Genomic DNA, 230,686 nt, shown 5'->3' with positions numbered 1-230,686 from the left:
CGCGCATCGGTGCGGATGCCGCCCTGTACGAAGCCCTTCTTGGGATCGCGCTTGTCCCGCGCCGCGCGGTAGAAGCTGGTGCCGTCGAACCGCCCGTCATCGACATAGGCCAGGAAGTTTTTGCTGGTCGCAGGCGCATGGCGCGTGTCGAGCGCGACGACGATCGGCCCTTCCGAGGTATTGAGCTGGACCCGGACATAGCCGGGGCGGGGGACATTCTGGCTGGCAGGCGCAGCGGCGGTCAGCAGGGCGAGGAACGGCAACGCATACTTCATGACACCCGATTACCGCCTTCTCCCCGTCTTGTGGAGGGGGCGAGCGCCTGACCGCAATGTCACCCGATGGTCAGCATGGCGTTACGGGCGGGTGATAGGGTCAGGGCGAGACATTCCGGGGGGTGGGACGAAGCCATGCGATTGGTTTTCTTAGGGGCCGCCTGTTCATGGCTGGCAGCGGTGCCGTTGCACGCGCAGACCGTCGACAGTCCGCCTGTGCCCGATGGAACGGTGACGGACTGGGTGCATCCCGATGACTATCCGCCTGCCTCCATGCGTGCCGGAGAAGAGGGGCGGGTGTCGGTGCAACTTGACGTCAACGCAAGTGGCATGGTCAAGGGGTGTCAGGTCACGAACAGCAGCGGCCATCCGCTGCTCGATGCGCGGACCTGTACGATCCTGACCCAGCGTGCACATTTCCGACCGGCGCGTGATGTCACGGGGCAGGCGATTGCTGCCACCACGCCGGTCATGAGCTTCCGGTGGCAGATTCCGGTCGATACTTCGCCGACATCGCCACCGTCGGCGGATGATACGAAGATCAGGGACGGGGCGGCCGCATCGTTACGGATGCTGGGTTCTTCGCCGCTGCCAGCGGACCAGCCCGTTACGTCCGAGCGGCTCCGTCTCGCCGAGCCGCTGGTCCGCGGCATGCGTTCGGACGACGAGGTCAAGATGGAAGGCTTTTGGCGTTCTACTGCGGAAAGCGCACTTGCGGCGCGTTTCGCTGGCCTGCCTCCGCGAAGTCAGACCTTGGCCAAGGCAGACTTCGCGGAGGCCTTCGACATCGTCTGGCAGCAAAATCTGCGGATGGCCCATGACCGCGTGCTGCGCTTCTATACGGCTCGCCTGAATGACGGCGAAATCCGTGAACTGACGACATTCTTTCAGTCCGGCGTCGGCTATAAGCAAATCCATCATACGGCCCCTTTGACCGCCGAAGATCGACAGGCCTTCGGACGAGCGATGGCCGAGCATCCTGCGGTGGCAAAGTGGACCAAGCTGGGGATGGACTTCCTCCAGACCACGATGGCGGAGGCGCATGACCTGGGCGTGGCATCACAGGCCAAGCTGACGGCGGCCCTCTGCCCGAAGCTGGCGCGGGACCATATCCAGTTGTCGACCTGCCCGGCGGTCAAGCCGACCCCGGCGACCGGCAAGGCCCGACCGGCCACGCTGCTGACGACGCATCTGTAGGGCACGCAAAAAGGGCCGCCGATCCTTCGACCGGCGGCCCTGTTCTTAAACGCCAAACCCGACCTTATTGGTCGAGGAAGCTGCGCATCTTGCGGCTGCGGCTGGGGTGCTTCAGCTTGCGGAGCGCCTTCGCTTCGATCTGGCGGATACGTTCGCGCGTGACCGAGAATTGCTGGCCGACCTCTTCCAGCGTGTGGTCGGTGTTCATGCCGATGCCGAAGCGCATGCGCAGCACGCGCTCCTCACGCGGGGTCAGCGAGGCGAGGACGCGGGTGACCGTTTCCTTGAGGTTGGCCTGGATGGCCGCGTCCACCGGGATGACTGCGTTCTTGTCCTCGATGAAGTCGCCGAGGTGCGAATCCTCTTCGTCGCCGATCGGCGTTTCGAGGGAGATCGGCTCCTTGGCGATCTTCATCACCTTGCGCACCTTCTCCAGCGGCATGGAGAGGCGCTCGGCCATTTCTTCCGGAGTCGGCTCGCGGCCCTGCTCGTGCAGGAACTGGCGGCTGGTGCGGACCAGCTTGTTGATCGTCTCGATCATGTGAACCGGGATGCGGATTGTCCGCGCCTGGTCGGCGATCGAACGGGTGATCGCCTGACGAATCCACCACGTCGCGTAGGTCGAGAACTTATAGCCGCGACGATATTCGAACTTATCGACCGCCTTCATCAGGCCGATATTGCCTTCCTGGATGAGGTCCAGGAACTGCAGGCCGCGATTGGTGTATTTCTTGGCGATGGAGATGACGAGGCGCAGGTTCGCCTCGACCATTTCCTTCTTGGCGATACGTGCCTCGCGCTCGCCCTTCTGCACCATGTTCACGATGCGGCGGAATTCGGTCAGCGCCATGCCGGTCTGCTGCGAGATGTCGGCGATCTCGCTGCGGATGCGGTCGACGGTGGCGGCTTCGTTCGACGCGAAATTGCCCCACTTCTTGTCAACGCCGCGCACGGTATCGAGCCAGTTCTCGTCCAGCTCGTGACCCAGATAGCGGTCCAGGAAGTCCTTGCGGTTGACCTTGTGCCGCTCGGCCAGACGCAACATCTGGCCGCCCAGCGCGGTCAGGCGGCGGTTATAGGCGTACAGCTGGTCAACCAGGAATTCGATCTTGGCGTTGTGGAACTGGACGCTCTCGACCTCGGCGGTCAGCTCTTCGCGCAGCTTGTGGTACTTGCGCTCCTCGGCTGCCGACAGCTCGCCGCCCAGCGCCATGGACTCCAGGCGCTGTTGCTGGATCTTCGAGAATTTCTTGTAGATCGCGGTGATGTTGGCGAACTTCTCGAGCGCCTGCGGCTTGAGCGTCTCCTCCATCTGGGCGAGGGACAGGGTGTTGTCCTCTTCCTCGTCCTCGGCGCGGGGCCCGCGGCGTTCGCCGCCCTCGCCATCCTCGTCATCGACCGAGGGTTCCTCGGGCTCTTCTTCTTCCTTGAACTGGGGACCGGCGTTCTTCGCGCTGATCTCGCCATTGTCGTCCTCGTCCTCCTCGCCCAGATTTTCCGGGCCGGCATCCTTGGACAGCATGGCGTCGAGATCGAGGATCTCGCGCAGTTGCATCGTGCCTTCGTTCAGCGCGGTCGACCAGTCGATGATCGCGTTGAACGTGATCGGGCTTTCGCACAGCCCCAGGATCATCGTGTCGCGACCCGCCTCGATCCGCTTGGCGATGGCGATTTCGCCTTCACGGCTCAGCAGTTCGACCGCGCCCATCTCGCGCAGGTACATGCGGACCGGATCGTCGGTGCGATCGACGGTTTCCTTCTTCTTCGCCTCGGGCTGCGGACCGGAATCGCCGTCAGCGTCCGTGGTCTCGGCGTCGTCGGCCTCTTCCTCGGACTCCCCGTCCTCGCCCTGCTCCTCATTCTCGACGATATTGACGCCCATCTCGTTCAGGGCGGCCATGATATCCTCGAGCTGGTCGGAGGACATCTGGTCCTGCGGCAGCGCTTCGTTCAGCTGGTCGTACGTGATGTAGCCGCGCTTCTTGGCGCGCGCGATCAGCTTCTTGATCGACGCCTCATTCAGGTCGATCAGCGGCGCATCGCCCGTTTCCGTGGTATCGGTCGTATCCGCCGCCATATTCGCCTTCGCCATCAAATGCCCTCAGGGTTCCGTGCCCGGCCTCTGTCACACCGCTCGCAGGTGATGCAAGCGGGTGAGGGGGCCATGCGTAATTTTCCAGTGCGGGCGTGGGTCGCCCAATATGCCCCGGATATGGGGCGGGAGAGGTGCTGTATCAAGCGGCCTCCCCGGCTTGCTTCTCCGCCAGATCGCGCGCCGCCTCCAGCCAACTGTAGAGCTGGTCCATCGATTGCGCGTGCGCCGCATGGCACCGCGTCTGCTCGGCGAAGCGATCCTCGGTCATGTCGGTCTGGAACGCCTGCACCGCGCGTTCGCGGTTCGCGCGCGTCTCGCTTTCCTCCAGCATGACCTCGATGATCTTTTCCAGGTCGCGGACCGCAATGGCCGGATCGCTGGCCTTGCTGAAGAAGCTGAACGCCAGGTCGCGGGTATAGTCGCGCGCGTCGATCGGGTGGACGTCGGTGGTCGCCATGATCTGTTCGATCAGGCTTTCCGCCTCGGCCGCATCCTTGCGCGACAGATGCGGGTCGTTGACCGCCGCGTCGAGCAGGTGATGCCGCCAGTCGTTGAGATAGCGGTCGCCCATGTCCAACCGGCTGATCTCGTCCATATAGCGACACAGGACATGCGGATAGCGCATGAGGCCAAGCAGGACCGCGCGCTTCAGGCTGTATTCGACGCCGCGTCCGACATGGCGATTGGCCTCGGCCACCGCCTGATGCACCGCCGCCGCATTGACCCGCCGGATGCCGAAAATGTCGAAATAGCGCGACATCATCGCGCGCTTATATTCGTAGGCCAGATCCTTGTGCGGGATCTGCTGCGCCAGCTCCTCCAGCCGCTGTTTCAGCGCGGCGCGGCCCTCGGGCGTGTCGGTCTGGGCCTGCGCGATCTCCGACTGCCAGAGCAGGTCGCTGAGCGGCGTGGCGCGGGTGAGCACGTCCTCGAAGCCCGCCGCGCCCTTTTCCTGGATCAGGTCGTCCGGGTCCTGCCCCTGTGGCAGAGTGACGAAGGACAGGCTCTTGCCCGGCTGGAGCAGCGGCAGCGCGCGGTGCGCGGCGCGGATCGCCGCCTTCTGCCCCGCCGCATCGCCGTCGAAGCACAGCGTCGGCACGTCGACCATCCGCCACAGCCGTTCCAGCTGGCTCTCGGTCAGCGCGGTGCCGAGCGGCGCGACCGCTTCCTCGATCCCGGCCTGGGCGAGGGCGATCACGTCCATATAGCCCTCGACCACCAGCACCCGGCCGGACTTGCGTACGGCGGGTGCGGCACGGTCGAGATTGTAGAGGGTGCGACCCTTGTCGAAGAGCGGCGTGTCGGGCGAGTTCAGATATTTCGGCTCGCCATCGCCGATGATCCGGCCGCCGAACGCGATCACCCGGCCGCGCGCGTCGCGGATCGGGATCATTAACCGGCCGCGGAACCGGTCATAGGGGTCCTTGCCGTCGACCTTGATCAGCAGCCCGCATTCGATCAGCGCCGGATCGCCATAATCCTTGAGCGCCGCCTTTAGCTTGCCCCGGCTGTCGGGTGCGAAGCCCAGCCCGAAGGCGCGCGCCGTCTCCGGCGTGACCCGGCGGCGGGTCAGCAACTCGCGCGCGTCACCGCCTGACAGGCCGCCCAGCTGCTCGGAGAACCACGCGGCGGCATCGGCCATCGCATCGTGCAGGCCCTTGGCCCGCTCGGCCTTTTGCGCGGCGTGGCGGTCCTGCGCGGGCATATCGAGACCGGCGACCTGCGCCAGTTCCTTGACCGCATCGATGAAGGGCAGCCCGCGCTGATCGGTCATCCAACGAATGGCATCGCCATGCGCCGAACAGCCGAAACAGTGGTAAAAGCCCTTATCGTCGTTGACGTAAAAGCTGGGCGTCTTTTCGTTATGGAAAGGGCAGCAGCCCTTATATTCCCGGCCCGCCTTTTGCAGCTTCACCGTCTTGCCGATCAGCGCCGACAGACTGGTCCGAGCGCGTAGCTCGTCAAGGAATTGCGGGGTCAGGCTCATGGCGTCCGCGCGATTATAATGTGTAGCGGGATGGGGGTGTTTTGGCAAGCGTGGGGTGGGGAGGATGATCCGGGATTGCCCTCCCCTCGATCCCCTCCCGCCTGCGGGAGGGGAAGCGCATTTGGCGGAAGGCAGTCCTCTCCCCCGAGCGTTACAGGCTCCCCTCCCGCAGGCGGGAGGGGTTGGGGGAGGGGCCTTCCGCGAGCGCCCGCTCGATGGTTGCAAGGACGCCCCCCAGATTGCCCAGAACATCGTTGTTCCAGAAGCGGATGACACGCCATCCTCGCGCTTCGAGATAGCGGATGCGGGCGTCGTCGTAGGCGGCCTGTGCATCATGCTGGCCGCCGTCTACCTCGACGATCAGCTTTTCCGATCTAGCTGCGAAGTCTGCGATGTAGGGGCCGACCGGCACTTGCCGGTTGAAGCGGACGCCTGCGATCTGGCGTCTCGATAGTGCCCGCCACAATCGCCGTTCGGCGTCGGTCGGATTAAGGCGCAGTTCGCGCGCTTTCCGCGTCGGCCGGTCTTCGCGGAAGGGCCGGGGGCCCTCCCCTCGGTCCCCTCCCGCCTGCGGGAGGGGATGCGTTTGTGGCGGAGGACAGTCCTCTCCACGAAGCGAAACAGGCTCCCCTCCCGCAGGCGGGAGGGGTTGGGGGAGGGGACCACGCTCGCGATCGAAACCCCGCACCAGCCCCGCTCCCCAACCTTACGCTAGCGAAGCCTTCACCAATCCGCTCGCCTTGCTCATATCCAGCACCGCCGCATGCCGCGCCTTCAGCTCGGCCATGACGCGCCCCATGTCCTTCATGCCGCTCGCCCCGATCTCCGCCTTGATCGCCTCGATGGCGGCCTTGGTCTCGTCCTCGGTCAGCGTCTGCGGCAGGAAGCGTTCGATCACCGCGACCTCGGCCTTTTCGGCGTCGGCCAGTTCCTGACGGCCGCCCTGTTCGTACATGGCGATCGATTCGCGGCGCTGCTTCACCATCTTCTGCAGCACTTCGATCACGACCATGTCGTCATCGGCGGGCGCGTCGCCGGTGCGGAGTTCGATGTCGCGGTTCTTGATGGCGGCCTGGATCAGGCTGATCGCCGCGCGGCTTTCCTTGTCGCCCGCTTTCATGGCGGCCACCTGCGCGGCCTTGATGTCGTCGCGAATCATGTTTTTTCCGTCTTGTCTGAAAGGCGGGGACGTTAGCCGATGGAACCAATTCCGTGAACCGGTTGACGCGAACGCCCGATGGCCCTAGCGGACGCCACTTAGCGACATTGCAGACATTTTAGCAGGAGTGCCCGCCGATCATGGCCGACGCCAAGCCATTCGCCATGCCCGAAAAGCCTGAGGGCGCCACGGGCGTTCTCGTTCTGGCGAACGGAGACGTGTTATGGGGGCGCGGTTTCGGCGTCGAGGGTGATGCCGTCGGAGAGGTGTGTTTCCACACCGCGATGACCGGCTATCAGGAGATCATGACCGACCCGTCCTTCGCGGGCCAGATCATCACCTTCACCTTCCCGCATATCGGCAATGTGGGCGCGAACCCCGACGATATCGAGGCGGACGCGCCGCACGCGCTGGGCATGATCGTCCGGGAGGATCCGACCGCCCCGTCCAACTTCCGCGCGATGGAAAACCTCGCCGGATGGATGGCGCGGCACAACCGCATCGGCCTGGCGGGCATCGACACCCGCGCGCTGACCCGCCGCATCCGCGCCGCCGGCGCGCCCAACGGCGTGATCGCGCATTCGGCTTCGGGCGAGTTCGACATTGCCGCACTGCTCGAAAAGGCGAAGGCCTGGCCGGGGCTGGAAGGCATGGACCTCGCCAAGGACGTGTCGACCGAGCTGCATTATGGCTGGGGCGAGACGCGCGAGGGCGGGTTGTGGCGGTTGGGCTTCGGTTATGAAGGCGCGGAGGGCGAGGATCGCCCGCACGTTGTCGCGATCGATTATGGCAGCAAGCACAACATCTTCCGCAACCTGGTTCAGGCAGGGGCCAAGGTGTCGGTGGTCCCCGCCACCGCCTCCTATGAGGATGTGATGGCGCTGAACCCGGACGGCATCTTCCTGTCCAACGGCCCCGGCGATCCGGCGGCGACCGGCGAATACACCGTGCCGGTGATCCGCCAACTGCTCGACACGGGCAAGCCGCTGTTCGGCATCTGCCTGGGCCACCAGCTTCTCGGTCTGGCGGTCGGCGCCAAGACCACCAAGATGCACCAGGGCCACCGCGGCGCGAACCACCCGGTCAAGCGCCTATCCGACGGTCTGGTCGAGATCACCAGCATGAACCACGGCTTCGCGGTCGAGCGCGAAACGCTCCCTGTGAACGCGCGCGAGACGCATGTGTCGCTGTTCGACGGATCGAATGCGGGTCTGGAACTGACCGATCGCCTGGCCTTCTCGGTCCAGTACCATCCCGAAGCCTCGCCGGGACCGCAGGACAGCTTCTATCTGTTCGAGCGGTTCGTGGGGTCGCTTCGGAAATGAGGTTCGTGGCTTCCGCCGTTGCCCTGATCGCACCTGCCATGCTGGCCGGGTGCGCAGGGCAATCAGGTGGAATGCCATTTATTACTCCAAAGGTATTCGCCCGAGCCGCTGCGAAATGTGGGGTCGTCACGACCCATGTCTCCCGCAGGCGGAAGGGCAAAATCCCTTACGCGACCTATAAAATCCTCGGCCCTGCCGGGGAGGTGCGCTCGGATGACGGAAAAAGCCGAGCCTGCCTGACGGACGCACTTCGCGGCTATCGATACGATTACCTGGGTGAGCAGTTTCCAGACACCTAGCACTGTGACGACAGCCCTATCCTGCATTCCTTTTAAATGGTCATCGCCCAATGCCAAAACGCACTGACATCTCCTCCATCCTCGTCATCGGCGCTGGCCCGATCGTCATCGGTCAGGCGTGCGAGTTCGACTATTCGGGCACGCAGGCGATCAAGGCCCTGAAGGAAGAGGGCTATCGCATCGTCCTGGTCAACTCCAACCCGGCAACGATCATGACCGATCCCGAGCTGGCCGACGCGACCTATGTCGAGCCGATCACGCCCGCAGTCGTCGCCAAGATCATCGAGAAGGAGCGCCCCGACGCGGTCCTGCCGACCATGGGCGGCCAGACCGCGCTGAACACCGCGCTGGCGCTGTTCCATGACGGCACGCTGGAGAAGTTCGGCGTCCAGATGATCGGCGCCGATGCCGAGGCGATTGACAAGGCCGAGGACCGTCAGAAGTTCAAGGTCGCGATGGAGAAGATCGGGCTGGAATCCGCCCGCTCGGCCATCGCGCATACCGAGGCGGAGGCGCTGGCGGGGCTGGAGAAGGTCGGCCTGCCCGCCATCATCCGCCCCAGCTTCACGCTGGGCGGCACCGGCGGCGGCGTCGCATACAACCGCGAGGAGTTCATCGCGATCGTCCGCGCCGGGCTCGACGCCTCGCCGACGACCGAGGTGCTGATCGAGGAATCGCTCCTCGGTTGGAAGGAATATGAGATGGAGGTCGTGCGCGATCGCAACGACAATTCCATCATCATCTGCTCGATCGAGAATATCGACCCGATGGGCGTCCATACCGGCGACTCGATCACCGTCGCACCCGCGCTGACCCTGACCGACAAGGAATATCAGATCATGCGCAACGCCAGCCTGGCGGTGCTGCGTGAGATCGGCGTGGAGACCGGCGGCTCGAACGTGCAGTTCGCGGTCAACCCGAAGGACGGCCGTCTGATCGTCATCGAGATGAACCCGCGCGTGTCGCGCTCCTCGGCGCTGGCGTCGAAGGCGACCGGCTTCCCGATCGCCAAGGTCGCGGCCAAGCTGGCGGTCGGCTATACGCTGGACGAGATCGAGAACGACATCACCGGCGCGACCCCGGCCTCGTTCGAGCCGACGATCGACTATGTCGTCACCAAAATTCCGCGCTTCGCCTTCGAGAAGTTCAAGGGTTCGGAGCCGGTGCTGTCGACCGCGATGAAGTCGGTCGGCGAGGTGATGGCGATCGGCCGCAACATCCATGAGTCGATGCAGAAGGCGCTGCGCGGCCTGGAAACCGGCCTGAGTGGCTTCAACGATGTCGAACATCTGGTCGGTGCCCCGCGCGCCGAGATCGAGGCGGCGCTGGCCAAGGCGACCCCGGACCGGCTTCTAGTCGCGGCGCAGGCGCTGCGCGAAGGCTTCACCGTCGCCGAGGTCCATGCGATCGCCAAATACGATCCCTGGTTCCTGGAGCGGATCGCCGAGATCGTCGCGGCCGAGGCCGAGGTCATGGCAAACGGCCTGCCGCAGGATGCGGCGGGGATGCGCCGCCTGAAGGCGATGGGCTTCTCCGACAAGCGGCTCGCTTATCTGGCGCTGCAATCGGCGAACCTGCGCGGCATGGATCGCGGCATCGCGCGTGGGTCTGGCCTGATCCACGAAGTCGTCAAGATGATGACCGGCGGCGTCACCGAGCAGGAGGTACGCGAGCATCGCCAGAAGCTGGGCGTGCGTCCGGTCTTCAAGCGGATCGACACCTGCGCGGCCGAGTTCGACGCCAAGACGCCGTACATGTACTCGACCTATGAAGCCCCGACCTTCGGCGAGCCCGAGGACGAGGCGGTGCCCAGCGATCGGAAGAAGATCGTCATTCTCGGCGGCGGTCCGAACCGGATCGGCCAGGGCATCGAGTTCGATTATTGCTGCTGTCATGCCTGCTTCGCGCTGGCGGATGCGGGCTATGAGACGATCATGGTCAACTGCAATCCGGAAACGGTCAGCACCGACTATGACACCTCGGACCGGCTGTATTTCGAGCCGCTGACCGCCGAGGACGTGCTGGCCATTCTCGATGTCGAGAAGTCGAAGGGCGAGCTGGTCGGTGTGATCGTGCAGTTCGGCGGCCAGACCCCGCTGAACCTCGCGCGCGCGCTGGAATCGGCGGGTATCCCGATCCTGGGCACCAGCCCCGACGCGATCGACCTGGCCGAGGACCGTGAGCAGTTCGCCGCACTGGTCGACAAGCTGAAGCTGCACCAGCCCAAGAACGGCATCGCGCGCAGCCGCGAGGAAGCGCTGATCGTTGCCGAGCGCGTCGGCTATCCGGTGCTGATGCGCCCCAGCTTCGTGCTGGGCGGCCGCGCCATGGAGATCGTCGACGGCCCGCAGCAGCTGGAGGATTATATCCAGACGGCGGTGCAGGTGTCGGGCGATGCGCCGGTGCTGATCGACCAGTACTTACGCGACGCGATCGAGGTGGACGTGGACGCGATCTGCGACGGCGACCAGGTCGTCGTGGCGGGTGTGCTGCAGCATATCGAGGAAGCGGGCGTCCATTCGGGCGACTCGGCCTGCTCGCTGCCGCCCTACAGCCTGTCGGCCGAGATCATCGCCGAGATCGAGCGTCAGGCGGAAGCACTAGCGCGCGGCCTGAACGTGCGTGGCCTGATGAACATCCAGTTCGCGGTGAAGGATGGCACGGTCTATCTGATCGAGGTCAACCCGCGCGCCAGCCGCACCGTGCCCTTCGTCGCCAAGGCGATCGGCACGCCCATCGCCAAGATCGCCGCACGCGTCATGGCGGGCGAGAAGCTGGCCGACCTGCCGCCGATCGATCGCCACATCGATTATTATGCGGTCAAGGAAGCGGTCTTCCCCTTCGCGCGCTTCCCCGGTGTCGATCCGGTGCTGTCGCCCGAAATGAAGTCCACGGGCGAAGTCATGGGTATCGACCCCGACTTCACCACCGCCTTCGCCAAGTCGCAGCTGGGGGCGGGTACCGTCCTGCCGACCGAAGGCGCGGTCTTCATCAGCGTGAAGGACGGCGACAAGGAACAGATCGTTCCCGCCGCCCGGATGCTGTCGGAGGCAGGCTTCGCGATCGTAGCGACGGGCGGCACCGCCGATTATCTGGATCGTGCGGGCGTCTCGGTCGAGAAGATCAACAAGGTGGCGCAAGGGCGTCCGCATATCGTCGACCGGATCAAGGACGGCGGCATCACCCTGATCTTCAACACGACCGAGGGGTGGCAGAGCCTGAAGGACTCCAAGCCGATCCGCGAAGCCGCGCTTGGCCAGAAGATTCCCTACTTCACCACGGCGCCCGCGAGCGTCGAGGCGGCGAAGGCGATTGCGGCGTCGGCGACCCGTGGTCTTGAAGTACGTCCCCTGCAATCCTACTATTCGCGTTCGCACAACTAATCCCGACATGAGAACATGATGTGCTGGCGGACCGCTCTCCCGGTTTGGGAGGGCGGTCCGTACCGGGAATGCGTAAGAATTGGGGACTAGGAATATGGCGACCGTCGAAAAGATGCCGATGCTCCAGGAGGGCTATGACAAGCTCACCCAGGACCTGCGGCGTCTGAAAGAAGAGCGGCCGCTGATCGTCGACGCGATCGAGGAAGCGCGTGCACACGGCGACCTGTCCGAAAACGCCGAATATCATGCGGCCAAGGAACGCCAGGGCCAGGTGGAGGCGACGATCGCCGACATCGAGGACAAGCTGAGCCGTGCGCAGATCATCGACCCGAAGGATCTGTCGGGCGACAAGATCGTGTTCGGTGCGACCGTCACGCTGCTCGACGAGGATGACAAGCCGGTCAAGTATCAGATCGTCGGCCAGACCGAGGCGGACGCCAAGACCGGCCGGATCAGCTACAACTCGCCGCTCGGCCGGGCGCTGATCGGGCGCAAGCTGGACGAAGAGGTCGAGGTGACGGTGCCGTCGGGCGACCGTTATTACGTCGTCAGCAAGATCGAGTTCATCTGACCCGATGAACTGGGCAGCGGCACGGGCCACGACGGCCATCGCGGTCGTCACGGCGGCCGTGTCGCTGATCCTCATCGTCACCGGCATGGTGCCGGATGCGGCGGTGGCGGGCGGTTTCATACCCCTGCGTTTCGAGGGCGCGACGCTGCCGCCCGATTTCGGCTTTTTGGTGCCGACGCTGCTGACCCCGCTCAGCGCGACGCTGATCCATGGCGGGTTCGCGCATATCGCCTTCAATCTGGTGATGCTGGTCTATTGCGGCGCGCAGACCGAGCGCGCGCTGGGGCCGCGAGGCATCGCGGTGCTGTACGTCGTGGGTGCCTATGCCGCCGCGATGGCGCAATATTTCCCCGATCCCGCCTCGCCCATGCCGATGATCGGCGCGAGCGGGGCGATCTCGGCGATCGTCGGAGCCTATGCGCTGCTGTTCGGGCGGCGGCGTGCGACCAGGGGTGTCGCCGGACTGTCGGCCGAGTTCACCCATGTCCTGTGGCTGGCGGCGGGGTGGATCGGCATCCAACTGCTGCTCGGCTATGCGGGCATGGGAATGGGCACGATCGCCGTCGCCGCGCATATCGGCGGGTTCATTGCGGGGCTGGTCTTTGCCAAGCCGTTGTTGCTGTGGCGCTATCGCAACGCCTGAAGCGAGGAGGATTCTATCCCACCCTCCGTTCCGCCTGAGCGCAGTCGAAGGCCATGCTTCAGCCTCGCCCAGCACCGGGCGTTTTCCCATGCACTTCGACTTCGCTCAGTGCGAGCGGAGTGAGTTGTATGGGGCAAGAGCGGATTTCCGACCGCCGTTCAGCCTGAGCGAAGTCGAAGGCCACGCCCCGACCTCGCCCAAGGCCGCAAGATCAATCCAGCGACGGCTCCAGCAAACGGTGGAGGTGCACCACCACGAACTTCATCTCGGCATCGTCGACGGTGCGCTGCGCGGCGGCGCGCCAGGCCTTTTCGGCGCTGGCATAGTCGGGGAATACGCCGACCACTTCCAGCCCGGCGGGATCGACGAAATCGAGGGTCTGCGGGTCGCTGACGCGGCCGCCGAACACGAGGTGCAGCTTGCTCATGGTTTCTCCTGAGGATTTGCGCTTTCCCCTAGCGGCAAGCGTCGCGCGATTGAAGACGCTCTTTCGCACTTGTAACGCTTTGTCATGCTGATTGGCAGGTGCCGTCTCTCCATTCTAGGGAGGAGGTCATGAACCATATCGTCCATTCGTCTTACGACATCGTTATCGTCGGCACCGGCCACGCGGGGGCGCAGGCTGCTATCGCGCTGCGTCAGGAAGGGTTCCAGGGCACGATCGCGATGATCGGCGAAGAGGACTGGCCACCCTATGAGCGCCCGCCGCTGTCCAAGGAGTATCTGGCCGGGGACAAGCCGTTCGAGCGTATCCTGATCCGCCCCGAGCGTTTCTGGGAAGAGCGCGCGATCACGCTGCGGCTGGGCGAGCAGGTCGTCGCGGTCGATGCCGAGGCGCGGTGCCTGACCACGGCGGCGGGCATCGTAATCGACTATGGCACGCTGATCTGGGCGGCAGGTGGCCATGCCCGGCGGCTGAGCTGCGATGGCCACCAGCTGACTGGCGTGCACGGTGTCCGCACCCGCGCCGATGTCGACCGGCTGATCGCCGAACTGCCCGCAGTGCGTGAGGTGGTGGTCATCGGTGGCGGCTATATCGGGCTGGAGGCCGCCGCCGTGCTGACCAAGTTCGGCAAGGCCGTCACCATCGTCGAGGCGCAGGACCGGGTGCTCGCGCGCGTCGCTGGCGAGGCGCTGTCGCGCTTCTACGAAGCCGAACACCGCGCGCAGAGCGTGACGGTGCGGCTCAACGAGAGCGTGGCGTGTATCGAGGGAGAGGGGCGGATCAGCGGCGTCCGGCTGGCCGACGGTACGGTGCTGGCCGCCCAGATGGCGATCGTCGGCATCGGCATCGTGCCCGCGGTCCAGCCCCTGATCGCGGCCGGAGCGACGGGCGACAATGGCGTCGCGGTCGATGCGCAAGGACGCACCAGCCTGGCCCATATCTATGCGGTGGGCGATTGTGCGGCCCATGCCAACGACTTTGCCGATGGCGCCGTCATCCGGCTGGAATCGGTGCAGAACGCTCATGATCAGGCGACGGTGGCGGCGCGCACGATCATGGGGCGCGAGGTGGCCTATCATGCGGTGCCCTGGTTCTGGTCGAACCAATATGACCTGAAGTTGCAGACGGTCGGCCTGTCGACCGGGCACGACCAGGCGATTCTGCGTGGCGATCCGGCCACGCGGAGTTTCTCGGTCGTCTATCTGCGCCAGGGCCGGGTGATCGCGCTCGATTGCGTCAATGCGATGCGCGACTTCGTGCAGGGCAAGGCGCTGGTCGCCGATGGCGCCACCGTGGCGGTCGAGGCGTTGGCCGATGCCGGTCGTCCGCTCAAGACGCTGTGGCCGCTGGCCGTGCAATGATCTTCTGAAACGAGCGCTTGCATCACGGCCCCGCGCTATGTCAGACTTAATGCAAAGGTTTGCAGGAGAGGTGTGATGCGCTGGCGGAATGCGATTCTGGCAGGGGTGGGTCTGGCTACGCTGGCGGCGCCGGTTTCGGCGAAGGTGACCGCACCGACGGGGGCGAAGGTGTTCCGCCTCGATGGCGGCGGCGTCACCTATGCGATGGGGGTGGACGAGAAGGGCTATCTCCAGCCGCTTTACTGGGGATCGGCACTGGCGGAGGGCGATCCGCTGATCTCGGGCGATCCGGTCAAGACGGGCGACCCGATCGTCCTGAAAGCGCCCGGCGAACTGTCCGGCTTCGACCCCGCCGGTTCGGTTACGCTTCAGGAGTTTCCGGGGCAGGGCGAGGGGCTGGTCAATGATCCGGGCGTCAAGGCGCTGTTCGCAGATGGCAATCGCGATCTCGTCCTCAAATATCGCAGCCACAAGGTCAGTGGCGAGACGCTGACCGTCGAACTGGCGGACATCCGCCGCCCGCTGTTCGTCACGCTGACCTATACGATCGACCCCGCGACCGGCATCGTCGCCCGCTCGGCCAAGGTTCGGAACGGGGATGCGAAGCCGGTACGCGTCGACCAGCTGGCGGCGGCGGTCCTCTCGCTGCCGGTCGGCGACGATTACCGGCTTCATTATCTGACCGGCCGCCATGCCGCCGAATGGACGCAGAAGACGGTACCGGTCGAGCCGGCCGCTACCGTGCTGGAAAGCCGTCGCGGCTCGACCGGCCATGGCAACAATCCCTGGTTCGCGATCGGCCGGGAAGGGCTGACCAGCGAGGAGCATGGGCCGGTCTGGTATGGTGCGCTGGCTTGGTCGGGCTCGTTCCGGATCAGCGTGGCATCGGACAATCTGGGCCGGGTGCGGATCGCGGGCGGATATAATCCTTACGACTTTTCCTGGACGCTGAAGCCGGGCGAGACGCTCGACACGCCGGTCTTTTATGCAGGCTATTCGGGCGACGGGCTGGGTGGAGCCTCGCGCACCTTCCATAAATTCGAGGTCGCCAATATCCTGCCCCACGGGACGAAGGCGCGGCTGCGTCCGGTCCTCTACAACAGCTGGGAGGCGACGGCTTTCGACGTGACCGAGGCGGGGCAGATGGCGCTGGCCGAAAAGGCGGCGAAGATCGGCGTCGAGCGGTTCGTGGTCGATGACGGCTGGTTCGGCGCACGCAACAACGACAAGGCCGGCTTAGGCGACTGGACCGTCAACCCGACCAAATTCCCCAACGGGCTGAAGCCCCTGATCGACCGGGTGAAGGGGCTGGGCATGGACTTCGGCCTGTGGGTCGAGCCCGAGATGGTGAATGTCGACAGCGACCTGTACCGCGCCCATCCCGACTGGGTGCTGAATTTCCCCGACCGGCCGCGCACCGAGGGGCGCAACCAGCTCGTCCTCAACCTCGCGCGCACCGATGTCCGCGATCATTTGCTGGCCGTGCTCGACAAGCTGGTGAGCGACAACGACATCGCCTTCCTGAAGTGGGATTATAACCGCAACTGGACGGAGGCGGGCTGGCCCGAGCAGCCGGTCACCGACCAGCAACGCGTCTATGTCGAATATGTCCGCAACCTCTATTATATCCTGTCCGAGCTGCGGCGGCGGCACCCCAAGCTGGAGATCGAATCCTGTTCGGGCGGCGGCGGTCGCGTCGACCTTGGCATCATCGGGCTGACCGATGAAGTGTGGCCCTCAGACAATACCGACCCCGCCGACCGGCTGACCGTTCAGGACGGCTTTACCCGCGCCTATCCGGTGGCGGTCATGATGGCCTGGGTCACGGACAGCCCCAATTGGGCGAACACGCGCGTCACCAGCCTGGACTATCGTTTCCTGTCGTCGATGCAGGGCGGGCTGGGGATAGGCGCGAACTTGGACAAATGGGCGGACGCGGACTTCGCCACGGCGCGCAAATGGGTGGCGGCGTACAAGACCATTCGCGAGACGGTGCAGCGCGGTGCGCTCTATCGGCTGGAGTCCCCCACTGGCGACAATGCGACCTCGGCCACCATGTATGTCGGGCAGGACAAGCGGCAGGCGGTGCTGTTCCAGATGTTGCACTCGTCCATGTGGCGCGACAATCCCGCCGCGATCCATGCGCAGGGGCTGGACCCGGCGAGGGTCTATGCGGTGCGGATGCTCGACGGCTCGGCGCGGCCTGCGGGGGTGCCTGGCCAAGCGTCGGGAGCCTATTGGATGAACCGGGGTTTGCGCGCGCCGCTGAAGGGGGATTATGTGGGAACCGCGTTCGTGTTCGAGGCGGTGAACTGATCGGCGGGGAAAATCATGCGAAGGACGGGTTGGGGCGTGACGGCGTGCGTGCTTCTGGCGGGATGCGCGTCCACACCCAGGGAAAAGCCGTTACTGACCAACCGGGCCCTCGCGCGAGCGGCGGCCAAATGCCATGTGAAATCCCTGGGCGTCCATTATTCGCGTACCGGCAAACTGCCTTATGGCGATTATCTGGTTCCGGCGGAGGAGGTCGACGCCGGACCTGATGCCCGTCCCAGCGCCCTGTGCATGCACCAAGCGCTCGAAGGGTATCTCTGGGACTATCTGGGTCAGGTCGAGCACGATCCGGCCACCCGGTCGGCGCGCTAGGATCGGTTGCCGGTCGTGGGGCCCGGGCACGGGGAGATTCGCGTGACGGAACGGGCCGGTGGCGAAGGACAACTGGGCGATCGATACGGACTGACCCGGGCGATCCGGCGGCTGGGCCGTCGGCTGGAGCTGCGATCGGTCAGCCTGATCCCCGAGCATCTCAATCGCGCGGAGGGCTATCGCGGCGCGGTGGCGGTTGCGTTGCCGCTGATCCTGGCGATCGTGACGGGGCGGAGCGAATGGGGATGGGCGGTCTATGCTGCCTTCTGGACCTGTTTGTGCGATGTGCCGGGGCCGGACAGGCTGCGACGTCGGTTGCTGGGAATCTTCCTGGTCGGGGGAACGGCGGTCGCGCTGGTCGGATCCTGGGCGGCGTCGATCGCGCCCCATGCGGGGATGATCGTCGGGCCGCTGCTCGTCTTTCTGGTGACGGCGGCGGCGGGGCGGCTGGCCTTTGGGGGGCTGGTTGGCACCCTGTCGGCGGTGGTCGCGGTCGTAGCGGTCGGCTTTCCGCACGACCTTCCTGCCGCAGCCCGGTTGTCGGCGGCATTTTTCGCGGGGGCGGCGTGGAGCTATCTGCTCATCAACATGCTTTGGCGGATCGATGCCTTCGACCCGCTGCGCCGCGCGACCCAGGCGGTGAGCGCAAGGCTGCTCGACATGGCCGATTATCTGGCGGGTCTGCGCGATCATCCCCATCGCGACGAGCGCTGGCATCGCGACCATGCCGAACATCGGCGCGCGGTGCGGCTGGCGATCGAACGGTTTCGCGAGGTTCTGGTCCGTTTCGCGGGCGAGCCGGGTCGGGCGAATGCGGCACGGCGCGAGTTGGCGGCGGCGGAGACGATGTTCGGCGCGCTGCTGGCACTGGACCAGGCATGCATCGATCGTTGGGGCAGTGCCCCGCAGCGCACCGTCCTCGCCGAGGCCTGCCGTGGCGCGGTGGCGAGCTGGTGCGTGTCCTTGCGCCGACGGTCGCGAGCAGAGGCTCCGCTGGAGCAGGCCAGCGCGACGATGCAGCGCGTGCGGGGCGAACTGACGGAGGACGTGTTCCGAGGATGCGCGGCCGCGTTCGGGACCGCCCTGACCCGGCTGTCCGAAGGGGATGACGAGGGCGAACCGGCCGTAACGGTGATGGACGCCGGGACGGCCAGGTCAACGCCGATGGTCATGGTCCAGCAAGCGCTGCGTCAGGCGGGAGGGCTGGTCATGGTCTATTACGCCGCCGCAGTCTTCGGTCTGGGTTATCCCTATTGGGCGGCGATGGCGGTGATCGTCGTGCTGCAGGGCGGCGTGCGGGTGACATGGGCGCGCTGTCTGGAGCGTATCGTCGGCAGCCTGCTCGGGGGAAGTCTGGCGATGGCGCTGCCCCTGCTGGGTGGCGGGCCGGTCGTGCCCGCGCTGGTCGCGGTGGTGCTGACCGCGCTGACGATGGCCCTGCGCTCGGTCAACTATACCATCTTCGTAGTTTTCCTCACTATGCTGTTCGTGCTGGTGACGGATATGCTCCATCCGGGAGTCGGCATCGCCTCGGCCCGGGTGGTCGACAATGTCGTGGGCAGCATCGCCGCACTCTTGGCGGTCTTTGCCTTTCGCCCCGATTTCGGGCCGCCCCTGCCAAGCCGGATCGAGGCGGGGATCGGCGCCAATCGCCTTTACGGTCAGGCGGTCGAAAGCGACCAGCCGCTCGCCGCGATCGAGGCTGCGCGCCGCGCCGCCGGGCGGGCGAGCGTCGAGGCGGAGATCGCGGCACATGACCTGAGCGGCTGGCTGCACCGGCTGAGCCATAGCCGCGCCGATCTGGCGGGGTTGCAGGACATGCGGAACCTGGCGGGACGCACCGCAATGGCCTGGCACGCGAAGCTGGGAGTGTGAGGGGAGGAGACAATCGAAATCGATGCCGGACTGTTGCTCCCCTCGCCCCTGGATAGGGGAGAGGGTTAGCGAAGCTTGCCAGCCTGCTGGCTAGCGCAGCTTGGGTGAGGGGTTGAGCGAGCCGAAAGGCTCGCGCGCTCGCGAAGGCGAGCGCTCACCCCTCACCCAGCTCCGACTAGGCCTTTGCTACGCAAAGACCAAGTCGGAGCAACCCTCTCCCCTCTACGAGGGGCGAGGGAAGGACAGGAGACCTTTATGTTGCTTGGCCAAGGCTTGGACGATCCCGTGTACTGCGCTTCAGTGCGCCAGCGCGCGTTCCGTATCCTCTCGCGCCTGTTCGACCAGCACGATCGTCGCGGCGCGCGCGGCGGCGGCGTCGGCCTCTGCGATGGCGGCGAACAGGTGGCGGTGTTCGGGCATGGAGTCGCGGGGCAGCTTGGCGCTGCGGTGCTTGTAGAGCGTGGTCCAGCGGACCGCCGCACCGATGCTGCCCGACAGGCTGATGAGCAGTTCGTTGCCCGTCGCCTCCAGGATGATGTTGTGGAACAGCTGGTCGGCGGCGCGGCCCTGTTCGGTGTGCAGGCCGTGTTCGCCCATCGCCTCCAGCGCGGCGCCCATGCGCGACAGCTGGCGCGTGTCGCGCTTGACGGCGGCGAGTTCGGCGGCGGCGGGCTCGACGATCAGGCGGAGCTGGAACAGGCTGGTGACGAAACCGGCGGGCGGCTCGCCCTCGAACATCCAGGCGAGCAGTTCGGGGTCGAGCAGGTTCCATTCCAGCCGCTCGCGCACCCGCGTTCCCGCCTTGGGCTTGCTGACCACCAGCCCCTTGGCCGCCAGCATCCGCAGCGCCTCGCGCACCACGGAGCGTGACATGCCGCGCTGTTCGGCGATCTCGACTTCGCCGGGCAGGGTCGATCCGGTGGCGATGCGGCCGGTTACGATGGCGACACCGATGTCCCGCGCCAAGGCGCTATGGGCGGGTCCGCGCCGCTTCAAGGTCGTCACTCGGTGGGTTCCTCCCCGGATCGCGGGGATCGCACCCCGTTGTTGTCTGACCATATTATGGGGCGAAGCAGCGAAAGGAAAGCTCGGGCGTGATTTGCATCATGCTTGCACGTCGAATGATACCATGTATCATTCACGCCGCTAGTTGCTCCCGGCCCCGTGTCGCGGCACGATACGGCATTCACCGACCATGAGGGGGTCTGTTTTTCATGCGTTTCCGCCAATTCCTTCTCGCCGCCAGCGCGCTTGCCGTCCTGACGCCCGCCACCGCGCAGCAGGCGCCCGCGACGGACCAGCAGCCGGTCAAGGTCGTCACCAACTCGACGGTCAGCGACATTCCCGCCCATTTCACCCCGCCGACCGATGTGGCGGAGCGGGATTATATCAAGCGCGAAGTGATGATCCCGATGCGCGACGGCGTGAAGCTCTACACCGTCATCGTGATCCCGAAGAACGCGGTGAACGCGCCGATCGTCCTGACCCGCACTCCCTATAATGCGGCGGGCCGTGCCAAGCGTTCCGACAGCACCCGGATGATCGAGGCGCTGCCGCTGGCCGATGAGGAGTTCGTGAAGGCGGGCTATATCCGCGTCTATCAGGACATTCGCGGCAAATACGGCTCGGAAGGGGAATATGTCGTCACCCGGCCCGTGATCGGCCCCCTGAACGCGACCAAGGTCGATCACACGACCGACGCCTATGACACGATCGACTGGCTGGTGAACAAGGCGAACCTGCCCCAATCCAATGGCCGGGTCGGCATGATCGGTTCGTCCTATGAGGGCTTCACCGTCGTCATGGCGCTCCTCAACCCGCACCCCGCGCTGAAGGTCGCCGCGCCCGAAAGCCCGATGATTGACGGCTGGATGGGCGACGACTGGTTCCATTACGGCGCGTTTCGTCTGGCCAATATCGCCTGGATCGGGTCGCAGACCGGCTACAAGGGCGAGGGCAAGGCCCCGTCCAGCGGCGGTTACGACGATTACGAGAATTTCCGCTACGGCTCGGCGAACGACTGGGCGAAGAAGTCGGGTTACGACCAGCTGCCCTTCTGGCAGCGTATCGTGCAGCACCCGTCGTATGATTTCTATTGGCAGGGTCAGGCGCTCGACAAGCTGCTGGCGGCGAACCCGTCCAACGTCCCGACCATCTGGGAACAGGGGCTGTGGGACCAGGAGGACATGTACGGCGCGATCACGTCCTGGGAAGCGCTGAAGGCCAAGGGCAAGCTGGGCAACAATTTCCTCGTGATGGGGCCGTGGCGGCATAGCCAGATCAACCGCACCGGCACCAACCTCGGCCCGTTCCAATGGAATGGCGACACCGCCAAGCAGTTCCGCGAGGATATGGTCCTGCCGCTGTTCAACCAGTATCTGAAGGACGGCGCGCCCGCGAACCTGCCCAGCGCCGCCATCTACAACACCGGCGAAAACCATTGGGACAAGCTGACGCAATGGCCGCTCGCCTGCCAGAGCGGGTGCGCGGCTCCGTTGACCCCGCTCTATCTGGCCGATGACAAGGGGCTGAGCTTCGACAAGCCGGGGACGGGGGCGGATGCCTATGTCTCCGATCCGGCCAATCCGGTGCCGCATCTATCGCGCCCGGTAAACTTCAACGACGGCCGCTGGGGCGACTGGCTGGTCAGCGATCAGCGGCACGCCGATGGCCGAACCGATGTCGTGACCTATACGACGCCGGTCCTGACCAAGGCGGTGCGCGTCTCGGGCGCGCCGATTGCCGATCTGTTCGCGCGCACGACCGGCACCGATGGCGATTTCGTGGTGAAGATCATTGACGTGCTCCCGCCGGAGAATGCCATCGATCCGAAGATGGGGGGCTATGAGCTGCCGATCAGCCTCGACATCTTCCGGGGGCGCTATCGCAACAGCTTCTCCAACCCGACCGCCATTCCGGCGGGCAAGGTGCAGGAATACAAGTTCCGCCTGCCGACGGTAAACCATGTGTTCCAGCCGGGGCACCGGATCATGATCCAGGTCCAGTCCAGCCTGTTCGCGCTCTACGACCGCAATCCGCAGACCTTCGTGCCCAATATCTTCACGGCCAAGGCGAGCGATTACAGGAAGGCGACGATCACGCTGGAGCGCGGTGGCGCCAATGCCAGCCGCGTCTGGCTGCCGGTCGTGCCGCTCGACCAGTCGGCGGTGACGGCGCGCTGATCCGTCCGGGCGGGAGGGGGCCGAGGCCGCCTTCCGCCCGATGGTTTTGCCCAAACAGCTCTTGGAGCCACGGGCCGGTATCGCTATCCTGCTGGTCGTGGCTCTCCCACCACCTTTAGCACCGCCTTTGCCGCTACCCGGCGAAGCGATCGGACCGGCTGCGCCCAGCCCTGCGGATGCGCAGCGCTACCTCTCGCTTGTGGCCGCCGCGACCGATCGGCTGATGGCCGCCGACGATCCCGGTGCGATGATCGACTCGCTGTTCGCGCTGATCCGCGACGAACTGCGCCTCGACGTGTTCTTCCATTTTCGCCGCGATGGCGATGCCGCGCGGCTGGAGACCTCGGGCGGCCTGACCCGTGCCGAGCGACAGGCGGCGGCCGGTCTGGACATCGGCCCTTCCGCCTGCGGCCAGGCGATGCGCGAGCGGCGGACGCTGCACCTGACCGATATCCAGACCAGCGGTGAGGAGCGGACGGGGTTCGTCCGGTCGCTGGGCGTCCAGGTCTATCTGTGTATGCCGCTGCTCCATGGTGACGAGCTGTTGGGCACGCTCGGCTTCGGGCGGCGTGCGGCGCGGCCGTTCGACGAGGAGGAGCGGCGCTTGTTGCTGCTGCTCTGCCATTATGCCGCATTGGCGCAGCATCGGTTGCGGATCGAGGAGGCGCTGCGGCGCGGGCTCGATACCCAGGCGCAGTTGCTGGCCGAGTTGAACCACCGGGTCCGCAACGCGCTGCAGGTGGCGATCGGTCTCGTCTCGCATGAAGGGCGGGAGGCTCCCGATACGGGCACGCGCCGCGCGCTGATGCGGGCGGCAGAACGGTTGCAGGTGCTGGCGAGCGCGCACCGGCCGCTCTACGCTACTGCCGATCCGGGGCTGGTCGACCTGCCCGCGCTGTTCGGCGACGTGATCGCGCAACTGCGCGGCGAGACGGGAGAATCGCCGATCACGGTTGGCAGCCGGGTCGCGGTGCCGATCGAACGCGCGGTGGCGGCCGCGCTGCTGCTCGATGCGCTGATGGCGCAAGGGGCAGGGGTGCCTCGCATCGGCTTCACGGTGAACGGAGTGCCGGGGAACGAAATGCTCCGTATCTCGTTTGAGGCGATCGGATGGGGACGTATCGCCGATGTGATCGACCGGGATCGATTGATGGCGAGGCTTTGCCATCAGTTGCGCGCGACGTTGACGAACGAGGATGATGGGTGCCTGATCTTGGTCATGCCGCATGACGGCGGCGCGTACGGGGCTTGCCCCGCGTCCTGAAGAACTTGCCGATGACGATCGCGGCGACGAAACCCCGCTGAACCTCCTGATCATCGAGGATGAGGCGCTGGTCGCCATGCTGGTCGAGGATGCGCTGACGCTGCACGGCCACCGCGTGATCGGCATTGCCGACACCGTCTCCGCCGCCATGGCGCTGGTCGATGAGGGGCGCCCCGACCTTGCGCTGTGCGATGTGAAGCTGGCCGATGGCGATAGCGGGCTGACCGCCGCACAACTGCTCGCCGATCGCGGCATTCCCTGCATCTTCCTGAGCGGCAATTGTCCCGAGCGCGGCGGCCATCCGCTGGTCATCGGCTGCATCGCCAAGCCGTTTCGCGCGGGCAGCCTGGGCGCCGCCGTCCGTGCCGCGCATGTGGTGGCGCAGGGCGGGCGGCCCAATGATCCGCCAGCCGCGCTGCGTTTCTATGGCGAGCGGATCTGATCGCAGTTCTAGTTTCCGGGCGAACCCTTGATCGCCTGTTCCATCTTGTCGAGGATTCGCGCGAACTGCCCGACTTCCTCATCGCTCAGCAAGCCGAAGGCCTGAGCGATCAGCGTTCGACGCAGCGGCTCGGTCTGGCGCAGGACCTGCCGCCCATGATCGGTGATGTCGAGCCGCTTCGCCCGTCGGTCGTCGGGGTCGGGCACGCGCACCACCAGCGAGTCGCGCTCCATCGTGTCGATCGCCTGTGTCACCGTGCGCGGGGCCAGGTCGAACCAGTCGGCGACATCGGCGGCACGAACCGGCGCGTTGTTGGCGATGAAATGGAGCATCTTGGTGCGCGCCAGCGAGGCGCCCTGCGCGGCCATCTGCCGGTCGAGAAGCCGGTGGAAACGCAGATAAATGCGGCTGTAGCGGAGCGCCAGGGTTTCATAATCGCACATAATATGAGGTAGCTCAATAAATGGTCTTGCCTTATTGTGCAAGTGCGAGCAAATGCACCATCCAGTTCTTTTGATTCCATCGACAGGGAAGCCGCTGTGGCCGACGCAAACCAAGTGAATGAGGGGCAGGACGCCGAACGCCAGGACGCGGAGACGGCGGAGGACAAGACCCCCGTATCGCCCGCCAAGAAGCGGCGCATCCGCGTCATCCTGCTGATCGTCGCGGCGGTCGCGGTGATCGGCGGCGTCTTCTGGTATGCGAACTACAAGAGCGTCGGCCAGTATATGCAGACGACCAACGACGCCTTCATCCAGGCGGATGCGGTCACGGTCGCGCCCAAGGTCTCGGGCTATGTCGACAAGGTGTTCGTCGGCGAAAACCAGAATGTCCAGGCGGGCCAGCCGCTGCTCCAGATCGACACCCGCGACTATCAGGCGCAGACCGCGCAGATCCAGGCGCAGATCGGTGTCGCCCGCGCCAATGCCGAGGGTGTCCAGGCGCAGATCAAGGAGCAACAGGCCGCGATCGACCGCGCCGAGGCCGATCTCCGCGCCGCGCAGAGCGACGCCGCCTTCGCGCAGGCCGAGGTGACGCGCTACACGCCGCTCGCCGCATCGGGCGCCGAGAGCCGCGAGCGTCTGTCGCAGCTTCAGAACCAGGCGCGTCAGGCCAATGCCAAGGTCGCCGCTGCTTCCGCCGCGCTGGCCGCGTCGCGTCGCCGTATCGGCACGCTCGACGCGCAGGTGCAGCAGGCGCGTTCGCAGGGGCAGGCCGCCAAGGCGCAGCTGGACGCCGCCGAGGTCAATCTGGGCTCGACGACGATCCGCGCCTCGATCGGCGGTCGCGTCGGCAACAAGACGGTGCGCGTTGGCCAGTTCCTGCAGGCGGGCACCCGCACCATGTCGATCGTGCCGGTCAGCCAGTTGTACATCAACGCGAACTTCAAGGAGACGCAGCTGGGCCTGATGCGCCCCGGCCAGCCGGTGAAGATCGACGTCGATGCGCTGCCGGGGGTCGAGATCAAGGGGCATGTCGAGAGCGTGGCACCGGGCACCGGTGCGCAATTCTCGCTGCTGCCGCCGCAGAACGCGACCGGCAACTTCACCAAGATCGTGCAGCGCGTGCCCGTCCGCATCGCGGTCGACGCCGATGCGCAGACCCGTGCGCTGATGGTGCCGGGCATGTCGGTCGAGGTGACGGTCGACACCCGCTCGGCCAAGGGCGCGCTGAAGCACATCGCCGAGCAGCAGGACCAGCATAACGAAGCGCGGGAGGGGGCGCAGCGCCAGTGAGCGCCGCCGCCGCCCAGCGGGGCGCCCCTCCGGCCAAGGCGGACCTGACCGCCTGGCTCGCCGTCGCGGCGGGCAGCATCGGCGCACTGATGGCGACGCTCGACATCTCGATCGTCAACTCCGCGCTGCCGACCATCCAGGGCGAGATCGGCGCGAGCGGGACCGAGGGGACGTGGATCGCGACCTCTTATCTTGTCGCCGAAATCATCATCATTCCGCTGTCGGCGTGGCTGGAGCGGTTGCTCGGCCTGCGCACCTTCCTGCTGATCGCATCGATCCTGTTCACCGGCTTTTCGGTGGTCTGCGGCCTGTCGACCAACCTGACGATGATGATCATCGGCCGCGCGGGGCAGGGCATCACCGGCGGCGCGCTGATCCCCACCGCGCTGACCATCATCGCCACCCGTCTGCCGCGCGAGCAGCAGCCGATCGGGACGGCGTTCTTCGGCGTCACCGCCATTCTGGGTCCCGTCATGGGGCCACTGATCGGCGGCTGGCTGACCGAGAATGTCAGCTGGCACTATGCCTTCTTCCTCAACATCCCCGTCGGCGCGGTGCTCGTCACGCTGCTGCTCGTCGGCCTGCCGCACCAGAAGCCGCATCTGTCCGAACTGGCCAAGGCCGATTGGCTGGGTATTGCGGGCCTTGCTCTGGGGCTGGGCGGCCTGACCGTCGTGCTCGAGGAAGGGCAGCGCGAGCAATGGTTCGAGTCGCGCGAGATTATCGAGTTGACCGCGCTGTCGATCTTCGGCTTCGGCCTGTTGTTCGCCGGGCAGTTCGTCGCATCGCGCCCGGTCATCCGGTTGAAGTTGCTGCTCGACCGCCAGTTCGGCAGCGTCGTCATCATGGGCATCGTGCTGGGCATGGTGCTCTACGGCACCTCTTATGTGATCCCGCAGTTCCTCGCCTCGATCGCTGGCTATAACGCGTTCCAGGCGGGCAAGGTCGTGCTGTTGAGCGGCATCCCCAGCCTGCTCATGATGCCGTTCACCCCGATCCTCATCAAGAAGGTCGACATCCGTATCGCGGTTGGCCTGGGGCTGGGCATTATGGCGCTGAGCGCGGGGATCGACACGGTGCTGACCGCCGATTCCACCGGCAGTTCGTTCACCGACAGCCAGTTGTTGCGCGGTGTCGGCACGATCCTGGGCATGTTGTTCCTGAACCAGGCGGCGATCTCGTCGGTGCCGCCGTCGCAGGCGGGCGATGCGGCGGGACTGTTCAGCGCGGCGCGCAACCTGGGCGGCTCCTTCGCACTGGCGGGCATCGCCACCGTGCAGGACCAGCGCAGCTTCCTGCACGAGCGTCGGCTGGAGGAATCGCTGACGGCCAATTCGGGGGCGACCCAGGGATGGATCGACGCGCTGACCCAGCAATTCGGCAGCCCCGACGCCGCGCTGCGCATGATCGGTAATACGATCCGGCAACAGGCGCTGGTCATGACCTATAACGACCTGTTCTTCATCCTGTGCGTCGGCATCATCATGGTGATGCCGCTTGTCCTGTTCCTCCGTCCGCTGCCCAAGGGCGGCCCCGTGGCGATGCATTGAGACCCATGATGCGCAAGCAGCTTTCCCTCATCCCGCTCCTCCTGCTGGGGGCCTGCACCGTCGGGCCGAACTATGCCGGGCCGCCCAAGGCGATCGGTTCGGCCGCGACCCCGCCTGCCGGGTTCGCGCGCGCCGACACCACGCTGGCGACGACGGCACCGGCGGTCGCCGACTGGTGGACGACGCTGAACGATCCGATGCTCAACTGGCTGGAGGAGCGGGCGCTGGCGTCCAATCCGAATGTCGCGGTGGCGCAGGCCCGACTGAAGCAGGCGCGGTCCTCGCTGCGACTGGAACGCGCCAATCAGGCGCCCAATGCGAATGCCAGCGCGACCTATCTCCACGCCAATCTGCCCGAACTCAACCTCGGCGGCGGTGGCGGAGAGCAGGGCGGCGCCAATGGCGGCGCGTCCGGCGGTTCGGCGAGCGGCTCTGGCGGCGGCACCAATGTCGACTTCTTCAACCTGGGATTCGATGCCAGCTGGGAGATCGATCTGTTCGGCGGCCGTCGTCGCACCGTCGAGGCCGCGCGCGCCAGCGCCGAGGCGGCGGAGGCCAATGTCGCCGATGCACAGGTTTCGCTCAGCGCCGATGTCGCCCAGGCCTATGTCGGGCTTCGCGATGCGCAGCAGCGGCTGATCCTGGCGCGTGAGGCGTCGAAGATGCAGCGCGATACGCTGAACCTGACGCTCCAGCGGTTCAACAACGGCACCGCCTCACAACTGGAGGTCGAGCGGTTGCGCAATCAGGTGGAGAGCACCGATGCGCAGATCCTGCCGCTGTCGTCCTCGGTGGAGACCTATCTCAATGCGCTGGCCATCCTGATCGGCGAGGCACCCGGTACGCTTGACCAGCGCCTGGCCCAGGCGGGGCCGGTGCCGTTGCCGCCGGCGCAGGTGGCGGTCGGCGATCCCACTGCGTTGCTCCAGCGTCGCCCGGACATCCGCGCGGCCGAGCGCAATCTGGCGGCACAGACTGCCAGGATCGGCGTGGCGGAGGCGGCGAAGTTTCCGCGCCTCAACCTGATGGGCATCATCGGCATCGGCGGCACCTCGCTCGACGCGCTGACCGATCTCGACAATCTGGTGACGCTGGGTGCGCCGATGCTTCAGTGGAACGTCCTGAACTTCGGCCGCGCCAATGCGCGGGTCGGTCAGGCCGAGGGCGCGCGCGACGAGGCGGAGGCGCGTTATCGCGGTGCGGTTCTGTCGGCACTGCGCGATGCCGAGGATTCGCTGTCGCGCTTCCGGGCGCGGCGGAATACGGTGGCGACGCTGGCGCGGGCCAAGGCGTCGGCGGATCGCTCGGCGGTGCTGATGCAGCAGCGCTATCGGGCGGGGGCGGCCACGCTGATCGACACGCTGGACGCGGAACGGCAGCGGGTGGCGGCGCAGCAGTCGCTGTCGCAGGCGGTCGCCGGGCTGACGAATGATTACGTCGCGCTGCAAAAGGCGCTCGGCCTGGGTTGGCGGGCGCCGCAGTCATAAGGTTGGCATTCTTCCTCCCCTGCAAGGGGAGGGGGACCAGCGAAGCTGGTGGAGGGGTGTCCTCGCCGATGGTGACACCCCTCCGTCAGTCCTGCGGACTGCCACCTCCCCTTGCAGGGGAGGAATTGGAAGCGGTCAGGCCCCCGCTTTCGCGATCCGTTCGCGCGCTTCGCGTTCGATCGTTTCCAGTTCGTCGACCGTCTGGACCAATGCCGTCATCTGCTGGCGTAGTTCGTCGACCCGTTCGCGGCAGCGTTCGGCCAACACGCGCATCTGTTCGACATGCTGCGGGTCGGCATCGTACAGCCGCAAGAATTCCTCGATCTCGCGCAGGGAAAAGCCCAGTCGCTTGCCGCGCAGGATCAACTGCATCCGCCCCGTCTCGCGCTTGGAATAGATGCGCGCGGTGCCGACGCGGCGCGGCTCGATCAGTCCGCGATCTTCATAGAAACGCAGCGTGCGCGTCGTCACGCCCAAGCTGTTCGCGACATCCTGGATGCCGCGAAGTTCCTCGTTTTCCCCCACCGTCTATTCCCCCACGGGCCGCGCCGCCGCAGCGGCGGCTTTGGCCAATTCTTCCTCAACCAGTTCCTTTTTCGACAATTTGCCGATCAAGGTCTTGGGCAGGCTTTCGCGGATTTCGACCTCGCGGGGAAGTTCGATCTTGCTGACCTTGTCCTGTAAAAAGGCGCGCAGCTCTTCGGGCGTGGCGTGGTGATCGGCGGCCAGCTTGACGAAGGCCTTGGGCGACTGGCCGCGATAAGGGTCGGGAATGCCGATGACGACGGCTTCTGCAACCGCAGGATGCTCGTACAACGCTTCCTCGATCATGCGCGGATAGACGTTATAGCCGCCGCATAGGATCACGTCCTTGATCCGGTCGACGATGAACAGATAGCCGTCCTCGTCCAGATAGCCGACATCGCCGGTGCGCAGCGCACCATGGATGAAGACCTGCTCGCTCTCGGTCGGCTTGTTCCAGTAACCCGCCATCACCTGCGGCCCGCGCGCGCAGATCTCGCCGACCTCGCCCGGTGGCATCAGCCGGTCGGGATTGTCGCGGTCGCGGATCTCGATGACCGTGCCGGGGAAGGGCTGACCCGCCGACCCGCCCTTGTTCTCGCCGATGATCGGGTTGCAGGTGATGATCGGCGAGGCCTCCGACAGGCCGTAACCTTCGACCAGCTTGCCGCCGGTCGTGTTCTCGAACGCCACGCGCACCTCGGCGGGCAGGGGGGCACCGCCCGAGATGCAGGCCTTGATCGCTGACAGGTCGACCTTGCGCGCCTCGGCCACGCCCGCAATCGCGTTGTAGATGGTGGGCACGGCGGGGAAATAGGTCGGCTTGCTGCGCGCTATCGTCTTGAGCACCTGGTCCAGCTCGAACCGGGGCAGCAGGATCATCTCGGCGCCGACCCGGATCGCGAAGCTGAGCACGGTGGTCAGCGCGAAGACGTGGAAGAGGGGAAGGACGCCCAAGATGCGTTCCTCGTCGATCATCTCCTCGCCGCCGGTATGGATGACCATGGCATCGGCATTGGCGACGAGATTGGCGTGCGACAGCATCGCCGCCTTGGGGCTGCCGGTGGTGCCGCCGGTATATTGCAGCACCGCCACATCGTCGGGCCTCGCCGAGATCGGCGTCAAAGCGCCGCTGCGCTTCATCATCTGCGCAAAGGTCAGGTGGCGCGGCGAGGGGCCGGGGGCGGCGATCATCGCGCGCTTGAGCAGGCGGTAGGCCAGTCCCTTGATCGTCGGCAGCGCGCCCGCGACCGGGCAGGAGATGACATGGCGCAGGCCGAGTTTCTCGGCGACATGGGAGACGCGGCCATAGATGTCGGGAATGTCGCAGGTCGCGATGATCTCCGCGCCCGAGTCCTCCAGCAGGTGGCACAGCTCGCGTTCGACATAGAGCGGGTTGACGTTGACGACGATGCCCCCGGCCTTCAGCGTCGCGAAGTAGAGGACGGGGTAATAGATGATATTGGGCAGGCAGAGCGCGACGCGGGTGCCCTTCTTCACCCCCAAGGCCTGGAGCCCGGCGGCGGCCTTGTCGACCATTGCGCCCAGTTCGTCGTATCGGGTGATTCGACCCATGAAGTCGATGGCGGGTCGAGACCCGTGGCGCCGTACCGTTGTCTCGAACATGTCGGTCAGCAATCGCGGCTCGAAGACCAGAGGGCGGCCCGTCGCCTGGCCCGGTACACCGCCTGTCGTGGCTCCTCCGATGGCTCCTGCCGTCATCGTGTCACTCTCCTGTATCTTTTTTCGACCATACCCGGTTGTCGATTGCGGTCGAGTTGCTTATTGTGTTGACGTATAGGGTAGGTAACGCACCTTAACGTTAGGCCGCAAGCCCATAAAGAGAGGATTGGATGACCAACATCGTGATCGCAGGCTATGCCCGCTCTCCCTTCACCCAGGCTGGCAAGGGCGCGCTCGCACGGGTTCGTCCCGATGACCTGACCGCGCAGGTGATTCGCGGCCTGATCGAACGGACCGGCGTCGACGCCTCGCAGATCGAGGACATCATCCTGGGCTGCGCCTTTCCCGAGGGCGAGCAGGGCATGAACGTCGCGCGTCTCATCGGCTTGCTGGCGGACCTGCCGCTGTCGGTCGGCGGCATGACGGTGAACCGCTTCTGCGGATCGTCCATGTCGGCCATCCATATCGCGATGGGCCAGATCCAGATCGGCGCGGGCGAGGCGTTCATCTGCGCCGGTATCGAGTCGATGAGCCGGGTGCCGATGGGCGGCTACAACCCGCTGCCCAACCCCGAGCTCGCCGCCGCGCGGCCGGGTGCCTACATGGGCATGGGTCAGACCGCCGAGAATGTCGCGACCAAATACCAGATCACCCGCGCCGAGCAGGAAAAGTTCGCGGTCGCGAGCCAGAAAAAGGCCGCCGAGGCGCGCGCCGCCGGTCGTCTGGCCGATGAGATCGTTCCGATCCACACCAAGGCGGGCGACGTGACCGAGGACGGCCTGATCCGCCCCGACACGACCGAAGAGGTGCTGTCCGGCCTGAAGCCCGCCTTCGACAAGGAAGGCACCGTGACCGCAGGCACCGCTTCGCCGCTGACCGATGGTGCCGCCGCCGTGCTGGTGACTTCGGAGGAATTCGCCAATCGCCACGGCCTGAAGATCCTCGCCCGCATCAAGTCGGTCGGCATTTCGGGTTGCGAGCCCGAGACGATGGGCCTCGGCCCGATCGGCTCGTCCAAGAAGGCGCTGGAGCGGGCGGGCATCTCGGCGGGCGACCTCGACGTGGTCGAGATCAACGAAGCCTTTGCCAGCCAGGCGATCGCCTGCATCCGCGACCTGGGTCTCAAGGACGAGACGATCAACAAGGACGGCGGCGCGATCGCGATCGGCCATCCGCTGGGCGCGACCGGCGCGCGCATCGTCGGCAAGGCGGCGGCTCTGCTGGCGCGTGACGGTGGTCAGTACGCGCTCGCCACCCAGTGCATCGGCGGCGGGCAGGGCATCGCGACTGTGCTGGAGCGTGCATGATGGCTGACACGATCAACAAGGTTTGCGTGATCGGTGCAGGGGTGATGGGCGCAGGCATTGCGGCGCAGGTCGCCAATGCCGGTGTGCCCGTCCTGCTGCTCGACATCGTGCCCAAGGACGGCGCCGATCGCGACGCCATCGCCAAGGGTGCCGTCGCCAAGATGCTCAAGACCGAGCCCGCGCCCTTCATGTCGCCCGCCGCCGCCAAGCTGGTGGAAACCGGCAATATCGAGGATCACCTGGCACGCGTCGCCGAATGCGACTGGATCGTCGAGGCGGTGGTCGAGCGGCTGGACATCAAGCAGGCGCTTTACGCCCGGCTGGAAGAGCTGAAGCGGCCCGGTACGGCGGTGTCGTCCAACACCTCGACCATTCCGCTCGGCCATCTGGTCGAGGGGCGGTCGGAGCAGTTCAAACAAGACTTCCTGATCACCCATTTCTTCAACCCCCCGCGCTATATGCGGCTGATCGAGATCGTGACCTCGCAGCACACCGATGCCGGCGTCGCGGCCAAGGTCGAGCAGTTCGTCGATCACCGCATGGGCAAGCGGATCGTCCGCGCCAAGGACACGCCGGGCTTCATCGCCAACCGTATCGGCACCTATTGGCTGGCGGTCGCGATCAACGCGGCGATGGACCAGGGCCTGACCGTCGAGGAGGCCGACCAGATCGGCGGCCGTCCGATGGGCGTGCCCAAGACCGGCATTTTCGGGCTGATCGATCTGGTCGGCATCGACCTGATGCCGCTGCTCGCCAAGTCGTTGTCCTCGACCCTGCCGGAGGGTGACGCCTATTTCGACACGATTCGTCCGTTGCCGCTGGTCGATAAGATGATCGCGGAGGGCTTTACGGGCCGCAAGGGCAAGGGCGGTTTCTACCGCCTCGACCGCAAGTCCGACGGCACCAAGGCCAAGCAGGCGATCGACCTGAAGACCGGCGAATATCGCGCGGAAAAGAAGCCGGAACGGCTGCCGGGCCGCGCCGAAAAGGACCTGGCCGCGCTGGTCGCGACGCCGGGCAAGGTCGGCGACTATGCCTGGGCGGTGCTGGGCCCGGTGCTGTCCTATGCCGCCGGGCTGGTCGGCGAGGCGGCGGATGACGTGGTCGCGATCGATGACGCGATGAAGCTGGGCTATAACTGGAAGTTCGGCCCGTTCGAGCTGATCGACCGCATGGGTCCGGGCAAACTGGCCGAGCGGCTGCGCGCCGAGGGCAAGCCAGTGCCCGCGCTGTTGGAGACGGCGGGCGACCGCCCCTTCTACCGCGTGGTCGATGGCAAGCGTCAGTATCTGACCGCAGGCGGCGACTATGCCGATGTCGTCCGCGCCGAGGGCGTGCTGCTGCTCGAGGACATCAAGCTCCGCTCCGAACCTTTGCTCAAGAACGGTTCGGCAGCGGCATGGGATGTCGGTGACGGCGTCGTCGCGTTCGAGTTCACCGGCAAGATGAACGCGCTCGACGAGCAGGTTCTGTCGCTTCTTCAAAAGACCATCGCGCTGGTGAAGAGCCAATACAAGGCGCTGGTCATCTATAACGAGGGCAGCAACTTCTCGGCCGGTGCCAATCTTGGCCTTGCCATGTTCGCGGTTAACATCGCGGCCTGGGGTGAGGTCGACAAGCTGGTCGTCGCGGGGCAGCAGGCCTACAAGGCACTGAAATACGCGCCCTTCCCGGTGGTCGCCGCGCCGGCGGGCATGGCGCTGGGCGGCGGGTGCGAGATTCTGCTCCACGCCGATGCGATCCAGGCCCATGCGGAGAGCTATATCGGGCTGGTCGAGACCGGCGTCGGTCTGGTCCCCGGCTGGGGCGGAAACGGCGAGCTGATCGACCGTCTCGCCAAGTCGCCCAAGATGCCCAAGGGGCCGATGCCCGCCGCCATGAAGGCGTTCGAGACGATCTCGACCGCGCAGGTGTCGCGTTCGGCGGCTTTAGCCAAGGACCTGGGTTATCTCCGCAAGGACGATGGCATCACCATGAACCGCGACCGGCTGCTGGCCGATGCCAAGCAGAAGGCGCTGTCGCTGGTCGAGGGCTATCAACCGCCTGAAAAGCCGGTCTTCCGCCTGCCGGGTGCGGCCGGGCGCGTCGCGTTCAACGGCGCGGTCGCCGACTTCGCCAAGAAGGGCGTCGCCACGCCGTACGACGTGGTGGTCGCGGGCCGTCTGGCGAACATCGTCACCGGCGGCGAGGCCGATATCATCGACGAGGTGAGCGAGGAACAGCTGCTCAAGCTGGAACGCACCGCCTTCATGGAAAGCGTCAAGGATGCGCGGACCCAGGCGCGGGTCGAGCATATGCTCGAAACCGGCAAGCCGCTGCGCAACTGATCGGGAGAGGATAATCCCATGCAAGTCTATAACGCACCGCTGCGCGACATGCGTTTCGTCCTCCACGAGCTGTTCAAGGAGGACGAGTTCGGCCCCGTCGCGGGGCAGGACGAATTCGGTCCCGAGCTGTACGACGCCATCCTGGAAGAGGCGGCGCGCGTCACGCAGGAGGTCCTGCTGCCGCTCAACGCCACCGGTGACATCGAAGGGTGCAAGCTGGAAAACGGCGTCGTCCGCACGCCGACCGGTTTCAAGGAAGCCTATAGCCAGTTCTGCGAAGGCGGCTGGGCCGCGCTCGCCTCGCCGGTCGAATATGGCGGGCAGGGGCTGCCCGAGGCGGTGAACAAGCTGGTCGAGGAGATGATCTGCGCGACCAACCTGTCGTTCAGCCTCTATCCCGGCCTGACCCACGGTGCGACCACCGCACTGATGGGCCATGGCTCGGAAGACCTGAAGAGCTTCTACCTGCCCAAGATGATCTCGGGCGAATGGTCGGGGACGATGTGCCTGACCGAGGCGCATTGCGGCACCGATCTGGGTCTGCTGCGTACCCGTGCCGAACCGCAGGAGGATGGTTCCTATCTGCTGACCGGCGGCAAGATCTTCATCTCGGCGGGCGACCATGACCTGACCGATAACGTTATCCACCTCGTCCTCGCGCGCACGCCCGATGCGCCCAAGGGGGTGAAGGGGATCAGCCTGTTCCTGGTGCCGAAATATCTGCCCAAGGATGACGGCTCGGTCGGTCCCGCCAATGGCGTCAGCGTCGCGGCGATCGAGCACAAGATGGGCCTGAAGGCATCGGCCACCTGCCAGCTGGAGTTCAACGACTCCAAGGGCTGGGTCGTGGGCGAGCTGAACAAGGGCCTCGCCGCCATGTTCACCATGATGAACACCGAGCGTGTCTCGGTCGGTATCCAGGGCCTGGGCATCAACGAGGTCGCGTACCAGTCGGCCGTCGCCTACGCCAAGGACCGCTTGCAGGGCCGGGCGCTGGGCGGTGCAGCGCGTCCCGACCTGCCCGCCGATCCGATCATCGTCCACCCGGACGTGCGGCGGATGCTGATGACCATGCGCGCCTATGCCGAAGGGTGTCGCGCATTGGGGCAATGGGCCGCGCGTGGTCTGGATGCCGAAGCCCATGCCATCGATCCCGCTGACAAGTCGCGCGCGGCGGACTTCGTCGCGCTGCTGACCCCGGTCGTGAAGGCGCTGTTCACCGACCTCGCCTTCGACGCGGCCAATCTGGCGGTGCAGGTGCATGGCGGCCACGGCTATATCCGCGACCACGGCATCGAGCAGTTCGTCCGCGACGCCCGCATCGCCCAGATCTACGAGGGCACCAACGGCGTCCAGGCGCTCGACCTTGTGGGCCGTAAGATGCCTGCGCATATGGGCCGCTATATGCGCCCCTTCTTCCATGCCGTGTCCGAACAGGTCGAGGCGCTGACCAAGCATGAGGACAAGGCGATCACCAGTTGGGCAGCGGGGATGCAGCAGGCATTTGGTGCCTTGCAGCTCAGCACCGGCATGATCGCGCAAAAGGGCATGAAGGACCCCGAGGAAGCGGGCGCCGCCGCGACCGACTATCTGCGTCTGCTCGGTCTGGTCGGCATGGGGCATTGCTTCCTGAAGTCGGCCCGGATCGCCACCGAGCGGTTGGCCGAAGGCACCGACGAGGCCGGCTTCTACAAGGCCAAGCTCGCCACCGCCGGGTTCTTCTTCGACCGCATCCTGCCGCAGGCGACGGCGGCCTTCCTGGCGATCAAGTCGGGCAAGCGTTCGACCATGGCGCTGGAACTGGAGGCGTTTTGAGGCGATGCGATGCCGGTTGCGCTTGATTGCCTAGCACCGGCATCGTACGCATGACGTGTTGTTATCCTATGCGTCACATGGTGGACGTATAGGGCAATGAAAACATTCGGAAGCGACCGGGTAAAAGCCCGGCGCTCCGGCCCCGGCTAACGGGGGTGGAGAGGAGAAGAGGCATGTTGTTGACCCTGACGGCGATGGCCCTTGCAGCGGCCGGTGTGAATGCGGACTCGGTGCTCGGCCGCTGGCAGACCCAGACGCGCGGTGGCGTTGTCGAGATCACGAAGTGCGGCACCTCGGTGTGCGGCCGTATCCTGGCCTCGGAAGGTCTGCGCACCAACCCTAACCTGACCGACCGGAACAACCGAGACCCCAAGCTACGCAATCGTCCGATCAAGAATTTGCTGATCCTGCAAGGCTTTTCGCAGGACGGCGCGGCCTGGAACGGCGGCACCATCTACAACGCAGAGGACGGCAAGACCTATAGCGCGAAGTTGACGCCCGAAGGGGCCGACACGCTGAAGGTGCGCGGCTGCGTCTTCGTGCCGCTGTGCAAGACCCAGACCTGGACCCGTATCCGCTAAGCCGTAACGCAATCAGAAGAATTTCCGGGGAGTATGCTCATGACCAAGTCCTTCAAGGCTCCGCTCCTGGCGACCGCCATCGTCTCGTCGTCCTTTGCCTTTGCGGGCGCGGCGCATGGCCAGGCCTTTTATCTTCAGGAACAGTCGACCCGTGGCCAGGGTCGCGCCTTTTCGGGTGAGGGTGCCGATACCGGCCCTTCGTCGCTTTGGTGGAACCCGGCTGCGATCGCGGGGATGGAGCGCGGCGAGGCGGTGCTGGGTGCATCGGCGATCATCCCCAAGGGCGATGTCGTCGACAATGGCACGCTGATCCGTCGTCCGGGCCAGCCGACCTTCCAGCCGGTCGGAGGCGACCGGGTGTCGAGCGACCCCATCAATCGTGGCATCGTGCCGTCGGGGGCGGTCGCCGTTCCGCTGAACGACCGGGTCGCGGTCGGCCTGGCCGTCACGTCGCCCTACAGCTTCACGACCGAATATGACGCGACCAGCTGGGCGCGGTACAGCGCGCTGAAGACCGAACTGCGCACCATCGATATCCAGCCCTCGGTCGGTGTGGCGCTGCTCGACTGGCTGCGCGTCGGCGGCGCGCTGAACGTCCAATATACCAAGGCCGAACTGGGCAACGCGCTGCCCAACCTGTCTTCGGCCTTGCCCGATGGCTTCCAGCGGCTGAAGGGCGATGGCTGGGATCTGGGATGGACCGCGGGTGTCCAGTTGCACAATGACTGGGCGACGGTCGGCATCAGCTACAAGTCGCGGATCAAGCACAATCTGAAGGGCAGCCTGGAAGTCGGCGGCCTGCTCGGCCCGCTCGCCGGGCAGAACCGGACGATCGATGGTGCGACCGCGACCTTCTACACGCCCGCCCAGATCATCGTCGCCGGTCGCTTCCGCGCCACCGACAAGCTGACGCTGAACGCACAGGCGGTGCGCTTCACTTGGGCCGATTTCGATGCGATCCGCCTGGGCGCGCCGATCAACACCGCCATCCCGGAGAATTACAAGAACAGCTTCTCGCTGGCGGGCGGCTTCGATTACGCGGCCACGGATCGCCTGACCCTGCGTGCGGGCGCGCAACGCGGTATCACGCCGACCCAGAACGGCAATCGCGACGCGCGGGTGCCCGATGCGAACCGCTGGAACTATTCGATCGGCGGGTCCTATCAGGTGACCCCGCGCTTCACGCTGGATGCGGCGGGCAGCTATATCGACTTCGCGAATGCCAGCATCGATCGCCGCACCGCCGCCTATGCGGGAACGGCGGTCCAGACGCCGATCCTGACCAACGGTCAGGTGCAGAATGCACGTGCATTCGTGGCGTCGATCGGCGGCCGCTTCAGCTTCTGATTGAGAGAGTGGACATGAAGATCGTCGTGCCCGTGAAGCGGGTGTTGGATTATAACGTGAAGCCGCGCGTGAAGGCGGACGGGACGGGCGTCGATCTGGCGAACGTGAAGATGTCGATGAACCCGTTCGACGAGATCGCGGTGGAAGAGGCGATCCGGCTGAAGGAGAAGGGGGCGGCGACCGAGGTCGTCGTCGTCTCGATCGGTGAGCCCAAGGCGGCGGACACGCTGCGCACCGCACTGGCCATGGGCGCGGACCGGGCGGTGCTGATCACCGCCGACCAGCCGGTCGAACCGCTCGGCGTCGCCAAGCTGCTCGCCAAGCTGGTCGAGGAGGAACAGCCGGGCCTCGTCATCCTCGGCAAGCAGGCGATCGACGGCGACAACAACCAGACCGGTCAGATGCTGGCCGGCCTGCTCGGCTGGGCGCAGGGCACGTTCGCCTCGAAGGTCGAGATCGAGGGTGAGACGGCGAACGTCACCCGCGAGGTCGATGGCGGTCTGGAAACGGTGGCCCTCACGCTCCCCGCGATCGTCACCACCGACCTTCGCCTCAACGAACCGCGCTATGCCAGCTTGCCCAACATCATGAAGGCCAAGTCCAAGCCGATGGTGACCAAGACCGCCGGGGACTACGGCGTCGACGTCGCCCCGCGCCTGACGATCACGCACGTCGCCGAGCCCGGCAAGCGCCAGGCGGGCGTCAAGGTCGGCTCGGTCGACGAGCTGGTCGAGAAACTGAAAGCACTGGGAGTGGCCAAGTGAAGACGCTGGTTTGGGTCGAGCATGACGGCGGGGCCGTCAAGGATGCCACGCTGGCGACCGTCACGGCGGCGGCCAAGCTGGGCGAGGTGCACCTGATCGTCGCCGGGCAGGGCGTCGACAGTGTCGCGCAGGCGGCGGCCAAGATCGCCGGCGTGGGCAAGGTCCATGTCGCCGACGATGCGGCGTACGCGAATGCGCTCGCCGAGAATGTCGCGCCGCTGATCGCCCAGCTGATGGGCCATCACGACGCCTTCCTCGCGCCCTCGACGACGACCGGCAAGAACATCGCGCCGCGTGTCGCCGCGCTGATCGACGTGATGCAGATCAGCGACATATTGTCGGTCGAAGGGCCGGACAGCTTCACCCGGCCCATCTATGCGGGCAACGCCATCGCGACGGTGAAGACCAGCGACACCAAGCTGATCCTGACCGTCCGCACCACCGCTTTCGAGAAGGCGGCGGCCGAAGGCGGCGCGGGCGAGATCGAGGCGGTCGCCTCCACCGGCGATGCCGCCAAGTCCCGCTTCGTCGGCGCGGAAAAGGCCGAGAATGCCCGCCCCGAGCTGACCAGCGCCAAGATCATCGTCTCGGGCGGTCGCGCGCTGGGTTCGGAAGAGCAGTTCCATGCGCTGATCGATCCGCTCGCCGACAAGCTGGGTGCTGCCGTCGGCGCATCCCGCGCGGCGGTCGATGCGGGTTACGCCCCCAACGACTATCAGGTCGGCCAGACCGGCAAGATCGTGGCACCGGAAGTCTATGTCGCGGTCGGCATCTCGGGCGCGATCCAGCATCTGGCGGGGATGAAAGACTCCAAGGTCATCGTTGCGATCAACAAGGACGAGGACGCGCCGATCTTCCAGGTGGCGGACATCGGCCTGGTCGGCGACCTGTTCACCGTCGTGCCGGAACTGACCGGGAAGGTGTAAAACCTTCTGCTCCGCGCGAATCAACATTCCTTCCCTGCAGAGGGATGGGGACCATGCGCAGCATGGTGGAGGGGTGTCCCGTTATCGAGAGGGTGACACTCCTCCGTCAGACCTGACGGTCTGCACTTCCCTTGCAAGAGTAGGAAAGGTGGGACATTTAAATCGGGATTAAGATTCTCGACATAGCATCTCCGCGATTTCGTGGAGTGCCTTATGAAACCAGCCGAGCCCCTCGCGCTGAACCATAGCTGGCCCTTGTTCGAACGCGGACTGCGTTTCGACCTAGGATGTCCGGATTCTCCCGACCTTACACCGGCGGGGACCGATGATGCGTGGCTGACCGCGCATGGCATCGGGCGCTGGTCCTGCGATCTGGAGTCCCAAACCCTGAGCTGGTCGACGGGCGTCTTTCGTCTTTTCGACTGGCAACCGGATCGCCCTTTGGAGCGGCTTGGCGTCCTGCCCCTTTACCGATCCGAATCCCTGTCGGCGGTCAAGCGGCTACGCGCCCATGCCATCCGGCATCGACGCGGCTTCACCATCGATGCGCAAATCCGGGCGCCGGGCGGCTCACGCTGGATGCGGATCGTCGGCGCACCGCAATGTCAGGGCAAGCATGTGGTAGCGCTACATGGTCTGAAATTCGACGTGAGCGGCGAATATCGTTGATCTATGTGAGGAAAAGCCTGCAAACTCCGTTGCCTGCTTGTTAGCGCCACGAAGCTTTGGCTACCATTCGCATATGACAGACAATATCACGGGAGGGGGCGGTCGCCGCGTGCGGACGATCGCGGATCTGGCAGAGATGGCTGGCGTCTCGCCCGGCACCGTTTCGCGCGCACTGGCTGGCAAGTCGCTGGTCAATGCCGAGACGCGGACGCGGATTCAAGCGCTGGCCGACCTGCACGGCTTCCGCCCCAATCAGATGGCCAGCCGCCTGCGAACCCGCCGCACCGGCGTGATCGGCATCGTCGTTCCGCTGGGCCATGATCGGCGCCAGCATCTGTCCGACCCGTTCTTCATGACCATGCTCGGTCATCTGGCCGATGCGCTGACGGAGAACGGCTATGACGTGATGCTGTCGCGCGTCATCCCGGACGCACCCGACTGGCTGGACCGCGTGGTCGATAGCGGCATGGTCGACGGTGTGCTGCTGATCGGCCAGTCCAACCAGTATGACGCGATCGAACGGGTCGCCAGCCGCTATCGTCCGCTCGTCGCCTGGGGCGTCAACCTGCCGGATCAGGTCCATGCGGCGGTCGGCACCGACAATGCCAAGGGCGGCTATCTGGCGGGCCAGCGACTGATCCAACGGGGCGCGCGTCGTATCGCCTTTCTGGGCGATATCAGCGCCCCCGAGATCCGCCAGCGCCATGACGGCCTGGCGCGCGCCATGGCCGAGGCCGGGCTGGACGGCGGTCCGCTCCAGCTTGCCACCCATCTCGCCTCCGATGTGATGGAACAGGAGATTGGCGCCCATATCGACGTGTTGCTGGAGCAGGGCGGTGGAACCGTCGCGATCGATGGGATCGTCGCGGCGTCGGACATGATCGCGATGACGGCGGTGCGGGTGCTCGCCGACCGAGCGATCGCGGTGCCCGAGACGCTGCCCGTCATCGGCTATGACGACCTGCCGCTCGCCGCGCAGGCGGTGCCGCGCATCACCACCATTCGCCAGGATATCGCGGCGGGCGCCAAGGCCATGGTCGACGCGCTATTCGCCCGGATCGGCGGCGGCGAGGCGGGGTCGGTGGTGCTCGACCCCGAGCTGATCCTGCGCGAAACGGCCTGAGACCGTTCCCCCCTGCGGGGGAGGAACGGCCCAGCCGTCAGGCGATCGTCACCCGGTCGCCATCGAACGCCAACCGGAACCACGGCGCCGCCGTCCCCCCGAACCGCGCGCGGCGAAGGGCGGCGTCACCGCTCGCGTCGCGACCTTCCATGCCCCAATAATCGACGAAGCTGGTGACATCGCCTTCGCCCGTGACCCACCAGCAATAGGCCTGGGTCGGCTCCTCAACCGGGTTGCCCGCGACCAGCCCGGTGCCGTTGACCGGCCGCCACGGCCCCGCAAAGCTGCCCGCGACCATTGCATACAGCCCCGTCGGCGCGCCGAGCCTGGGAGCGAAACGCTTCCCCTGGGTCGACCAGAAGCAGTAATAAAGGCCATCGCGCAGGATGATGTGCGGACGCTCTAACTCGCTGTTGACGCCCAGCGATTCGATCAGCGGCGGCTGGATGGTCCAGCGGTCGCCTTCGCGCTTGGCGACGCCGATCACGCCGTCGATATCCTGTTCGACCCAACCCGCCGAGCCGACGAACAGCAGATATTCCGCGCCGTCCGCCGGATCGCGGAAATAGCCGGGATCGCGAAAGCCCTTGATGCCGCCCTTTTCCGGCTCGGCCTGGTTGGCGACGATGTAATGATGGCCGTCCGCCGCGACGCTCTCGACCGGCTCGCTCCAGCCTTCGGTGCGGGCGTCCTCGCCCTCGACGATGAAGCGGCCCTGCGTCTCGAAAAGACGCTGTTCGAAAGTGCGGGGTTGGCCGCGCCGTCCCGAGGCGGTGAAATACATGGTCAGCGTCGTATCGTCCTCGCCCAGTACCGCCGAGCCGGACCATTCGCGGCTGCCCGGCGTGAAGCCGTCGGCGAAGGTCACGCCATGATCGCGCCAGCCGTCCGTGCCATAGCTGGTCAGGCGGATGCGGGCTTCGTCATGGCGCATTTCGGGGTCGGACAGGCGCGGCGTCGCGAGGAAGAACCACCAGCTCCGCCCGCCGAAAAACGCGGTGCGGCCATCGGCATAGGCGATCTGCCACATGTCCCAGAAATCATGGTCGGGCAGGATCTGCACGACATCGGCGGCGGTGAAGACCGGCAGGCGCGCATCGGCCTGTGCAGTGATCCCGGCCAGCGCCTCGGCCGACCAATGGGCAGGAATAGGGGTGTCGGTCATGATACCTCAGGTAAAAATCGGGTAATGGTGTCAGGCTTGCGGGGCCGCGCCGAGCGGCAGCCCCTGCGCATTGCGAGCGCGCACGGTGTAGACGGAGACGGCGGCCAGCAGCATCAGCACGCCGCAAAGCGTCAACACGTTGCGCGGATCGCCCCCCAGCCAGTTTTGATAGAAGAGCGGCAGCGTCACGCCGAAGATCAGCATCGGGATGACGATCATCATGTTGAAGATGCCCATATAGACACCCGTCCGCTCGGGCGGGATCGAGCCCGCCAGGATGACGTAAGGGTTGCCCATCATGCTCGCCCAGCCCAGGCCGATGCCGATCGCAGGCAGGAACAGCATCGCCTTGCTGGTCATGTGCGGCATCACCATCATGCCGATGCCGGTGATGACCAGACAGGCGGCATGGAGCGGCGCGGCTCCGATCCGCTTGGCCAGCGGCACCATCGCAAAGGCCGCGACGAAGGCGACGCCGTTATAAAAGGCGGCGACCTCGCCATTGGTCAGCACCGCGGCATGGAAACCGGAGGACGTCGCGTCCGCCGTGCCATAGACGGAGCGGCCGATCGCATAGATGACGTAATTCCAATAGGCCATCATGGCGTACCACTGGAAAAGGCTCATCAGCGCCAGCTTGCGCATGGGCAGCGGCATGTCGCGGATCGCGTCGCCAATCTCCTTCAGCGTGGCGCCGATACCTTTGGGCGCGGCGGCGATGCGCGCGCGGTCCTCGGGCGTCAGCGGCAATTCGGGCACCCGCCGGATCGACCAGACGATGGTGATGAACGACAGCGCCGCGCCGATCATGAAGACCACCCGCGCGGTATAGGGGATATTATGCCCGTCGACCCAATCCGGGTTCATCCCCGCCCAGACCAGGATCGAGGGGGTGAGGAAGGCGAGCATCTGGGCCAAGCCGGTAAAGGCGCTCTGCGTCAGGAAGCCGATATTATGCTGCGCCCCATCCAGCCGGTCGGAGACATAGGCGCGGTACGGCTCCATGGTGATGTTGTTGCCCGCATCGAGAATCCAGAGCAGCGACACCGCCATCAGCAGCGACGAACTCAGCGGCATAAAGAACAACCCCAGTGCGCACAGCACCGCGCCGATCAGGAAATAGGGCGTGCGGCGCCCCCAGCGACTGTCCGTCCGGTCGCTCATGGCGCCGATCAGCGGCTGGATCAGCAGTCCTGTCATCGGCCCGGCCATTTGCAGCAGCGGGATCTGCGCCTCGGACGCGCCGAGATAGCTGTAGATCGGCGCCATATTCCCCTGTTGCAATCCGAAGCTGAACTGCAGGCCGAGGAAGCCTAGATTCATCTCCAGGATGCGGGTCAGCGACAGTCGCGGCTTGGCCGAGGCCATCATTCCGGCAGGGGTGGAGGGGGTCATGCGGGTCCTCTCGCACGCGGGGGGTAAGGACCGTATCTAGCGCCGGTTTTGCCGCGTTGGGAACATCATGGCGCTGTTCGACGCGGATTGCAACAAACGATTGCATAAACGAATTTTTACGATGGCTTGCCAATGTACTTGGTTCGCGTGATCCTGACCCGGGAGAGGGGAGATCATGATTTTTTGGGGAATAGTTGCGCTTTTGGCGACGCCGTTGCCCAACAAGGGGGGGCAGGCCCGATCAGTGTGTCAGCTTGGCCGGGTCGTGCTCACGGACATGCCGTCCAAACCAGATACCGGCATGTACTATATCGAAACCGATCCCACGCGAGAGGGACTGCTACACGATTGTCCGCAACTGGCGCGTCGCCTGCCTCAGGGTTATAACTCGGCCGATGACGATGCCCGGTCGCGCGCGGCCGAGCATGTGCAGACCCCGGGTCCGTCGCGCCCGCCCGCCGTCATCTATACCATCAGCGTGCCGGTGATCGCAGCCGATGCTCGCTCCGCGACGGTGACCATCAACTCAGAATGCAGCGGGCTCTGCGGCGGCAGCACCGTTTATCTCTATGTCCGAACGCCACATGGCTGGCGGCGCCAGGGCAAGCCCCGGACGCTATGGGTGTCGTGAACCGTCACCGCCCGCCGGGCGGCAGGTTCGTTTCCAGATAGCGGGTCATCAGCGAATAGAGGTGGATACTCGTATTCTCGCCCTCATAGATGCCGTGGCTGCGGTCGGGATAGGCCATCATCGTGAACGGCTTGTTGAAGTGGATCAGCCGGTCCACCAGCTGGTCCTGGTTCTGGTAATGGACATTGTCGTCCAGCGTGCCGTGGATCAACAGCAGGTTGCCCTTCAGCCGGTCGGCGAAATTGATCGGCGAGCCGTTCTTATAGCCTTCCGCATTGTCCTGCGGCAGGCCCATATACCGCTCCTGATAGATGGTATCGTAGAGCTTCATGTCGGTCGGCCCGGCCACCGCGATGCCGGTCTTGTAGAGGTCCGGATAGCGGAACAGCGCGTTCTGTGTCATCGCGCCGCCGCCGCTCCAGCCCCAGATGCCGATCCGGGCGGGGTCGATATAGGGCCGGGTGGCCAGCATCTTCTGCACGCCCGCCGCATAATCGGCCGAGGCCAGGATGCCGACCTGACGATAGATGATCTTGCGCCAGTCATGCCCTCGCGGCGTCGCGGTGCCGCGTGGGTCGAGGCTGGCGACCAGATAGCCCTTCTGCGCCAGCATCCGGTGCCACAGCCCCTGCGACCCGGCCCAGCGATCCGCGACCGTCTGGCCCCAGGGTTCGCCGTACACGAAATAGAGGATCGGATAGCGCTTGGTCGGATCGAAGCCCGGCGGCTTGATGAGCCAGCCGTCGAGCTGCGTGCCGCCGCCGATATCGACGCGGAAGAATTCGGTCGCGGGCAGGCCGGTGTCCTTCACGACTTGAGCCAGCGGCGCATTGGCGGCCAGCGTGCGCAGCGGCTGCTGGCGGGTCATGTCGAGCATGTCCGTCACCGGCGGTGCGTCGAAGCGCGAGACGGTGTGCAGCGCCCAATGCTCGCCCGGCGCGATGTCGTAGCTGTGCGTGCCCGGCTGGTTCGCCGGCGTCAGCCGCTCGACCTTCGGCGTACCCGACAGGGTGGTGCGGTACAGATAGCGCTGGGTCGGATTGTCGGGCGAGGCGATGAACCAGGCATAGCCCGCCTTTTCATCGACGTTCAGCAGCTCGACCACATCGAACTTGCCCGGCGTGCGCAAGCTCGCGCGGCCGCTGGCGCGGTCGATGGTATAGAGGTGCCGCCAGCCGTCGCGCTCCGACAGCCAGGTAAAGCTGCGCCCGCCATTCAGCCATTCGGGCGCGACATTCGCCTCGACCCAGGCGGCGTCCTTTTCGACCATGATGGGCTTGATCGCACCGGTCGCCGGATCGCCGAGCAGGACGTTGAACGTATTCTGGAGCCGGTTGGATTGCTGGATGAACAGCGCATCCGAACCGCCCGCCCAGCTGATCTGCGGCACGTAGTTCTGGCGCGGATCGCCCGCCAGCTTGAACCAGCGGGTTGCGCCGTCAGCCACGTCGATCACGCCGGTCGTCACCGCCGAGTTGGTCGTCCCCGCCTTGGGATATTGCAGAGGGATCACCTGCGAATATTGCCCGCCGGTGTTCTTGATCATGTCGAAGGTGCCGACACCCTTCGTGTCGAAGCGCAGAAAGGCGATGCGCCGGGAATCCGGGCTCCACTCGAAGGCGCGGTGAACGCCGAACTCTTCCTCATAGACCCAGTCGGCCAGCCCGTTGACGACATAATCGTCGCCGTCCTTCGTCAGCGCGGTCGCCGTGCCGCCCTCGATCGGCTCGACATAGATGTTGTTGCCTCGGACATAGGCAACGCGGCTGTTGTCGGGCGAAATTGTCGCATAAAGCAGCGTCGAGGGCGCGGCGTCGCCGCCGATCTTGTGCAGCCGCTTGGTCGTGGTGTCGTACAGCCAGTAATCCGACAGCGCATTGGTCCGGCGGAAACGCTTGCCATTGGTCTGGATCAGCAGCCAGTGATTGTCGGGTGACCATTCATAGCTGTCGATGCCCAGCGGCGCGCTGGTACCCGGCGGAACAAGATCGGCGGCGGCGACCACCACCTGCCGCTGTCCGTCGGCGATCGCATAGCGGACGATATCCTGTCCGCCCTTGGGCGCGTCTTCCAGTGCCAGATAGCTTTCGCCGTCCTTGCCCCAGCGGCTGGAGCGGACATATTCCGTGCGGACCGCCTTGGACCCGAAAATCCCCTCGACCGTCAAGGGAGCAGTGGCGGTGGGCGCGGCGGTCTGGGCCGCCAGCGGTGCGGTGAGCGCAAGCGAGGACAGGGACACCAAAAGCCCGGAAATCCGCCAGTACGACCGCATCGACCCACCCACTCCAAATATTGCCGGTCGTCAGCGTAACGAGCCGATGTCACATCGTATACCGAAATCTACGTGAAGATCGGCCGCGATGCGCCTAGAGCAGCAGGCATGGCGATCACCAAGGGACGGGTCGATTGATGGATGCAGGTATAGAGCATGTCGCGATCATCGGCGGCGGCTTTGCGGGGACATTGCTGGCCATCAATCTGGTCCGTCATGGCGGTCCGCGCGCGACGCTGGTCGAGCGGCGGGCCAACCAGCTGGCGCGCGGCGTCGCCTATAGCGCGGCCCATGCCGATCACCTGCTGAACGTGCGTGCGGGCAATATGAGTGCGCTGCGCGACGATCCCGATCATTTCGTCCGCTGGCTGGTGGCGCGCGGGACGGGGGATGCGAAGACCTTCGTTCCGCGCCGGGTCTATGGCGATTATCTGCGCGACTTGCTGATGGAAACGATCGCGGCCGATCCGGCGCGGCTGACCCTGGCAAGCGGGGAGGTGGTGGCGCTTCACCAGGCGGGGCAGGGTTACCGCCTCGACATGGCGGAGGGCACGGGGCTGACGGCGGATGCGGTGGTGCTGGCGCTGGGCAATCTGCCGCCGCACACGCCGCCGGGGATTGAGCCCGCCACGCTGGCGCAAGGGTGCTATCGCGAAGACCCTTGGGCGGGCGACATCGCCGAGGGGTTGGGCGAGGACGACCGGGTGCTGCTGGTGGGCAGCGGGTTGACCGCGATCGATGCGGCGTTGCTGCTCGATGCCAGCGGGTTCGGAGGCCAGACTATCGCGATTTCTCGCCGGGGACTGGCGCCGCGCCGCCATGCCGAGACCCCGCCGGTCGCTCCCTTACGCGAACGACCAGCCGCCAGCCTGTCGGCGCTGGTGCGGCATGTGCGCTGTGCGGCGGAGGAGCAGGGCTGGCGCGGGGCGGTCGATGCGCTGCGGCCGGTGACGCAGATGATGTGGGGCGCGGCGGATGGGGCGACCCGCTCGCGCTTCCTGCGGCATGTGCGGCCCTATTGGGATGTGCACCGCCATCGCCTGGCGCCGTCGGTCGCGGACCGGGTTGACGCGTTGACCGAGGCCGGGCGGCTGTCCGTCGCGGGCGGCAAGCTGGTGCGGGTCGAGCCGGACGGCGAGGGCGCGATCGTCCACTGGCGGCCGCGTGGGACGGATGAGGTGGAGGCGCTGCGGGTCGCGCGGATCGTCAATTGCACCGGGCCGCAGGGTGATCTGCTCCGCTCGCAGGAGTCGCTGATCCGGCAGTTGTTGGCTGAGGGCATGATCCGGCCGGATGCGCTTCGCATCGGGCTGGAGGTGGATGCGCAGAGCCATGTCGTCGCGGCAAATGGGAGCGTCGCCGACCGGCTTTACTGCATCGGCCCGATGACGCGCGGCGGGTTGTGGGAGGTCGTGGCGGTGCCGGATCTTCGCCAGCAGAATTGGGAATTGGCGCGGCGGCTGGCGCATGCACAATGGGTCGGCGGCGAGGGACTGTAACCATTCCTCCCCGGCACGGGGAGGATCAGACGGCCGCCCCGATCTTCGTCAGCCAATCCCCATGGCTCGGCATAGACTCCGCCATCTGCCCGATCGCGCCCGCCAGTTTCGTCACGAACGCCCGGCTCTGCGCCGCGTCGCCATAGGCCAATAGCGGGTCGAGCCCTTGGGGCGTGTTGAACTGCCCGATATGCACCGCCGCCCAGCTTGCCGGGCCGAACAGGTCCATGTCGCGGGCGACGAGCCGTCCGCTCTCGCGGAAATGCGCGATCTTCATCGCCAGCGTGTCGGGGATCGGCATCGCCGCACACTCTTGCCACAGCGGCGCGTCGGTGCGTTCCGTCAGCTTGTAGTGCAGGATCAGGAAGTCGCGAATCCGCTCATATTCGGTGATCGCGACGCGATTATATTCCTCGATCGCCGCAGGGGCGAAAGCGCGGGTGGGGAAATAGGCGAGCAGCTTCGCGATCCCCGCCTGGATCAGGTGGATGCTGGTCGATTCCAGCGGCTCCATGAACCCGCTCGACAGACCGATGGCGACGACGTTTCGGTTCCACATGAGCTTGCGTCGCCCGGTGGTGAAACGCAGGAAACGCGGATCGCCCAGCGCCGCGCCGTCGAGGTTCGCCATCAGCGTCGCGGCGGCCTCGTCATCCGAGATATGGCGGCTGCAATAGACATAGCCATTGCCCGTCCGGTGCTGGAGCGGGATGCGCCATTGCCACCCCGCCGCCCGGGCGGTCGAGCGGGTATAGGGCGTCAGCCCGTCGCCGCCGGTCTCGCACGGCATCGCCACCGCGCGGTCGCAGGGCAGCCAGTGCGTCCAGTCCTCATAGCCGGTGCCCAGCGCCTCTTCGATCAGCAGCCCGCGAAAGCCCGAGCAGTCGACGAAAAGATCGCCCGCCAGCACCCGGCCATCGTCCAGCGTGACCGAGGCGACATGACCGCGCGTGTCTTCCAGCGCATGTCCGGCGATCCTGCCCTCGACTCGGACCACGCCGCGCGCCTCGGCATAGCGGCGCAGGAACTGCGCATAGAGCCCGGCATCGAAATGATAGGCATAGTCGAAGGTCGAGGCGACGCTGCGCGGATCGGCCATCGGCGCGGCGAACCGCCCGCGTTGACCGGCGCCCCAGGCCATGGACAGGTCGTCGAAGGCGATGCCGGAGTCTGGGCCGCCCGCCGCCAGCCAGTGCTGATGCACCGCCACCAGATCGAAGGATTTGCCGTGCGTGCCGAAGGGGTGGAAATAGCGATGCCCCTCGCGTCCCCAGCCGACGAATTCGATGCCCAGCTTGAAGCTGCCCTTGGTCTCGCGCAGGAACTCGGCCTCGTCGATGCCCAGCGTCTGGTTGAACAGGCGAATGGGCGGAATGGTGGCCTCGCCCACGCCGACCGTGCCGATGGCGTCCGACTCGACCAGCGTGATCGACAGGCCGCGTGGGCTAGCATGGGCCAGCGCCGCCGCCGTCATCCAGCCCGCCGTGCCGCCGCCGACGATCACCACCGATCGGATCGCATCGGGGGAAGGGGTCGTCATCGCCATCTCTCCTTCGGGCACTCGCGGCCCTTCGCACTTCTAGCCGGTCGATGGGACACGCGCTGCTGTGCTTTCTCGATCACAGATAGGTAAATTTCTTTGCAATGGTTTGCAATGAGCCGTTGCAAACGATTGCGTGTGTGATATCCAAAATGCACGACATCCCGGACACCGGGGCGAATCAGGAGAGGGAAATGACGACGAGCGTTCTGCGGTCCTGCGGATCGATGGCAGCCTTGGCGATGGCGCTGGTGAGTGCACCGGCCTTTGCGCAGGCGGCCCAGGCTCCGACCCCGACGACTCAGGAGGGGGCTACCCCCGATGCCGGTGCATCCAGCGAAGACATCGTCGTCACTGCGACCAGCGGCGAGCGTTCGCGCTTCCGCAGCTCGATCTCGGTGTCGCAGGTCAGCCAAGAGGCGATTCAAAACTTCACGCCCCGCTCGACCGCCGAAATCCTGCGCAACATCCCCGGCCTCCAGCCCAGCGACACGGCGGGTCCTGGCGGTAACGCCAATATCGGCGTGCGCGGCATCCCGGTGTCGACCGGCGGCTCCGAATATGTCTCGCTGCAGGAAGACGGCCTGCCCGACGTCCTGTTCGGCGACATCAATTTCGGCAACAACGACTATTGGCTGCGCTTCGACCAGAATATCAAGACGGTCGAGGCGGTGCGCGGCGGTTCGGCCTCCACCTTCGCCAGCCAGGCGCCGGGCGCGGTCATCAACTTCATCAGCAAGACCGGCGATACCCAAGGTGGCCAGATCGCCTATTCCAACGGCTTGGGCTTTCGCGAGCACCGCGTCGATTTCGACTATGGCGGCCCGATCGACGAGACGACGCGCTTCCATGTCGGCGGCTATGCGCGCAACGGCGGCGGCTACACCAACGAGAATTTCAACATCCTGCGCGGCTATCAGATCAAGGCGAACATCACCAAGGATCTGCCCGATAATCGCGGCTTCATCCGCCTGTATTTCAAGCGGCTGGACGAGCAGGCCCCGACCAACACCACGACGCCGACGCTCGCCACGCTGGACGGCAACCGCGTTACGGGCTTCACCCCGCTGCCCAATTTCGACGGGCGGTCGGGTTCGGCCTATACGATCTACAACCGCAACTTCCAGTATCTGGACTATGACGGCGGCGGCGTGAAGTCGGCCGAGGTGCAGGGCATCCACCCGCGCGTCACCGGCCTCAGCGGCCAGGTCCATTACGACATCACCGACAATATCTCGCTGGACGACACCATCCGTTACCAGTGGATCAGCGGCAACTTCACGACCCAGTTCATCAACGTCCAGACGCTGACCGGTAATGGCGGCCTGATCGGATCGACCGTGAACGGCCAGACGGTCGGCTCGGTCCGCTATGCGGCGGGTCCGCAGACGGGCCAGCTGTTCACGGGGCCGTATGTGAACAACAATCCAAACATTAACGTGTTCATGAAGAACATGGACAATTTCGCCAACAACCTGACGCTGAACGGCAAGTTCGACGTCGGGCCGGGCAAGGCGCGGCTGACCGCCGGTCTGTTCGTGATGCGGCAGAACATCGTCCAGGACTGGCACGTCAACCGCCAGTATAGCGAGCTGAAGGGCAACAATGCCGCCCCGCTCGACCTGTTCTCGACCACCGGCACGCAGCTGACGGCGGCGGGGCAGGCCGGGTTCAACGACAATTGGGGCAGCTGCTGCGCCCGTCGTGTCGACCTGACCTATACCGATGTCGCGCCCTTCCTGCAGGCCGGTTACGAGGTCGGTGGGCTGAACCTCGACGCCTCGGTCCGTTATGACAGCGTCCATGGCGAAGGCACCGCGCAGGGCGGCGTCGCCGGACCGACGACCCGCGTGACCGACGCGCTGGGCTCGGCGCTGATCCCCTCGCTGGTGCTCAGCCCGACGGCCGAGAAGATCAACTACACCGATGGCTATGTCAGCTGGTCGGTGGGTGCGCTCTATGCCTTCAACACCAAGACGAGCGTCTTTGCCCGCGCCAGCCGTGGCGGCCGCTTCAATGCCGATCGTCGTGTCCTGTCGGGCAACTTCAACGCCGACGGTTCGCTGAATGCGCAGGGGCAGGCGACGTCGGTCAACTACCTCAACCAGCAGGAAATCGGCCTGAAGCAGCGCGGTGGCCTGGGTGGCGCGTCCTATTCGGTCGAAGTCACGGGCTTCCGCTCGACGCTCACCGAGAACAACTACGACTTCACCCGGATCAACAACCCGGCGCCGAACAACAATCCGAACATCTCGAACGGCTATCGCTCCTACGGTATCGAGTTTACCAGCCGCGTCACCTATGGCGACTTCCATCTGGCGGTCGACGCGACCTATGCGAATTCGAAGATTACCAGCAGCGCGACGCCCGGCCTGGTCGGCAAGAAGCCCGGCGGCCTGCCCGACTTCCTGTTCGTGGTGTCGCCGTCCTATGACGCCGGTCCGGTCGCGTTCGGCGTCAGCATGAACGGCCAGACCAGCACCAAGTCGGACGACTTCAACCTCTACACGATCAAGGGGTCGACCTTCTTCAACGGCTTCATCACCGTGCGGCCGATGGACAAGCTGGAACTGGGCCTCAACGCCAACAACATCTTCGACAAGCTCGGCTTCCGTGGCGGCGGCGGCATCTTCCCGGTCCTGTCCTCGACGCAAGGGGTGTTCAACAACACCGCGCTTTACGGGCGCACGGTGACGGCCTCGGTCCGCTACCGCTTCTGATCCAATCCCCTTGGGGCGGGTGCCACTTGGCATCCGCCTCATTTTTGTTTCAGGAGGCTGGCCATGACCGATGCGTCCCCACCCGCCCGCACCCTGAAGGACATTGCCCGGCTGGCGGGCGTGTCGCCTGGCACCGTCAGCCGCGCGCTGGCGGGCAAGAGCGTGGTCAATGCCGAGACGCGGGCGAGGATCGAGGCGCTGGCCGCCGAACATAATTTCCAGATCAACCAGATGGCCCGCCGCCTGCGCGCGCAGCGCACCGGCGTGATCGGCGTCGCCATTCCGCTGGGCCATGAGCGGCGGCAGCGATTGTCCGATCCCTTCTTCATGACGCTGCTCGGTCATCTCGCCGACGAACTGGCGTCGCGCGATCATGACGTGATGCTGTCGCGGATCATACCCGATGACGATGACTGGCTGTCGCGGATCACCCGTTCGGGGATGGTCGACGGCGTGCTGCTGATCGGTCAGTCGGACCAGCTTTCGGTGATCGAGGCGGTGGCCGAAACCTATCGGCCGCTCGTCGTCTGGGGCAGCACCATGCCGGGACAGCGTCACTGCGCGGTCGGCGTCGATAATCGGCTGGGCGGGCGGCTGGCGGGCGAACATCTGATCGCGACGGGGCGCCGCCATATCGCCTTCATGGGCGAGGTTCGCACGCTGGAACTGGCGCAGCGCCATGCGGGGCTGTGCGACGCGATGGCCGATGCCGGACTGAAGCCGCCGCAGCAATTGGACGTGGCGCTCGCGCCCGAATTGATGCCCGACCAGATCGAGGACAATCTGGCACGGATGACGCGGGAAGGGCAGGGGATCGACGGCATCGTCGCCGCGTCGGACATGATCGCGCTGGCGACGATGGCGGCCCTGGTCGCCGGGGGGCGATCGGTGCCGGGCGATGTGGCGGTCACGGGCTTTGACGACCTGCCGCTGGCCGAACGCGCCATCCCCCGGCTGACCACGATCCGACAGGATCTGGAGGCGGGGGCCAAGGCAATGGTCGCGGCGCTGTTCACGCGGCTGGACGGAACCGCTGCGCCGGGGCTGGAGATGCCGCCACGCCTGATCGTGCGCGACTCCGCCTGACAAAAAACGGCGCGGTCTTCAGGGAGGTCAGACCGCGCCGGGAAGGTTCAGGGAGTACGGAGGATGTCAGGCCAGCGTCAGGCCGACATCCACATTGCCGCGCGTGGCGTTCGAATAGGGGCAGATCTGATGCGCGGCCTCGACCAGCTTTTCGGCCTCGGCGCGATCGATGCCCGGCAGTTCGACGGTGAGGTCGGCGGTGATGCCGAACCCGCCCGCCGCGCGCGGACCGATGCCGACCTTGGCCGACACGGCGACGTCATCGGGAATCTTCACCTTCAGCTGCTGGCCCGCCACCTTGAGCGCGCCGATGAAGCAGGCCGAATAGCCCGCTGCGAACAGCTGCTCCGGGTTGCTGCCGTCGCCGCCGGCGCCGCCCAGTTCCTTGGGCGTCGACAGCTTGACGTCGAGCGTGCCGTCCGGGGTGCTCGCCTGGCCGTCACGGCCACCCGTGGCACGCGCCTGGGTCTGGTACTTCACGTCGATCGTCATGATAGTGTCTCCGATATTATTTATCGCAATACATATATGGGGTGGCGGAACGGACTTGTCCAGCGCTTCTTTTATCGTGATATACATTTCACCCTAAAGGGAGATGGCAAATGTCGGCCCCATGGCCGCTCGACGAACAGCTGTGTTTTGCGGTCTATGCCGCCAACATGGCGATCCAGCGAAGCTACAAGCCGATGCTCGACCAGCTTGGCCTGACCTATCCGCAATATCTGGCGCTGCATGTCCTGTGGGAGGAGGATGGGCGCACGATCGGTGCGATCGCGCATCGCCTGTCGCTGGAGTCCAGCACGGTCACGCCGCTGGTCAAGCGGCTGGAGACCGCCGGGCTGCTGGTGCGCGAACGCGATGCGCAGGACGAGCGGCAGGTGCGGGTCAGCCTGACCCCCGCCGGGCGCGAGATGCGGGATCGGTGCGGCTGCCTGGGCGAGGAGCTGATCGCCCGGTCGGGGATGGAGGTCGATGACCTCAAGGCCCTGAAGACCGAGGTGCACGCCCTGCGTCTGGCGCTCGAACGGCGGGACGGCGCGGCGGCGTGATCCTCTACGATCATCCGCTGTCTTCCTATGGGCAGAAGGTGAAGATCGCGCTGCGCGAAAAGGGCATCGCCTTTACCCGCATGCTGCCGGATGATTTCGGAACGGGGCGGCAGGATACCGCCTTCGCCGCCGCCAATCCCCGGACCGAAGTGCCGGTGCTGATCGTCGAGGGCGGCCAGTCGATCTTCGAATCGACGATCATCCTCGATTATCTCGACGAACGCTGGCCCGAAACGCCGCTGATGCCGCACGACCCGCTCGTCCGCGCCCGCCAGCGCGAGATCGAGGAGATTGCCGACAGCCAATATGAGGCGGTGAACTGGGGCTATGGCGAGATCCTGTGGTTCCGCCGGGCCGAGGGGGCGCTGGCGGACGATATGCGCCATGTCGCGGCGACCGACACGCGGGTGCTTCAGGCGTGGCTGACGAAGCGATTGGGCGATGCGCCGTGGTTCGGCGGCGAGACGTTCGGGCGGGCCGATGCGGCGGTGGCGCCGATGGTCAACCGCTCGGTCCATTACGGGCTCGGACCGGTGGCGGGATCGCCGCTGGCGCAGTGGCATGAGCGGGTTTCGGCGCGGCCTGCGGTCGCGGAGACCTTTGCCGAGTTCGACGCGGCGGCGGCGCATATGGCGCAGGCCGCCGACCATTATCGCAGCGGCGGGAGACGGCGCGAATATCGCGACCACCGGCTGGAATGGATGATCCGCTCGGGCGGAGTGCCGGTGGTGCTGGAGGGTTTGCGGGAGGACAATATCCGGTTTTCGTGGCCGGGGTAGGGGCGTGCGCTTCGACTTCGCTCAGCGTGAACGGCTTTCGGTACAAGGCCCCAAAACCCCAACCTCCGTTCAGCCTGAGCGAAGTCGAAGGCCAGGGGAAACCCTATGACTTCTGCGCCAAGGTAAACACCACTCCCGGCGAATCCCGCAACGTCACGTACAGTGACCCATTCTGCGCCTGAGGCACCGCCAACCGCGACGCCGTAAAGCCCGGCGGAACATTCACCGCCCCGGCCATGTCGGCACTCGCCGCCACCCGGTCGATCAGGAACAGGTCGCGCCCGGCCATCTGGCACCCATCGGCGGCACAGGTGATCGCGTCGATCCCCGGCAGCCGGACCAGCGTGGCCAGCGGACTCCAGTCGCCCTTGATGCCACCACGCACGATCCGATAGCGCAAGCCCCCCGCCGCCGCTGGACCCAGCCGCGCCGGGTCGAGTGTCGCCACCGCGATATCGGGCGAGGACAGCCGCACGTCGCGTCCGCCCTCCAGCGTGACTGAGGCGCTGCCATCGTTGGTGGCGACCTCGATCGCGTCGGTCGGGGCCAGCCGGGTGCCGTCGCCCGCGCGGACCGAGAAGGTCAGGCGGCTATTGTCGGGCAGGATCGTCTCGTCCTTGGTCGCCAGCGTCACCGCGCCCGCCGCCGCCTTGGGCGTCAGGCTGCGGGCGATCAGCGTGGCCGAGGGACGCGGCGGCGCGGCGGTGATCGGCACCGATAGGGTGCGTCCGTCGGTCAGCCTGATCTTCGCACTGGTACCCGACGGCTGGCGCCCATCGGCGGCGGTGACGACCAGCCGGTCGGTATCGCCCTCGCGCGTCAGGCCATCGGGGGAGAGGCGGACATCGCCGATCTCGATCCCGGCGATTTCGTCGAGCCTTTGCCCGGTCAGCGTGGCAAAGCGATCGCCCTTGGCCAGCGTCACCGTGTCGATCCGGCTGGCGGGCGAGAAGGCGCGCAAGGCGACCGAGCGCGGGGTGGCGTCGCCGATCTGCTGCACCTCCAGCGTCACCTCGCCCGCCCGCGCCGCTTTCAGCGGCAGGGTGACATTGATTCCGTCCGCTCCGCGCAGGGTGAAGGGCACGGGCTGCGGCGCGCCCGAGCCGCTGCGCATCGTCACGCCGGTTACGCAGGCAGCGGCCGGGCCGGTCAGCGCGACGCTGTTGTCGCGACCGACAACCAGGCTCTGGCCGCCATCATCCGCACGCCAGTCGCCGCTGCCGGGGAATTGCAGGGTAAAGTTCGGCCCCTCGAAACTGTCGAAGCCCCAGTCGCCGTGCAGCTTGGCCGAGACCTTGCCCGACAGCGCCCCCGCAGGCAGCGGATCGCTCAGAACATAACCCCCGCGATCGGCGCGCGCGCGAACGGGCAGGTCGATCCGCTTGCCGTCGGCGGTGGTGATCGACACCGTCATGTTGCGTGCGAACGCGGTCGAGTAGATCAGCGGCGCGCCCTCGACCGGCAGGACCAGGCCCGGCCGCGCCCCACACAGCGGCACGTCGCCGGTGACGCGCAAACGCGGCGGGCTGACCGCGTCGATCGCCGGCATGGCGGCGACCAGTACCGATTTGGGCTTGGCAAAGGAGGGGGCTGCGTTGAGCAGGAGCGACATCCGTTCCCCGTCGCGCGTCGCCAGCGTCGGCAGATAGCCGAACTGCGGATTGCCGAACGCGCCGAACACCCGCGCGATGTCGCGCACGACGGCGATATAGGGGCTGTAATAGCCCAGTCCGGCCTCGCGCGTATAGCTGACCTGCAAGGCTAGATCGGTCGGCGCGCCGATCAGCGTGTCGGTCATCGAGCTGCTATGGATGTCGGCCAGCACCAGATTTTCCTGGTTTTCGAGCAGACAGGCCGCCTGCAACTCGATCACCTTGGCCAGGCAGTCGGCGTTCAGCTTGATCGCCAGGCTGTTCGACAGAGCGGGCGCGAGGGTGCGCAGGAACTCGGGGTGGCTGTTTTCCTGTGCGCGGATCGCCGCGACAAAGGCGTTCAGCCGCGAACGGTCTAGCGAGGCCTGGTTCAGGTCCTGCACCGCACGGACGAACTCGCCCGGCCGGTCGCGCACCGCATCGACGATGGTGCCCGATGCGCCGCCCGTTTCCGGCACCAGGAACAGCGCCATCTGCCGGGCGCCCTTGGGCACGGTCAGGGTCAGGCGGCGATCCTTGTCCTTGGGCTTCCAGGTTTCGGCCGACTTCACCCAGTCCTTGGGCGGCGGATTGGTCGCGCCGCTGAGAAAGGCGGAGAAGAGGATATAATGGGCTCGCTGGTCGCGCGGCAGGTCCGCCTCGATCGTCAGCTTGTCGCCGGTGGCGAGGTTGGGCACCTCGGCGATGGGCAGGGTCCGGTCGCCGCGCGTGACCGAGATACGCAATCCCGGCCCCGGCAGGTCGAAGGGCGCGGGGTCGGCGGCGCAGAGCGGGCTTTCGACCAGGGCGGCCGCCGCAAGGGCAAGCACCATCAGCGGGCGAGGGAAAGGAAGGCGAGGGAGCATGGCGGGGACTTAAGGCGCAGACGGCGGCAGGGATCAAGCCATTCGCGGCAGATGACATGCGGGCGTCACGTTCAAATCCTCCCCGGCACGGGGAGGGGGACCATGCGTAGCATGGTGGAGGGGGAGTGCGGCACATGACGCCCTTCGCGGAGATCCCCCTCCGTCAGCCCTTCGGACTGCCACCTCCCCGCGAGCGGGGAGGATTTTAGTGTCACCCCCGCTTGTCGGCCGTCTTCGTCTCGAAATCGCTGGCGTCGTGGCGCTCGCGCAGCTGCTCGGACGGCTCGCCGATCGTGCGATTCACCATCCGTCCCCGCTTCACCGCAGGCCGGGCCGCGATCTCGCGCGCCCAGCGCAGGACATGGGTATAGTCCTGCACCTGAAGAAACTCGGCGGCATTGTAGAGGTCGCCCAGCACCAGCTGGCCGTACCAGGGCCAGATCGCCATGTCGGCGATGCTGTATTCGTCGCCAGCAACGAACGCATTATGCTCCAGCTGGCGGTTCAGCACGTCGAGCTGGCGCTTGGCCTCCATCGCATAGCGGTTGATGGCATACTCGATCTTCACCGGGGCATAGGCATAGAAATGGCCGAAACCGCCGCCCAGGAACGGCGCGCTGCCCATCTGCCAGAACAGCCACGACAGGACTCGCGCCCTGGCCGCCGGTTCGGTCGGCAGGAACGCGCCGAAGCTCTCGGCCAGATGGACCATGATCGCGCCGGATTCGAAGATAGCGAGCGGCTCGCTGCCCCGCCGGTCGACCAGTGCGGGGATCTTGGAATTGGGATTGACCGCGACGAAGCCGCTGCCGAACTGGTCGCCGTCCGAAATGCTGATCAGCCAGGCGTCATACTCCGCCCCCGCATAACCGGCAGCGAGCAATTCCTCCAGCAGGATGGTGACCTTGACGCCGTTGGGCGTGCCCATCGAATAGAGCTGGAGCGGGTGCTGGCCAACCGGCAGCTCCTTGTCATGGGTTGCACCCGCGACCGGGCGATTGATGGCGGCGAAGCGTCCGCCGCTTTCCTTTTCCCAGGTCCAGATCGCGGGCGGGGTATAGGATTCGTCGCTCATTGGCTTTTCGCTCCAGCATTATCCGGCGCGGGAGATGGGGCGCGGCGGGGGCGAAAACAACCTCGGCCGTGTCTTTTATTCCGCAGGCGGAACGGGCAGGTCGCGACGAACATAGAGCAGCTCGTGCCGCTCCTCGCGCGGGATCTTCATGACCGGGCGATAATCCACCGCGAGCGCCTTTGCGACCTGCGCCTGGGTGGCCGCGTTCCAGGGCGAGAAGGGATCGTCCATCGTCACGATCGCTGGCGGACGGCGGGCGAGGATGCGCGCAACCTCGGCCGCCTCGTCGATCCCGATCGCCCCGCGCTCCGCTTCATAGGCGAGCGAGGAGGGGAAGGCATAAGCGGTCGGGATGCATCCGCCCGACAGGTGATAGAGGCTGGAATCGCCCGCAAAGACATAGGGGCATTCGCGCCCGTCCACCGCCGCCATCACCCGCGCCATGCGGCGGATGCCGTCGCCCTCGCTCGGATCGTTGGTTGCGGAGTGGAAGACGAACAGCCCCGCGCCGATCACGAAGACCGCGACCACTGCCCTTCGCCGCAGCGCAAAGGCGGGCGCGGCGGCGAGCGCCAGCGGTGCGACCAGCGGCAGGGCATAATGGTCGAAAAACGCCCCGATCATCGCAAAGGCGATCAGCGCGAAACCCAGCCAGATGCGGGTCAGCGTCAGCGCCGGATGCCTAGGCCCCTTGCGCCAGGCATAGACCGCGCAGGCGACCAGCGGCAGCAGCTGCCCCCCGATCCCGGCCAGGCGTCCGATGATCTTGGCCGCCGGATAACCGCGCCGCAGCGTGATCGAGGTGAAATTGGCGAACCAGAAGGCGTCGAACGCCGCCGCATCGCCCTGCCAGAAATACAGCATGACCAGCGCTGTCGGCAGCAGCCCCAGCGCGATCCACGCCAGCGCCGCGAGAAGCACGACCACGACGCTCGGCCGCGCCCGCCAGAGATACCAGAAATGCGCGAGGCCGAAGAACGCCCCCTCGACCAAAGGCGTATATTTGATCTGGATCGCGATCCCCGCCAACAGACAGGCGACCGCGCCGCTGACGACGATCGCCCCGACCGCGCGCCGTTCGGCCAGACGCGGCAGTTCCAGCGTCAGGACGGCGGCGGCGGTCATCGCCAGATTGTAGAAGACCGGCGACTGGCCGCTTCCCCCGCTGAGCAACGGCAGCCACAGGATATAGGCCGCTCCCGCCGCCAATCCGGCTTGGAAGCCCAGTCCCATGCGCCGCGCTGCCAGCCAGATCAACCAGCCGGTCGCGGCGGCGCAGGCGGTGCCGATCAGCTGATAAGCCAAGAATCCGTCGCCGGGCAGCAGCCGGAACCCGGCGAACAGCAGGAACAGGCCCGGCGGTTTGCGGTCCCAAAGGTCGATATAGAGCCGCGCGCCGTGCAGGATGCGGTCGCCGACCAGCAGATAATATTGCTCGTCGACATGCGCGACCGGATTGCCGAAGTCGCGCATCCGGGTCAGCACCGCAAAGACCAGCAGAACCAGCGCCGCACCGATCGGGCGGTTCGGCCTCAGCCTAAGCCCGGACGGCATCGAATAAGCGGGGCGGGCGGGCGTCATTTCCGTCATCACGAACCAGTTTGGAGGATGGGTGACGGGCAGAACGACCGGCCCGGTGCGGCCCGCCCATGTCATCGAAGAAGGCGCTTCGGCAAAGAAAATCGACATGGTTCCGGCCCGCCTGAAAAAATTTTTAACCACCATGTCCGGTTGGGCGGGGGGCGCGGCGTCTTAGCCCATGAAACACCCCGGTTGTGGCGCCTGGCGCCGCCGGGCGGGGGGCTTCGGCAACGGGGTTGTTTGGTCGTTTATGGGCGGGGTGGGTTGATGCTGCTCGATGCGGAAGGCGCGGCTTGGCGGAATGCCAGAGCCTGGGCCCAGGCGGGGAAGACGGAACGCGCGGGCGGCTATGTCGCGCCGTGCTGGACCGTGGTCGTGCCCTTCTTCAACGAAGAACGCGATCTGGCGGGAACGCTGGAAAGCCTGGCGGCGCAGACGGTGCGCTTCCGTCTGGTGCTGGTCGACAATGGCTCGCTCGACGCCAGCGCGCGGGTGGCGACCGAGACCTGCGAGCGTCTGGGCCTCGACCATATCCTGTTGCACCAGGGCCTGCCGGGCAAGATCAACGCGCTGCACCTGGGCCTCGACCATGTGCACACGCGCTTCGTCGCGACCTGCGATGCCGATACCTATTACCCGGCCGACTATCTGGCGCAGGCGCAAAACCTGCTGGAGCGGCCGGGCTGCGTCGTGGCCGGGGCCTATTTTATCGCGCCGAAGGACGGCGAGGCGGAGCGTCGCCGCGAGTCCGCGGCGATCCGACTGGCCGCGCGCTGCCTGCCGCGCCAGTGCCATGCGGGCGGCGCGGGCCAAGCGTTCCGCACCGAGGCACTGAAGGCGGCGGGCGGTTTCGACTCGCGCCAATGGAACTACGTGCTGGAGGATCACGAGGTCATCCACCGCGTCATGCGCCACGGGACCATGGCCTATGCCGACGGCTTCTGGTGCGTCCCCTCCGACCGCGAGCGTGACCGGGAGTCGATCCGCTGGACGTTGACCGAGCGGCTGGTCTACAGCATCGCCGCGCCGTTCGCCGGGGACTGGTTCTTCTACGATTTCCTCGCGAAGCGACTGCGCGCCCGGCGGCTCACCACCGAGCGGATGCGCGAAAAGGCCTATCAGCATCTGGCGGGAGTCGTGGGTGAACCGGCTTATTCTTTGCGCTGACGATTTCGCCTTTTCCACCGAAGACAGTCTGGTCATCGCCGAGCTGCTGCGCTCGGGAAAACTGAACGCGACAAGCTGCATGACCCTTCGTCCGAATTGGATGGAGGATAGCGTGATGCTGCAATCCATGCCTCAGACAGCGCAGATCGGCCTGCATCTGACCCTGACCGAGGAAGCGCCGATCCATCCCAATGGCTTTACTCAGGACGGGGTGATGCCGGGGATCGATCCGTTGACGCGGTTGGCATCGCGCGGACAACTCGACCCCGCCGAGATCAACCGCGAGGTCGAGGCGCAGTTCGACCGGTTCGAGGCGGCGATGGGCCGTCCGCCCGCCTTTGTCGACGGGCACCAGCATTCGCACGCGCTTCCCGGCGTCCGCCCGATCGTGCTGGCGATCACACGGCGGCGTGCGCCCGGTGCCTGGGTGCGGACCTGCGAGGACCGGCTGGTCGGGCTGCTCGGGCGACCCTGGCGCGGCAAGGCGATCGGCAGCGCCTATCACTCGCGCGGGCTGACCCGTGCGGCGGAGGCGGCGGGGCTGCACTGCAACCGGGGTTTTGCCGGGCATTACGGCTTTGACGGCCGCTTTGCCGAGGCGTTGCCGCGTTTCCTGGATCATGGCGGGGCGGAGCATCTGGTGATGTGCCATCCCGGTGCGGGCAAGCGCTCGGGTGACGCGATCGCGGCGGCGCGGCGCGATGAAGCCGATGTCTTGCGCGCCGTTTCGGTGTCTGACATGGCGGCACAACGCGGGCTGGCCTTCGCCGCCTGATACGAGGGCGGTCTTTGAGTAATCAGGGTCTGGAAGGCCGGTTCATGGAGGCGCGCCCGCTGCTGCGTCGCCTGCTGGCCGCCCGGCTCGGCTCGCCTGACGAGGCGGAGGATGCGCTTCAGGACCTCTGGCTGCGCATTTCCGGGCTCGACGCCACGTTGATCGATCAGCCCATTCCCTTTCTCTGCCGCATGGCGACCAATCTGGCGACCGACCGCCGTATCGCCGCCGCCCGGCGCGGCGTGCGGGACGGCGCGTGGGAAGAGGTGCAGCCGCAATCCGCCGAATATGCCGATCCCGAACGGATCGCCTCGGGCCGCAGCGAACTGGCCCAGGCGCATGCGCTGATCGCGCGGATGCCCGACCGGATGCGCGAGGCCTTCACCCTGTTCCGCTTCGAGGAACGGCCGCAACGCGACATTGCGGAGCAGATGGGCATCACGGTGAGTGCCGTCGAAAAGCTGCTGCGCCGCGCCTATCAATTTTTGCAAGAAAATCGTGATGCCGAGGGTGCGGATCGGACGCGTTGGCGTCGTCCTGACAGTGGAAGGAGCGGGGACGAGTGACGCGGGAGGAACAGGCGATCGACTGGCACGTCCGGCAGCGCGATATGAGCGCGGCCGAATGGGATGCCTTTGCGACCTGGCTGGAGGACAGCCCGGCCAACGCGCGCGCCTATGACGTGGTGGCGATGGCCGATGCTCTGCTGGCCGAGCCGGTGGGCGCGCCGGAATCCGTCATCGCCGAAACGCCGGTGGCCGCCAACGACAACAGGGGGTGGGGTCGTTGGTGGCTGATGGGCGGCGTCGCGGCGGCCGTCGCGCTGATGGCGGGGCCGGTGCTGATGCATTCGCGCCCCGACATCCGGATCGAGCAGACCAGGCCAGGCGAGACGCGGGCCATCGCGCTGAACGACGGTACGCAGGTCGAACTGGCGGGGGGATCGCGGCTTCGGCTCGACCGCAACGACACGCGGGTCGCGACGCTGGAAAGCGGGCAGGCGCTGTTTCGCGTTCGCCACGACGCCTCCGCTCCTTTCGAACTCCGCTCGGGCGATGTGTCGATCCGCGACATGGGGACCGTGTTCAACGTCCGGCGTGAGGGGGCTCGGCTGGACGTGACTGTCGCGGAAGGGGCGGTCGCGCTCGCTCCCCGGGGCCAGACGATGCAGCTGACCGCCGGGCAGGGGGCACGGCTGGACGAGGCGCAGGGTAGCCTGCGCCGCGTGCAGGTCGATCCGGCGATGGTCGGGGGGTGGCGTCGCGGCCTGCTGGACCTCGACGGCGATACGGTCGACACGATTGCTGCACGATTGCAATCCGCCTATGGCATGCGGATCGCGGTGGAGGGGCCGTTGGCGAAACGCAGCGTCACCGGGCTGGTCCGGGTGACGGGCGACGCCAGCCGGGATGTTCCACGTCTTGCGAAGCTGATCGGAGCGGAGTGGCGCCAGAGCGGTGGGGACTGGATTTTGCGGGCGTCGGACGGGGTTCATTGAACGCGGCCTGTTGGTCGTGGCCGCCCTCGCCTTGCCTGTCGCCGGTCGGGCGCAAACCACCAGCGTAGGGGCGTCCCGCCGGATCGTCATCGCCCCGGCGACGCTCGACTTCGCATTGCGTGAACTGGCGCGACAGGGGGGGATCACCGTCGTCGCCACCGATCCCCGCCTGCATGAGGTTCGCACCCGCACGTTGACCACCCATGCCGCGCCCGCGCGGGCCTTGGCGCAGCTGCTGCGCGGCACCGGCTACCGCGCAGTGGCGGTCGATGCCGCCAGCTTCCGGATCGTCGGGTCGCCGCAGCCCGTGCCGGTGCGTCGTCCTCTGCCCGCCCGGTCGCCGGCACCTTCCGGCGCGACCGGCGATATCATCGTGACCGCCAGCAAGCAGGGCACCGAATTGGCCCGCTATCCCGGCAGCGTGTCGGTGGTCGGGCGCGGGGTGACGCTGCCCAACGGTTCGATCGACCTCAGCGATGTCGCAGGCCAGACGCCGATCCTGCAGACGACCGCGCTCGGTCCTGGGCGCAACAAGCTGTTCATTCGCGGCATCGCCGACAGCAGCTTCAACGGCGCGACGGAGTCGACCGCCAGCCTCTATCTGGATGAGGTACAGATCGCCTTTGCCGGGCCTGATCCGGGCCTGAAACTCTATGACATCGGCGAAGTCGAGATCGCCGAGGGGCCGCAAGGCGCGCTGCACGGTTCGGGCGCGATCGGGGGGATCGTCCGGCTGACCTCCAATCCGGTGTCGCTTACGCAGGATGGCGGGCGGATCGAATGGGGCGGCGCGCTGACCGGGGGCGGCGCGCCCAGCAACGACATGGCGGCGGTGGCCAACAAGGTTTTGTTGCCCGACACGCTGGGTGTCCGGCTGGTCGGCTATCACGCGGTCGATGGCGGCTATATCGATAATCTGCGGACGAAGACGACCAATATCAACCGCGTGCTGACCAGCGGATTGCGCGGCACCCTGCTTTGGGACGTCGGGGGCGGCTGGCACGCGGAGTTGGGCGGCGGGACCCAGTCGATCGTGTCGCGCGATGCGCAATATGTGCTGAGCGAGGATGTGCTCGCCAGCCGATCGGCGATTCCCCAGCCGTCCTGGAGCGACATGCGGTTCGGGCGGTTGCTCCTGTCCAAGCATTGGGCGAGCGGGCTGCAATTCGTGTCCGCCACCGGTCTGGTCGGCGGCGCGTCGTTCGAGCAGTTCGATGCGAGCGCGGTCCTGCCGCACGAATCCTATCAGCTGAACAGCAGCAAGACCCTGTTCTCGCACGAAAGCCGCCTGTCGCGGCGGTTGGCGGGCGGCGGGTCGTGGGTGGTCGGCGTCAATCTGGTGTCCGACCAGTCGGTGATGGGGCGTTCGCTGACCATCCGTCAGGGCGTGAGGCCGGTGATCGGCGTGACCAACGTCACGCGCAGCGGCGCGGTTTTCGGCGAGGCGACGCATCCGCTGACCGACCGCTTGTGGCTGACGCTCGGCGGGCGCGTCACCGCCGCGCGGGTCGATGGCGAGCCGTCGATCACGCCGCGATCGAAGAATTTCGTACGCGGGCGCTCGACCACGCGGGTCGATCCGACCTTTGGCTTTTCCTGGGCTTTGGGTGGAGAGTGGACCGCATTCGGCCGCTATCAATCGGGTTTCCGCACCGGTGGTCTGGCGGTGGCGGCGGGTATCGGGCGGGTCGCGAACTTCGAGTCCGACTCGATCCAGATGGTCGAGGCGGGGCTGCGCCATGTCCGGCGCGGTGCTACGGGCGTGTCGGCATCGGTCAGCCTGTCCCATGCGCATTGGAGCGCGATCCAGGCCGATCTGCTCAACCGGGCGGGCCAGCCCATCACGAGCAATATCGGCGATGCGCGGGTCGATGCGCTGGAGGGCTGGGTCGAATGGGTGCCGCAGCGGGACTGGCACCTGACCGGCGCGGTGTTCGTCACCGACAATGAGGTCATGGGCTCCACCGCCGCGCTCAGCCGCGCCCGCAACCGCCGCTTGCCCGAGACCCCCAGCATCTCGGCGCGTGTCGGCGTGGTTCGCGACGTCGCGCTCGGGCACGATACGATCCTGTCGACGCGCGGCGAGGTGGCCTTTGTCGGCCCCTCGGTGCTGGGGGTGGGCGACACGTTCGACGTGCGCCAGGGCGGCTATGGCGTCGCCAATCTGGGGCTGACCGCAAAAAGGGGCGGCTATGCCCTGGCGTTGACGCTCGACAATCTGCTCGACGAGCGAGGCAATCGCTTCGCTTATGGCAATCCGTTCCTGCTCGGGCGGCGCAATGTCTCGACGCCGCTGCGGCCGCGCACCGTGGGGGTCAGGCTGAGCGCGGATTTCTGATCGCCGCGCGGGTATAGGCCGCGAAGCCCGCCAGCACATGGCGCAGGCGAAAGGCGTGGAAGTGCCGGATCGTGGGCACCGGCCCGGCAAAGCGATCGCGCAGGTTGCGGACGTCCTGCACCATCCAGCGGCGGACCCGGCGGTAGGTCAGCATGTGCTTGGCGTAGAGCGCCCCGTCGCCAAAGCCGTATCCCGCCAGCAGCGCGACGGCCTCGTCCTCCCGGCGGCGGCCGTGATAATGGTCGACCACGAAGCCGGGGTCGTAGCGGATCGCTATGCCCAGCGCTTGGGCGCGCAGCAGGAAATCGGTATCCTCGGCGGCGCGGAACGGCGCACCCGCCCCGAACCGTTCGTCAAACGGCCCCACCATGCGGCCGACGTCGGCGGTGAAGGCCAGATTGGCGCCCATGACGAAGCCGCCGGGAAAGCTGTCCGGCTCCGCGATCATCGGGTGATCCTCTAGTTTGACGGTCAGCATTAGGTCGGCGGGATCGCCGCGCAGGATACGTCCGCCGATGATGACGGGGGCGGGCTGTCCGGCAAAGGCCCGGGCCATATGCGCGAAGTAATCGGGATGCAGCACGCAGTCATCGTCGGTCATCGCAATGATCCGCCCCCGTGCCGCCCGAAGCGCGACGTTGCGTGCGCGGGCGAGGCCGGGCAGCGGCTCGGACAATAAGCGAACTGTAAAGGGCCGATCGGTCGCCCAGTGTCGGATCACCGCCGCTGTGGCATCGGTCGAACCGTTGTCGACCAGGATCAGCTCGATCGCGCCGCTGCCCGGATGCCGGGCGGCAGCATCGACTGAGGCGAGCGTGGCGGCGAGACTCCGGCTGCGGTTGCGGGTGCAGATCAGCAGGCTGAAATCGATCATCCCGCGACCAGCTCCGCGGCCTCCTGCGCGGATCGCGCCTGCCGGACGAGCGGACTTTCCGCCGTCCAGGCCGCGATATAGGCGCCGACCTTGCCATAGTCATTGTCCAGCACGACGTGGCGGATACCGAGCAGCAGGGCCAGGATATGGCCGTGCAGCCGGTCGGTGACGATCCGCTCGCCGCGAGCGAGCAGTTTCAGCCCGCGTTCGACACGCTCCCGTGCCCGGCCGGTCGGAGCGGACGCGTCGACTGGGGGTTCGTCGAGCCAGTCCAGCGCTACCGTATCCGTAAGGGCCAGCAATGGCGCGTCGTCGCGGGCGGCACGTTCGGCGTCGGAGCGCAGCAGCATCAGCACTTGGCAATCCGCCAAGGCTGGTCGCTCGATGCTGCCCAAACCGAAGGCGGAGTCGGGGGCGAGCGTGCTGGGGCAGGTGAAATACTTGCGTGCCAGGTCGAGGCTGACCGTGTCGCGGACATAGAGGTGGAAATCCGGGTGGCTGTCGACCAGTGCGGCGAAGCGGTTGCGATGGGCTTCGTCGCGAAAGTGGATCGACTGGGGCAGCTGGACGATCCGACGATCATGAAAACGCGCGATCAGATATTCGCGGAAATGCTGATGATGCGGCCAGATGTCGCCCAGATTGCCGCCGCCATGGATCAGGATCGGCCCGCTCGGACAGGCGGCGCGGAAGGCCGCTTCGTCAAAATCATCCCAGCGGGAGATATAGGCCGGATCGCCCGCGCCGACCGCGTGGAGCAGGGCGATCTCACCCAGCCAGATCGCGCTGTCGCCCACATTGGGATGATCGGGAAAATCGACCAGCGCATAGGGCTCCCCCGACGTGACGTGACGACGATAGAGGTCGAGCAGCGCCTTTCGCTGGCCTGCGATCACATCCTCGCTCACGCCGCGATGGCGCTCGGCAAAGCACCGCGCACGCTGGCGTAAAGCGCTTCGCAGCGGTCCAGCCACAGGTCGCGGGCGAAATGCGTCTCCACCCGGCGGCGGGCGGTGCTGCGCGGAATGGCCATGGCGCGGGTCAGGGCGTCGGCCAGCGCGGCGACATCCCCGGCAGGGGCAATGCATCCGGCCTCGCCGACGACTTCGCGCGCCGCACCTGCATCGAACGCGGCGACCGGCAGGCCACACGCCATCGCTTCGATGGCCACCAGTCCGAACGGTTCGTCCCAGCAGGGGGTGAAGAGAAATACCGAGGCCCGACCCAGTTCCTGCGCCAGCGCTGCGCCGTCCAGATGCCCGCCATAACGGATGCCATGGCCCAGCAACGGCTCGACCTCGGCGGCGAAATAGTCCGGGTCTTCGACCGCGCCGAACAGGGTCAGCGCGACGCCCGCTTCCCGCGCGGCGCGGATGGCGAGGTGCGTGCCCTTGTTGGGGGTGATCCGCCCGCACCACACCGCCTCGCCATTGCCCTGCTCGGCAAAGGGCCAGGCGTCGGGGTCGATAGCATTGTGCAGCACCGAGGCTTCGGGCGGCGCGCCGTTCGGCCACCAGGCCTGCAACTGGCGGGCGGAGGTGACGGTCAGTCTATGGGTCGGGCTGGGGCTGATCGTCACGAAATGATGGAGCGCGTCATAAGGCGGCACATGCAGCGAGGTGACGGTCGGCACTTGCGCGGTCCGGCGTTGCTCCAGCGGGAAACGGTGCAGGCTGTTATTGTGCACCACATCGAACCCGCCGCGCGCGATCCGGTCGCAGGCGGCGGCATAGCCCGCATCGACATGCGCGATCAGTTCGGGCTTGCCGCGATGCTCGGCCCAGGGGAAGACGGCTTCGTAATGGACCGGCAGGACCGGATCGAGGGTGAAGCGCGGGTCGCTGTCGCCGCTGGCGAACAGCACCACCTCATGCCCCCGTGCCGCCAGCCCCTCGGCCAGATACCAGCCATGCGCCTCCATGCCGCCCAGGAAAGGCTGGCGGATGGGCTGGCGGACATGGGCGAGCAGTGCGATCCTCATGCCGCGACGCAGGCGCCGGCGGCGCGCTCCTCCAGCAGGCGGATGACGCTGGCGGTGTTGGCATAGGGCTGGTGGCTCTGCTGCCCGGTTAGCGCGAGGTCGTCCTTATCGGGGCGGCGCAGGATCTGGATCGGGCGGCCGGGCGTATCGTCGATCAGGCCCATCAGGCGAAAGGCGTGCAGCCAGTGGCCCATGGTGCGATAGCCCCATTTCGCCTCGAACAATTCGGCATTGCGCACCACGCTGTCGATATGGTGGACCGGCGGCATGTGATGCGGGTGGTATTGATGATAGGCGAGCCCGCCCTTGATCCAGGCGATCGGCACGCCCGCCTTGTCCACCACCTTGCCGAAATCGGTGTCCTCGCCGCCATAGCCCGCATAGCGCTCGTCGAACCCGCCGGTGCCGAGGAAGGTGTCACGACGCATCGCGAAGTTGAGCGACCAGAAGCAGCGATAATCCGCGCACCGCTCGATCCCCTCCGGCGGCGGTCCGCGCCGGTCGGAGTGGCGCACCGCGACCTCGGCGAAATCCTGATACCGCCAGTCGCCCGCCGTCGCACCGCCGGGCAGGTACATGACCTCGCCCATCAGCAGCCCGTCTTCCTGATCCAGATAGCGATCATAATCGGCCAGCAGGTCGGGGGTCGGGATGCAATCCATGTCGAGGAAGACCAGCTTGTCGCCGACCGCCGCCTCGGCCGCCGCATTGCGTGCGGTCGCCAGCGGCAGGCGCGGGCCGGACACCATCATCTGGCGGATCGGGAAGGGGGCCTCCGGCAGGTCATAGGGCGTGTCCTGGATGACCGCGACGATCAGCTCGGCGGGGAGCATCGTCTGGCGGGTCAGGCCGATCACGACGTTGCGCAGATGTTCGGGGCGGCCCCCGGCGAGCGTGACGACCGAGATCATGAAGAGGCTCCGGTGGATTGGGGAAGGGAGTGGGTGAGGTCGATCGGCCAGAGCCGTGCGGACAGCGCCTCCAACCAGTCGGCGGCGGTCTGGGCGGGCGCGTCGGCGATCATCGCGCGCTGTATGGCGGGGCGGTGCTGGCTGCGGGTCTCGGCCAGCGCGGCGGTCCAGGCCTGGGCCGAGGAAGGCAGATGCGGACGGACGCACGCGACCCCGGCGGCGGCCAGCGCCTCCGCCTTGCGATGCTGCTCGTCGAAATAGCGCCATTCGGGGATGGCGAGCCAGGGCCGCGCGGCGGCCAGTATCTGCTGGCAGGTGGTGTTGCCGGTCGAGGCGATGACGAGGTCGGCGGCGGCCACATGGTCGGCCGGATTGTCGACCCAGCCGCGATGTTCGATATTGGCGGGCTCGGTGGCGTGCCAGTCGCGCGCGACCGGGCCGATGGTGATCCAGCGGGCACCGGGGCGGCTGCGCGCGCCGACACCGAGCGGGGCCTGGGCGAAACCGCCGCCGCCGCCGCCCGACAGGACCAGGATCATTTCCTCGTCCGCGCCGACGCCGATCCGCTGGCGTGCCAGCTCGCGCTCGGGGATGCGGGTGTCGACACCCAGCCCGCCGACGAAGCAGGTCTTGGCGCGCATGGTGGCGTCCCATTCGGGCTGGGCCAGCGCCTCGTCGAACGCGGCGAGCAATCCGGCGGCACCGTCATAGGCGGCGCGGTGCCCGGCATCGCTGCGGTCGCCATGCTGGAGGATCTTCACATGCGGGACCGAGCAGATACGCGCCAGCTGCGCGATCTCGGCGGACACGTCGCAGATCATCAGCGCAGGGTCGGCACGGTCGAACCAGCCCGCGATCACCGCCATGGCATGGCGGATGCCGGGCCAGCCGAGCGGCGCACAGTGCAATGTCTCGGGCGTCGGCACCGCATCCATCGTCCCCGCCTCCAGCCCGGTCGGCTCGAAGAGGGAGGGGATGGTGACGATCTCGACCTGCGGCGGCAGGGCTGGGAAAATATCGTCGCGCGCGCAGAAGATCGTGACGGGGCGCTCGGGCGGCAGGGCGTTCAGGATGGCGGCGCAGCGTTCGGCATGACCGCGCCCCTGGTGATGGACGAAATAGCCGAAGGGGCGCGTCACGCCGCCGTCGCCTGGGTCGGCATCGGCGTGGTCAGGCCCAGCCGCTCCAGCCCCTCCATCACGCCATTGGCATGATGCGCCGTGACGCGGAGAAGCCCGTCCCGCTCGGGCAGATCGGCCAGCTCATGCCCGGCATTGCCGACCACGATCGCATGGCCGCAGGCATCGAGCATGTCGACATCGTTGCCGCTGTCCCCGGCCGCTATGCACGCGCCCATCGGCAGGTCGAGCCGCTTGGCATAGGCGGCGACCGCCGCTGCCTTGCCGCCCAGCGGCGCCAGCACGTCGATCAATCGACCGTGCGAGAAGACGGTCTTGGCGGAAAGCCCCTGTTCGGACAGCGTCTCGCGGACGCGCGCGGCATCCTCGGCCGTGCCGAAATAGCTGACCTTGTGCGGCCCGGCCGTATCGCGGGGCTGGGGGCGCAGGCGCAGCGGCTTGAGCGCGGCGACCACCGCCTTGCGGTCCCACCCTTCGTCCAGACGCGCGGCGAAGACAGGGCATTCCTGCCATCCGCGCTGGCCCTTCAGCATGATGCGCGTGCCGACATCGGTGATAAAGGCATCCGGCTCGGGAATGCCCCATTGCGACAGGATGATCCGGGCCATCGCAAAGGAACGGCCGGTCGCGACGACGAAGGGCAGGTCGCTCGCCTGACGCCATGCCGCAAAGTCATGCGCGCCCACACGACACCCGGTCAGCGTATGATCGATATCGCTGGCGAGCAGGCCGGGGGTACGCGGAAGATGGGCATAGAGCGCGGTGGATTCCATGGCGTAGCGGTCCCAGGCATAGAGGGTGGACCCCGACCGGCCATTCGCACTCATCTGCGCATGGGTGTCGGGGTCGGACAGGATGGTAAGGCAGGCGGCGGCGATGGCGTCTTCGTTGCGCGGCTCGACCAGCAGGCCGTGGCCCAGCGCGGCGACGATCTCGCTGGGGCCGCCATGCCGGGTGGCGACCACGGGCACGCCCGCCGCCGCCGCTTCGATCAGGGTCAGGCCGAAGGGTTCGTGAAGGGCTGCATTGACGAACACGCCGCCCGCCGCTGCACGCTCATAGAGGGCGGCGACGTCATGCCCGTCATGCCGTGGCGGCAGGGCGAAGCAACCGCGAAGCTCGGGCCTGTCGGCGAGCGCCAGCAACTCGGCCAGCACGGCGCGCTCCTCGGTCGATCCGGGGCCGTCATGCTGCCCCGCCAGAATGACCAGATTGGCGGCCTCGCGTAAGGCAGGCGAGGCGGCATAGGCGCGGGCAAGCGCGCCCAGATTCTTCTTGGCGACAGGGCGCGCGATGGCGAGTAGGATGGGCTTGGTGGGCTCGTCGAGCCACTCGCCCAGCCGGTCGGCGAGGGTCGGGCGACCGGGTCGGCCGCCCTCATGGTTCGGCACGCCCGGCGCGATGCGGTGGATTCGTCCGCCAGCGGGGATGCCATAGGCATGAACCTGTCGCTCGGCCTCGTCCTCGGTCGAGACGATCAGGGCATCGGCGCTGGCGATGGCGGTACGCTCTGCGGCGATGCGGCCATCCAGCGCGGGCGACGGGCCGTGATGGCGGCGCTTGTCGATGCCCAGCGCATGCGGCGTGTAGACGAAGGGAATGGCAAAGCGCAGCCTTGCCTCGGCCGCGACGGCGGCGGCGTCGGAGAAGTGCGCGTGGATGACATCGGGCAGGCGCGGCAGTCGGGCGAGATGCGCGCAGAACGCTTCGGTGAAGGCAGCGAGATCGTCGGCCAGCGCGTCCTTCTCCAGATAGCAGCGATTGGCGGTGGCGATCCGGTCGATGGTCAGCTTGGGCGAAAGCCATTCGGTGGCACGGGCATGGTCCAGCGGCAGTCCCGGCTCCTCGAAGAGGCGGGTGACGATGGAGACTTGATGTGCATCAATATTCTTCGCCTGCGCGGCGGCAGCGTCCAGAATATAGGCGATATGCCCGCCCGTATCGGCCGTAATGCCATAATGGACAGGTGGCGATTTCAGACACCCGCCAAGTGCCAGATGCAGGATAAACAATCTCGCCCCTTTCGTTATGGAGCGACAACGTTATAAATATTGATTGGCTCCCAATCGGATAGCGGAAAGATTGCATTCGATTGACACAGGCGTCATTTTCCTCGCCGTATTCTTGATCAATATCAATAGTGCTGGAATCAGCTGAGCGGCGGTTGTCCATTGGATGCGCTCAGGCCGCCATCCACGGGCAGGTTCACGCCGGTGATGAAACGTGCGTCCTCGCTCGCCAGGAAGGCGATGGCACCCGCAATATCCCCGGGCTGCGCGCCACGGCCCATCGGGATGCGCTCCTCGAACTTGGCGATCAGCTCGGGCTGTTCCTTCATGCCTGCCGTCAGGGCGGTGTAGGTCAGTGACGGATTGACTGCATTGACGCGAACGCCGTTCGCCGCCTCGTCCATCGCCAGCGCGCGGGTGAAGTTGGCCACGGCGCCCTTGGCCGCGCAATAGAAGCTATGATTCCAGTCGCCGCCGAGCCCGGAGACCGAGGACATGTTGATGATGCAGCCCTTCGACCGACGCAAAGGCTCGATCGCGGCGCGGGCCATCTGCACCACGCCGTAAAGATCGGTCTCGATGACCTTGGTAAAGGCCGAAAGGTCGCCTTCATCGAGTTTGCCGAGATGATCGACCCCGGCATTGCTGACCAGAATGTCGATCCGTCCGAACCGCTCGATCGCCAGCGCGACCAGCGCTTCGCAATCGGCCATCCGCGACACGTCGGTTTCCCGCGTCGCAACCGTCGCAGGGGCGAGATCGTCCGCCAGCTTCTGCAGGCCCGCGCCATCCGTGTCGCCCAGCACCAGCGTGGCGCCTTCCTGCGCAAAGCGTCGGGCCGCGCCTTCGCCGATGCCCGACGCCGCGCCGGTGACGATCACGATCTTGCCTTGGAACCTGGCCATGTCGGGCGCTCCTGTCCTGTTGTCGCTGGTCGGGCTATCCCGGCCTGCCTCAACAGGTGCCCGCGGCCAGTGTTCCGCCGGAGCGATCAAAAATGAAAAAGCGGTTCAGGGCCGCATCATGTCCTCGGGCAGCCCCTTGAAGGACGACGCGCGGCCAAGCGTTTTGCGATGGGCGGCCAGCCACTCTTCGGCCTGCGCACGACCCATTTCGCGCAAATCCTGTAGCACCGACCAGCGGGTGTCGACCTTACTCGTCCCCGATGGTCCCGCCAGTTCGGGCGGCGGCGACAGCAGGTGCAGGTTGACCCGCGCGATCGCCCGCATCCGGGGATCGCGCGAAGTTTCGGCGCGGGCGACGTCCTGAATCTCCGACAGGGCGCGCAGGTCGCGGCGCAGGCAGGCGTTGAAGCTGATATCGCTGACCCGGCGCATCACCTCGCCGACCGAGCCGCCGACATCCTCGACGGTGAAGGGCGTGATCTGGACGATCATCATATCGGTCGCGCCGATCGCCTCGGTCAGCAGCGGTTCCAGCGCGGGGTTGGCGGTAAAGCCGCCGTCCCAATATTGCTCGCCCTCGATCTCCACCGCCGCGAACAGCTCGGGCAGACAGGCCGAGGCCATCAGCGCGTCGAGTGTCACATCCTTGCCGGTGAACAGCCGTGCCGATCCGCTCGCGATATGCGTCGCCGCGACATAGAAGGGCAGGCGCGTCTGGCGGGCGAGCAGGTCGAGGTCGATGCTTTCCGCGACCGCCTGTCGCAGCGCGCGCATGTCGCGCACGCCGGGCAGGAAGGGCGCGACATAGCGGCTGGATATCTTGGCGATGTCCAGCGACCGGCGCAGCAGCGGCTCGAAGAACGGACCGCCGAGCGCGCCGACATCGAGCGGGGCGAGCGGGGAGGCATCGGCGACATGACCCCATAGCCGCTCCAGCGCCGCCTTCGCCCCGGCCGCGCTCTCGGTCGCATAGCCCGAGACGACCGCCGCACCGTTGATCGCCCCGGCACTGGCGCCGCTGACCCCGACGATCTCGATATCCTCGTCCAGAAGTCGCTCCACCACGCCCCAGCCATAGGCGCCATGCGCGCCGCCGCCTTGCAGCGCGAGGGCGACGCGGGGGCGCGACGGGGCATGGGGCTCGAGACGGTCGGTCATGGCATACCTCCTTCTGCGTCGCGTCATGTTGCAACGCACAAAAGGCAAATGCCATCCCGTTTCGGCGGATTTTTATGGGGGTGTGGGGTCGATGAACCCATTCCTCCCCTGCAAGGGGAGGTGGCAGGCCGAAGGCCTGACGGAGGGGTGTCGTGCTATCGAGAGGGCGACACCCCTCCACCAGCTTCGCTGGTCCCCCTCCCCTTGCAGGGGAGGAAACGGGTCCTACCGCTTGGTGAAGCCGCCGATCCCCGCAATCGCCAGCTTGGCGGCGGGCTTGGACATTTCGGCGAAGGTCAGCCGCAGATAGCGGACCGGCCGGACGCTGGTGAAGGGCAGGCGCTGGGTGGAAAGCGCATAGGCGATGTTCGAGAACTCGCCCGAGCCTGCCGGGGCCCAGCTCTTGCCGTCGACGCTCGTTTCCGCGACATAGCCGCGCGGTGGAGCAGCATCGACCATGACCTGGCGCGACGGTGTCAGGCTGAAGCCCGCCACGTCGCGGACCTGACCCATATCGACCGTTACGCTGGCCGGCTTGCCCGGCGTCGGCGCGGGCTGGCTCCAGATCGTCTTGGCGTCGTTGTCGAGCAGCTTTTCGGCCCCCGGCGCGGTGGCGGAGACGATTGTCCAGTCGGTCGTCGCCAGCACGGTCGGGTCGCTCGACACGATGGCGGGGACGGGGACCGGCGCGACGCTCTTGAACAGCGACACTTCGCTGATCGCCGGACAGACCGGCGCGTCGACGATGCGCAGGCGGACACGGCGGGCGGTGATGGGCTGGGGCAGGCGGATGATCCGCTGTGCGCTGATGCACTCATGCTCGGCTAGTTGCTGCCACTGGCCGTTCACTTCCGCATCGACTGCGAAACGGGTGACGCGCACCCCGAGCGGCAGATATTCGCGGATGCGGATCAGGTCGAAGCTGCGGTTCGGGGCCAGGTCCAGCGTCAGGCTGGGCGTGGTGACGCCGTCCGGCGCGGACCAATAGGTATCGCGCTGGCCGTCGAGCACCTTGGCGGCCTCATACCCCTTGCCGCGCACATGGCTGGCGCTGGCCACCGCGCCTTGCGCCAGGTCGGTCGCGAAGCTGGCGCGGATCGCGTCGCCGAAGCTCTTCAGGATCTTCACGTCCTGATCGGGAATGCGCCCGCGCCGGTCGGGCGGCAGGTTCAGGTTCATGTTGGTGCCGCGCGCCACCGAGGTGTCGAAATAGCCGACCAGATTTTCGGGGCTGCGGGCTTTCGAATCCTCGTCCGCATGATAGAACCATCCGGGCCGGATCGAGGTGTTGGTCTCGGCAGGCCACCACAGCGGAGCCCCGCGCACGCCCGAATTTCCCTCCGACTGGACATAAGGGTGGTTCGGCATGGTCGGCCAGCAGGGATCGCCCGCAATGCCGTCCTCATTGCCGACCCAACGGATATCCGCGCCCAGCGGATCGAAGGTGCAGGCCATGGGCTGATGCTGATGGACCAATGCGATGATCGAGGGCCAGTTGTAATATTTGGGCGCGTCGATTTGCCGCGTCTCACGTGCGCCGCCATAATAGCCGTCGCCGCCATTGGCCCCGTCGAACCAGAATTCGAACAGCTCGCCGTAACCGGTGCAGAGTTCGACCACCTGCTTGCGGAAATAGTCGACATAGGCTGGCCGCCCATATTCGGGATGGTTGCGATCCCAGGGCGAGAGATAGATGCCGAAGGCGAGCCCGGCGCGCTTGCAGGCGTCCGACATCTCGCGGACGATATCGCCCTGGCCGTTCTTGTATGGCGAATTGCGGATGCAATGCTCGGTCAGCCTGGTCGGCCAGAGGCAGAAGCCGTCATGATGCTTCGCCGTCAGGATGATGCCCTTCAGGTTCCCCGCCTTGGCCGCTCCGACGATCTGGTCCGCGCTGAAGTCGCTCGGATTGAACATCTTGGGGTCTTCGTCGCCATAACCCCATTCCTTGTCGGTGAAGGTGTTCATCGCGAAGTGGATGAAGGCATATTGCTCGCGCTGGTGCCAGCGCCACTGCCGCGCCGAGGGGACCGCACCGTAAGGCGCGGGCGCACCCGCCCCCTTTTGCGCGAAAGCGGGCGCGGCGGAGGCGACCAGCCCGGAGGCAAGAACGGCGCGGCGGGAGAAATCGGTCATCTTCAATTTGGCTCCGGGAGGGATCAGGCGGGCAGGTGGTCGAAGGACGGCGGACGGTCCTTGGGATCGCGGCCAAAGGCGGGGTTCGGCTTGTTCCCCATGGTGAAGGACAGGGTGCCGCCCTTGGAGAGGGTGGCATGGTCGATCCAGCTCTTCGTCCAGGGGCGGCCGTTCCAGGTCACCGACTGGATATAGGGCTTGTCCGGGCCATTGCCCTTCGCCTCGACGACCAGCGTCTTGTTGCCCCCGACCGTCAGTTGCGCGCGGTCGAACAGGGGGCCACCGAAGACGTATGCGCCGCTGACCGGATCGACCGGATAGAAACCGAGCGACGAGAACAGGAACCACGCGCTCATCTGGCCGCAATCGTCATTGCCGATGATGCCGTCGGGCGCGTTCTTGTACATCTCGGTCAGCAGGCGGCGGACCATGGCTTGGGTTTTCCACGGCGCACCGACATAGGCATAGAGATAGGCCGCATGCTGGTCCGGCTCGTTACCGTGCGCATATTGGCCGACCAGGCCCGAAATGTCTGGCGGCGCATTCTTGGGCAGGGTCGAGGGCGCACTAAACAGCTCGTCCAGCTTCGCCTCGAACTTTGCGTCGCCGCCCAGGTGGCGGATCAGGCCATAGACGTCATGCTGGTTGAGGAAGGTCGCCTGCCAGCCATTCGCCTCGGTATAGTCGCGCCACCACGGCTTGGGCATGTGGCCGAGCTGGACGGGGTCGTAATCCTTCCACCAGCTGCCGTCGCTGAAACGGGGGCGGGCGAAATTGATCGAGGGGTCGATGACGTTGCGCCAGTTGCCCGAGCGCTTGCGCAGCCGGTCGGCCTGTACCGTCTTGCCGACGCGGCGCGCGATGTGCGACGCGGCCCAGTCGTCATAGGCATATTCCTGCGTCCGGCTGACGCTTTCGAACCACTTGTCCGCGGGCACATAGCCCTTGGCGTCATACAGGTCGCGGCCCTTGCTATTGTCCATGTCGGGCGCGGTGAAGTCGAAGCTGCGCTTGGCGATGCCGGGCCAGGCGGCGGCATAGTCGGCGGGAATGCCCTTCACCATCGCCTCGGCCATGATCGGCGTGCCGTGCCAGCCGATCATGATCCCGGTCTCCTTGCCCTGCAGCGTCCAGACCGGCGGGCCATAGGCGCTTTGCTGGGTCTGGCGGATGATGTCGTCGACCAGCTTCTTGGCCTGGGCGGGCTGGGTCAGGATCAGCCAGGGGTGCAGCGCCCGGTACGTGTCCCAGGTGGAGAAGGTGCTGTAGGCGAACTGCCCGGCGGGGGCCTTGTGCACCTGTCCGTCCAGCCCGACGTAACGCCCGTCGACGTCCGAGAAGAGCGTGGGCGCGATCAGCGTGTGGTAATTGGCGGAGGCCATGATCGTCTGCTGGTCGGGGGTGCCGCCCTCGACGCGAACGCCGCCCATTGTTTCGGCCCAGCGGGTCATGGCCGTGCGGCGGACGCGGTCGAAATCCCAGTGCTTCGCTTCGGCGGCCAGGTTCGCCTTGGCGCCCGCGACATCGACTGCCGAGATGCCGCAGCGGATCAGCAGCGGCGCATCGCCCAGTTCGTCGAAGAACAGGGCGGCCTTCAGGCGGTTGCCCTTGACGGCGGTGCCGTTCGCAGGCGTGTCGCCGTCGCCGTAAAGCTGGATGCGCGAAGGCTTCTTCGACAGCTGCATCGCGAAGAAGATGCGGCGCCCCTTGGCCCAGCGGAACACGCGGCGGGTGCCGGTGATCGTGCCGTCGGGCTCGATGCTCAGTTCGGCGTCGGTGATCAGCGGCTTGGCGTCGCTCTTGTCGAGGACGAGGTGCGACAGATCGACCAGCACATGACCCGGCCCCTTGGGATAGGTATAGCGGTGCCAGCCCGTCCGTTCGGTCACAGTCAATTCGGCCAGCACGCCGGACTCGAGTTTCACCCGGTAGTAACCCGGCTCGGCCTGTTCGTCCGAGTAACGCTGGCGATAGCCTTCATCGGGGTTGGCGAGCGGCCCCGCGACCAGCTTCAGCTCGCCGCGCGTCGGCACGACCAGCACGTCGAGCATGTCGCCGATGCCGGTGCCCGACAGATGCGTATGGCTGAACCCCATGATCGAGCCATCGCCATGATGATAGCCAGAACAGGTATCCCAGCGTTCCACATCGGTGTCGGGGCTCAACTGCACCATGCCGAAGGGCATCACCGCGCCCGGATAGGTATGGCCGTCACCGCCGGTGCCTACGAATAGATTGGGACGGGCGACCGGCATCGGTACGGCGGCGCTGACGCCTCCGATCGGCAGGCTGGCGATCGCGGTCCCGGCGAGGAGCGAGCGGCGGGTCAAAATCATGCGAACGTCTCCCGCAATACTTCCGGCCGGGTGGCCGCGACATGGACGACCAACTCGCCGAACAGGCCATTGGCCCAGGCGAACCAGTCGCGTGTGAACTTGGCGGGATCGTCGATATCGACCCCTTCGTGAATGAAGCCCGTACCGCCATGCGACCCACGGATCATCGCGAGGCTCGACCGCAGCAGCGCAGGGTCGCTCGAAGTCAGCGCGCGGGTGATGATCGACATCGGCCAGACCTGACCCGGCCCGGTATGCGGACCGCCGATACCGGTCAGCGCCTTGCCCTCGAAATACCAGGGATTGGCCTTGCTCCAGCAGGCCGCGACGGTGCGCTGCCACAGCGGATCGGCTGCATCGACGCAGCGGAGATAGGCCAGGCCCGACAGCGAGGGCACATTGGCGTCGTCCATGAAGACGGCATTGCCATAGCCATCGACCTCATAGGCCCAGACGCGCTCGCCGCTCGGCAGCGTCATCGTACCGAACTGCCTGAGCGCCGTCTCGACCTCGGCGGCCAACGTGGTGGCGTCCTGTGCCAGCGCGGGCTCGCCGACCGCGTTCGAGAGCGCCGCCAGTTCGCGCAGCGTCGTCATCGCGAACAGGTTGGCGGGGACGAACTGGCCGTAGAGACAGGCATCGTCCGAGGGGCGGAAGCCCGAATGGATCATGCCGTTGGGACGCGTCGGCAGGCCATAGCCACGATACAGCGTCTCGGTCGGCTCGGGCGCGGACCGGCGGAAGCGATAGGGGCCGGAGCCTTCCTTCCGCTGCTGTTCGCGGAAGGTCTTCACGATCAGGCGGGCCGAGGCTTTCCACTCGGCGTCGAAGGGCGTCGTGTCGCCCGTCTCCCGCCAATAATCATGCGCCAGCCGGATCGCGTAGCAGAGCGAGTCGATCTCCCATTTCCGCTCGGCGACGCCGGGCTTCATCTCGGTATCGTCCTTCAACGCCCAGCTGAGGTTCGTCCTGGCGGTCGGGTCCTGCATGAAGGCATTGGCGTAAGGATCAATCAGGATCGACCGCGCCTGCCGTCCGATCAGCCCCCGGAACAGCCGCCCCAGCGCCGGATCGCGCTTCACCAGATGCAGATAGGGTCGCAGCTGCGCCGCCGAGTCCCGCAGCCACAGGCAGGGAATATCGCCGGTGATGACGAAGGCATCGGGCTTGCCGCCCACCTCGCCCAACGCGAGGACGGTGGTGTCGAGCGTGTTCGGATAGCAATTGCCGAACATCCAGCGCAGCGTCGGATCGGCGATCAGCTTGGAGACGCGGGTGATTTCCGCCTCGACCGCCTTGGACACGAAGCGGCGTTCGGCGACCGGCGGGCGCTTGCTGACCAGCGAGGGCGGCGCGGCGGCAAAGGCCGGGGCGGCGGCCAGCGCCGCGCCCCCGGCGATCAGTTCACGACGGTTCGGCCTCATTTCGGCAGGTCCTGCGCCGCGCCCGTGACGGTGAACTGCGTCCACTGGCCCGCGCCGTCACCCGGCTGACCACCGCCGATATAAAGCTTGTAGGTGCCCGGCAGGATGCGGCGGGTGCCGTCGCGCCAGACCTGGCTCATCAGGCGCGGATCGATGGTGAAGCGCGCCGTGCCCGCCTGACCGGGCTTGAGTGCCACGCGGGTGAAGCCGACGAGCTGGCGTTGCAGCACGGGGTCGGTCAGCACCGGCTTCTCGTCGGTGGCGGGCGGGACGAGATAGGCCTGGGTCACTTCCTCACCGGCGCGCTGGCCGATATTGCGGAGCTGTACCGCGACATCGACCGGCTGGCCCACCGCGACGCTGGCGGTGACGGTCGGCTGGCCATAGTCGAACTTGGTATAGCTCAGGCCATGGCCGAAGCCCCAGGCGGGCTTGCCGGTGAAGTAGCGATAGGTGCGCTCCTTCATGCCGTAATCGGCGAAGGCGGGCAGGTCGGCGGTCGACTGATAGATGGTGACGGGCAGGCGGCCAGAGGGGTTCACGTCACCGCTGAGGATCTCGGCCAGCGCGGTGCCGCCTTCGGTGCCAGGATAAAAGGCCGCCAGCGTCGCGGCGGGCTTGAAGTCGCCCAGCGACACCGCCGAGCCCGACATGACGACCGCGACCACCGGCTTGCCCGTCGCCTGGAGCGCGGCGAGCAGCTTGCGCTGCGGCTCGGGCAGCACGACCTCGGTCCGGTCGCCGCCTGCGAAACCGGGTACCGAGACGCCCAGCGCCTCGCCCTCCAGATCGGGCGACAGGCCGACGACCGCGATCAGCACGTCGGCGGTCCCGGCGACCTTCAAGGCCTCGGCGGTCAGCGCTTCGGCGGGCGGCAGCCATTGCAGGCGCAGGCCCTCATCGCCGCCCTTGTGATCGATCTCCACGCGGATACGACGCGGGGCCGATCCGTCGATTGTGGTTTCCAGCTTCTTGCCGCCGATCACATCGTCCACGACTAGCTGGTCGTCGATATAGAGCTTCACCGCGTCATGCGCGGGGCAGGCGTGCCAGCAGGCGGGGCCGTCGAGCCGCAAGCGGTACTGGCCCGGCCCCGGCGGGGTCAGCGTTCCGGTCCAGCGACGCTGGAAGGGCGCGGTCTTGGTATAGTTGAAGTCGATGCGGCGATCCTGGCCGGTGGCGGTCCACTGGCCGTTCGCGCCCATGGTCTCGACCGTCAGGCCGGGCTTGCCGTTCGCCGACAGCGCGGTTTCGGGAACGCCGACGAACGCGCCTTCGGCCAATACCGAGCCTTGCGCGTAGCGGACATCGCGGCCGAACCTGGCGCGGATGCCGTCGAGCGGGGTGACCGGGTTGATCGCGGTGCCGTGATAATTGCCCTCCAGCACGCCCAGATCATCGGCATCCGCGCCGAACACCGCGAGCGTCTTGCCCTTGAGCGGCAGCATGTCGTTCGGATTGTCGAGCAGGATGATGCCCTTGCGCGCCGTCTCCAGTGCCAGCGCGCGGTGGGCAGGGGTGCCGACTTCGCTCGCCTTGATCCGGTTCCAGGGCGAATCCACCGTCAGCATCCGCCGTACCGCCAGCGCGCGGGCCAGCGCAGTGTCGATCTCACCCTCGGTAATCAGGCCGCGCTCCACCGCCTGGGGCAGCGAGAGATAGGCCTTGCCGCAATTCAGGTCGGTGCCCGCACGCAGCGCCGCCGCCGCCGCTGCCGGTGCATCGGGCTGGGCATGGTGGAACATCCAGATATTGCCGACCGCATCGCAGTCCGACACGACGAGGCCGTTAAAGCCCCAGTCGGTGCGCAGCCGCTGGGTCAGCAGCATCGGATTGGCGCAGACCGGCGTGCCGTGGATGGCGTTATAGGCGCACATCAGCGACAGCGCCTTGCCCTCGGTTACGGTCGCGCGGAAGGCGGGGAGGTAGGTCGCCTCCAGATCGCGCGGGGATACCATCACGTCGAAGCTGTCGCGCCCACCCTCGGGCCCCGAATGGACCGCCATATGCTTGACGGTCGCGATGACCTTGGGATGCTTCAGGTCCGGGCCCTGCAGGCCGCGCACGAAGGCGATGCCGATCCGGCTGGTGAGGAAGGGGTCCTCGCCATAGGTTTCCTGGCCCCGGCCCCAGCGCGGATCGCGGAAGATGTTGATGTTAGGCGACCAGATGGTCAGCCCCTGGTACAGCCCGCGATCGGCGTTCAGCGGCTGCGAGTTGAATTTCGCGCGCGCCTCGACCGCGACGACATCACCGACCTTTTGGATCAGCGCGGGGTCCCAGGTCGCGGCCATGCCCATCGCCTGCGGGAACACCGTCGACGGCCCATTGCGGGCGATGCCGTGCAGCCCCTCGCTCCACCAGTCATAGGCGGGAAGGTTCAGCGCAGGCTCGGCGGGGGCCTCGTTGACCAGCTGCGCCGCCTTTTGCGCGACGGTCAGCTTCTGCGCCTCCGGCGGAAGGGCGGGGGTGGCGGCCTGACCGGCGGCGGCGAGGAGGAGGAACGGGATCACTGGGCGTCCTTCGGACCGAGGGTGTAGATTTTGAGCTCGCGCGCCAGGGTGGCGGCGTCCGCGTCGCTTTGAATGGTGAGCGTGATGCTCTCGCCAGGCAACAGGTCGAAACCGTCGTCGGACGGTTCGGCGGCGGTGGTGCCGAAATTGACCTGCACCTGCCGCGCGAGGTTGCGCGCGGTCAGCGTCAGCTGCTTGCCCGCCCAGCGCGCGGCGATGCCCGGCGCGGGGTAGAGCATGTTGCGCGGCACCTTCCGCTCGATGATCTGGCGGGCGACGACCTTGTCGCCGTCGAACAGTTCGGCGACGCCGTAGCTGCTTTCCGGCGCGGCGCCCGCGAACAGCGTCGCGTCGGGGATCGTCGCGACATCGCTGGCGGAAGCGGCGGCCATGGTCACGCTGCCGCTCTGCGAGCCCAGCTTGCGGCCGTCCATGCCATAGCCGGTGACGCGCCAGCCGAGCGGCTTGGGCGTCGTGGCGTCGGATACCAAGGCGATCCGCGTGGCGCCGGGCTTGGTCTCTGCCACGATCGTCTGGGCGGCGAAGAAGCGGCGGACCTCATGCTGCAGCATCTTGTCATGCCCGGTCCAATCGATGCTCGACCAGCTGATCGCGGGCCAGCTGTCGTTGAGCTGCCAATAGAGCGAACCCAAAGTCACCGGGCGGCAGGCGCGGTGGTGACGCGCGGCCAGGCCGATGGCGCGGGCCTGCATCGCCTGCGACAGATAGACGAGATCGGCGAAATCGCGCGGGTCGCGCAGATTCTGCTTCAGGTAGAAGGTGATCCGCTCATTGCCTTCGCCCGCCAGGAACTTCTGGTGCGCCTTCATTACCGGGCTGTCGATGCGGAAGTCCGATGGATCAGCAAAGGTCGCGATGGTCGACAGGTCGGGAAAGGCCTGGAAGCCATATTCCGACATGAAGCGCGGGCAGCTGTCGGTATAGCGCTCGACCGGCTTGGAGCCGGACCAGACATCCCAGAAATGGCGGTCGCCATCCTTGTCGGTGTCGGTCGGCCCCTCATAATCGGTCGACGGCGATCCCGGCCAATAGGGGATGCCGGGCGCGTTCTTGATGACCGCATCGCGCAGCACGCGATCGAACAGCACAGCCATGCCGGTGCCGATCCGCTCCTGCTCGTCCGGGCCGACCGCCTTCTTGAACGCCTTGCGATCCGACCAGTTTTCCCAGCCCGACAGCACTTCGTTATTGCCCGCCCAGATGACCAGCGAGGGGTGCGATTGCAGGCGCGCGACCTGCTCCTCGGCCTCGATACGGACATTCTCGCGGAACTTGGCGTCGGGGGGCGTGACCGCGCCGCCGAACATGAAGTCCTGCCAGACCATCAGGCCCAGCTCGTCGGCGGCGTCGTAGAAGCTGTGTTCGGGATAATAGCCGCCGCCCCAGATGCGGACGATGTTCATGTTCGCCGCAACCGCTTTTTCCAGCATCTGGCGCTCGGTGGCGGCGGCGACGCGCGACGGAAAGGCGTCGAAGGGAATGACGTTGGTGCCCTTGGCGAAGATGACGTTGCCGTTGATCTTCAACCCGAAGCTGCCGTCCTTCCGGACCAGCTCGACGGTGCGCAGGCCGGTGCGCTTCTCGACCGCATCCGCCCCGGCGAGCGTGGCATTGATGGTGTAGAGCGGATGCGCGCCGAAGCCGACCGGCTGCCAGCGCTGCGGTTTGGTGATCGCGACGGGGACGACCACGTCATTCTCACCCGCTTGCAGTGCCACGTCGCGGCGGACGCGGATGCGCTTGCCGTCGGGGCCGATGACGGTGACGTCCATCCGCCCGGTCTGCGCGCGGTCCGCGACCACCGAGGCGCGGGCGAGGATACGCGCTTCGGCATCGGTCAGCGCCTCCTGCTCGATGCGGAGGTTGTCGATGCGCGCGGTGTCCCATGCCTCCAGCCGGGCGGGGCGCCAGATGCCGATATCGACGATGCGCGGTGCCCAGTCCCAGCCATATTGGTATTTCGGCTTGCGGATATAGGGGGAAGTCTGAACGCCCTTCGGCTCGTCGCCATAGGGCGAATCATATTCGCCGGGCAGCGGATGCTTCTCGGCCAGCACCATCGGCTGGAGCGTCTTGATCGGCGAGGCGAAGGTGACGACGATCTCGTTCGCGCCCGCCTTCAGCAGCGGCTTGGCATCGGCCCGCCAGCGGCGATGCGCGTTGTCGGCGGACAGCAGGCGCTGCCCGTTGACCGTGACGGTCGCGAAGGTATCGAGCCCGTCGAACACCAGGTCGAGATGATCGCGGCGCAGCATTTCGAGCGTCACGTCCAGATTGGTGCGATACTGCCACCCGGTCAGGCCCGCCCACTGGATCGGGGCCTCGTTCGCGCCCTTATAGGGATCGGGTACGATGTTCGCGGCGATCAGGTCCTGCTGCACGCTGCCCGGCACCGTCGCGGCAAGCCAGTTCGCCGCCTGCGGATGCGCCTGCGCGGCGGCGGCGTCCTTCGGGTCGATCCGCACCTGCCACCGGTCGAGCGTCGCCACCGTCTTGGGCGCGGCCAGCGCAGGAGCCGCCATGGGCAGGGGCAGGGCGAGCGCGGCCAGGATCAGACCGAGACGATGTTTCACAGCGATTTCCCCGAAAACAGAAAGGCTGCGCCCGGTCGGTTCGACCATGCGCAGGATGCAGAACCAAGATTTCGAGCGGAAAGGGGCGCGCTGCGTGGGCGCGCGACGACGGCGGGGCTGGTCCCCGATCGTGCCAGGCTCATGCTCGCCATCCGTCACCCCCTTCACCACCGGCTTATCGTTTGCCGGTATTCTCATGGTATGTTTTGGTATCATGGCGAGGTGAACCGGGGGCGTCCACCTATTTTCTGGCGCGATGCCTATCCCATTGCGCCTGCAATGGATTGGCGCATCAGTGCGCCATGCCTAGCGCCAGCAGGCCGATGATCCAGATCAACAACACGGTCGCCGCCATCACGGAAACGATCAGCGTCATCAGCAATCCCGACACCAGACCCAGCCGATAGGCCCCGCGAATCTGGAGGAACAGATGCACGGGAAAGGCGAGCATCAACAGCGCCACGCCGGGCAGGTGCGCCAGCTTCGTCCACAGGATCATCACGACCATCAGCAGGCTGACGAAGCTCAGCGAATAGGTGACGAACACCGCATGGTCGAACATCGCCAGTCCTCGCTTCCACAGGAAGAACAGCCGCATGAACGGCATCGACAACAGGATCAACGCCCAGGAGAATTTATAGCCGTTCGCTTCCATCTTGAAGAGCAGGAACTCGGGGTCGCGAATGGCATGAGCGATCTTGGCATCGAGCGATTTCCAGCCGGTGATGACCTGCTCCTGGTGCCCGCCATGGCCGGTGTCCGTTTCCCGTCCGCCACCCATCGCCATCGCGGTGAAGTCCATGCCCCGCTTCTGCTCGACCAGATCCGCCCGCTCCCTGTCGAGCGTGGCGGTTTCGCGCTTCGCGGTGACGGCCGCAGCGCGTTCGCGATCGATCACGGCGATACGCTGGTCGACCTTGGCGACTTCCGCGCGGAGTTCGGTTGCGGCTTCCTGGCTGCCAGGGGCATGGAAGGTACCGAACCCGCCCAGCACCGAATAGGCGACGTAGAGCAGGAAGACGCTGAACAGATAGAGCGCGAGGGGCGACAGGAAGTGCCGCCGCTCGCCCGCGATATAGCGGCGGGTCAACTCGCCGGGCCGGGTGACGAGCATTGCCATCGTCCGCCACACCTGCCCCTCGATATGCAGGACGCCGTGGCTGAAATCATGCCACCATGCGCCCAGCGTGCGGTGGATATGCGACGACTGGCCACAGGCATGGCAATAATGGCCGACCAGCGAAGTCCCGCAATTCAGACAAGTTTTTGCGTCTTCAGCCTGCACTCTACCCCCCGATCGATGCCTTCCCCGCTGACGAGACACGATAATTCGGGGCGCGACGCAAGACCTAAAGATGGCTCAGCTTTGCGCCGACAGGCGGGTGTCGACGAGGTCCAGCTCGCGTCCCAGCCGCTGCGCCGTCTCCGACCCGATGGCGCGCGCGTTGAGCAGTTCGAACACGACCCGTCGCTCGGCCCGGATCGCGGCAAGGCGCATCCGGCGTTCCACCTCCTCGAACCGGCGGGCGTCGGGATCGTCATCGCCCTCCAGCGTGTCGATCCGGCTGCGATAGCCGTCCATCAGGCGTGAGGCGATCTCGACATATTGGTCGGCATCGTCACGGCCCTCGGCCATTTCATGCTGGAGCCGCTCCAGCTCGGCGATGGCGGCCTTGGCGGCGGCGACGCGGGTGTGGTCCAGTTCGCTCATGCCGTCCTGAACGGGCAGGGCGAGGCCGCGCAGCAGCAACGGCAGGGTCAGGCTGGCGATGACGAGCGAGGACAGGATGACGCCGCACGCCAGGAAGATCACCAGATCGCGCGCCGGAAAGGGCGTGCCGTCGCCCAGCGTCAGCGGCAGGGTCAGCGCACCCGCCAGCGTGATCGCACCGCGTGCGCCCGCCACCGACATGGCGGTGATGACCCGGCGCGGCGGGCTGGTGCGGCCCGGCGTGCCGCGTTGCCGGAACAGGGTCAGGCGCAGCGCGACCCAGGTCCAGGCGAAACGAAGCGCCGCCAGCCCCGCGACGATCGCCAGCACATACAGGCCCAGCCACCATAGACTGTCATGTCCGGTCAGCATCACCGTGTCGCGCGCACCCGCGAACACCTGCGGCAATTGCTCGCCCAGCAGCACGAAGATGATGCCGTTCAGCGTGAATTGCAGCATGTCCCACACCGCCTGCCGCCGGATGCGCGTCGCCGCCTTCACGCCGGACGAGACGTTGGTAAAGGACATGGCGATACCCGCCGCCGCCGCCGCCAACACGCCCGAGCTTTCGACATGTTCGGCGACCAGATAGGCGGCGAAGGGGATCAGCAGGCTGACCAGGATGTTCGATCCGCTGTCGTCGCCGAAACGCCGCGCGAACAGGCTCTTGGCGGTGATCGTGCCCCAGGCGATGGCGACGCCCAGCCCGACGCCCGACACCGCCATCCAGGCGAAGGTCAGCCCGGCATGAGTTAGCGAAAAGGCGCCGGTCAGCGCGGCGGCGACCGCGAAGCGCAGGCAGACCAGACCCGAGGCGTCGTTGAGCAGCGACTCCCCCTCCAATATGTGCATCATGCGCTTGGGGATCGGCACCTTCTGCGCGATGGCGGACACCGCGATCGGGTCGGTCGGCGACACCACGGCGGCCAGCGCAAAGGCGACTGCGTAGGGCATGGCGGGGATCATCCAGTGAATGAACAGCCCCATGCCCAGCACCGTCAGGAATACCAGCCCCAGCGCCAGCCCCAAAATCGCGCCCGCGTCGCGGAACAGCTCGTCCTTCGGAATGCGCCAGCCGTCGAGGAACAGCAGTGGCGGCACGAAGAGCAAAAAGAAGATTTCGGGATCGAGTTCGACCCGGATCTGCGCGATCCCGCCGATCACCGCACCGAGTGCGATCTGGACGAGCGGGCGCGGAAGCGCCGAGGGCAGCAGGCGGGATACGACCCCGCTCAACACCACGGCGAGGAGCAGGAACAGGCTGAGCGTGACGATGTCCAATCGGGGACCTTTCGGGTGCAGCGGTTGGAGTGGCCATGGCGACAGGGCGGCACGACCGGCATATCAGCGAAAGGCGAGGGGCAAGGCCGACACGAATCGCGCGAGGCCTCAGCATGACATGCGGGGCAAGGGGCGTTCAACCCGTTAAACGGGTTTTATCGGTTGATCCATGCTGTCTTATTTCCTCCCCTTGCAGGGGAGGAATAGTTCAGGCGGCCGCTTTCAACTCGCGGTCTATGGGGGCGAGGGCCCCCAGGAACTGTTCCGCGCTGGCCCGCCACGAAAAGCCCTGCCCATAAGCCGCACACGCCCCGCGATCGAGCATCAGCGCGGCGGCGATCGCCCGATCCAGCGCTTCGTCCATCACCCCGACCTCGGGGCCGAGCACATCGAGCGGTCCCTGCACCGGCAGGGCGGCGACGGGCGTGCCGCAGGCGAGCGCCTCGATCATCACTAGGCCGAAGGTGTCGGTGCGGCTCGGGAAGACGAAGACGTCCGCCGCGCGGTAGATGGCGGCCAGATCCTCACCGAACTTCGCGCCGAGGAAGCGAACGTCGGGATATTGCTCGGCCAGTGCCGTGCGGGCCGGGCCGTCGCCGACCACGACCTTGGTGCCCGGCGTCCGTGTCTCGAGAAACGCCGCGATGTTCTTCTCGACGGCGACCCGGCCCGCATAAAGCTGCACCGGGCCGGGCAGCCCGGCGACCGTCTCGTCACGTCGCCCTTCGGGGCGGAACAGCGTGGTGTCAACGCCGCGTCCCCAATGTCGGTTCTGCGGCAGGCCATGCGCGGCCAGCGTCGCGGCCACGCTGGGCGTCGAGGCCAGGATCGCGGTCGACGGTGCATGGAACCAGCGGACATAACGCCAGACGAATTCCGGGCTGACCGCCTTCACCCTTGCTGCGACATATTCGGGGAATTGCGTATGATAGGCGGTGGTGAAGGGCAGGCCGCACGACAGGCACCAGCGCCGCGCGAGCAGCCCCAGTGGCCCTTCGGTCGCAATGTGCACGGCATCGGGGCGAAAGCCGCTCAGCGCTCGTCCGACCGCGCCGGGAACGGGCAGCGCCAGACGGATTTCGGGATAGGTGGGGCAGGGGATCGAGGCGAAGAGGTCGGGGGAAACGACGCTGACCTCATGGCCCATCGCGCGCAGCTCGGCCGTCACCGATTGCAGGGTGCGGACCACGCCATTGACCTGGGGCGCCCAGGCGTCGGTGACGATCGCGATCCGCATCCGGCCTTGTCCTTCCCGATCAGGCGGCGATGGCGGCGACGGTCGGCTTGCTCCGCCGGGCCTCCATCTCGTCGCCCCAGTGCAGGATTTCCATCGTGCCGTCGAAATGCTCGACCAGCGCGGTGCAGCCCTCCACCCAGTCGCCGTCATTATAATAGGTGACGCCGTTGATGTCGCGGATTTCGGCGGTGTGGATATGGCCGCACACCACCCCGTCGACGCCGCGTGCGCCCGCCGCATGGGCGACGACTTCCTCGAAATGCGAGATGAAGGCGACGGCGTTCTTCACCTTGGCCTTGGCATGTTTCGACAGCGACCAATAAGGGCGCTTCATCCACCGCCGGACGATGTTGACCCAGCGGTTCACCTCCATCAGCGCGGTGTAGGCGAAGTCGCCGACATGGGCGAGCCAGCGATGCGCCAGCGTGATCGCGTCGAACTCGTCGCCGTGCAGGACCAGCAGGCGGCGGCCGTCCACCGTCTCGTGGATCGCCTTGCGACAGATAGCGATGCCGCCGAAATCCATGCCGGTGAACTGGCGGAAGATCTCATCGTGATTGCCGGGGATATAGACGACGCGGGTGCCGCGCTTGGCACGCTTGAGCAGACGCCAGACCACGTCGTTGTGCGCGGCGGGCCAGTAGAATTTCTTCTTCAGCCGCCAGCCGTCGATCATGTCGCCGACCAGATACATGGTCTCGCTGTCGACATGGTCCAAAAAGTCGATTAGCATCTCGGCGTTGCAGCCGCGCGTGCCGAGATGGACGTCCGAAATCCAGATGGTGCGGTAACGACGGCGCTCGTTGCCCTCCGGCTCCGGCGTCACGGGGGCGCGGGGAATGAAGTCGAGAATGGCGGCGTCTTCGTGCTGCGAGCCTTCGATCGGAATGCTGGTCATCGGCATCGTCGGTACCCCACGCTTGGCGTTCCTAATGTCATAACCGTCATCTGTGACGCCCGCGTCGCAGATCGGTGACAGGCGCGCAGCAGTTTCGTGACTCGGGGAAGTCAGGGCATAAGAAAAGCCCGCCGATCGAAAGACCGGCGGGTCGCTTTTCTTTCACGAAACTCGATGAGTCTCACGCCCCTCCCGCAGGCGGGAGGGGATGGGGGAGGGTAGGCCGCGAGTGCCAGGCTCGGTGAGACCCCATGCCCTCCCCAAACCCCTCCCGCCTGCGGGAGGGGCTTAAGAAGGCAGAAGGCGGTCTTAGAAACGTACCGCGACCGAGGCGGCATAGGTCCGGCCATTCTTGTAGAAGGCGGTCGGACGGTCGGGCGTCGCATTATACTGGTAATAGGTCTCGTCGAGCAGGTTCTGCGCGTTGACCGACAGCGTGATCTCCTTGGTCAGCTGCAGGCCGGCCGAGAAGTCGAGCTGGCTGTACGGCGCGACCATTTCGCGCGAACCCAGGCGACCGATCGTGCGGAAATAGCTCGAACGATAATTGTAGCTCAGACGCGCCTGGAAGATGCCCTTTTCGAAATAGGGGATCACGTTGACCGTGTGACGCGACAGGTACGGCAGGTTCAGCGCCGCGCCGGTCGTGTCGACCGACGAGGTCGAGCTGTCCTGGTACGAATAGTTCGCCTGGATGCCGAAACCGCCCCAGATTTCCGCCTGCGCCGACGCCAGCGCGCCGTTGACGGTCGCCTTGCCGCCGTTGATCGGCTGGTTGACGTTATAGGTCGTCAGCGCGTTCTGCAGCGTGTTGAAATAGACCGCGTTGGTGCGCGTGTTGATGATGTAGTTCGAGATGTCGCGACGGAACAGCTCGACCGCCAGCAACGTGCCCGCGCGCGGATACCATTCCGCGGTCAGTTCGTAGTTGGTCGACTCATACGGCTTCAGGTTGGGGTTGCCGCCGCCGCCATCGAGCGTGACGTTGTTCAGCGACAGCGACGCCGCCAGGTCCTCATAGCGCGGACGCGAGATCACCCGCGCCACCGCACCGCGCACGATCACCTGCGGGTTGATCGAATAGGCGATGTTCACGCTGGGCAGGAACTTCAGGTAATCGGTGGTGGTGGTGGTCGGTACCGGCACCGGGTTGGTGAGGTTGCTCTGCGTCACCGCATAGCTCGACTGGTCGCGGGTATAGACCAGACGACCACCGATGTTGCCGCGTACGCCGCCCTGGTCGAAATTGGCCTGGACGTACGAGGCCATCACGGTCTCGCGCACGCGGGTCGAGGCACCGATCTTGTTGACCAGCGGGCTGTTGATCGCCTTGGCCAGGATGTCGATCACCGCCTGGTCGGGCAGGTTCAGATACTGGGTCGCATTGCCCGAACCGCCGGTGCCGTCGAACACGCCGCCCGGCGTAACCAGGGTGGAGACGCCCAGCTGATTGGCCGTCATCGACGTGGTCATATAGGTATTGATGCCACGCGCATCGAGCCGGTTGACGTGATCGGTCACGCGGCTGCCCAGCAGGATCTGGGTGAAGGGGCCGAACTCGACCGGGATGGTCGCGTCATAGCCGCCGAAGACGTCGCGATCGGTTGTGACGCTATAGTCGAGGCCGCCGATCTGTGCGGCGTTCAGGTTCTGGCCGTTGATGACGACCGGACGGCCTTCGATCGTGGCGGGGTTGTTGTTCGGGTTGGTGAAGTAGTTGGCGGGGTTGGTCAGGTCGCCGACATAGTTGACCGTCGCCGACTTGGGCCCGAACGCATAGCTGAACGGCAGCTTGGTCTGAACGTTGAACAGATATTCGGGGTTGCGACCGCCGGTGGCGCGCGACCAGCCGCCCGCGAAGCTGACCTTCGCGCCGTCATCGCCTTCCCAATCGGCGAAGAAGTTGAGGTTGTCGGTCTTCAGCTTCGACTTGCGGACCAGCGTGTCGAGCTGCGCGTTGCGCTGGCTGGTGGCCGCGCCGAACGAGGCCGAGTTGACGACGCCGTTGCTGACATTGGCGGTCTGCAGATCCGCACCGCTCCACGCGACCGGGATGGTGTACATCGACTGGCTGTAGTTGTTGTAGTTGCCGTCGATGTGCAGGCCGTTCAGGGTCAGCGTTAGATTGTCGGCCGGGCGATACTGCACGGTGCCCGACACGCTGGCGCGCTCGCGGGTCTGCTGGAAGTACGCATAATTGATGCCGAAGGGCGCGACCGCGTTGATCAGGTCGTTCTTCGTGCCGCCGGTGATGGTGGCGTTCGGGTTCAGCAGGATGCCCTGGCCCGAGGCGTCGCGACGCACGCTGCCATCGGCGTTCTTCTGGAAGAAGTCGGCACCGCTCTGATAGCCAAAGAACTCGACGCCCGCGCGGGTCAGGTTCTGCTTGTCATAGGTGGCGGCGACCAGGAAGCCGAAATTGTCGGCCTGGTTATGCCAGCTGTAGAGGCCCGATCCGCGGATATTGCCCTTGTCGGAACGGTCGTTGTACGAATAGCCGCCCGAGGCGAAGACCGAATTGGGATCCAGGTCGAGCGGGCGACGGGTGCGCACGATGACCGTGCCGCCCAGGCTGCCTTCCTCGATGCGCGGTTCCGGCGACTTGTAGACTTCCAGCCGGTCGACCAGTTCGGGTGCGAGCAGCGAATAGTTGAAGGTGCGGCTGGACGGGTCGTTGTCGTTGCCGCCCCAGTCGGCCGAGGCGAGCGCATGACCGTCGAGCAGCATGCGGTTCAGCGCTGGGTCGGTGCCGAGGATGGCGACCTTCTCGCCCTCGCCGAAGCGGCGGTCGATGCTGACGCCCGGGATGTGCGACAGCGATTCCGCGACGTTGCGGTCGGGGAACTTGCCCACGTCCTCGGCGGTGATGACGTCGACGACGGCATTGGCCTCGCGCTTGACGTTGATCGCGTTGCGCAGGCTGGAGCGGATGCCGGTGACGACGATGTCACTGGAATCGCCTTGGTCGCTGCCCGGTGCGGTCTGGGTCGGAGCGTCGGTGGACGGTGCTGTGGTCTGTGCGAAGGCGGTGCCCTGAATCCCGGCGAGCGCACTCGCGGTCAGGATCAAGCTGCGGAAGCTCAACATGCGGAAATCCCCCAAATATTTCGCCGCTCCACCGCGCGCGATCTTTATGGTTCATCAGGGGTGGCTGGTGGCGTCCTCCCCACGCTGGCTTGTTATATGATATGCCAGAGACACCAACTTGTAACCAAAATGACATTGGTCCGTAAACGGAAAAATTGTGACCTTTGCTTCATGAGACCATTGGGCTGGCGCATTGTGGGACGGGCTGCTTAAATGACGCATCTGTGAAGGTCCGCGCGGCAATGGTCCCGGTGCGTGGGTCGAATGTGGCGGGGTGTGTTCAAGATGGTCATGTCACCAGTCCGGACCGGTGTGCCGTTGCTGGAAATCTGTATCGACGACGCGGACGGCGTGGCGGCGGTCGTGGCGGCGGGCGCGGACCGGATCGAACTGTGTGGCGCACTGGGGCTGGGCGGGCTGACGCCGTCGGCGGCGCTCGTCGCCCATGCCGTCGAGTCGGGCGTCCCGGTGCACGCGATGGTCCGGCCGCGCGATGGCGATTTCCGCTATGATGCCGCCGATATCGCACTGGCAATGGACGAAATTCGTCGCATGGTGGCGCTAGGCGTCGCCGGTGTCGTGGTCGGCGCCATGGCCGATGATCGGCAACTCGACCTGGATGTATTGGCGCGTTGGCGGGATGCGGCGGCCGGGGTTGCGATCGTGCTTCATCGCGCAGTCGACTTGGTGGCAGACCCAGTTGAGGCGGTCGAGCAGGTGGCGGCGCTGGGCTATGACCATATCCTGACCTCGGGCGGCGCGGCGACCGCCGAACAGGGTGCGGACGTCATCGCAGCGATGGTCCGTCAGGCGCGTGGGCGTCTGTCGATCATCGCGGGATCTGGTGTTTCGGCGAACAATGTCGCGGGTCTGATCGCCCGCACGGGCGTCGATGCGGTCCATGCCTCGGCCAGCGTGCGCGAGGATTGGGGGGATTCGCGAGTGCCCGCGATGGGCTTTGCCGTGGGGCCGAGGCGCCGGACGAGCGCCGATCGCATCGCCGCGATACGGCAGGGAATAGGGGAAGGATAAAACCCAATGTATGCCAAATATAATACCTATTGCTCGCATGGTGTGGCTGCGATAAGTCTGTTGACGAAGCGGGGCGTGGCATGAGCGACGCCCGGGCAAAGGGGGATGGCGCGGCCATGACATTCTCGGCGCAGGTCGGCTCCTTCCGAAAGGGGAACCCCGCGCCGTTATACCTCCAGCTCCAGCAGCTGCTGCGCGATGCGATCACCAACAATGTCCTGGCCGAGGATGATGCGATCCCCGCCGAGCGCGATCTGGCGATCGAATATGACGTGTCGCGGATCACGGTGCGCAAGGCGATCGGCGGTCTGGTCGAGGAAGGGCTGCTGACGCGCCGACGCGGCGCGGGGACCTTCGTCGCGGGGCGTGTCGAGAAGAGCTTCTCCAAGCTGTCCTCCTTCTCCGAAGACATGATCGCGCGCGGCCGCACGCCGAGCAGCCAGTGGGTCAGCCGTGCGCCGGGCACCGTGACGCCGGAAGAGGCGCTGTCGCTGGGCCTGTCGCCGGGCGCGCCGGTCTATCGCTTTCAGCGGGTGCGCTTCGCCGACGAGGTGCCGATGGCGATCGAGGTTTCGACCATCGCGGGCTTTGCGCTGCCCTCGATCGAGGCGGTCGACCGCTCGCTCTATGCGGCGCTGGAGCGGACCGGCAACCGGCCGGTGCGCGCGTTGCAGCGGCTGCGTGCGGTGCCGTTCGGGCCCGATCATGCCAAGATGCTGGATGTCGATCCGGGCCATGCGGGCCTGTTGATCGAACGGCGCGGATTTCTACGCGATGGACGGGCGGTGGAATATACCCAGTCCTTCTATCGCGGCGATGCCTATGATTTCGTCGCGGAGTTAACCGATGTCTGATGTGATGACCGCCGGTAGTGCGGGGACCAGCACCCTGATGGGAGCGGAAGCGGGGGAGGCGCCGGAGGCGATCGCCCGGCTGCTCGCGCGCAATGCGCCGACCGTCCGGGCGCTGGCCGAGCGGCTGCGTGCCGCGCCGCCGCCGGTGATCATCACCATCGCCCGTGGGTCGTCGGATCATGCCGCGACCTATGGCAAATATATCCTGGAGACGAAAACCGGCGTGCCGGTGTCGTCGGCGGCCCCCTCGGTCGCGTCGATCTTCGAGACGCCGATGAAGGTGCAGGGCGCGCTGGTCATCGCCATCTCGCAGTCGGGGCGCAGCCCGGACCTGCTGGCAACGGTCGAGGCGTATCGCGCGGGCGGCGCGCATATCGTCGCGCTTGTGAACGATGAAGAGTCGCCGCTGGCGACCGGCGCGGACACCTTCCTGCCGCTATCGGCAGGTCCCGAAAAGGCCGTCGCCGCCACCAAGTCCTGCCTGACCGCGCTGGCGGGTTTGGCGCAGCTCGCCGCCGCCTGGGCCGGCGACGAGACGCTGGAGGCCGCCCTCAATGATCTGCCCGGTCAGGTCGAACAGGCGCTGGGCCTCGACTGGTCCCCGGCGGTCGAGGGATTGCGCGAAGTCAGCCAGATGTTCGTGCTGGGTCGCGGTTACGGCTACGGCGTCGCGCAGGAAGCCGCGCTGAAGCTCAAGGAAACCTGCTCGATCCAGGCCGAGCCGTTCAGCGCGGCCGAAGTGCGCCACGGTCCGATGCGTATCGTCGAGCCCGGCTATTCGGTGCTGGGCTTCGCCACCTCCGACGTGGCGGGCGAGGACGTGAAGGCAGTTGCCAACCAGTTCGAGGCGCGCGGCGCCAAGCCGTTCGTCGCGGGGCAGGGCGGTGCGCTGCCGATGGTCGCGGGCCATCCCGCGCTGGAGCCGATTGCGATGCTCGCCAGCTTCTACCGCATGGTCGAGGCGCTGGCGCTCGCCCGTGGCATGGACCCCGACTCGCCGCCGCATCTGCAGAAAGTGACCCGCACGCTATGACCCGTTTCCGTTTCGTCAACGGCCATGTCGCGACCCAGAGCGGGGTTCTGCCGGGCGCGGAGATCACTGTTGAGGGCGATCGTATCGCCTCGATCGGTTCGGTCGAAGGTTCGGCCGACACGATCGACCTGAACGGCGGCTGGGTCGTGCCCGGCTATATCGATACGCAGGTCAATGGCGGCGGCGGCGTGCTGTTCAACGACCGGCTCGACGTGGACGGCATCGCGACCATGGCGGCGGCCCATGCGGCCTATGGCACCACCGCGATGCTGCCGACGCTGGTCAGCGAAACGCCCGACAAGATCGCCCGCGCGCTGGACGCGATCGATGAGGCGATCGAGGCCAAGGTGCCCGGCATCGTCGGCATCCATGTCGAAGGGCCGGTGCTGAACCCGGCGCGGAAAGGTATTCACGATCCGACGCGCTTCCGCGACCTGGACGAGGAGATGGTCGCCGTCCTGACCCGCCCCCGCAAGGGCAAGGTCATGCTGACCATCGCGCCCGAGCGGGTGCCGGTCGAGACCATCCAGCGTCTGGTCGCGGCGGGCGTGCTGGTCAGCGCGGGGCATAGCGAGGCCAGCTACGAACAGGCGATGGCGGCGTTCGATGTCGGGCTGTCCGGCATTACCCATCTCTACAACGCCATGCCTGCGATGCAGCAGCGGGTGCCGGGGCTGGCGGGCGCGACGCTCGACGATCCGCGCCCCTATAGCGGCCTCATCATCGACGGTTTCCACGTCTCGGCGCCGATGCTGCGGCTGGCGATGAAGGCGCGGCCGTTCGACAGGCTGATGCTCGTTACCGATGCGATGTCGTCGGTCGGCGCGGTCGAGAAGGACTTCGTCCTGCACGGCCGTCATATCGACGTGTCGGGCGGCAAGTGCACCTATACCGACGGCACGCTGGCGGGCTCGGACCTCGATATGGGGTCAGCGGTCGCCAATGCGGTCGAGCAGCTGCGCATTACCGTCGATCAGGCGGCGGCGATGGCCGCGACGCATCCGGCGGCGTTCCTGGGGCTCTCGCAGGAGCGCGGGGCGCTGGCCCAGGGTCTGCGCGCCGACTGGGTGGTGCTCGACGCCGCGCTCAAGCCGGTCGAGACGCGTATCGCCTCGACGGAGCCGGTCGCGGCATGACGGTCGCGCGCCGCGACCTTCTGCTGGGCAGCGCGGTGGTGGGGCTGGCGGGCGGCATGGCGCCTGTCCCGGCCTTTGCCGCCAGTCGCCGCCCGGCGGACGGCGCGGGCGCGCTGCCCATGCCCGAGCCGGTGGACCAGCTTCCGCCCGCGCTGCCGGTGCAGGATGCGGCCCGCGTCCTGATGGATCGCGGCTGGCTGTTCCATGAAGGCGATGTCGAGCCTGCGCCGCTCGACACGCACAACGCGACCTATCTGTCGGTCAAGGCGGGCAATGCGCGCGGTGCGGCGGCGGTCGATTATGACGATAGCGATTGGCAGGCGGTCGACCTGCCGCATGACTGGGCCTCGTTCCAGCCCTTCGTAAAGACCGCCAATGTCGCGCAAGGCTATCGACCGCGCGGGATCGGCTGGTATCGGCGCAGCTTCGGTCTCGATCCCGCTTTGCGCGGACGGCGGATCGAGCTGGAATTCGGCGGCATCGCGACGAACGCCACGATCTGGGTCAATGGCAGTGTCGTTTCGCACAATTTCTCGGGCTATAACGCGGTCCGCATCGACCTGACTCCGTTTGCGCGTTTCGGGGACGAGGCGAATGTCGTCGCGGTCCGTGTCGATGCGGACGCGATGGAGGGCTGGTGGTATGAGGGCGCTGGGCTCTACCGCCATGTCTGGCTGGGCGATTATGCAGCCGTGTCGATCGCGACCGACGGTGTACACTGCGATCCGCGCAAGACCGATGGCCGCTGGCATGTCCCCGTCACCACCACGCTGACCAGCATCGCCACGGGCGACAGCGCGGTCACGGTCGAGGCACGGCTGCTCGATCCGCAGGGCAAGGTCGTCGCGCAGGGACAGGCGCAGGCGACCGTGCCGACCTTCGACGAAGCCACGGCCACGCTCGACCTGCCCGTCGCCGGTCCGCAGCTTTGGTCGGTCGAGCGTCCGACGCTCTACACGCTCGACGTGAGGCTGCTCCGCAACGGACAGGTGGCGGACGAACGCCGCGTGCCGATCGGATTCCGCACGCTGCGCTTCGACGCGGCCAACGGCTTTTTCCTCAATGATCGCCCCGTCAAGCTGAAGGGCGTGTGCCTGCATCAGGATCATGCGGGCGTCGGTACCGCCATCCCCGATGCGCTGCTCGGCTGGCGGCTGGAGCGGCTGAAGGCGATGGGCTGCAACGCCATTCGGTCCAGCCACAATGCGCCGACGCCGGAGCTGCTCGACTGGTGCGATCGGCTCGGCTTCCTCGTGATGAACGAGAACCGGCAGTTCAATCCCGCGCCCGAATATCGCGCCCAGCTGGAATGGCTGGTCCGGCGCGATCGCAATCACCCCAGCGTCATCCTGTGGTCGGTCTTCAACGAGGAGCCGATGCAGGGCACGCCCGCAGGCGTGGCGATGGTGCAGCGCATGGCGCACTGGGTCCGCGCGCTGGACGACAGCCGCCCCGTGACGGCGGCGATGAACGGTGCGTTCTTCAATCCGGTCAACGTCGCGCAGGTCGTCGATGTAACCGGGTTCAACTATTATCAGGGCGATTACGACCGCTATCACCAGCTGAACCCGGCCAAGCCGATGACCAGCTCGGAGGATACCAGCGCCTTCATGACGCGCGGCGCGTTCGAGAGCGATCCGGCCCGCCATATCGCGTCGAGCTATGACGTCGAGGCGGCGAGCTGGGGCGACACGCATCGAGGGGCCTGGAAGAAGATCGCCGAGCGGCCATACGTCGCGGGCGGGTTCGTATGGACCGGCTTCGACTATCATGGCGAGCCGACGCCCTATGAATGGCCGACCATCGCCAGCTTCTTCGGCATCCTGGACCTGTGCGGTTTCCCGAAAGTCGCCTTCGATATCCATCGCGCCGCCTGGATCGACGACGAGCCGGTGGTCGCGATCGCACCGCACTGGAGCTGGCCGGGGCGCGAAGGCAAGCCGACCAAGGTCATGGTCCTGTCCAATGCCGAGCGCATCGTCCTTCGCCTGAACGGGAAGACGGTGGGCGAGGCGGCGGTCGACCGGCTGATGGGCAATGATTGGACTATCCCTTATGCGCCGGGCCGGATCGAGGCGATCGCCTATCGCGGCGGTCGCGAGGTCGCCCGCGCCGCGCATGAGACGGTCGGAGCGCCGGTCGCGCTGCGGCTGACCCCGGCACGCACCGTGATGGCGGGCGATACCGAGGACGCGCAGGCGATCACCATCGACGCCGTGGACGCCAAGGGGCGCCACGTCCCGACCGCCAATCTGATGGCCCGCTTCACCATCGAGGGCGGCGCGATCATTGGGGTCGGCAATGGCGATCCCAACAGCCACGAGTCCGAAAAGGGCAACCAGCGCTCGCTGTTCAACGGCCTCGCCCAGATGATCGTGCGGCCCGATACCGGGCGCGGGCGGATCACCATTCGTGCGACGGCGGACGGGTTGAAGCCTGCTACGCTGAAGCTCGACCGGCTGGGCGTGACGCCGCGTGCGCAGGTCGCGGTGATGAACGGCGACATGGACGTGCGCGAATGGCGGCGCTCGCCGCTGCTGGCGACCAAGCCCGCGCCCGATCTCGCGCCCGCCGCCAGCGACAATAACGGCTGGGCCTTTGTCCAGGCGGGCACGCCGACCCCGGCGGAAGGGGCGGGCTGGCGCGTCTATCGCGCGGTCGTGACACCCCGGCGGGCGGTGGCGGCGCGTGGCGGCAAACTGCGGCTGGCCTCGGTCGGCGGCATGGCGAGCCTGTGGGTCGATGGGCAGCTGGTCGCCGAAAAGCGCGACCCCAAGCCCGGCCCCATGACAGCGACGCTTCCGGCGGGCGCGGGCAAGCGGACCATCGCGCTGATCGTCGCGGGGATGGGCAATATCGATAGCGGCCTGCTGGGCCGGGTGACGATCGATCCGCGCTGAATGCGTCGGCGATCGCTCACGGGGAAGGAATGCAGTTTGGCGAAAGTGACGTGCGATGAGTGACCTGACCGTTTATGCGCCGCTGGCAGGCTGGGTGACGCCGCTCGCCCAGGTGCCCGACCCCGTCTTCGCCGAGAAGATGCTGGGCGACGGCGTCGCGATCGATCCGGTCAACGACGCGCTGTGCGCGCCCTGCGACGCGACCGTGCTGACCGTGCACGAGGCGGGCCATGCGGTGACGCTGCGCAGCACCGACGGCTATGAACTGATCTGCCATATCGGGATCGACACCGTGTCGCTGGGTGGCAAGGGGCTGACGCCGCAGGTACAGGCGGGCGCGAAGGTGCTGGCGGGCCAGCCGCTGGTCCGCTTCGACCTCGACTATCTGGTCCAGAACGCGCCGGCCGTCGTCACGCCGATCATCGTGGCCGACGCCAGCCGCTACGCCGTCGAGCCGATTGCCAAGGGCCTGGTCGCGGTAGGCGATCCGCTGCTGCGCGTCGTGCCGCTGGGCGTCGAGACGGTCGATGCTGACACCGGCGGTGACATGCTGGTCGAGGAAACGGTCGTCGCGCTGTCGCACGGTTTGCACGCCCGGCCCGCCGCGCGGCTGGTCGAGGCGGTGCGTAAGTATGATGCGCGCGTCACCCTGTATCATGGCGACCGCCACGCCTCGGCGCTGAGTGCGGTGGGCCTGCTGGGGCTGGGGCTGGGCCATGGTACGACCGTCCGGATTGAGGCGAGCGGAGCGCAGGCCGCCGCCGCCCTGGCCGAGGTCATCGCCTTCCTAAACGATGCCACGCCCGAGGAAACGCCGATTGATGTACCCGAGCCAGTGCGCGGCGAGGGACCGGGGCTGGGCGGTGTGCCCGCCGCGCCGGGTCTTGCGGTCGGGCCGATCCACCGCCTGACCCGCGCCGCCATTCCGGTCGAGACGGTGGCGGGTACGGAGGAGGAAGAACGCACCCGCCTGAACGAGGCGCTTGACACGGTGCGCGAGGGCCTCGCCCGGGCGGCCGCCGCCGGTGGCGCACGCGGCGGGGTGATGGCCGCGCATGGCGCGATGCTGGCCGATCCGACGCTGACTGACGCCGCTTTTGTCGTGATCGGCCGGGGGATGAGCGCGGGCGTGGCGTGGCAGGAAGCGATCACCGAACAGGTCGCCGTCCTGTTGTCGAGCGGCGACCGCCGTATCGCCGAGCGCGCCGACGATCTGCGCGATCTGGAACGCCATGTGCTCGCCGCCCTGGCGGGCCTCCCGATCGAGGGACCGTACGTGCCGACCGGCGCGATATTGGTTGCCGAGGATCTGCTGCCCAGCCAGGTGGCGGCGCTGGATTCCGCCGTCGTGGCGGGCATCGCGCTGGTTAAGGGCGGACCGACCTCGCACGCCGCGATTCTGGCGGCGGGCATGGGCCTACCCATGGCGGTCGCGTTCGGTGAGCCGCTGGCCGCGCTGGAGGATGGCCGGGTCATCGTGCTCGACGCCGATCGCGGCCTGATCGACCCCGAACCCGATGCCGAGGCGCAAGGCCAGGTGCGCGACACCATCGCCCGCCGCAAGGCCGAGATGGAAGCCGCGCGCGGGGCGCAGGGGCCGTGCCGTATGGCGGACGGCACCCGGATCGAGATGTTCGCCAATCTGGGCTCGGTCGCCGATGCAGAGGCGGCGGTGGCTGAGGGCGCGGAAGGCTGCGGCCTGCTACGCACCGAATTCCTATTCCTGGAACGCGAAACCGCGCCGACCCGCGACGAACAGGCCCGCGATTACCAGGCGATCGCCGATGCGCTGGGCGACCGGCCGATGATCGTCCGGCTGCTCGATGTCGGCGGCGACAAGCCCGCGCCCTATATGGACCTGCCCGTCGAGGAGAATCCGGCGCTGGGCCTGCGCGGCATCCGGGTGTCGCTCGCCGATCCGCAGCTGCTGGAGGATCAGGTGGCTGCGATCCTGGCAGTGCGTCAGCCGTGCCGGATCATGGCGCCGATGATCGCCAGCCTGTCCGAGCTGGAGGCGGTTCGCGCCGTCGTCGAGCGGCAGGGCGGGAAGGCGGAGGTCGGCGTGATGATCGAGACCCCGGCGGCCGCGATTTCCGCCGATATTCTCGCGCGTAAGGCGGACTTTTTTTCGATCGGTACGAACGACCTGACCCAATATACGCTGGCCATGGATCGCGGCAATGCGGCGGTGGCGGCGGGGGTCGACGGGCTTCATCCGGCGGTGCTGCGCCTGATCGGCACGACCTGCGACGGCGCGGCACGCCACGATACGCCGGTGGGCGTCTGCGGTTCGCTGGCCGCCGATCGTCTGGCAGTGCCGATCCTGCTGGGTCTGGGCGTCACCGAATTGTCGGTGCCCCCCGCGCGGGTGGCGGCGATCAAGGCGCTGGTCGGCAAGCTCGACATGGTGAAATGCCGTGCCGCCGCGATTGCCGCGCTGGCGCTCCCCTCGGCGGCGGCGGTCCGCGCGCACATTACGACTATGCTTCAGGAGATCGGCGCATGAGCTCGCCCATGGCCACCATCCAATCGCTCGGGCGGGCGCTCATGCTGCCCATCGCGGTGCTGCCGGTCGCGGGCCTGTTACTGCGCTTGGGCCAGCCCGATATGCTGAACATCGCCTTCATGGCGAATGCGGGCAATGCGATCTTCGATAATCTGGGGCTGTTGTTCGCGGTCGGCGTCGCCACCGCCTTTGCCCGTGACGGCAATGGCGCGGCGGCACTGGCGGGCATCACCTGCTACCTCGTCACCATCAAGGGCGCCGAGACGCTGATCGTGCCGCCCGCCGGGACGGGAGTTGGACTGGCCAAGGACATCGCCGCGACCGTAGAGGCGGCGTGGCGGACCAAGTCGGTCCATCGGTTCGACGTGCCGGTCGGTATCGTCGCCGGTCTGATCGGCGGCAATTTCTACAACCGCTTCGCAACCATCAAGATGCCAGAATATCTGGCCTTTTTCGGCGGTCGCCGTTTCGTGCCGATCATCTCGGGCATTGCCGGGCTCGGGCTGGCAGCGCTGTTGGGCGTGGCGTTCGGGCCGGTCAATGCGGGCATCGACGCGATGAGCCAGGGCATCGTCCAGGCGGGCGGGCTGGGGCTGTTCGCGTTCGGCGTGTTGAACCGCCTGCTGGTCGTGACCGGGCTGCACCACATCCTGAACACCGTCGCCTATTTCGTGGTCGGCGATTATCAGGGCAAGACCGGCGACCTGACCCGCTTTTTCGCGGGCGATCCGACGGCGGGCGCGTTCATGAGTGGGTTCTTCCCCGTCATGATGTTCGGCCTGCCCGCCGCTTGTCTGGCCATGTATCATGAGGCTCTGCCAGAGCGGAAAAAAGCGGTCGGCGGCATGTTGTTCAGCCTGGCGCTGATGTCGTTCCTGACCGGCGTGACCGAGCCTATCGAATTCAGCTTCATGTTCCTGGCGCCCGTCCTCTATGCCTTTCACGCGGTCCTGACCGGCCTGTCGGAAGCCTTGATGAACGCGCTGGGCGTAAGGCTGGGCTATACCTTCTCGGCCGGTCTGTTCGACTATGTCATCAATTTCGGCAAGGCGACCAAGCCGCTGATGCTGTTGCCGATCGGCGCGGCCTATGCCCTGATCTATTATGCGGTGTTCCGCTTCGCGATCCGCCGCTGGAACCTGCAGACGCCGGGCCGCGAGGTCGAGGCGGCAGCAGAGGGCGAGGCGACCGAGATCGCGGGCGGGCGCGGGGCGTCCTTCGTCGCGGCGATGGGCGGCAGCACGAACCTCAGCGAGATCGCGGCCTGCACCACCCGCCTGCGCCTGATCGTGGTCGATCCGGCCCAGGTCGACGAGCCTGCGCTCAAGCGGCTGGGCGCGCGGGGTATCCTGCGTCCGTCGCCCAGCGGCGTTCAGGTCGTGCTGGGTCCGGTAGCCGACACCGTGGCGATGGAAATGCGCGCCGCGATCGAGTCCGGGCCGATCGCGGCCACGGCCCGTGCGGCGGCTCCTGTCGCAGCGGCGCCCGTGCGGACGGCGGAGGTGGCGACGCAGACCAGCCTGCCGGACGCGCTGGTTCAGGCGATGGGCGGCGCGTACAATATTGTTTCGGCCAGTCATCATGCCGGACGCTGGCGGGTCGTCCTGGCCGATCCGAGCCGTCAGGCCAAGGCATCACCGGCGGAGGCTCGCACCGTCGCCCCGGTGGCCAGCAATGTCGTCCATATTCTGATTGATTAAATTACTGTCATTCTGACGTTAATCATATTGCTGCCTGACACGCAGCCTATATAGCCGCGGGGGTCTAATAACGAGAATAAGGACGGTCGCGCGGCGTCGTCGATCGGAACGGAGGGAATTTTTGGCCAGCGAAACGCCAGAAATATTGGACGACAAGCGGCTCTACCGCGCTCCGGCGCTGGAGAAGGGTCTGGACATCCTGGAACTGCTCGCCGCCGAGGATCATCCATTGACGATGAGCGCGATCGTCACCCGTCTCGGCCGGTCGACGGGGGAGCTGTTCCGCATGATCCAGGTCCTGGAGCATCGCGGTTATGTAGCACAGGGGCCGGACGGCTATGTCATGACCCCGCGTCTGTTCCATCTGGGGCTGAAGCGCCCGCCGGTGCGCAGCCTGATGGAGCAGGCGCTGCCTGAGATGCGGCTGCTCTCGGACCGGATCGGCCAGTCCTGCTACCTCGCCATCCCGTCGGGCGCCGCCTCCTCGGTCATCGCGCGGATGGAGGCCAATACCTCGGTCGGCTTTTCGGTGCGCGTCGGGTATCGCCGCCCTATCCATGAGACGCCTTCGGGCCATGTCCTCTACGCCTTCCAGCCCGAACAGGCCCGGCGCGAATGGGACGGGTTGTTCGACCCGCCCCTGTCGGAGCAGCGGCGGGCGCACCTGATCGCCATCACCGACGCGATCCGCCAGCAGGGCTTTGTCCAGACAGACAGCGTCGAATTGCCCGGCATGGTGGAATTGGCTGTGCCAATCATGCGCGGCGACCGGGCCGTTGCCGTGCTGACCGTCCCGTTCATCCGCATCACCGACGCGTTGGTCGATGGAGATCAAGCGTTGGCTGAACTCCGCGCGACGGCGACGCGGATCTCCGAACAGCTGATCGGCAACGACGCGCGCATCTGACCCCTACCTGATCGCGACTTGTCCCGCCGCGGCTTCGCGGCGATAGGGCCGTGCCCGATTGAACAAATCCGACGAGCCGGACTTTAGTCCCGATCGTCGGAGCACCGAAAGCGTGCGGTCGATCGGACAGCTACGGGGGACCATGCGAGTGCTGCTGAAATATTATAAGGGATCGCTTCTGTTCACGTTGCTCTGCCTGGCCATCGCGGCCTGGCTGGGCTTTCAGAGCACGGGGACGGTTCCCGGCACACTCGGCGTCCTGTGGATCGTGTTGGTCTTGGGCGTCCTGGAAGTGTCATTGTCGTTCGACAATGCGGTGGTCAACGCGACCGTGCTGCGCGACATGGACGATAAGTGGCGGCACCGCTTCCTGACCTGGGGCATCGTCATCGCCGTGTTCGGGATGCGCATCGTCTTCCCGCTCGCCATCGTCGCGATCGCTGCGCATCTGGGTCCGATCGAGGCGGTGAAGCTCGCGGCGGGTGATCCGGTCCGTTACGAGCAGATCATAACCTCCGCCCATGTCGGCATTTCGGGCTTTGGCGGCAGCTTCCTGGCGATGGTCGGCCTGAACTTCTTTCTCGACGACGAGAAGGACGAGCATTGGCTGCCGGTGATCGAACGGCCGCTCGCCGCGCTGCGCGACATTTCGGGGCTGGCGACGGGCATCGTCCTGCTGGCGCTCTATGGCATTTCGCGCTTCATCCCGGCGGAGGAGGCGATGACCTTCATCACCTCCGGCATTTTCGGCCTGCTTACCTATATCGCGGTCCATGCGATCGGCGTGCTGCTGGGCAGCGACGGCGATGCGGTGACGGGCGCGGCGGCGCGGTCGGGCTTTGCGGCGTTCCTCTATCTCGAAGTGCTCGACGCCAGCTTTTCCTTCGACGGCGTGATCGGCGCGTTCGCGCTGTCGAACAACCTGTTCATCATCGCGCTGGGACTGGGGATCGGCGCGATGTTCGTCCGGTCGATGACGATCATGCTGGTCGATCACGGCACGCTGGCGCAATATCGCTATCTGGAACACGGCGCCTTTTACGCGATCGTCGCGTTGGCTGCGATCATGCTGCTGTCGGTGCGCTTCCATATTCCCGAGACGATCACCGGCCTGATCGGAGCGACGCTGATCGGTCTGGCGTTCTGGGCGTCGGTGCGCAGCAACCGCAAACACCCCGAGGGCCTGTCGCATGGCGGCGATCCGGTGCAGGCGGCGGGCAAGCCGATCGGCGACTGACCGGACGATCGTGTCGCTTGCGGAACACTTTGCCCGCGCGGAGGATTTCCTCCCCGAACGCTGGGCGAGGGACGAGTGATGCCGGTTTCCGCAGTCGATACGCTACGTGAGCAGAGGCGCGCCGAAGACGGGCCGCTGCTGACCGAGTTGTTTTTGAAGGGGCGGGGCCGCGACACCATGACGGCCGAGGATGTCGCGGTACTGGAGGACAGCATCGAGGAGGTGCGCGCCATCCCCGCCCGGACCATCGTCATCCGCCGCGACGAGCGGGTGCGGTACAGCAGCATGCTGCTCGAAGGTGTGATGTGCCGGTATATGGACGACCGGCACGGCAATCGCCAGATCGTCGCCTTTCACGTGCCCGGCGATTTCGTCGACCTGCACGGCTTTGCCATGCGTCATCTGGATCATGATGTCGCGACCCTGACTCCGGTGCGGGTCGCGCTGGCGGGACATGACCGGCTGGAACGGATCGTGGCGGGCTATCCCCGGCTGACGCGGTTGCTGTGGTTCTCAACGCTCCTGGACGCGGCGATGCACCGGGAATGGGTGTTCCGGCTCGGGCGGCTGGAGGCCGATGGACGCGTCGCGCATCTGTTCTGCGAGCTTCATGCGCGGCTCGCCATGGTTGATCTGGTCCGCGACGGGGTGTTCCGCTTCCCGGTGACGCAGATCGATTTGGCCGAGGCGGCCGGGATCACTCCGGTCCATCTGAACCGCGTCCTGCGATCGCTGCGTGAGCGGGGGCTGATGACCTTTCGCAGCGGTGAGGCGCATATCATCGACCTCAACATGCTGGCGGCGCTGGCCGATTTCGATCCGGGCTATCTCTATGGCGGCGGCCCGACGCTGGAGAAGCAAAGCGTATGATGCCGCTCGACGATTCCGGTAGCCCCTATCACGGGGTCCATGACGATGCGGGCGTGGCGACGGCCGAGTGCGGGGTCGTCATGCTCGACGGTCCCAACGGCGTGGCGGTGGCGATGACCCCTGCCGCCGCGCGTGCGACCGGCGAAGGGCTGGTGGCGGCGGCACGGCTGGCGGAGGCGCAAGGAGCGGCGGATTAAGCGATAGGGTACAAGGCTTTACCCGCCGTACTACGGGCCTATGGTGATGACGCGCCTTTCATGACCGGGAGTTCACATTGCGTCATCTGTCCCTCGCCGCCGCCTTGGCGGCTCTTTTGAGCACGTCCGCCATGGCGTCCCCGCCGCAAGCCGTACAGGCGCCCGCCGCCAATCCGCTGATCGCCCCATGGACCGGCCCCTATGGCGGGGTGCCGCCTTGGGACAAGGTGAAGCCCGAGCTGTTCCCGTCCGCCTTCGAGGCCGCGCTGGCCGAGCGCAAACAGGATTATGACCGGATCGCCAACAATCCGGCCAAACCGACTTTCGCCAACACCTTCGTGCCGATGCAGAATGCCGGGCAGACGCTGAACCGCGTGATGACGCTGTTCGGGGTGATGACGGGCAACATGAACACGCCCGCCTATCAAGCGCTGGACCGCGAATGGTCGCCCAAATTGTCCAAGGCGTCGGACGAGATCACCTTCAACCCCAAGCTGTTCGCGCGGATCGAGGCGATCTACAAGGCACGCGACACCAGCGGCCTGGATGCGCAGCAGAAGCGGCTGGTCACGCGCACCTATGACAGTTTCGTGCGACAGGGCGCGAAGCTGACCCCGGCGCAGAAGGAGGAGCTGTCCGCCTTCAACCAGAATCTCGCGATCAACTTCAGCGAGTTTTCGCAGCGGTTGCTGGCCGACGAAGGCACCGCGATCATCGTCACCGACGAGGCGCGGCTGGCGGGCCTGCCCGACAGCGTGAAGGCGGTTGCCAAGGCGGCCGCGGCCGAGCGCGGGCAGCAGGGTTGGGCGATCGTCAATACCCGGTCGGCGGTCGATCCGGTGCTGACCTTCGCCACCGACCGGGCATTGCGCGAGCAGGTATGGCGGGCCTTCACCAAGCGCGGCGACAATGGCGACATCAACGATACCAAGGCGACCATCGCCCGCATCGTGAAGCTCCGCGCCAACCGGGCGCACCTGCTCGGTTTCAAGACCCATGCCGACTGGCGGATGCAGGACACGATGGCCAAGACCCCGGCCGCCGCGATGGACCTGATGATGCGCGTCTGGCCCGCCGCCAAGGCGCGCGTCGCCGAGGAGGTCCGGGACATGCAGGCGATTGCGGATAAGGACGGGGCCAAGATCACCATCGAGCCCTGGGACTATCGCTTCTATCAGGAAAAGGTCCGCAAGAGCCGCTACGACCTCGATCAGGCGGAGCTGAAGCCTTATTTCGAGCTGAACAACATCATCCAGGGTTCGCTCTATGCCGCGAACCGGCTTTATGGACTGGAGTTCAAGGAGATTACCGGCACGGTCCCGGTCTTCGAGCCGAACATGCGCGTCTGGCATGTAACCCGCAACGGCAAGGAGGTCGGCCTGTTTTACCGCGACGATTTCGCGCGGACCGGCAAGCGCTCGGGGGCCTGGGCGAACACCTATCGCGGCCAGCGCAACCTGCCGCCGGTGCAGACGGTCCTGTCGTCCAACAACAACAACTTCGCCAAGGGCGCGAAGGGCGAGCCCGTCCTTATAAGCCTGGACGATGCCGAGACGCTGTTCCACGAATTCGGCCACGCGATCCACGCGATGCTCCAGAACGTCACCTATCCGGGGTTGGCGGGCACGCCGCGCGACTTCGTGGAATATCCCAGCCAGGTGAACGAGCATTGGCTGCTGACCCGCGACGTGCTGGATAAGTACGCCCGCCACTACAAGACCGGCCAGCCCATGCCGCAGGCGCTGCTCGACAAGATCAAGGCGTCGGAGACCTTCAACCAGGGCTTTGCGACGACCGAATATCTGTCCTCGGCGATCGTCGACATGAAGCTGCACACCATCCCCGACGGGATCGTCGATCCGGCGGCGTTCGAGGCGACGACCCTGCGGGAGATCGGGATGCCTAGGCAACTGGTGATGCGGCACCGCCTGCCGCAGTTCAACCACCTGTTCTCGTCGGACAGCTATTCGGCCGGTTACTATAGCTATCTTTGGTCGGAGACGATGGACGCCGACACCTTCGCCGCGTTCGAGGAAGCGGGCAGCCCGTGGGACAAGGCGACGGCGGATCGCTTCGCGCGCATCCTGTTGTCGACCGGGAATGAGACGGATCGTGCGGAAGCATACCGTGCCTTCCGGGGCCGCGATCCAGACGTGAACGCGCTGCTCAAGCAGCGCGGTTTCCCGACGAAGTAAGCGCCGTTCGGAGGGGTGGCGTCATCGATGACGGCAGCCCTCCACCATCATGTCGAATCAGCTGCGGGGCAGGGTGATCGTCGCCGCCAAACCGCCTTCGGGCTGGTTGGCGAGGCGGATGTCGCCGCCCGCCTCGCGCACGATCGACCGCGCGAGGGCGAGGCCCAGCCCTACGCCGCCGGTGTCCCGGTTGCGCGAAGTTTCCAGCCGGGTGAAGGGATCGAACACCTTCTCCAACTGATCCTCGGCGATGCCGGGGCCCTGGTCGGCGACGATGATCGCGACATGCTCCGCCTGCGCATCGATGCGGACATCGGCGGCGTGACCATATTTGACCGCATTCTCGATCAGGTTGCGCACCGCGCGCCGCATGAGCGAGGGGCGCAGTTTCAGCCGGAGCCGCCCGCCTTCCTCGAAGCTGACATCCTGCCCCAGATCGTGGAAATCGGCGACCACCGCGTCGACCAGCGCGTTGAGGTCGACATCGGTTTCCGCCTCGCTGGGACGTCCCATGCGCGCGAGCGAGAGGATGTCTTCCAGCGTCTTGTTCATCTCGGCAATGGTGTCGGCCATGCGCAGCCGATCCTGTTCGTCCTCGACCGACTCGATCCGCACCCGCAGCGCGGCCAGCGGGGTGCGCAGGTCGTGCCCGATCGCCCCCAGCATCCGGTCCTTCTCCTCCAGCATCGCCCCGATGCGCAGGCGCAGCGCGTTGAACGCGGCGATCAGGCCGGACACATCGAGCGGCCCTTGTTCGGGGATCGGCTCGCCGGGTACGCGCGGGTCGAACCGCTCGGCCGCGCGGGTCAGGTCGCGCAGGGGCCGCGAAATGCGGCGGCCGATCCACAGCACCGGCAACAGGATGATGCCGTAGAGGATCAGCGTCTGGAAAAAGAGTCGCCAGACGAGGAACAGGCCATCGCGCGGCCAGCCCGCCCGCGTGACGAACCAGCCCATCTTCTGCGACTGGACCGCGATCAGCACTTCGTCGGCGGGATGGCGATTGCGGTCGAAGCGGCGGCGCGGCCAGTCGAAATCAGCGGTGTTGAACGGACGGACGCCTGTCACGACCTGCCGGACGGGATGGCCCAGTTCCTTCATGCCCTCGCGCACGATCGATTCGACGACGGCGACGCGGGGCAGGTCCGCCTTGATTGGATTGACCGGCACGCGCCGCACCCGGCCGCTATCCGGACCCGGACCGCGCCCCATGGCGCTGCGTTCGATCGCGTCGTTCAGACGGGCGACGGATGGCCCGGTGACTTGCTCGAGCACCAGCGTCCGCCGCTCCCCGAGCAACAGGACGAAGCTGATCGCCTGCGCCACGAACAGCGCGATGGCGAGCAGCAGCGCCATCTGGGCCGCCAGCCGACGCGGCCAGAAACGCAGCTTCACGCTAGTGGATTTCACAGGCGGGTGACTTCGGCGGCGAGCGTATAGCCGCCGCCCCAGACCGTCTTGATGATCTCGGGCGATTTGGGGTCCGCCTCGATCTTGCGACGCAAGCGGCTGACCTGGTTGTCGATCGCCCTGTCGAAGGCGGCGGCCTCGCGCCCCTGGGTCAGGTCGAGCAGCTGGTCGCGGGTCAGCACCTGACGCGGACGGCTGACCAGCGCGAGCAGCAGATTATATTCGCCGGTCGAGAGCATCACCGACACCCCCTCGCGGTCGACCAGCGAGCGCTCGCCCGATTTCAGCACCCAGCCCGCAAAGGCATAGGATCCGCTGTCGGGGGCATGGTGCCGGGCGCCGCCCGCCTGGGTCCGGCGCAGCACCACCTTGACGCGGGTCGCCAGCTCGCGCGGGGAAAAGGGCTTCACGACATAATCGTCGGCGCCCATCTCCAGCCCGACGATTCGGTCGGTTTCCTCCGCGCGCGCGGTCAGCAGGATGACCGGTACCTCGCTGGTCGCTGCGATATGGCGGCATAAGCTCAGCCCGTCCTCGCCGGGCATCATGATGTCCAGGATCACGAGGTCGATCGCATAGGCGGCCAGCCGGGTGCGCGCCGAGGCGGCATCGCCCGCCTGAGTCACGCGAAAGCCCTGTTTGGTGAGATAGACGGCCAGCGGCTCGCGGATCGAACGCTCGTCATCGACGAGCAGCAAATGCGGCGTTTCGGACATGGGTTCGGGGTCTAGCATGGCGGACGCGGGCCGCAAAAGGGACGGGGCATGAGGGAAATTGGGGGAGAATGGCCCGTCCCTTCCGCTTGGCGGCTCAGTCGGCGTCGGATTGCGACGGGGCCTGGCCGGAGGGGTTCATCCCGCCGCGATGACGGCCGCCCCAGCGCGGCGCGGCGGCGCGTTCGGCGGCGTCGATCTTGCCGTCATGATTGGTGTCGAGCCGGTCGAACATGGCGGTGGCGCGGGCGCGGAAGGCGTCGGCGGTGATCGGCTGCGGTGCGGGGCGGCCGGGCCGGTCGACACCGGGGCGGCGCGCGGCATGTTCGGCGCGGCGTTGCTCGCGATAGGCACGCATTTCGTCGGGGGTGACGGTGCCGTCGTGATTGGCGTCCATCGCGGCGAAGCGCTGGTCGGCGGCGGCGATCGCGGCGGCGCGGGTGATGTTGCCGTTCGCGTCTGGCTGCACGCCCATCATGCCACCGCGCATCCCGCCGCCGGGCGGGGGCGGCGCGTCGGTCTGCGCCTGGGCGGCAGTCGCGGTCAGCAGCGTGGCGCCCAGCAGCAGGGCGGGGGAAAGGCCGAGCAGGGTCTTTCGCATGGGGTGGGGCATCCTCCTGGCGGCAGGGGCAAGTCCCTGCCGAACGATGACCGTTCTGCACCCCGGCTGTCGCCCGATCATGTCGGGCTTCCCGCGCTTTTGTCGCAAATTGTGCGGGTCAGCGCAGGAAACGGTCGTCGAACATGCCGTAGAGGATGGTGGATGCGTACAGCGCGATGGCATGCGGGCGCTCCATCGTCCCCGCCCATTTGCGCATGTCGAAGGCGGCGTTCTGGATCGCCATCAGCGCCTGTGCGGCGATCAGGGCGTCCACCGCGCGTATCGATCCTTCGCCGACTCCGTCCATGATCGTACCCGCATAGCGCCGCGCGATCCGGTTGGAGCGATCGACCATCTGCGCCCGCACCTCGCCGGACAGGCTGGACAGCGCGCTGGTGCGCAACAGCGGCCCGCGCTCGGCGAACTGGATGTCCAGCAGTGTGGCGATCGCACTCGACAACCGGTGCCAGTGGCTGCCCCCGGCGGCATCGGCCAGTTGCTGTGCGGCGGTGATCGTGTCGAAGCTGCGCCGGTAGCAGGCAACGACCAGATCGTCCTTGGCGTCGAGATGGTGGTAGAAGCTGCCCTTGGTCACGTTCAGCTCTGACGCGATCCGCTGGACGCTGGCACCGCGATAGCCGAGCTGGTTGATGAGCCGCGTCGCGGCCAGCAGGAACGCCTCACGCCCCGGCTCGCCGCCACGCGCGCCCTGCGCCTCCATATCGAGCATGGTGGGGTTCCAGGTCGATCCGGGTGCGGCGATGCCATGGGTCAGCACGTCGAGCAGCCGTTCCTCGACACGGGCATATTGATCGGGTTCGTAACGGTCCAGCCACATGGGCAGCCAGAAGGTGTTCTCCAGCAGCACATGCGCGCGCGCACCGTGCAGGTCGGTATGCGCGCGGCTGGGCGCCGGTCCCCACAGGCTGCGGGTGGCGCGGAACACCTTCTGCCAACCGGCCATCAACTGGCCGCGCAGCGGCTCCTCCATGGCACGCAGGTCGGACAGCACGGCGAAGGGCGTTTCCTCACCGCGTTCGATCCGCGCCAGCCGCGCCATGTTGATTGACAGATAGCGCGCGACGCGGGCCTGCGGCGTCGGTTCCTCGGCAGCCTCGGCCAGCATGTCCAGCAGCCGCTCCAGCGTATGCTCGAACGCCGCCGCCGCCAGTTCCTCCTTGCGGCGGAAATAATAGGTGACGCTGGTGGTATTCAGTCCCACCCGCCGCGCGACATCGGCGAAGGTCATGCCCTTGGCCGATTGCTCGTTTATGACCTGGGCCGCCGCCGCCAGAATGGCATCGCGCTTTCGCAGATAGCGGTCGGTATTCCGCGCTTCACCGACGGACGTCGCCGTCATGCCTTCCATCCCCTCCGTCATCATCGCCCGCACCGCGGGCGATCACCCGTGTTTAGAAGTGAAAGTCTTGGCCGTCACCGTCATTTCACCGCTTTTCCGGTGGGTATCGGCGAATTTTCCTTGGCTGTCCTAAAATCGGTATGCCCGATCAGGCCATATGACACGTCGTTCAGCTTTCGATGGCTGGCTTGCGCAGCCGGATCAGCCCCTCCTGCGCGACGCTGGCGACCAGTCGGCCATCGGCGGCGAAGATGCGGCCGCGATTGAACCCGCGTGCATGGCCCGCCCAGGGGCTGTCGGTCGTGTAGAGCAGCCACTCGTCGGCGCGGAACGGCTCGTGCAGCCACAGTGCATGGTCCAGGCTGGCGGTCTGCATGTCGTGGACCAGCCAGTTGATGCCATGCGGCAGCGTCGAGGTGCCCAGCAGCGCGAAATCGCTGGCATAGGCCAGGATCGCGCGGTGCAGGCCGGGATCGTCGCCGATCGGCGCGACCAGCCGGAACCAGATCGCCTGCACCGGCTCGCGCGGTTCGGGGGCGAGCAGCTGGCGCGGATCGACCGTGCGCAGCTCGATCGGGCGCGGCCGTTCCAGAAAGCTGCGGATGGGGCCGGGCACCTGATCGCCCAGACTGTCCAGCAATTCGCGTTCCGAGGGCAGGGCATCGGCTGCGGGCACGGCGGGCATCGCATCCTGATGATGCATCCCATCCTCGGGCGTCTGGAACGAGCAGGCCAGGTTCAGGATCGGCTTGCCCTTCTGCATCGCGATCACGCGGCGGGTGGCGAAGCTGCGCCCCTCGAAATCACGCTCCACCCGGTAGGTGATGGGGAAGCGTTCGTCGCCGGGGCGCATGAAATAGGCGTGGAGCGAATGCGCCGTCTTGGGCGCTTCCGTCGACCGCTGCGCGGCCTGCAGCGCCTGGGCGATGACCTGTCCGCCGAAGACCCGGCCTTCGCCGCCGGGCCGCCTGGCGCCGCGATAGAGGTCGGTGTCGATTTCTTCGATATCGAGCAGTGCGACCAGACCCTGGGCCAGTTGATCGGGAGAGAAACGGGGTGGGGTATTGCGATCCATGGCCGGGTGATGCTGTACGTTGACGTAAACGTCAATGGTCGCCTGCCCTTCGGGTCGGGCGGTCAGACCCGAAAGGGCTTTTACGCCGTTGGGGTGCCCGCTACACAGTCGGCAACGATCTGGCTGGGAGAAGGCGATGGACGGTTTGAACGAAGACGGCGTCTCGGAGCGCGCCGAGCTGCACTTTCTGGCGGCGCTGACCGAAGAACTGATGCGTCACCTGATGGACGCCGGGGTGCTTAGCCGGACCCAGCTCCAGTCGATCGAAAATGCCGTGGCCGAACGCACCGGGGGCATTCCCCGCGCCTGGTGAGGCGGCTGCACGGCCTCACATGACATAAACGTCATGAAATGGCGGCGTTAGCGGCTTTCCTGCGTTAGGAAAGCCGCTAACGTGACCGTCATGAGTGACGCGCAAGACGAGCCGGTCGACCAGGCCTTTCCGGCTGGTGATTCGATCCTGGGGACGCCGCTGGGCATGGGGCCGCGCGATGCGGTGCGGATCGCCATGCGCCGGGACCGGCTACTCGCCGGGCTGACCCTGACCGCGGGGGCGGGCTTCATCCTGGCCCTGCCGTTCGCACTGCGCGAGGGAGCCGAGTTCTTCCTGCCGCTGACTACTGCGCTGGTCATAGCGATCGCGCTGGTGCCCATATTGGAATGGCTGGAGCGACGGCGCGTGCCCTCTGCGCTGGCAGCGCTGATGTGCGTCTTGTTGTTCCTGATCGTCGCCAATATCGCGCTGGCTGCAATCATCGTGCCCGCGACGGACTTCTTCCGCCTGCTGCCCAGCCGGATCGGGCGCATCCAGGACAATCTGGCGCCGCTGCTCGATCTCTATTCCAGCCTCGAGCGCTATGTGAACAAGGCGCTGCGGCAGGTCGCCTCGACCCCGATCCGCCAGCCGCAGACCGCCGCCGTTTCTCCGCCCAGCTCGATCTTGGAACTGGCGGCGACCTCGGCACCGGGGTTGATCGTCCAGTTCCTGTTCGGGGTTCTGGTCGTCTTCTTCGTGCTGTCCGGCTGGACCCGGATGCGCAAGGAAACGATTCGCGGACGGACCAGCTTCGACGGCGCGATGGCGACTGCGCGGGTGATCCAGGAGGTGGTGGACGACGTCTCGGCCTATCTGGGTACGATCACCATCATCAATCTGGCGCTGGGCGGGGCGGTGGCGGGCGCGCTGTCGCTGTTCGGTATGCCTTATCCGCTGATGTGGGGCGGTATCGTCGCGCTGCTCAACTATATCCCCTATTTCGGGCCGGTGATCGGCGCGATGCTGCTGGCGGTCGGCGGCCTGATGACGTTCAGCGACATCTGGGTCGCGCTGGCGCCGCCTGCGATCATGTACGGGATGCATCTGATCGAGGCGAACCTGATCACCCCGCTGATCGTCGGGCATCGCCTGACCATCAGCCCGGTGCTGATCCTGGTCTCCCTAAGCTTCTGGGGATGGGTCTGGGGCACCTTGGGGGCGCTGCTGGCGGTTCCCCTGCTCATCATCCTGCAAACCGTCCTGAAGGCGGCCGGAAAGCCCGACATCGCAGGCTTCCTGTTCGAGCATGGAACGCTCACCCATCTCGACCGCAAAACCGACCCGGAGGACGTTCCGCAAGAAAAATGAAATGATGCGTTGACAGGTTCGGAGCGCTCGCCTAGTTGGCGCGCCTCGACGCTTTCAGCGGGTGTAGCTCAGTTGGTTAGAGCGCCGGCCTGTCACGCCGGAGGTCGCGGGTTCGAGCCCCGTCACTCGCGCCACTCTCTTCGGAGAATGGCTGAAAATATCGAAATCCCCATTGGGGCCGATGCCGGTTTTGCCTGGCATCGCATGGCTTTCAAGCGGGTGTAGCTCAGTTGGTTAGAGCGCCGGCCTGTCACGCCGGAGGTCGCGGGTTCGAGCCCCGTCACTCGCGCCATCCTTCGGGATGGCGCTTTTGTTTTCAGCATTGGCAGCGTTGGTCTGGGTGCTCGCTTCGATGCGAGTTGACCTTAGCATATGCCGGTCGTTTCCCAAAAAATCCGCTCCCAACATCCCCCATCTTCGTTCAGCCTGAGCGCAGTCGAAGGCCGCGCTTCAAGGTGGCGTACAGGTTTGCTGAGGGCTGTCAGCTGGCCGTTGGCGAGCTTGGGGCGTGCACTTCGACTTTGCTCAGTGCGAACGGTGGTTGTGGCGTGTGGAAGCCTGAAAGGACAGCGGGGAATAGCCCAAGCCCCGCTCAGCCTGAGCAAAGTCGAAGGCCACGCCCCGACGCCTGCCTCAGCGCCGCCCGCCTTCCATCCAGCGCAGCAGCGGCTTCATCGGCGTGATCCACACGATCCCCGCCACGACATAGAAGGCCAACTGTAACACCCAATGCCACTGACCGACCGTACCGGACAGGCTGGCGACCAACCCTGCCCAAGCGATGATGATCGCGACGATCAGCAGCATTCCGGCGGGTTTGCGCCAACTGGGGGTCATGGGACGATCCATTCCGATTCGGTGGCGATGGCGTGAAGCGGCACGTCCCAGCTGTCGGGAACCAGCTCCTCGACCTCCTGCACGCTCCAGGCGATGCCGACCCGCCAGGCATCGGGATTGGCCGCAAAAGCGCGGTCATAATGGCCTGCGCCCTGTCCCAGCCGATTTCCGCGCCGGTCGAAGCCGACGAGCGGCGTCAGGATGATGTCCGGGCGGCATTCGGGAGCATCGGCGGCGGGTTGGTGCAGGCCGAAGGCGCCAACGCTCAGATCCTCGCCGTCCGTCCATGTCAGGAAGCGGATAGGGCTGGCGCGGTCGGTGACATGGGGCAGGGCGATCGTCGCCCCGGCATGCAGCGCCGCCTCGACCCAAAGCGCCGGGTCCGCTTCCGCCCCCAGGGGGCGATAGGCTGCGACAACCTGCTTTGGGAGCAGGCGGTCGAGAAAGGGCCGCGCCACCGGCAACAGGCCGGGACCATGCGCGTCGCGCACCGCCCGCATCCGGGCGCGTAGGGCGCGCTTGTCGATCATGATGCGCGACGATGATCGGGGGAAGGGCGGGTGGCGGGACCGCCATGGCCGTTTGCCGTAATATCCACTGACGCCCAATACGTCAGGTGGGGACCATGTACGTCGGACCAGGGTCCGGGCAGGGACAGCCCCCTTGGATGAAGAATAGCCTCAGGGATTATCGTGGCTCGTACCGGGCAGAGCCCGCCGCCAACCCATGTAGGCGAGGGGCCAGGGATACTCAAGGGCGTCCGTCCTCCGACCGGCCCTCTTCGTCGAGCGCATCGGCCAGACCTTCCAGCCGCTCGGCGATGCGGGCGAGGGCGGCCTCGCTGACCGCAGCCCCCGCAGGCGGGCGCCGTTCGGCCTCTTCCAGTGCGTCGGCCAGCATCAGCGCCACAAACAGCAGCGCCCGCTCGCCATTATGGCCGCCCGAGGCGCGCATCGCCGCCGACCAGCGCTGGTCGAGCATCTGGCCCAGCATCCGCACCCGCGCTTCGCCGCCCTCCTGGCAATAGACGGTGTGCGGGCGGTCGCCGACCAAGATCGTCACTTCGGCCATCAGGCGGCGCTCCCCCGGCTGATGACGTCGTCCAGCGCGCTTACCGCCTCGGCCATGCGCGCCTTCAGCGCGGCGTGACGGCGGGCGAGCGCGTCTTCCTTGGCGGCGCGGGTTCGGATCGCCCGTTCGATGCGGGCGATCGCGTGGTCGATCCGTTCGACGGAGGAAAGGACGTCGTCGGCAATAGGTTCGGGCATGAAAGGGGCTTAGCAGGCTGGTTTCACGCGGCAACCCGGAATTGGACGGTTCGCCGCGTCGCGGCGGTTGACAGCGAACCCGTCGCCTCCGAAAGGCGTGGCGCGAATGATGGAATCATCGAAAATGATCTCCATCCAACCGGGGGCGGTGCCGTCCAAGGCACGGCCCGTACAAGACAGGAGCTTGCTGGCATGACGGTCAAGGTTGCAATCAACGGTTTCGGCCGCATCGGTCGCCTGGTGGCGCGCGCCATCCTCGAGCGGGGCGAGGGCGCGCTGGAACTCGTCGCGATCAACGATCTCGCCGACGCCAAGTCCAACGCCTGGCTGTTCAGCCGCGACAGCATCCACGGCCGCTATCCGGGCGAAGTAGCCGCCGAGGGCAACGACATCGTGATCGACGGCAAGCGCATCCGCGTCACCGCCGAGCGTGATCCGGCGAACCTGCCGCACAAGGAACTGGGCGTCGACCTGGTCCTGGAGTGCACCGGCTTCTTCACCGACAAGGCATCGTGCGAAAAGCACATCGCGGCCGGCGCCAAGAAGGTGCTGATCTCGGCGCCGGGCAAGAATGTCGACCTGACCGTCGTCTACGGCGTCAACCATGACAAGCTGACCGCCGACCACACCATCGTGTCGAACGCCTCGTGCACCACCAACTGCCTGGCGCCGGTCGCCAAGGTGCTGAACGACGCGATCGGCATCGAGCGCGGCCTGATGACCACGGTCCACGCTTATACCAACGACCAGAAGATCCTCGACCAGATCCATCCCGACCTGCGTCGCGCCCGCGCCGCCGCCATGTCGATGATCCCGACCACCACGGGTGCCGCCCGCGCGGTGGGCGAGGTTCTGCCGGAACTGAAGGGCAAGCTGGACGGCTCGGCCATCCGCGTGCCGACCCCGGACGTCAGCTTGGTCGACCTGACCTTCACGCCCGCGCGCGACACGACCAAGGAAGAGGTCAACGCGATCCTGAAGGCCGCGTCGGAGAGCGAGGCGCTGAAGGGCGTTCTGGTCTATACCGACGAGCCTTTGGTCTCGATCGACCTGATGCACTCGCCGCAGTCCTCGACCGTCGACAGCCTGGAGACGGCGGTGATCGACGGCAAGCTGGTGCGCGTCGTGTCCTGGTACGACAATGAATGGGGCTTTTCGAACCGCATGGTCGACACCGCGACCGCGATGGCGAAGTTCCTGTAATGACCGACGGGCGGGCGATGACCGGGCATCTGGCCGGCATCGCCCGCCATGCCGTGCCGAAGGGGCCGATGGAGGTGATCGACACCGCCATCGTGACCCTGGAGGGCGGCGTGGAAGGCGATTGTCGCGGGCGGGTGAAGCCCGGCGGTCGGGGCAAGCGTCAGGTGACGCTGATCGAGCGGGCCGACTGGGATGCCGCGCTGGCCGAGATCGACCGCACCATTCCCTGGCAGGAGCGCCGTGCGAACCTGCTGGTCGAGGATTTCGACCTTCCCCAGATTCCGGGCACCCGGCTGCGTATCGGACCCGTCCTTCTGGAAATCACCGTGGAATGCGATCCGTGCCACCGCATGGACGCGATCGCCGACGGATTGCAGGCGGCCCTTCGACCCGACTGGCGCGGCGGCGCGTGCGCCCGCGTGATCGAGGGGGGCACGATCCGTATCGGCGATAACATCAGGATCGAGGAATCATGACCAAGGCCTTCAAGACGCTCGACGATATGGGCGATGTCCAAGGCAAGCGCGTGCTGGTCCGCGAGGATCTGAACGTGCCGATGGCCGATGGCCGCGTCACCGACGACACCCGCCTGCGCGCGACGATCGCGACCGTGACCGAACTGGCCGACAAGGGCGCGATCGTCCTGATCCTCGCCCATTTCGGCCGCCCCAAGGGGCAGCGTAATCCCGAATTCTCGCTGGCGATGCTGACCCAGCCGTATAGCGACGTGCTGGGCCGTCCGGTCCGCTTCATCGACGATGTGGCGGGCGAGGCGGCGGAAGCCGCTGTCGCGACGCTGAACCCGGGCGATATCGCGATCCTGGAAAACACCCGCTTCCATGCCGGTGAGGAAAAGAACGATCCCGAACTGGCGGCGCAGATCGCCAAGCTCGGCGATCTGTACGTCAACGACGCCTTTTCGGCCGCGCACCGCGCGCACGTCTCGACCGAGGGGCTGGCGCGCCAGCTTCCGGCCTTTGCGGGTCGCGCGATGGAGGCCGAACTCGACGCGCTGGAAAAGGCGCTCGGCAATCCCGAGCATCCGGTCGCGGCCGTGGTCGGCGGCGCCAAGGTCTCGACCAAGCTCGCCGTCCTCAAGCATCTGGTCGGCAAGGTCGATCACCTCATCATCGGCGGCGGCATGGCCAACACCTTCCTCGCCGCGCGCGGGGTCGATGTGGGCAAGTCGCTGTGCGAACATGACCTGACCGGCACCGCCGAGGAAATCCTCGAAGCGGCTGACAAGGCGGGCTGCACGGTCCACCTGCCGTACGACGTCGTGGTCGCCAAGGAGTTCAAGCCGAACCCCGACACCCGCACCGTCAACGTCCATGAAGTCGCCGCCGACGAGATGATCCTCGACCTCGGCCCCAATGCCGTCGAGGCGCTGGGCGATGTGCTGAAGAACTGTCGTACGCTGGTCTGGAACGGTCCGCTGGGCGCGTTCGAGACGCCGCCTTTCGACATGGCGACCGTCGCGCTGGCCAAGACGGCGGCGGCGCTGACCCAGGACGGCAGCCTCGTCTCGGTCGCGGGCGGCGGCGATACCGTCGCCGCGCTCAACCAGGCGGGCGTGGGCACGCAGTTCACCTTCGTCTCGACGGCGGGCGGCGCGTTCCTGGAATGGATGGAAGGGCAGGACCTGCCCGGCGTCGCCGCGCTGACCGCCTGACGGTCGATTTACTCGACATGACGATCACCCCGTCGCCTACCCGGGCGGCGGGGTTTTTTCTTGGGCGTCGCAATTGGTCAGACAGCCGCTTGATCCGCCGCGCCAGACTTGCTAGGTTAAACGCGTTAAACGAAGGAAGTGGTGATGCTCGGCGTCCGTCTCGACACCGAATTGGAAGAGCGGCTGGCCGCCGTCGCGCGCACGCAGGGGCGCAGCAAGAGCGACATCGCGCGCGAAGCGGTGCGTCGCTATGTCGACCTTCACGACGAAGCCTATCGCCGTGAGGCACGCCGCCAGTCGACCCGCGCGTCGAAGCGCGACACGCCGGAGGACTTCGCTTTCTGGAATGCGCTGGCCAAGGAGGGTGACGCATGACGATCGCCCATGCCGCCATCGTGCTGGCCACGAACGGGGAGGGGGGCGACCACCGCCCGTTCCTCGTGGTCCAGTCGGACCTGTATAACGAGACGCACAACACCATCACCGTCTGCCCGATGACCTCGGTCGTCGGCGGCGAGGCGTTGTTCCGTGTCGCTTTTTCCCCGCGCGAGCATACCGGCCTGACGGTCGAGTGCGAGGTGCAGGTGGACAAGATCCTGTCCATCCCCCGCAATCATATCGTCAAAGTCATCGGCCATGCTTCGCCCACCCGGATGGAGCAGGTCGACCAGGCGCTGCGCCGCTGGCTGATGCTCTGAACCCCAATCGAACACCCGTATTGATCTGGAGAGACATGATGACCCCGACCGTGAAGGCCATTCTCGACAAATATGAAGGCACGCCCGCCGCGGTGAAGGCGAACCTCGCCCGCATCCTGATGCAGGGCAAGCTGGGCGGCACCGGCAAGGTCATCATCCTGCCCGTCGACCAGGGGTTCGAGCATGGCCCGGCGCGCAGCTTTGCGGTCAATCCGCCCGCCTATGACCCGCATTACCATTTCCAGCTGGCGATCGATGCCGGGCTGTCGGCCTATGCCGCGCCGCTGGGCATGCTGGAGGCCGGTGCCGACACGTTCGCGGGCCAGATCCCGACCATCCTGAAGATCAACAGCTCGAACAGCTGGGGTACCTCGATCACCCAGGCCGTGACCGGCAGCGTTCACGATGCGGTGCGGCTGGGCTGCGCGGCGATCGGCTTTACCATCTATCCGGGTTCGGACGGCATTTTCGACGCAATGGACCAGATCGCGATCCTGTCGGCTGAAGCACGCGAGGCGGGTCTCGCCACCGTCATCTGGAGCTATCCGCGCGGCGGCAAGCTGACCAAGGACGGCGAGCTGGCGCTCGACGTCGGCGCCTATGCCGCGCACATGGCCGCGCTGCTCGGCGCGCACATCATCAAGGTGAAGCTGCCCAGCGACCATATCGAACAGGCCGAGGCCAAGAAGGTCTATGAAGGCACCGACTGGTCGAACCAGGCCGACCGCGTGCGCCATGTGGTGCAGTCGAGCTTTGCAGGTCGCCGCATCGTCGTCTTTTCGGGCGGTGCGGCCAAGGGGGCCGATGCCGTCTATCAGGACGCGCGCGACATTCGCGACGGTGGCGGCAACGGCTCGATCATCGGCCGCAACACCTTCCAGCGCCCGCGTGACGAGGCGCTGGCGATGCTCGACAAGCTGATCGCGATCTACAAGAACGAAGAATAAGTTCTTGCTAGGGTTGGGCGTTCCGGTTGGGGAACCGGGGCGCCCATTCCTTATCCGTTCGCCATAGGTGACGGAGGCCGCGTCAGGCGCTAGGGGAGGGGCCATGACGCTTGATGACGATCCCCTCGGCCCCCTTGACCCCAATTTCGCGGCAGCCTTTACCCGCGACGTGCGGCGCCCGCCCTGCCAGCTCTATCTGATCTCGCCGCTCGACGTGACCGGCGGTTTCGCCGACCGTCTGGCGCGCGCGCTCGATGCCGGGCCGGTCGCGGCCTTCCAGTTCCGCGTCAAGGACATGGACCAGCACGCCGCCGCCAAGCTGGCCGAGCCGCTCCAGCGTATCTGCGCCGACCGCGAAGTCGCCTTCATCGTCAATGACAGCATCAGCCTGGCCAAGCGGCTGGGCGCGGACGGTGTGCATCTGGGGCAGGAAGACGGCGACGCCCGCGAGGCACGCGACGTGCTCGGGCCCACGGTGCAGATCGGCGTGACCTGCCACGACAGCCGTCACCTCGCAATGGAAGCGGGCGAGGCGGGCGCAGACTATGTCGCGTTCGGTGCCTTCTACCCGACCGCGACCAAGGAAACCAAGCATCGGCCCGAGCCGGTCGTCCTGTCCTGGTGGTCGGCCCTGTTCGAGCTGCCCTGTGTCGCGATCGGCGGCATCACCCCGGACAACGCCGCACCGCTGGTCAAGGCGGGGGCGGACTTCCTGGCGGTGTCGGGCGCGGTGTGGAACGGCGACGAGACGGCGGCGATCAAGGCCTTCGCCGAACTGCTGGGCTGAGCATCTTCCCGGCACATCCGTTCCGCTTTGGAAACAAGCGCCGGGGCTTCGCGTTTAACCGGTGATCGATCCACGGGTTAAGGAGCGGGCGTGAAGAGACTGGCAATCGCCCTTGTCGGCGGCGTGGCCATGGCGCTGGTGGCGGTCGGCACCCATCCGACATCGGCCGGGCTGCGTGGCAATCTGTCACGACAGGCCGCCGTGGGCGCGCCGTCGGTGACGACGCGATGAGGCGTGGCGGGGGCAGGGGGCCGCTGTCGCGTTTCGGTTGGGTGATGCTGGGGCTGATCGTCATCGCGGTCGGCGGTTTCCTGTCGATGCTGTCCTTCGGACCGGGCGAAGTCGTCGTTCCCGATGTGGCGGCTCCAGCCAAACAGGCGGCGGCGGGCAGTTCGGCAGCGCTCGCCATGCCGATCGCCAATTATCCGGTCTCCTCGCTGCGTCACGACTGGGGCGATCCGCGCGAAGGTGGCCAGCGCAAGCATCAGGGGCTCGACCTGATGGCGCCGGGCGGAACGCCGGTCGTCGCCGCGCTGTCCGGCACGGTCGAGAAGCTGTTCGACAGCGATCGCGGCGGTCACACCCTCTATATCCGCTCGTCCGACCGACGGTGGATGCTCTATTACGCGCATCTGAAGGGCTATGCGCCTGGGCTGGCCGAGGGGCAGCAGGTCCGCCAGGGTCAGGTCGTCGGTTATGTCGGGGACAGCGGCAATGCGGGGGCGGGCAACACGCATCTGCATTTCGCGGTCAACTGGATGCGCGCCGGGGACAGCTGGTATCAGGGCGAGCCGATCGATCCCTATCCGCTGCTTGCCGGAAAGACCGCTTCGAGCTAAAGCGGCCGACACAGGAGGCCGGACCGCGTTTCTCGCGCCGGTGTCCTTCGCTCTTTCCAGCAGGTTGAAGACCCATGAAGATCAGCGGCGTGGACATTCGTCCCGGCAACATCATCGAGTATGAAGGCGGCATCTGGCGCGCCGTGAAGATTCAGCACACTCAGCCCGGCAAGGGCGGTGCGTATATGCAGGTCGAGATGAAGAACCTCATCGACGGCCGCAAGACGAACGTCCGCTTCCGCTCCGCCGAGACGGTCGAGCGCGTCCGCCTGGATACCAAGGACTTCCAGTTCCTGTTTGCGGAAGGCGACGACCTGACCTTCATGGACAAGGAAAGCTATGAGCAGATCACGCTGCCGCGCGACCTGCTGGGCGACGCCGCCGCGTTCCTGCAGGATGGCATGGACGTCGTGATGGAACTGCACGAGGAAAAGCCGATCTCGGTTCAGCTTCCCGACCAGATCGAAGCCACCATCGTCGAGGCCGACGCGGTGGTAAAGGGGCAGACCGCCTCGTCCTCGTACAAGCCCGCCATTCTCGACAATGGCGTCCGCGTGATGGTGCCGCCGCACATCGCATCGGGTACGCGCATCGTCGTCGACGTGTACGAACAGACCTACGTCCGCCGCGCGGACTAAGCACGATCGGCGGATGACCGGCGCGACCTGAGCGCGACCCCGTCATCCGCCGTCCCGGCCCGTCGCTCGCGGCGGGCCTTTTCAATTGGAGCGCCCTGGGCAAGCAGCGGCGCGATCGAAAGGACGATCATGGCCTCGCACTCCGGGCTTCTCACCATCATGGAACGCGCCGCGCGCAAGGCCGCCCCGCGTCTGCGCCGTGACTTCAACGAGGTCCAGCACCTCCAGGTCAGCCGCAAGGGTCCCGCCGACTTCGTGTCGATGGCCGACAAGCGCGCCGAGGAAACCGTCTTCGAGGAACTGAAGAAGGCGCGTCCCGACTGGAACTTCCTCATGGAGGAGGGCGGCGAGATCAAGGGCGATCCGTCCAAGCCGCGCTTCATCATCGACCCGCTCGACGGCACCTCGAACTTCCTGCACGGCATTCCGCACTTCGCCATCTCGATCGCGGTCGAGGAGCCGCTGGCGAACGGCAAGCGCGAAGTGACGACCGGCCTGATCTATCAGCCGCTGACCGATGAGAGCTTCTGGGCCGAAAAGGGCCGAGGCGCTTGGTTGCAGGACGGCCGCCTGCGCGTGTCGTCGCGTCGCGACCTGTCGGAGGCGCTGATCGCCACCGGCATCCCGTTCCTGGGTCATGGCGATTTCGTCCAGTGGAGCCGCATTTTCGGTGCGATCGCCCCGCAGGTCGCCGGTATCCGCCGCTTCGGCTCGGCCGCGCTCGACCTCGCCTGGGTCGCGGCAGGCCGTTACGACGGTTTCTGGGAGTCGGGCCTGAAGCCCTGGGACGCGGCGGCGGGCATGCTGCTGGTGCGAGAAGCGGGCGGTTTCGTCAGCGATTTCCGCGGCAGCGACAAGTCGCTCGACCGTGGCGAGTATCTGGCGGCGAACGAGGGCCTGCATTCCAAGCTGCACAAGCTGCTGGCCAACGCGCTGCGTTAAGAATTTGGTGGGATTTGAACGCAAGGGGGCTCGCCTCTTGCGTTCAAGCCACTGGATTGCCATGTAAAAATCCGAGGATGACGGTGGGTGGCGGCGTTCACTTGCGATTCATTCTCATGCCTTCGCTGGCTTGCTCCGGCCGACCCATCGGCCTAAAGCCATCGCATCCAGTTCCGCATCTGCGAGAGAAAAACTTGGTCGATCTGTCGCAATATCTGCCGATCCTCCTGTTCCTGGGCGTTGCCCTGGTTCTGTCGACGGCTTTCGTGTTTCTGCCGATGCTCGTGGCGCGCCTGACCGGCGCCCATAAGCCCAACGAGCAGAAGCTGTCCGAATATGAGTGCGGCTTCCCCGCGTTCGAAGACCCGCGCAGCCAGTTCGACGTGCGTTTCTACCTCGTCGCCATCCTGTTCATCATCTTCGATCTGGAAGCGGCGTTTCTGTACCCCTGGGCGGTCAGTGTCTTCAGCCTCGGCTGGACCGCCTGGTTTTCGATGATGATCTTCATCGGCGAGCTCGCGCTGGGTCTCGTCTATGCGTGGAAGAAGGGAGCGTTGGATTGGGAGTAAATCTTCACTCCGGTCCGGTTGAGTTCAAGCCGCAGGCCCATGGCGGACTCGCCCATGATGGCCAGGCCGTCATTCAGCCCGATCAGGGCTTTTTCGACGGGCTCAACGGCGAGCTGACCGACAAGGGCTTCCTCGTCACCTCGACCGAGGAGCTGTTCCAATGGGCGCGCACCGGCTCGCTCTGGTGGATGACCTTCGGTCTGGCGTGCTGCGCGGTGGAGATGATCCACGTGAACATGCCGCGTTACGATCTGGAGCGCTTCGGTGCCGCGCCGCGCGCGTCGCCGCGCCAGTCGGACGTGATGATCGTCGCGGGCACGCTGTGCAACAAGATGGCTCCGGCGCTGCGTCGTGTGTACGACCAGATGTCGAACCCGAAATACGTCATCTCGATGGGCAGCTGCGCCAATGGCGGCGGCTACTATCACTACAGCTATTCGGTGGTGCGCGGCTGTGACCGGATCGTGCCCGTGGACATCTATGTCCCCGGTTGCCCGCCGACCGCCGAAGCGCTGTTGTACGGCGTGATGCAGCTGCAGCGGAAGATCCGCCGCGCCGGGAGCATCGAACGGTGAGGGCGCCTGCTCCTCGTTATGCCGCCAATGACGGCGTGATCGATGCGGCCCGCGCCGCGCTCGGTCCCTGGCTGATCGACGCGCGCGAGCATGTCGGCGAGGTCGCTCTGGTCGTCGACCGTGCGAACCTGGTCCCGGCGATGATCGCGCTGCGCGATACCAAGGGGCTGGAATATCAGCAGCTGATGGAGATTGCGGGCGTCGACTATCCGGAGCGCGACGAGCGTTTCGAGGTGGTCTATTGCCTGCTCTCGCTGACCCGCAACCACCGCCTGCACGTCCATGTCTCGACCGACGAGGACAAGCCGGTTCCGTCGGTGACGGGGCTGTGGCCGGTCGCGGGCTGGCTGGAGCGTGAGGTCTACGACCTGTACGGCGTGCTGTTCTCGGGCAATAGCGACCTGCGTCGTATCCTGACCGACTATGGCTTCCGTGGCCATCCGCTGCGCAAGGACTTCCCGCTGACCGGCTATACCGAGCTGCGCTATTCGGAAGAGGAAAAGCGCGTCGTCTATGAGCCGGTGAAGCTGGCGCAGGACTTCCGCAATTTCGACTTCCAGAGCCCTTGGGAAGGTGCCGAATATGTCCTTCCGGGCGACGAGAAGGGCTCGCAGCCGCAGGGCAAGGGCGCGCAGACCCCGGCCAGTGCGGATGCGGTGAAGAAGGCCGATGCCGCGCCGGACAAGACCGTCGCCGCCAACGCGCCCGAGGCGAAGACCACCGAAAGCCCCAAGCAGACGGGCGCGGGCGAACCGCATCCGGGCAACAAGGCCGAAGGTAAGCCCCAGGACCCGGACGTCGTGCCGGGCAAGGGCGGAGGACAGAATCAGTGAGCGACTACGTCGACGAACTGCTCCACAAGACGGACGCCGTTGACCCGACCACGGGCGACGTGTCGATCCAGAACTATACGATCAACTTCGGCCCGCAGCATCCGGCGGCGCACGGGGTGCTTCGCCTCGTCATGGAGCTGGACGGCGAGATCGTCGAGCGCGTCGATCCGCATGTCGGCCTGCTGCATCGCGGCACCGAGAAGCTGATCGAATACAAGACCTATTCGCAGGCGCTGCCCTATTTCGACCGGCTCGACTATTGCTCGCCGATGTGCATGGAGCATAGCTTCGTGCTGGCGGTCGAGAAGCTGCTCGACCTCGAAGTGCCGCTGCGCGCCCAGTATCTGCGGACCTTCTTCGCCGAGCTGACGCGTATCTCGAACCACATGCTCAACATCGGCAGCCACGTCATGGACGTCGGCGCGATGACGCCGAATCTGTGGCTGTTCGAAATTCGCGAAGATTGCATGAACTTCTACGAGCGGGCCTCGGGCGCGCGCATGCACGCGAATTACTTCCGCGTCGGCGGCGTCCATCAGGATGTGCCGCTCAAGCTGCTGACCGATATCGCCGACTGGCTCGACACCCGTCTGCCGCGCCTGTTCGAGGACGCGATCAGCCTGGTGGCGAACAACCGCATCTTCAAGCAGCGCAATGTCGACATCGCGGTGGTGAACCGCGAGGACGCGATCAAGTGGGGCTTCTCCGGCCCGATGATCCGTGGCTCGGGCATTCCGTGGGACCTGCGCAAGTCGCAGCCCTATGACGCCTATGACAAGGTGGACTTCGACGTGCCGGTGGGCACCAGCGGCGACTGCTATGACCGGTTCATGGTGCGCGTCGAGGAAGTGCGCCAGTCGGCCCGGATCATGAAGCAGTGCCTGGCGCAGATGCCCGAAGGTCCGGTGATGGCGACCGATCGCAAGGTCACGCCGCCCAAGCGCGGTGAGATGAAGCGCTCGATGGAAGCGCTGATCCACCACTTCAAGCTCTATACCGAAGGGTATCACGTCCCCGCTGGTGAGGTGTATGTCGCGACCGAAAGCCCCAAGGGCGAATTCGGCGTGTATCTCGTTTCCGACGGATCGAACAAACCCTATCGCTGCAAGATCCGCCCGACTGCGTTCAGCCATCTCCAGGCCATGGAATTCATGTCCAAGGGCCATATGCTGGCGGACACGACTGCGATCCTGGGCGCGATGGACATCGTTTTTGGTGAATGTGACCGCTAATGGCTGACGCTCCCAACATCCCCGACGAGGCCGAAGTCCGCGCCCGCTGGGGCAATTTCGCCTGGACCGACGAGAACCAGAAGAAGGCGAACGAGATCCTCGCGCGCTATCCCAAGGGTCGCGAACAGTCCTGTTCGATCCCGTTCCTTGATCTGGCCCAGCGCCAGGTCGGTGCCGAGACGCAGACGCAAGGGTGGTTGCCGGTTCCGGTGATCGAGTTCGTCGCGCGCCAGCTGGGTGTCGCCTATATGCGCATCTATGAGGTCGCGACCTTCTACACGATGTTCAACCTCGCGCCGGTCGGTCGTTACCACGTGCAGGTGTGCGGCACGACGCCGTGCATGTTGCGCGGGTCGGACGACGTGCTGGCGGCGTGCAAGAACAAGGGCCTGATCAAGGGCAAGACCACGCCCGACGGCATGTTCACGCTGACCGAGGTCGAGTGCATGGGCAACTGCGCCTCGGCGCCGATGGTCCAGATCAACGACGACAATTTCGAGGATCTGGATTACGACCGCACGGTCACGATCCTGGAAGCGCTGGCGCGGGGCGAGAGCCCCAAGACCGGCACGCAGGAGCCGGGTCGCCACACGGTCGAGCCGATCGGCGGTCCGACCACGCTGACCGCCATGGTCGGCGACAATCACGACTATCGCGGGGAGTGGGGCGCATAATGCTCGCTGACAAGGACCGCATTTTCACCAATCTCTACGGCTATCAGCCGTGGAACGTCGACGCGGCGATGAAGCGCGGCGATTGGGACAATACCAAGGCGCTGCTGGAGCTGGGCCAGGACAAGATCATCGACGTCATCAAGGCGTCGGGTCTGCGTGGGCGCGGCGGTGCGGGCTTCCCGACCGGCATGAAGTGGAGCTTCATGCCCAAGGAACCGCGCCCCGACCGGCCGAGCTTCCTGGTCATCAACGCCGACGAATCCGAGCCGGGTTCGTGCAAGGACCGCGAGATCATCCGCCACGATCCGCACAAGCTGATCGAGGGCGCGCTGGTCGCGGGCTTCGCGATGCGCGCGCGGGCGGCCTATATCTATATTCGCGGCGAATATATCCGTGAGGCGGAGACGCTGTTCGCGGCGGTCGCCGAAGCCTATGACCGGGGCTTCCTGGGCAAGAATGCCTGTGGCTCGGGTTACGACTTCGACGTCTTCGTCCATCGTGGCGCGGGCGCCTATATCTGCGGCGAAGAGACCGCGATGATCGAAAGCCTGGAGGGCAAGAAGGGCCAGCCGCGCCTGAAGCCGCCTTTCCCGGCGGGGGCGGGCCTCTATGGCTGCCCGACCACGGTCAACAACGTGGAATCGATCGCGGTCGCCCCGACGATCCTGCGTCGCGGGGCCGAGTGGTTCTCCTCCTTCGGGCGCGAGAACAACAAGGGCACCAAGCTCTTCCAGATTTCCGGCCATGTCGATCGCCCCTGCGTGGTCGAGGAAAGCATGTCGATCAGCTTCCGCGAGCTGATCGAGAAGCATTGCGGCGGCATCCGTGGCGGTTGGGACAATCTGCTCGCGGTGATCCCGGGCGGTTCGTCGGTGCCGTTGGTGCCTGCCGCCGAGATCATGGACGCGCCGATGGATTTCGACGGCCTGAAGGCGGTCGGGTCGGGTCTCGGCACGGCGGCCGTCATCGTCATGGACAAGTCGACCGACATCGTCCGCGCGATCAGCCGTCTGTCCTATTTCTACAAGCATGAGAGCTGCGGCCAGTGCACGCCGTGCCGTGAAGGCACCGGCTGGATGTGGCGCGTGATGGAGCGGATGCGCACCGGCGATGCCGATGTGGCCGAGATCGACACGCTGTTCCAGGTGACGAAGCAGGTCGAAGGCCACACCATCTGCGCGCTCGGCGACGCGGCGGCCTGGCCGATCCAGGGCCTGATCCGCCACTTCCGCCCGGAGATGGAACGCCGCATTCGCGAACGCAAAGGCGAGACGGGCGGCAACGCCCCGATGATGGAAGCTGCCGAATAATGCCTAAGGTCAAAGTCGACGGCGTCGAGATCGAGGTGCCGCAGGGCGCCACCGTGCTGCAGGCCTGCGAGCTTGCGGGCAAGGAAATCCCGCGCTTCTGCTATCATGAGCGGCTGTCCATCGCGGGCAATTGCCGCATGTGCCTGGTCGAGGTGAAGCCTGGCCCCCCCAAGCCGCAGGCGTCTTGCGCGCTTCCGGCGGCGGACAATCAGGAAATCTTCACCACCACCCCGATGGTGAAGGCCGCGCGCGAAGGCGTGATGGAATTCCTGCTGATCAACCATCCGCTGGACTGCCCGATCTGCGATCAGGGCGGCGAATGCGACCTGCAGGACCAGTCCATGGCCTATGGCAAGGGCCATAGCCGCTATGACGAGAACAAGCGGGCCGTCACCGAGAAGTACATGGGTCCGATCGTCAAGACGGTCATGACCCGCTGCATCCAGTGCACCCGCTGCGTCCGCTTCGCCGAAGAGGTCGCAGGCGTAGAGGAAATCGGCGCGATCTATCGCGGCGAGAACATGCAGATCACCTCGTACCTCGAACAGGCCGTGTCGAGCGAGCTGTCGGGCAATGTCGTCGACCTGTGCCCGGTGGGCGCGCTGACGTCCAAGCCCTATGCGTTCGAGGCGCGTCCGTGGGAGCTGAAGAAAACGCTCGCCATCGACGTGATGGATGCGGTCGGCACCAATATCCGCCTCGACAGCCGGGGTCGTCAGGTGCTGCGCTGCGTGCCGCGCATCAACGACGAGGTGAACGAGGAGTGGGCGAGCGATAAGACGCGTCACGCGATCGACGGCCTGGTCCGTCGTCGCCTCGACCGTCCGTTCATCCGCCGCGACGGCAAGCTGGTTCCCGCCACCTGGGACGAGGCCTTCGCCGCGATCCGTGACGTGAACGCGGGTTCGAGCGTCGCCGCCATCGCAGGGGACCTGGTCGATTGCGAGACGATGTTCGCGGCCAAGGCGCTGCTCGCCAAGATGGGGTCGAGCCTGCTCGAAGGCCGTCAGACCGGCATGGACTATGACGTTTCCAGCCTGGCCGCGGTCAACTTCAACACGACCATCGCGGGCGTCGAGAAGGCCGATGCGATCCTGCTGATCGGCACCAATCTGCGCTGGGAAGCGCCGCTGGTGAACACCCGCATCCGCAAGGCGATCAAGAAGGGCGCCAAGGTCTTCGCCATCGGCCCCGAAACCGATCTGACCTACAAGGTCGAGTGGCTCGGCGCCGACCTGTCGGCGCTGGGCAACCTGCCCGAAGCCGTCACGGAGCTGTTCGGCAAGGCCGCCCGCCCGATGGTGATCGTCGGTGGCGCGGCGCTGAAGGGCGCGCATGGCGCGAGCCTGAAGCTGGTCGACCAGTTCAATCTGGTGCGGACGCTGGAGGACGGTTCGGCGTGGAACGGCTATAACGTCGTGCACATGGCGGCGTCGCGCATGGGCGGCCTGATGCTCGGTTACGCGCAGAAGGGCGGCATCGCGGATGTGGTTTCGGCCGCGCCGAAGCTGGCCTTCTTCCTGGGCGCCGACGAGGTGGACTTCGCCAAGTTGGGCAGCAGCTTCAAGGTGTTCGTCGGCCATCATGGCGACAAGGGTGCGCATCACGCCGATGTCATCCTGCCGGGCGCGACCTTTGCCGAGAAGTCGGGCACCTGGGTCAATCTGGAAGGCCGGGTGCAGCGCGGCGACCGTGCGGTGTTCGCACCGGGTGACGCGCGCGACGACTGGACGATCTTCCGTGCGCTGTCCGAAGTGCTGGGCCAGACCCTGCCGTTCGACACGCTGGACGAACTGCGCGCCGCCATGACCGCAGAGGTTCCGGCGCTGGGCCAGGTCGGCCTCGTGACCTTCGACTGGGCCGCGCCGTCGCTGAACGCGACCGCGTCCGGCACGCTGGAGGGTTACCCGATCAAGGACTTCTACCTCACCAACGCGATCTGCCGCGCCAGCCCGACGATGCAGCGCTGCTCGGCCGAACTGGTCCATGGTGAGACCTATGCGGAGGCAGCGGAGTGACCGCGTTTTTCAACACGACGCTCGGCCTTCCTTATGGCTGGGCCTGGACGATCGCGACTTTGGTCGGGATTCTGGCGATCGCGCTGCCGCTGATGCTGGCCGTCGCGATGGTCATCTATGTTGACCGCAAGATCTGGGCGGCGATGGCGCTGCGCCGGGGGCCGAACGTCGTCGGCCCCTTCGGTCTGCTCCAGTCCTTCGCCGACGGTCTGAAGGTCTTCCTTCAGGAAACTATCGTTCCCTCGGCCGCCAATCGCGGGCTGTTCCTGCTGGCGCCGATCATCACCTTCACGGTCGCGCTGATCGTCTGGGCGGTGGTGCCGTTCCAGCCGGGCGTGGTCGTCGCCAACATCAATGTCGGCCTGCTGTACGTTCTCGCGGCCTCGTCGCTTGGCGTGTACGGCGTGATCCTGTCGGGCTGGGCGTCGAACTCGAAATATCCCTTCTACTCGGCGCTTCGTGCCGCCGCGCAGATGGTGTCTTATGAAGTCGCGATCGGCTTCATCCTGATCTCGGTTGTGATGTGGTCGGGCAGTTTCAACCTGACCGACATTGTCGAGGCGCAGAAGAGCGTGCTGGGGATTCCGGTCAACGGCTTCTTCCTCAACCCGCTGCTTTTCCCGATGGCGGTGATGTTCTTCATCTCGGCGCTAGCCGAGACGCAGCGCGCGCCGTTCGATCTGACCGAAGCGGAGTCTGAGCTCGTCGCGGGTTACCAGACCGAATACAGCTCGATGTCGTTCGCGCTGTTCTGGCTGGGCGAATACGCCAACGTCATCCTGATGTGCGCGCTGAACGCGATCCTGTTCTGGGGTGGCTATCTGCCGCCGTTCGACTGGGCGCCGCTCTATGTCGTGCCGGGCATCGTATGGCTGCTGCTGAAGATGTGCTTCTTCTTCTTCGTGTTTTCCTGGGTGAAGGCGACCGTACCGCGTTACCGGTACGACCAGCTGATGCGGCTGGGCTGGAAGGTGTTCCTGCCGGTGTCGCTGTTCTGGGTATTCTTGGTGTCTGGCGTGCTGATGTATGCGCGCGTGGGAGTTCCGGCATGAGCGTCGCTCAGTACGTCAAGGCTTTTACGCTGTGGGAGTTCGTGAAGGGCCATGCGCTGACCCTTCGCTACTTCTTCAAGCCGAAGGCGACGATCAACTATCCGTTCGAGAAGAACCCCATCTCTCCGCGCTTCCGGGGCGAGCACGCGCTGCGTCGCTATCCGAATGGCGAGGAGCGGTGCATCGCGTGCAAACTGTGCGAGGCGATCTGCCCCGCCCAGGCGATCACGATCGAGGCGGAACCCCGCGACGACGGCAGCCGCCGCACGACGCGCTACGACATCGACATGACCAAGTGCATCTATTGCGGGCTGTGCCAGGAGGCTTGCCCTGTGGATGCCATCGTCGAGGGTCCGAACTTCGAATTTTCGACCGAGACCCGCGAAGAGCTGATCTACGACAAGTCGAAGTTGCTCGATAACGGTGACCGCTGGGAAAGCGCGATCGCGGCGAACCTTGCCGCCGATGCGCCGTACCGTTAAAGCCCGCGACCAACGGTTCGGGTCGGACAGAAAAGGGGCCTGACAGGCAGTGATACAGGCTATCGCCTTCTATATTTTCGCGACCGTGGTGATCGTGTCCGCAGGGCTCACGATCGCGTCGCGCAATCCGGTGCACTCGGTCATGTGGCTGATCCTGGCGTTCTTCAACGCCGCGGGCCTCATGGTGCTGTGCGGGGCCGAGTTCATCGCGATGCTGCTCGTCATCGTCTATGTGGGCGCGGTCGCGGTCTTGTTCCTCTTCGTCGTCATGATGCTCGATATCGAGGTCGCGGCGATGCGGGCGGGCTTTGCGCGCTATCTGCCGCTGGGCCTGGCACTCGCCGTCGCCCTGCTGGCCGAGGTCATCATCGCGTTCCAGGCGTGGAGCGTCGGCGGCGTGCAGCTGGCGGCCCGTGCGGCCCCGATCGCCCCGGAGGTGTCCAACATCCAGGCGATCGGCAACCTGCTGTACACGCGCTATCTGTTCATCTTCGAGGGTGCGGGCCTGGTCCTGCTCGTCGCGATGATCGGCGCGATCGTGCTCACGCATCGCAAGCGGGGCGGTATCCGTCCGCAGAACATCGCCAAGCAGAATGCGCGTCAGCCGCATGAGGCGATCCGCAACATCAATCAGCCCATCGGGCAGGGGGTGGAACTGTGACGATCGGTCTCGTCCATTATCTGGTCGTTGCAGCGATCCTGTTCACCATGGGGGTGCTGGGTATCTTCCTCAATCGGAAGAACCTGATCGTCATCCTCATGGCGATTGAGCTCATCCTGCTCGCCGTGAACCTGAACCTCGTCGCCTTCTCGGCCGCGCTTCAGGATCTGGTGGGTCAGGTCTTCGCCATGTTCGTGCTGACCGTGGCCGCCGGTGAATCGGCGATCGGTCTGGCGATCCTGGTCATCTATTTCCGTGGCCGCGGCACCATCGCGGTCGACGACGTCAACCGGATGAAGGGGTAATCGGGTTGATCCTCGCTATCGTCTTCCTGCCGTTGCTGGCCGCCGCCATTGCGGGGTTCGGCAACAAGGCCATCGGGAACGTGCCCGCCAAGGTCGTCACGACCGGCGCGCTGTTCATTTCCTGTGCCCTCTCATGGCCGATCTTCATCGGCTATCTGTCGGGCGCCAATGGCGCGACCGTCACGCCGGTGCTCCACTGGATTACCAGCGGCACCATGTCGGTCGACTGGGCGCTGCGCGTCGACTCGCTGACCGCGATCATGCTGGTGGTCATCACCAGCGTCTCGGCGCTCGTTCACCTCTATAGCTGGGGCTATATGAGCGAGGAGCCGGATCAGCCGCGCTTCTTCGCCTATCTCTGCCTCTTCACCTTCGCGATGCTGATGCTCGTGACGGCGGACAATCTGGTCCAGATGTTCTTCGGCTGGGAAGGCGTGGGTCTCGCGTCCTACCTGCTGATCGGCTTCTGGTTCCGTAAGCCCTCGGCCAATGCGGCCGCGATCAAGGCGTTCGTCGTCAACCGCGTCGGCGACCTCGGCTTCATGCTCGGTATCTTCGGTACCTTCCTGGTGTTCGGGACCGTCTCGATTCCGGCGATCCTGGCGGCGGCCCCCGGCATGGCGGGCTCGACCATCGGCTTCCTGGGCTATCGTTTCGACACGATGACCGTGCTCTGCCTGCTGCTGTTCGTCGGCGCGATGGGCAAGTCGGCGCAGCTCGGCCTCCACACCTGGCTGCCGGACGCGATGGAAGGCCCGACCCCGGTGTCGGCGTTGATCCACGCGGCGACCATGGTGACTGCTGGCGTGTTCATGGTGTGCCGCCTGTCGCCGATGTTCGAAACCTCGCCGACCGCGCTGGGCGTCATCACCGTGATCGGGGCCTGTACCTGCTTCTTCGCCGCGACCGTCGGCACGGTGCAGACCGACATCAAGCGCGTCATCGCCTATTCGACCTGTTCGCAGCTCGGCTATATGTTCTTCGCGGCCGGCGTCGGCGCGTACGGCGCGGCGATGTTCCACCTGTTCACGCACGCCTTCTTCAAGGCGCTGCTGTTCCTGGGTGCTGGCTCGGTCATCCATGCGATGCACCATGAGCAGGACATGCGTTATTATGGCGGTCTGCGTCGCCACATCCCGCTCACCTTCTGGGCGATGATGATGGGTACGCTGGCGATCACCGGCGTCGGTATCCCGGCTCTGTTCGGCAATCCGATGGCGTTCGGTTTCGCGGGCTTCCACTCGAAGGACGCGATCATCGAAGTCGCCTATGCCGGTGGTTCGGGCTTCGCCTTCTGGGCGGGCGTGATCGCCGCGCTGCTGACCAGCTTCTATTCGTGGCGCCTGATGTTCCTGACTTTCTGGGGCAAGCCGCGCTGGACCGGGTCGGAGCATATCCAGCACGCGATCCATGACGCGCATGGCCACGGCCATGACGACCACGCTCATGGGCACGCTCACGATGCGCATCATAACGACGCGCATTCGGAAGATGCCGGTCACGAGCCGCATACGCATGACGCGGGCCACACCGATGTGCCGGAAGGCACGGGGGGCTATCATCCGCATGAGAGCCCGCTGGTCATGCTGATCCCGCTGATCGTCCTGTCGATCGGCGCGATCGCGGCGGGCTTCGTCTTCCACGGCTGGTTCATCGAGCCGGAAGCGGGCGAGAGCTATTGGAAAGGTGCGATCGCCTTCAACGAGCATCTGATGCACTCGATGCACGGCGTGCCGGTGTGGGTGAAGCTGTCGGCGACGGTGGTGATGCTGCTCGGTCTGCTGACCGCGTATCTGACCTATATCCGTGCACCGGAGTTCCCGGCCAAGTTCGCGGATCAGTTCCGCATCCTGTATCGCTTCCTCCTCAACAAATGGTATTTCGACGAGATCTACCATTTCCTCTTCGTACGCCCCGCCTTCGCGATCGGCCGGTTCCTGTGGCACCGTGGCGACGAGAAGACGATCGACCGCTTCGGCCCCAATGGTGTCGCCTGGCTCGTTCAGCTCGGCAGCAAGGGTGCGGCGCGCTTCCAGACGGGATACCTCTACAGCTATGCCTTCGTCATGTTGATCGGCCTGACTGCGGCCGTCACCTGGGCCATTTTGGGTTGATCGCGTGATGCAGGGCTTCCCGATCCTCTCCGTCATGCTGGCGGTCCCGGCCATTGCCGCGATCGCCTGCCTTTTCCTCTCCGCAAACGGCGCGCGCATGCTGGCGCTCGCCGCCACGCTGATCGACTTCGCCCTGGGCATCGTGCTCTGGACGCAGTTCGACGTGGGCGGCGCGCAGTGGCAGTTCGTCGAACATGCCCCCGGCATTTTCGGCCCGTTCGGCTGGTCGCTCGGCATCGACGGTTTCGCGCTGCTGCTGATCATGCTCAGCGTGTTCCTGATGCCGATCTGCATCGGCGCCAGCTGGCGTGCGATCGACAAGCGCGTCCCGGAATATATGGGCCTGTTCCTGTTCACCGAAGTGCTGATGATCGGCACCTTCGCGGCGCAGGACCTGTTCCTCTTCTACGTCTTCTTCGAAGCCGGTCTGATCCCGATGTATCTGATCATCGGCATCTGGGGCGGGGCGAACCGCATCTACGCGTCGTACAAGTTCTTCCTGTACACGCTGCTCGGCTCGCTCCTCATGTTCGTCGCGATGCTCTATATGGCACGCACGGCGGGCACGACCTCGATCCCGGCGCTTCTTGCCTATGACTTCCCGGCCTCGGTCCAGACCTGGCTGTGGATCGCCTTCTTCGCCTCGTTCGCGGTCAAGATGCCGATGTGGCCGGTCCACACCTGGCTTCCCGACGCGCACGTGCAGGCGCCGACGGCGGGTTCGGTCATTCTGGCGGGCGTGCTGCTGAAGCTGGGCGGCTATGGCTTCCTGCGCTTCCTGCTGCCGATGTTCCCGGAGGCGAGCGGGCAGCTGACCTGGCTGATCTTCGCGCTCTCGGCGGTGGCGGTGATCTATGCCTCGCTGGTCGCGCTGGTGCAGTCCGACATGAAGAAGCTAATCGCCTATTCGTCGGTCGCGCACATGGCGATCGTGACCATCGGCCTCTATGCCTTCAACCAGCAGGGCATCGAAGGCGCGATGATCATGATGCTCAGCCACGGTCTGGTGTCGGGCGCGCTCTTCCTGTGCGTCGGCGTCATCTACGACCGGCTGCACACCCGTGAGATCGCGCGCTATGGCGGGCTGTCGATCAACATGCCGAAATATGCCGTGCTGTTCCTGTTCTTCACCATGGCATCGATCGGTCTGCCGGGCACCAGCGGCTTCGTTGCCGAGTTCCTGTCGCTGATGGGCACCTATCAGGTGTCGACCTGGACCGCGCTGCTCTGCACCACCGGCATCATCCTGGGTGCGGCTTACATGCTCTATCTCTATCGGCGGGTCGCTTATGGCGAGATCAAGTCGGATGAGGTCGCAGCGATGCCGGACCTGTCGAGCCGCGAGCTGTGGCTGCTTGCGCCGATCGCGGCGGTGACTTTGTGGATGGGCGTGTATCCGGAGAGCTTCCTGGCGCCGATGCGCAAGGACGTCACGGTCCTGCTGCAGCGGATCGACCGCGCGAACCCCGGTTCGGACAGCCGTCCGACCGCCGGTAACCCTGCGCTCGCCACCACCCATGCCCCTGAGCACCAAGCTGCGCACGGGGAGGCGCACTGATGAGCTATTCGTTGAACCTTTTGATGGTCCTGCCCGAGCTGGTGCTGACCCTCGGCGCGATCGCGCTGATGCTCGTCGCCGCCTGGGGCGGGACGAACGCCACCCGCGGCATCTCGATCGCGGCGGTGTTCGTGCTGGCGGGGGCGATGGTCGCGCTCGCCGGTCCGGCGACGACGGGCGGGCTCGCCTTTGGCGGTCTGTACCGCGCCGACGCCTTTGCCGGTTTCGCCAAGGTCCTGATCTATCTGGCGACTGCGGTGGCGATCATCATGGCGCCGCGCTTCTTCGCTCGCTCGCCGGGTGAGGATCTGCGTCCCGAATATCCGATCCTCATGCTGCTCTCCTCGGTCGGCATGGGCATGATGGTGTCGGCGGGCGATCTGCTGACCCTCTATGTCGGTCTCGAACTGCAGAGCCTGTCGGCTTATGTGCTGGCGAGCTTCATGCGTCGCGACGGTCGTTCGGCCGAAGCGGGTCTGAAGTATTTCGTTCTCGGCGCATTGGCCTCGGGCATCCTGCTTTACGGCATCTCGCTGGTCTACGGCTTCTCGGGTTCGACCGACTTCGCGCAGATCGCCCTGGCCTATGGTCGCGATGCCGCGGCCGGTACGCGTTCGCTGGGCCTGATGTTCGGCCTCGTGTTCGTGTTCGCCGGGCTGGCGTTCAAGATGTCGGCGGTGCCGTTCCACATGTGGACGCCGGACGTCTATGAAGGCGCGCCGACCCCGGTGACGGCCTTCTTCGCCTCGGCCCCCAAGGTCGCGGCAATGGCACTGGCCATCCGCGTCGCCGTCGAAGCGATGGGCTCGGCGATGCAGCAGTGGCAGCAGATCGTGACCTTCGCGGCGCTCGCGTCGATCATCCTGGGCGCAGTCGCGGCGATCGGGCAGACCAACATCAAGCGGCTGCTCGCCTATTCATCGATCAACAATGTCGGCTTCGCGCTGATCGGTCTGGCGGCCGGAACGGCGCAGGGTGTCGCGGCGGTGCTGACCTACCTCACCATCTACGTCGTCATGACGCTGGGTGCGTTCCTGATCGTCATCCGCATGCGCGACGAGGACGGCAATCCGCTCGAGTCGATCGCCAGCCTTTCGGGCCTGTCGCGTACGCGTCCGGCGCTGGCCTGGGCGATGGCGTTCTTTATGTTCTCGGTCGCGGGCATTCCGCCGCTGCTCGGCTTCTATGCCAAGTTTGCGGTATTCAATGCGGCGGTTGCGGCGGGGCTGTTCCCGCTGGCGGTGATCGGCGTCGTCGCCTCGGTGATCGGTGCCTATTACTACCTGCGCATCATCAAGACGATGTTCTTCGATGAGCCCGTCGGTGCCTGGGCCAATAGCGACGTTCAGCCCGTCGAGAATGGCCTGATCGCACTGTCGGCGCTGTTCGTCTCGCCGGTCGGCTATCTGGCCATCCCGCTGCTGGGCGCCTGGTCGCTGGCAGCCGCTCGGGCGCTGTTCTGAGCCGATTGCTGCACGTCCCGGAAACGGGATCGACCAATGCCGATCTTCGCCAGCTTGCCGAGGCAGGCGGCGAAGACGGCGATTGGGACGGCCTCTGGCTCCGCGCCGACCGCCAGACGGCGGGGCGCGGACGCCAGGGGCGGGAATGGTCATCCCCTTCCGGAAATTATTATGGATCGACGCTGGTCCGTTTGCGCCCCGGTGATCCGATGGCGGCGACGCTGGCGCTGGTCGCCGCCGTGGCGATCGAGGATGCGGTTCGATCCTGTCTTCCCGATATCGGCGCACGACTTGCGCTCAAATGGCCGAACGATCTGTTGATCGACGGTGCCAAATTGTCGGGCATCTTGTTGGAGCGTACGGGTGATGCGGTCGTCATCGGCATGGGGATCAACCTGGCGTCGGCCCCGGACCTATCCGACCGCGCCACGACCGCGCTTGGCGATCATGGCGTCACTGTCTCGCCCCAGACGATGCAGACGCTGCTCGCCGATGCGATGACCCGCTGGGTCGCGATCTGGCGTGAACAAGGGCTTCCCTCAATCATCGCGCGCTGGGAAGCCAAGGCGCATCCGCGCGGCACCGCGCTCACCGCCAAACTGCCGGACGGACAGGCGCTGACCGGAAGCTTTGACGGCCTGGCGAGCGACGGCGCTCTCAGGCTCGGCTTGGCGGACGGCTCCGGCCATGTCATCCATGCCGGCGATATCTTCCTGATCTGAAGGACCCCCATGCTGCTTGCGATCGATGCCGGGAACACGAACGTGGTCTTTGCGCTGCTCGAAGGGCGGACGATCAAGGGGCGTTGGCGCATCGCGACCGATCCGCGCCGCACCGGCGACGAATATGCGGTATGGCTCAGCCAGTTGCTGGCGCTGGAAGGCTATGCGCGCGAAGATGTGACCGGCGTCATCATCGCCACCGTCGTGCCGCGTGCGCTCCACAATCTTCAGGTGCTGGCGCAGAAATATTTCAAGGTCGAGCCGCTGATCGCAGGCCGCGCGCCGGTGGAATGGGGGATCGCGATCGACGTCGACGAACCCGCCTCGCTGGGCGCGGACCGCGCGGTCAACACGATCGCGGCGCACGAGCTTTATCCCGGCGATCTGATCACCATCGATTTCGGCACGGCGACCACCCTCGACATCAGCGATTATCACGGGGCGTATAAGGGCGGGATCATCGCACCCGGCATCAACCTGTCGCTTGACGCGCTGGTGACCGCTGCGGCCAAGCTGCCGCGTATCGCCATCGAGGCGCCGGAAAGCCGCAGCGTGATCGGCCGCAACACGGTCGACCAGATGCATATCGGCATCTTCTGGGGCTATGTCGCGATGATCGAGGGGCTGGTGGCGCGGCTGAAGGCCGAGGTCGGGCGGCCGGTCAAGGTGCTGGCAACCGGCGGACTGGCGGCGCTTTTGTCGCCCCACACCGATGTTTTCGATCATATCGAACCCGACCTGACCATTCAGGGGCTGGCGATCCTGTGGGAACGCGCCCATATCAGGTGACGAGTTTCGGACCGTGCCGCCCGCGAGATGCCGCAGGGCGCACGAGCCGCGAAAAAATGACCGCGCCCTGACCGGCGCACCCCTATCGCCCCGGACCCGCTTTCAGCGGGGTGGGCGTTCATTGTCAGGAAGTGAATGACTCCCAAGAAAGAATTGCTGTTCTGCGCGCTCGGTGGATCGGGCGAAATCGGCATGAACGTGAACCTGTACGGCACCGAAGGTAAGTGGGTGATGGTCGATTGCGGCATCACCTTCGCCGATCCGGCCTATCCCGGCATCGATGTGATCCTGCCCGATCTGAGCTTCATCGAGGACCGGCTGAATGACTTGGTCGGCATCGTGCTGACCCATGGTCACGAGGACCATATCGGCGCGCTGCCCTATCTGGCCGAAGATCTGGGCGTGCCCATCTATGCCACCGCCTTCACCGCCGGGCTGGTCCGCGGCAAGCTGGAGGAAGAAGGCAGCGCCAACCGCGTCAAGCTGCGCGTGATGGAGACGGGCAAGACGTTCGAGGTCGGCCCGTTCGACTTCACCTTCGTGCCGCTGTCGCACTCGATCCCCGAGGCCAATGCGCTGCTGATCGAGACGGCGGTCGGTCGCGTGTTCCATACCGGCGACTGGAAGCTCGACCAGACCCCCGTCATCGGCAAGCCCGCCAGCCCGGCGCAGCTTTCGTCGATCGGCGACATGGGCGTCGACGTGCTGGTGTGCGACTCCACCAACGCCTTCAACACCGAAGCCTCGGGCTCGGAAGCCAGCGTCCGCCCCGGCATCGCCGAGACGGTCGCCAAGGCCAAGGGTCGGGTGGTCATCACCACCTTCGCCTCCAACGCCGCGCGTCTGGTGACGCTGGGCGAGGTGGCGAAGGAAACCGGGCGCAAGCTGTGCGTCACCGGCCGTTCGCTCGACCGGATCCTGAAGGTCGGCCGCGCCTGCGGTTACTTCAAGGGCTTCCCGGAGGTCGTCGATCCCGAGACAGCAATGCGCCTGCCGAAGGACCGCGTGCTGATCGTCGCCACCGGCGGACAGGGCGAGCCGCGCGCGGCGCTGTCGCGTATCGCCGAGGGCAGCCACACGATCCGGCTCGATACCGGCGACACCGTCATCTTCTCGGCGCGGCAGATTCCGGGCAACGAGACGGCGGTCGGCCGTATCCAGAACATCTTGGCGGGCAAGGGCGTCCGCATGGTCACCGAGCGTCAGGCGCATGTCCATGTGTCGGGCCATCCCGGCCAGCCCGAACTGGCGCAGATGTACAAGTGGCTGCGCCCGCGCACGCTGATGCCGGTGCATGGCGAGATGCGGCACATGATGGAACATGCCCGCTTCGCGACCACGCAGGGCGTGCCGCAGACCATCGTTCAGTCGGACGGCGACATGATCCGCCTGCTGCCGGGCAATGCGACCAAGATCGGCAACGCGCCGGTCGGGCGCCTGGTGCTGGACGGCGACGTCATCCTGCCGTCGGACGGCTCGACCATGAACGAGCGGCGCAAGCTTGCGATCAACGGCCAGATTTCGGTCGGCGTCGCGGTCGCCAAGGGACGGCTGGTCGGCAGCCCGCAGGTCCGTGTTCAGGGCGTGCCGGTCGAGGACGAGCGTGACGCCTTCATTGCCGAGGCGATCGCTGCGGCGGCCAAGGCGGTCGATGGTCCGCGCCGCGCCACCGATAAGCTGCGCGAGGATATCCGCCTGTCGGTGCGCAAGGTCGCGACCCGCTGGACCGGCAAGAAGCCGATCGTCGATGTCCTGCTGATCGAGGGCTAAGACCATGCACTGGACGTCGGCCCTCGCGATCTACGTCCTGTTCTGGTTCCTCGCCGTGTTCCTGGTCCTGCCCTTCGGGGTCAGGACCACGCACGAGGCGGGCGGCGAGCACATCCCCGGCACCGCCGAAAGCGCGCCGCATGTCTTTCTGATCGGCCGCTTCTTCCTGCGCACGACGATCGTCGCGACGGTGATGTTCGTCCTGTTCTACCTGAACTATGTTTATGGCTGGATCACCGCCGATATGCTCGACTGGAGCGGGTTGAGCCGGGGCGTCTGACATGGCGCGCGCGTCCCGCCTGTTCGACCTTCTCCATCTGCTCCACCGTCAGAGCGGCGTCGTGTCCGGGCGGCATCTGGCCGAGCAACTCGGCATCTCGCTGCGTACCCTGTACCGCGATATTGCAACGCTTCAGGCGATGGGCGCCGATGTCGAGGGTGGGGCGGGGGTCGGTTATCGCCTGAAACCCGGTTTCATGCTGCCGCCGATGCGTTTCCCGATCGAGGAGGTGGAGGCGCTGGTCCTGGGCGCCCGCTGGGTCGCCGAGCGGGCGGACCCGGCGATGGGGCAGGCCGCGCGCAGTGCCGCCGCCCGGATCATGCGTGCGATGACGTCGGAGCAAGCCGACGCGATGCGCGACACGGCGCTTTTTATCGCCTCGCGTGCCGAACCTTATGAAGCGGTGGTCGACCCAGCACCGCTACGCGCCGCGATCCGAGCGGAGCGCCGTCTGTCGCTGCTGTATCGCGATGCCGAAGGGCGGGCGTCCGAACGGATTATCTGGCCGATGGCGATCGCTCTGTTCGACCGGGCGGACGTGCTGTTGGGTTGGTGCGAGCTGCGCCATGCGTACCGGACGTTCCGCATCGATCGGATCGTCACTGCCCGGACCATGCCCGAGCGTTATCCGCGTCGTCGCTCGGTCATGCTCCGTGAATGGCGTGAGGCGGAGGGAATTCCCGAGGAGCGTTTCCTGCTGACGGAAACTGACGCGGCGGTCGGATAGGCGGTGCTCCTCTCGAATGAAGGAGCATTTGATGACCTGTCCAACCACCACGATCCTGCTGCACGTCGCCGACATGGGGACCAGCACCGACTTTTACCGCGGCGTTTTGCAGCGCGAGCCGGGCGATGCCGGTGACGCCTTCACCCTGTTCGTGATGGGATCGGGCACGACCCTGGGCCTGTGGCGTCGCGATGTGATCGATCCGCCTGCGCAGGGGGAGACGGGCTCCATCGAATTGGGTTTCAAGCGTGAACATCACGAGGTGGATCTCTGCCATGCGGATTGGGTGGCGCAGGGTGTGACGATGTTGATGCCGCCGACGGATCGGCCGTTCGGGCGGAGCTTCGTCGCGCTTGATCCCGATGGGCACCGGTTGCGGGTCTATGCGCTGAACGGGTGAGGGTTGCCCTTGGCCTTCGACTTCGCTCAGGCTGAACGGCGGTGGGAGGTGATGGCTTCCGCCCTCCGTTCGCACTGAGCGAGGTCGAAGTTGCCCAGTTACCGCAACCGCTCGATCGCCTGTGCGAGCGCCACATAGAGCTTGCCCATGTCCGACGACAGCAACGTCACGCCCAGCGGCGATCCGTCGCGCTGGGCGAGCACGCCGCGCAGCATCGCCTCGAAATCATGGATATAGCGGTTCACATGGTCGCGGAACTTGGGATCCTCGTCATACAGATCGGCGATGTCGCGCGCCTGATGCGAGTCGAGGATACGCACCGCGCGCCGGGTGAAGACGCCGCGATCACCCTTCAGATAGGCGGCCCAGGCGCTGTCCGTGACTTCGGGCGCGTAGATTTTGGTGATGTCGATCGACGCGGAGTTGAGCGATTCGACCAGCAGCGAGGCACGGCGGGCGAAATTGTCGCGGTCGGCCTCTTCGCGCTCGGTGCGCGCTTCTTCGATCCGCGATTCGACGATGGCGGTCTTCTCGACGATCATGTCGGCCTGACGCGCCAGACGCTCGGTCGCGCGGGTCGCGGCCTCGACCGCGCTCTGCGTGGCGTCGACAATGGCGTGGACCTGCCGTTCGACGGTGTCGCCGGTCGCGCGCCGCATCGCCTCGGCGCTGGCGATTTCCAGTGCGCTGGCGGCCTGGGGGATGACATCGGCCAGCGTCTCGCGTGCCTTTTCAGCGGCTGTCGCAGCGGTTTCGCGGACGCGGAGCAGCGCATCCACCAGCTTCGGCGCGGCCTCGTCGGCGAACTGGTGCGAGCGCTCGATCGTCTCCTCGACCATCATGCCCAGCGCATCGGCCTTGGCCCGACCGGTCGACAGGGTTTCGATCAGCGAACCCGATAGCGTCTCCAGCGTCTGGCGCTGTTCGGCGATGACGTCAGCAATCGCCTCGATCGCCTCATGCGTGCTCTCGGCCGCCGCGACCAGCGCGAGCAGTTCGGGCTTGGTTTCGACCACGACCTCATGGCTGGCATGCATCCGCTGGTCGAGACGGCCCAGCGCCTCGGGCAGCGTCTCATCGATCTCGCGCGCGGCGGCATCGAGCGCGATCAGCAGCGTCTCAGTCGTGCCGATGACGCGGTTGGCCATGGTTTCGCCCGCCTCCAGCGCGCCGGTCATCGCGTCCGCCGACCCGCCCAGCGCGCTGATCGAGGCGGCCAGCATCTGCGACTTTTCGGTGCCTTGGGTATGGAGCACCGCGATCCGCGTCTCGACCCGCTCCAGCTCGGTATCGAGCGTATCGATCATCGTCTCGCCCGCGACCCGCTGTGCTTCCAGTTCGGAGGTCAGGCGGGCGACCGCGCCATCGACATGGGTCAGCCGTTCGGCGAGCGCATCGGCGCTGTCGCGCGCGGCGCTGTCGAGCGCCGCCTGATTTGCGGCGACCATCGCTAGCATCGCCTCACCCTGCGCGGCGATGCCCTTGCGCGACTGGTCGATCGCCTCGGCGGTCCGATCGAGCAGCGCGTCGATCGTCGTCGCGACATTGGCGGTGACGTTTTCCAGATGCTCGCTGGCGGTGCGGCTGGTCGCCTCCATCTGTTCGATATGCGTGGCGAGGCGAAGCGCCGCGCCGCTGGCGATGGTATCGGCATCCTGCCCGCGCCGACCGAGCGCGACGAACTGCGCGTCGAGCGCGGCGGCATGGGTTTCGGCCGAGCGCGCCGCTTCCGCCATCCGGTCGCTCGCCTCGCCGACCTCCTCGGCCGCGCGGGGCAGGGCATCGAGCAATTGGGTCAGGCTCGCCTGGCTGGTCCCAGCGATGTCGGCGAGCGTCCGGCCATGCGCCTCGACCATCTGGATATCGTCGGCCAGATCGCGGGCGATGGTGTTGAAGCGGGTTTCGGCGGCCTGCGCCATTTCGGACAGTGCGATCGCCTGTGCCGACAATTCGGAGCGGTTGGCGGCCAGTGCCTGTCCGATCGCGGCGACCGCGCGTTCCAGTGCCGCCGCTTCGTCACGCATGTCGCGGGCGGTCAGGGCGAAGCGGCGCTGCTCGGCACGACTGCTCCGCTGTCCAACCAGCCAGAGGATCGCGACCAGCATCGGCCCGGCCAGTGCCAGCGTTCCCATCGGCGCGAACGTCGCGGCCGATAGCGAAGCAGTGGTGGAAATTCCCCAGCCCAGCACGGCCGCGACCCACAGGACCGAGACCAGGATCGCGACGATCAGCGGCCAGCGCGCGGGCGGCTGATCGTGGAACGGCACCGCGCTTTCCTCCAGCCAGGGGCCGGGCGCTGCGGGCGAAGTGGCGGGCGTGTCCTCGACCGGGGGCAGGGGGGCATAGTCGAGCATGTCCGCCTCCGCGTGCGGCATGTCCGACCTGTCCTGCCGCTCTGCGCGCATATCGACGATCATCTTGGCCCCCGTGTCACAATGGGCCGGTTTATCACGTTTGCCGACGGCAGAAAGCGAATTGCGCTATTCCGTGCAGCCATGGTCGGGTTTAAGCGACGGCAATGACCTATGAGCACGGAACGATCGATTCTACCCTGGCGGCGGTAGCCGGTGATGAACCGGCCGTTATTCAGGATCTTCGCCGTGCCTTTGTCGAGGGCGTGACCCGCGCGATGGAGGCCATGCACATGGCCGGAGACGCCCGCGAATGGCGCGAGGCGGCGCTGCGGCTGAAGGGGCTGGCGGCCAGCGTCAACGCGCTGCCGCTGATGACCCTGGCGGCGCAGGCGGCCGAGCGCGATGCTCCGGACCCCCAGCTGCTCGACCGGATCGGGGATCAGGTCGCGCGTCTTTAAACGCGCAGGGACGGGGCTGGCATGGCGCGCGACTAGCGCCTAACAGCACGCGATGCTCTCCGGTCTTCTCTTTGCGATTGACGACGCCGACGACCGCCCCGGTCGGCTGACGGCCACCCTGCCTTTCGCGGGCGTCACCCTGATCGAATATCAGGCGCGGCTGCTGATCGCGGCGGGGGCGGCGCAGATCATCATCGTGGTCGCTCGGCTGACCCCGGAACTGCTCGGCGCGATCGCTCGCATCGCGCAGCGCGGCGTGGTGGTCGACACGGTGCGCAGCGCGGTGGAAGCATCGGAAAAGCTCCATCCCCTGTCGCGGCTGCTGGTCCTGGCCGATGGCCTCATCACCACCGAGGACACGATCGCGCTGGTCCTGCGCGATACCGGGCATGACGCGCTGATCGTGTTGCCCGAGGCGGAGGCCGAAGCCGGGCTGGAGCGGGTCGGTGGCCAGATGGCCTGGGCGGGCGTCGCGCGGCTCGATCCGCGCCGGGTCGCCGAGGTGGCGGCGCTTCCCCGCGATTACGATCTGCAATCGACCCTGTTGCGGCTGGCGGCACAGGCGCGGGCGACGCATATTCTGTTGCCCGCCGATGCGGAAAAGGCCGGGCACGGCATCGTCCACCGGGCCGAGGCGCTGGATGCGCGCGGGCGGGCGGTGGTCGCGCGACTGGTATCGGGGCGGCGCAGCTGGTTCGATCGCTACATTCTTGCACCGCTCGCGCGACTTGCTTTGCCGCGTTTGGTCGAACGCTCGGTCCCGGCGCATGTCGCGGGCGGCGTGGGGGCCGGATTGGGGTTGCTCGGCCTGGTGTTGATCCTGTTCGGGCTGCCCGCCTTTGGCCTGTTGATCGCCATTGCGGGGACGCTGGGGCTGGGGCTGGGCGAGACGCTGGCGGGGTTGCGCGACGAGCAGGGCGCGGCGCGTGCCGGGTCGGCGGCGATCGCCGCGCTGGCCGGTCTGACGGTGGCGGCGCTGGGCTGGCAGGACTTTCGGGTCTCGGGTGAGGATATTGCGCCGGTCCTGGCGTTGATGCTGATTATTCTGGGTATTTTGGCCGAGCGCGCCGGGCTGTATCGCTTCCGGCGGCGCTGGTGGGCCAGCCCACCCGCTTATCTTCTAGTGCTCTTCCCAACCGCGCTCCTCGGCATCGTCCCCTGGGGTCTGGCGCTCGCAAGCGTTTATGCGATCGTCACTTTGGCGTCCGCAATCGAGACATTGCGCGCTCAAGTTTAGTGTCGCTTTAACACCAAAGGGATTAGCGCTGCCGCATGGCGGCCGAACCGTGCCCAGATCATGCCTCCGAATGGCAAGCCACGCGGCTATCCGACCGCGTGAGCGCGGCGCGCGCACGTGCGGCGGAGCGGCGGCGTGGCGCGGTTCTGGACCTGAGGCTGGATGCCGAATCGCGGCTGACCGATCAGGTACGTTTCGAGGTTACGACGCGACTGCACCTGCTGGTCGAGACGATTGCGCGCGACCTGCTGCAACAGGCGGAGCGTGCGATGCCGCAGGATGCCCGGAGCATCAGGCCCGATCAGGTCGTGCGACGGCTCTACCGCGCGGACGCTTTGGCCGAGCCGGAGCTGGTCGACGAACTGGTCGCGCAGGTTCGACTGCACCTGATCGCCCGCGCGTTGCCGATCGAATCCATGGCGGGCGATGCGCCTAGCCTGCTGGTCCGGTTGACCGAAGCCCCCGACCGTATCGTGGCCGCTGCCGCCCGCGCCGTGCTGGTGGCGGAGGGCCAAGCGCGTGAGGCGGAGGAGACTGTGGGCCTGCCGACGCGACTGTACGATCGGCTGACCTGGACCGTGGCGGCGGCGCTGCGGGAGGGTGACGATCCGGCCTGGGACCGGGCGCTGTGCCAGGCGGTCGAGCGGATGCTGGCGGTGCGGGATGACGCCGACCGGCCGGGTGCGGCGACGATGCGGCTTGCGGCCGCGATCGATGCGCGACCGGGCGAACTGCCCGATCTGTTGCTGGAAAGCCTGTCCGACCGGCAGCTGGGCCTGTTCGTGGCGCTGCTGACCCATGCGCTCGGCCTGGAGCATGACATGGTGCGCGAGATCGTGCTGGAGCCGGAAGGCGACCGGCTGTGGCTGGCGTTGCGGGCGCTGGAGCAGGAGCGACCGACGATCGCGCGCATCGGCTTGTCGCTGTGCGAGGCGGATGGGCGGCGCGATGTCGACGACTTTGCCGAGGCGCTGGACGCGATCATGGCCATTCCCGCGACAGAGGCGCGCCGGGCTATCGCATCTCTGACGCTGCCCACGCCGTTTCGTGCGGCGATCGAGCGGCTGGATGGGACGGACCGTCGATGACCTCGATGGATAGCCCCGGCGAATCGATGGTCGCACGCGCGATTCTGGATGCGGGCGATCACATCCTGTCGGCCGATCCGCCCATCGAGTTGCTTCACATGCGCGCCGGGGGCGGGGTCAGCGACTGCATCGCCGTCGCACCAATCGCCCGGATCGCGCGGCTGGCGCGGCGCTTGGGCATCGCGGTGTCGCGGCAGGTCGTGGTCGCCGATGACGAAGGCGATCTGGAATTGTGGGTGCAAGCGCGCCCCGAAACCGGGCAGATCCGCCTGAGCGTCAGCGGCTGGCGCGACCGCAGCGCTTGGAAGCCCGTCGCCACCCCGCCCGATCACGCCGCGACCGGCGCGGATTTTCGTTGGGAGACCGATGCGGCGCTGCGCCTGACCTTCGTCTCACCGGGGGCGGGGCTACGTCATGGTTTCGATTCGCTGGCGATGCTCGGGCGGCCGCTCAATGCCCTGTTCGCCTTCGACACGGGAACGCCGCTGCTCGAAGGCGCCGCGCCGCTGGACGGGCGGGGTGCCCGCCTGCGGCCGACCGATGCGCCGGTGCGGCTTTCGGCGGCGATCCGTCATGACGGTACGGGGGGTATCGCGGGGCTGGTCGGCGCGACCTATCTGATCGACGAACCGGGCGAGGGGGATGAAGACCTTGCGCTTCATCCTGGCGGACCGCCGCTGACCGAGAGCTTCACCGCCGGGCTGGACCGTGCGCTGCGTACGCCGCTGGCCCGGATCGTCGCCAATGCCGACAGCATCGCGGCGCGCAGCGACGGGCCGATCGCGGCGGAATATGCCGAATATGCCAATGACATCGCCCATGCCGGGCGGCATCTGATCGGGCTGGTCGACAATCTGGTCGAGTTGCAGGCGATCGAACAGCCCGATTTCCGGCTGGCCGCCACGCCGATCGACCTGGCCGATGTCGCCCGCCGTGCCGCCGGGTTGCTGGGGGTTCGCGCGGATGCTGCCGGCGTGACGATCCGCCGTCCCAGCCTGGACGAGGGAATGCCCGCGATCGGCGATTTCGGTCGCTGCCTCCAGATCCTCATCAACCTGATCGGCAATGCGATCCGCTATTCCCCGCGCGGCGGCGGAGTGACGGTGACGGCGGAGCGCGACGGGGAATGGGCGCTGGTCAGCGTCATCGATCACGGCAAGGGCATCGCGCCCGAGGACCAGACCCGCATCTTCGAGAAGTTCGAACGGGTCGACCCCAGCGAGCCGGGCGGCAATGGTCTGGGCCTCTATATCGCCCGGCGTCTGGCGCGCGCGATGGGCGGCGACCTGTATGTCGAAAGCGTGCCCGGCGAGGGCGCTTCCTTCCACTTCCGCCTGCGCTCCCGCTAACAAAAAAGGCTCCCGAGGGAGCCTTTTCTTTGTCGCCCGGGTGATACGCTCAGCGCCGCCGGGGCAGCCGCCGCGCGACCAGGATCAGCGCCAGTCCGGCGATCGCGACAAAGGCGCCGCGATCGGCCCATTCGCCCTGACCGAGCATGAAGCTCTGTTCGGGCCAATGGATATACCCCAGGCCCTGACCGATCCATAATCCCCCCGTCAGCGCCAGCATGACGCCGATGGCGATCAGGATCGGTCGGACCCGGTTCATGGCTTAGCGCTTCTCGACCGGAACGTAGGAACGCTGCGTCGGGCCGGTGTAGAGCTGACGCGGGCGGCCGATCTTCTGGTCGGGATCGGTGATCATCTCGTTCCACTGCGCGACCCAGCCGACGGTGCGGGCGAGGGCGAACAGCACGGTGAACATCTCGGTCGGGAAGCCGATCGCTGACAGGATGACGCCCGAATAGAAGTCGACGTTCGGGAACAGCTTCTTCTCGACGAAATATTCGTCGTTCAGCGCGATCTCTTCGAGGCGGAGCGCCGTCTCGAACAGCGGATCATTGACCTTCAGCGCGTCGAACACTTCGCGCACGGTCTTCTGCATCACGGTCGCGCGCGGGTCGTAGTTCTTGTAGACGCGGTGACCGAAGCCCATCAGGCGGAACGGGTCGTTCTTGTCCTTGGCGCGCGCGATGAACTCGGGGATGCGCTCGGGGGTGCCGATCTCGCGCAGCATGTTGAGCGCGGCTTCGTTCGCGCCGCCATGCGCCGGACCCCAGAGGCAGGCGATGCCCGCCGCGATGCACGCGAACGGGTTCGCACCCGACGAACCCGCCAGACGCACGGTCGAGGTCGACGCGTTCTGCTCGTGATCGGCGTGCAGGATGAAGATGCGGTCCATCGCCTTTTCGACGGCCGGGTTCACCTCATACGGCTCGGCCGGAACGCCGAAGGTCATGCGCAGGAAGTTGCCGGTGTAGGACAGCGAGTTGTCCGGGTACAGGAAGGGCTGGCCCACGCTGTACTTATACGCCATCGCCGCGATCGTCGGGATCTTGGCGATCAGGCGGTGCGACGCGATGGTGCGCTGCACCGGATCATGGATGTCGGTCGAATCGTGGTAGAAGGCCGACAGCGCACCGACGACGCCGCACATGATCGCCATTGGGTGTGCATCGCGGCGGAAGCCACGGAAGAACGCCGCCAGCTGCTCATGCACCATCGTGTGACGCGTGATAGTGGTGGTGAATTCCGACAGCTCGCCCTGGTTGGGCAGTTCGCCGTTCAGCAGGAGGTAGGCGACCTCCATGAAGCTGCTATTCTCGGCCAGCTCGCCGATCGGATAGCCGCGGTGGAGCAGAACGCCTTCGTCGCCGTCGATATAGGTCAGCTCCGACCGGCACGACGCGGTCGAGGTGAAGCCGGGATCATAGGTGAAGGCACCCGTCTGGGCATAGAGCTTGCGGATGTCGACCACGTCCGGGCCGATCGAGCCGGACATGACCGGATAGTCAAAGCCCTTGCCGCCGATTTCGAATTTCGCGGTGTCGCTCATACTCAGTGATCCTTCCTATCTGCGGTCATCTGGTCCGCGATCCGCCCCAAGCTTTCCTCGCGGCCCAGCAAAACGAGCACGTCGAAAATTCCCGGGGACGTCTTGCGTCCGGTCAAGGCAGCGCGGAGCGGCTGGGCGACCTGACCGAGCTTCACGCTCTCGGCTTCGGCCACCTTGCGTACCGCGTCTTCCAAAAGCTCCGTATCCCAGTTGTGCACCGCGTCAAGCGCGGTGTGAACGGAAAAGAGAATGCCCCGTGCCTTATCGTCGAGCAGGCCGGTGGCGGCGTCGTCCAGGCTCAACGGACGGGTCGCGAAAAGGAAGCGCGCGCCATCGGCCAATTCGTTCAAATTGGCCGCGCGCGGCTTCAGCGCGGGCATGGCGGCAGTCAGCAGCGCGACGTCCTCGACACCCATCCGCTTGGCGGTCAGTTCGGCCAGACGCGCGTCGTCGGCCTCGCGGATGTAATGACCGTTGAGGTTTTCGAGCTTCTTCAGGTCGAAACGCGACGGTGCCTTGCCGACCGCGGCGAGATCGAACCACCTCACCGCATCCTCGCGAGCGATAATCTCGGCATCGCCGTGGCCCCAGCCCAGGCGGAGGAGGTAATTGTCGAGCGCTTCGGGCAGGATGCCCATCTCGTCGCGATAGGCCTCGATCCCGACCGCGCCGTGGCGCTTGGACAGCTTGGCGCCGTCCGACCCGTGGATCAGCGGAATATGCGCATAGATCGGCTCGGCCCAGCCCATCGCCTTGTAGATCGGCAATTGGCGGAAGGCGTTGTTGAGGTGATCGTCGCCGCGAATCACATGGGTCACGCCCATATCGTGATCGTCGACCACGACCGCCAGCATATAGGTCGGCGTGCCGTCCGAACGGAGCAGGACCAGATCGTCCAGCTCGGCATTCTGCACGGTGACGCTGCCCTGCACGCGGTCCTCGATCGTCACCGCCCCCTCCCGCGGCGCGCGCAGACGGACGACGAAGGGCTGTCCCTCCGGCGCGGTGGCGGGATCGGCCTCGCGCCAGGGCGAGCGGATGCGCAGCGGCTGCTTGGCGGCCTGTGCGGCTTCACGCTGCGCAGCAATCTCTTCCTGCGTCATGTAGCAGCGATAGGCATGGCCCCGCTCCATCATCTCGCGGGCGACATCGGCATGGCGGTCGGCACGGGCGAACTGGAACACGGCGTCGCCGTCCCAGTCCAGGCCCAGCCAGCGCATGCCGTCCAGGATCGCGTCGATCGCGGGTTGGGTCGAGCGGGCGCGATCGGTATCCTCGATGCGCAGCAGGAACTTGCCGCCATTCGCCTTGGCGAACAGCCAGTTGAACAGCGCGGTGCGCGCGCCGCCGATGTGAAGGAATCCGGTCGGCGAGGGCGCGAAACGGGTCACGACTCCGCTCATGGTCGATCCGGTGGCGATATCATGTGTTGCGCTCAACCGCGCATACTCCCAGCATAAGATCCGATGGCCCAGTCAGCCGCCGCAGCCCCTAGCACCATGCGTCCGCGCCGCCAAATGCCGCGCCTTTGCCGGGCCGAGCAATGGGCGGAGGCCGAGCGGAACCAGATTCCGTTGTGGACGCCGGTCATGCTGGGGGCGGGGATAGCGGCATGGTTCGCGTTGCCCGATCCACGGGCCTGGGGCGCGGCGGTGCTGGCGGCCGGGGGCGTTGGGCTGGCGGCGGCGACGCTGAGCGATGGCGGGCGGGTGATGCGCGCCGCTGGGGTGGCGGCGATGCTCGTCGTGGCGGGCATGCTGCTGGCCTGGGCGCGCGCCGAGTCGGTGCGGGCACCCGTTCTAGCGCGGCCGGTCATGGCGGACATGGTCGCCGAGGTGGAGAGGGCGGAGCCGCTTGCCGCACGGCAAATCGTCCGGTCGATGTTGTGTCCGATCGAGGCGCGGGACGGGCGCGGGCGGCGTTTGAGCCTGCCGCCGCGTATCCGGGTATCGCTGGCACAGGAGGATGCGCCTGTCGGGCTAGGGCCGGGCGCGCGGGTCCGGTTGCGGGCGAGACTGATGCCGCCCGCCGGGCCGGTCGCTCCGGGGGGCTATGATTTCGCGCGCGCGGCCTGGTTTCAAGGGATCGGCGCCACGGGACGCGGCTCCGCGCCGGTGCGGATGCTGCACCCGGCCAACCAAGGCCCCGGATTGCGCCAACGCCTGTCGCAGCGGATCACCGCCCAGGTTCCGGGCAGCGCAGGCGGGATCGCCGCGGCGCTGGCGACCGGGGATGTCGGCGCGATCGCGCAAGATGATGCGGAGGCGATGCGCCGCGCGGGGCTGGCGCATCTTTTGTCGGTCAGCGGACTTCACATAACGGCCGTCGTCGGGATCGTAATGGTGCTGACGATCCGGCTGCTGGCGCTTTGGCCCTGGCTGGCGTTGCGGGTGCGACTGCCCTTGCTGGGCGCAGCGGCGGGTGCGGTCGCGGCGGTCGGATACACCTGGCTGACCGGGGCGGAGGTCCCCACGATACGGTCGTGCGTGGCGGCCATGCTCGTTCTGGCGGCACTGGCGATGGGGCGCGAGGCGATGACCTTGCGGCTGGTCGCGGCGGGGGCGCTGATCGTGCTGATCTTCCGGCCTGAGGCGCTGGTGGGCGCCAGCTTTCAACTCTCCTTCGCCGCGATCACGGCGATCGTCGCGCTTCACGAAAGCCCCGCCATCCACCGCTGGCTGGGGCCGCATCCCGACTGGCGCTGGGCGGCCTTGCGGCATCTGGGCGCGTTGTTGCTGACCGGGCTGGTGGTCGAGGCGGCGCTGATGCCGATCGCGGTCTATCACTTCCACAAGGCGGGGCTTTATGGCGCCTTGGCCAATATCGTCGCCATTCCGTGGACGACCTTCGTCGCCATGCCGCTGGAGATGATCGCGCTATTGTTCGAGCCTCTGGGGCTGGGCGGCCCGTTCTGGTGGCTGCTGGAACAGGCGTTGGGTTTGCTGCTGAAACTCGCCCATGCCGTCTCGACCATGCCGGGATCGGTGATCGCCCTGCCGGTCGCGCCGGGATGGGCGTTCGGGCTGGCCGTTGCGGGAGGGCTTTGGATCGCGCTTTGGCGGACCCGGTGGCGATGGCTCGGAATGCCTGCGCTGGTCGCGGGCGTGTCGATGATGATCGTAGCGCGGGCGCCCGACCTGATCGTTACCGGGGACGGTCGCCATGCCGGGATCGCGGTGGGCCAGGGCATGGCGCTGCTTCGCGACCGGGCGGGGGACTATATGCGCACCACTCTGTCCGAACTTGGTGGCACCGATGCCGAGCCGTTGGCGCTTGCCGATCAGCCTGCGGCGCGGTGCGGGCGGGACATGTGCGTGATCGAACTGCGGCGCGGTGGACGATCCTGGCGGATCGCGGCGACGCGTAGTGGCTATCCGGTTCCGTGGAAGGCGTTGATCGCGCTTTGCGGGCGGGTGGACATCATGATCGCCGATCGTCGTCTGCCGGGTGCATGTCGACCGCGCTGGTTGAAGCTGGACACTATCGTTCTGAAGCGAACGGGTGGCGTCTCGATCCGGCTCGACCCGCCCGAGGTGCGGACGGTGCGCCAGCCGGGTGATCGTCATCCATGGTCGATCATGGAACCCGCAAAAGGCCTATGAGCCTCGCCATTCACAAGCGGATGCATCTGGCGGCATCCAAAACGTCATCGCGAACGAAGCGAAGCAATTAAGAAGCGGATCAGAACGTCCGGGATTGCTTCGCTCGGCTCACCATGGCGGATCGATGCCGGGTTGCCCTCACTCGTAACGGCGCAAAATGCCTGAGAGCTTGCCCTGCACCCGTACCTGCGCGGGCGCGTAACGCTGCGGATCATAGGCCCGGTTGGCGGGGTCGAGGCGGACCATCGAACCTTCGCGCCGGAAATATTTTAGCGTGGCCTCGCTATCGTCGATCAGCGCGACGACGATCTGCCCGTCGCGCGCCACATCGGTCCGGCGGATCAGCGCATAATCGCCGTCAAGAATACCTGCCTCGACCATCGAATCGCCCGACACCTCGAGCGCATAATGTTCGCCCGAACCCAGCAGAGCGGCGGGGACGGCAAGCATCGAGCTGCCTTCGAACGCCTCGATCGGCACACCGGCGGCAATCCGGCCGTGGAGCGGGATTTCGACCACGTCATTGGCCGGTTCAATCGCCGGACGTGCGGAGGGCGTGTGGACATTGCCTGATGCGGGTTCTGCCACAGCAGGCTTCTCGGGCCGGTCGGGCATCCGCAACACCTCCAGCGCGCGGGCGCGGTTGGGCAGGCGGCGGATGAAGTGGCGTTCCTCCAGCGCGGAGATCAGGCGGTGGACGCCCGACTTGGACTTGAGGTCCAGCGCCTCCTTCATCTCTTCGAAGGAGGGCGAGACGCCGGTTTCCTTCAAACGGTCGTTGATGAAGCAGACAAGCTCATGCTGCTTTGCGGTGAGCATCGCGATCCTCCGTCCAGAACAGACGTGGAACTTATATGGAACGTTTTGGCTTGCGTCAAGCGAGCATCAGGATTTCCGCCGAGTCGCCTGTCGCGGCGGGGGGAGCGTGTGGCGGGCGGATGATAAGGCAGGTCGAACGCGCCAAAGTCAGCAGCATCGAGCTGTCCTGGATGGCCGCCGCATGAACCCGCCCGTCGATCATCGCCGCGCGCAGATAGTCGATGCGCGGGCCATTGGCGGGCAAATCCTCGCCCAGTATGGCGGGGATGGGCCTGGGCAGTGGCTCGGCCGCACCTGCCAGATGCGCGATCAGGGGGCGCACGAACAGCGTTGCGGTGACGAAGGCCGAGACGGGATTGCCCGGCAGGCTGAGCACCACCGTCTCGCCGAGCCGTCCCGCCATCATCGGCTTGCCGGGGCGAAGCGCGATGCGCCAGAAATCGACGCTGCCCCCGGCCGCCTTGAGCGCGGGCTGGACGAGATCATGATCCCCGACCGAGGCGCCGCCGGTAGTGACGAGCAGGTCGGCCTCGACCGAGGCAAAGGCGTCGCGGAGCTTGCCCAGATCATCGGGCAGGATGCCCAGATCGATGATCTCGACCGGCAGATCGGCCAGCATCGCCGCCAGCATGACGCCGTTCGATTCGGGTAGGGCAGCAGGATCGGTGCTACCGGGCGGGACCAGTTCGTCGCCAGTTGCGGCGATCGCGACGCGAACGGCCGGTCGGACGGGCAGGACGGCGTGACCGCCAGTCGCGGCCACCGCGATGCGCGCCGGGGTCAGTCGCTGCCCAGCAGCGATCAGTGTCGCACCTTCGGAAAAGTCCAGCCCGCGCCGCCGGACATTGCGGCCCTGATGGGGGGGGCCTTCGCCTGCCAGCGTCAGAACCGCGCCATCGCGCGCCGCTTCCTCCTGGATTAGGACGGTGTCGGTCCCTTCCGGAAGCGCCGCACCGGTAAAGATGCGCGTGGCCTGTCCGGGCTCGACCGAACCGGGAAAGGGCCGCCCCGCCGCGCTTTCGCCAATGACGGTCCACGGCCCCGGCATATCCTGAAAGCGGATCGCATAGCCATCCATCGCCGACAGGTCCTGCGCGGGCTGGGTTCGCCGGGCGGTCACGTCACGCGCGACCCAGCGTCCGGCGGCTTCGCGCAAGGGCAGTTCGACGACGGGACGTTCGCTAGCCAAAGCGAGCAATCGGGCCTGGGCTTCGGGGACGGGGAGAAGAATGACGGTCGCTCCTTTTGGCCCAAGGACGCTTTTCCGCAGCGTCCGTTCCCCCGCGATCGGAGGCGTCAGGCGTGCCAGTCGCCCGACTTGCCGCCGGTCTTGGCGATCAGGCGAATATCGCCGATCGTCATGCGCTTATCGAGGGCCTTTGCCATGTCGTACACGGTCAACAGCGTCACCGACACGGCGGTCAGCGCCTCCATCTCGACACCGGTCTGACCCGCCATGGCGGCGGTGGCGGTGGCGGTCACGCCTTCCTCGTCCAGCGCCAGGTCGATCTCGACCTTGCTGAGCGGCAGGGGATGGCAGAGCGGAATGAGGTCGCTGGTCTTCTTGGCGGCCATGATGCCCGCCACCCGCGCGACCGCCAGTACATCGCCCTTCTGGACGCTGCCCGCGCGGATTGCGGCGGCGGCGTCTCGCGTCATGGTAATGCGGCCCTGTGCTACCGCCTGTCGCGCCGTGACCGCCTTGGCCCCGACATCGACCATGCGCGCCGAGCCTTCTTCGTCGAGATGGGTGAGGCCAGTCATCCGATCAGCGCGCGGGTCGCCGCCTCGACGTCTTGCTGGCGCATCAGCGCTTCGCCAACCAGGAAGCAATGGATGCCGTGCGCAGCCATCGCGTCCAGATCCTCGCGGCTGGTCAGCCCGCTTTCGGCAACGAACGTGCTGCCCGCGGGGGCGTGTGCCACGAGCTCATAGGTCCGCTGAAAATCGACGGTGAAGTCCCTGAGATCGCGATTGTTCACCCCGATCAGCCGCGACTTCAGCCGGGCGGCGCGCTCCATCTCGGCGGCATCGTGGACCTCGACCAGCGCGTCCATACCGCATTCAATCGCGGCGGCCTCGATCTCCTGCATTTGGGTGTCGTCGAGCGCGGCGACGATGATGAGGATCGCATCCGCCCCCAGCGCGCGCGACTCGTGTACCTGCCACGGATCGACCATGAAGTCCTTGCGCAGCACCGGGATCGATACGGCATCGCGGGCCTGTTCCAGGAAGATGTCGGCCCCCTGGAACCAGCGCTCGTCGGTGAGCACCGAGAGGCAGGCGGCGCCCCCGGCCTGATAGGCGCGGGCATGGGCGGGGGGATCGAAATCGGCGCGGATCAGGCCCTTGGACGGGCTGGCCTTCTTCACCTCGGCGATCAGGGAATGGCCGGTCTTGGCATCCAGCGCGGCGCGGAAGCCACGCGGGGCGGAGACGGTGGCGATCTTGGTGTCCAGATCGGCGTGCGACATGGTTGCCTTGCGCGCGGCGACATCGGCGCGCTTGGTTTCCAGGATGCGGTCGAGCATCGTCATCGGTAAGCAATCCATCGATCGAGAAGCGCCGCGGCCTCGCCGGTGTCGATGGCGCGGGCGGCGGCGACCGCGCCTTGCGCCAGGTCGGTGCTATGCCCGGCGACCAGCAGCGCGGCGGCGGCATTGAGGAGAACCGCGTCGCGATACGCGCCCGGCTCCCCGGCGAGAAGACGGCGAAGCGCCTCGGCATTGTGCCGCGCGTCGCCGCCACGAATGGCGGTGATGGGATGGCGGGGGAGGCCCGCATCCTCCGGGGTAATGGTAGCGGGGGCGGTAATGTCGCCGACCGAGACCGCGATGCTGGGGCCTGCACCGGACAGCTCGTCCAGCCCTTCCTCGCCCGACACGACCAGCGCCGCCTCGGCCCCCAGCTGCTCCAGCGCCTCGGCATAGACGGTCGCATAGTCGGGACGCGCGATGCCGATCAGCTGCCGCCCGACATGCGCGGGATTGGCGAGCGGACCCATCAGGTTGAAGATCGTCCGCCGCCCGATCGCGCGCCGGATCGGGGTGATCCGCGCCATCGCCGGGTGGTGGTTGGCGGCGAACAGGAAGGCGATGCCGATATCATTGAGGCTGGCCTGCGCGACGGCGCCTGCGCGCTCCATATCGAGGCCGAGCACTTCCAGCGTGTCGGCCGCGCCCGCCTTGGACGAGGCGGCGCGATTGCCATGCTTGGCGACCGGCACGCCGAGCGCCGCGACGACCAGCGACACGGCGGTCGAGACGTTGAGCGTATGATGCCCGTCGCCGCCGGTACCGCAGACGTCGATCGTGCCCTTTGGCGCTTCGATCGGGATCAGCCGCTGGCGCATGGCGCGCGCAGCTTCGGCAATTTCGATCGAGGTTTCGCCGCGCTCGGTCAGGCCGATCAGGAAGGCGGCGATCGCCTCATCCTCGGCCCGGCCGTCCAATATGTCGGCAAAGGCGGCGGCGGCCGTCTCTCGCGACAAAGGACTTACGGCATCGGGGAGGAGCGCGATGGTCGTCACGCCGCGTCCTCGACCGGCGGACGAAGCCGCTCGGGCAGCTCATGCGCCACGCCCGCTTCGCGCAGGAAATTGGCGAGCATCGCATGGCCATATTCGGTGGCGATGCTTTCGGGGTGGAACTGGACGCCGTGGATTGGCAGCGTCGCATGGCGGAAGCCCATTACCGTGCCATCCTCGGCGCGCGCATTGACGACCAGGCTGTCCGGCACGTCGTTGACGATCAGCGAGTGATATCGCGTCGCGGTGAAGGGCGATGGCAGCCCCCGGAACAGCCCGGTCCCGTCATGCAGCACCGGCGAGGTTTTGCCATGCATCAGCCCGCCACGCTCGACCAAGCCACCGAAATGCTGGCCGATCGCCTGATGGCCCAGGCACACGCCCAGCAGCGGCCGACCCGCATCGGCGGCGGCGGCGACCAGGTCCAGGCTGACGCCCGCTTCGGTCGGCGTGCAGGGGCCGGGGGAGATGAGAAAGGCTTGCGCCCCCGACGAGAGCGCTTGGCCCGCCGAGATCGCGTCGTTGCGGACCACCTCTACCTCGCTGCCCAATTCCTGAAGATAATGGACGAGGTTCCAGGTGAAGCTGTCGTAATTGTCGACGACCAGGATCATGGCACCGCCATAGCCGATCGCGCGGGCGGTGCAACGCCCCCGTTGAAGCCGACCGCGCCGGGCGGGGACAGGCTTGCGACGCTGGCGTATCGCGGGAGGATGCGACATAGCGCCGCAATTCCGCCGGAAATCGGCCGCAACCGGGCTTCGTTCAGCATGGAGCCATGCGGGGCGTCCGACGTTGTCAGACCATAAGGAGTTTTCGTCACCATGGTTCGAGCCGCCCTGATCGCCGCCCTGTTGCTGACCCCCGGTACGGTGTTCGCCCAGCAGGCGGGCCAGCAATCGGCGACCTCGGGCCAGGAGGCGCAGGCCAGCACCGGACAGCCGCCCAAGCGGGTGCGCAACGTCACGCTGACCGGCAATCAGAAATGCCCTGAGAGCACGGCGGACGAGATCGTGGTCTGCGGCCGCGACGACGAACCCTATCGCATTCCCAAGGCCCTGCGCGACGACAAGCCGATCCCGGCGCAGAACCAGAGCTGGGTCAACCGCGCCGCGACGATCGATCAGGTGGGCCGCGTGGCGGGCGGCATTCCGGATACCTGCTCGCCGGTCGGCACGGGTGGCCAGAGCGGATGCAGCATCATGTGGAACCAGCAATATCAGGCCGACCGCCGTGCGCGGAAGGCGGAGGCGACTCCGCCTGCGGCTGACGGGGAGTAAGGGGGCGAACTGCCTGCCCGCGTTCCTTATCGCGAAACTTAGGGCTGAGGATGTCCTTAGCTCCAACCTTCGTTCCGCCTGAGCGAAGTCGAAGGCCACGCCGAGGCTGAGCCGCTGGATGTGTTGCTCGGATTTTCCGTTGGCCTTCGACTTCGCTCAGGCTGAACGGGTGTGTGGTTATGCTCGTCGATAGCGGCGAGCTGGCCTCAATCTATTGGCCGAAACCACCTTCGCCAGCCCGCGCCACCGCGTCGCGCGCGGCGGCGAGCATCGCGCCTGCCTTGGCCTCGCACTCGCGCTGTTCATAGGCCGGGTCGCTGTCGGCAACGATGCCCGCGCCCGCCTGGACATGGATGGTGCCGTCCTTGACCACCGCCGTCCGCAGCACGATGCACGAGTCCATCGAGCCGTCGGGCGAGAAATAGCCGACGCCGCCCGCGTAAGGACCGCGCCGCTCCGGCTCCAGCTCGGCAATGATCTGGCAGGCACGAACCTTGGGCGCGCCGCTGACCGTGCCCGCCGGGAAGCCCGCGAACAGCGCGTCGAGCGCGTCCTTGTCCTCGCCCAGCCGTCCGACGACGTTGGAGACGATGTGCATGACGTGGCTGTAGAACTCGACCGTATAGCTGTCGGTCACGCGCACGCTGCCCGCCGAGGAGGCGCGGCCGACATCGTTGCGGCCGAGGTCCAGCAGCATCAGATGCTCGGCGCGTTCCTTGGGGTCGGCGAGCAGGCTGTCGCGGTTGGCGGCATCTTCCGCGCGGGTCTTGCCGCGCGGACGGGTGCCCGCGATCGGGCGGATCGTCACTTCGTCGTTGCGGACGCGGACTAGGATTTCCGGGCTCGACCCGATCAGCGAAAAGCCCGGCAGGTCGAGATGATAGAGGAAGGGCGAGGGGTTGATCCGCCGCAGACTGCGATACAGCTCGAATGGCGGAAGGGTGAAGGGTGCAGAGAAACGCTGCGCCAGCACAACCTGAAAAATGTCGCCTGCGACGATATAATCCTTCGCCCGCGCGACCATCTCGGCATAGCGACCGGGGGCGAGCGCAGGCTCATAGGCGGGTTCGGGCAATTCCGCACGCGCGGGCGCGGGCAGGGTCGCGGCGGCCAGCCGCGCGGCGGTGGCGTCAAGCCGCTCCTCCGCGTCCGCGATCATCCGCGCGGCATCGCGCGACGCATCGGGCCACACCGGCGCGACGAGATAGAGTGCATCGGCCAGCCGGTCGAAGACCAGAATGACGGTCGGCCGCACGAAGATCATGTCGGGCAGACCGAGCGGATCGACCTCGGGCTGGGGCAAAGTCTCGACCAGCCCCACCGTCTCGTAACCGAAATAGCCGACCAGGCAGGCCAGCACCGAGGGTAGCCCCTCGGGCACTTCGGCCCGGCATTCCGCGACCAGCGTACGCAGAGCCGCCAGCGTCGGCGCGTCGCACGGCTTGAATGCCTCGCGATCGGTTGCCCAATGGCGGTTGATCGCGGCGGCATGACCCTCGGCGCGGAAGACGAGGTCGGGGGCGAGGCCGATCAGGCTGTAGCGCCCGCGCGTTGCGCCGCCCTCGACCGACTCGAGCAGGAAGTCGCCGCGACCCGGCTCGATCAGCTTGAGGGCTGCGGCGACCGGCGTTTCGGTGTCGGCGATCTGCCGACGCCAGATCAGCTGCGGCTGGCCGTCCGCCAGCCGCTCAGCCGCGTTGCGCTCAGTTGCCTCCATTGTTCAGCAGCTCCGAGCGGGTCTTGGCGATCGCCTTGGGATCGGTCTTGACGACGACGGTGTCGCGAACCGCGCGCGCGAATTCCGAGACATATTCGCGGCCGACCAGACGACCGATATCGGCGCGCGCGGCGCGGATCGCGGCGTCGTTGCCGGTGGCGTTGCCCGGTTCGATCTTCGTCACGCGGATGATGTACCAACCTTCGTTCTGCGGCGCGGCCAGCGTGCGGGCCTTGTTCTGCGGCATCGAGAACAGCAGCGCGAGCGGCGCGGCGGCGGGCGAGTTCTGCGCGGCGGCCAGATCGCGACGCGACGCGGCGATCGGACGCACCGGCGGCACCGCCAGCCCGGTTTCCTTCAGCGCCTGCGCCATCGGCATGCCCTTGTTCACCTTGGCGAGCACGGCATTGGCGAGCTTGCGGGCGGCCGCACGTTCGCGGTCGGCGGTCAGGTCAGCGAGGACCTGGCTACGGACCTGCGCCAGCGGACGCGGGGCGGAGCGCTGGATCTGGCCGATGCCGACGACGGCGAAGCCACCATCCTGGCCGATCGGCACGATCTGCGGCGCGTCGCCCTGCTCGGCGGTGAAGGCGGCGGTGATCATCGCGCGCTGTTCCGGCGTCGGCTGGAAGGCGGGCGCGTCGGGCGCGGCGCCTTGCGCGGTGACGGCCGGGGTCGTCTCCGCCTTCAGCTTGCGGTCGGCGACCACCTCGTCGAAGGTGGCATTGCCCGACAGCGAGTCCTCGATGGCGTTGCGCATTTCACCGAGCGCTGCGGCCTGCTTCTGCTTGGTCAGCTCGGCGACGATTTCGGGGCGCGCCTGGATCAGCGTCTTGCCGGGAACCTGGGTGATCGCATCGACCTTGGCGACGACGAAGCCCAGCGTCCCGCGAACCGGGCCGACGACCGCGCCCTGCGCCGCGCCGAATACGGCATCGGCAACGGCGGCCGAGCTTTGCGCGGCATAGGCGGCCTTGACGACGCCCTTCTGCACCGAAGCCTCAAGCCCAGCGGCGCGCGCGGCGTCGGCCAGCGAAGTGCCGCCCTTGGCCTTGGCCGCCAGCGCGTTCGCACCCGCCTGATCGGCGACGATGACTTGGGTCACGTCTCGCTTCTGCGTGGCGGCATAGCGCGACTGGTTGCTCTGGTAATAACGCGCGATCTCCGCATCGCTCGGCACCGACTGGGCGGCGACGGCGGCGGGATTGACGACCGCATAGCGGACCACACGACGCTCCGGCAGCGTGTAGCGCTGGACGTTGCGGTTATAGAAGGTCTGGATGTCGGCATCGCTCGGCGCGGCCCCTGCGGGTACCAGACGCGTCGGGATATAGCCGACCTCACCCTGCCGCTTTTCGAGGAGCAGCGAGGCATAGGGCAGCGCCATCTGGGTCGCGAACTGCGTCGCGCCGATGGTCGGGATGGTCAGCTGCTGCGCGAAGGTCGAACGCTCGATATCGGTGCGGACCTGCGCGTCGGTCATCTTCCGCTGTGCCAGAAGCTGCTGGTAAAGCGCCGGATCGAATTGGCCATTGGGGCCGCGAAATGCCGGGATCGAGGCGATCTGGCCATCGACCAGACGACGCGAGACGACCATGCCCTGCTGCTTGCCGAACTGTTCGAGCGCCAGGCCGGTGATCTCGCGCTGGAGCACGCCCTCGAACCCGCCCGCCGCGATGAACTGCGCCATGTCGAGGCCCGGCTGTTCCTGGCGATAGGCCGCGACCTCGTTCTGGGCAGCGGTGCGCAGGTCGTTGGCGGTCACCTTCGCGCTGCCGACCTTGGCGACGTCGGAGCCGTTCAGGCCGCCCGCCATACCGGCGATGTTGGTGACGTCACCGGCCGCGAACGCGATCGCGATCACGCCCAGCACGATGAAGGTGACGACGACGCCGGCCTTGGAATTGATGATCCGGCGGAAGAAGCTGAGCATGGACGACCGATCGGCAAAGACAAAAACGTGTCCCGCTTTAGGGGCGAGGTCGCTCGGCATCAAGCTTGTGCGAAATCCACGATCCGCTATCGGTGTTGAACACGTATAACATACGACTCAATCGGGGAGCCTCATATGGCACGGCGCAAATTGGTGGCGGGCAACTGGAAGATGAACGGCTCGCGCGCGGCGCTGGCTGAGCTGGACGCCATCGCAAAGGCTGCCAAGGCTGCGCCGAACGTCGATGTGGCGGTCGCGGTGCCCTTTACCCTGATCGCCCCCGCCGCCGACCGCGCGCCCGGCCTCGCCATCGGAGCGGAGGATGTGCATGAGCGCGATTCGGGGGCGCATACCGGCTGTGTCTCGGCTGGCATGGTGAAGGAAGCGGGGGCGAGCTTCACCATCGTCGGCCATTCCGAACGCCGGGCCGATCAGGGGGAGACCAGCCAGGACGCCTGGGCCAAGGCGGCGGCGGCGCATCGCCAGGGGCTGAACGTCATCCTATGCTGCGGCGAGACCGAGGCGGAGCGCAATGCGGGGCGCGCGGAACGGGTGGTGCAGGCGCAGATCGAGAAGTCGGTGCCCGACAATGCGGACGGCAGCTGGTTCACGCTGGCCTATGAACCGCGCTGGGCGATCGGGACGGGGCGGACGCCGACGGTGGACGAGATCGCCAGCATCCACGCGATCGCGCGCGCCAAGCTGCGGATGCTGATCGGCGATGCGGCGGATGGGGTACGGATTTTGTACGGCGGCTCGGTGACGGGCGAGAACGCGGCCGTGCTGCTGGCGGTCGAGAATGTCGACGGCGCGCTGGTCGGTGGGGCCAGCCTGACGGCGGCGAAGTTCGTGCCGATCATCCAGGCGGCGGCGGGATTATAATGGCTGTTGGTGGCGTGGCCTTCGACTTCGGCGCGTAGCGCCGAAGTTTATCCTGAGCGGCTGGCTTGCCAGCCAGCCGAAGGGCTCAGGCTGAACGGAGGTTGGGTTGTTGGTCTAAACCCCACAACCGTTCACGCTGAGCGAAGTCGAAGCGCACGCCCCGAACCTCGCCTCAAGCCCCCGAATACCGCCCCTTCAACATCCGATACGCCGCACGCAGGGCATAGGCATCGCCCCCCTTGGGTCGCCCCGGCTTGCCCGAGGGCCGCCATGCAAAGACGTCCAGATGCGCCCAGGCCGTGCCCTTGGGCACGAAGCGTCGCAGGAACAGCGCTGCCGTGATCGCCCCGGCAAAGCCGCCATCCGGCGCATTGACCATGTCGGCGATGTCGGACTTCAGCATGTCGTCGTAACCGTCCCATAGCGGCATCCGCCACACGGGGTCGTCCTCGGCCGCCGCCGCCGTCAGCAGGTCCGCCGCTAGCGCCTCGTCATCGGTGAACAGCGGCGGCAGGTCGGGGCCGAGCGCCACGCGCGCCGCGCCGGTCAGCGTCGCGAAGTCGAGGATCAGTTCGGGCTTCTCCTCCCCCGCGCGGGTCAACGCGTCACCCAGGATCAACCGGCCCTCGGCGTCGGTATTGGTGTTCTCGACCGTCAGGCCCTTGCGCGTCTTCAGCACATCGCCGGGGCGGAAGGACGCGCCCGACACGGCATTCTCGACCGCCGGGATGAGCAGGTGAAGCCGCACGGGCAACCGCGCCGCCATGACCAGGCTCGCCAGCGCCAGTGCGTGCGCCGCGCCGCCCATGTCCTTCTTCATCAACCGCATTCCGGCCGAGGGCTTGATGTCCAGCCCGCCGGTGTCGAAACACACGCCCTTGCCGACGATCGCGATGCGCGGATGGGCGGGATCGCCCCAGAGCAGCTCGATCAGCCGGGGGCTGCGCTCGCGGGTCGCGGCCTGACCGACCGCATGGATCATGGGATAGTCGCGGGCCAGCGTCTCGCCGCTCGTTACCATGAGCTGCGCGTGATGGATGCGGGCCAGCGCTTCCGCCTCCTCCTCCAGCTCGGCCGGGCCGAGATCGCCAGCACCCGTATTGACCAGATCGCGGACCTGAGCGGTTGCGGCGGCGAGGCGGATCACCTCGTCCCGGTGCGCGACATCGCGGGTAAGTAGCACGCGAGGGCCGTTGTCATCGCCCTTGCGATAACGGGTGAAGCGATACTGGCCGAGCAGCCAGCCCAGCGCGTTCGCACCGACCTCCGCGTCGTCGAGCCGATACTGGCCATCGGGCAGCGCTTCGGCCAGCTTAGCCAGCGCCCACGGCCCGGTTGCCTTTGCGACCCCCGCGACCACCGCCACCTCGCCATCATGGGGTACGAGCAGATGCGTATCGGGCTTGGCGGCGAAACGCTGCGCCGTCGCCAGCGTGCGAGTGGCGACGGGCTGGCGCGCGAGCCAGTCGGCGAAGCCCTCGGCGGTCAGCAGGGTGATCGTCCGGGCGGGCTGGCCGCGATCGGGCTGGAGCAGGGGGGCGAAGTCGGTCATTCGGCGGGGCTCACGAGGAATTGTTCGATCTTTCCGTTCGCACCCGGCTCGGCATAGGTGCTGATCCGCAGCGTTCGGTTGGGATAGGTTACGCGGTAGGAGCGGTTGACGAACCCACCGCGCAGGCGCGTGCGCCCCGCCTGTTCGATCTTGGTCGGCGCCCCCAGGGGCGACAGGCTGGTCCGATAATCGGCCAGCGTCGTCGGCATGAAATAATAGGCCGCATCCTCGGTCAGCAGCGCACGGTCGAGTTGGCCCGCCTGTAGCTGTGCGTACACCCGCTTGGTCCGGTCGAGCGCGGCGGCGTCCTCCGCATTGGCCTGGGGCGCGGGCAGGACGATGTCGGAAATGCCCTTGGCGATCCGGCTCTGCGCGTCGGCGAACCACGCGTTGACCGCGACCACCACGGCGGCCTTGTCGTCGGGATAGACGATATTCTCGGTCAGGAAGCCGACCGCTTCGCCGCTATGCTCGACGAAGCGGCGGCCATCGGCGGTGCCGACGCCCACGCCCAGCCCGTAATCGGTGTTCGAGCCGTCGGCCAGCTTGACGGGATTTTCCTGCTCCGCCCAGTCCTTTGCGGGCAGCAGCGTGCGGTTCATCCGCGCCACGTCCCATTTGGCAAGGTCCTGGGGCGACATGGACAGCTCGCCCGCCGCATAGAGCCAGCCGGGGGCGGCGGGCGTCTCGACCCGGACGGGGCCGAGCGCATGGCGCAGATAGCCCTGTGGGAAGCCCGGACCGACCGCCTTGTCCTGATCCAGCGCGCGAATGCCCAGCGGCTGGAAGACGCGGGTCTGAAGAAATTGAAGGAGAGGCTGGCCCGACACCTTCTCGACGATCATGCCCGCGACGACATAACCGGTGTTGGAATATTGCCATTGCGTGCCGGGCCGGAAGTCGAGCGGCGCCTTGGCCCAGCGGTCGACGATGCCCTGCGGCGTGGTCGGCGTCGCCATCGCCTTGAAGCTGTAGTCCTGCGGCCAATAGTCGCGCAGGCCCGAAGTGTGGCTCAGCAGCTGGCGGATGGTGATCGTGTCGCCGTCCGTGATGCCCGGCACATATTTGGACACCGTGTCGTCCAGCGAGAGCTTGCCGTCGTCCGCCAGCAACTGGACGGCGGTAGCGGTGAACTGCTTCGACACCGAGGCGATCTGATAGGGGAGCTTGGGATCGGCGGGGCCGGTCTGCCCCTCGAATTGCTTGCCATAGGCCTTGGCGAGCACGATCCTGCCGCCGCGCACCACCGCGATCGAGGCGGAGGGAACGCCGGTATCGGCCAGCGTCTTCGTCACCAGCGCATCGATCTTCTGGGTTTCCGCCGGGGTCAGGGCCTGGGCGAGCAGCGGGGCGGGGGCGATGAACGCGATCGCCGCCAGCAGGGTGGGGTATCTCATGCGCGCCAACGAAGCAGGTTTGCGGTGGCGGCGCAACGGGGGTGGTGGTGTGGGGCTTAGGCTTCGACTTCGCTCAGCCTGAACGGCTGTTGGGATACTGGTCCCAGCACCCCCCTCCGTTCAGGCTGAGCGAAGTCGAAGCCCACGCTACACCTTTCGTCGAGCGTGGTCGGAGGCGCGTGGAGAGCGTTGCCCTTGGCCTTCGACTACGCTCAGGCTGAAGGGAGGGGGGCATAAATTTCCGCGTCACCCCGGCGAAGGCCGGGGTCCAGTTGCGGCGCCTTGCGTTGGACAGGGTATCGCGTGCCTTGGGCGGCGTGCATCTGGACCCTGGCCTTCGCCGGGGTGGTATCATAAGGGGGGAACCGGAATGACCACCGAACTGACCATCCTCGGCTGGTCGATCATTCTCTTGTTCATCCACATCGCGCTGCAATCGCAACTGGCGACTTTGGACCGGGGCATCGGCTGGAACGCGGGCCCACGCGACGGCACGCCTGCGCCGTTGGGGCGCTATGCCGGACGGGCCGAACGCGCCTCGGCCAATTTTCGCGAGACCTGGCCGATCTTTATCGCATTGGCGCTAGGGCTGGCGGTCAAGGGGCAAAGCGGTGGGATCGCGGCGACCGGCGCGTGGGTGTGGTTCCTCGCGCGGGTCGCCTATGTGCCGCTCTACATCTTCGGCGTCCGCTATGTGCGGTCGCTGGCCTATCTGGTGTCGATGGTCGGCCTGGTGATGATGCTTATCCGTTTCCTGTGACGGGAGCGCCGTACAGGTCGTGGTCGTCGGCATCCTCGATTGCGACCTTCACGATGTCGCCGACCGACAGATGCCCGGCGTCGCGCAGGAAGACTTCGCCGTCGATCTCCGGCGCATCCGCCTGAGAGCGACCAGTCGCGCCGCCTTCCTCATCGACCGCGTCGATGATGACGGGCAGGGTGCGGCCGACCTTGGCGGCGAGCTTGGCAGCCGAGATGGCGGCGGTCTTTTCCATGATCCGCGCGTAACGCTCTTCCTTCACCTCTTCAGGGACGTGATCAGGCAGGGCGTTGGCAGAGGCACCCTCGACCGGCTCGAAGCGGAAGGCACCGACGCGGTCGAGCTGGGCTTCATCCAGCCAGTCGAGCAGATATTCGAAATCCTCCTCCGTCTCGCCGGGGAAGCCGACGACGAAGGTCGAGCGGATGGCGATGTCGGGGCAGATGTCGCGCCACTGATGGATGCGCTGCAGCACCTTGGCGTCGTTGCCGGGACGCTTCATGCGCTTGAGCACAGAGGGCGCGGCATGCTGGAACGGGATGTCCAGATAGGGCAGCACCAAGCCTTCCGCCATCAGCGGGATCACCTGATCCACATGCGGATAGGGATAGACATAGTGCAGGCGTACCCATGGCGCGATCTTGCCGAGTTCGCGCGCGAGGTCGGTCATGTGCGGCACGACCTCCTGCCCCTTCCACATCCGGGGTTCCTTGCGGATGTCGATGCCGTAGGCCGAGGTGTCCTGGCTGATGACCAGCAGCTCACGCGTGCCCGCCGCGACCAGCTTTTCCGCCTCGCGCAGGATCGCGTCGGGGCGGCGGCTGACCAGATCGCCGCGCAAGCTGGGGATGATGCAGAAGCTGCACCGGTGGTTGCAGCCCTCCGAAATCTTCAGATAGCTGTAATGACGCGGGGTCAGCTTCAGGCCCGCATCGGGAATCAGGTCGATATAGGGCGACAGGTTCGCGGGCGCGGCGGCGTGCACGGCCTCGACCACCTGTTCATATTCATGCGCGCCGGTGATCGCGAGCACGTCCGGGAAGCGGGTACGGATCGCCTCGGCTTCCTTGCCCATGCAGCCGGTCACGATGACGCGGCCATTCTCTTTGATCGCCTCGCCGATCGCCTCCAGGCTCTCCTCCTTGGCGGAGTCGAGAAAGCCGCAGGTGTTGACCAGCACGACATCGGCCCCGGCATAGTCGGGCGACATCTGATAGCCGTCGGCGCGCAGCTGGGTCAGGATGCGTTCGCTGTCGACCAGATTCTTGGGACAGCCGAGCGAGACCATGCCGACACGCGGCGGAGTAGGGAGTTTGGTTGCCATGGGATACGCGCGCACATAGGCCAAAACGCGACGCTTTTCCAGATGGTGCGCGAAGTCCGGTCGACAGGCGCGCGCGATCCCGGCAAGGATGGGCACGGAAGCGAGAGGATAGGGCGCGATGCTGGCGATCGGATTGATGTCGGGAACGTCGCTGGACGGCGTGGACGCGGCGCTGATCGAAACCGATGGCGAGGCGCTGGTCCGTGCCCTGGCCTTTCGTACCGAGCCTTATTCGGACTCCGCCCACGCCGAACTGGCCGAGGCGACGGCGCTCGCGCTGACCTTCGACCGGCCGCGTGCCAGTCCGCCCATCGTCGCGGCGGGCGACCTGATCGTGCGCACCCATGCGATGGTGGTGCAGAAGCTGCTGCGCGATGCGGGCGTCGAGGCCGGGGCGGTCGACGTGATCGGCTTTCACGGCCAGACGGTCGCGCATCGCCCCGATCGCGGCTGGACCTGGCAGATCGGTGATGGACAGGCGCTGGCGGATGCGACCGGGATCGTCACCGTGTCCGATTTCCGCTCGGCCGATGTCGCGGCGGGCGGGCAGGGCGCGCCCTTGATCCCCGTCTATCACGCCGCGCTCGCCGCCGATCTAGAGAAGCCGGTCGCGATCCTGAACCTGGGGGGCGTTGCTAACATTACATGGATCGGCCGCGACGGCGCGCTGGTCGCCTTCGATACCGGACCCGCCAACGGCCTGATCGACAGCTGGATGGAAGCGGAAACCGGCCAGCGTTACGATGCCAACGGTGCGCTGGCGGCGAGCGGTCGAGTCGAGCCGACGGTGCTCGACACGATGATGGACAATGGCTGGTTCGACCTCGTGCCGCCCAAGTCGCTCGACCGCAACGACTTTACGATCCAGCCCGCGCGGGGGCTGTCGGCAGCGGACGGGGCGGCGACGTTGACCGCGTTCACCGCGCAGACCGTGGCGCGGGCGTTCGACCACCTGCCCGAGCGGCCCCGGCAATTGCTCGTTGCGGGCGGCGGGCGGCATAATGCCACGATGCTGGCGATGATCGCGGCGGAGACGGGGCTTAGCCCCGAGCCGACCGATGCGCTCGGCTGGGACGGCGATGCGCTAGAGGCGCAGGGGTTCGCCTATATGGCGGTGCGGCGGCTGGGGAAGCGGGCGATCAGCTTTCCGGGCACGACCGGCGTGCCGCAGGCGATGACCGGCGGCGTGATCCACCGGCCTGCGGCGGGGTGACCGTTTTGAGCTTGCCGGAGTAGGTGGCTTGCAAGCCGACCCCCTCCTGACGCTCCACTCCGGCGAAGGCCGGGGTCCAGTTACGGCCCGATTGGCGAGATTTACCAGCGTTGACCCAACTTAATCCCGGCTTTCGCCGGGATGGTGGTCGGTAAAGAGGGCTGGATCAGCGCCGCTTGGCTTTCGTACGGACCATAGCGGCGACAGGGCAGCCGTCGATCTGACGAACCACCGCGAACTGTGCCTCCGCGTCCGGCATCTCGTTCAGCTTCCGCAGGCCGACAGAAGGGGCCGACTGGCTCACCCGCGTTTCCTTCTTAATGCAGCGTTCGGGCAATTGGCCGATGCTGGGCATGGTCGATGGCGGCGTTCCCGGATCGGCGGACAGCATCAGCAGCGCGAGCAACATCATCGATCGTCTCCCGTGACAGGCGATCAGTCTATGTCAGAAACCCTGCGTCTGTCCATCAGCGCGCGACATAGGCGTCGATCAGCGCGCCGACATAATCGGGCTTGTCGCTGGTCAGTTCGGGCGCGGCACGTCCCTTGCCATAGATGAAGCCGTAAATGGGGTAGGTCGAGCTCCCCAGACCTTCGGAGTCGCGGAACCAGACCTTCACTTCGCTCCAATCATTGCCCGGCGAGACGTCGAACAGCGTCACGTCCTGCTCGGCATGGCCGCGCTGGCCGTTCTGGATCGACCAGTTGGCATGGGTCAGCATCAGCACCCGATCCTCGACCACGCGGCTGACCACCGCGACATGGCCCAGCGGCAGGCGGCTGGTCTTCTCGAACACGACGACCGCGCCGACACGGGGGGTGCGTCCGCGGGGATATTTGCCTTCCGCCTTGGACCACCATGTCCAGGCGTCACCATAGATCGCGATGCCCGAGGCTTGCCGTGCGAACGGCACGCATTGCCCGACATAGTCGAGCAGCGAATGCGCCTCGGCCGCCGGGATGACCGTCAGGGCGCAGAGCGATGCTATAGCTTTGGACACCATGCCTCTCATTCCGCTCAAGCTATCGGGATTGCGTGAATACCCAACTGTTCAAGATGGTTAACAGGATAGTAGGGCGCTCGGGCGAGGCAGATACGCGATCAGCCGAGTGACCCATGACCATGGTCAGCCCCGCCGGGCGCTGGCACGCGCCTCCAGCAGGTCCCACAGGCCGCGATGCTGGACGAGCAACTGCGTCGCACCGAACCCGCGCGCCCGCGCCAGCCCGATGCTCGATTCGTCATCCTCCTCGTCCTCCAGCGGCTCGGGCATGTGGCCGGGAATGGGCAACAGCCCGAAACGGTTCGCCGCCTGGTCCAGCACCTGCCGGATCGAGCGCCAGTCGAGAATCAGCGCCGATACCGCACCGGTCGAGCATCCCCGCCGGTCCGAATTGGCCAGCATTTCCAGCGTATGGCGAAGCTGGGTCAGCGCGGCATCGGTCTGCGCCTGGCCGGGAGTGGAGGGCAGCGGCCCCGCCGCCGAGGTCAGGTTGGCAAGGAAGGCACGCTCGAAGGAAAAGGCGTTGGACGACCGGATCAGCCAGGGCAGCGTGTCCATCTGGACACCGCGCGCCATGGCATAATCGATCATGCAGGGATGGTTGCCATGCACCGCACAAACCGCATGAACGGCATCGGTCAGATCGTGCAGCAGGACTTGCGGCATCAGCAACGCTTGAACATGCGGATGCCCGGCGCTGCCCCATCGCGCCAGGATCGCACGAATGTCGCCCCGTCGATCGTCCTGAAAATCCAAAGCGGTACTCGTCGCCATGTCCGTTCCGATAATGGGCCAGGCGCGGGCGGCAGAACCGTCGTTCGGCCACCGCACCCGAAAGACTGCCCTAATCGGATTTCGTTAATGCGAAGTTTACGAAATCCGAAACGCCTGCGTTACGATTCGAAATTGCGTCCTGAAAACGCCTCGGTCGATCGCGCTTGCGGGATCGCGACGCCCCCGCGATAACGCCTGCCATAGGCCGGGCGTGAACCCGGCAACGGCCAAGGTTTGGAGTGGTATGAATGCGCAAATGGGTGCTGGGTCTGGCGCTGGCTTCGGTCGGCGTGTCGATCATGGGCGGGATGGGAGCGTCGGCCATGGCCGCTGAGACGCCCGCCAAGGCGGGGGAGCTGACGCTCGATCGCGTCTTCGGCAGCCCGGATCTTTCGGGATCGCAGCCGCGTGGTCTTCGCCTCTCACCCAACGGCACGCTGCTGACCTCGCTGCGTCCGCGTGCCGACGAGCGTGAGCGCCTCGACCTCTGGGCGCGCGATACGCGCAGCGGCGAGGAACGGATGCTCGTCGACTCCAAGAAGGTCGGCTCGGGTGCGGAACTGTCCGAGGTCGAGAAGATGCAGCGCGAACGCGCACGCATCGGCGGGTCGAAGGGCATCGTCGCCTATGACTGGGCGCCCGACGGCAAGTCGATCTTGGTGCCGCTCGACGGCGATCTCTACCTCGCCAGCCTGGACGGACAGGTCCGTCGCCTGACCAACACCCCCGGCGGCGAGCTGAACCCGATCGTCAGCCCCAAGGGCGGCTATGTCAGCTTCGTACGCGACCAGAATTTGTGGGCGATGCCCTTGGCCGGTGGCGAGGCGCGTGCCTTGACCAAGGAAGGCGGCGGCACCGTGCATTTCGGCGAGGCCGAGTTCGTCGCGCAGGAGGAAATGCATCGCTTTACCGGTTACTGGTGGAGCCCGGACGAACGCTATATCGCGGTCGAGCGGTTCGACGACGCGCCCGTCAAGGTCGCCGTCCGCGCGGCGATCGGTGCGGCGGGCACCAAGGTCTATGAACAGCGCTATCCGGCGGCGGGTACGCCCAATGCGCTGGTCGACCTGTACGTCATGAAGGCGGACGGGTCGGGCCGGGTGAAGGTCGACCTGGGCACCAATCCGGACATCTATCTGGCGCGCGTCGACTGGACGCCCGACGGCTCGGCGATGCTGGTCCAGCGCGAGAGCCGCGACCAGAAGACGCTCGACATGCTGCGCGTCGATCCGAAGACCGGCAAGTCGACCGTGCTATTCACCGAACGCTCCGGCGACCGCAGCTGGCTGAACCTGTCGGACGCCTATCGCCCGATGAAGGACGGCAGCCTGATCTGGCGGTCGGAGCGCGACGGTTACGGCCATCTCTATCGCTTCGCCAATGGCCAGTGGACGCAACTGACCAAGGGGCCATGGGTCGTCACCAATCTGGTCGGCGTCGACGAGGCGAAGGGGCGGCTCTACTTCACCGGGCTGAAGGACGATGTGCTCGAACAGCATCTCTACGCGGTCGATATCGCCCAGCCGAACGTCATCACCCGCCTGACCGAGCGCGGCTATACCAACAGCGCGTCGATGGACTCCTCGGCCAGCCGCTTCATCGTCTCGCGCTCCAGCCCGAGTCAGCCGACCCAGATCTATCTGGCGGATACGACAGGCAAGCGGCTGAACTGGATCAACGAGAATGCGATTCGGGCGGGCCATCCGTACGCGCCGTATCTCGCCAGCCATCGCGAGACGAAGTTCGGCACGATCAAGGCCGACGACGGCACGACGCTGTATTGGGAGATGATTACGCCCAAGCTGGTGCCCGGCAAGCGCTACCCCGTCTTCTTCCAGCATTATGGCGGGCCTGGCACCGGCCAGCAGGTCACGCGCGGCTGGCAGGGCGCGCTGCCGCAATATCTGGTCGATCAGGGCTGGATCTTCTTCCAGATCGACAATCGCGGCTCGTATAATCGTGGCAAGGCGTTCGAGGACGCCATCTATCACGCGATGGGCACGGTCGAGGTCGCCGACCAGCTGGCTGGCGCAAACTATCTGAAGAGCCTGCCCTTCGTCGATCCGACCAAGATCGCGACCTATGGCTGGTCGTATGGCGGCTATATGTCGATCAAGATGCTGGAAAAGACGCCGGGCGTGTATGCCGCTGCCGTCTCGGGCGCGCCGGTCACCGACTGGCAGCTCTACGATACGCATTATACCGAGCGTTATCTGGGCGATCCGCGTACCGACCCGCAAAGCTATGCGACATCGCAGGCGATTACCGATGCGGCCAAGATCCGCGATCCGCTGATGCTGATCCACGGCATGGCCGACGACAACGTCTTCCTCGACAACGCGACGGCCTTCGCCGCCGAGATGCAGAAAACCGACACGCCGTTCGAAATGATGCTCTATCCCGGCCAGACCCACCGCGTCGGCGGACCGGGCGTGTCGCAGCATCTGTGGCACACGATCCTGAACTTCCTGGATCGGACGGTGAAGGACAAGCCGACCAAGAAATGATCCCGTCATTCCTCCCCTGTAAGGGGAGGGGGACCAGCGAAGCTGGTGGAGGGGTGTCCCCGCTGATGGTGACACCCCTCCGTCAGGACTTCGCCCTGCCACCTCCCCTTGCAGGGGAGGATTTAGGTAAGCACCCATGGCATTCCTGAAGACCTTTCACCTCTGGCCGCTCCTCGACACGCTGGTCAGCTATCTGACCGCGTTCGTGCTGGGGACGTTGATCGGGGCCGAGCGGCAGTACCGCCAGCGCACGGCGGGGCTGCGCACCAATGCGCTGGTCGCGATCGGCGCGGCCGCCTTTGTCGATCTGGGGCAGCGACTGGGCGGCGACGTCGAGTCGATCCGCATCATCGCCTATGTCGTTTCGGGCATCGGTTTCCTGGGCGCGGGCGTCATCATGAAGGAGGGAATGAACGTTCGCGGACTGAACACTGCGGCGACCCTGTGGTGTTCGGCGGCGGTCGGCGCGATCGCGGGCAGCGACATGGTGGCCGAAGCCGTGCTGCTGACCGGCGTGGTGCTGCTCGCCAATACCGCGCTGCGTCCGCTGGTCGATGCGATCAACCGGATTCCGGTCGAGGGACGCCATGTCGAGGCGACCTATTCGGTCAGCCTGACCACCAGCGCCGCGCAGGCCGGGCCGGTCGGCGACATGCTGGTCGAGCATCTGGAGCGTGCCGGACTGCCCGTCGCCGAGCTGGAGACGGAGGAACTGGGCGAGGATCAGGTGACGGTCGCCGCGACCCTGACCAGCACCATCGTCGAGGCGGGCGAACTCGACCGGATCACCGATCATTTCCAGAGCGTGCACGGTATCGCCCACGCCACCTGGGCCGCCAGCACGCACGATTGAGGCCGGATGCGCCGCCCCACACGCCGGGCGGTCCCAATCCGGAAGATTATGCCAGCGCAATGCGAAAGCCTGAAATCGCTCTCGCATTGCTATGCGCACCGCGATTAGCCGCCGACCGATTGGAGGAGGCGATATGGCGGCACGGAGCATGACATGGCCGCACGGCTTGGCGCTGCGGTTTCTGGGCGTGGGGCTCTGCGTGCTCGCCTGGCGGGCGATCGTGCATCTGATCGTCACGGCGGGCCATGGCGGCCGCGCCGGGCTGGTGGGCTATGCGCTCGCGACGGCCGGTTTTCTCTGCGCCAGCCTGGGGAGCGCGCTGGCGATACTGGGTGAGCACGTCTTCGACGAGGTGCAGGTCAGCGCCCGCTGGCGCCGGATATGACCGACATTATGCCGCCGCTATGCGATAGCCGGAAATCGCTCTCGAAACCCTATGGGGGCAGGCGTAGCTGATCGGGGCGGGCGACCGAACGCCCGATCGGCAAAGGTATCAAGTGTCCATGCGTACCGATTTTCCCAACGAACCCGACGGCCAATCGCCGTTCATCTATGTCGGACAGGACCGGGCGGGTCACTGGCTGGTGCAGGATAGCGCGGGGCAGTTGGAGGGGCGATTCATTTCGCGGGGCGCGGCGATGCGCTATGCGGTCGAGGAAGCCGAAATCTATCATGCCAGCGTCGCGGTCGCGGAAAAGGCGCTGACCCCGCTGGTGTCGTTCGATCCGGTGGCGACCGATGCTCCTGCGCTGTCGCGTGCGGCGTGAGGGGAGGCCAGGTCATGCATAGCCATAACAGGCACCGTCACGACCCCCGCTGGCCCGCCGTCAAGGCGGCGCTGGGTTCCTTGCGCGAGCGGCATCGCTGCGCGGTGCGGATCGTCGATGTCGATTGCGGCGCGGGCGGCTTCCTGATCGCGGTTGCCGAACAGGCGCGGACGATGGGCTTCACTGCGATCGAGGGGCGGGGGCTGGGCGGCTCGCCCGCGCTGATCGGCCGGGCGCGGGCCGCAGCCCGGCGGCATCGCCATGCCGCAATGGGGCTGGTGTTCGAGCGCGGCGATCCGGCCGACGCGCTGGCCGAGGAATCCGAGTTTCCGGCCGATATTCTGATCTGTCATCGGTGCGGCACCCGGATGCGCGCCGCCGCGACCTGCGTGATCGGCGATCCGGTGGAGGAGATGGCGGCATGAGCGGGCGGGACATGGCCTGGCGGTCGCTGGGTGGCATGATGACACTGGGCGCGGTGGTGGCGACGCTGAGCGGGCCGTCGGAGTCGCTGCTGGCGCTGTTCTGGTTCTTCGTGGCGCTGGGCGGCGTCGTGCTGATGCTGAACGGCAAGCACATGATCCAGGCGCTCCGGGCCGAACGTCGCGGGCACTATCATACGGCTGAGGCCATCCACGCCGCGCGGGTGCGCCGGGGGCGGCGGTCATGAGCCGGGACACGGGCTTTGCGCTTCGTGGCGAGGTGCTCCATGCCGAGGGCGTTCCGCTGAGCCGGATCGCGCAAGGCGTCGGTACGCCGACCTATGTCTATTCGGCGAGCAGCCTGCGTGCGGCGGCGCGGCGTTTTCGCGCGGCGCTGTCGCCGATCCCGCGCCTATCGCTGGCCTTCGCGGTCAAGGCCAACCCGTCGCTCGCCGTTCTGTCGGTCCTGCGTGACGAACGCTTCGGCGCCGATATCGTCTCGGGTGGCGAGCTGACCGCTGCGCTGGCGGCGGGCATGGATGCCAGCAGCATCGTCTATTCAGGCGTCGGCAAAACGCCGGAGGAATTGGCGCAGGCGCTGCGGGCCGGGGTCGGCCATATCAACCTGGAGGGCGAGCACGAGGGTGAAGTGCTGGCGGCGACCGCCGTCCGGCTGGGGCTGGGCGCGACCGCGCTGCTACGGATCAATCCGAATGTCGATGCAGGCACCCATGCCAAGATCACGACCGGCACCAGCGACAGCAAGTTCGGCGTGCCGCTGGCCGATGCGATCGGCATCTACGACCGGCTGGCGCGGCGCCGCGGCCTGACCCTGCACGGTATCGCGGTGCATATCGGCAGCCAGATCATGGACCTCGCCCCGCTGGAGGCCGCCTATCGCCGGATCGGCGAGCTGGTCGCGGCGCTGCGGGCGCGGGGGCATCGGATCACCCATGTCGATCTGGGCGGCGGGCTGGGCGTCGATTACCGCGACGGCCCGGACGGCGATGTGGCAGCTTACGGCGCGATGGTGGCGAGGGTGACACAGGACTGGGACGTGACGCTGATGGTCGAGCCGGGGCGCTATATCGCCGCCCATGCCGGAGTGCTGCTAACCCGCGTCCTCTGGGTCAAGCCGGGCGAGGAATGCCCGTTCGTCGTCATCGATGCGGGCATGAACGATCTCGCTCGGCCCGCGCTCTACGACGCCTGGCACGAATTCGCAGCGGTCACCCCGAACGGCGCGACGATGCAGGCGCATGTCGTGGGTCCGGTCTGCGAGAGCAGCGACCGCTTCGCCAAGGCGCGGTTGATCGACAGGGTGACGGAGGGTGACCTTGCCATCCTGCGCGATGTCGGGGCGTATGGCGCGTCGATGGCGTCCTGCTATAACAGCCGGGCGCTGGTGGCGGAGGTGATGGTCGAGGGCGACCGCTATGCCGTCATCGCGCCGCGCATCGACGCAGCCGCGATCCGGCCGCAAGTCGTGCCCGACTGGCTGGAGGCGCACGCACTCGACCATGCGGCATGAGGAGGGGGCAGTGGTGGTGCGCTAAACCCCCGCTTGGTCCGCCCAAACGCGCACTTTTCGCAAAGTTGGTGGACGTGTCCGCGCAATGACGCTACCGGCTCACGCTTCCGAGTGGAGGGTTGAATGGGTTATCGCGTGGTGGTCGCCGGGGCGACGGGCAATGTCGGCCGGGAAATGATCAACATCCTGGCGGAGCGGGAATTTCCGATCGACGAGCTGGCGGTCGTCGCCTCGTCGCGCAGCCAGGGCGACCAGATCGAATATGGTGAGACGGGCAAGATGCTCACCATCAAGAATATCGAGCATTTTGATCCCACCGGCTGGGACATGGCGCTGTTCGCGATCGGTTCGGACGCGACCAAAATCTATGCGCCCAAATTCGCCGCCGCCGGTTGCGTCGTGATCGACAATTCGTCGCTCTATCGCATGGACCCGGACGTGCCGCTGATCGTGCCGGAGGTGAACCCCGATGCGATCGACGGCTACACCGCCAAGAACATCATCGCCAACCCCAATTGCTCGACCGCGCAGATGGTCGTGGCGCTCAAGCCGCTGCATGACAAGGCGAAGATCAAGCGCGTCGTCGTCGCGACCTATCAGTCGGTGTCGGGCGCGGGCAAGGCGGGCATGGACGAGCTGTTCGAGCAAAGCCGCAACATCTTCGTCGGCGATCCCGCCGAGCCGAAGAAGTTCACCAAGCAGATCGCGTTCAACGTGATCCCGCACATCGACAGCTTCCTCGACGACGGCTCGACCAAGGAAGAGTGGAAGATGGTCGCCGAGACCAAGAAGATCCTCGATCCCAAGGTCAAGGTGACGGCGACCTGCGTGCGCGTGCCGGTCTTCGTCGGCCATTCCGAGGCGCTGAACATCGAGTTCGAGGACGAAATCTCGGCCCAGGAAGCCCAGGACATCCTGCGCGAGGCGCCTGGCGTCATGCTGATCGACAAGCGCGAGGACGGCGGATACGTCACCCCGGTCGAGTGCGTCGGCGATTATGCGACCTTCATCAGCCGCGTCCGCGAGGACTCGACGGTCGATAACGGCCTGTCGCTGTGGTGCGTGTCGGACAATCTCCGCAAGGGCGCGGCGCTCAATGCCGTGCAGATCGCCGAGCTGCTCGGCCGTCGCCACCTGAAGAAGGGCGACTAAGCCCCCATTGCATCCCTCCCCAGGCACAGGGCTTGGGGAGGGATCATTAGCTTACCAGCCCTGCGGCTTGCCCTTGTTCTGCTGGTCGAGCCAGACCTTGAGCGGGGCGAAATATTCCACCAGCGCCTTGCCCGACATTTCGCGGCTGCCGGTGAAGACCTGAAGCGCGTCCGGCCACGGCTTGGACTGCCCCATCGCCAGCATCGCGTTCAGCTTCTTGCCGACCTCCTTGTTGCCATAGAAGGAGCAGCGGTGGAGCGGCCCTTTCCAACCGGCCTGATCGCACGCCGCTTTGTAGAACTGGAACTGGAGCACCCGCGCCAGGAAGTAGCGCGCATAGGGCACGCCCGCCGGGATGTGGTATTTCGCACCCGGATCGAACTTGGTCTCGTCGCGTGCGACCGGCGGCACCACGCCCTGATACTTCAGCCGCAGCGCGTCCCAGCCCGCCTGATACTGGCTGGCGGGGATCTGGCCCGAGAACACGCCCCAGCGCCACTTGTCGATCAACAGGCCGAAGGGCAGGAACGCCACCTTGTCCATCGCCTGGCGGAGCAACAGGCCGATATCCTTGTCGGCGCTGGGCACGCGTGCCGGGTCGAGCAGGCCGATCTTCACCAGATAGTCGGGCGTGATCGACAGCGCGACGGTGTCCCCGATCGCTTCGTGGAAGCCGTCATTGGCGCCGTTCTTGTAGAGGAACGGCTGATCCTTGTACGCGCGCTGGTAATAATTATGGCCCAGCTCGTGATGGATGGTCACGAAGTCGTCGGCATTGACCTTCGTGCACATCTTAATGCGGATATCGTCGAGATTATCGATATCCCAGGCCGAGGCGTGGCAGATCACCTCGCGGTCGGCGGGCTTGGTAATCTGCGAGCGCTGCCAGAAGGTCTGCGGCAGGGGCGCAAAGCCCAGCGAGGAATAGAAGCCCTCGCCCGTCTTCACCATCTTGATCGGGTCGTATCCCTTGGCCTTGAGCAACTCGCCGGTGTCATAGCCGACATCGCCCGCGCCCTTGGGGGCGACGAGGTCATAGATATTGCCCCATTCCTGCGCCCACATATTGCCGAGCAGGTCCGAACGGATCGGGCCGGTCTTCGCCTGCACCGCGTCGCCATATTTCTCGTTCAGCTTCCAGCGGACATAGGTGTGCAGCGCCTTGTAGAGCGGCTCCAGCTCGCCCCAGATCTTGTCGGTGACCTGCGCGAACTGTTCCGGCGGCATGTCATAACCCGAACGCCACAGCGACCCGGCATCGACATAGCCCAGCTCCTTGGCGCCCTGGTTCGCCAGCGCGGTCATCTGGGCATAGTCGGCCCGCATCGGCGCGCCGACATTGTCGTGCCAGCTGACCCACATCTCCTTCAGCTTGGCGGGGTCGCGCTCGCTGCCCATCGCGGCCTCGATATCCGATCCGTTGATCGGCTGGCCGTTCAGCACGCCCTTGCCCTTGCCATAGGAGGAGGACATGCGTGTCGTCAGCATCGACAGCTGCGCCGCCGCACCGGGCGTGGTCGGGGCGGGAAGGGTGATGCCGCCGCGCAGCAGGTCGAGCTTGCGCTTGGTGTCATAGGACAGGCCCGGCAACGCCTGATACCGCGCCGCGCCGAGGCCGTAGCGGACGGCCAGCGCATTCATCTCCGCGCCCGAGGCAGCAGCCAGAGCATCGGTGTCGTCTGTGATATAGGTCGCGTTGACCCAGGCGATCTGGTTCGCGCCGATCGACTTTTCGGCCAGCGTCTTCTCGGCCTCGGCGACGAAGGCATCCGCCCCCGCCGCGGTCGCAGGTGGCTGGGCTGCCGGAGCTGCGGGCGCTGCGGTCTGGGCCTGTGCGGTCCCTGCCAGCAGGAAGGTCAGTACGGTGCCGGAAACGGCGGAACGGATCATGCTATCCCCCTAAAGTCCTGAAACGCCCTCGAAACGGGGCGGATGGCGCGGTGTTGCGCGGCTTTGCCCGTCGCCGTCAAGCGCTCAGGAAATGTGCGATGGCCGCGCCCAGCTCGGGTTTAGTCACCGAACCCATATGGTTGCCCGGAATCTCGACATAGCGGCCGCGCGGCAGGGCCTCGGCCAGTTCGACCGCCGCGCCATTGTCGAAATCGTCGACGCCCGCAACGACGAGGGCGGGCAGGTCGAAGCCTTCGATCGCGGACAGCGGCGTATCGGCAAAAGTGTTCAGGATGTGAAGCAGCGCCACCGGGTCGCCGCCGGTGGTCTTCAGGAACGCCTCGGCCATCCATTCGGGCGTGCCGCGCTTATGCTCGCCCAGCCGGGTCAGGATATTGGTGAAATGCTCGACGCGGCGATCGGTGTGCAGCAGCCCTTCCAGCCCCATGCCCGCAAAGATCGCCTTGCCCGGTTCCGCGCCGGTCGCCAGCATCCGGCTGACCGTCCGCGCGCCCAGCGAATAGCCGCCCAGATCGTAATCGCTCAGCCCCAGATGCTCGATTAGCGCATGACCGTCGCGGGTCAGGGCGTCCTTGGGATAGGCAGCGGTGTCATGCGGCTTGCCGCTTTCGCCGTGGGCGCGCAGATCGGGCATGATGACCCGGTAGCCCTTGGCGGCGATGGCGGCGGCATGGCCGTAACGGATCCAATTGGTATGGGCGTCGGAGAAATAGCCGTGGATCAGCACCACCGCACGACCTTCTCCCATTTCGCGCCAGGCGATCGGAGTGCCGTCGAAGCTGTTGAAGAAGCGGGTTTCGGGGGCGGTGTCGGCCAAGGGTCAGGTCTCCGGCGGTTAAGCTGTACCGCGTCCTCCTAATACGGATCGGAGAGGATGTGGACCTTTCATGCCGGTGTGCCCTCACCCTTCCGGCGCTACGCGCCTCCCTCCCTCTCCCGATGGGAGAGGGAAGGGGCCCGCCCGCGTCAGCGTGTGGGAAGGGTGAGGGCGGTCTGCCTCAGCCGACGTAGATTCCCGCAATCCGCCATTCGCCGTCCTCGCGCTCCAGCGTCACCGTTTCGACGACAGCCGTCGCGTTGCTGGCGAACCGGGTGTTGAACCGCACCATCCGATAACCGGCGGGCGGGGCGGGGATGTCGTCCTGGCTGAGCAAGGTCCGCGACACCGTCTTGCCCAGCGGCGTCCGCACCTTTTCCGAGGTGGCGGCCCAGACCTGTTCGGAGTTGAGCTTGTGGAAGCTGGCCGTGGTCAGGCGGTAGCTGTCGGCCCAACGGCCCTGGTCGATCAGCTGCACGAAACGCTGTGCCGCCGCGACCGCCGCAGGATCGCTCGCCACCGCCGGAGCCGCTTGCGGCGGGGCGGAGGCCATATGGGTCAGGCCGCCAAGGGCGAGCAGGCTGAGGGCAAGGGTCATGAGGGTCGCTCCGATGATGATCCGGGGGCGGCGGATGCCGCGTCCCACGCCGACGACCGGCGCCGGGCTTTCCTCCGTCATCGACCCGGACTGGTCCTCCCCGATCCTCATGTCCCCCAGATAATCGGGGGGCGGTGCCACGTCCTCCACCTCCAGCAACATCCGCGCCGCCTCGCGACTGCTCGACACCGCGAGTTTGCGGCGGGCGTCGCGCAGGCGCTCGTTGATGGTGTGGACCGACAGGTCGAGTTCGCGCGCGATCGACTTGGCGTCGTGCCCTCGCACGATCAGGCGCAGCGTCTGCTTCTCCCGGTCGGTCAGCGCCTCGACGCCTGCTTTGGCCCGCATGGTCATGGGGTCGACTATGCCGGACCAGGCCTGATCGGCCACCCTCAAAAAATTGTACCCTTGCCTTGTTCGGGCGGGTCGCAACGGCACGATGAGTCCCCGTATCAGCACGCGATCGCAAAATGGCGGGAATCCGTGCTTTTTTCTGATTCCAGACGAGTCGCGATCATGGACAAAAGGGGTACAAGCGGTTAGCCGCCGCCCATGGCAGCATCCCTATTTCTCCTTCTCGCGGTGATCCTGGCGTTCGCCGGTGGGGGTGGTCCATGGGTGTTGATCGCCACGGTCGCGGCGGCGACGGCGGCGGGGACGCGGTTGCCCGATCTCGATACGCCACTCCAGCTTCAGCACCGCAGCGCGCTGGTCCACAGCGTCCTGCCCTTCTACATCGCGACGCTCGACCTGCGCACCTGGCCGGTCGCGGCCGGGCTGGGTTTCGGCGTGGGCTTTCATCTGGCCGCCGATCTGTTTCCCGGCACGATGCGCGGTTTCGCCACGATCAAGATTCCGTTGCTCGGGTCGATCGGGGCGTTTCCCTCCTATCTGTGGATCGCGGTCAACGCGGCGGCGAACATGGTGGGGGCGTTCGTCATTTTGGAGTGGATCGCCGCCGATCGGGTGGCGGCGTGCGCACTGGCGGCGACCGGCGTGCTGGGGGCGAGCTATCTGCTGCGGACCAAGGGCGGCTTCTATGCGCTGCTGGCGATGATCGCGCTGGGCTGGCTGATCCTGCGTTAAGCGGGCAATTGGCGTTTCGCGGCGATTGCGGTAAGGGTCCATCCTCTGCCGCCAAGAAGCAGGCCAATCGGGAGCGGATGCCGGACCCATGATCCGGACCCTCGATGACCGCAGCCACTGCTTCCCCTGCCGAAACCCTGCCGCCCAGCCCAATCGGGCGTCCGCACAGCCTGCTTGAAGATGCCTATGCGATCTTCATCGGCGTCACCCTGCTGATCGTCGGGCTGATGTTTCTGAAGGCGGCGGGGCTGGTGACGGGCGGCATCGCGGGCGTGGCGCTGCTGTTGTCCTATCTGTTGCCGCTCCCGGCGGGCGTGTTGTTCACGCTGGTCAACATCCCGTTCTTTCTGTTCGCGCACAAGGTCATGGGCGCGCGCTTCGCGGTGAAGACGGTGCTGGTCAATATCGGCATCGGCGCCGCTTCGGTCATCACGCGGGTATCGGTGCATGTCGACGGGGTGCACCCGGCCTTTGCCGCGCTGGTCGGCGGCACCGTGATCGGCATGGGCATCCTGTCGCTTGCCCGGCATCAGGCCGGGGTCGGTGGCACCGGGGTCATCACCATCTGGCTGTACCGCAAGCGTGGGTGGAATATGGGGATGACTCAGGTCGCGATGGACATGTTCATCCTGGCGATGGCGATCCCGGTGGTCAGCGGCCCGCAGATGATGTGGTCGGCGATCAGCGCGGCGGCGATCAGCCTGATCCTGTTCGCCTGGCACCGGCCGGGCCTATACATGGGGCGGTAAAAAGGGGAGCGTTCGGGTGAACGCTCCTTGGTCGACCGACTCCGTCCGTGGCCTTCGACTTCGCTCAGGCTGAACGGGAGTGCGGGCTGGCGGGATCAGCCCTTGTCGTCGTCTTCCCCATCACGTTTCGCGCTGCTTCCCTTGAGCGAGAGTAGCGCCGCCGTCAGCCCGGCTGCCGCCGCGAGGCTGCCCAGGATCGAGGCCACGCCCCATTTACCGCCGACTCGGTCCAGCCCATGCTTGCCCAGGGCAGGCGCAGGCGCGGGCTTGATCGCGGCGGGTTTGCGCGGCGCTGCCTTGCGGGGCGAGGTGCGCTTGGTCGAGCGGGGCTTGGGCGGAGCCTTGGCTTTGACGGGCGGCGTGGGGGCAGGGGTTTCCGCACCCTCGACCGGTTCTATCGCGGGGGTGGATTCCTCCGCAACCGGCTCGGGCTTGACGGTGGGGCGCTTGCGCGGGGCAGGCGCGCCCGCCGCCTTGGGCGTGGCGCGGCGGCGGGGCGGGCGTGGTTTTTTCGGCTCGACTGGATCGACCATGGCGAAATCCCCCATTCAAACAAAGCAGCTTCGGTTCGTCACCGTAACGCTTACACCCGCCCCCGGTTGCCGATCAGCGGAACGGCGGCTCGTTGAACGCGCGCAGCTTGCGGCTGTGCAGCTTGTTGCCCTCGCGGCGCAACTGTTCGCACGTCTCGATACCGATCCGCATATGCTCGCTGATCGCGCGCTCGTAGAAGCGGTTGGCTTGGCCGGGTAGCTTGAGTTCGCCGTGCAACGGCTTGTCCGACACGCACAACAATGTCCCATAGGGGACGCGGAAGCGATAACCCTGCGCCGCGATCGTCGCCGACTCCATGTCGATCCCGACCGCGCGGCTGAGCGAGAAGCGCAGCGCCGACTTGGAGTAGCGCAGCTCCCAATTGCGGTCGTCGGTGGTGACGATCGTACCGGTGCGCAGGCGGCGCTTCAGCTCGTCGCCCGACTGGCCCGAGACGATCTCTGCGGCCTTGGCGAGCGCGACCTGCACCTCGGCGATGGCAGGCACCGGGATTTCGGGCGGCAGCACGTCGTCGAGCACATGATCGTCGCGCAGGTAAGCATGGGCGAGCACATAGTCGCCGATCCGCTGGCTGGGACGAAGCCCGCCGCAATGCCCGATCATCAGCCAGGCCTCGGGCCGCATCACCGCGAGGTGGTCGCAGATCGTCTTGGCGTTGGAGGGGCCGACGCCGATATTGACGAGCGTGATGCCGGTGCCATCCTTAGCGACCAGGTGATAGGCGGGCATCTGGTGCCGCCGCCACGCGCTGTCGGTAACGATCTTGTCGACATCCTCGGGCCGCTCGATCACGATGCCGCCCGCACCCGACAGCGCGGTGAAGCGCGAGCCTTCCCCAAGCTGCGACGCGCCCCAGCGGACGAACTCGTCGACATAGCGGTGGTAATTGGTGAACAGCACGAAGCGCTGGCAATGCTCGGGCGGGGTGCCGGTATAGTGGCGCAGGCGGGCAAGCGAAAAGTCGGTGCGCAGGCCATCGAACAGCGCCAGCGGCCGGTTGCCGTCGGCGGTCATCCAGAGGCCGTCGGCAATCTCGTCGCCGATATGCGCCAGCTCGGTCGCGGGGAAGAAACGCGCCAGCTCGGCCGCCGATACCGTATCGAGGCTGAGTGCATGGCCTGGGTCTAGGACATAAGGAAAGGGGATTTCCTGGCGACCGGGCACTGCCTCGACCGAGACGTCGTAATCCTCGATCAGCAGGGTCAGCTGCTCGACCAGATAATCCTTGAACAGCGCGGGCTTGGTGACGCTGATCCGATAGTCGCCGGGCGACACCAATCGGCCGAACGATCGCATTGGGGCCGGGCGCCCGCCCTCGCCGCGATAGATCAGCCGGATTTCGGGATAGGCGAAACAGCCATGCGCGCGGTCTTCCAGCGTGGGCGCGGTTCCGTCGCGGAGATAAAGGGTCAAAGCCTTCTTCAAACGCGTGACGGAGGCGGTGTAAAGGCGGTCGAGTTCTTCGACGATCTGGACAGCTTGAGTCATCGGCCAGAGCTAAGCCGTGTCACCAGTTCTGGCAAGCCGGGGGCACGACGTGAGTTCCAAAACCTCGTTCAGCCTGAGCGAAGTCGAAGGCCACGCGCCGGATCTGGTTCCGGAGCGGTGGGGACGCAGGGATTCCTTTGGCCTTCGACTTGGCTCAGGCTGAACGGAGAGTGGGGTGGGGAAAGGTGGCCGACATAACTGGCGACATCCCTTCCCCAAGCCGTGCCTGGGGAAGGGAGTTTGACGATAGCTTGCGTCACGCCCCCTGGGCGGAATTCTCGTCGTCGCCCGTCGAACGCAGCTTCGACGCGCCGAACGCCGCGCCGGCAACTGCCGCCGCCACGCCCGCCGCGATCCCGGCGGTGGCGTAGGGATGCTCCTTCACCTTGTCGCCAGCCGCCTTGGCGGCACCCTGCGCCTTTTCGGTGAAGCTCTTCGCCTGCGCCTGCTTTTCGGGGGGGACATAGGTGGTCATGGCCAAAGCTCCTCTCGTTGTGCCTAATCCATTGATGGGCAAAAAACGCCGGAGCCTCCACCACTGTTCCACTCCCGATCCGATCGACCGTGCGGTCGACCGGATCGGCGGTGTAACTTAGAGGACCGAGAGGAGATGCTCGGCCGAGCTGACCTTGAACTCGCCGGGCGCTTCGACGAACAGCTGCTCGACGACGCCGTCATTGACCAGCATCGTGTAGCGCTGGCTGCGCGTGCCCATGCCGAACTTGGTGCCGTCCAGCGTCAGGCCGATCGCCTTGGCGAAGTCGGCATTGCCGTCCGCCAGCATGGTGATCGCGCTCGCTTCGTTGGTCTGGCGCCAGGCCTTCATGACGAACACGTCGTTGACCGAGGTGCAGGCGATCTCGTCCACGCCCTTGGCCTTCACCGCGTCCGCCTGGGCGATGAACCCGGGCAGGTGCTGCGCCGAGCAGGTGGGGGTGAAAGCGCCCGGCACCGCGAACAGCGCGACGCGCTTGCCCGCGAAATAATCGGTGGTGTTGACCTGTTCGGGGCCTTCGGGCGTCACCTTGACTAGATTGGCGGCGGGCAGGCGGTCTCCGACCTTGATCGTCATCATGCGGTCCTTGCGGAAGCTATGCCACGGCACCGTGCCGGGCTTTGCCACGTTCATGGCGCAGACGGCATTTGGATTTCAAGCATGGCGAGGCGAAGGGGCGATGCCTATAATCGGTGGCGTGCATCAACTGACCTATCTTTCCGGCCAATTCCTGCTGGCGCTGCCCGGCATGGGCGATCCCCGTTTCGAACATGCCATCATCGCGATGTGCGCGCATGACGAGGGCGGTGCGCTCGGCATCGGCCTTGGCGCGACGATCGACGGCATTGGTTTCCACACGCTGCTCGACCAGTTCGAGATCGCGCATGGCGATATCCCCGACGCCCCGGTCCATTATGGTGGCCCGGTCGAACCACGTCGCGGCTTCGTGCTGCACAGTCATGACTGGCAGGGGCAGGACAGCGTCGATGTCGGCGGCCGTTGGGTGTTATCGAGCACGGTCGACGTGCTGCGTGCCATCGCCGAGGGCAACGGGCCGAAACAATGGATCGTCGCGCTGGGCTATGCCGGATGGGACGCGGGCCAGCTCGAGCAGGAGCTGCGCGAGCCCGGATGCTGGTTCAACGTCGGCGGCGAGCCGGAAATCCTGTTCGACGTGGCGGCCGAGGATCGCTGGCAGGCGGCGTTCGGTTTGGCGGGTGTCGATCCCAGGCAGCTGGTGATGGGCGGCGGGACTGCCTGACCACATCATTCCTCCCCTGCAAGGGGAGGTGGCAGTCCGTAGGACTGACGGAGGGGTGCCGCCCTTTGTGAGTGCGGGTGCCATCGCCATGGCGACACCCCTCCACCATACTGCGCATGGTCCCCCGCCCCTTGTAGGGGAGGAATATGTGCAGCTCACGCGACAGGCGCTGAACGATATAAAGATATCTTTATATTTGATCCCTAAGGCGATCGCCGCTAAGGCGGGCGCCGTGCCGATCGGCGTGCGCGCCACGTCTTGGTCGGCCCCATTTTGCACGGAGTTTCGTCGTGTCCACGACTGCCGCCACCAAGAACGATTACGTCATCAAGGACATCAGCCTGGCTGATTTCGGCCGCGCCGAGATCAAGATCGCCGAGACCGAGATGCCCGGCCTGATGGCCCTGCGCGACGAATTCGGCGCTCAACAGCCGCTCAAGGGCGCGCGCATCACCGGGTCGCTGCACATGACGATCCAGACCGCCGTGCTGATCGAGACGCTGACCGCGCTCGGCGCCGATGTGCGCTGGGCGACCTGCAACATCTTCTCGACCCAGGACCATGCCGCCGCCGCGATCGCCGCAGCCGGTATCCCGGTCTTCGCAGTGAAGGGCGAAACGCTGGCCGAATATTGGGACTATGTCGGCGACATCTTCGACTGGGACAAGAATGGGGACGGCACGACCGCCAACATCATCCTGGACGACGGCGGCGATGCGACCATGTTCGCGCTCTGGGGCGCAAAGGTAGAAGCCGGTCAGACCTTCGGCGAGCCGGAGAATGAGGAAGAGGTCGAGTTCCAGCGTTCGGTCAAGGCGTTCATCGCCAAGAAGCCGGGCTATCTGACCCAGACCGTCAAGAACCTGAAGGGCGTTTCGGAAGAGACGACCACTGGCGTTCACCGCCTGTACGAGATCGCGAAGAAGGGCGAGCTGCCTTTCCCCGCGATCAACGTCAACGACTCGGTCACCAAGTCGAAGTTCGACAACCTCTATGGCTGCAAGGAGTCGCTCGTCGACGCGATCCGTCGCGCCACCGACGTCATGCTGGCGGGCAAGGTCGCCGCGGTCGCCGGTTTCGGCGACGTGGGCAAGGGCTCGGCCCAGTCGCTCCGCAATGGCGGCGCGCGCGTGCTCGTGACCGAGATCGACCCGATCTGCGCGCTGCAGGCGGCGATGGAAGGCTTCGAGGTCGTGACCATGGATGAGGCCGTGAAGCGCGCCGACATCTTCGTCACCGCGACCGGCAATGCCGACGTCATCACCGCCGATCACATGAAGGCGATGAAGCCCATGTCGATCGTCTGCAACATCGGCCACTTCGACAGCGAGATCCAGATCGCGGCGCTGTCGAACTACAAGTGGACCGAAGTGAAGCCCGGCACCGACCTGGTCGAGTTCCCGGACGGCAAGCAGATCATCGTGCTGGCCAAGGGCCGCCTGGTGAACCTGGGCTGCGCGACCGGCCACCCCAGCTTCGTGATGTCGGCCTCGTTCACCAACCAGACGCTCGCCCAGATCGAGCTGTGGACCAAGGGCGAGAACTACAAGAACGAAGTCTACGTCCTGCCGAAGCACCTCGACGAGAAGGTCGCCGCGCTCCACCTCGAAAAGCTGGGCGTCCAGCTGTCGAAGCTGTCGGAGAAGCAGGCCGCTTACATCGGCGTGCCGGTCGAAGGTCCGTTCAAGCCGGATCATTACCGCTACTGATCCCGTCTTCGAGCCTAGGCGCGAGACAGAAGGGCCGTCCGAAAGGGCGGCCCTTTTTCTTTGGCCTTCGTTATGGCGTATCGCGTGCCGATCGGGCTAGAGATGGGCGGATGCAGCGTTTCGGCCCGGCCTTTCTCGGATGATTGCGATCGGTGATACCGAGGCGGTCCTGTTGGGTGCCGCTGCCTGTGCCCTGATCGTGATTGGCATGGTGCTGCTCTATCTGGGTGTCCGCGCCCGGACGGAGGCATCCACGGTGCGGCTGGAGCGCGACCGGCTTGATGCGATGCTGCGCGCCGGTCCTGCCCAGGCGATGGTGATCCGCAGCGACGGGCGGATCGAAATGCCCCGGCGGCTGGCCGACTGGCTGGGTCTGGCCGATGTGGCGCGCTTCCTCGAGGAACTGGCCTATGAAGACGCCGGGCTTACGTCTGAGGACAAGGCGCTGCTCGCCGCCGATCTGAACGCCGCGCAGAAGACCGGGCGCCGTTTCCGCCGGATCGTCCGGCCGCAGGGATCGGTGCGCACCCTGCTGTTCGACGGTGCCCGCGCGCCCGCGCATCAGGGCGCGGCCGGAGAGGTCGTCATCTGGGTCTTCGACATGACCGAGACGCAGGACGAGATCGTCCGGCTCGACGGCGAGGCCCGGCGGCTCGGCGATGCGTTCCAGGCGCTGACCGGACTGATCGAGGCCGCCCCGCTGCCCATGTGGTATCGCGGCGCCGATCTGCGCCTCTCCATGGTCAACACCGCCTATGTCGAGGCGGTGGAGGGACGGGATGCCGCCGATGTCGTCGGGCGCGGCCTGGAACTGGTCGAGGGGTCGGGGCGGGGCGGTCCGCTGGCAGGCGCGGCTGCGGCGCGCGATCAGGGACGGCCGCACGAGCAGGTCCTGCCCGCGACGATCGACGGCGCAAGGCGTGCGTTACGTATCTTCGACGTGCCGCTGCCGACCGGCGGCATCGCGGGCTTCGCCGTCGATATCGAGGATCTGGAACAGTCGCGCGCGGGCGCCAAGCGCTTTGCCGAGGCGCAGCGCGCGATGCTCGACCGGCTGTCGGCGGCGGTCGCGCATTTCGGACCGGACCGTGGCCTCGTCTTTTGCAACCAGCCCTTCCGCCGCATGTTCGCGATGCGCGCCGAGTGGTTGGCGGACAATCCCGAATTCGACCGTATCCTGGAGCGGATGCGCGAGGCCAATCGCAGCCCCGAAGTCCGCGACTTCCCCGGCTGGAAGGCGGAGCGAGTTGGCTGGTTCCGCCAGGCGAGCGGCGGGATCGAGGAGCAATGGCATCTGCCCGGCGGCACGCATTTGCGCGTCGTGGCGCAGCCTTTGCCCGACGGCGGCCTGCTGATGATCTTCGAGGATCGCACCGAGGAGGTGCAGCTGGCCTCCGCGCGCGACACGCTGCTGCGTGTGCGCACCGCGACCTTCGACAATCTGTTCGAGGCGCTGGGCGTGTTCGCCGCCGATGGCCGGTTGCAGCTGTGGAACAACCGCTTCCGCGCGCTTTGGGGTCTGGAAGAGGATTTCCTGACCAGCCATCCGCGTGTCGATGCCTTTGCCGAGCGCGTGGCGGAGCGACTGGCGACGCCGGGACGCTGGGCGCTGATCGTCGATCTCGTCCGCTCCGCGACGATCGAGCGGCAGCAGCGCGGCGGACGCGTCGCCTTCGCCGATGGGCGGCATTTCGAGTTTGCGGGCGTGCCGCTGCCCGATGGCAATGCGCTGTTCACGCTGCTCGACATCACGGACAGCCGCCGCGCCGAACAAGCCTTGCGGGATCGTGCCGATGCGCTGGAGGCGGCGGACAAGGTCAAGACCGCCTTCGTCGCCAATATGAGCTATGAGCTGCGCACGCCGCTGACCTCGATCAGCGGTTTTGCCGAGATGCTGCATGGCGGTTTCGCCGGACCGTTGCCGGAGACGGCGACGAGCTATGTCGAGGCGATCCTTGAATCGACCGAGCGGCTGGGTCTGCTGGTCGACGATGTGCTCGACCTGACCCGCGATCAGGCGGATGGCGGCATCGCGCGCGAGGATGTCGAACTGGCCCGCGTCGCGCGGGCGGCGGCCGATACGATCCGGCCGATCGCGGGACGCCGCAAGCTCGACTTCGCGGTCGAGGTGCATCGCTCGCTCGGCCGGATCACCGGCGACCGCCGCCGGTTGCAGGAGACGATCGAGCATCTGTTGCGCCATGCGGTCGAACAGACGCCGGAGGGCGGGCGCATCCTGCTCCACGCCGATGGTGATTCGGCGCGCGCGCGGATCGTGGTGTCGGACGACGGGCAGGGCATGGACGAACAGGCCGTCGCGCGCGCCTTCGATCGGTTTGCCGAGCCGGGCATCAAGGCGACCGGCGAGCGTGCGCTGGGCCTCGGCCTGCCGCTCGCCAAGAAATTCGTCGAGGCGCATGGCGGCACCGTCACCCTGTTGTCCGAACCGGGGGAGGGCACGCTGGTCACCGTCGAACTGCCCCGGCGCGTGGCGGAAAAGGAAAATCCATGACGATCCGGCTGGCCGATGCCACCGCCACCGAGGAATTCGGGCGTCGGCTGGCGGCGCATATCCGGCCCGGCGATGTGGTGACGCTGACCGGCACGCTGGGGGCGGGCAAGACCAGCCTGGCGCGCGGGCTGCTCGCCGCGCTCGGCCTGCCCGGTGAGGCCCCGTCCCCGAGCTTTGCCATCGTCCAGCCCTACGCGCCGCCCGAGACCAAGATCCCGGTCCTGCATGTCGATCTCTATCGCCTCGACGGGCCGGAGCAGATGGAGGAACTGGGGCTGGACGAGGCGCTGTGGGACTCCGCGCTGATCGTCGAATGGCCCGACCGGGCAGGCGAGGGTGCCTGGCCGCAGGCGCTGGCGCTGACCATCGAGTTGGATCCGGGCGGCGGACGTATCTTGACAGCAAAGGTCCCCTCGGGCTGGGAAAACCGATGGCCGATATGACCCCTCCGGCGGATGCGCCCGCCTTTCTGACGATGCTGGGATGGGAGGGGGCGGTGATCGCCCCGCTCGCCGGAGACGCCTCGTTCCGCCGTTATTTCCGGGTGACGCTGGGGGCGCGCCGCGCCGTCCTGATGGACGCGCCGCCGCCGCATGAGGACCCGCGTCCCTTCATCGCCATTGCGCGCTGGCTGGTCGGCAAGGGGTTTGCCGCGCCGACGATCCTGGGCGCGGATGAGGAACGCGGCCTCGTCCTGATCGAGGATTTCGGCGACGACCGGATGCGCGAGGCGATTGAGGCCGATCCCGATGCGACGGTGCAGCTCTACAGCGATGCGGTCGACCTGCTGGCCGCGCTGCGCAACCACGCGCCCGAGGGGCTGGCGCCCTATGACACCGCCGTCCTTCACCGTGAGGCGGCGCTCCTGCCCGAATGGTACACGCCCGCCGTCGGCCTGGATGTCGATGTCGAGGGTTATCGCGCCGCCTGGGACCAGGTCTTCGCCCATGCGCTGGCGGACAGGCCCGTCACCGTGCTGCGCGATTATCATGTCGAGAACCTGATGCTGGTCGGGCCGAAACGGACGCTCGGTCTGCTCGACTTCCAGGACGCGCTGGCCGGGCATCCGGCCTATGACCTCGTCTCGCTGCTCCAGGATGCGCGGCGCAATGTCGAGCCCTCGATCGAAGAGGCGATGCTCAGGCGCTATCTGGCCGCGACCGGCGAAGGCGATGCGTTCCTGAACGCCTATCATGTGCTGGGCGCGCAGCGGAACGCCAAGATCATCGGCATCTTCACCCGCCTCTGGAAGCGCGACGGCAAGCCGCGTTATGCCGCGCTGTGCCCGCGCGTCTGGGCCTATCTGGAACGCGATCTGTCGCAGCCGGTGCTGGCGCCGGTGGCCGCTTGGTTCGATGACAATGTGCCGCCCGAGCTGCGCGGCGATCCGAAGGTGCTGTCGCAATGACCCGGCAACTCTCGCTCCGTCCGACCCCCGGTGGCCGGGTACCGCGCACCGCGATGGTCATGGCGGCGGGGTTGGGCAAGCGGATGCGTCCGCTGACCGCCACGCGCCCCAAGCCGCTGGTGTCGGTGGCGGGCAAGCCGCTGATCGACCATGTCTTCGACCGGCTGGTTGCAGCGGGGATCGAGCGGGCGGTGGTCAATGTCCACTACCTCGCCGACCAGCTGGAAGCGCATCTGAAGGATCGCTTTCCGGGGATTGAAGTCATCATCTCGGACGAACGCGAGCAGTTGCTGGAAACGGGCGGGGGGCTGGTCAAGGCGAAGCCTTTGCTGGGGGACGATCCGATCCTGGTCGTCAACAGCGACAATCTGTGGATTGACGGCCCGGTCGACGCGATCCGCCTGCTCGCCTCGCGCTGGGACGAGGCGACGATGGACGCGCTCCTCCTGATGGTGCCGCTGGCGCGGGCGCACAATCATGATGGGCAGGGCGACTTTTACCTTGGCGCCGATGGCCGGATCACCGCGCGGCGTCAGCGCGGCCGGGTCGCGCCTTTTTCCTATACCGGGCTTCAGATCCTGCACCCGCGCCTGATCGCCGACGCGCCCGAGGGGCCCTTCTCTACGAACCTGTTCTGGAACCGCGCGATCGAGGCGGGCCGCGCCTTTGGCCAGGTCCACCAGGGGCTATGGTTCGATGTCGGCACCCCGCGTGCCATCCCGCAGACGGAACTGATCCTCGCGGATGGGTGAGCCACGCCGCCCGAGGCTGCACACCATTCCGGCGCATCGTGGTTTTGCCGATGCGCTGGTCGCCGGGCTGATGCGGCGCAGCGGTGGCGATCCGCTGACGCTGGCGCAGGGCATGATCCTGCTGCCGACCAATCGCGGCGTCCGCGCGGTGACCGAGGCGTTCGTCCGCGCGAGCGGCGGGGGCCTGATCCTGCCGCGCATGGTCGCGCTGGGCGATCCTGAACTGGGTGAGGCGGCCGGCTCCGCGCTCGACCCGGCGGATGCCGACGCCCCGCCGCCGCCCGCCATCGCACCCTCCGCGCGCCGGATGATCCTGGCGCGGCTGGTCGAGCAGGAGCGGCAGCGCGCGGGCCAGCCGGTGACCGCAGCCGAGGCGGTGCGACTGGCGGGCGACCTTGCCCGCACGCTGGACCAGATGCTGGTCGAAGAGGTCGATCCGGCCGAACTCGCCGCGCTCGACCTGGGCCCTGAGCTGACCGAGCATTGGCAGTCGGCGCTGGCGACATTCTCGGTGGTGCTCGACCGCTGGCCCGCCGTGCTGGAGCGGATGGGACGGATCGATGCGGCGCGGCGGCGCACCCTGTTGCTCGACCGGGTGGCCGCGCGCTGGCGTGAGGCACAGCCCGCGGGGTTTGTCTGTGCGGCGGGCGTCACCGATACGGCGCCTGCCGTCGCGCGGCTGCTGCGCTGCGTGTCGGAGATGCCGGGCGGCTCGGTGGTGTTCGCCGGGCTGGACCTGACCATGCCCGACGAAGAATGGGATGCGCTGGGGCCGCACAAGCCCGATCCCGACACCGGGCGCACCCGCCGTTCGATAGAGACGCATCCGCAATATGCGTTGAAGCTTCTGCTCGACCGGATGGGCGTGGGGCGGGGCGAGGTGACGGTGTGGCGGGGCGGCGGCGACTATGACGCGGGTCCGGTGCGCGGGCGCGCTATAGCCAATGCCATGGCCCCGGCCGACTTCACCGGCAAATGGACCGACCTGCCCGCCGAGGACCGGCGGCTGTCGGGCGTCTCCACCATCGAACTCGCCACCCCCGCCGAAGAGGCGCAGGCGATCGCGCTGGCGCTGCGGGAGGCGGTCGAGGAGCCGGGCCGTACCGCCGCGCTCGTCACTTCCGACCGCGCGCTGGCGCGGCGGGTGGCGGCGCATTGTCGACGCTGGAACATCCTGATCGACGATACGGCGGGACGACCCTTGTCGATCCTGTTGCCGGGCACCTTTCTGCTGCAACTCGCCGAAGCGGCGGCGCAACATTTCGCGCCGCTGCCGCTGCTGGCGCTGCTCAAGCATCCGCTGATTCGCGGCGAGATGGAACGGGTCGAATGGCTCGACGGCGTGCGTGCGCTCGACAAGGCGTTGCGCGGCCCGCGTCCCGCGCCGGGGCTGGATGGCATCGCCGCGCATGTGGCCGACAAGCCGACCGCTTCGGCCTTCTGGACCAAGGCCGCGCCGATGCTGAAGGCCGTCGGGCGGACCTTCGGCGACGGACCGCAGGGGCTGCGCAGCCTGCTCGCCTGTCTGCGCGAATGCGGCCAGACCTTGTGCGGCGATGCGCTGTGGACCGGCCCGGCGGGACGTGCCGCGGCGGAGTTCCTGGCGGGGTATGAAGAGGAAGCCGATCACGGCCCCGCGCGCGTTGATCCCGCCGAGCTGCCGGGCCTGCTCCGCAGCCTGTTCGACGAGATCGCGGTGCGCGCCATCCCGCGCGAGGGGCAGCATCCCCGCCTCGCCATCTATGGCCCGATCGAGGCGCGTCTCCAGACCGCCGACCTGATGATCGCGGGCGGCCTGAACGAGGGTGTCTGGCCGGGGCGGCCTGCGCCGGACCCTTGGCTGGCGCCGCGTATCCGCTCGCTTCTGGGACTGGTCGGGCTGGAGCAGCGGATCGGCATCGCCGCGCATGATCTGGCACAGGCGATGGGGGCACCCCGCGCGATCCTGACCCGCGCGCGTCGCGATGCGAGCGGGCCCACCCTGGCGTCGCGCTTCTGGCTGCGTTTGCAGGCGATGGCGGGCGAGCGGTTCGAGGCGCATCCGAACCTTGCGCGCTGGGCGATTGAGCTGGATCGCCCAGAGGACTACGCCCCCGTTGATCGCCCCGCACCCAAGCCGCCCGCCGCGCTGCGCCCCACCACCATCTCGGTGACGGAAGTCGACCGGCTGAAGGCCGACCCCTACGCCTTCTACGCGCGCCGCGTGCTGCGCCTGTCGCCGCTCGATCCGGTCGATGCCGATCCCAGCGCGGCGTGGCGCGGCACCGCCGTCCACGACATTCTGGAAATGTGGTGGAAGGAGGACCGCTGCGACGTGGAGGCACTGCGTCCCCGCGCGCTCGCGATGCTGCGCGATCAGCGGACCCATCCGATGATGCGGGCACTCTGGCAGCCGCGCCTGATCGAGGCGATCGACTGGATCGCGACTAAAGTCGCTGCAAATGCTGACGAAGGCCGCCACGTCTTGAGCGCCGAAGGCAAGGGCGAGGTCAAGCTGGCGGGTGTCACGCTGACCGGGAGGTTTGATCGGATCGACAAGGCGGCAGACGGATCGCTGGTAGTGATCGACTACAAGACCGGCAAGCCGCCCTCCACGGCGGCGGTGCGCGAGGGGTTCAGCTTACAGCTCGGCCTGCTCGGCTTGATTGCCGAGCGGGGTGGTTTCGAAGGCATTGCGGGCCGCGCGGGTGGGTTCGAATATTGGTCGCTAGGGCGCAACCGTGATGGTCTTGGCTATGTCGCGATGCCGGTCGATCCCGATGGCAAACGCGAGCGCATCCGGACGGACGAGTTCGTCTCCATCGCTGCGGCGAATTTTGCCGACGCGGCGGGGCAGTGGCTGACGGGCGATGCGCCGTTTACGGCCAAGCTGGTGCCCGAATATGCACCCTATGCGGAATATGACCAGCTGATGCGGCGGGATGAATGGTATGGCCGTGATCGGTAATCGGTTAGGGTGGAGCGTGGCCTTCGGCTACGCTCAGGCTGAACGGGGCGGGGGGTACGATGCCGATCGATCCCCACGTCCGTTCGCACTGAGCGAAGTCGAAGTGCACGGGATGACCGTCGTTTTGGGCGAGGGCGGGGCGTGGCCTTCGACTGCACTCAGGCTGAACGACGTGTGGGGATCGTTTCTCCTCCCAATCCCCGTTCACGCTGAGCGTAGTCGAAGCGCACGCGATGACGGCCGCCCGGAGCAAGCCACATGAGCGCCCGCCCCATGGCCAACCTGCCCCCGCTGAAGGGCGATCAGGCCGCCGCCAGCGACCCCGCCGCGCATGTCTGGCTCTCCGCCTCGGCGGGCACAGGCAAGACGCAGGTGCTCGCCGCGCGCGTGTTCCGCCTGCTGCTGCGCGGCGTCGCGCCCGAGGCGATATTGTGCCTGACCTTCACCAAGGCGGGCGCCGCCGAAATGGCGCAGCGGATCAATGGCCGCCTTGCCGCCTGGGTGCGGATGCCCGAGACCGAGCTGTTCCGCGACCTGAAGGCACTGGGCGAAACGCCGACGCCGGACTTGCGCGACCGAGCGCGGACCTTATTCGCCCGCGTGCTCGACGCGCCGGGTGGGGGGCTGCGCATCCAGACCATACATGGCTTTTGCCAGGGATTGCTCGCGGCCTTCCCGGTCGAGGCGGGGCTTGCCCCCGGCTTCCGCCCGCTGGAAGCGCGCGAAGAGGCGGTACTGGCGCGCGAGGCGCTGGCGCGGATGCTGGAAACCGCCGAACGAGAAGGCTGGGTCGGCCCGGTCGAGACGGTCGGCGCGCTGTCGCTGCGGCTGGGCGAGGGCGGGGCGGAGTCGTTTCTCGCCGCCTGCGCTCGCGCGCCCGGCGCGCTGGAGGCATTGCCCACCGGCATCCAGCCCTGGCTCCGCCGCGCGCTCGACCTGCCATCGGGTGACATCGACGAGGCGATCGCCGAGGGTGTCGACGAGATCGATGAGGACGCCGTCGTCCGGCTGGCGGGCGCAAACCGCGCCTGGGGCACAGCGACCGGCGACAAGGCGGCGGCGACGCTCGAACGCTGGATCGGCACCGATCGGGCCGGACGGGTGATGCTGCTCGAAGAGCTGATGGGCACGGTCTTCACCGCCAAGGGCGAACCGCGCAAGGCGTCCAAGAAGCTGACCGACGCAGACCCCGATTATGAGGACATGGCCCGCGAACTGGGCGAGGCGTGCCGCCATCTGCTGGGTCTCGCCGCGCGGGCGCGTCATGCCGATCTGCTCGCCGATGCGCTGACGGTCGGGCGCGATTATGCCCGCGCCTATACCTTGTCGAAGCGTGCCATCGGGGCGGTCGATTTCGACGACCTGATCCGCACCACCGTCGAGCTTCTGGAACGACCCGGCATCGGCGAATGGGTCCGCTACAAGCTCGACCAGGTGACCGAGCATGTCCTGATCGATGAGGCGCAGGACACCAACGCGCATCAATGGCGGATCGTCCGCGCGCTGGCGGACGAGTTCTTTGTCGGGCGCGGGCTCTATGCGCCGTCAACGCGGACACTGTTCACGGTCGGCGATCACAAACAGGCGATCTTCGGCTTTCAGGGCACCGATCCGATCAACTTCCAGGCGGCCGAGCTGCACTTTTCCCGCCGCGCCGAGGAAGTCGCAGGCGATGACGAATGGCCGCCTGAGGAACGCGGCCTGCCGTTCAACCAGCTGTCGCTGACCCATAGCTTCCGCTCGACCACGCCGATCCTGGAGTTCGTCGACGCCGCGATCGAGGCGCTGGGTGAACCCGGCATGGGCATGGCGGGTGAGGTCGAACGCCACGCTAGCGAAGTGAAAGGCCCAGGCCGCGTCACGCTCTGGCCGCCGGTCGTGGCGGGCGGCAGCGACGAGGATGAGGAAGGCTGGATCGACGACGCGGTGCGCAAGGTCGCGACCGACATCGCTCGCGCCGTCCGTCGCTGGCTCGACGACGGCGTCATGCTGGAGAGCAAGGGGCGAAGGCTCGAGCCGCAGGACATCATGATCCTGGTTAAGCGGCGCGGCGACCTCGCCTCGCTGATCGTCGCGCGGCTCTATGCCGAGGGGGTGCCGGTGGCGGGCGTCGACCGGCTGCGGCTCAACGCGCCGCTGGCGGTGCAGGATTTGCTCGCGACGGTGCGGTTCGCGCTTCAGCCCGAGGATGACCTGTCGCTGGCATCGTTGCTGGTATCGCCGCTGATCGGCTGGTCGCAGGAGCGGTTGATGGCGGCGGGCCACCGCGAGCGCGGATCGCTCTGGGCGCATCTGACGCGGACCTTGCCCGTCGACGATCTTGCTCCGCTCCGCCAGATGCTGGCGCGTGCGGACGTGTCGACGCCGTACCAGTTCCTTGAGGAGTTGCTATCTGGGCCGCTCGACGGTCGGCGCAAGCTGATCCGGCGGTTGGGCACCGAGGCGCGCGATCCGATCGAGGAATTGCTCAACGCCGCGCTCACCTTCGAGAGCACGACTACGCCCTCGCTGCAGCGTTTCCTCGACTGGTTCGATCGTGGCGATGTCGAGATCGTGCGCGATCCCTCCGCGCCGCTGGATGCGGTACGGGTGATGACCGCGCATGGGTCCAAGGGGTTGCAGGCGCCGCTGGTCATCCTGGCCGATGCGACCGCCGATCCGACGGCTTCGCCACGCTCGATCCTGCGCTGGACGCCCGAGCCGGGGGCGCAGCCGATCCCGGTCTTTCCCCCGCGCGCCGAGGAACGGGGAGGGCCGCTCGATGCGGTGGCCGCCGAGATCGCCGCGCGCGAACTGGCCGAGCATTGGCGGCTCTTCTACGTCGCGGCGACGCGTGCGGAGGAGCAGCTGGTCGTCACGGGGGCGCTGGGCAAGCGGGCGGCGGGTGTGCCGCCGATGCATAGCTGGTACGCCGCCTGCGCACGCGCGATGACGGCGCTCGGCGTGGCGGAGGTCGAGCCGGGCGACGGCCAGTCGCGGACGTTCCTGGGCCGTGTGCCGCAGGAGCCAGTCGCGGTGCGAGCCGGTGCGGCCGTCGCTGTTCAACGCGAAGACGTGGCGCTGCCCGATTGGGTTCATTCGCCCGCGCCGCAGGAGTCGCGCCCTCCACGTCCACTCGCGCCGTCGCAGCTGGGCGAGGACATGGTCGCCGATCCGCCCCCGAGCCCTGCGATGCGTGCAGCGGCGGAGCGGGGGCGGTTGATCCACTGCCTGCTCGAACGCCTGCCGCCGGTCGCCCCCGAGCAGCGGCGGGGCGCAGCCGAGCGTTGGTTGACCCAGGCGGCGGGCGTCGAGGATGCGGCCTTGCGCGCCGATGTGAGCCAAGCGGTCTTCGCGATCCTGGACGATCCGGCCTATGCGCCGCTCTTCGGTCCCGGATCGCTGGCGGAGGCCCCGATCGCGGCGACCTTGGCGAACGGGTTGGTCGTGTCGGGGCGGGTCGACCGGCTGCTGATCGGCGCCGACGAGATTCGGCTGATCGACTACAAGACCGGACGCCGTGCGCCGGGCGGTATCGACGATGTGCCCGCCTTCCATCTGGCGCAGATGGCGGGCTATGCCGCCGCGCTGGAGGTAATCTTTCCGGGGCGCCGGGTGTCGGTCGCGCTGCTCTATACGGCGGGGCCGCGCCTCATCACCGTGCCCGACGCGCTGCTCGCCGCGCACAAGCCCGGCTATCGCGACCGGGAGCAAAGCTTGGCGCTCGGTGGTTGAGCGACCGACCTGCGCGTCCTAGATGGATGACAATCCAAGGAGTATTGAGACTATGGCAACCAAGCAGATCACCGACGCCAGCTTCGAAGCGGACGTCCTGAACTCCGACAAGCCGGTGCTGGTCGATTTCTGGGCCGAGTGGTGCGGACCGTGCAAGATGATCGGCCCGTCGCTGGAAGAGCTGTCGGAGGAATTGGGCGAGCAGGTGACGATCGCCAAGCTGAACATCGACGACAATCCCGACGCGCCCGGCCGTTACGGCGTGCGCGGCATCCCGACGATGATCCTGTTCAAGGGCGGTGCCGCCGCTGCGACCAAGGTCGGCGCGGAGCCGAAGGGCCGGATCAAGGCGTGGCTGGAAGGCGCGCTGTAAGACTTACTGCCCGAGGGGCCCCTCCGTAGTGGCGGAGGGGCCATTTTATTGAGAGCAGACCTGCTCGACGGGGGGCATCCCTAGTCGCCCAGAACCGTCATTTTCGGTCGGCGTAGCGATCCAATCCTTCGGGCTTCAAAACTTCCAACGAGAAGCGGGCGAACAGGTCCTCGGGGTTAAGTCCCATCGCCCAGGCGATTTCGCAAAACTCTAGCATATCGACGCGGCGTTCGCCTCTTTCGATGTGCGAAATCATCGGCTGCGGGCGCGAAAGACGTTGCGCCAACTCGGCTTGGGTAAGCCCCGCGTCCTTTCGAACCATCGCCAAAAAGCCGGACAGCCGCTTTCCCAGCGCGTGGGATACATATTTGTCCAACGAGTAGCGGGCCTTAGCTGATTCAGCTTAAGCGCTTCACATATCGCGGAAATGCATTTATACAATTTTTGTATATTTGGTGGAGCGGTCGGTGGAAGACGAGGAGCTTTATCGCGGTGAGGGTAAGGTCAGGCTGCTGATGTGTGGCGCCGCCGCCGGCTGGCTGTGCGGATTGTTCTGGCGCGAGCTGTTCCACCAACTGGCAGCCCTTTGGCGATGAGCGGCCCTTCGCGGCCTAGCTGAGCGGGATCATCACCACGTCGCGGAATGGCGCACGCTCCCGCAGCGCTGCATACCAGCGCTCCAGATTAGGCCGTGAAGGCCGCTCGACCGGCAGCTGGAACCACGTATTCGCATAGGCCGCCACGGGAATATCCCCAATCCCGAACGCATCGCCCGACAGCCATTCCTGCCGGCCCAGCGCATCGTCGAGGATCGCGGAAAGTCCCGCCGCCCGCGCCACGCTCCGCTCGATCAGGCCCGTGTCGCGCTTGCCAGCTTCGGTGCGAACCATCTGGAAGAAGATGGGCCGGATCGCATCGGCCCAGGTGAAGCCCCAGTCCATCCACCGCTCGACCGAGGCCCGCGCGTGGCGATCGGCGGGATAGAAAGCCTCGCCGCCGTGATTGGCCGCCAGATAGCGCAGGATGCTGTTCGACTCCCACAGCACGAACCCGTCGTCCTCGATCGTCGGGATCAGCGCGTTGGGGTTGAGCGTGCGATACTCCTCGTCCATGCCGAACGGGCCACCCACATCGCGACGGTCATAGGCCAGCCTCATTTCCTCGGCCAGCCAGACCACCTTCTTGACGTTGTGCGAGTTGATCCGACCCCAGATGGTGAGCATTCGTCTCAGCTCCGATAATCGGCGTTGATCGAGATATAGCCGTGCGTCAGGTCGCACGTCCAAACCGTCGCGACGCCTTCGCCCAGACCCAGATCGACGCCGACCGCGATCTCCTGCCCCTTCAGGTGCGCGGCGACGGGCGCTTCGTCATAGCCCTCGACCGCCAGCCCGTCCTTGGCGACCAGCGTTTCGCCGAAGCGGATCGATAGCTTGTCGCGTTCGGCCGGTTCGCCGGCCTTGCCGACCGCCATGACGACGCGGCCCCAATTGGCGTCCTCGCCCGCGATCGCGGTCTTCACCAGCGGCGAATTGGCGATCGACATGGCGATGCGGTGCGCCGAGCGGTCGCTCTCCGCGCCCTCGACGCGGATTTCGATCAGCTTGGTTGCGCCCTCTCCGTCGCGCACGACTAGCAAGGCGAGCTGGTGGCACAGATCGGCCAGCGCTGCGCGGAACGCGTCCGCCCCGTCGCTCTCGTCGTCGGTCAGCGGCGCATTGCCCGCCTTACCCGTCGCAAAGGCCAGCACCGTGTCGCTGGTCGAGGTGTCGCCGTCGACCGTGATGCACGAAAAGCTGCGGCCATTGGCGGCGCTGAGGGCGCGTTGCAGGAACTCGGGCGCGACGGCGGCATCGGTGAAGATGAAGCCCAGCATCGTCGCCATGTCCGGTGCGATCATGCCCGAACCCTTGATGATCCCGGCCAGCGTCACCGTGCGGCCATCGACGACGGCGGTGGTCGTGGCGCCCTTGGCGAAGGTGTCGGTGGTCATGATCGTCGCGGCGGCGTCTTCCCAGCCGCACGGCTCGGCGGTGAAGGCGGCGTCGAGGCCCGCCTCAGCCTTGTCGATGGGCAGCGGCACGCCGATCACGCCGGTCGAGGCGACGAACACGTCCGAGGGCTGGCAGTCCATCGCGGCGGCGGTGCGGGCGGCGATCGCCTCGACGGCGGCGCGGCCGCGGTGGCCGGTAAAGGCGTTGGAGTTGCCCGCATTGACGACCAGCGCACGGGCCTGACCCAGGACCAGCGCCTTGCGGCACCATTCCACCTCCGGCGACGGACATTTGCTGGTGGTCAGCACACCCGCCACGCTCGTCCCTTCGGGCAGCGTCACGAAGGTCAGGTCGCAGCGATCCCATTTCTTATACTGCGCGCGGGCGACGCGAAGCGTCACGCCGTCGATCGTGGGCAAAGCGGGGAAGGGCTGGGCGAGGGGCGAGGTGGCGGTGCTCATGACCCCGTGCTTTGCCGCTTGCGCGCGCGCGCTGCAATGGTTGATACCGTCATGGGGACGAAGTGGGGGAGGTTCCGAAATGAACAAATCGGCGTCGTGCGGTGTGGCCGCTTTGCTGTGCCTCTTGGCCTCGGGCGATGCGCTGGCCCAGAAGTCGCGTTCCAAGGGGCGTGCGCAAGGGCCGATCGGCAATATCGGCGCGCTGTTCAGCCCGGACAATTACCCACCAGCGGCGCTTCGCGCAGGTCAGGAGGGACGGGTGATCGCCGAACTCGCGATCGATGCCACCGGCCTCGTCACCGACTGCAAGATCAAGACATCGGTTTCGCCCTCGCTCGATGCCGCGACCTGTCGGGCGGTCCAGACCGGCCAGCCGGTCTTCAAGCCCGCGCGCGACGAGCGGGGAAAGCCGGTGGCCAGTACCTATATCCTGCCGGTCAATTGGCAATTGCCGGGTGCCCCTCCGATCCAGCCCAACGCCACGCGGTTCGATGTCGTGGTCGAAACAGACGGTTCGGTCAGCCGCTGCGAAGCCGTCGTGCTGCCCTCCGGCACGATTCCGCCTGCGGACGAGGCGCGGGTCTGTCAGGCGATGGCGCGGGGCATGGCCCAAGGCGTAGCGCAGCGTAATGGCGGCGTCCCGGTGCGGTTCCGCATTCTGATGACGAAAGACACGAGCTTCGGAGACGCAACGCTACTCTCCGGAGCCTGGCCGCAGGACATGCAGAAGGTCCAGTTCTGGCAATCCGATTTCGATCTGGATGCAGAGGGTTATGCCACCAACTGCACGATCAACCAGCAGGTCGGCTTCGTGGATGTGCAGAACGTCATGACCCCGTGTCGGGAGCGCCGCCGCTACCAGCCGGGGCCCGCACCCATGCCCCAGGGCCATGACAGCCAGCGCATGGGCTATCAACTGCTTCCCCCGGTCAAATAGGAACGGAAGCCCGGCGCGTCGATATGATGCAACGGATGGACGCGCCGCGCGTATCTGCCTAAGACAAGCCTCGCATGAACCTGCTTCTGCTCCTTTCCGCCCTTTTGTCCGCGCTGACCGGCGTGGGTGGAAGCGCGCGTGGGCAGGAGGCGCGGGGTGTCGTGGCGGAGTGCAGCATCGCCGCCGCCGCCAAGCAGGCCGCCGTCGCGCGCGCCGCAACCCGGCCGGTACAGAGCCTTGCCACGCTGGTCGTCAGCGCGCGCACCTTCGGCATGTTCCGGGCCGTCACGCCCCGGCCGGTCGCCGCGATCTTCATGGGCCGTCGGCGCGAATAGCCCCGGCGTCGGCGCCCGGCCGACCCATTGCCTATCATTACAGTCGCGCGCGCCACGCTTCGACCGGTGCTGCGCCCATCTCACGATATTTCAGTCAGGAAATCGCTTATGTTCGGCGGCCTCGCCAAGTCCTTGTTCGGTTCGTCCAACGACCGTTACGTCAAATCGCTGAAGCCGACCGTCGCCAAGATCGCCGACTTCGAGGCGACGATGGCGGCGATGAGCGACGAACAGCTCGCCGCGCAGACGGTGAAGTTCCGCGAGCAGCTGGATCAGGGTGCGACGCTCGACAGCCTATTGCCCGAAGCCTTCGCCACGGTGCGCGAAGCCGCCAAGCGCGTGCTGGGCCAGCGTCACTATGATGTGCAGATGATCGGCGGAATTGTCCTCCACCGGGGCGAGATCGCCGAGATGCGCACGGGCGAGGGCAAGACGCTGGTCGCCACGCTCGCCACCTATCTGAATGCGTTGCCCGGCAAGGGCGTGCATGTCGTGACCGTCAACGACTATCTGGCCAGCCGCGACGCCGCGACCATGGGCCGGGTCTATAATTTCCTCGGCCTGACCACCGGCACCATCATCCCCAATCTGGACGATGCGCAGCGCCGCGCGGCCTATGACGCCGACATCACCTACGGCACGAACAACGAGTTCGGCTTCGACTATCTGCGCGACAATATGAAGTATGAGCGCTCGTCGATGGTGCAGCGCCCCTTCAACTACGCAATCGTCGACGAGGTCGACTCGATCCTGATCGACGAGGCGCGCACGCCTCTGATCATCTCCGGCCCGACCGACGACAAGTCGGAGCTGTATATCGGCGTCGATGCGATCGTGAAGCAGCTGACCGCCGACGATTACGAGAAGGACGAGAAGCAGAAGTCGATCATCCTGACCGAGGACGGCACCGAGCGCGCCGAACGACTGCTTGAGGCGGCCGGTCTGCTCCAGGGTGAGAATCTGTATGATTTCGAGAATACCCAGGTCGTCCATCACCTGAACCAGGCGCTGCGCGCGAACATGATGTTCAAGCGCGACACCGATTACATCGTGAAGGACGGCAAGGTTATCATCATCGACGAGTTCACCGGCCGCATGATGGACGGGCGTCGCTGGTCGGAGGGTCTGCACCAGGCGGTCGAGGCGAAGGAGGGCGTCAATATCGAGCCCGAGAACCAGACCATGGCCTCGATCACCTTCCAGAATTATTTCCGTATGTATCCGAAGATTTCGGGCATGACCGGCACCGCCGCCACCGAGGCGGGCGAATTCTATGACATCTACAAGATCAACGTCGTCACCATCCCAACCAACGTGCCGATCGCGCGTGTCGATGAGGAGGACGAGTTCTACAAGAACACGCAGGACAAGTTCCTGGCGATCGCCAAGAAGATCCGCGACCACGCCGCCAAGGGGCAGCCGGTGCTGGTCGGCACCGTCTCGATCGAGAAGTCGGAACTGCTCAGCGAGTTCCTGACCCAGGAAGCCGTGCCGCATAAGGTGCTGAACGCCCGCTATCACGAGATGGAGGCGCATATCGTCGCGCAGGCGGGCCGTCTGGGCGCCGTCACCATCGCGACCAACATGGCGGGCCGCGGCACCGACATTCAGCTAGGCGGCAACCTGGAATTCCGGATGCTCGACGAGCATCCCGATCTGGTCGAGGGCACGCCCGAATATGAGGAAGCGGCGGCGCGCATCCGCACCGAGATCGTGGCCGAAAAGCAGAAGGTGCTGGAGGCTGGCGGTCTGTTCGTGCTCGGCACCGAGCGCCATGAAAGCCGCCGCATCGACAACCAGCTGCGCGGCCGTTCGGGGCGTCAGGGCGATCCGGGCCTGTCGCGCTTCTACCTCAGCCTCGACGACGATCTGCTCCGCATCTTCGGCCCGGACACGTTATTCGCCAAAATGATGCGCAGCAATATCGAGGATGGCGAGGCGATCGGCAGCAAGTGGTTGTCCAAGGCGATCGAGACCGCGCAGAAGAAGGTCGAGGCGCGCAACTACGACATCCGCAAGCAGGTCGTCGAATATGATGACGTGATGAACGACCAGCGCAAGGTCATCTACGAACAGCGCTCCGACATCATGGACGCCGAGACGGTGGGCGAGGTCGTCGCCGACATGCGCGCCGAGACGGTCAATGCGATCGTCGGCACCGCCTGCCCGCCGAACAGCTATCCCGAACAGTGGGATGTCGCGGGCATGAAGCAGCAGCTGAAGGACCTGCTGAACATGGAGCCGCCGGTCGACGACTGGCTGACCGAGGAAGCGATCGATCCCGAGATCGTGCTGGAGCGCGTTACCGCCGAGGCCGATGCGATGGTCGAGGCCAAGGCCAGGGAGCTGGAGCCGGACACCTGGGCCAGCGTCGAAAAGTCGATCCTGCTCCAGAATCTGGACCATCACTGGAAGGAGCATCTGGCGACGCTCGACGCGCTGCGCCAGGTCGTCCATCTGCGCGCCTATGCCCAGAAGACGCCGATCAACGAGTATAAGCACGAGGCGTTTTCGCTCTTCCAGCGGATGCTCGACAATATCCGCGAGGATGTGACGCGCACCATCGCCTATGCCCAGTTCCAGCTTCAGGCGCCGCCCGAACTGCCCGAGCTGCCGGACTTCATCACCTCGCACTTCGATCCGTTCACCGGCGAGGACAATAGCAACGACTGGGATGCGGCCGCACGCGGGCTGCTCCAGCCGCAGATGCCGCCGATGCAGATCCCGCAGCCCGAGGGAATGGATCTGGGCACCGATCCGTCGCAGTGGGAAGGCCGGGTCAACCGCAACGCGCCGTGCCCGTGCGGATCGGGCCTGAAGTACAAGCATTGCCACGGGGCGGTGACGGCCTGATCGTCGGCCTCTAGGCTTGTGGAAGGGCGGTGAGCGTAGGCTCGCCGCCCTTTTTCATTCCCCCGCTCGCGGAGAGGTGGCAGGCCGAAGGCCTGATGGGGGGCTTCCTCATTGGACGTCCCTCGTGGCAAGCCCCCTCCACCATGCTTCGCATGGTCCCCCTCCCCTTGCAGGGGAGGAATAGACAGGCCTCGTTCAGTCACAGAGAGCAATCCTCCGCCGACAGGGAGGATCAACCATGAAGCGCTATGCGATACCGGCCGTCATCATAGCCGTGCTGCCCGCCGCAGCGCCTGCGCAGTTCGTCAGTGCCGGGCCGCCCGCCGACATCATCGCCATGCCCAACCAGCCGCCCCCCGCCACCGATCGCCGCGACATCCGTCGTTCGATCCGCGAGGCGCGACGCAGCGGCGACATATCGCGCGCTGAAGCCCGATCCTTCAAAAAGGAGGATGCCGCGATCGGTGCGCTGGGGGAGCGCTTCGGGCAGGACGGACTGTCACCATCCGAACAGCGCGAGTTGCAGGTCCGCACCGAAGCGCTGCGCGGCATGGTCAATGCGCGCCGCGTGCGTGGCGGTCGCCCCTAAACCAAGAAAAAGGGCGGCCACCCGGTAAGGTGACCGCCCCATGATCCGGTATCTCGGCCGAATTACTTCGGCATCACCACCGTCGGCCCGATCGTCGAGACGATCGCGCGGGCGTCGAAGGCGCGGAGATTGTCGCGCGGGATCGGCCCCTTGCGCATCACGACCTCGGCGGTCGCTTCGTAGCGGTCGATGGTGTTGATATCCATGTTGTTGCCGAAGAATGGATCACCCCAGAACGGGTCCCAGCTGCGCCAACCAAAGCCGCGACCATAATAGCGCCACGACGGACCCCACCAGCCGCCGCCCCAGCCACCGAAGCCCGGCCCGAAGGCACCCGGCGTCGAGTAGGTGCGCGAGCGCAGCTGCGTGTCGCGGTCGGCCATCACGAAATAGTCATAGCCATTGGCCAGCGTCAGCTCGGCCGCGCGGAACAGCAGGTAGCGTTCCACGGTGTCGCGCGAGGTAACGGTGTTGCCCGCGAAGCTGACGATGAAGCGGCCCGGCTCCAACTGCTGGTCGGAATAGCCGGTGCGGTAAAAGCCCGAGCCTGTGGCGGGGCGATAGGTGGTTTCGGTCGCGCATCCCGCGACCATCAAGGTGCTGGCGCCGACCAGCGCGAGCGCGATCTTACGACCGAATTGCATGGACTCTTCTTCCTTTCCTGCCGTCCGGCCGAGCCGGTCGACACCAGTCCTGTAGCGTATGCCACCAGAACGGTCGATGAACGGTTTGGCTCCCGCGATGAATTGCGTGTCAGACGCCCGCCATATGCAGCGCGATCTGCCGCCTATGCGGCGCGCGGCGATGCTCGAACAGATAGATGCCCTGCCACGTCCCCAGCGCCAGCCGACCGCCGATCAACGGCACCGACAGGTTCACCCCGGTCAGGATGGCCCGAAGATGCGCGGGCATGTCGTCGGGCCCCTCATCGTCATGGGCGTAGGCGCGCGTATCCTCGGGCGCGATCCGCGCGAAATAGTCGAGGATGTCGGTCCTCACTTCCGGCGCGGCATTTTCCTGGATGATGAGCGAGGCCGAGGTGTGGCGACAGAAGAGAGTCAACAGCCCTTCGTCCATGCCCTGCTCGCGGACCCAGGCGGCGACCGGCCGGGTGATCTCGGTCAGGCCCTGACCATGGGTGTCGAAGGTTAACATCGTGGTGGCTTGGCGCATGGGGCTTCAATGCCCGACGCGGCCTCCGGGTGCCAGTCGCGTTGGAATTGAACAGCTTTGCACGATGCGCGTTGTGCCCGCTTGAGGAAAAGGAGACCTGCCGTGAAAGCTCTGCTCGCCGCTCTGGCCGTCGTTACCGTCGCCACCCCGATCGCCGCGACGCCCGCCGTCGCCCAGGACCGTGACTATCGCTGGCATGGCGACCGTAACGACTGGGATGCCTCGCGCGATTATCGCCGTGGCAATTACCGCGAGCGTCGCCTGAACCGCGACGATCAGGTCTTCCGTGGCCGTGATGGCCGTACCTATTGCAAGCGCAATGACGGCACCACCGGCCTGGTCGTCGGCGCGCTCGGCGGCGGCGTGCTGGGCAATGTGATCGGCGGCGGCACGCTGGGCACCCTGCTGGGTGCCGGTGGCGGTGCGCTGCTGGGCCGCTCGATCGATCGCGGCAAGGTCCGCTGCCGCTAAGGTCGGGAAAAGATGGGGTGCCGGTGGAGAGTTCACCGGCCCCTTTTCATTTCTCTGGCCAGAAAGGCTGCTCCTGCACCATGATGCGCGCGGGAGGGACGAGATGGCATTTGACCTGAAATGGACGACCGCGATGGCGGCGGCGCTGCTGGCAAGCGGCTGTAATCGCGCCAAAGCGGACGACAATTGGACGGCCGATCGCGACACGGCGATCTGCACCGATGCGCAAGGCGTGCGCCTGCCCGACGATCGCTGTCGGCAACATCGCGCAGGGATTGGCGGCGCGGCCTTCTGGTATTTTCTGGGGCGCGGCCGTGCCATTCCCTATTTCGGCGAACGCGCGACCGGCGGCAGCTTCCGTGCTGCACCGGGCGCCCGCTATGGCTTTGCACCGTCGGGCAGCGCGATGACCCGCGCCGCCGCTGTCAGCCGGGGCGGCTTCGGCGCATCGGCAAGCCGATTCGGCAGTATCCACGCATGATCCGCCAGACCCTGACCCCAAGACTGGGCTGGCAGGCGAAGGTCGAGGCGCTGGGCCTGATCTGGCATGAGGGGCGCGAGCGACCCTATTGGGACGAAAGCGCCTGCTATCGCTTCACCCGCGCGCAGATCGACACGATCGAGGCTGCAACGACCGAGTTGTATCGGCTGTTCCTGGCGGCCGGGGAGGCGGTAGTGAGCGACCCTGCGCTTCTGCACCGCTTCGCCATCCCGCCCGCCTTTCACGATCCGATCCGCGAAGCCTGGGAGGCCGAGCCGCCCGCATTGAATTTCGGGCGTTTTGATCTGGGCTATGACGGTACGGACGCGCCCAAGCTGTTCGAGTTCAACTGCGACACGCCCACCTCCCTGTTGGAAGCGGCCGTGGTGCAATGGGCGTGGAAGGAGGAGGTTTTCCCCGCGCTCGACCAGTTCAACAGCCTGCACGAGGCGCTGGTGGCCCGCTGGGCCGAGATTGCGCCCGCTCTGCCCGCGACGCTCCATGTCGCGCATGTCGAGGATCTGGCGGGCGAGGATGCCGTCACCGCCGCCTATCTGCGCGACACCGCCGAGGCGGCGGGCATTTCCACCATCCCCATATTGATGGAGCAGATCGGATGGAACCACGACACGCATTGCTTCGTCGACGAGGCGGACATGCGGATCGAGGCGATGTTCAAGCTCTATCCGTGGGAATGGCTGGTCCATGAGGAGTTCGCTGCGCCCCTGCTCGACAATCTGGAGCGGGGCGACCTGACCTGGATCGAGCCGGTCTGGAAGATGATCTGGTCGAACAAGGCGATCCTGCCGGTGCTGTGGGATTTGTTTCCCGGCCATCCGAACCTGCTTCCCGCCAGCTTTTCGGTGCCGAGCGGCGATGCGGTGGCCAAGCCGCTGCTGTCGCGCGAGGGCGCGAACGTTTCGATCCGCAAGGCTGGCAGCATCGTGGCGGAGACGGCCGGAGATTATGGCAAGGAGGGTTATATTTATCAGTCGCTCTACCGGCTGCCGGAGGCGGCACCGGGCTGTTTTCCGGTGCTGGGAAGCTGGGTGGTGGACGGCGCGCCGGTGGGGATGGGCATCCGTGAGGACGGGCTGATCACCTCGAACACCGCACGGTTCGTACCGCATGTGATCGACGGCTAATCCGTCCTGGCTAGCGCTGTCTGGGGAAGACAGCGCCGGTGGCTCCCTGAGTAGGATTCGAACCTACGGCCGCTCGATTAACAGTCGAGAGCTCTACCGCTGAGCTATCAGGGAATGTTCCGGCGCTGTGGAGGGGTCCTATAAAGGGCACGAAAAAAGCCGCAACCCCTTTTTTGACGGTTTTGCGTAAGTCTTGCCGCCAAATCTGTGGATAAATGCGGGTCGGGCCTTCGTTGGCTTCCATTCCTCCCCTGCAAGGGGAGGTGGCAGGCCGAGGGCCTGACGGAGGGGTGTCCCGCTCTCGATAGGGGTGACACCCCTCCACCATCCTCCGGATGGTCCCCCTCCCTTTGCAGGGAAGGAATAAGAGGTTATGCGGTGGCCTCCGTCAGGAGACGAACTGCTCCATGGTGATGCGGTCGTCGAGCGCGTGTTCGGGGTCGAACATCAGCGTCAGCTCGCGGGATCGGTCCATGCAGATATCGACCTGCGCCACGTCGCGGACTTCGCGCTGGTCGGCCACGGCCGAGACGGGGCGCTTGCCGGGATCGAGGACCTTGATCGATATGCGCGCCTTGTCGGGCAGGATCGCACCGCGCCAGCGCCGGGGGCGGAAGGGGCTGATCGGGGTCAGTGCGATCAGCGCCGAGCCGAGCGGCAGGATCGGGCCCTGGGCCGAGAAATTATAGGCGGTCGATCCCGCCGGGGTCGCGGCGAGGATGCCGTCGCACGCCAGTTCGGGCAGGACGATGCGCTCGTTGACCATCACCTCCAGCTTGGCGGTCTGGCGGGTTTCGCGCAGCAGAGAGATTTCGTTGATCGCGGGCAGCGTATGCACCCGCCCGTCGATACCGGTGGCGGTCATCTTAAGCGGGGTGACGCGGAACGGCTTGGCGCGGGCCAGCCGGTCCTCCAGCCCATAGCTGCGCCACTCGTTCATCAGGAAGCCGACCGTGCCCAGGTTCATGCCGAACACCGGCACGGGGCCGCGCCGCCGCTCCAGCATCCGGTGCAGCGTCTGGAGCATGAAGCCGTCCCCGCCGAGCGCGATGACGTAATCGGCCTCGTCGAAATCGACCCAGTCGGCGCTTTGCAGCAGATCGGCGGCTGCCGTCTGGGCGGGCGCGGTGGGCGAGGCGACGAGCGCCCGCCGGACGGGAAGGGTCATCCGCCGGTCACGCTCATATGGCGCGACACCGCCGGGGCCGATCCCGCCTCGATACGGAAATCATGCCGGGCAGGCTTGGACGCCAGCCCCAGATCGATCGCCGTGTCGAGCGCCTCGATCCCTCCGTTCCGCAGCGCGGCCTTCAAATCCACCTGATCCTCATGACCCAGACACATATACAGCTTGCCCTCGGTCGTCAGCCTCACGCGGTTGCAGCCGTCGCAAAAATTCGCGGTGAGGGGGGAGATCAGGCCCAGCCGGGTCTCGCTGCCCTCCACCTGCCAGTAGCGGGCGGGGCCGCCGGTGCGGTGCCCGGCGCGGGTGAGGGGGAACTCGGCCGACAGTCGGTCGAACACGGTGGTCAGCGGCAGGAAGCGGTCCACCCGGTCCTCGTCGATCGCACCCAGCGGCATCGTCTCGATGAGCGAAAGGTCCAATTGCTCCGAAACGCACCAGGACAGCATCGAAGCGATCTCGTCCTCGTTCATCCCCTTGAGCGCGACCATGTTGATCTTGATCGCAAGCCCGGCGTCGCGCGCGGAGAGGATGCCATGGATCACCTGACCGACATCGCCGTGACGGGTGATGTAGCGAAAGCGTTCGGGATCGCGGCTGTCCAGGCTGACATTGATCCGCCGTACGCCCGCATCGACCAGCGCACCCGCATGATCGGCCAGCCGCGTGCCGTTGGTCGTCATGGTCAGCTCGTCTAGGCCCCGTCCGACATGCCCGCCCAGCCGTTTGACCAGATCGACCACGTCGCGCCGGACCAGCGGCTCGCCCCCGGACAGGCGGATGCGGGTCACGCCGCGCGCGATGAAGCGCTCGGCGATGATCGCGATCTCGTCCAGGCTGAGCAGCTTGGCGCGGGGCAAGAAGGTCATCTGCTCGGCCATGCAATATCGACAGCGCAGGTCGCAGCGATCGGTGACGGAGATGCGCAGATAGCGGATCGTGCGGCCATGACGGTCGATCAGCGACCCGTCCGCCGGGCGCCGGTCCGTCGAACAGACGTCATCCGCTATATCGGACGAGATATTGGCACGCCCCATCGTCACGACGGTAGCCCCAAGGCGGGACGCGAACAAGATCGATTGCCGTTGGTGATCCCAGTGGCGGTGGATAGGGTGCGCCTATGACGCAGGATGAATTCGGTTTTAACGCCCACCGCAGGGGAACGGCGATCTTTGCGCTTTCGTTCCGTCATCCTGCGATGCTGGACGAAGCGATCATCCGTGGCGGCTGGGCGATCTGGTCGATGGCACCGCGCGACGGGGAAAATCCGGCGGGCGACGTGCTGGTCGGTGCGTTCCTGGCCAGCGAGGCGCGGGTCGCCCTGATCGATGCGCGTGGGGCGGGCGATGCCGGGTTGCGGGCGGCGCAGGCGTTGGGCGCGGTGATCGCGGCGACCGGCGCGGCGATGCTGGTCGCGGTACCCGATGCGGAAGCTGAGACGCTTGATGCCTTCCTGACCGCCGGGGCGACGCACATCCTGGCGCCGGATGCGGGGGAGGCGATGGTGCACGCCGCGCTGAAGCTCGCCGAGCGCCATGCCCGCCGGACGCTCGACGTGCGGCGGCGGCGGACCCATGCCGATGGCGAGGTGGGCGAAATCCATCGCTGGGTCGCCGATATTCTCGAACAGAACGAGCCTTGTGTCGCGATCGTCGTATCGCTGTCACGGCTGGACCTCATCAACGCCGCACATGGGCGACCGGCGGGCAACATGTTGTTGCGCGGCGTCGAGGCGCGGATGCAGGCGGTCGCGGCCGAAGCGTTTGGCGACCGGGCAATCGTGGCGCGTTCGGGGGGCGCGGAGTTCGTCATGGCGGGCGTTGCCGATGGCCGACAGGCGCGCGCCATCGCCGAGACGCTGGAGACGCTGCTGGCTCAGCCGTTCCAGGCGGGGGCGACGCCGATCCGGCTGGGTGTCCGGCTGGGCCTGTCGGTCGCGCGGCCGCAGGAAGACCCGGCCAGCCTGCTGGCGCGGGCGGGCGAGGCCCTGACCCAGGCGCAGGCGAGCGACGGCACGATGCTGCGCTTCGCCCATCCCGGTGATGTCGCGCCGCTCGACGTACTGGCCGCCGACCTTCACCATGCGATCGAACGCGGCGAGATCGACATCGTCTTCCAGCCGCAGGTCGCCATCGCAACCGGGCGAATTACCGGCGTGGAGGCGCTGGCCCGCTGGCGGCATCCGACGCTGGGGCCGCTGGGGGCAGATCCGCTTTTTGCCGCCGCCGAACGCGCCGATCTGGGGCTGGCGCTGTCCGATCACATCCAGCAGGTCGCGCTGCAACGCGCCGCGCGCTGGCCGGGGACCCTGTCGCATCTGCGCCTGTCGATCAACGTCACCGCCGCCGATGTCGCGCGTGTGGGGTTCGGCCGCATCTTTCTCGACCGGGTGGCCGCCAGCGGCTTTCCGATCGAGCGGCTGACCGTCGAGATCACCGAGACCGGCCTGATCCGCGAGCTGGACCGCGCGGCGCAGGTACTCGACACGTTGCGCTTGGCGGGTGTCCGGGTGGCGATCGACGATTTCGGCACGGGCTATTCCAGCCTCGCCTACCTCACCAGCCTGCCGATCGACTATCTGAAGATCGACCGCGCGCTCGTCACCGAGGTGGACGGATCGCGCCGTGACCGGGTGGTCGTGCGCGGCATCATCCGCATCGCGGCGCAGCTCGGCATGGGCCTCATCGCCGAGGGGGTAGAGACGCAAGGACAGGCGGAATTGCTCGGGCGGCTGGGTTGCGAGACCTATCAAGGCTTTCTCTGCGCCGCGCCGCTCGATGAGAATGCACTGCGGGCAATGGTCGAGGGAGAGTTGGAATGCGCAGCCTGACGTTCGCGGCGGCCCTGGCGCTGTCGCCGATGGCGGTCCATGCCGCCGCACCCGTCGCCGACCCGGCGGAAGCCGAGATCCGCGCGGTGATGCTGGACAGCGCGGCAGGGTGGGATGCGGGCGATCTGGACCGCTTCATGGCGATCTATGCGCCCGACGCGGTGTTCGTCACCGGCAAGGGGCTGGTCAAGGGAAAGCCCGCTATTGCCGATAATTATCGCAAGAGCTTCACCGATGGTGCGAACAGCCGTGGAAAGCTGCGCTTCGACTTTCTCGACCTGAAGCGTATCGGCGACCGCCGCATCCTGTTCGCGCGGTGGAACCTGTCGGGCGGCGCGAAGACCGAGAGCGGGATGACCACCCTGGTCTTCGAGCGCCGCGCCGATGGCTGGAAGATTGTCGCCGATCACAGCAGCTGACACCTATTCCTCCCCATCGGAGATGGGGAGAATTTTTGATCATCCCGCCGCTTTGGCCAATCCCTTCGACAATTGCAGCGCACCGTGCAGCCGCGCCTTGGCATCCGGCCAGGCGCGATTGAGGACCAGCTTGCCGTCGGGGCGTAGCTTGGCCAGTTCGCCCAGCCGCTCGACATAAGCGAACAGGCCGTCGACATTGGGCGGGCGATTGTCGTGGAACGCGACCAGCACGCCGCGCGGCCCGACATCCATCTTGGCGATGCACGCCGTCTTGGCGTTCAGCTTGATCTTGATGACCTGGATGAGGTTGTCGGTCGCCTCGGGCAGCGGGCCGAAGCGGTCGATCATCTCGGCGGCGAATTCCTCGACTTCCTGGTGCTTTTCCAGATCGTTGAGGCGACGATACAGCCCCATGCGCAGGTCGAGATCGGGGACGTAATCGTCCGGGATCAGGATCGGTGCGTCGACGGTGATCTGGGGCGAGAAGTCACGCTCCTTCTCGAACGCGCCGCCCGCCTTGGCCTCCAGGATCGCCTCTTCCAGCATCGACTGGTAGAGTTCGTAGCCGACCTCCTTGATATGCCCCGACTGTTCGTCGCCGAGTAGATTGCCCGCGCCGCGAATATCCAAGTCATGGCTGGCCAACTGGAAGCCCGCGCCCAGCGAGTCCAGGTCGGACAGCACCTTCAGCCGTTTCTCCGCCGCCTCGGTCATCATCCGCTCCGGCGGCGTGACCATATAGGCATAGGCGCGTGTCTTCGACCGGCCGACACGCCCGCGCAACTGATAGAGCTGGGCCAGGCCGAAGCGGTCGGCGCGGTTGACGATCATCGTGTTGGCGGAGGGAATGTCGATGCCGCTTTCGATGATGGTGGTCGACACCAGCACCTCGAACTTGCGGTCGTAGAAGGCGGACATGCGCTCCTCGACCTCGGTCGCCGACATTTGGCCGTGGGCGACGACATAGCGGACCTCCGGCAGCTCCTTGCGCAGATACTCCTCGATGTCGGGCAGGTCGGCGACGCGCGGGGTGACGAGGAAGCTCTGCCCGCCGCGATAATGTTCGCGCAGCAAGGCCTCGCGCAGCACCACGGGGTCCCAGGGCATGACATAGGTGCGCACCGCGAGGCGATCGACCGGCGGCGTCTGGATGACCGACAGTTCGCGCAGGCCCGACATCGCCATTTGCAGCGTGCGCGGGATCGGGGTGGCGGTCAGCGTCAGCATATGGACGTCGGCCTTCAGCGCCTTCAGCCGTTCCTTGTGGGTGACGCCAAACCGTTGTTCCTCGTCGACGATGACGAGGCCCAGCCGCTTGAACTCGACATTCTTGGCGAGCAGCGCATGGGTGCCGACGACGATATCGATATCGCCGCTCGCCGCGCCATCCTTGGTCCGCTTGGCCTCGGTCGCGGTGACGAGGCGGGAGAGGCGGCCGATCTTGATCGGGAAGCCCTCGAACCGCGCGACGAAATTATTGTAGTGCTGGCGCGCGAGCAGCGTGGTGGGGCAGACGACCGCCACCTGCATCCCCGCCATCGCCGCGACGAAGGCGGCACGCAGCGCGACCTCGGTCTTGCCAAAGCCGACATCGCCGACGATCAGCCGGTCCATCGGCTTGCCCGCGGTCAGGTCGCCCAGCACATCGTCGATGGCGCGGTCCTGATCGTCGGTTTCTTCGTACGGGAAACGGTCGACGAACGCCGGATAGCCCGCGCTGTCGGGCTCCGCCACCTCGCCGGGGCGCAGCGCGCGCTCGGCGGCCACCGCGATCAGCTCACCCGCGATCTCGCGGATGCGCTCCTTCATCTTGGACTTGCGCCGCTGCCACGCTTCGCCGCCCAGCCGGTCGAGGCTCGCCCCGTCCTCGCCCGAGCCGTAGCGGGTCAGGACTTCGAGATTCTCGACCGGCACGTACAGCTTATCGCCGCCCGCATAGGAGAGCGCGACGCAGTCATGCGGGCTCTTGCCGACCGGGATCGAGGTCAGCCCCTCATAACGGCCGATGCCGTGGTCGGAGTGCACCACCAGATCGCCAGGCGACAGCGTCGCCAGCTCGGCCAAGAAGGCGTCGGCCGACTTGCGCCGCTTCTGCCGCCGGATCAGCCGGTCGCCCAGCATGTCCTGTTCGGTGAGCACCGCGATGCCCGGTGCGGTGAAACCATGGTCGAGCGGCAGGACGACCAAAGCGACGCCGAAGCTCTTGGAGGTATCGGCGATGCCCAGCGCTTCCTGCCAGGTCTCGGCGGCCTTGGCGCCCTTCAGCCCGTGATCCTTCAGCAGGCTGCCGAGCCGCTCGCGCGCGCCGATTGAATAGCTGGCGAGGACGGGCTTGCGGCCTTCCTTGCGCAGTGCTTCGACATGATCGACCACCGCCTCGTAGATATTGGCGTGGGCGGCGCGTTCGGGCGCGAAATCGCGGGCGCCGTCCACCTCGAAGTCGAGGACGGTCGCGCTTTCGGGCTCATGGAAGGGCGAGACGAGGTGCGCGGTCGCGGTCTCCAGCCCTTCGTCCCATTCCTTGGGCGCGAGGTACAGTGCCTTGGCGGGGAGCGGGCGGAAACTGCCCGGCTGTGCGGCTTCGGCGCGTTTGCGGTTCTCGTAATAGTCGGCCACCGCCTCGAACCGCGCGGTCGCCGCCGCCGTCACGCCGCTGTCGCGCACCACCACCGCAGCGTCGCCGAGATGGTCGAACAGCGTCGACAGCTTTTCCTCGAACAGCGGCAGCCAATGCTCCATGCCCGCCATGCGCCGCCCCTCGGACACCGCCTGATAGAGCGGATCGCCGGTCGCGGTCGCGCCGAAGGTTTCGCGGTAGCGAGTGCGGAAACGCTTGATCGACTCCTCGTCGAGCAGCGCCTCGGAGGCCGGGAGCAGCGTGAAGCCCTCGACCCGGCCCGTCGTCCGCTGGTCGGCGGGATCGAAGGTGCGGACGCTCTCGATCTCGTCGCCGAAGAAGTCGAGCCGCAGCGCCTGTTCCTCGCCGCTGGGGAACAGGTCGACCAGGCCGCCGCGCACCGCAAACTCGCCTTGGTCGTGCACCGTCTCGGTGCGGACATAGCCGTTCGCCTGGAGCAGCGCGGACAGCTTTTCCAGCCCGATCCGCTCGCCCGGCGCAAGGCGGGCGACCAGCTGGCGGATGCGGAACGGCGTCAGCACCCGCTGGGTCGCGGCATTGGCGGTGGTCAGGACCAGCTGCGGCGTCTTGGGCTTGGCCTGGAGCCGGTGCAGCCCCGCGATCCGCTCCGCCATGACGCGCAAGGTCGGCGAGGCACGGTCATAGGGCAGGCAGTCCCAAGCCGGGATCTGCAACACCTCCAACTCGGGCGCGAAATAGGTCGCGGTCGAGGCCAGTTCGCGCATCTGTGCTTCGTCGGCGGAGATGAACACCGCGCGCGTGGTCGCTGCTCGCGCCAGATCGGCGAGCAGCACCGGCAGGAACCCCGCCGGAACGCCCGACAGGGTCAGCGGGCTTTTGGCGGACAGGATCGTCTTGATATCGGGCATGAGGTTCCGAAGCTGGGGTCGTCGGGCAGGTGAACGGCTGAACTTGAATAAGTTACCGGGCGATCGGCACGAAATTCAGCGCGCGCATCCGCTGCATCACCGGGCCGTCCCATTGCGGCGGACAGGGCTGTGTCCCGATCGCCCAGGCCATGATGTCGACATCCTGCTCCTCCAGCAGCGCCTCGAACCAGTCGAGTTCCTCAATGCTCAACGTCCCGTGATGCGCGTCGAAAAAGCCGCCGATCATCAGGTCGGCTTCCTTGGTGCCGCGATGCCATGCGCGGAAGCGGAGGCGTTTGATACGGGTTTCGTGGTCCATGAGGCTCCGATCGAACGAGAATAGGCTTCGCATGCTCTGGCGGCGTGCGAAGCAGAGGCTATACAGACCCATCTAGTCATGCGTCCCGATATCCTCAATCCGCTGTTCGCCGAGGTCACGTCGCTGAAAGGCGTCGGGCCCGGTCTCGCCAAGCCTTTGGAGCGCCTGCGCATCGCGCGCGTGGTCGATGTCGCCTTTCATCTGCCGACCGGCCATATCGACCGCTTTCCGCGTGACGAACTGATGGTGTCGGATGCGGGGAGGGTCATCGCCATTCCGCTCACCGTGAAGGAGCATCGCACCTCGTCCTCTCCGCGCGGGCCGACGCGGGTGCGGGCCGAGGATGCGGCGGGCAACAGCGTCGCGCTGGTCTATTTCGGCGGCAATTCGGGCTGGGTGAAGAAGCTGCTGCCGATCGGCGAGACGAAGGTCGTGTCGGGGCGCCTGGACCTCTATGGCCAGGATCTGCAAATCGTCCATCCCGATCTGGGCGACAGCGCGGAAGGCTTCCGCGAGCGCGAGGCCATCTATCCGCTGTCGGAAGGGATCACCTCACGGCGGCTGGGGGCGCTGGCGGCGCAGGCGGTGGAACGGTCGCCCGAACTTCCGGAATGGATCGAGTCGGGGCTGAAGGCGCAGCGCGGCTGGCCCGATTGGAAGGACGCGCTGGCGCGTATCCATGCCGATCCGGCAGACGTGAAAGCCCGCGAGCGGCTGGGTTATGATGAGGTGTTCGCCAACCAGCTGGCGATGACGCTGGTCCGTGCCGATACCCGCAAGCGGCGGGGGCGGGCGTTGAACGGCGACGGGCGCTTGAGGGACATGCTCAAGCTGCCCTATACGCTGACCGGCGCGCAGAGCCGGACGGTGCGCGAGATCGAGGGCGATCTGGCGCAGGACGCGCCGATGCTGCGCTTGCTCCAGGGCGACGTCGGCGCGGGCAAGACCTTGGTCGCGGCGATGGCGATGCTGATCGCGGTCGAGGCGGGTGCGCAGGCGGCGATGCTAGCCCCGACCGAAATCCTCGCGCGTCAGCATTATGAGACGCTCCGCAAGACGCTGGCCGGGTTGCCGCTCGAGATCGCCGTGCTGACCGGCCGTGACAAGGGCAAGGCGCGGGAGGCCACGCTGATGGCGCTGGCGGCGGGGGAGATCGACATATTGGTCGGCACCCATGCGATCTTCCAGGACACCGTGACGTACCGCGACCTGGCGTTGGTCGTGGTGGACGAACAGCATCGCTTCGGCGTGGCGCAGCGGATGATGCTGTCCGCCAAGGGGAAGGCCCCGCCGCACCTTTTGGCGATGACCGCGACGCCGATCCCGCGCACGCTGACGCTCGCCAATTACGGCGAGATGGATGTCAGCCGGTTGGACGAGATGCCGCCGGGCCGCCAGCCGATCGAGACGCGGGTGGTGTCGGAGGACCGGCTGGACGAAGTGGTCAACGCGCTGGGTCGGCATCTGTCGGACGGGGGGCAGGCTTACTGGGTCTGTCCGCTGGTCGAGGAGAGCGAGAAGTCCGACCTCGCCGCCGCCGAGATGCGCGCTGAGACCCTGCGCGCGCGGTTCGGCGAGCGGGTGGGCCTGGTTCATGGCAAGATGAAGCCTGCCGAGAAGGACGCCGTGATGGAGGCGTTCGCGGGCGGACGGCTGGGCGTGCTGGTCGCGACGACGGTGATCGAGGTGGGGGTCGACGTGCCCAATGCCACGCTGATCGTGATCGAGCATGCCGACCGCTTCGGCCTGGCACAGCTCCACCAGTTGCGCGGGCGCGTCGGGCGGGGCGGGGGGCTGTCGCGCTGTTTGTTGCTGCGGGGCTCGCATCTGTCGGAAACGTCGCGGGCGCGGCTTGCCCTGATGCGCGAGACCAATGACGGCTTCCGCATCGCCGAAGAGGATCTGCGGTTGCGCGGTGCTGGCGAACTGCTCGGCACGCGGCAATCGGGGGAGATGGCGTTCCGGCTCGCCACGCCCGAAAACATGGCCGACCTGATGCAGTGCGCCCAGGACGATGCGCGGCTGCTGATCGACCGCGACGGCGGGCTGGAAGCACCGCGCGGGCAGGCGGCGCGGACGGCACTCTATCTGTTCGAGCGGGATGCAGGCGTCGCGCTTTTGCGTTCGGGCTGAACGAAGCGGCGTTCGTGGCGTTGGGCGCGGATGGCTGCTGTCTTTCCGCTCATCCTCGTCCTGATCGCCGGTCTCGGTCTGGCGATCCAGCCGCCGACCAATGCGGCACTCGCCAAGGCGTCGGGATCGGTGGTCTTGGCGGCGCTGACCTCGTTCCTGATCGGGACGGTGGTGCTCGCCATCGTCTGGGCGGCGATCGACCGGACTAGCCCGACGGCGCTCAAGGGCGCGCCGGGTTGGGCGTGGTTGGGCGGCTTTTACGGAGCCGGATTCGTGGCCGTGCTGGCCTATGCCGCGCCGCGGCTGGGCATTTCGGTGGCGCTGACGGCGGCGATCGCCAGCCAGTTGGTGGCGGCGCTGATCGTCGACCATTTCGGGCTGTTCGGGGTGCGGGTCGAGCCGGTGACGTTGGGGAAGGTCGTGGGGGTGGCGCTGGTCATTGCGGGCGCGGTGGTGGTGAAGCGGGGGTGAGGCCCGGCTCGTACCCCGGCGGAGGCCGGGGTCCAGTTGCCTTGCGGTTTGTTGGGCGAAGAAAGTGCCCCCCACGCACCGCCATCCCGCTTCGTTGACTTGGCAGAAACTGGACCCCGGCCTTCGCCGGGGTACAGCCCTTGTGGAAAGGGATTGGTCCAAACCCCCGCTCAGCCTGAGCGAAGTCGAAGGCCACGGGACTTACCCCGCCGTCAGCAATCCGTGATTCTTCTTGCCCGACGAAACCTTCACCGGCTCCCCGCCAACGGCGATGACGGCATTCTCGTCCGAAACCTTCTCGCCATCCACCCGCGCGCCGCCGCCTGCGATCAGGCGCCGTGCCTCGCCCTTGGACTTGGCAAAGCCCAGCCCGATCAGCGCGTCGACGATGGAAACCGAACCACCCTCGACCGCAAAGCTCGGCAGCGCCGCACCCGCCGCACCTTCCTCGAAGGTCCGCCGCGCCGTCTCCGCCGCTTCGTCCGCCGCCGCGCGGCCACGGCACATGGCGGTGGCTTCGTTGGCGAGGATCTTCTTGGCCTCGTTGATCTCTGCGCCTTCCAGCGCCTCCAGCCGCGCGATTTCGTCCAGTGGCAGGTCGGTGAACAGGCGCAGGAAGCGGCCGACGTCACGGTCGTCAGTGTTGCGCCAGAATTGCCAGTAATCGAAATGCGGCAGTTGGTCCTCGTGCAGCCAGACGGCACCCGCCATGGTCTTGCCCATCTTGCCGCCGTCCGCCGTGGTGATGAGCGGGGTGGTCACGCCGAACACCTCCGTCCCGTCCATGCGGCGGGCCAGTTCGATGCCGTTGACGATATTGCCCCACTGGTCCGACCCGCCCATCTGCAAGCGGCAGCCATGACGCTGCGCCAGCTCGCGGAAGTCGTACGCCTGGAGGATCATGTAGTTGAATTCCAGGAAGCTGAGCGACTGTTCGCGGTCGAGGCGCAGCTTCACCGAGTCGAAGGACAGCATCCGGTTGACCGAGAAATGCTGACCCACTTCGCGCAGGAAGGGGATGTATTCCAGCTTGTCGAGCCAGTCGGCATTGTCGACCATCACCGCGTCGGTCGGGCCGTCACCGAAGGTGAGGAAGCGTTCGAAGATGCGCTTGATCGAGGCGACATTGGCCTTGATCCCGTCCTCGCCGAGCAGCTTGCGCGCCTCGTCCTTGAAGCTGGGGTCGCCGATCTTGCCGGTGCCGCCGCCCATCAGGACGATCGGCTTGTGGCCCGTCTGCTGCATCCGGCGAAGGAGCATGATCTGCACCAGGCTGCCGACGTGCAGCGACGGCGCGGTCGGGTCGAAGCCGATATAACCCGGCACCACGCCGCCTTCGGCCAGACGGTCCAGCGCGGCGCCGTCGGTCATCTGGTGGACGTAACCCCGTTCATCCAGGGTGCGAAGCAGATCGGAAGTGTATGCCATGATGACTGGCCGTTACACCGCCGATCCGCTTTCGTCACCCCAAAGGCATCGGGGGGTCAGCGACAGACGGTCCGTCCGTTACGCTCGACATAGTTGCAGGGGCGATAACCCGAGCCCCGGCCGGTATAGTTGGTATAGTCGCCCTGCGAGCGCGGATCGACATAGCCGGGGGTGCGGCGCGCCCGGTCATATTCGCGTGCGACCCGTGCCTCGCGGCGACCGCGCCAATCGTTACCGCGCCAGCCGCGATCATCGCGCCACCCACGCCGTTCGCCCCGCCAGTCGCGACGATCCCCGCGCCAGTCGCGACGGTCATCGCGACGGTCGCGATCATAACGCGGACCGTCCCCGCGCCAGGATTGCGCCTCGGCGCTCGACACCGGCAGCGCCGTCGTTGCCGCGACGCCCGTCACGGACAGGCCGATCGCGGCCAGAACATGGAACATCTTCTTCATACGCCAACTCCCAGGGGCAACGGCCCCGTGTTCGTTTTCAACCTATGACAGGTCGTGGCGTTCCGAATCCTGAACCGACCGTTAGGCAGCGTTCATGAAGGTGCGTTCCCTAGGGCC

Annotated in this window: 201 protein-coding genes and 3 tRNA genes (1 of these 204 only partly in view); 122 read left to right on the top strand and 82 right to left on the bottom strand. The window is 66.5% G+C overall.

Annotated elements, in window-relative coordinates; translation table 11 throughout:
* Window positions 1-275 carry the 5' portion of a peptidylprolyl isomerase gene (locus KV697_RS04720; RefSeq protein WP_219020302.1) on the bottom strand. The gene continues 367 nt to the left of window position 1, outside the view, so 275 of the gene's 642 nt are visible here — the first part of the coding sequence; it begins with the start codon at window positions 273-275; the stop codon falls past the left edge of the window.
* 135 nt (window positions 276-410) lie between these two features.
* Between KV697_RS04720 and KV697_RS04715 the strand changes: the two genes are divergently transcribed.
* A complete protein-coding gene (locus tag KV697_RS04715) occupies window positions 411-1,472 on the top strand; it encodes an energy transducer TonB (protein ID WP_219020301.1) in 1,062 nt (353 codons plus the stop codon).
* Window positions 1,473-1,536: 64 nt separating this feature from the next.
* Here KV697_RS04715 and rpoD read toward each other — a convergent pair whose 3' ends face one another.
* The 4 genes from rpoD to KV697_RS04695 form a co-directional block, all read right to left on the bottom strand.
* The gene (rpoD, locus tag KV697_RS04710; protein WP_219020300.1) at window positions 1,537-3,564 is read right to left on the bottom strand and encodes an RNA polymerase sigma factor RpoD; all 2,028 of its coding nucleotides are present in this window, start codon (window positions 3,562-3,564) and stop codon (window positions 1,537-1,539) included.
* A 142-nt stretch (window positions 3,565-3,706) separates the two neighbouring features.
* Window positions 3,707-5,554, bottom strand: coding sequence for a DNA primase (gene dnaG / locus KV697_RS04705; protein WP_219020299.1), 1,848 nt, complete (start codon window positions 5,552-5,554; stop codon window positions 3,707-3,709).
* A gap of 151 nt (window positions 5,555-5,705) precedes the next feature.
* Window positions 5,706-6,242, bottom strand: coding sequence for an endonuclease domain-containing protein (locus tag KV697_RS20270; protein ID WP_219020298.1), 537 nt, complete (start codon window positions 6,240-6,242; stop codon window positions 5,706-5,708).
* Between the two features lie 18 nt (window positions 6,243-6,260).
* Window positions 6,261-6,713, bottom strand: a complete 453-nt coding sequence (locus KV697_RS04695; protein ID WP_007404070.1) for a GatB/YqeY domain-containing protein — start codon at window positions 6,711-6,713, stop codon at window positions 6,261-6,263.
* Between the two features lie 140 nt (window positions 6,714-6,853).
* On the opposite strand from KV697_RS04695, the gene carA reads away from it, so the two are divergent.
* The 4 genes from carA (at window position 6,854) to KV697_RS04675 (ending at window position 12,934) form a co-directional block, all read left to right on the top strand.
* Window positions 6,854-8,038, top strand: coding sequence for a glutamine-hydrolyzing carbamoyl-phosphate synthase small subunit (carA, locus tag KV697_RS04690; RefSeq protein WP_219020297.1), 1,185 nt, complete (start codon window positions 6,854-6,856; stop codon window positions 8,036-8,038).
* 349 nt (window positions 8,039-8,387) lie between these two features.
* A complete protein-coding gene (carB, locus tag KV697_RS04685; protein ID WP_219020296.1) occupies window positions 8,388-11,720 on the top strand; it encodes a carbamoyl-phosphate synthase large subunit in 3,333 nt (1,110 codons plus the stop codon).
* Window positions 11,721-11,814: 94 nt separating this feature from the next.
* Window positions 11,815-12,291, top strand: coding sequence for a transcription elongation factor GreA (gene greA, locus KV697_RS04680; protein ID WP_042483476.1), 477 nt, complete (start codon window positions 11,815-11,817; stop codon window positions 12,289-12,291).
* A 4-nt stretch (window positions 12,292-12,295) separates the two neighbouring features.
* Window positions 12,296-12,934: a rhomboid family intramembrane serine protease gene (locus KV697_RS04675; RefSeq protein ID WP_219020295.1), complete on the top strand. Its 639-nt coding sequence runs from the start codon at window positions 12,296-12,298 to the stop codon at window positions 12,932-12,934.
* Between the two features lie 211 nt (window positions 12,935-13,145).
* Here the strand turns inward: KV697_RS04675 and KV697_RS04670 are convergent, their stop codons facing one another.
* Window positions 13,146-13,361, bottom strand: coding sequence for a DUF4170 domain-containing protein (locus KV697_RS04670; RefSeq protein ID WP_219020294.1), 216 nt, complete (start codon window positions 13,359-13,361; stop codon window positions 13,146-13,148).
* 128 nt (window positions 13,362-13,489) lie between these two features.
* Between KV697_RS04670 and KV697_RS04665 the strand changes: the two genes are divergently transcribed.
* From KV697_RS04665 to KV697_RS04650, 4 genes are all read left to right on the top strand, one after another.
* Entirely contained in the window at window positions 13,490-14,740 is a 1,251-nt protein-coding gene (locus KV697_RS04665; protein ID WP_219020293.1) for an NAD(P)/FAD-dependent oxidoreductase, read from the top strand.
* A 75-nt stretch (window positions 14,741-14,815) separates the two neighbouring features.
* The gene (locus tag KV697_RS04660; protein ID WP_219020292.1) at window positions 14,816-17,056 is read left to right on the top strand and encodes an alpha-galactosidase; all 2,241 of its coding nucleotides are present in this window, start codon (window positions 14,816-14,818) and stop codon (window positions 17,054-17,056) included.
* Between the two features lie 135 nt (window positions 17,057-17,191).
* A complete protein-coding gene (locus KV697_RS04655; RefSeq protein ID WP_219020291.1) occupies window positions 17,192-17,386 on the top strand; it encodes a hypothetical protein in 195 nt (64 codons plus the stop codon).
* 42 nt (window positions 17,387-17,428) lie between these two features.
* Entirely contained in the window at window positions 17,429-19,261 is a 1,833-nt protein-coding gene (locus tag KV697_RS04650; RefSeq protein ID WP_219020290.1) for an FUSC family protein, read from the top strand.
* Window positions 19,262-19,558: 297 nt separating this feature from the next.
* Here the strand turns inward: KV697_RS04650 and KV697_RS04645 are convergent, their stop codons facing one another.
* Window positions 19,559-20,266, bottom strand: a complete 708-nt coding sequence (locus KV697_RS04645; protein ID WP_219020289.1) for a FadR/GntR family transcriptional regulator — start codon at window positions 20,264-20,266, stop codon at window positions 19,559-19,561.
* Window positions 20,267-20,475: 209 nt separating this feature from the next.
* Between KV697_RS04645 and KV697_RS04640 the strand changes: the two genes are divergently transcribed.
* The 3 genes from KV697_RS04640 (at window position 20,476) to KV697_RS04630 (ending at window position 24,149) form a co-directional block, all read left to right on the top strand.
* On the top strand, window positions 20,476-22,443 hold the full coding sequence (locus KV697_RS04640; RefSeq protein WP_219020288.1) for a CocE/NonD family hydrolase: 1,968 nt from the start codon (window positions 20,476-20,478) through the stop codon (window positions 22,441-22,443).
* Between the two features lie 127 nt (window positions 22,444-22,570).
* Window positions 22,571-23,707 carry a GAF domain-containing protein gene (locus tag KV697_RS04635; RefSeq protein ID WP_219020287.1) on the top strand — a complete coding sequence of 379 codons (1,137 nt, stop codon included), beginning with the start codon at window positions 22,571-22,573 and terminating at the stop codon, window positions 23,705-23,707.
* The gene (locus tag KV697_RS04630) at window positions 23,670-24,149 is read left to right on the top strand and encodes a response regulator (RefSeq protein ID WP_219020286.1); all 480 of its coding nucleotides are present in this window, start codon (window positions 23,670-23,672) and stop codon (window positions 24,147-24,149) included. Before KV697_RS04635 ends, KV697_RS04630 begins: the two co-directional genes overlap by 38 nt.
* A gap of 8 nt (window positions 24,150-24,157) precedes the next feature.
* On the opposite strand, the gene KV697_RS04625 is transcribed toward KV697_RS04630, so the two are convergent.
* A complete protein-coding gene (locus tag KV697_RS04625) occupies window positions 24,158-24,592 on the bottom strand; it encodes a MarR family winged helix-turn-helix transcriptional regulator (RefSeq protein WP_219020285.1) in 435 nt (144 codons plus the stop codon).
* Window positions 24,593-24,688: 96 nt separating this feature from the next.
* Here KV697_RS04625 and KV697_RS04620 point away from each other — a divergent pair, with 96 nt between their 5' ends.
* Genes KV697_RS04620 through KV697_RS04610 form a run of 3 tightly spaced genes read left to right on the top strand, consistent with a single transcriptional unit; the run spans window position 24,689 to window position 28,922 of the window.
* On the top strand, window positions 24,689-25,885 hold the full coding sequence (locus KV697_RS04620) for an HlyD family secretion protein (protein ID WP_257575611.1): 1,197 nt from the start codon (window positions 24,689-24,691) through the stop codon (window positions 25,883-25,885).
* A complete protein-coding gene (locus KV697_RS04615) occupies window positions 25,882-27,435 on the top strand; it encodes an MDR family MFS transporter (RefSeq protein ID WP_219020284.1) in 1,554 nt (517 codons plus the stop codon). The genes KV697_RS04620 and KV697_RS04615 overlap by 4 nt, the downstream gene beginning before the upstream one ends.
* A gap of 8 nt (window positions 27,436-27,443) precedes the next feature.
* On the top strand, window positions 27,444-28,922 hold the full coding sequence (locus KV697_RS04610) for an efflux transporter outer membrane subunit (RefSeq protein WP_219020283.1): 1,479 nt from the start codon (window positions 27,444-27,446) through the stop codon (window positions 28,920-28,922).
* 135 nt (window positions 28,923-29,057) lie between these two features.
* Here KV697_RS04610 and KV697_RS04605 read toward each other — a convergent pair whose 3' ends face one another.
* Both KV697_RS04605 and KV697_RS04600 read right to left on the bottom strand, forming a co-directional pair.
* Window positions 29,058-29,447: a MerR family transcriptional regulator gene (locus tag KV697_RS04605; protein ID WP_219020282.1), complete on the bottom strand. Its 390-nt coding sequence runs from the start codon at window positions 29,445-29,447 to the stop codon at window positions 29,058-29,060.
* A gap of 3 nt (window positions 29,448-29,450) precedes the next feature.
* Window positions 29,451-31,166, bottom strand: a complete 1,716-nt coding sequence (locus KV697_RS04600) for a long-chain-fatty-acid--CoA ligase (protein WP_374011390.1) — start codon at window positions 31,164-31,166, stop codon at window positions 29,451-29,453.
* A gap of 131 nt (window positions 31,167-31,297) precedes the next feature.
* On the opposite strand from KV697_RS04600, the gene KV697_RS04595 reads away from it, so the two are divergent.
* From KV697_RS04595 to KV697_RS04555, 9 genes are all read left to right on the top strand, one after another.
* Window positions 31,298-32,434 (top strand): thiolase family protein, encoded by a 1,137-nt coding sequence (locus KV697_RS04595; protein WP_219020281.1) that lies wholly within the window; start codon window positions 31,298-31,300, stop codon window positions 32,432-32,434.
* The gene (locus KV697_RS04590) at window positions 32,434-34,761 is read left to right on the top strand and encodes a 3-hydroxyacyl-CoA dehydrogenase/enoyl-CoA hydratase family protein (RefSeq protein WP_219020280.1); all 2,328 of its coding nucleotides are present in this window, start codon (window positions 32,434-32,436) and stop codon (window positions 34,759-34,761) included. Before KV697_RS04595 ends, KV697_RS04590 begins: the two co-directional genes overlap by 1 nt.
* An 18-nt stretch (window positions 34,762-34,779) precedes the next feature.
* Entirely contained in the window at window positions 34,780-36,576 is a 1,797-nt protein-coding gene (locus tag KV697_RS04585) for an acyl-CoA dehydrogenase C-terminal domain-containing protein (protein ID WP_219020279.1), read from the top strand.
* 173 nt (window positions 36,577-36,749) lie between these two features.
* Window positions 36,750-37,157, top strand: a complete 408-nt coding sequence (locus KV697_RS04580) for a DUF2147 domain-containing protein (RefSeq protein WP_219020278.1) — start codon at window positions 36,750-36,752, stop codon at window positions 37,155-37,157.
* Window positions 37,158-37,196: 39 nt separating this feature from the next.
* Window positions 37,197-38,504: an OmpP1/FadL family transporter gene (locus KV697_RS04575; RefSeq protein WP_374011389.1), complete on the top strand. Its 1,308-nt coding sequence runs from the start codon at window positions 37,197-37,199 to the stop codon at window positions 38,502-38,504.
* Window positions 38,505-38,518: 14 nt separating this feature from the next.
* Window positions 38,519-39,268: an electron transfer flavoprotein subunit beta/FixA family protein gene (locus KV697_RS04570; RefSeq protein ID WP_219020276.1), complete on the top strand. Its 750-nt coding sequence runs from the start codon at window positions 38,519-38,521 to the stop codon at window positions 39,266-39,268.
* Entirely contained in the window at window positions 39,265-40,194 is a 930-nt protein-coding gene (locus KV697_RS04565) for an electron transfer flavoprotein subunit alpha/FixB family protein (RefSeq protein WP_219020275.1), read from the top strand. The genes KV697_RS04570 and KV697_RS04565 overlap by 4 nt, the downstream gene beginning before the upstream one ends.
* Before the next feature lie 213 nt (window positions 40,195-40,407).
* The gene (locus tag KV697_RS04560; RefSeq protein WP_219020274.1) at window positions 40,408-40,863 is read left to right on the top strand and encodes a hypothetical protein; all 456 of its coding nucleotides are present in this window, start codon (window positions 40,408-40,410) and stop codon (window positions 40,861-40,863) included.
* A gap of 73 nt (window positions 40,864-40,936) precedes the next feature.
* Window positions 40,937-41,986 (top strand): LacI family DNA-binding transcriptional regulator, encoded by a 1,050-nt coding sequence (locus KV697_RS04555; RefSeq protein ID WP_219020273.1) that lies wholly within the window; start codon window positions 40,937-40,939, stop codon window positions 41,984-41,986.
* Between the two features lie 37 nt (window positions 41,987-42,023).
* Here the strand turns inward: KV697_RS04555 and KV697_RS04550 are convergent, their stop codons facing one another.
* Both KV697_RS04550 and KV697_RS04545 read right to left on the bottom strand, forming a co-directional pair.
* Window positions 42,024-43,151 (bottom strand): glycoside hydrolase family 68 protein, encoded by a 1,128-nt coding sequence (locus tag KV697_RS04550; RefSeq protein WP_219020272.1) that lies wholly within the window; start codon window positions 43,149-43,151, stop codon window positions 42,024-42,026.
* A gap of 30 nt (window positions 43,152-43,181) precedes the next feature.
* Window positions 43,182-44,546 (bottom strand): MFS transporter, encoded by a 1,365-nt coding sequence (locus KV697_RS04545; protein ID WP_257575610.1) that lies wholly within the window; start codon window positions 44,544-44,546, stop codon window positions 43,182-43,184.
* 301 nt (window positions 44,547-44,847) lie between these two features.
* Here KV697_RS04545 and KV697_RS04540 point away from each other — a divergent pair, with 301 nt between their 5' ends.
* The gene (locus KV697_RS04540) at window positions 44,848-45,177 is read left to right on the top strand and encodes a hypothetical protein (RefSeq protein WP_219020271.1); all 330 of its coding nucleotides are present in this window, start codon (window positions 44,848-44,850) and stop codon (window positions 45,175-45,177) included.
* Window positions 45,178-45,181: 4 nt separating this feature from the next.
* Here the strand turns inward: KV697_RS04540 and KV697_RS04535 are convergent, their stop codons facing one another.
* Complete coding sequence (locus tag KV697_RS04535) at window positions 45,182-47,416, bottom strand: S9 family peptidase (protein ID WP_257575609.1); 2,235 nt, start codon at window positions 47,414-47,416, stop codon at window positions 45,182-45,184.
* Window positions 47,417-47,586: 170 nt separating this feature from the next.
* Between KV697_RS04535 and KV697_RS04530 the strand changes: the two genes are divergently transcribed.
* Window positions 47,587-48,948, top strand: coding sequence for an FAD/NAD(P)-binding protein (locus tag KV697_RS04530; RefSeq protein ID WP_219020269.1), 1,362 nt, complete (start codon window positions 47,587-47,589; stop codon window positions 48,946-48,948).
* Window positions 48,949-48,973: 25 nt separating this feature from the next.
* On the opposite strand, the gene KV697_RS04525 is transcribed toward KV697_RS04530, so the two are convergent.
* Window positions 48,974-50,488: a tryptophan halogenase family protein gene (locus KV697_RS04525; RefSeq protein WP_219020268.1), complete on the bottom strand. Its 1,515-nt coding sequence runs from the start codon at window positions 50,486-50,488 to the stop codon at window positions 48,974-48,976.
* Window positions 50,489-50,682: 194 nt separating this feature from the next.
* On the opposite strand from KV697_RS04525, the gene KV697_RS04520 reads away from it, so the two are divergent.
* Together KV697_RS04520 and KV697_RS04515 are read left to right on the top strand one after the other, a co-directional pair.
* Window positions 50,683-53,208 carry a TonB-dependent receptor domain-containing protein gene (locus tag KV697_RS04520; RefSeq protein ID WP_219020267.1) on the top strand — a complete coding sequence of 842 codons (2,526 nt, stop codon included), beginning with the start codon at window positions 50,683-50,685 and terminating at the stop codon, window positions 53,206-53,208.
* A gap of 63 nt (window positions 53,209-53,271) precedes the next feature.
* Window positions 53,272-54,294, top strand: coding sequence for a LacI family DNA-binding transcriptional regulator (locus KV697_RS04515; RefSeq protein ID WP_219020266.1), 1,023 nt, complete (start codon window positions 53,272-53,274; stop codon window positions 54,292-54,294).
* A 66-nt stretch (window positions 54,295-54,360) separates the two neighbouring features.
* Here KV697_RS04515 and KV697_RS04510 read toward each other — a convergent pair whose 3' ends face one another.
* Entirely contained in the window at window positions 54,361-54,786 is a 426-nt protein-coding gene (locus tag KV697_RS04510) for an organic hydroperoxide resistance protein (RefSeq protein ID WP_219020265.1), read from the bottom strand.
* A 110-nt stretch (window positions 54,787-54,896) separates the two neighbouring features.
* Here KV697_RS04510 and KV697_RS04505 point away from each other — a divergent pair, with 110 nt between their 5' ends.
* On the top strand, window positions 54,897-55,343 hold the full coding sequence (locus KV697_RS04505; protein ID WP_219020264.1) for a MarR family winged helix-turn-helix transcriptional regulator: 447 nt from the start codon (window positions 54,897-54,899) through the stop codon (window positions 55,341-55,343).
* Entirely contained in the window at window positions 55,340-56,122 is a 783-nt protein-coding gene (locus tag KV697_RS04500; RefSeq protein ID WP_219020263.1) for a glutathione S-transferase family protein, read from the top strand. The genes KV697_RS04505 and KV697_RS04500 overlap by 4 nt, the downstream gene beginning before the upstream one ends.
* A gap of 103 nt (window positions 56,123-56,225) precedes the next feature.
* Here the strand turns inward: KV697_RS04500 and KV697_RS04495 are convergent, their stop codons facing one another.
* From KV697_RS04495 to KV697_RS04485, 3 genes are all read right to left on the bottom strand, one after another.
* Complete coding sequence (locus KV697_RS04495; RefSeq protein WP_257575608.1) at window positions 56,226-58,586, bottom strand: hypothetical protein; 2,361 nt, start codon at window positions 58,584-58,586, stop codon at window positions 56,226-56,228.
* A 244-nt stretch (window positions 58,587-58,830) separates the two neighbouring features.
* Entirely contained in the window at window positions 58,831-59,694 is an 864-nt protein-coding gene (gene yghU, locus KV697_RS04490; RefSeq protein WP_219020261.1) for a glutathione-dependent disulfide-bond oxidoreductase, read from the bottom strand.
* A 75-nt stretch (window positions 59,695-59,769) separates the two neighbouring features.
* Window positions 59,770-61,383: an ArnT family glycosyltransferase gene (locus tag KV697_RS04485; RefSeq protein ID WP_257575607.1), complete on the bottom strand. Its 1,614-nt coding sequence runs from the start codon at window positions 61,381-61,383 to the stop codon at window positions 59,770-59,772.
* 159 nt (window positions 61,384-61,542) lie between these two features.
* Here KV697_RS04485 and KV697_RS04480 point away from each other — a divergent pair, with 159 nt between their 5' ends.
* Genes KV697_RS04480 through KV697_RS04460 form a run of 5 tightly spaced genes read left to right on the top strand, consistent with a single transcriptional unit; the run spans window position 61,543 to window position 67,053 of the window.
* Window positions 61,543-62,442 (top strand): glycosyltransferase family 2 protein, encoded by a 900-nt coding sequence (locus KV697_RS04480; RefSeq protein ID WP_257575606.1) that lies wholly within the window; start codon window positions 61,543-61,545, stop codon window positions 62,440-62,442.
* Window positions 62,417-63,217, top strand: a complete 801-nt coding sequence (locus tag KV697_RS04475) for a ChbG/HpnK family deacetylase (RefSeq protein ID WP_219020260.1) — start codon at window positions 62,417-62,419, stop codon at window positions 63,215-63,217. Before KV697_RS04480 ends, KV697_RS04475 begins: the two co-directional genes overlap by 26 nt.
* Window positions 63,218-63,231: 14 nt before the next feature.
* Window positions 63,232-63,783: an RNA polymerase sigma factor gene (locus KV697_RS04470; RefSeq protein WP_257575605.1), complete on the top strand. Its 552-nt coding sequence runs from the start codon at window positions 63,232-63,234 to the stop codon at window positions 63,781-63,783.
* Window positions 63,780-64,715 carry a FecR family protein gene (locus KV697_RS04465; RefSeq protein WP_219020259.1) on the top strand — a complete coding sequence of 312 codons (936 nt, stop codon included), beginning with the start codon at window positions 63,780-63,782 and terminating at the stop codon, window positions 64,713-64,715. The genes KV697_RS04470 and KV697_RS04465 overlap by 4 nt, the downstream gene beginning before the upstream one ends.
* Before the next feature lie 16 nt (window positions 64,716-64,731).
* Complete coding sequence (locus tag KV697_RS04460; RefSeq protein WP_257575829.1) at window positions 64,732-67,053, top strand: TonB-dependent receptor; 2,322 nt, start codon at window positions 64,732-64,734, stop codon at window positions 67,051-67,053.
* Here KV697_RS04460 and KV697_RS04455 read toward each other — a convergent pair.
* The 18 genes from KV697_RS04455 to KV697_RS04370 all read right to left on the bottom strand — a co-directional run bounded on the left by KV697_RS04455 (window position 67,031) and on the right by KV697_RS04370 (window position 95,247).
* Window positions 67,031-67,927, bottom strand: coding sequence for a glycosyltransferase family 2 protein (locus KV697_RS04455; RefSeq protein ID WP_219020257.1), 897 nt, complete (start codon window positions 67,925-67,927; stop codon window positions 67,031-67,033). The two genes, KV697_RS04460 and KV697_RS04455, sit on opposite strands and share 23 nt — an antisense overlap.
* Entirely contained in the window at window positions 67,924-68,835 is a 912-nt protein-coding gene (locus KV697_RS04450) for a polysaccharide pyruvyl transferase family protein (RefSeq protein ID WP_219020256.1), read from the bottom strand. The genes KV697_RS04455 and KV697_RS04450 overlap by 4 nt, the downstream gene beginning before the upstream one ends.
* Entirely contained in the window at window positions 68,832-69,908 is a 1,077-nt protein-coding gene (locus tag KV697_RS04445) for a glycosyltransferase (protein WP_219020255.1), read from the bottom strand. Before KV697_RS04445 ends, KV697_RS04450 begins: the two co-directional genes overlap by 4 nt.
* Window positions 69,905-70,819 (bottom strand): galactosyltransferase-related protein, encoded by a 915-nt coding sequence (locus KV697_RS04440; protein WP_219020254.1) that lies wholly within the window; start codon window positions 70,817-70,819, stop codon window positions 69,905-69,907. The genes KV697_RS04445 and KV697_RS04440 overlap by 4 nt, the downstream gene beginning before the upstream one ends.
* Window positions 70,816-71,958: a glycosyltransferase gene (locus tag KV697_RS04435; RefSeq protein ID WP_219020253.1), complete on the bottom strand. Its 1,143-nt coding sequence runs from the start codon at window positions 71,956-71,958 to the stop codon at window positions 70,816-70,818. The genes KV697_RS04440 and KV697_RS04435 overlap by 4 nt, the downstream gene beginning before the upstream one ends.
* Window positions 71,955-73,970: an HAD-IIB family hydrolase gene (locus KV697_RS04430; RefSeq protein WP_219020252.1), complete on the bottom strand. Its 2,016-nt coding sequence runs from the start codon at window positions 73,968-73,970 to the stop codon at window positions 71,955-71,957. Before KV697_RS04430 ends, KV697_RS04435 begins: the two co-directional genes overlap by 4 nt.
* A gap of 137 nt (window positions 73,971-74,107) precedes the next feature.
* Window positions 74,108-74,872, bottom strand: coding sequence for an SDR family NAD(P)-dependent oxidoreductase (locus KV697_RS04425; RefSeq protein WP_219020251.1), 765 nt, complete (start codon window positions 74,870-74,872; stop codon window positions 74,108-74,110).
* A gap of 105 nt (window positions 74,873-74,977) precedes the next feature.
* Window positions 74,978-76,030, bottom strand: coding sequence for a patatin-like phospholipase family protein (locus tag KV697_RS04420; RefSeq protein ID WP_219020250.1), 1,053 nt, complete (start codon window positions 76,028-76,030; stop codon window positions 74,978-74,980).
* 225 nt (window positions 76,031-76,255) lie between these two features.
* Window positions 76,256-78,166, bottom strand: a complete 1,911-nt coding sequence (locus KV697_RS04415; RefSeq protein ID WP_219020249.1) for an alpha-L-fucosidase — start codon at window positions 78,164-78,166, stop codon at window positions 76,256-76,258.
* Window positions 78,167-78,189: 23 nt separating this feature from the next.
* The gene (locus KV697_RS04410; RefSeq protein ID WP_219020248.1) at window positions 78,190-80,502 is read right to left on the bottom strand and encodes a GH92 family glycosyl hydrolase; all 2,313 of its coding nucleotides are present in this window, start codon (window positions 80,500-80,502) and stop codon (window positions 78,190-78,192) included.
* A complete protein-coding gene (locus tag KV697_RS04405) occupies window positions 80,499-81,926 on the bottom strand; it encodes a glycoside hydrolase family 125 protein (protein ID WP_219020247.1) in 1,428 nt (475 codons plus the stop codon). The genes KV697_RS04410 and KV697_RS04405 overlap by 4 nt, the downstream gene beginning before the upstream one ends.
* Window positions 81,923-84,439, bottom strand: a complete 2,517-nt coding sequence (locus KV697_RS04400) for a glycoside hydrolase family 3 C-terminal domain-containing protein (RefSeq protein ID WP_219020246.1) — start codon at window positions 84,437-84,439, stop codon at window positions 81,923-81,925. Before KV697_RS04400 ends, KV697_RS04405 begins: the two co-directional genes overlap by 4 nt.
* Window positions 84,436-86,982: a beta-mannosidase gene (locus KV697_RS04395; protein WP_219021244.1), complete on the bottom strand. Its 2,547-nt coding sequence runs from the start codon at window positions 86,980-86,982 to the stop codon at window positions 84,436-84,438. The genes KV697_RS04400 and KV697_RS04395 overlap by 4 nt, the downstream gene beginning before the upstream one ends.
* Before the next feature lie 343 nt (window positions 86,983-87,325).
* Window positions 87,326-88,318, bottom strand: a complete 993-nt coding sequence (locus KV697_RS04390; RefSeq protein WP_219020245.1) for a DUF3667 domain-containing protein — start codon at window positions 88,316-88,318, stop codon at window positions 87,326-87,328.
* Between the two features lie 75 nt (window positions 88,319-88,393).
* Window positions 88,394-90,025 (bottom strand): Na+/H+ antiporter, encoded by a 1,632-nt coding sequence (locus tag KV697_RS04385; protein ID WP_219020244.1) that lies wholly within the window; start codon window positions 90,023-90,025, stop codon window positions 88,394-88,396.
* A 208-nt stretch (window positions 90,026-90,233) separates the two neighbouring features.
* Complete coding sequence (locus KV697_RS04380) at window positions 90,234-91,262, bottom strand: glycosyltransferase family 4 protein (RefSeq protein ID WP_219020243.1); 1,029 nt, start codon at window positions 91,260-91,262, stop codon at window positions 90,234-90,236.
* Window positions 91,263-91,281: 19 nt separating this feature from the next.
* Complete coding sequence (locus tag KV697_RS04375) at window positions 91,282-92,166, bottom strand: UDP-2,3-diacylglucosamine diphosphatase (protein ID WP_219020242.1); 885 nt, start codon at window positions 92,164-92,166, stop codon at window positions 91,282-91,284.
* A 303-nt stretch (window positions 92,167-92,469) separates the two neighbouring features.
* Window positions 92,470-95,247 carry a TonB-dependent receptor gene (locus KV697_RS04370; protein WP_257575601.1) on the bottom strand — a complete coding sequence of 926 codons (2,778 nt, stop codon included), beginning with the start codon at window positions 95,245-95,247 and terminating at the stop codon, window positions 92,470-92,472.
* A 285-nt stretch (window positions 95,248-95,532) separates the two neighbouring features.
* Between KV697_RS04370 and KV697_RS04365 the strand changes: the two genes are divergently transcribed.
* From KV697_RS04365 to KV697_RS04310, 12 genes are all read left to right on the top strand, one after another.
* Complete coding sequence (locus KV697_RS04365) at window positions 95,533-96,279, top strand: copper homeostasis protein CutC (RefSeq protein WP_219020241.1); 747 nt, start codon at window positions 95,533-95,535, stop codon at window positions 96,277-96,279.
* A gap of 116 nt (window positions 96,280-96,395) precedes the next feature.
* Window positions 96,396-97,133, top strand: coding sequence for a GntR family transcriptional regulator (locus KV697_RS04360; protein WP_056438491.1), 738 nt, complete (start codon window positions 96,396-96,398; stop codon window positions 97,131-97,133).
* Window positions 97,126-98,166 carry an SIS domain-containing protein gene (locus tag KV697_RS04355; protein ID WP_257575600.1) on the top strand — a complete coding sequence of 347 codons (1,041 nt, stop codon included), beginning with the start codon at window positions 97,126-97,128 and terminating at the stop codon, window positions 98,164-98,166. Before KV697_RS04360 ends, KV697_RS04355 begins: the two co-directional genes overlap by 8 nt.
* Window positions 98,163-99,302: an N-acetylglucosamine-6-phosphate deacetylase gene (nagA, locus tag KV697_RS04350; protein ID WP_219020240.1), complete on the top strand. Its 1,140-nt coding sequence runs from the start codon at window positions 98,163-98,165 to the stop codon at window positions 99,300-99,302. The genes KV697_RS04355 and nagA overlap by 4 nt, the downstream gene beginning before the upstream one ends.
* On the top strand, window positions 99,299-102,202 hold the full coding sequence (galA, locus tag KV697_RS04345; RefSeq protein ID WP_219020239.1) for a beta-galactosidase GalA: 2,904 nt from the start codon (window positions 99,299-99,301) through the stop codon (window positions 102,200-102,202). The genes nagA and galA overlap by 4 nt, the downstream gene beginning before the upstream one ends.
* A gap of 55 nt (window positions 102,203-102,257) precedes the next feature.
* Complete coding sequence (gene ptsP / locus KV697_RS04340) at window positions 102,258-104,708, top strand: phosphoenolpyruvate--protein phosphotransferase (RefSeq protein ID WP_219020238.1); 2,451 nt, start codon at window positions 102,258-102,260, stop codon at window positions 104,706-104,708.
* Window positions 104,705-106,408, top strand: coding sequence for an N-acetylglucosamine-specific PTS transporter subunit IIBC (nagE, locus tag KV697_RS04335; RefSeq protein WP_219020237.1), 1,704 nt, complete (start codon window positions 104,705-104,707; stop codon window positions 106,406-106,408). Before ptsP ends, nagE begins: the two co-directional genes overlap by 4 nt.
* A gap of 121 nt (window positions 106,409-106,529) precedes the next feature.
* Window positions 106,530-107,315, top strand: a complete 786-nt coding sequence (locus tag KV697_RS04330) for an IclR family transcriptional regulator (RefSeq protein ID WP_219020236.1) — start codon at window positions 106,530-106,532, stop codon at window positions 107,313-107,315.
* Window positions 107,316-107,457: 142 nt separating this feature from the next.
* Window positions 107,458-108,552 carry a DUF475 domain-containing protein gene (locus KV697_RS04325; protein WP_219020235.1) on the top strand — a complete coding sequence of 365 codons (1,095 nt, stop codon included), beginning with the start codon at window positions 107,458-107,460 and terminating at the stop codon, window positions 108,550-108,552.
* A 78-nt stretch (window positions 108,553-108,630) separates the two neighbouring features.
* A complete protein-coding gene (locus KV697_RS04320; RefSeq protein ID WP_219020234.1) occupies window positions 108,631-109,422 on the top strand; it encodes a Crp/Fnr family transcriptional regulator in 792 nt (263 codons plus the stop codon).
* Entirely contained in the window at window positions 109,419-109,619 is a 201-nt protein-coding gene (locus KV697_RS04315) for a hypothetical protein (protein WP_257575599.1), read from the top strand. Before KV697_RS04320 ends, KV697_RS04315 begins: the two co-directional genes overlap by 4 nt.
* Window positions 109,620-109,696: 77 nt before the next feature.
* Window positions 109,697-111,814, top strand: a complete 2,118-nt coding sequence (locus KV697_RS04310; protein WP_219020233.1) for a M3 family metallopeptidase — start codon at window positions 109,697-109,699, stop codon at window positions 111,812-111,814.
* Between the two features lie 57 nt (window positions 111,815-111,871).
* Here KV697_RS04310 and KV697_RS04305 read toward each other — a convergent pair whose 3' ends face one another.
* From KV697_RS04305 to KV697_RS04285, 5 genes are all read right to left on the bottom strand, one after another.
* Window positions 111,872-113,170, bottom strand: coding sequence for a sensor histidine kinase (locus tag KV697_RS04305; RefSeq protein WP_219021240.1), 1,299 nt, complete (start codon window positions 113,168-113,170; stop codon window positions 111,872-111,874).
* A 50-nt stretch (window positions 113,171-113,220) separates the two neighbouring features.
* On the bottom strand, window positions 113,221-113,940 hold the full coding sequence (locus KV697_RS04300; protein WP_042483248.1) for a response regulator: 720 nt from the start codon (window positions 113,938-113,940) through the stop codon (window positions 113,221-113,223).
* A 94-nt stretch (window positions 113,941-114,034) separates the two neighbouring features.
* Window positions 114,035-114,538, bottom strand: a complete 504-nt coding sequence (locus KV697_RS04295; RefSeq protein WP_219020232.1) for an EF-hand domain-containing protein — start codon at window positions 114,536-114,538, stop codon at window positions 114,035-114,037.
* Between the two features lie 118 nt (window positions 114,539-114,656).
* Window positions 114,657-115,898: a TetR/AcrR family transcriptional regulator gene (locus tag KV697_RS04290; protein ID WP_219020231.1), complete on the bottom strand. Its 1,242-nt coding sequence runs from the start codon at window positions 115,896-115,898 to the stop codon at window positions 114,657-114,659.
* A 169-nt stretch (window positions 115,899-116,067) separates the two neighbouring features.
* A complete protein-coding gene (locus KV697_RS04285) occupies window positions 116,068-116,973 on the bottom strand; it encodes an acyl-CoA thioesterase (RefSeq protein ID WP_219020230.1) in 906 nt (301 codons plus the stop codon).
* A gap of 136 nt (window positions 116,974-117,109) precedes the next feature.
* Here KV697_RS04285 and KV697_RS04280 point away from each other — a divergent pair, with 136 nt between their 5' ends.
* The 4 genes from KV697_RS04280 (at window position 117,110) to KV697_RS04265 (ending at window position 118,889) form a co-directional block, all read left to right on the top strand.
* Window positions 117,110-117,286: a hypothetical protein gene (locus tag KV697_RS04280; RefSeq protein ID WP_219020229.1), complete on the top strand. Its 177-nt coding sequence runs from the start codon at window positions 117,110-117,112 to the stop codon at window positions 117,284-117,286.
* A gap of 90 nt (window positions 117,287-117,376) precedes the next feature.
* The gene (locus KV697_RS04275) at window positions 117,377-118,597 is read left to right on the top strand and encodes an AI-2E family transporter (RefSeq protein WP_374011388.1); all 1,221 of its coding nucleotides are present in this window, start codon (window positions 117,377-117,379) and stop codon (window positions 118,595-118,597) included.
* A 57-nt stretch (window positions 118,598-118,654) separates the two neighbouring features.
* Window positions 118,655-118,731: transfer RNA gene (locus KV697_RS04270), tRNA-Asp, on the top strand.
* A gap of 81 nt (window positions 118,732-118,812) precedes the next feature.
* A tRNA-Asp gene (locus KV697_RS04265) sits at window positions 118,813-118,889 on the top strand.
* Between the two features lie 341 nt (window positions 118,890-119,230).
* Here the strand turns inward: KV697_RS04265 and KV697_RS04260 are convergent.
* From KV697_RS04260 to KV697_RS04245, 4 genes are all read right to left on the bottom strand, one after another.
* Window positions 119,231-119,434 (bottom strand): DUF2842 domain-containing protein, encoded by a 204-nt coding sequence (locus KV697_RS04260; protein ID WP_219020227.1) that lies wholly within the window; start codon window positions 119,432-119,434, stop codon window positions 119,231-119,233.
* Window positions 119,431-119,964, bottom strand: a complete 534-nt coding sequence (locus tag KV697_RS04255; protein ID WP_219020226.1) for a 5-formyltetrahydrofolate cyclo-ligase — start codon at window positions 119,962-119,964, stop codon at window positions 119,431-119,433. Before KV697_RS04255 ends, KV697_RS04260 begins: the two co-directional genes overlap by 4 nt.
* Before the next feature lie 220 nt (window positions 119,965-120,184).
* Window positions 120,185-120,505 (bottom strand): cell division protein ZapA, encoded by a 321-nt coding sequence (locus tag KV697_RS04250; protein ID WP_219020225.1) that lies wholly within the window; start codon window positions 120,503-120,505, stop codon window positions 120,185-120,187.
* Complete coding sequence (locus KV697_RS04245) at window positions 120,505-120,702, bottom strand: hypothetical protein (protein WP_175311420.1); 198 nt, start codon at window positions 120,700-120,702, stop codon at window positions 120,505-120,507. The genes KV697_RS04250 and KV697_RS04245 overlap by 1 nt, the downstream gene beginning before the upstream one ends.
* Before the next feature lie 192 nt (window positions 120,703-120,894).
* On the opposite strand from KV697_RS04245, the gene gap reads away from it, so the two are divergent.
* The 31 genes from gap to KV697_RS04090 all read left to right on the top strand — a co-directional run bounded on the left by gap (window position 120,895) and on the right by KV697_RS04090 (window position 147,962).
* Window positions 120,895-121,905: a type I glyceraldehyde-3-phosphate dehydrogenase gene (gap, locus tag KV697_RS04240; RefSeq protein ID WP_183951395.1), complete on the top strand. Its 1,011-nt coding sequence runs from the start codon at window positions 120,895-120,897 to the stop codon at window positions 121,903-121,905.
* The gene (locus KV697_RS04235; RefSeq protein WP_257575598.1) at window positions 121,905-122,381 is read left to right on the top strand and encodes an MOSC domain-containing protein; all 477 of its coding nucleotides are present in this window, start codon (window positions 121,905-121,907) and stop codon (window positions 122,379-122,381) included. Before gap ends, KV697_RS04235 begins: the two co-directional genes overlap by 1 nt.
* Window positions 122,378-123,577, top strand: coding sequence for a phosphoglycerate kinase (locus KV697_RS04230; protein WP_219020224.1), 1,200 nt, complete (start codon window positions 122,378-122,380; stop codon window positions 123,575-123,577). The genes KV697_RS04235 and KV697_RS04230 overlap by 4 nt, the downstream gene beginning before the upstream one ends.
* A 144-nt stretch (window positions 123,578-123,721) precedes the next feature.
* Entirely contained in the window at window positions 123,722-123,952 is a 231-nt protein-coding gene (gene relB / locus KV697_RS04225) for a type II toxin-antitoxin system RelB family antitoxin (RefSeq protein WP_058733351.1), read from the top strand.
* Complete coding sequence (locus tag KV697_RS04220) at window positions 123,949-124,275, top strand: type II toxin-antitoxin system PemK/MazF family toxin (protein WP_058716345.1); 327 nt, start codon at window positions 123,949-123,951, stop codon at window positions 124,273-124,275. The genes relB and KV697_RS04220 overlap by 4 nt, the downstream gene beginning before the upstream one ends.
* A gap of 38 nt (window positions 124,276-124,313) precedes the next feature.
* Window positions 124,314-125,222, top strand: a complete 909-nt coding sequence (locus tag KV697_RS04215; protein ID WP_219021238.1) for a class I fructose-bisphosphate aldolase — start codon at window positions 124,314-124,316, stop codon at window positions 125,220-125,222.
* A 103-nt stretch (window positions 125,223-125,325) separates the two neighbouring features.
* Window positions 125,326-126,009 (top strand): thiamine phosphate synthase, encoded by a 684-nt coding sequence (gene thiE, locus KV697_RS04210; RefSeq protein WP_219020223.1) that lies wholly within the window; start codon window positions 125,326-125,328, stop codon window positions 126,007-126,009.
* Between the two features lie 90 nt (window positions 126,010-126,099).
* On the top strand, window positions 126,100-126,240 hold the full coding sequence (locus KV697_RS04205) for a hypothetical protein (RefSeq protein WP_219020222.1): 141 nt from the start codon (window positions 126,100-126,102) through the stop codon (window positions 126,238-126,240).
* On the top strand, window positions 126,237-126,848 hold the full coding sequence (locus tag KV697_RS04200) for a M23 family metallopeptidase (protein ID WP_219020221.1): 612 nt from the start codon (window positions 126,237-126,239) through the stop codon (window positions 126,846-126,848). The genes KV697_RS04205 and KV697_RS04200 overlap by 4 nt, the downstream gene beginning before the upstream one ends.
* Window positions 126,849-126,922: 74 nt before the next feature.
* Window positions 126,923-127,486: an elongation factor P gene (gene efp / locus KV697_RS04195; RefSeq protein ID WP_007403968.1), complete on the top strand. Its 564-nt coding sequence runs from the start codon at window positions 126,923-126,925 to the stop codon at window positions 127,484-127,486.
* Window positions 127,487-127,615: 129 nt separating this feature from the next.
* Window positions 127,616-128,428, top strand: coding sequence for an inositol monophosphatase family protein (locus tag KV697_RS04190; protein WP_007404243.1), 813 nt, complete (start codon window positions 127,616-127,618; stop codon window positions 128,426-128,428).
* A 194-nt stretch (window positions 128,429-128,622) separates the two neighbouring features.
* On the top strand, window positions 128,623-128,997 hold the full coding sequence (gene ndhC, locus KV697_RS04185; protein WP_056438114.1) for an NADH-quinone oxidoreductase subunit A: 375 nt from the start codon (window positions 128,623-128,625) through the stop codon (window positions 128,995-128,997).
* Window positions 128,988-129,572 carry a NuoB/complex I 20 kDa subunit family protein gene (locus tag KV697_RS04180; RefSeq protein ID WP_206378809.1) on the top strand — a complete coding sequence of 195 codons (585 nt, stop codon included), beginning with the start codon at window positions 128,988-128,990 and terminating at the stop codon, window positions 129,570-129,572. Before ndhC ends, KV697_RS04180 begins: the two co-directional genes overlap by 10 nt.
* Window positions 129,569-130,405 carry an NADH-quinone oxidoreductase subunit C gene (locus KV697_RS04175; RefSeq protein ID WP_219020220.1) on the top strand — a complete coding sequence of 279 codons (837 nt, stop codon included), beginning with the start codon at window positions 129,569-129,571 and terminating at the stop codon, window positions 130,403-130,405. The genes KV697_RS04180 and KV697_RS04175 overlap by 4 nt, the downstream gene beginning before the upstream one ends.
* Window positions 130,402-131,637: an NADH-quinone oxidoreductase subunit D gene (locus KV697_RS04170; RefSeq protein ID WP_076716689.1), complete on the top strand. Its 1,236-nt coding sequence runs from the start codon at window positions 130,402-130,404 to the stop codon at window positions 131,635-131,637. The genes KV697_RS04175 and KV697_RS04170 overlap by 4 nt, the downstream gene beginning before the upstream one ends.
* Entirely contained in the window at window positions 131,637-132,311 is a 675-nt protein-coding gene (locus KV697_RS04165) for a complex I 24 kDa subunit family protein (RefSeq protein WP_058716353.1), read from the top strand. Before KV697_RS04170 ends, KV697_RS04165 begins: the two co-directional genes overlap by 1 nt.
* Window positions 132,311-133,621, top strand: coding sequence for an NADH-quinone oxidoreductase subunit NuoF (nuoF, locus tag KV697_RS04160; RefSeq protein WP_058745084.1), 1,311 nt, complete (start codon window positions 132,311-132,313; stop codon window positions 133,619-133,621). Before KV697_RS04165 ends, nuoF begins: the two co-directional genes overlap by 1 nt.
* Window positions 133,621-135,639, top strand: coding sequence for an NADH-quinone oxidoreductase subunit NuoG (gene nuoG / locus KV697_RS04155; protein ID WP_219020219.1), 2,019 nt, complete (start codon window positions 133,621-133,623; stop codon window positions 135,637-135,639). Before nuoF ends, nuoG begins: the two co-directional genes overlap by 1 nt.
* Entirely contained in the window at window positions 135,636-136,691 is a 1,056-nt protein-coding gene (gene nuoH, locus KV697_RS04150; RefSeq protein WP_056438094.1) for an NADH-quinone oxidoreductase subunit NuoH, read from the top strand. Before nuoG ends, nuoH begins: the two co-directional genes overlap by 4 nt.
* Entirely contained in the window at window positions 136,688-137,173 is a 486-nt protein-coding gene (nuoI, locus tag KV697_RS04145; protein ID WP_042483186.1) for an NADH-quinone oxidoreductase subunit NuoI, read from the top strand. Before nuoH ends, nuoI begins: the two co-directional genes overlap by 4 nt.
* Window positions 137,174-137,222: 49 nt before the next feature.
* A complete protein-coding gene (locus KV697_RS04140; RefSeq protein ID WP_219020218.1) occupies window positions 137,223-137,834 on the top strand; it encodes an NADH-quinone oxidoreductase subunit J in 612 nt (203 codons plus the stop codon).
* A gap of 47 nt (window positions 137,835-137,881) precedes the next feature.
* The gene (gene nuoK, locus KV697_RS04135) at window positions 137,882-138,139 is read left to right on the top strand and encodes an NADH-quinone oxidoreductase subunit NuoK (protein ID WP_042469352.1); all 258 of its coding nucleotides are present in this window, start codon (window positions 137,882-137,884) and stop codon (window positions 138,137-138,139) included.
* The gene (gene nuoL / locus KV697_RS04130; protein WP_219021237.1) at window positions 138,139-140,253 is read left to right on the top strand and encodes an NADH-quinone oxidoreductase subunit L; all 2,115 of its coding nucleotides are present in this window, start codon (window positions 138,139-138,141) and stop codon (window positions 140,251-140,253) included. The genes nuoK and nuoL overlap by 1 nt, the downstream gene beginning before the upstream one ends.
* 7 nt (window positions 140,254-140,260) lie before the next feature.
* Window positions 140,261-141,811 carry an NADH-quinone oxidoreductase subunit M gene (locus tag KV697_RS04125; protein ID WP_219021236.1) on the top strand — a complete coding sequence of 517 codons (1,551 nt, stop codon included), beginning with the start codon at window positions 140,261-140,263 and terminating at the stop codon, window positions 141,809-141,811.
* Window positions 141,811-143,274: an NADH-quinone oxidoreductase subunit NuoN gene (nuoN, locus tag KV697_RS04120; RefSeq protein WP_219020217.1), complete on the top strand. Its 1,464-nt coding sequence runs from the start codon at window positions 141,811-141,813 to the stop codon at window positions 143,272-143,274. The genes KV697_RS04125 and nuoN overlap by 1 nt, the downstream gene beginning before the upstream one ends.
* A gap of 5 nt (window positions 143,275-143,279) precedes the next feature.
* The gene (locus KV697_RS04115) at window positions 143,280-143,996 is read left to right on the top strand and encodes a biotin--[acetyl-CoA-carboxylase] ligase (protein WP_219020216.1); all 717 of its coding nucleotides are present in this window, start codon (window positions 143,280-143,282) and stop codon (window positions 143,994-143,996) included.
* A gap of 9 nt (window positions 143,997-144,005) precedes the next feature.
* On the top strand, window positions 144,006-144,785 hold the full coding sequence (locus KV697_RS04110; protein WP_219020215.1) for a type III pantothenate kinase: 780 nt from the start codon (window positions 144,006-144,008) through the stop codon (window positions 144,783-144,785).
* 135 nt (window positions 144,786-144,920) lie between these two features.
* Entirely contained in the window at window positions 144,921-146,555 is a 1,635-nt protein-coding gene (locus KV697_RS04105; RefSeq protein ID WP_219020214.1) for a ribonuclease J, read from the top strand.
* Window positions 146,556-146,559: 4 nt separating this feature from the next.
* Window positions 146,560-146,835, top strand: a complete 276-nt coding sequence (locus KV697_RS04100; RefSeq protein WP_219020213.1) for a DUF1467 family protein — start codon at window positions 146,560-146,562, stop codon at window positions 146,833-146,835.
* Window position 146,836: 1 nt separating this feature from the next.
* The gene (locus KV697_RS04095; RefSeq protein WP_219020212.1) at window positions 146,837-147,562 is read left to right on the top strand and encodes a helix-turn-helix transcriptional regulator; all 726 of its coding nucleotides are present in this window, start codon (window positions 146,837-146,839) and stop codon (window positions 147,560-147,562) included.
* 31 nt (window positions 147,563-147,593) lie between these two features.
* A complete protein-coding gene (locus KV697_RS04090) occupies window positions 147,594-147,962 on the top strand; it encodes a VOC family protein (protein ID WP_219020211.1) in 369 nt (122 codons plus the stop codon).
* 98 nt (window positions 147,963-148,060) lie between these two features.
* Here KV697_RS04090 and KV697_RS04085 read toward each other — a convergent pair whose 3' ends face one another.
* A complete protein-coding gene (locus tag KV697_RS04085; RefSeq protein ID WP_257575597.1) occupies window positions 148,061-150,379 on the bottom strand; it encodes a hypothetical protein in 2,319 nt (772 codons plus the stop codon).
* A 101-nt stretch (window positions 150,380-150,480) separates the two neighbouring features.
* Between KV697_RS04085 and KV697_RS04080 the strand changes: the two genes are divergently transcribed.
* Genes KV697_RS04080 through KV697_RS04065 form a run of 4 tightly spaced genes read left to right on the top strand, consistent with a single transcriptional unit; the run spans window position 150,481 to window position 154,448 of the window.
* The gene (locus tag KV697_RS04080) at window positions 150,481-150,774 is read left to right on the top strand and encodes an Hpt domain-containing protein (RefSeq protein WP_219020210.1); all 294 of its coding nucleotides are present in this window, start codon (window positions 150,481-150,483) and stop codon (window positions 150,772-150,774) included.
* A 52-nt stretch (window positions 150,775-150,826) separates the two neighbouring features.
* Window positions 150,827-152,011, top strand: a complete 1,185-nt coding sequence (locus KV697_RS04075) for a hypothetical protein (protein ID WP_219020209.1) — start codon at window positions 150,827-150,829, stop codon at window positions 152,009-152,011.
* Window positions 152,012-152,046: 35 nt separating this feature from the next.
* Window positions 152,047-153,099, top strand: a complete 1,053-nt coding sequence (locus tag KV697_RS04070) for a hypothetical protein (RefSeq protein ID WP_219020208.1) — start codon at window positions 152,047-152,049, stop codon at window positions 153,097-153,099.
* Between the two features lie 5 nt (window positions 153,100-153,104).
* Complete coding sequence (locus KV697_RS04065; protein ID WP_257575596.1) at window positions 153,105-154,448, top strand: sensor histidine kinase; 1,344 nt, start codon at window positions 153,105-153,107, stop codon at window positions 154,446-154,448.
* A 49-nt stretch (window positions 154,449-154,497) separates the two neighbouring features.
* Here the strand turns inward: KV697_RS04065 and KV697_RS04060 are convergent, their stop codons facing one another.
* Genes KV697_RS04060 through gltX form a run of 3 tightly spaced genes read right to left on the bottom strand, consistent with a single transcriptional unit; the run spans window position 154,498 to window position 157,397 of the window.
* Complete coding sequence (locus tag KV697_RS04060) at window positions 154,498-154,707, bottom strand: hypothetical protein (RefSeq protein WP_056438051.1); 210 nt, start codon at window positions 154,705-154,707, stop codon at window positions 154,498-154,500.
* Between the two features lie 3 nt (window positions 154,708-154,710).
* Window positions 154,711-155,994, bottom strand: a complete 1,284-nt coding sequence (locus tag KV697_RS04055) for a citrate synthase (RefSeq protein ID WP_042483143.1) — start codon at window positions 155,992-155,994, stop codon at window positions 154,711-154,713.
* 2 nt (window positions 155,995-155,996) lie between these two features.
* Window positions 155,997-157,397, bottom strand: a complete 1,401-nt coding sequence (gene gltX, locus KV697_RS04050) for a glutamate--tRNA ligase (protein ID WP_219020207.1) — start codon at window positions 157,395-157,397, stop codon at window positions 155,997-155,999.
* A 96-nt stretch (window positions 157,398-157,493) separates the two neighbouring features.
* Here gltX and KV697_RS04045 point away from each other — a divergent pair, with 96 nt between their 5' ends.
* Window positions 157,494-159,596: a ComEC/Rec2 family competence protein gene (locus KV697_RS04045; protein WP_257575595.1), complete on the top strand. Its 2,103-nt coding sequence runs from the start codon at window positions 157,494-157,496 to the stop codon at window positions 159,594-159,596.
* 138 nt (window positions 159,597-159,734) lie between these two features.
* On the opposite strand, the gene lexA is transcribed toward KV697_RS04045, so the two are convergent.
* The 6 genes from lexA to KV697_RS04015 form a co-directional block, all read right to left on the bottom strand.
* Window positions 159,735-160,415 (bottom strand): transcriptional repressor LexA, encoded by a 681-nt coding sequence (gene lexA / locus KV697_RS04040; protein ID WP_219020206.1) that lies wholly within the window; start codon window positions 160,413-160,415, stop codon window positions 159,735-159,737.
* A gap of 55 nt (window positions 160,416-160,470) precedes the next feature.
* Window positions 160,471-161,604: a molybdopterin molybdotransferase MoeA gene (locus tag KV697_RS04035; RefSeq protein ID WP_257575594.1), complete on the bottom strand. Its 1,134-nt coding sequence runs from the start codon at window positions 161,602-161,604 to the stop codon at window positions 160,471-160,473.
* A gap of 107 nt (window positions 161,605-161,711) precedes the next feature.
* On the bottom strand, window positions 161,712-162,179 hold the full coding sequence (moaC, locus tag KV697_RS04030) for a cyclic pyranopterin monophosphate synthase MoaC (protein WP_219020205.1): 468 nt from the start codon (window positions 162,177-162,179) through the stop codon (window positions 161,712-161,714).
* The gene (gene trpC, locus KV697_RS04025; protein WP_219020204.1) at window positions 162,176-162,952 is read right to left on the bottom strand and encodes an indole-3-glycerol phosphate synthase TrpC; all 777 of its coding nucleotides are present in this window, start codon (window positions 162,950-162,952) and stop codon (window positions 162,176-162,178) included. The genes moaC and trpC overlap by 4 nt, the downstream gene beginning before the upstream one ends.
* On the bottom strand, window positions 162,949-163,944 hold the full coding sequence (gene trpD / locus KV697_RS04020; protein ID WP_219020203.1) for an anthranilate phosphoribosyltransferase: 996 nt from the start codon (window positions 163,942-163,944) through the stop codon (window positions 162,949-162,951). The genes trpC and trpD overlap by 4 nt, the downstream gene beginning before the upstream one ends.
* Window positions 163,941-164,555, bottom strand: coding sequence for an anthranilate synthase component II (locus KV697_RS04015; RefSeq protein WP_219021231.1), 615 nt, complete (start codon window positions 164,553-164,555; stop codon window positions 163,941-163,943). The genes trpD and KV697_RS04015 overlap by 4 nt, the downstream gene beginning before the upstream one ends.
* Before the next feature lie 210 nt (window positions 164,556-164,765).
* Here KV697_RS04015 and KV697_RS04010 point away from each other — a divergent pair, with 210 nt between their 5' ends.
* Window positions 164,766-165,221 (top strand): hypothetical protein, encoded by a 456-nt coding sequence (locus KV697_RS04010; RefSeq protein WP_219020202.1) that lies wholly within the window; start codon window positions 164,766-164,768, stop codon window positions 165,219-165,221.
* 211 nt (window positions 165,222-165,432) lie between these two features.
* On the opposite strand, the gene trpE is transcribed toward KV697_RS04010, so the two are convergent.
* Both trpE and KV697_RS04000 read right to left on the bottom strand, forming a co-directional pair.
* The gene (trpE, locus tag KV697_RS04005; protein WP_219020201.1) at window positions 165,433-166,938 is read right to left on the bottom strand and encodes an anthranilate synthase component I; all 1,506 of its coding nucleotides are present in this window, start codon (window positions 166,936-166,938) and stop codon (window positions 165,433-165,435) included.
* Window positions 166,925-168,871 carry a peptidylprolyl isomerase gene (locus KV697_RS04000; protein WP_219020200.1) on the bottom strand — a complete coding sequence of 649 codons (1,947 nt, stop codon included), beginning with the start codon at window positions 168,869-168,871 and terminating at the stop codon, window positions 166,925-166,927. The genes trpE and KV697_RS04000 overlap by 14 nt, the downstream gene beginning before the upstream one ends.
* Before the next feature lie 135 nt (window positions 168,872-169,006).
* On the opposite strand from KV697_RS04000, the gene tpiA reads away from it, so the two are divergent.
* Window positions 169,007-169,753, top strand: a complete 747-nt coding sequence (gene tpiA, locus KV697_RS03995; protein WP_219020199.1) for a triose-phosphate isomerase — start codon at window positions 169,007-169,009, stop codon at window positions 169,751-169,753.
* Between the two features lie 172 nt (window positions 169,754-169,925).
* Here the strand turns inward: tpiA and KV697_RS03990 are convergent, their stop codons facing one another.
* Complete coding sequence (locus KV697_RS03990; protein WP_219020198.1) at window positions 169,926-171,305, bottom strand: leucyl aminopeptidase family protein; 1,380 nt, start codon at window positions 171,303-171,305, stop codon at window positions 169,926-169,928.
* Window positions 171,302-172,702, bottom strand: a complete 1,401-nt coding sequence (locus KV697_RS03985; protein ID WP_219020197.1) for a serine hydrolase domain-containing protein — start codon at window positions 172,700-172,702, stop codon at window positions 171,302-171,304. The genes KV697_RS03990 and KV697_RS03985 overlap by 4 nt, the downstream gene beginning before the upstream one ends.
* Before the next feature lie 370 nt (window positions 172,703-173,072).
* On the opposite strand from KV697_RS03985, the gene KV697_RS03980 reads away from it, so the two are divergent.
* Complete coding sequence (locus tag KV697_RS03980) at window positions 173,073-173,462, top strand: MAPEG family protein (protein WP_219020196.1); 390 nt, start codon at window positions 173,073-173,075, stop codon at window positions 173,460-173,462.
* Here the strand turns inward: KV697_RS03980 and rimO are convergent.
* Window positions 173,446-174,786: a 30S ribosomal protein S12 methylthiotransferase RimO gene (gene rimO / locus KV697_RS03975; RefSeq protein WP_219020195.1), complete on the bottom strand. Its 1,341-nt coding sequence runs from the start codon at window positions 174,784-174,786 to the stop codon at window positions 173,446-173,448. The genes KV697_RS03980 and rimO overlap by 17 nt on opposite strands.
* A 118-nt stretch (window positions 174,787-174,904) precedes the next feature.
* On the opposite strand from rimO, the gene KV697_RS03970 reads away from it, so the two are divergent.
* Complete coding sequence (locus tag KV697_RS03970; protein ID WP_219020194.1) at window positions 174,905-175,999, top strand: anhydro-N-acetylmuramic acid kinase; 1,095 nt, start codon at window positions 174,905-174,907, stop codon at window positions 175,997-175,999.
* A gap of 166 nt (window positions 176,000-176,165) precedes the next feature.
* Here the strand turns inward: KV697_RS03970 and KV697_RS03965 are convergent, their stop codons facing one another.
* The 3 genes from KV697_RS03965 to KV697_RS03955 all read right to left on the bottom strand — a co-directional run bounded on the left by KV697_RS03965 (window position 176,166) and on the right by KV697_RS03955 (window position 177,777).
* The gene (locus KV697_RS03965) at window positions 176,166-176,411 is read right to left on the bottom strand and encodes a hypothetical protein (protein ID WP_219020193.1); all 246 of its coding nucleotides are present in this window, start codon (window positions 176,409-176,411) and stop codon (window positions 176,166-176,168) included.
* A 55-nt stretch (window positions 176,412-176,466) separates the two neighbouring features.
* Window positions 176,467-177,012, bottom strand: coding sequence for a CHAP domain-containing protein (locus KV697_RS03960; protein ID WP_219021230.1), 546 nt, complete (start codon window positions 177,010-177,012; stop codon window positions 176,467-176,469).
* A 114-nt stretch (window positions 177,013-177,126) separates the two neighbouring features.
* Entirely contained in the window at window positions 177,127-177,777 is a 651-nt protein-coding gene (locus KV697_RS03955; RefSeq protein ID WP_219020192.1) for a DUF6975 family protein, read from the bottom strand.
* A 248-nt stretch (window positions 177,778-178,025) separates the two neighbouring features.
* On the opposite strand from KV697_RS03955, the gene KV697_RS03950 reads away from it, so the two are divergent.
* The 8 genes from KV697_RS03950 (at window position 178,026) to KV697_RS03915 (ending at window position 185,009) form a co-directional block, all read left to right on the top strand.
* Entirely contained in the window at window positions 178,026-180,284 is a 2,259-nt protein-coding gene (locus tag KV697_RS03950) for a S9 family peptidase (protein ID WP_374011387.1), read from the top strand.
* A 136-nt stretch (window positions 180,285-180,420) separates the two neighbouring features.
* On the top strand, window positions 180,421-181,137 hold the full coding sequence (locus KV697_RS03945; RefSeq protein ID WP_219020191.1) for an MgtC/SapB family protein: 717 nt from the start codon (window positions 180,421-180,423) through the stop codon (window positions 181,135-181,137).
* 133 nt (window positions 181,138-181,270) lie between these two features.
* Entirely contained in the window at window positions 181,271-181,522 is a 252-nt protein-coding gene (locus KV697_RS03940) for a hypothetical protein (protein WP_219020190.1), read from the top strand.
* Between the two features lie 118 nt (window positions 181,523-181,640).
* On the top strand, window positions 181,641-181,904 hold the full coding sequence (locus KV697_RS03935; protein ID WP_219020189.1) for a hypothetical protein: 264 nt from the start codon (window positions 181,641-181,643) through the stop codon (window positions 181,902-181,904).
* Window positions 181,905-181,918: 14 nt separating this feature from the next.
* A complete protein-coding gene (locus KV697_RS03930; RefSeq protein ID WP_219020188.1) occupies window positions 181,919-182,329 on the top strand; it encodes an SAM-dependent methyltransferase in 411 nt (136 codons plus the stop codon).
* Window positions 182,326-182,574 carry a hypothetical protein gene (locus KV697_RS03925; protein WP_219020187.1) on the top strand — a complete coding sequence of 83 codons (249 nt, stop codon included), beginning with the start codon at window positions 182,326-182,328 and terminating at the stop codon, window positions 182,572-182,574. Before KV697_RS03930 ends, KV697_RS03925 begins: the two co-directional genes overlap by 4 nt.
* Window positions 182,571-183,857, top strand: coding sequence for a diaminopimelate decarboxylase (gene lysA / locus KV697_RS03920; protein WP_219020186.1), 1,287 nt, complete (start codon window positions 182,571-182,573; stop codon window positions 183,855-183,857). Before KV697_RS03925 ends, lysA begins: the two co-directional genes overlap by 4 nt.
* A gap of 123 nt (window positions 183,858-183,980) precedes the next feature.
* Window positions 183,981-185,009 carry an aspartate-semialdehyde dehydrogenase gene (locus KV697_RS03915; RefSeq protein WP_219020185.1) on the top strand — a complete coding sequence of 343 codons (1,029 nt, stop codon included), beginning with the start codon at window positions 183,981-183,983 and terminating at the stop codon, window positions 185,007-185,009.
* Between the two features lie 51 nt (window positions 185,010-185,060).
* On the opposite strand, the gene KV697_RS03910 is transcribed toward KV697_RS03915, so the two are convergent.
* From KV697_RS03910 to KV697_RS03900, 3 genes are all read right to left on the bottom strand, one after another.
* Window positions 185,061-186,899, bottom strand: a complete 1,839-nt coding sequence (locus tag KV697_RS03910) for a M2 family metallopeptidase (protein WP_219020184.1) — start codon at window positions 186,897-186,899, stop codon at window positions 185,061-185,063.
* A 76-nt stretch (window positions 186,900-186,975) separates the two neighbouring features.
* On the bottom strand, window positions 186,976-187,737 hold the full coding sequence (locus KV697_RS03905) for an alpha/beta fold hydrolase (RefSeq protein WP_219020183.1): 762 nt from the start codon (window positions 187,735-187,737) through the stop codon (window positions 186,976-186,978).
* Between the two features lie 181 nt (window positions 187,738-187,918).
* Entirely contained in the window at window positions 187,919-188,689 is a 771-nt protein-coding gene (locus tag KV697_RS03900; RefSeq protein WP_219020182.1) for a helix-turn-helix domain-containing protein, read from the bottom strand.
* Window positions 188,690-188,887: 198 nt separating this feature from the next.
* Here KV697_RS03900 and KV697_RS03895 point away from each other — a divergent pair, with 198 nt between their 5' ends.
* Window positions 188,888-189,421, top strand: coding sequence for a hypothetical protein (locus tag KV697_RS03895; protein WP_219020181.1), 534 nt, complete (start codon window positions 188,888-188,890; stop codon window positions 189,419-189,421).
* Between the two features lie 104 nt (window positions 189,422-189,525).
* Window positions 189,526-190,170 (top strand): YitT family protein, encoded by a 645-nt coding sequence (locus KV697_RS03890; RefSeq protein WP_219020180.1) that lies wholly within the window; start codon window positions 189,526-189,528, stop codon window positions 190,168-190,170.
* Between the two features lie 95 nt (window positions 190,171-190,265).
* Here KV697_RS03890 and KV697_RS03885 read toward each other — a convergent pair whose 3' ends face one another.
* The 4 genes from KV697_RS03885 to KV697_RS03870 all read right to left on the bottom strand — a co-directional run bounded on the left by KV697_RS03885 (window position 190,266) and on the right by KV697_RS03870 (window position 193,285).
* Window positions 190,266-190,703 carry a hypothetical protein gene (locus KV697_RS03885; RefSeq protein WP_219020179.1) on the bottom strand — a complete coding sequence of 146 codons (438 nt, stop codon included), beginning with the start codon at window positions 190,701-190,703 and terminating at the stop codon, window positions 190,266-190,268.
* A gap of 73 nt (window positions 190,704-190,776) precedes the next feature.
* Complete coding sequence (locus KV697_RS03880) at window positions 190,777-192,213, bottom strand: AMP nucleosidase (RefSeq protein ID WP_219020178.1); 1,437 nt, start codon at window positions 192,211-192,213, stop codon at window positions 190,777-190,779.
* A gap of 256 nt (window positions 192,214-192,469) precedes the next feature.
* Window positions 192,470-192,688: a hypothetical protein gene (locus tag KV697_RS03875; protein WP_219020177.1), complete on the bottom strand. Its 219-nt coding sequence runs from the start codon at window positions 192,686-192,688 to the stop codon at window positions 192,470-192,472.
* A gap of 117 nt (window positions 192,689-192,805) precedes the next feature.
* A complete protein-coding gene (locus KV697_RS03870) occupies window positions 192,806-193,285 on the bottom strand; it encodes a peroxiredoxin (protein WP_219021228.1) in 480 nt (159 codons plus the stop codon).
* 103 nt (window positions 193,286-193,388) lie between these two features.
* Here KV697_RS03870 and KV697_RS03865 point away from each other — a divergent pair, with 103 nt between their 5' ends.
* The 9 genes from KV697_RS03865 to trxA all read left to right on the top strand — a co-directional run bounded on the left by KV697_RS03865 (window position 193,389) and on the right by trxA (window position 207,385).
* The gene (locus tag KV697_RS03865; RefSeq protein WP_219020176.1) at window positions 193,389-193,970 is read left to right on the top strand and encodes a YqgE/AlgH family protein; all 582 of its coding nucleotides are present in this window, start codon (window positions 193,389-193,391) and stop codon (window positions 193,968-193,970) included.
* 290 nt (window positions 193,971-194,260) lie between these two features.
* A complete protein-coding gene (gene ahcY / locus KV697_RS03860; protein ID WP_219020175.1) occupies window positions 194,261-195,679 on the top strand; it encodes an adenosylhomocysteinase in 1,419 nt (472 codons plus the stop codon).
* Between the two features lie 139 nt (window positions 195,680-195,818).
* Window positions 195,819-198,191 carry a sensor histidine kinase gene (locus KV697_RS03855; RefSeq protein WP_219020174.1) on the top strand — a complete coding sequence of 791 codons (2,373 nt, stop codon included), beginning with the start codon at window positions 195,819-195,821 and terminating at the stop codon, window positions 198,189-198,191.
* On the top strand, window positions 198,188-198,634 hold the full coding sequence (gene tsaE, locus KV697_RS03850; RefSeq protein ID WP_219020173.1) for a tRNA (adenosine(37)-N6)-threonylcarbamoyltransferase complex ATPase subunit type 1 TsaE: 447 nt from the start codon (window positions 198,188-198,190) through the stop codon (window positions 198,632-198,634). The genes KV697_RS03855 and tsaE overlap by 4 nt, the downstream gene beginning before the upstream one ends.
* Window positions 198,631-199,599, top strand: coding sequence for an aminoglycoside phosphotransferase family protein (locus tag KV697_RS03845; RefSeq protein ID WP_219021227.1), 969 nt, complete (start codon window positions 198,631-198,633; stop codon window positions 199,597-199,599). Before tsaE ends, KV697_RS03845 begins: the two co-directional genes overlap by 4 nt.
* The gene (locus KV697_RS03840) at window positions 199,596-200,351 is read left to right on the top strand and encodes a nucleotidyltransferase family protein (RefSeq protein WP_219020172.1); all 756 of its coding nucleotides are present in this window, start codon (window positions 199,596-199,598) and stop codon (window positions 200,349-200,351) included. Before KV697_RS03845 ends, KV697_RS03840 begins: the two co-directional genes overlap by 4 nt.
* Window positions 200,344-203,298 carry a PD-(D/E)XK nuclease family protein gene (locus KV697_RS03835; RefSeq protein ID WP_219020171.1) on the top strand — a complete coding sequence of 985 codons (2,955 nt, stop codon included), beginning with the start codon at window positions 200,344-200,346 and terminating at the stop codon, window positions 203,296-203,298. Before KV697_RS03840 ends, KV697_RS03835 begins: the two co-directional genes overlap by 8 nt.
* Window positions 203,299-203,556: 258 nt before the next feature.
* Window positions 203,557-207,012 (top strand): double-strand break repair helicase AddA, encoded by a 3,456-nt coding sequence (gene addA / locus KV697_RS03830; protein WP_219020170.1) that lies wholly within the window; start codon window positions 203,557-203,559, stop codon window positions 207,010-207,012.
* Between the two features lie 52 nt (window positions 207,013-207,064).
* Window positions 207,065-207,385: a thioredoxin gene (trxA, locus tag KV697_RS03825; RefSeq protein WP_007404159.1), complete on the top strand. Its 321-nt coding sequence runs from the start codon at window positions 207,065-207,067 to the stop codon at window positions 207,383-207,385.
* A gap of 97 nt (window positions 207,386-207,482) precedes the next feature.
* On the opposite strand, the gene KV697_RS03820 is transcribed toward trxA, so the two are convergent.
* Window positions 207,483-207,761 carry a helix-turn-helix domain-containing protein gene (locus KV697_RS03820; RefSeq protein ID WP_219020169.1) on the bottom strand — a complete coding sequence of 93 codons (279 nt, stop codon included), beginning with the start codon at window positions 207,759-207,761 and terminating at the stop codon, window positions 207,483-207,485.
* A 91-nt stretch (window positions 207,762-207,852) separates the two neighbouring features.
* Here KV697_RS03820 and KV697_RS20060 point away from each other — a divergent pair, with 91 nt between their 5' ends.
* Window positions 207,853-207,981, top strand: a complete 129-nt coding sequence (locus KV697_RS20060) for a hypothetical protein (protein ID WP_257575593.1) — start codon at window positions 207,853-207,855, stop codon at window positions 207,979-207,981.
* A gap of 15 nt (window positions 207,982-207,996) precedes the next feature.
* Here KV697_RS20060 and KV697_RS03815 read toward each other — a convergent pair whose 3' ends face one another.
* On the bottom strand, window positions 207,997-208,608 hold the full coding sequence (locus KV697_RS03815; RefSeq protein WP_219020168.1) for a glutathione S-transferase family protein: 612 nt from the start codon (window positions 208,606-208,608) through the stop codon (window positions 207,997-207,999).
* A 5-nt stretch (window positions 208,609-208,613) separates the two neighbouring features.
* Window positions 208,614-209,840 carry a bifunctional glutamate N-acetyltransferase/amino-acid acetyltransferase ArgJ gene (gene argJ, locus KV697_RS03810; protein ID WP_219020167.1) on the bottom strand — a complete coding sequence of 409 codons (1,227 nt, stop codon included), beginning with the start codon at window positions 209,838-209,840 and terminating at the stop codon, window positions 208,614-208,616.
* A gap of 79 nt (window positions 209,841-209,919) precedes the next feature.
* Between argJ and KV697_RS03805 the strand changes: the two genes are divergently transcribed.
* From KV697_RS03805 to KV697_RS03790, 4 genes are all read left to right on the top strand, one after another.
* Window positions 209,920-210,777: an energy transducer TonB gene (locus KV697_RS03805; protein WP_219020166.1), complete on the top strand. Its 858-nt coding sequence runs from the start codon at window positions 209,920-209,922 to the stop codon at window positions 210,775-210,777.
* A gap of 74 nt (window positions 210,778-210,851) precedes the next feature.
* Window positions 210,852-211,112, top strand: coding sequence for a hypothetical protein (locus KV697_RS03800; RefSeq protein ID WP_219020165.1), 261 nt, complete (start codon window positions 210,852-210,854; stop codon window positions 211,110-211,112).
* 108 nt (window positions 211,113-211,220) lie between these two features.
* Window positions 211,221-213,965 carry a preprotein translocase subunit SecA gene (gene secA, locus KV697_RS03795; RefSeq protein WP_219020164.1) on the top strand — a complete coding sequence of 915 codons (2,745 nt, stop codon included), beginning with the start codon at window positions 211,221-211,223 and terminating at the stop codon, window positions 213,963-213,965.
* 238 nt (window positions 213,966-214,203) lie between these two features.
* A complete protein-coding gene (locus tag KV697_RS03790) occupies window positions 214,204-214,554 on the top strand; it encodes a hypothetical protein (RefSeq protein WP_219020163.1) in 351 nt (116 codons plus the stop codon).
* A 62-nt stretch (window positions 214,555-214,616) separates the two neighbouring features.
* Here the strand turns inward: KV697_RS03790 and KV697_RS03785 are convergent, their stop codons facing one another.
* A complete protein-coding gene (locus KV697_RS03785) occupies window positions 214,617-215,198 on the bottom strand; it encodes a CC0125/CC1285 family lipoprotein (RefSeq protein WP_219020162.1) in 582 nt (193 codons plus the stop codon).
* Window positions 215,199-215,307: 109 nt separating this feature from the next.
* The gene (locus tag KV697_RS03780) at window positions 215,308-215,727 is read right to left on the bottom strand and encodes a secondary thiamine-phosphate synthase enzyme YjbQ (protein WP_219020161.1); all 420 of its coding nucleotides are present in this window, start codon (window positions 215,725-215,727) and stop codon (window positions 215,308-215,310) included.
* Between the two features lie 102 nt (window positions 215,728-215,829).
* On the opposite strand from KV697_RS03780, the gene KV697_RS03775 reads away from it, so the two are divergent.
* The 3 genes from KV697_RS03775 to KV697_RS03765 all read left to right on the top strand — a co-directional run bounded on the left by KV697_RS03775 (window position 215,830) and on the right by KV697_RS03765 (window position 217,824).
* Window positions 215,830-216,198, top strand: a complete 369-nt coding sequence (locus KV697_RS03775) for a glycine zipper 2TM domain-containing protein (RefSeq protein WP_219020160.1) — start codon at window positions 215,830-215,832, stop codon at window positions 216,196-216,198.
* 103 nt (window positions 216,199-216,301) lie between these two features.
* Window positions 216,302-216,679, top strand: coding sequence for a hypothetical protein (locus tag KV697_RS03770; protein ID WP_219020159.1), 378 nt, complete (start codon window positions 216,302-216,304; stop codon window positions 216,677-216,679).
* On the top strand, window positions 216,676-217,824 hold the full coding sequence (locus tag KV697_RS03765) for a glutathionylspermidine synthase family protein (RefSeq protein ID WP_219020158.1): 1,149 nt from the start codon (window positions 216,676-216,678) through the stop codon (window positions 217,822-217,824). Before KV697_RS03770 ends, KV697_RS03765 begins: the two co-directional genes overlap by 4 nt.
* Window positions 217,825-217,863: 39 nt before the next feature.
* On the opposite strand, the gene KV697_RS03760 is transcribed toward KV697_RS03765, so the two are convergent.
* From KV697_RS03760 to moaA, 3 genes are all read right to left on the bottom strand, one after another.
* Window positions 217,864-217,938: transfer RNA gene (locus tag KV697_RS03760), tRNA-Asn, on the bottom strand.
* Between the two features lie 274 nt (window positions 217,939-218,212).
* Window positions 218,213-218,992: an NAD kinase gene (locus KV697_RS03755; RefSeq protein ID WP_219020157.1), complete on the bottom strand. Its 780-nt coding sequence runs from the start codon at window positions 218,990-218,992 to the stop codon at window positions 218,213-218,215.
* Window positions 218,989-220,044, bottom strand: a complete 1,056-nt coding sequence (moaA, locus tag KV697_RS03750; protein ID WP_374011406.1) for a GTP 3',8-cyclase MoaA — start codon at window positions 220,042-220,044, stop codon at window positions 218,989-218,991. Before moaA ends, KV697_RS03755 begins: the two co-directional genes overlap by 4 nt.
* A gap of 161 nt (window positions 220,045-220,205) precedes the next feature.
* On the opposite strand from moaA, the gene KV697_RS03745 reads away from it, so the two are divergent.
* Complete coding sequence (locus KV697_RS03745; RefSeq protein WP_219020156.1) at window positions 220,206-221,837, top strand: putative bifunctional diguanylate cyclase/phosphodiesterase; 1,632 nt, start codon at window positions 220,206-220,208, stop codon at window positions 221,835-221,837.
* Window positions 221,825-222,256 (top strand): YybH family protein, encoded by a 432-nt coding sequence (locus KV697_RS03740; protein ID WP_257575591.1) that lies wholly within the window; start codon window positions 221,825-221,827, stop codon window positions 222,254-222,256. Before KV697_RS03745 ends, KV697_RS03740 begins: the two co-directional genes overlap by 13 nt.
* A gap of 39 nt (window positions 222,257-222,295) precedes the next feature.
* On the opposite strand, the gene mfd is transcribed toward KV697_RS03740, so the two are convergent.
* Window positions 222,296-225,763 carry a transcription-repair coupling factor gene (gene mfd, locus KV697_RS03735; RefSeq protein WP_219020155.1) on the bottom strand — a complete coding sequence of 1,156 codons (3,468 nt, stop codon included), beginning with the start codon at window positions 225,761-225,763 and terminating at the stop codon, window positions 222,296-222,298.
* Between the two features lie 52 nt (window positions 225,764-225,815).
* Window positions 225,816-226,082 (bottom strand): FAD assembly factor SdhE, encoded by a 267-nt coding sequence (locus KV697_RS03730; protein WP_219020154.1) that lies wholly within the window; start codon window positions 226,080-226,082, stop codon window positions 225,816-225,818.
* Window positions 226,083-226,160: 78 nt separating this feature from the next.
* Here KV697_RS03730 and recG point away from each other — a divergent pair, with 78 nt between their 5' ends.
* Both recG and KV697_RS03720 read left to right on the top strand, forming a co-directional pair.
* Window positions 226,161-228,215: an ATP-dependent DNA helicase RecG gene (gene recG / locus KV697_RS03725; RefSeq protein ID WP_219020153.1), complete on the top strand. Its 2,055-nt coding sequence runs from the start codon at window positions 226,161-226,163 to the stop codon at window positions 228,213-228,215.
* Between the two features lie 30 nt (window positions 228,216-228,245).
* Window positions 228,246-228,686 (top strand): DMT family transporter, encoded by a 441-nt coding sequence (locus KV697_RS03720; protein WP_219020152.1) that lies wholly within the window; start codon window positions 228,246-228,248, stop codon window positions 228,684-228,686.
* A gap of 201 nt (window positions 228,687-228,887) precedes the next feature.
* Here the strand turns inward: KV697_RS03720 and tyrS are convergent, their stop codons facing one another.
* Both tyrS and KV697_RS03710 read right to left on the bottom strand, forming a co-directional pair.
* Window positions 228,888-230,114, bottom strand: a complete 1,227-nt coding sequence (gene tyrS, locus KV697_RS03715; RefSeq protein WP_374011386.1) for a tyrosine--tRNA ligase — start codon at window positions 230,112-230,114, stop codon at window positions 228,888-228,890.
* A gap of 56 nt (window positions 230,115-230,170) precedes the next feature.
* Window positions 230,171-230,569, bottom strand: a complete 399-nt coding sequence (locus KV697_RS03710; protein WP_219020151.1) for a hypothetical protein — start codon at window positions 230,567-230,569, stop codon at window positions 230,171-230,173.
* Between the last annotated feature and the right edge of the window lie 117 nt (window positions 230,570-230,686).

This window comes from Sphingomonas sanguinis (assembly GCF_019297835.1).
GTDB lineage: Bacteria > Pseudomonadota > Alphaproteobacteria > Sphingomonadales > Sphingomonadaceae > Sphingomonas > Sphingomonas sanguinis_D.
The sequence above is the reverse complement of the archived record's forward strand: the minus strand, read 5'-3'. Positions and strand labels throughout refer to the sequence as shown.

Excerpts from the sequence above, each read along its gene's own strand:
- trxA (WP_007404159.1), top strand. The coding sequence starts at position 207,065 with ATGGCAACCAAGCAGATCACCGACGCCAGCTTCGAAGCGGACGTCCTG.
- KV697_RS04365 (WP_219020241.1), top strand. The coding sequence starts at position 95,533 with ATGGTCATGTCACCAGTCCGGACCGGTGTGCCGTTGCTGGAAATCTGT.
- KV697_RS04245 (WP_175311420.1), bottom strand. The coding sequence starts at position 120,702 with ATGCCCGAACCTATTGCCGACGACGTCCTTTCCTCCGTCGAACGGATC.
- gltX (WP_219020207.1), bottom strand. The coding sequence starts at position 157,397 with ATGAGCGGAGTCGTGACCCGTTTCGCGCCCTCGCCGACCGGATTCCTT.
- KV697_RS04215 (WP_219021238.1), top strand. The coding sequence starts at position 124,314 with ATGACCCCGACCGTGAAGGCCATTCTCGACAAATATGAAGGCACGCCC.
- KV697_RS04370 (WP_257575601.1), bottom strand. The coding sequence starts at position 95,247 with ATGTTGAGCTTCCGCAGCTTGATCCTGACCGCGAGTGCGCTCGCCGGG.
- KV697_RS04550 (WP_219020272.1), bottom strand. The coding sequence starts at position 43,151 with ATGACCGACACCCCTATTCCTGCCCATTGGTCGGCCGAGGCGCTGGCC.
- KV697_RS03770 (WP_219020159.1), top strand. The coding sequence starts at position 216,302 with ATGGCATTTGACCTGAAATGGACGACCGCGATGGCGGCGGCGCTGCTG.
- KV697_RS04575 (WP_374011389.1), top strand. The coding sequence starts at position 37,197 with ATGACCAAGTCCTTCAAGGCTCCGCTCCTGGCGACCGCCATCGTCTCG.
- KV697_RS03925 (WP_219020187.1), top strand. The coding sequence starts at position 182,326 with ATGAGCGGGCGGGACATGGCCTGGCGGTCGCTGGGTGGCATGATGACA.
- KV697_RS03945 (WP_219020191.1), top strand. The coding sequence starts at position 180,421 with ATGGCATTCCTGAAGACCTTTCACCTCTGGCCGCTCCTCGACACGCTG.
- KV697_RS04410 (WP_219020248.1), bottom strand. The coding sequence starts at position 80,502 with ATGATTTTGACCCGCCGCTCGCTCCTCGCCGGGACCGCGATCGCCAGC.
- efp (WP_007403968.1), top strand. The coding sequence starts at position 126,923 with ATGAAGATCAGCGGCGTGGACATTCGTCCCGGCAACATCATCGAGTAT.
- KV697_RS03855 (WP_219020174.1), top strand. The coding sequence starts at position 195,819 with ATGATTGCGATCGGTGATACCGAGGCGGTCCTGTTGGGTGCCGCTGCC.
- KV697_RS04420 (WP_219020250.1), bottom strand. The coding sequence starts at position 76,030 with ATGACCGACCGTCTCGAGCCCCATGCCCCGTCGCGCCCCCGCGTCGCC.
- KV697_RS04425 (WP_219020251.1), bottom strand. The coding sequence starts at position 74,872 with ATGGCCAGGTTCCAAGGCAAGATCGTGATCGTCACCGGCGCGGCGTCG.
- KV697_RS04090 (WP_219020211.1), top strand. The coding sequence starts at position 147,594 with ATGACCTGTCCAACCACCACGATCCTGCTGCACGTCGCCGACATGGGG.
- KV697_RS04440 (WP_219020254.1), bottom strand. The coding sequence starts at position 70,819 with ATGATCTCGGTCGTCACGCTCGCCGGGGGCCGCCCCGAACATCTGCGC.
- KV697_RS04220 (WP_058716345.1), top strand. The coding sequence starts at position 123,949 with ATGACGATCGCCCATGCCGCCATCGTGCTGGCCACGAACGGGGAGGGG.
- rpoD (WP_219020300.1), bottom strand. The coding sequence starts at position 3,564 with ATGGCGAAGGCGAATATGGCGGCGGATACGACCGATACCACGGAAACG.
- KV697_RS04590 (WP_219020280.1), top strand. The coding sequence starts at position 32,434 with ATGGCTGACACGATCAACAAGGTTTGCGTGATCGGTGCAGGGGTGATG.
- KV697_RS04080 (WP_219020210.1), top strand. The coding sequence starts at position 150,481 with ATGACCTATGAGCACGGAACGATCGATTCTACCCTGGCGGCGGTAGCC.
- KV697_RS04295 (WP_219020232.1), bottom strand. The coding sequence starts at position 114,538 with ATGCGAAAGACCCTGCTCGGCCTTTCCCCCGCCCTGCTGCTGGGCGCC.
- KV697_RS04445 (WP_219020255.1), bottom strand. The coding sequence starts at position 69,908 with ATGAGGATCGCACTGCTCGCCCATGTCCGCCAGCCCATCCGCCAGCCT.
- KV697_RS04060 (WP_056438051.1), bottom strand. The coding sequence starts at position 154,707 with ATGAACCGGGTCCGACCGATCCTGATCGCCATCGGCGTCATGCTGGCG.
- greA (WP_042483476.1), top strand. The coding sequence starts at position 11,815 with ATGGCGACCGTCGAAAAGATGCCGATGCTCCAGGAGGGCTATGACAAG.
- KV697_RS04505 (WP_219020264.1), top strand. The coding sequence starts at position 54,897 with ATGTCGGCCCCATGGCCGCTCGACGAACAGCTGTGTTTTGCGGTCTAT.
- KV697_RS03930 (WP_219020188.1), top strand. The coding sequence starts at position 181,919 with ATGCATAGCCATAACAGGCACCGTCACGACCCCCGCTGGCCCGCCGTC.
- KV697_RS04540 (WP_219020271.1), top strand. The coding sequence starts at position 44,848 with ATGTACTATATCGAAACCGATCCCACGCGAGAGGGACTGCTACACGAT.
- KV697_RS03960 (WP_219021230.1), bottom strand. The coding sequence starts at position 177,012 with ATGAGAGGCATGGTGTCCAAAGCTATAGCATCGCTCTGCGCCCTGACG.
- KV697_RS04670 (WP_219020294.1), bottom strand. The coding sequence starts at position 13,361 with ATGAGCAAGCTGCACCTCGTGTTCGGCGGCCGCGTCAGCGACCCGCAG.
- KV697_RS03720 (WP_219020152.1), top strand. The coding sequence starts at position 228,246 with ATGGCTGCTGTCTTTCCGCTCATCCTCGTCCTGATCGCCGGTCTCGGT.
- KV697_RS03965 (WP_219020193.1), bottom strand. The coding sequence starts at position 176,411 with ATGATGTTGCTCGCGCTGCTGATGCTGTCCGCCGATCCGGGAACGCCG.
- KV697_RS03765 (WP_219020158.1), top strand. The coding sequence starts at position 216,676 with ATGATCCGCCAGACCCTGACCCCAAGACTGGGCTGGCAGGCGAAGGTC.
- KV697_RS04070 (WP_219020208.1), top strand. The coding sequence starts at position 152,047 with ATGGCGGCCGAACCGTGCCCAGATCATGCCTCCGAATGGCAAGCCACG.
- KV697_RS04630 (WP_219020286.1), top strand. The coding sequence starts at position 23,670 with ATGACGGCGGCGCGTACGGGGCTTGCCCCGCGTCCTGAAGAACTTGCC.
- tpiA (WP_219020199.1), top strand. The coding sequence starts at position 169,007 with ATGGCACGGCGCAAATTGGTGGCGGGCAACTGGAAGATGAACGGCTCG.
- KV697_RS04555 (WP_219020273.1), top strand. The coding sequence starts at position 40,937 with ATGACAGACAATATCACGGGAGGGGGCGGTCGCCGCGTGCGGACGATC.
- KV697_RS04300 (WP_042483248.1), bottom strand. The coding sequence starts at position 113,940 with ATGTCCGAAACGCCGCATTTGCTGCTCGTCGATGACGAGCGTTCGATC.
- KV697_RS04610 (WP_219020283.1), top strand. The coding sequence starts at position 27,444 with ATGCGCAAGCAGCTTTCCCTCATCCCGCTCCTCCTGCTGGGGGCCTGC.
- KV697_RS04100 (WP_219020213.1), top strand. The coding sequence starts at position 146,560 with ATGCACTGGACGTCGGCCCTCGCGATCTACGTCCTGTTCTGGTTCCTC.
- KV697_RS04660 (WP_219020292.1), top strand. The coding sequence starts at position 14,816 with ATGCGCTGGCGGAATGCGATTCTGGCAGGGGTGGGTCTGGCTACGCTG.
- KV697_RS04415 (WP_219020249.1), bottom strand. The coding sequence starts at position 78,166 with ATGACCGATTTCTCCCGCCGCGCCGTTCTTGCCTCCGGGCTGGTCGCC.
- KV697_RS04085 (WP_257575597.1), bottom strand. The coding sequence starts at position 150,379 with ATGATCGTCGATATGCGCGCAGAGCGGCAGGACAGGTCGGACATGCCG.
- KV697_RS04230 (WP_219020224.1), top strand. The coding sequence starts at position 122,378 with ATGACCAAGGCCTTCAAGACGCTCGACGATATGGGCGATGTCCAAGGC.
- KV697_RS04325 (WP_219020235.1), top strand. The coding sequence starts at position 107,458 with ATGCGAGTGCTGCTGAAATATTATAAGGGATCGCTTCTGTTCACGTTG.
- carB (WP_219020296.1), top strand. The coding sequence starts at position 8,388 with ATGCCAAAACGCACTGACATCTCCTCCATCCTCGTCATCGGCGCTGGC.
- KV697_RS04250 (WP_219020225.1), bottom strand. The coding sequence starts at position 120,505 with ATGGCCGAAGTGACGATCTTGGTCGGCGACCGCCCGCACACCGTCTAT.
- KV697_RS04285 (WP_219020230.1), bottom strand. The coding sequence starts at position 116,973 with ATGGATCGCAATACCCCACCCCGTTTCTCTCCCGATCAACTGGCCCAG.
- KV697_RS04200 (WP_219020221.1), top strand. The coding sequence starts at position 126,237 with ATGAGGCGTGGCGGGGGCAGGGGGCCGCTGTCGCGTTTCGGTTGGGTG.
- KV697_RS03800 (WP_219020165.1), top strand. The coding sequence starts at position 210,852 with ATGAACCTGCTTCTGCTCCTTTCCGCCCTTTTGTCCGCGCTGACCGGC.
- argJ (WP_219020167.1), bottom strand. The coding sequence starts at position 209,840 with ATGAGCACCGCCACCTCGCCCCTCGCCCAGCCCTTCCCCGCTTTGCCC.
- KV697_RS03835 (WP_219020171.1), top strand. The coding sequence starts at position 200,344 with ATGGGTGAGCCACGCCGCCCGAGGCTGCACACCATTCCGGCGCATCGT.
- KV697_RS04495 (WP_257575608.1), bottom strand. The coding sequence starts at position 58,586 with ATGGTGCTTGCCCTTGCGGCGGCCGCCCTGGTCGAAAGCCCGCTCTGC.
- KV697_RS04405 (WP_219020247.1), bottom strand. The coding sequence starts at position 81,926 with ATGAGGCCGAACCGTCGTGAACTGATCGCCGGGGGCGCGGCGCTGGCC.
- KV697_RS04045 (WP_257575595.1), top strand. The coding sequence starts at position 157,494 with ATGCGTCCGCGCCGCCAAATGCCGCGCCTTTGCCGGGCCGAGCAATGG.
- yghU (WP_219020261.1), bottom strand. The coding sequence starts at position 59,694 with ATGAGCGACGAATCCTATACCCCGCCCGCGATCTGGACCTGGGAAAAG.
- KV697_RS04305 (WP_219021240.1), bottom strand. The coding sequence starts at position 113,170 with ATGGCGCTGCTGCTCGCCATCGCGCTGTTCGTGGCGCAGGCGATCAGC.
- KV697_RS03785 (WP_219020162.1), bottom strand. The coding sequence starts at position 215,198 with ATGCAATTCGGTCGTAAGATCGCGCTCGCGCTGGTCGGCGCCAGCACC.
- KV697_RS03935 (WP_219020189.1), top strand. The coding sequence starts at position 181,641 with ATGCGTACCGATTTTCCCAACGAACCCGACGGCCAATCGCCGTTCATC.
- KV697_RS03710 (WP_219020151.1), bottom strand. The coding sequence starts at position 230,569 with ATGAAGAAGATGTTCCATGTTCTGGCCGCGATCGGCCTGTCCGTGACG.
- KV697_RS03890 (WP_219020180.1), top strand. The coding sequence starts at position 189,526 with ATGACCGCAGCCACTGCTTCCCCTGCCGAAACCCTGCCGCCCAGCCCA.
- KV697_RS03950 (WP_374011387.1), top strand. The coding sequence starts at position 178,026 with ATGCGCAAATGGGTGCTGGGTCTGGCGCTGGCTTCGGTCGGCGTGTCG.
- KV697_RS04560 (WP_219020274.1), top strand. The coding sequence starts at position 40,408 with ATGAAACCAGCCGAGCCCCTCGCGCTGAACCATAGCTGGCCCTTGTTC.
- secA (WP_219020164.1), top strand. The coding sequence starts at position 211,221 with ATGTTCGGCGGCCTCGCCAAGTCCTTGTTCGGTTCGTCCAACGACCGT.
- KV697_RS04105 (WP_219020214.1), top strand. The coding sequence starts at position 144,921 with ATGACTCCCAAGAAAGAATTGCTGTTCTGCGCGCTCGGTGGATCGGGC.
- KV697_RS04480 (WP_257575606.1), top strand. The coding sequence starts at position 61,543 with ATGCTGCTCGATGCGGAAGGCGCGGCTTGGCGGAATGCCAGAGCCTGG.
- KV697_RS04065 (WP_257575596.1), top strand. The coding sequence starts at position 153,105 with ATGGATAGCCCCGGCGAATCGATGGTCGCACGCGCGATTCTGGATGCG.
- KV697_RS04235 (WP_257575598.1), top strand. The coding sequence starts at position 121,905 with ATGACCGACGGGCGGGCGATGACCGGGCATCTGGCCGGCATCGCCCGC.
- KV697_RS04695 (WP_007404070.1), bottom strand. The coding sequence starts at position 6,713 with ATGATTCGCGACGACATCAAGGCCGCGCAGGTGGCCGCCATGAAAGCG.
- gap (WP_183951395.1), top strand. The coding sequence starts at position 120,895 with ATGACGGTCAAGGTTGCAATCAACGGTTTCGGCCGCATCGGTCGCCTG.
- KV697_RS03985 (WP_219020197.1), bottom strand. The coding sequence starts at position 172,702 with ATGAGATACCCCACCCTGCTGGCGGCGATCGCGTTCATCGCCCCCGCC.
- moaA (WP_374011406.1), bottom strand. The coding sequence starts at position 220,044 with ATGGGGCGTGCCAATATCTCGTCCGATATAGCGGATGACGTCTGTTCG.
- KV697_RS04275 (WP_374011388.1), top strand. The coding sequence starts at position 117,377 with ATGAGTGACGCGCAAGACGAGCCGGTCGACCAGGCCTTTCCGGCTGGT.
- KV697_RS04165 (WP_058716353.1), top strand. The coding sequence starts at position 131,637 with ATGGCTGACGCTCCCAACATCCCCGACGAGGCCGAAGTCCGCGCCCGC.
- KV697_RS03815 (WP_219020168.1), bottom strand. The coding sequence starts at position 208,608 with ATGCTCACCATCTGGGGTCGGATCAACTCGCACAACGTCAAGAAGGTG.
- KV697_RS03840 (WP_219020172.1), top strand. The coding sequence starts at position 199,596 with ATGACCCGGCAACTCTCGCTCCGTCCGACCCCCGGTGGCCGGGTACCG.
- nuoI (WP_042483186.1), top strand. The coding sequence starts at position 136,688 with ATGAGCGTCGCTCAGTACGTCAAGGCTTTTACGCTGTGGGAGTTCGTG.
- recG (WP_219020153.1), top strand. The coding sequence starts at position 226,161 with ATGCGTCCCGATATCCTCAATCCGCTGTTCGCCGAGGTCACGTCGCTG.
- KV697_RS03880 (WP_219020178.1), bottom strand. The coding sequence starts at position 192,213 with ATGACTCAAGCTGTCCAGATCGTCGAAGAACTCGACCGCCTTTACACC.
- KV697_RS04055 (WP_042483143.1), bottom strand. The coding sequence starts at position 155,994 with ATGAGCGACACCGCGAAATTCGAAATCGGCGGCAAGGGCTTTGACTAT.
- KV697_RS04625 (WP_219020285.1), bottom strand. The coding sequence starts at position 24,592 with ATGTGCGATTATGAAACCCTGGCGCTCCGCTACAGCCGCATTTATCTG.
- nagE (WP_219020237.1), top strand. The coding sequence starts at position 104,705 with ATGAGCTCGCCCATGGCCACCATCCAATCGCTCGGGCGGGCGCTCATG.
- KV697_RS04095 (WP_219020212.1), top strand. The coding sequence starts at position 146,837 with ATGGCGCGCGCGTCCCGCCTGTTCGACCTTCTCCATCTGCTCCACCGT.
- KV697_RS03865 (WP_219020176.1), top strand. The coding sequence starts at position 193,389 with ATGCCTATAATCGGTGGCGTGCATCAACTGACCTATCTTTCCGGCCAA.
- KV697_RS04290 (WP_219020231.1), bottom strand. The coding sequence starts at position 115,898 with ATGACGGCGACGTCCGTCGGTGAAGCGCGGAATACCGACCGCTATCTG.
- KV697_RS03940 (WP_219020190.1), top strand. The coding sequence starts at position 181,271 with ATGGCGGCACGGAGCATGACATGGCCGCACGGCTTGGCGCTGCGGTTT.
- KV697_RS04675 (WP_219020295.1), top strand. The coding sequence starts at position 12,296 with ATGAACTGGGCAGCGGCACGGGCCACGACGGCCATCGCGGTCGTCACG.
- KV697_RS03745 (WP_219020156.1), top strand. The coding sequence starts at position 220,206 with ATGCTGGACGAAGCGATCATCCGTGGCGGCTGGGCGATCTGGTCGATG.
- KV697_RS04395 (WP_219021244.1), bottom strand. The coding sequence starts at position 86,982 with ATGGCGGCTCCTGCGCTGGCCGCGCCCAAGACGGTGGCGACGCTCGAC.
- KV697_RS03885 (WP_219020179.1), bottom strand. The coding sequence starts at position 190,703 with ATGGTCGATCCAGTCGAGCCGAAAAAACCACGCCCGCCCCGCCGCCGC.
- KV697_RS04110 (WP_219020215.1), top strand. The coding sequence starts at position 144,006 with ATGCTGCTTGCGATCGATGCCGGGAACACGAACGTGGTCTTTGCGCTG.
- KV697_RS04455 (WP_219020257.1), bottom strand. The coding sequence starts at position 67,927 with ATGATCGATTTCAGCCTGCTGATCTGCACCCGCAACCGCAGCCGGAGT.
- KV697_RS04375 (WP_219020242.1), bottom strand. The coding sequence starts at position 92,166 with ATGCCGATGACCAGCATTCCGATCGAAGGCTCGCAGCACGAAGACGCC.
- KV697_RS03895 (WP_219020181.1), top strand. The coding sequence starts at position 188,888 with ATGGCAGCATCCCTATTTCTCCTTCTCGCGGTGATCCTGGCGTTCGCC.
- galA (WP_219020239.1), top strand. The coding sequence starts at position 99,299 with ATGACGGTCGCGCGCCGCGACCTTCTGCTGGGCAGCGCGGTGGTGGGG.
- KV697_RS04545 (WP_257575610.1), bottom strand. The coding sequence starts at position 44,546 with ATGACCCCCTCCACCCCTGCCGGAATGATGGCCTCGGCCAAGCCGCGA.
- KV697_RS03740 (WP_257575591.1), top strand. The coding sequence starts at position 221,825 with ATGCGCAGCCTGACGTTCGCGGCGGCCCTGGCGCTGTCGCCGATGGCG.
- KV697_RS04255 (WP_219020226.1), bottom strand. The coding sequence starts at position 119,964 with ATGATCGACAAGCGCGCCCTACGCGCCCGGATGCGGGCGGTGCGCGAC.
- KV697_RS04515 (WP_219020266.1), top strand. The coding sequence starts at position 53,272 with ATGACCGATGCGTCCCCACCCGCCCGCACCCTGAAGGACATTGCCCGG.
- KV697_RS03875 (WP_219020177.1), bottom strand. The coding sequence starts at position 192,688 with ATGACCACCTATGTCCCCCCCGAAAAGCAGGCGCAGGCGAAGAGCTTC.
- KV697_RS04280 (WP_219020229.1), top strand. The coding sequence starts at position 117,110 with ATGGACGGTTTGAACGAAGACGGCGTCTCGGAGCGCGCCGAGCTGCAC.
- KV697_RS04595 (WP_219020281.1), top strand. The coding sequence starts at position 31,298 with ATGACCAACATCGTGATCGCAGGCTATGCCCGCTCTCCCTTCACCCAG.
- KV697_RS04355 (WP_257575600.1), top strand. The coding sequence starts at position 97,126 with ATGTCTGATGTGATGACCGCCGGTAGTGCGGGGACCAGCACCCTGATG.
- tsaE (WP_219020173.1), top strand. The coding sequence starts at position 198,188 with ATGACGATCCGGCTGGCCGATGCCACCGCCACCGAGGAATTCGGGCGT.
- KV697_RS04000 (WP_219020200.1), bottom strand. The coding sequence starts at position 168,871 with ATGCTCAGCTTCTTCCGCCGGATCATCAATTCCAAGGCCGGCGTCGTC.
- KV697_RS03915 (WP_219020185.1), top strand. The coding sequence starts at position 183,981 with ATGGGTTATCGCGTGGTGGTCGCCGGGGCGACGGGCAATGTCGGCCGG.
- KV697_RS03980 (WP_219020196.1), top strand. The coding sequence starts at position 173,073 with ATGACCACCGAACTGACCATCCTCGGCTGGTCGATCATTCTCTTGTTC.
- KV697_RS03790 (WP_219020163.1), top strand. The coding sequence starts at position 214,204 with ATGAAGCGCTATGCGATACCGGCCGTCATCATAGCCGTGCTGCCCGCC.
- carA (WP_219020297.1), top strand. The coding sequence starts at position 6,854 with ATGGCCGACGCCAAGCCATTCGCCATGCCCGAAAAGCCTGAGGGCGCC.
- KV697_RS04190 (WP_007404243.1), top strand. The coding sequence starts at position 127,616 with ATGGCCTCGCACTCCGGGCTTCTCACCATCATGGAACGCGCCGCGCGC.
- KV697_RS03910 (WP_219020184.1), bottom strand. The coding sequence starts at position 186,899 with ATGATCCGTTCCGCCGTTTCCGGCACCGTACTGACCTTCCTGCTGGCA.
- KV697_RS04510 (WP_219020265.1), bottom strand. The coding sequence starts at position 54,786 with ATGACGATCGACGTGAAGTACCAGACCCAGGCGCGTGCCACGGGTGGC.
- KV697_RS04715 (WP_219020301.1), top strand. The coding sequence starts at position 411 with ATGCGATTGGTTTTCTTAGGGGCCGCCTGTTCATGGCTGGCAGCGGTG.
- KV697_RS04580 (WP_219020278.1), top strand. The coding sequence starts at position 36,750 with ATGTTGTTGACCCTGACGGCGATGGCCCTTGCAGCGGCCGGTGTGAAT.
- lexA (WP_219020206.1), bottom strand. The coding sequence starts at position 160,415 with ATGCTCACCGCAAAGCAGCATGAGCTTGTCTGCTTCATCAACGACCGT.
- nuoF (WP_058745084.1), top strand. The coding sequence starts at position 132,311 with ATGCTCGCTGACAAGGACCGCATTTTCACCAATCTCTACGGCTATCAG.
- KV697_RS04260 (WP_219020227.1), bottom strand. The coding sequence starts at position 119,434 with ATGACCCCCAGTTGGCGCAAACCCGCCGGAATGCTGCTGATCGTCGCG.
- KV697_RS03955 (WP_219020192.1), bottom strand. The coding sequence starts at position 177,777 with ATGGCGACGAGTACCGCTTTGGATTTTCAGGACGATCGACGGGGCGAC.
- KV697_RS04075 (WP_219020209.1), top strand. The coding sequence starts at position 150,827 with ATGCTCTCCGGTCTTCTCTTTGCGATTGACGACGCCGACGACCGCCCC.
- KV697_RS04570 (WP_219020276.1), top strand. The coding sequence starts at position 38,519 with ATGAAGATCGTCGTGCCCGTGAAGCGGGTGTTGGATTATAACGTGAAG.
- nagA (WP_219020240.1), top strand. The coding sequence starts at position 98,163 with ATGACCCGTTTCCGTTTCGTCAACGGCCATGTCGCGACCCAGAGCGGG.
- moaC (WP_219020205.1), bottom strand. The coding sequence starts at position 162,179 with ATGACTGGCCTCACCCATCTCGACGAAGAAGGCTCGGCGCGCATGGTC.
- nuoK (WP_042469352.1), top strand. The coding sequence starts at position 137,882 with ATGGGGGTGCTGGGTATCTTCCTCAATCGGAAGAACCTGATCGTCATC.
- KV697_RS04125 (WP_219021236.1), top strand. The coding sequence starts at position 140,261 with ATGCAGGGCTTCCCGATCCTCTCCGTCATGCTGGCGGTCCCGGCCATT.
- KV697_RS04015 (WP_219021231.1), bottom strand. The coding sequence starts at position 164,555 with ATGATCCTGGTCGTCGACAATTACGACAGCTTCACCTGGAACCTCGTC.
- trpC (WP_219020204.1), bottom strand. The coding sequence starts at position 162,952 with ATGACGATGCTCGACCGCATCCTGGAAACCAAGCGCGCCGATGTCGCC.
- KV697_RS04520 (WP_219020267.1), top strand. The coding sequence starts at position 50,683 with ATGACGACGAGCGTTCTGCGGTCCTGCGGATCGATGGCAGCCTTGGCG.
- KV697_RS04010 (WP_219020202.1), top strand. The coding sequence starts at position 164,766 with ATGGTTCGAGCCGCCCTGATCGCCGCCCTGTTGCTGACCCCCGGTACG.
- rimO (WP_219020195.1), bottom strand. The coding sequence starts at position 174,786 with ATGGCAACCAAACTCCCTACTCCGCCGCGTGTCGGCATGGTCTCGCTC.
- KV697_RS03970 (WP_219020194.1), top strand. The coding sequence starts at position 174,905 with ATGCTGGCGATCGGATTGATGTCGGGAACGTCGCTGGACGGCGTGGAC.
- trpE (WP_219020201.1), bottom strand. The coding sequence starts at position 166,938 with ATGGAGGCAACTGAGCGCAACGCGGCTGAGCGGCTGGCGGACGGCCAG.
- ptsP (WP_219020238.1), top strand. The coding sequence starts at position 102,258 with ATGAGTGACCTGACCGTTTATGCGCCGCTGGCAGGCTGGGTGACGCCG.
- lysA (WP_219020186.1), top strand. The coding sequence starts at position 182,571 with ATGAGCCGGGACACGGGCTTTGCGCTTCGTGGCGAGGTGCTCCATGCC.
- KV697_RS03755 (WP_219020157.1), bottom strand. The coding sequence starts at position 218,992 with ATGACCCTTCCCGTCCGGCGGGCGCTCGTCGCCTCGCCCACCGCGCCC.
- mfd (WP_219020155.1), bottom strand. The coding sequence starts at position 225,763 with ATGCCCGATATCAAGACGATCCTGTCCGCCAAAAGCCCGCTGACCCTG.
- KV697_RS03870 (WP_219021228.1), bottom strand. The coding sequence starts at position 193,285 with ATGACGATCAAGGTCGGAGACCGCCTGCCCGCCGCCAATCTAGTCAAG.
- KV697_RS04380 (WP_219020243.1), bottom strand. The coding sequence starts at position 91,262 with ATGCGGATCGCGATCGTCACCGACGCCTGGGCGCCCCAGGTCAATGGC.
- KV697_RS04360 (WP_056438491.1), top strand. The coding sequence starts at position 96,396 with ATGACATTCTCGGCGCAGGTCGGCTCCTTCCGAAAGGGGAACCCCGCG.
- thiE (WP_219020223.1), top strand. The coding sequence starts at position 125,326 with ATGACGCTTGATGACGATCCCCTCGGCCCCCTTGACCCCAATTTCGCG.
- KV697_RS04485 (WP_257575607.1), bottom strand. The coding sequence starts at position 61,383 with ATGTCGATTTTCTTTGCCGAAGCGCCTTCTTCGATGACATGGGCGGGC.
- KV697_RS03730 (WP_219020154.1), bottom strand. The coding sequence starts at position 226,082 with ATGGACCACGAAACCCGTATCAAACGCCTCCGCTTCCGCGCATGGCAT.
- KV697_RS04665 (WP_219020293.1), top strand. The coding sequence starts at position 13,490 with ATGAACCATATCGTCCATTCGTCTTACGACATCGTTATCGTCGGCACC.
- KV697_RS03900 (WP_219020182.1), bottom strand. The coding sequence starts at position 188,689 with ATGACCATGCGGGCCAAAGCAGGCGTCGAGGCGCTGACCGACCGGGAG.
- relB (WP_058733351.1), top strand. The coding sequence starts at position 123,722 with ATGCTCGGCGTCCGTCTCGACACCGAATTGGAAGAGCGGCTGGCCGCC.
- dnaG (WP_219020299.1), bottom strand. The coding sequence starts at position 5,554 with ATGAGCCTGACCCCGCAATTCCTTGACGAGCTACGCGCTCGGACCAGT.
- KV697_RS03780 (WP_219020161.1), bottom strand. The coding sequence starts at position 215,727 with ATGCGCCAAGCCACCACGATGTTAACCTTCGACACCCATGGTCAGGGC.
- KV697_RS04600 (WP_374011390.1), bottom strand. The coding sequence starts at position 31,166 with ATGACGGCAGGAGCCATCGGAGGAGCCACGACAGGCGGTGTACCGGGC.
- KV697_RS04320 (WP_219020234.1), top strand. The coding sequence starts at position 108,631 with ATGCCGGTTTCCGCAGTCGATACGCTACGTGAGCAGAGGCGCGCCGAA.
- KV697_RS04525 (WP_219020268.1), bottom strand. The coding sequence starts at position 50,488 with ATGACGACCCCTTCCCCCGATGCGATCCGATCGGTGGTGATCGTCGGC.
- KV697_RS03990 (WP_219020198.1), bottom strand. The coding sequence starts at position 171,305 with ATGACCGACTTCGCCCCCCTGCTCCAGCCCGATCGCGGCCAGCCCGCC.
- addA (WP_219020170.1), top strand. The coding sequence starts at position 203,557 with ATGAGCGCCCGCCCCATGGCCAACCTGCCCCCGCTGAAGGGCGATCAG.
- KV697_RS03805 (WP_219020166.1), top strand. The coding sequence starts at position 209,920 with ATGAACAAATCGGCGTCGTGCGGTGTGGCCGCTTTGCTGTGCCTCTTG.
- KV697_RS03845 (WP_219021227.1), top strand. The coding sequence starts at position 198,631 with ATGACCCCTCCGGCGGATGCGCCCGCCTTTCTGACGATGCTGGGATGG.
- nuoG (WP_219020219.1), top strand. The coding sequence starts at position 133,621 with ATGCCTAAGGTCAAAGTCGACGGCGTCGAGATCGAGGTGCCGCAGGGC.
- nuoN (WP_219020217.1), top strand. The coding sequence starts at position 141,811 with ATGAGCTATTCGTTGAACCTTTTGATGGTCCTGCCCGAGCTGGTGCTG.
- tyrS (WP_374011386.1), bottom strand. The coding sequence starts at position 230,114 with ATGGCATACACTTCCGATCTGCTTCGCACCCTGGATGAACGGGGTTAC.
- KV697_RS04640 (WP_219020288.1), top strand. The coding sequence starts at position 20,476 with ATGCGTTTCCGCCAATTCCTTCTCGCCGCCAGCGCGCTTGCCGTCCTG.
- KV697_RS04315 (WP_257575599.1), top strand. The coding sequence starts at position 109,419 with ATGATGCCGCTCGACGATTCCGGTAGCCCCTATCACGGGGTCCATGAC.
- KV697_RS04530 (WP_219020269.1), top strand. The coding sequence starts at position 47,587 with ATGGATGCAGGTATAGAGCATGTCGCGATCATCGGCGGCGGCTTTGCG.
- KV697_RS04585 (WP_219020279.1), top strand. The coding sequence starts at position 34,780 with ATGCAAGTCTATAACGCACCGCTGCGCGACATGCGTTTCGTCCTCCAC.